175 protein-coding genes, 1 tRNA gene, 3 rRNA genes and 2 pseudogenes (1 of these 181 cut by a window edge) are annotated in these 230,686 nt (G+C 69.2%); 119 read left to right on the top strand and 62 right to left on the bottom strand.

Annotated features, from left to right (window positions below; all coding sequences use genetic code 11):
• The 3 genes in view from ACQPZX_RS35765 to ACQPZX_RS35755 are tightly spaced (at most 42 nt apart) and all read left to right on the top strand, a layout consistent with a single transcriptional unit that may run on beyond the window.
• Positions 1–277: the 3' portion of a TspO/MBR family protein gene (locus ACQPZX_RS35765; protein ID WP_433365401.1), read on the top strand. 224 nt of this gene lie to the left of the window's left edge; only the last 277 of its 501 coding nucleotides appear in the window; its start codon lies beyond the left edge, outside the window; its stop codon occupies positions 275–277.
• Complete coding sequence (locus ACQPZX_RS35760; RefSeq protein WP_433365398.1) at positions 274–843, top strand: GNAT family N-acetyltransferase; 570 nt, start codon at positions 274–276, stop codon at positions 841–843. The genes ACQPZX_RS35765 and ACQPZX_RS35760 overlap by 4 nt, the downstream gene beginning before the upstream one ends.
• Before the next feature lie 42 nt (positions 844–885).
• A complete protein-coding gene (locus tag ACQPZX_RS35755; protein ID WP_433365395.1) occupies positions 886–1,653 on the top strand; it encodes a hypothetical protein in 768 nt (255 codons plus the stop codon).
• A 106-nt stretch (positions 1,654–1,759) separates the two neighbouring features.
• Here ACQPZX_RS35755 and ACQPZX_RS35750 read toward each other — a convergent pair whose 3' ends face one another.
• Positions 1,760–2,398 carry a TetR/AcrR family transcriptional regulator gene (locus ACQPZX_RS35750; RefSeq protein WP_433365392.1) on the bottom strand — a complete coding sequence of 213 codons (639 nt, stop codon included), beginning with the start codon at positions 2,396–2,398 and terminating at the stop codon, positions 1,760–1,762.
• A 52-nt stretch (positions 2,399–2,450) separates the two neighbouring features.
• On the opposite strand from ACQPZX_RS35750, the gene ACQPZX_RS35745 reads away from it, so the two are divergent.
• The 3 genes from ACQPZX_RS35745 (at position 2,451) to ACQPZX_RS35735 (ending at position 4,326) form a co-directional block, all read left to right on the top strand.
• Positions 2,451–2,825, top strand: coding sequence for a nuclear transport factor 2 family protein (locus tag ACQPZX_RS35745; RefSeq protein WP_433365389.1), 375 nt, complete (start codon positions 2,451–2,453; stop codon positions 2,823–2,825).
• Positions 2,826–2,828: 3 nt separating this feature from the next.
• Positions 2,829–3,683, top strand: coding sequence for a TIGR03560 family F420-dependent LLM class oxidoreductase (locus ACQPZX_RS35740; RefSeq protein WP_433365386.1), 855 nt, complete (start codon positions 2,829–2,831; stop codon positions 3,681–3,683).
• Between the two features lie 91 nt (positions 3,684–3,774).
• Positions 3,775–4,326 (top strand): DUF5134 domain-containing protein, encoded by a 552-nt coding sequence (locus ACQPZX_RS35735; protein ID WP_433365383.1) that lies wholly within the window; start codon positions 3,775–3,777, stop codon positions 4,324–4,326.
• A gap of 56 nt (positions 4,327–4,382) precedes the next feature.
• Here the strand turns inward: ACQPZX_RS35735 and ACQPZX_RS35730 are convergent, their stop codons facing one another.
• Complete coding sequence (locus ACQPZX_RS35730; protein ID WP_433365380.1) at positions 4,383–5,456, bottom strand: LacI family DNA-binding transcriptional regulator; 1,074 nt, start codon at positions 5,454–5,456, stop codon at positions 4,383–4,385.
• 171 nt (positions 5,457–5,627) lie between these two features.
• On the opposite strand from ACQPZX_RS35730, the gene ACQPZX_RS35725 reads away from it, so the two are divergent.
• From ACQPZX_RS35725 to pulA, 5 genes are all read left to right on the top strand, one after another.
• Positions 5,628–6,893, top strand: coding sequence for a sugar ABC transporter substrate-binding protein (locus ACQPZX_RS35725; protein ID WP_433365377.1), 1,266 nt, complete (start codon positions 5,628–5,630; stop codon positions 6,891–6,893).
• Positions 6,893–8,500, top strand: coding sequence for an ABC transporter permease subunit (locus tag ACQPZX_RS35720; protein WP_433365374.1), 1,608 nt, complete (start codon positions 6,893–6,895; stop codon positions 8,498–8,500). The genes ACQPZX_RS35725 and ACQPZX_RS35720 overlap by 1 nt, the downstream gene beginning before the upstream one ends.
• Positions 8,497–9,348 (top strand): sugar ABC transporter permease, encoded by an 852-nt coding sequence (locus ACQPZX_RS35715; protein WP_433365372.1) that lies wholly within the window; start codon positions 8,497–8,499, stop codon positions 9,346–9,348. The genes ACQPZX_RS35720 and ACQPZX_RS35715 overlap by 4 nt, the downstream gene beginning before the upstream one ends.
• Positions 9,345–11,102 (top strand): alpha-amylase family glycosyl hydrolase, encoded by a 1,758-nt coding sequence (locus ACQPZX_RS35710; protein ID WP_433365369.1) that lies wholly within the window; start codon positions 9,345–9,347, stop codon positions 11,100–11,102. Before ACQPZX_RS35715 ends, ACQPZX_RS35710 begins: the two co-directional genes overlap by 4 nt.
• 66 nt (positions 11,103–11,168) lie before the next feature.
• The gene (gene pulA / locus ACQPZX_RS35705; protein ID WP_433385602.1) at positions 11,169–16,481 is read left to right on the top strand and encodes a pullulanase-type alpha-1,6-glucosidase; all 5,313 of its coding nucleotides are present in this window, start codon (positions 11,169–11,171) and stop codon (positions 16,479–16,481) included.
• Here pulA and ACQPZX_RS35700 read toward each other — a convergent pair.
• From ACQPZX_RS35700 to ACQPZX_RS35685, 4 genes are all read right to left on the bottom strand, one after another.
• Positions 16,415–18,823 (bottom strand): bifunctional diguanylate cyclase/phosphodiesterase, encoded by a 2,409-nt coding sequence (locus ACQPZX_RS35700; protein WP_433365366.1) that lies wholly within the window; start codon positions 18,821–18,823, stop codon positions 16,415–16,417. The two genes, pulA and ACQPZX_RS35700, sit on opposite strands and share 67 nt — an antisense overlap.
• A 111-nt stretch (positions 18,824–18,934) precedes the next feature.
• Entirely contained in the window at positions 18,935–19,921 is a 987-nt protein-coding gene (locus ACQPZX_RS35695) for a sulfite exporter TauE/SafE family protein (RefSeq protein WP_433365362.1), read from the bottom strand.
• Between the two features lie 41 nt (positions 19,922–19,962).
• On the bottom strand, positions 19,963–22,284 hold the full coding sequence (locus ACQPZX_RS35690) for a putative bifunctional diguanylate cyclase/phosphodiesterase (RefSeq protein WP_433365359.1): 2,322 nt from the start codon (positions 22,282–22,284) through the stop codon (positions 19,963–19,965).
• Between the two features lie 74 nt (positions 22,285–22,358).
• Entirely contained in the window at positions 22,359–23,900 is a 1,542-nt protein-coding gene (locus ACQPZX_RS35685) for an FAD-dependent monooxygenase (protein WP_433365356.1), read from the bottom strand.
• A gap of 52 nt (positions 23,901–23,952) precedes the next feature.
• Here ACQPZX_RS35685 and ACQPZX_RS35680 point away from each other — a divergent pair, with 52 nt between their 5' ends.
• The 4 genes from ACQPZX_RS35680 to ACQPZX_RS35665 all read left to right on the top strand — a co-directional run bounded on the left by ACQPZX_RS35680 (position 23,953) and on the right by ACQPZX_RS35665 (position 28,639).
• Positions 23,953–24,564, top strand: coding sequence for a TetR/AcrR family transcriptional regulator (locus ACQPZX_RS35680; protein WP_433365354.1), 612 nt, complete (start codon positions 23,953–23,955; stop codon positions 24,562–24,564).
• A gap of 64 nt (positions 24,565–24,628) precedes the next feature.
• Positions 24,629–26,245, top strand: a complete 1,617-nt coding sequence (locus ACQPZX_RS35675; protein WP_433365351.1) for an alkaline phosphatase D family protein — start codon at positions 24,629–24,631, stop codon at positions 26,243–26,245.
• 212 nt (positions 26,246–26,457) lie between these two features.
• Positions 26,458–27,066 carry a TetR/AcrR family transcriptional regulator gene (locus ACQPZX_RS35670; RefSeq protein ID WP_433365348.1) on the top strand — a complete coding sequence of 203 codons (609 nt, stop codon included), beginning with the start codon at positions 26,458–26,460 and terminating at the stop codon, positions 27,064–27,066.
• A gap of 67 nt (positions 27,067–27,133) precedes the next feature.
• On the top strand, positions 27,134–28,639 hold the full coding sequence (locus ACQPZX_RS35665; protein WP_433365345.1) for an MFS transporter: 1,506 nt from the start codon (positions 27,134–27,136) through the stop codon (positions 28,637–28,639).
• A gap of 971 nt (positions 28,640–29,610) precedes the next feature.
• On the opposite strand, the gene ACQPZX_RS35660 is transcribed toward ACQPZX_RS35665, so the two are convergent.
• A complete protein-coding gene (locus tag ACQPZX_RS35660; RefSeq protein ID WP_433365342.1) occupies positions 29,611–29,766 on the bottom strand; it encodes a hypothetical protein in 156 nt (51 codons plus the stop codon).
• A gap of 106 nt (positions 29,767–29,872) precedes the next feature.
• On the opposite strand from ACQPZX_RS35660, the gene ACQPZX_RS35655 reads away from it, so the two are divergent.
• On the top strand, positions 29,873–30,784 hold the full coding sequence (locus ACQPZX_RS35655) for a hypothetical protein (RefSeq protein WP_433365339.1): 912 nt from the start codon (positions 29,873–29,875) through the stop codon (positions 30,782–30,784).
• On the opposite strand, the gene ACQPZX_RS35650 is transcribed toward ACQPZX_RS35655, so the two are convergent.
• Genes ACQPZX_RS35650 through ACQPZX_RS35640 form a run of 3 tightly spaced genes read right to left on the bottom strand, consistent with a single transcriptional unit; the run spans position 30,768 to position 33,397 of the window.
• Positions 30,768–31,361: a maleylpyruvate isomerase family mycothiol-dependent enzyme gene (locus ACQPZX_RS35650; protein WP_433365336.1), complete on the bottom strand. Its 594-nt coding sequence runs from the start codon at positions 31,359–31,361 to the stop codon at positions 30,768–30,770. The two genes, ACQPZX_RS35655 and ACQPZX_RS35650, sit on opposite strands and share 17 nt — an antisense overlap.
• On the bottom strand, positions 31,358–31,921 hold the full coding sequence (locus tag ACQPZX_RS35645) for a TetR/AcrR family transcriptional regulator (RefSeq protein WP_433365333.1): 564 nt from the start codon (positions 31,919–31,921) through the stop codon (positions 31,358–31,360). Before ACQPZX_RS35645 ends, ACQPZX_RS35650 begins: the two co-directional genes overlap by 4 nt.
• 51 nt (positions 31,922–31,972) lie before the next feature.
• Positions 31,973–33,397, bottom strand: a complete 1,425-nt coding sequence (locus tag ACQPZX_RS35640) for an MFS transporter (RefSeq protein WP_433365330.1) — start codon at positions 33,395–33,397, stop codon at positions 31,973–31,975.
• A 69-nt stretch (positions 33,398–33,466) separates the two neighbouring features.
• Here ACQPZX_RS35640 and ACQPZX_RS35635 point away from each other — a divergent pair, with 69 nt between their 5' ends.
• The gene (locus tag ACQPZX_RS35635) at positions 33,467–35,386 is read left to right on the top strand and encodes an ATP-binding protein (RefSeq protein ID WP_433365327.1); all 1,920 of its coding nucleotides are present in this window, start codon (positions 33,467–33,469) and stop codon (positions 35,384–35,386) included.
• On the opposite strand, the gene ACQPZX_RS35630 is transcribed toward ACQPZX_RS35635, so the two are convergent.
• Complete coding sequence (locus ACQPZX_RS35630; protein WP_433365324.1) at positions 35,375–36,841, bottom strand: PucR family transcriptional regulator; 1,467 nt, start codon at positions 36,839–36,841, stop codon at positions 35,375–35,377. The genes ACQPZX_RS35635 and ACQPZX_RS35630 overlap by 12 nt on opposite strands.
• A 122-nt stretch (positions 36,842–36,963) precedes the next feature.
• Here ACQPZX_RS35630 and ACQPZX_RS35625 point away from each other — a divergent pair, with 122 nt between their 5' ends.
• Genes ACQPZX_RS35625 through ACQPZX_RS35605 form a run of 5 tightly spaced genes read left to right on the top strand, consistent with a single transcriptional unit; the run spans position 36,964 to position 42,181 of the window.
• Positions 36,964–38,307, top strand: a complete 1,344-nt coding sequence (locus ACQPZX_RS35625; protein WP_433365322.1) for an aldehyde dehydrogenase family protein — start codon at positions 36,964–36,966, stop codon at positions 38,305–38,307.
• Entirely contained in the window at positions 38,304–39,329 is a 1,026-nt protein-coding gene (locus ACQPZX_RS35620) for an ABC transporter ATP-binding protein (protein WP_433365319.1), read from the top strand. The genes ACQPZX_RS35625 and ACQPZX_RS35620 overlap by 4 nt, the downstream gene beginning before the upstream one ends.
• A complete protein-coding gene (locus ACQPZX_RS35615) occupies positions 39,319–40,518 on the top strand; it encodes an ABC transporter substrate-binding protein (RefSeq protein ID WP_433365316.1) in 1,200 nt (399 codons plus the stop codon). The genes ACQPZX_RS35620 and ACQPZX_RS35615 overlap by 11 nt, the downstream gene beginning before the upstream one ends.
• Entirely contained in the window at positions 40,515–41,369 is an 855-nt protein-coding gene (locus tag ACQPZX_RS35610) for an ABC transporter permease (protein ID WP_433365313.1), read from the top strand. Before ACQPZX_RS35615 ends, ACQPZX_RS35610 begins: the two co-directional genes overlap by 4 nt.
• Positions 41,366–42,181, top strand: a complete 816-nt coding sequence (locus ACQPZX_RS35605; protein ID WP_433365310.1) for an ABC transporter permease — start codon at positions 41,366–41,368, stop codon at positions 42,179–42,181. The genes ACQPZX_RS35610 and ACQPZX_RS35605 overlap by 4 nt, the downstream gene beginning before the upstream one ends.
• Here ACQPZX_RS35605 and ACQPZX_RS35600 read toward each other — a convergent pair.
• From ACQPZX_RS35600 to ACQPZX_RS35570, 7 genes are all read right to left on the bottom strand, one after another.
• Positions 42,178–42,843, bottom strand: a complete 666-nt coding sequence (locus ACQPZX_RS35600) for a DUF427 domain-containing protein (RefSeq protein WP_433365308.1) — start codon at positions 42,841–42,843, stop codon at positions 42,178–42,180. The two genes, ACQPZX_RS35605 and ACQPZX_RS35600, sit on opposite strands and share 4 nt — an antisense overlap.
• The gene (locus ACQPZX_RS35595) at positions 42,840–43,499 is read right to left on the bottom strand and encodes an adenylate kinase family protein (RefSeq protein WP_433365305.1); all 660 of its coding nucleotides are present in this window, start codon (positions 43,497–43,499) and stop codon (positions 42,840–42,842) included. The genes ACQPZX_RS35600 and ACQPZX_RS35595 overlap by 4 nt, the downstream gene beginning before the upstream one ends.
• A gap of 14 nt (positions 43,500–43,513) precedes the next feature.
• Positions 43,514–44,095 carry a hypothetical protein gene (locus tag ACQPZX_RS35590; RefSeq protein ID WP_433365302.1) on the bottom strand — a complete coding sequence of 194 codons (582 nt, stop codon included), beginning with the start codon at positions 44,093–44,095 and terminating at the stop codon, positions 43,514–43,516.
• Between the two features lie 39 nt (positions 44,096–44,134).
• Positions 44,135–44,584: a type II toxin-antitoxin system PemK/MazF family toxin gene (locus tag ACQPZX_RS35585; RefSeq protein ID WP_433365299.1), complete on the bottom strand. Its 450-nt coding sequence runs from the start codon at positions 44,582–44,584 to the stop codon at positions 44,135–44,137.
• A gap of 9 nt (positions 44,585–44,593) precedes the next feature.
• Entirely contained in the window at positions 44,594–45,331 is a 738-nt protein-coding gene (locus tag ACQPZX_RS35580) for a CAP domain-containing protein (protein ID WP_433385599.1), read from the bottom strand.
• A 119-nt stretch (positions 45,332–45,450) separates the two neighbouring features.
• Entirely contained in the window at positions 45,451–45,660 is a 210-nt protein-coding gene (locus tag ACQPZX_RS35575; protein ID WP_433365296.1) for a DUF397 domain-containing protein, read from the bottom strand.
• Positions 45,653–46,519, bottom strand: a complete 867-nt coding sequence (locus tag ACQPZX_RS35570) for a helix-turn-helix domain-containing protein (RefSeq protein WP_433365293.1) — start codon at positions 46,517–46,519, stop codon at positions 45,653–45,655. Before ACQPZX_RS35570 ends, ACQPZX_RS35575 begins: the two co-directional genes overlap by 8 nt.
• Before the next feature lie 137 nt (positions 46,520–46,656).
• Here ACQPZX_RS35570 and ACQPZX_RS35565 point away from each other — a divergent pair, with 137 nt between their 5' ends.
• The gene (locus ACQPZX_RS35565) at positions 46,657–47,448 is read left to right on the top strand and encodes an SAM-dependent methyltransferase (protein WP_433365290.1); all 792 of its coding nucleotides are present in this window, start codon (positions 46,657–46,659) and stop codon (positions 47,446–47,448) included.
• Here the strand turns inward: ACQPZX_RS35565 and ACQPZX_RS35560 are convergent.
• On the bottom strand, positions 47,360–48,049 hold the full coding sequence (locus ACQPZX_RS35560; RefSeq protein ID WP_433365288.1) for a hypothetical protein: 690 nt from the start codon (positions 48,047–48,049) through the stop codon (positions 47,360–47,362). The genes ACQPZX_RS35565 and ACQPZX_RS35560 overlap by 89 nt on opposite strands.
• Positions 48,050–48,156: 107 nt before the next feature.
• Between ACQPZX_RS35560 and ACQPZX_RS35555 the strand changes: the two genes are divergently transcribed.
• The 4 genes from ACQPZX_RS35555 to ACQPZX_RS35540 all read left to right on the top strand — a co-directional run bounded on the left by ACQPZX_RS35555 (position 48,157) and on the right by ACQPZX_RS35540 (position 50,754).
• The gene (locus ACQPZX_RS35555) at positions 48,157–48,789 is read left to right on the top strand and encodes a DNA-3-methyladenine glycosylase (protein ID WP_433365285.1); all 633 of its coding nucleotides are present in this window, start codon (positions 48,157–48,159) and stop codon (positions 48,787–48,789) included.
• Between the two features lie 32 nt (positions 48,790–48,821).
• Positions 48,822–49,577, top strand: coding sequence for a dihydrofolate reductase family protein (locus ACQPZX_RS35550; RefSeq protein WP_433365283.1), 756 nt, complete (start codon positions 48,822–48,824; stop codon positions 49,575–49,577).
• Positions 49,578–49,588: 11 nt separating this feature from the next.
• A complete protein-coding gene (locus tag ACQPZX_RS35545; protein WP_433365280.1) occupies positions 49,589–50,143 on the top strand; it encodes a hypothetical protein in 555 nt (184 codons plus the stop codon).
• Positions 50,144–50,229: 86 nt separating this feature from the next.
• Positions 50,230–50,754 (top strand): Uma2 family endonuclease, encoded by a 525-nt coding sequence (locus ACQPZX_RS35540; protein WP_433365277.1) that lies wholly within the window; start codon positions 50,230–50,232, stop codon positions 50,752–50,754.
• Positions 50,755–50,774: 20 nt separating this feature from the next.
• Here ACQPZX_RS35540 and ACQPZX_RS35535 read toward each other — a convergent pair whose 3' ends face one another.
• Both ACQPZX_RS35535 and ACQPZX_RS35530 read right to left on the bottom strand, forming a co-directional pair.
• Positions 50,775–52,037 carry a diguanylate cyclase domain-containing protein gene (locus ACQPZX_RS35535; RefSeq protein WP_433365274.1) on the bottom strand — a complete coding sequence of 421 codons (1,263 nt, stop codon included), beginning with the start codon at positions 52,035–52,037 and terminating at the stop codon, positions 50,775–50,777.
• A gap of 59 nt (positions 52,038–52,096) precedes the next feature.
• A complete protein-coding gene (locus ACQPZX_RS35530) occupies positions 52,097–52,846 on the bottom strand; it encodes a polyphosphate kinase 2 family protein (RefSeq protein WP_433365271.1) in 750 nt (249 codons plus the stop codon).
• Positions 52,847–52,855: 9 nt separating this feature from the next.
• Here ACQPZX_RS35530 and tyrS point away from each other — a divergent pair, with 9 nt between their 5' ends.
• The 5 genes from tyrS (at position 52,856) to rrf (ending at position 59,777) form a co-directional block, all read left to right on the top strand.
• Positions 52,856–54,160: a tyrosine--tRNA ligase gene (gene tyrS, locus ACQPZX_RS35525; RefSeq protein WP_433365268.1), complete on the top strand. Its 1,305-nt coding sequence runs from the start codon at positions 52,856–52,858 to the stop codon at positions 54,158–54,160.
• Between the two features lie 418 nt (positions 54,161–54,578).
• Positions 54,579–56,094 (top strand): 16S ribosomal RNA (locus tag ACQPZX_RS35520).
• Between the two features lie 152 nt (positions 56,095–56,246).
• A complete protein-coding gene (locus ACQPZX_RS35515; RefSeq protein WP_433365265.1) occupies positions 56,247–56,402 on the top strand; it encodes a hypothetical protein in 156 nt (51 codons plus the stop codon).
• A 62-nt stretch (positions 56,403–56,464) separates the two neighbouring features.
• Positions 56,465–59,575: ribosomal RNA gene (locus ACQPZX_RS35510) — 23S ribosomal RNA — on the top strand.
• 85 nt (positions 59,576–59,660) lie between these two features.
• Positions 59,661–59,777 (top strand): 5S ribosomal RNA (rrf, locus tag ACQPZX_RS35505).
• The 16S, 23S and 5S rRNA genes sit together here, the layout of an rRNA operon.
• Positions 59,778–59,844: 67 nt before the next feature.
• Here rrf and ACQPZX_RS35500 read toward each other — a convergent pair.
• A complete protein-coding gene (locus ACQPZX_RS35500) occupies positions 59,845–61,728 on the bottom strand; it encodes a hypothetical protein (protein WP_433365262.1) in 1,884 nt (627 codons plus the stop codon).
• Here ACQPZX_RS35500 and ACQPZX_RS35495 point away from each other — a divergent pair.
• From ACQPZX_RS35495 to ACQPZX_RS35485, 3 genes are all read left to right on the top strand, one after another.
• The gene (locus ACQPZX_RS35495; RefSeq protein WP_433365260.1) at positions 61,678–62,823 is read left to right on the top strand and encodes a hypothetical protein; all 1,146 of its coding nucleotides are present in this window, start codon (positions 61,678–61,680) and stop codon (positions 62,821–62,823) included. The two genes, ACQPZX_RS35500 and ACQPZX_RS35495, sit on opposite strands and share 51 nt — an antisense overlap.
• Before the next feature lie 96 nt (positions 62,824–62,919).
• A complete protein-coding gene (locus ACQPZX_RS35490) occupies positions 62,920–63,948 on the top strand; it encodes an HAD-IIA family hydrolase (protein WP_433365257.1) in 1,029 nt (342 codons plus the stop codon).
• Between the two features lie 76 nt (positions 63,949–64,024).
• On the top strand, positions 64,025–64,648 hold the full coding sequence (locus tag ACQPZX_RS35485) for a flavin reductase family protein (RefSeq protein ID WP_433365254.1): 624 nt from the start codon (positions 64,025–64,027) through the stop codon (positions 64,646–64,648).
• Here ACQPZX_RS35485 and ACQPZX_RS35480 read toward each other — a convergent pair.
• On the bottom strand, positions 64,626–64,961 hold the full coding sequence (locus tag ACQPZX_RS35480) for an SCP2 sterol-binding domain-containing protein (RefSeq protein WP_433365251.1): 336 nt from the start codon (positions 64,959–64,961) through the stop codon (positions 64,626–64,628). The two genes, ACQPZX_RS35485 and ACQPZX_RS35480, sit on opposite strands and share 23 nt — an antisense overlap.
• Positions 64,962–65,074: 113 nt before the next feature.
• Here ACQPZX_RS35480 and ACQPZX_RS35475 point away from each other — a divergent pair, with 113 nt between their 5' ends.
• From ACQPZX_RS35475 to ACQPZX_RS35415, 13 genes are all read left to right on the top strand, one after another.
• Positions 65,075–65,959 (top strand): phasin family protein, encoded by an 885-nt coding sequence (locus ACQPZX_RS35475; RefSeq protein WP_433365248.1) that lies wholly within the window; start codon positions 65,075–65,077, stop codon positions 65,957–65,959.
• Between the two features lie 54 nt (positions 65,960–66,013).
• On the top strand, positions 66,014–66,220 hold the full coding sequence (locus ACQPZX_RS35470; RefSeq protein WP_433365245.1) for a hypothetical protein: 207 nt from the start codon (positions 66,014–66,016) through the stop codon (positions 66,218–66,220).
• Positions 66,221–66,224: 4 nt separating this feature from the next.
• A complete protein-coding gene (locus ACQPZX_RS35465) occupies positions 66,225–67,088 on the top strand; it encodes a TlyA family RNA methyltransferase (RefSeq protein ID WP_433365243.1) in 864 nt (287 codons plus the stop codon).
• Positions 67,085–67,972: an NAD kinase gene (locus tag ACQPZX_RS35460; RefSeq protein WP_433365240.1), complete on the top strand. Its 888-nt coding sequence runs from the start codon at positions 67,085–67,087 to the stop codon at positions 67,970–67,972. Before ACQPZX_RS35465 ends, ACQPZX_RS35460 begins: the two co-directional genes overlap by 4 nt.
• 53 nt (positions 67,973–68,025) lie before the next feature.
• Positions 68,026–69,786 carry a DNA repair protein RecN gene (recN, locus tag ACQPZX_RS35455; protein WP_433365237.1) on the top strand — a complete coding sequence of 587 codons (1,761 nt, stop codon included), beginning with the start codon at positions 68,026–68,028 and terminating at the stop codon, positions 69,784–69,786.
• Positions 69,787–70,047: 261 nt separating this feature from the next.
• On the top strand, positions 70,048–71,226 hold the full coding sequence (gene steA, locus ACQPZX_RS35450) for a putative cytokinetic ring protein SteA (protein WP_433365234.1): 1,179 nt from the start codon (positions 70,048–70,050) through the stop codon (positions 71,224–71,226).
• A gap of 23 nt (positions 71,227–71,249) precedes the next feature.
• Positions 71,250–72,176, top strand: coding sequence for a copper transporter (locus tag ACQPZX_RS35445; protein WP_433365231.1), 927 nt, complete (start codon positions 71,250–71,252; stop codon positions 72,174–72,176).
• 25 nt (positions 72,177–72,201) lie between these two features.
• Positions 72,202–73,020, top strand: coding sequence for a hypothetical protein (locus tag ACQPZX_RS35440; RefSeq protein ID WP_433365229.1), 819 nt, complete (start codon positions 72,202–72,204; stop codon positions 73,018–73,020).
• Positions 73,017–74,579: a murein biosynthesis integral membrane protein MurJ gene (murJ, locus tag ACQPZX_RS35435; protein WP_433365226.1), complete on the top strand. Its 1,563-nt coding sequence runs from the start codon at positions 73,017–73,019 to the stop codon at positions 74,577–74,579. Before ACQPZX_RS35440 ends, murJ begins: the two co-directional genes overlap by 4 nt.
• 10 nt (positions 74,580–74,589) lie before the next feature.
• The gene (locus tag ACQPZX_RS35430) at positions 74,590–75,696 is read left to right on the top strand and encodes a glycosyltransferase family 4 protein (protein WP_433365224.1); all 1,107 of its coding nucleotides are present in this window, start codon (positions 74,590–74,592) and stop codon (positions 75,694–75,696) included.
• Positions 75,693–77,882, top strand: a complete 2,190-nt coding sequence (locus ACQPZX_RS35425) for a hypothetical protein (RefSeq protein WP_433365221.1) — start codon at positions 75,693–75,695, stop codon at positions 77,880–77,882. The genes ACQPZX_RS35430 and ACQPZX_RS35425 overlap by 4 nt, the downstream gene beginning before the upstream one ends.
• Positions 77,883–77,964: 82 nt before the next feature.
• Positions 77,965–79,650 (top strand): CTP synthase, encoded by a 1,686-nt coding sequence (locus tag ACQPZX_RS35420; protein WP_433365218.1) that lies wholly within the window; start codon positions 77,965–77,967, stop codon positions 79,648–79,650.
• Positions 79,647–80,243, top strand: a complete 597-nt coding sequence (locus ACQPZX_RS35415) for an NUDIX domain-containing protein (protein WP_433365216.1) — start codon at positions 79,647–79,649, stop codon at positions 80,241–80,243. Before ACQPZX_RS35420 ends, ACQPZX_RS35415 begins: the two co-directional genes overlap by 4 nt.
• 35 nt (positions 80,244–80,278) lie before the next feature.
• On the opposite strand, the gene ACQPZX_RS35410 is transcribed toward ACQPZX_RS35415, so the two are convergent.
• Positions 80,279–80,404, bottom strand: coding sequence for a hypothetical protein (locus ACQPZX_RS35410; protein ID WP_433365213.1), 126 nt, complete (start codon positions 80,402–80,404; stop codon positions 80,279–80,281).
• 394 nt (positions 80,405–80,798) lie between these two features.
• Here ACQPZX_RS35410 and ACQPZX_RS35405 point away from each other — a divergent pair, with 394 nt between their 5' ends.
• Positions 80,799–82,421, top strand: a complete 1,623-nt coding sequence (locus ACQPZX_RS35405) for a methyl-accepting chemotaxis protein (RefSeq protein WP_433365210.1) — start codon at positions 80,799–80,801, stop codon at positions 82,419–82,421.
• Here the strand turns inward: ACQPZX_RS35405 and ACQPZX_RS35400 are convergent.
• A complete protein-coding gene (locus ACQPZX_RS35400; RefSeq protein ID WP_433365207.1) occupies positions 82,415–83,245 on the bottom strand; it encodes a DeoR/GlpR family DNA-binding transcription regulator in 831 nt (276 codons plus the stop codon). The genes ACQPZX_RS35405 and ACQPZX_RS35400 overlap by 7 nt on opposite strands.
• Before the next feature lie 58 nt (positions 83,246–83,303).
• On the opposite strand from ACQPZX_RS35400, the gene ACQPZX_RS35395 reads away from it, so the two are divergent.
• The 5 genes from ACQPZX_RS35395 to ACQPZX_RS35375 all read left to right on the top strand — a co-directional run bounded on the left by ACQPZX_RS35395 (position 83,304) and on the right by ACQPZX_RS35375 (position 89,420).
• Positions 83,304–83,972 (top strand): NUDIX domain-containing protein, encoded by a 669-nt coding sequence (locus tag ACQPZX_RS35395; RefSeq protein WP_433365204.1) that lies wholly within the window; start codon positions 83,304–83,306, stop codon positions 83,970–83,972.
• A gap of 124 nt (positions 83,973–84,096) precedes the next feature.
• Positions 84,097–84,999, top strand: coding sequence for an ABC transporter ATP-binding protein (locus ACQPZX_RS35390; RefSeq protein WP_433365201.1), 903 nt, complete (start codon positions 84,097–84,099; stop codon positions 84,997–84,999).
• Positions 84,996–86,300 (top strand): ABC transporter permease, encoded by a 1,305-nt coding sequence (locus tag ACQPZX_RS35385; RefSeq protein ID WP_433365198.1) that lies wholly within the window; start codon positions 84,996–84,998, stop codon positions 86,298–86,300. Before ACQPZX_RS35390 ends, ACQPZX_RS35385 begins: the two co-directional genes overlap by 4 nt.
• 4 nt (positions 86,301–86,304) lie before the next feature.
• Positions 86,305–89,022, top strand: coding sequence for an alkaline phosphatase family protein (locus ACQPZX_RS35380; RefSeq protein ID WP_433365195.1), 2,718 nt, complete (start codon positions 86,305–86,307; stop codon positions 89,020–89,022).
• A 92-nt stretch (positions 89,023–89,114) separates the two neighbouring features.
• Positions 89,115–89,420, top strand: a complete 306-nt coding sequence (locus ACQPZX_RS35375) for a hypothetical protein (protein ID WP_433365192.1) — start codon at positions 89,115–89,117, stop codon at positions 89,418–89,420.
• Between the two features lie 211 nt (positions 89,421–89,631).
• Here ACQPZX_RS35375 and ACQPZX_RS35370 read toward each other — a convergent pair whose 3' ends face one another.
• From ACQPZX_RS35370 to ACQPZX_RS35360, 3 genes are all read right to left on the bottom strand, one after another.
• Complete coding sequence (locus tag ACQPZX_RS35370) at positions 89,632–90,255, bottom strand: DUF4231 domain-containing protein (RefSeq protein ID WP_433365189.1); 624 nt, start codon at positions 90,253–90,255, stop codon at positions 89,632–89,634.
• Positions 90,256–90,481: 226 nt separating this feature from the next.
• On the bottom strand, positions 90,482–91,690 hold the full coding sequence (locus tag ACQPZX_RS35365) for a helix-turn-helix domain-containing protein (RefSeq protein WP_433365186.1): 1,209 nt from the start codon (positions 91,688–91,690) through the stop codon (positions 90,482–90,484).
• Between the two features lie 66 nt (positions 91,691–91,756).
• Positions 91,757–93,253, bottom strand: a complete 1,497-nt coding sequence (locus tag ACQPZX_RS35360) for a M20/M25/M40 family metallo-hydrolase (RefSeq protein ID WP_433365183.1) — start codon at positions 93,251–93,253, stop codon at positions 91,757–91,759.
• Between the two features lie 197 nt (positions 93,254–93,450).
• Here ACQPZX_RS35360 and ACQPZX_RS35355 point away from each other — a divergent pair, with 197 nt between their 5' ends.
• The 6 genes from ACQPZX_RS35355 to ileS all read left to right on the top strand — a co-directional run bounded on the left by ACQPZX_RS35355 (position 93,451) and on the right by ileS (position 103,954).
• Positions 93,451–94,887, top strand: a complete 1,437-nt coding sequence (locus tag ACQPZX_RS35355; protein ID WP_433365180.1) for a cellulase family glycosylhydrolase — start codon at positions 93,451–93,453, stop codon at positions 94,885–94,887.
• A gap of 123 nt (positions 94,888–95,010) precedes the next feature.
• Positions 95,011–98,280, top strand: a complete 3,270-nt coding sequence (locus tag ACQPZX_RS35350) for a TIM-barrel domain-containing protein (protein ID WP_433365177.1) — start codon at positions 95,011–95,013, stop codon at positions 98,278–98,280.
• Positions 98,277–98,705 (top strand): hypothetical protein, encoded by a 429-nt coding sequence (locus ACQPZX_RS35345; protein WP_433365174.1) that lies wholly within the window; start codon positions 98,277–98,279, stop codon positions 98,703–98,705. Before ACQPZX_RS35350 ends, ACQPZX_RS35345 begins: the two co-directional genes overlap by 4 nt.
• Positions 98,706–98,745: 40 nt before the next feature.
• Positions 98,746–99,120: a DUF6461 domain-containing protein gene (locus ACQPZX_RS35340; RefSeq protein ID WP_433365171.1), complete on the top strand. Its 375-nt coding sequence runs from the start codon at positions 98,746–98,748 to the stop codon at positions 99,118–99,120.
• A gap of 252 nt (positions 99,121–99,372) precedes the next feature.
• Positions 99,373–100,596, top strand: coding sequence for an aminotransferase class I/II-fold pyridoxal phosphate-dependent enzyme (locus ACQPZX_RS35335; RefSeq protein WP_433365168.1), 1,224 nt, complete (start codon positions 99,373–99,375; stop codon positions 100,594–100,596).
• 247 nt (positions 100,597–100,843) lie between these two features.
• Entirely contained in the window at positions 100,844–103,954 is a 3,111-nt protein-coding gene (ileS, locus tag ACQPZX_RS35330) for an isoleucine--tRNA ligase (RefSeq protein ID WP_433365165.1), read from the top strand.
• On the opposite strand, the gene ACQPZX_RS35325 is transcribed toward ileS, so the two are convergent.
• The 3 genes from ACQPZX_RS35325 to ACQPZX_RS35315 all read right to left on the bottom strand — a co-directional run bounded on the left by ACQPZX_RS35325 (position 103,924) and on the right by ACQPZX_RS35315 (position 106,261).
• On the bottom strand, positions 103,924–104,484 hold the full coding sequence (locus ACQPZX_RS35325) for a DUF3455 domain-containing protein (RefSeq protein WP_433365162.1): 561 nt from the start codon (positions 104,482–104,484) through the stop codon (positions 103,924–103,926). The genes ileS and ACQPZX_RS35325 overlap by 31 nt on opposite strands.
• Positions 104,485–104,631: 147 nt before the next feature.
• Positions 104,632–105,294 carry an SDR family NAD(P)-dependent oxidoreductase gene (locus ACQPZX_RS35320; RefSeq protein ID WP_433365159.1) on the bottom strand — a complete coding sequence of 221 codons (663 nt, stop codon included), beginning with the start codon at positions 105,292–105,294 and terminating at the stop codon, positions 104,632–104,634.
• A 142-nt stretch (positions 105,295–105,436) separates the two neighbouring features.
• On the bottom strand, positions 105,437–106,261 hold the full coding sequence (locus ACQPZX_RS35315) for a MarR family winged helix-turn-helix transcriptional regulator (protein WP_433365156.1): 825 nt from the start codon (positions 106,259–106,261) through the stop codon (positions 105,437–105,439).
• A gap of 164 nt (positions 106,262–106,425) precedes the next feature.
• Between ACQPZX_RS35315 and ACQPZX_RS35310 the strand changes: the two genes are divergently transcribed.
• A complete protein-coding gene (locus ACQPZX_RS35310; protein WP_433365154.1) occupies positions 106,426–106,908 on the top strand; it encodes a DUF1772 domain-containing protein in 483 nt (160 codons plus the stop codon).
• 19 nt (positions 106,909–106,927) lie between these two features.
• Here ACQPZX_RS35310 and ACQPZX_RS35305 read toward each other — a convergent pair whose 3' ends face one another.
• Both ACQPZX_RS35305 and ACQPZX_RS35300 read right to left on the bottom strand, forming a co-directional pair.
• Entirely contained in the window at positions 106,928–107,596 is a 669-nt protein-coding gene (locus tag ACQPZX_RS35305) for a DedA family protein (protein ID WP_433365151.1), read from the bottom strand.
• A 72-nt stretch (positions 107,597–107,668) separates the two neighbouring features.
• On the bottom strand, positions 107,669–108,463 hold the full coding sequence (locus ACQPZX_RS35300; RefSeq protein WP_433365148.1) for a hypothetical protein: 795 nt from the start codon (positions 108,461–108,463) through the stop codon (positions 107,669–107,671).
• Positions 108,464–108,582: 119 nt separating this feature from the next.
• Here ACQPZX_RS35300 and ACQPZX_RS35295 point away from each other — a divergent pair, with 119 nt between their 5' ends.
• Both ACQPZX_RS35295 and ACQPZX_RS35290 read left to right on the top strand, forming a co-directional pair.
• The gene (locus ACQPZX_RS35295; RefSeq protein ID WP_433365145.1) at positions 108,583–109,488 is read left to right on the top strand and encodes a hypothetical protein; all 906 of its coding nucleotides are present in this window, start codon (positions 108,583–108,585) and stop codon (positions 109,486–109,488) included.
• A 63-nt stretch (positions 109,489–109,551) separates the two neighbouring features.
• The gene (locus ACQPZX_RS35290) at positions 109,552–109,800 is read left to right on the top strand and encodes a hypothetical protein (protein WP_433365142.1); all 249 of its coding nucleotides are present in this window, start codon (positions 109,552–109,554) and stop codon (positions 109,798–109,800) included.
• Here the strand turns inward: ACQPZX_RS35290 and ACQPZX_RS35285 are convergent.
• Both ACQPZX_RS35285 and ACQPZX_RS35280 read right to left on the bottom strand, forming a co-directional pair.
• Positions 109,773–110,609, bottom strand: a complete 837-nt coding sequence (locus ACQPZX_RS35285) for a GNAT family N-acetyltransferase (protein ID WP_433365139.1) — start codon at positions 110,607–110,609, stop codon at positions 109,773–109,775. The two genes, ACQPZX_RS35290 and ACQPZX_RS35285, sit on opposite strands and share 28 nt — an antisense overlap.
• A gap of 626 nt (positions 110,610–111,235) precedes the next feature.
• Positions 111,236–112,024, bottom strand: coding sequence for an SAM-dependent methyltransferase (locus tag ACQPZX_RS35280; protein WP_433365136.1), 789 nt, complete (start codon positions 112,022–112,024; stop codon positions 111,236–111,238).
• 131 nt (positions 112,025–112,155) lie between these two features.
• Between ACQPZX_RS35280 and ald the strand changes: the two genes are divergently transcribed.
• The 4 genes from ald (at position 112,156) to ACQPZX_RS35260 (ending at position 115,892) form a co-directional block, all read left to right on the top strand.
• Positions 112,156–113,271, top strand: a complete 1,116-nt coding sequence (ald, locus tag ACQPZX_RS35275) for an alanine dehydrogenase (protein WP_433385596.1) — start codon at positions 112,156–112,158, stop codon at positions 113,269–113,271.
• On the top strand, positions 113,268–114,164 hold the full coding sequence (xerD, locus tag ACQPZX_RS35270) for a site-specific tyrosine recombinase XerD (RefSeq protein WP_433385593.1): 897 nt from the start codon (positions 113,268–113,270) through the stop codon (positions 114,162–114,164). The genes ald and xerD overlap by 4 nt, the downstream gene beginning before the upstream one ends.
• A gap of 123 nt (positions 114,165–114,287) precedes the next feature.
• Complete coding sequence (locus ACQPZX_RS35265) at positions 114,288–115,220, top strand: ParA family protein (RefSeq protein ID WP_378975352.1); 933 nt, start codon at positions 114,288–114,290, stop codon at positions 115,218–115,220.
• 3 nt (positions 115,221–115,223) lie between these two features.
• Complete coding sequence (locus tag ACQPZX_RS35260; RefSeq protein ID WP_433365133.1) at positions 115,224–115,892, top strand: hypothetical protein; 669 nt, start codon at positions 115,224–115,226, stop codon at positions 115,890–115,892.
• A gap of 239 nt (positions 115,893–116,131) precedes the next feature.
• Here the strand turns inward: ACQPZX_RS35260 and ACQPZX_RS35255 are convergent.
• A pseudogene (locus tag ACQPZX_RS35255) lies at positions 116,132–116,443 on the bottom strand (DedA family protein); the annotation flags it as partial.
• 226 nt (positions 116,444–116,669) lie between these two features.
• On the opposite strand from ACQPZX_RS35255, the gene ACQPZX_RS35250 reads away from it, so the two are divergent.
• The 5 genes from ACQPZX_RS35250 to ACQPZX_RS35230 all read left to right on the top strand — a co-directional run bounded on the left by ACQPZX_RS35250 (position 116,670) and on the right by ACQPZX_RS35230 (position 122,021).
• Complete coding sequence (locus ACQPZX_RS35250) at positions 116,670–117,893, top strand: sensor histidine kinase (protein WP_433365130.1); 1,224 nt, start codon at positions 116,670–116,672, stop codon at positions 117,891–117,893.
• Positions 117,890–118,564 (top strand): response regulator, encoded by a 675-nt coding sequence (locus ACQPZX_RS35245; RefSeq protein ID WP_433365127.1) that lies wholly within the window; start codon positions 117,890–117,892, stop codon positions 118,562–118,564. The genes ACQPZX_RS35250 and ACQPZX_RS35245 overlap by 4 nt, the downstream gene beginning before the upstream one ends.
• Before the next feature lie 88 nt (positions 118,565–118,652).
• Positions 118,653–119,768, top strand: a complete 1,116-nt coding sequence (locus ACQPZX_RS35240) for a segregation and condensation protein A (protein WP_433365124.1) — start codon at positions 118,653–118,655, stop codon at positions 119,766–119,768.
• A gap of 500 nt (positions 119,769–120,268) precedes the next feature.
• Positions 120,269–121,291, top strand: coding sequence for an SMC-Scp complex subunit ScpB (gene scpB, locus ACQPZX_RS35235; RefSeq protein WP_433385590.1), 1,023 nt, complete (start codon positions 120,269–120,271; stop codon positions 121,289–121,291).
• Entirely contained in the window at positions 121,260–122,021 is a 762-nt protein-coding gene (locus ACQPZX_RS35230) for a pseudouridine synthase (RefSeq protein ID WP_433365122.1), read from the top strand. Before scpB ends, ACQPZX_RS35230 begins: the two co-directional genes overlap by 32 nt.
• Here the strand turns inward: ACQPZX_RS35230 and ACQPZX_RS35225 are convergent.
• Positions 122,004–122,915: an NADP-dependent oxidoreductase gene (locus ACQPZX_RS35225; protein ID WP_433365119.1), complete on the bottom strand. Its 912-nt coding sequence runs from the start codon at positions 122,913–122,915 to the stop codon at positions 122,004–122,006. The two genes, ACQPZX_RS35230 and ACQPZX_RS35225, sit on opposite strands and share 18 nt — an antisense overlap.
• Positions 122,916–123,000: 85 nt before the next feature.
• Here ACQPZX_RS35225 and ACQPZX_RS35220 point away from each other — a divergent pair, with 85 nt between their 5' ends.
• Positions 123,001–123,585, top strand: a complete 585-nt coding sequence (locus ACQPZX_RS35220; RefSeq protein ID WP_433365116.1) for a TetR/AcrR family transcriptional regulator — start codon at positions 123,001–123,003, stop codon at positions 123,583–123,585.
• A 17-nt stretch (positions 123,586–123,602) separates the two neighbouring features.
• On the opposite strand, the gene ACQPZX_RS35215 is transcribed toward ACQPZX_RS35220, so the two are convergent.
• Positions 123,603–124,295: an enoyl-CoA hydratase-related protein gene (locus ACQPZX_RS35215; protein ID WP_433365113.1), complete on the bottom strand. Its 693-nt coding sequence runs from the start codon at positions 124,293–124,295 to the stop codon at positions 123,603–123,605.
• 110 nt (positions 124,296–124,405) lie between these two features.
• Here ACQPZX_RS35215 and cmk point away from each other — a divergent pair, with 110 nt between their 5' ends.
• The 4 genes from cmk to ACQPZX_RS35195 all read left to right on the top strand — a co-directional run bounded on the left by cmk (position 124,406) and on the right by ACQPZX_RS35195 (position 130,000).
• Positions 124,406–125,086, top strand: a complete 681-nt coding sequence (gene cmk / locus ACQPZX_RS35210; RefSeq protein WP_433365110.1) for a (d)CMP kinase — start codon at positions 124,406–124,408, stop codon at positions 125,084–125,086.
• A 20-nt stretch (positions 125,087–125,106) separates the two neighbouring features.
• Complete coding sequence (gene der / locus ACQPZX_RS35205) at positions 125,107–126,483, top strand: ribosome biogenesis GTPase Der (protein ID WP_433385587.1); 1,377 nt, start codon at positions 125,107–125,109, stop codon at positions 126,481–126,483.
• Positions 126,484–126,534: 51 nt separating this feature from the next.
• A tRNA-Pro gene (locus tag ACQPZX_RS35200) sits at positions 126,535–126,608 on the top strand.
• 2,156 nt (positions 126,609–128,764) lie between these two features.
• Positions 128,765–130,000, top strand: coding sequence for an IS110 family transposase (locus ACQPZX_RS35195; protein ID WP_433365107.1), 1,236 nt, complete (start codon positions 128,765–128,767; stop codon positions 129,998–130,000).
• A 171-nt stretch (positions 130,001–130,171) separates the two neighbouring features.
• On the opposite strand, the gene ACQPZX_RS35190 is transcribed toward ACQPZX_RS35195, so the two are convergent.
• Positions 130,172–130,396 carry a hypothetical protein gene (locus tag ACQPZX_RS35190; RefSeq protein ID WP_433365105.1) on the bottom strand — a complete coding sequence of 75 codons (225 nt, stop codon included), beginning with the start codon at positions 130,394–130,396 and terminating at the stop codon, positions 130,172–130,174.
• Between the two features lie 166 nt (positions 130,397–130,562).
• Here ACQPZX_RS35190 and ACQPZX_RS35185 point away from each other — a divergent pair, with 166 nt between their 5' ends.
• The 7 genes from ACQPZX_RS35185 (at position 130,563) to istA (ACQPZX_RS35155) (ending at position 137,291) form a co-directional block, all read left to right on the top strand.
• Positions 130,563–131,159, top strand: coding sequence for a DUF6461 domain-containing protein (locus tag ACQPZX_RS35185; protein ID WP_433365102.1), 597 nt, complete (start codon positions 130,563–130,565; stop codon positions 131,157–131,159).
• A 669-nt stretch (positions 131,160–131,828) separates the two neighbouring features.
• Positions 131,829–132,422, top strand: a complete 594-nt coding sequence (locus tag ACQPZX_RS35180) for a PadR family transcriptional regulator (RefSeq protein ID WP_433365099.1) — start codon at positions 131,829–131,831, stop codon at positions 132,420–132,422.
• Positions 132,423–132,525: 103 nt separating this feature from the next.
• Positions 132,526–133,590, top strand: a complete 1,065-nt coding sequence (locus tag ACQPZX_RS35175; protein ID WP_433365096.1) for an ATP-binding cassette domain-containing protein — start codon at positions 132,526–132,528, stop codon at positions 133,588–133,590.
• The gene (locus tag ACQPZX_RS35170) at positions 133,488–134,333 is read left to right on the top strand and encodes an ABC transporter permease (RefSeq protein WP_433385584.1); all 846 of its coding nucleotides are present in this window, start codon (positions 133,488–133,490) and stop codon (positions 134,331–134,333) included. Before ACQPZX_RS35175 ends, ACQPZX_RS35170 begins: the two co-directional genes overlap by 103 nt.
• A 103-nt stretch (positions 134,334–134,436) precedes the next feature.
• Positions 134,437–134,859: a DoxX family protein gene (locus ACQPZX_RS35165; protein ID WP_433365093.1), complete on the top strand. Its 423-nt coding sequence runs from the start codon at positions 134,437–134,439 to the stop codon at positions 134,857–134,859.
• Positions 134,860–134,886: 27 nt separating this feature from the next.
• Positions 134,887–135,720, top strand: coding sequence for an alpha/beta fold hydrolase (locus ACQPZX_RS35160; RefSeq protein ID WP_433365090.1), 834 nt, complete (start codon positions 134,887–134,889; stop codon positions 135,718–135,720).
• A 374-nt stretch (positions 135,721–136,094) separates the two neighbouring features.
• Entirely contained in the window at positions 136,095–137,291 is a 1,197-nt protein-coding gene (gene istA / locus ACQPZX_RS35155) for an IS21 family transposase (RefSeq protein ID WP_433365087.1), read from the top strand.
• Between the two features lie 56 nt (positions 137,292–137,347).
• Here istA (ACQPZX_RS35155) and ACQPZX_RS35150 read toward each other — a convergent pair whose 3' ends face one another.
• The 4 genes and pseudogenes from ACQPZX_RS35150 to ACQPZX_RS35135 form a co-directional block, all read right to left on the bottom strand.
• Positions 137,348–137,542, bottom strand: a complete 195-nt coding sequence (locus ACQPZX_RS35150) for a hypothetical protein (protein ID WP_433365084.1) — start codon at positions 137,540–137,542, stop codon at positions 137,348–137,350.
• Between the two features lie 12 nt (positions 137,543–137,554).
• A complete protein-coding gene (istB, locus tag ACQPZX_RS35145; protein ID WP_433365082.1) occupies positions 137,555–138,331 on the bottom strand; it encodes an IS21-like element helper ATPase IstB in 777 nt (258 codons plus the stop codon).
• Positions 138,328–139,949 (bottom strand): annotated as a pseudogene (gene istA, locus ACQPZX_RS35140) (IS21 family transposase). Before istA (ACQPZX_RS35140) ends, istB begins: the two are co-directional and overlap by 4 nt.
• Before the next feature lie 205 nt (positions 139,950–140,154).
• Positions 140,155–141,228: a phosphotransferase enzyme family protein gene (locus tag ACQPZX_RS35135; protein WP_433365079.1), complete on the bottom strand. Its 1,074-nt coding sequence runs from the start codon at positions 141,226–141,228 to the stop codon at positions 140,155–140,157.
• Positions 141,229–141,627: 399 nt separating this feature from the next.
• Between ACQPZX_RS35135 and ACQPZX_RS35130 the strand changes: the two genes are divergently transcribed.
• The 3 genes from ACQPZX_RS35130 to ACQPZX_RS35120 are packed head-to-tail and all read left to right on the top strand — an operon-like array spanning position 141,628 to position 142,735.
• On the top strand, positions 141,628–141,963 hold the full coding sequence (locus tag ACQPZX_RS35130) for a transposase (protein WP_433365076.1): 336 nt from the start codon (positions 141,628–141,630) through the stop codon (positions 141,961–141,963).
• Positions 141,960–142,250 (top strand): ATP-binding protein, encoded by a 291-nt coding sequence (locus ACQPZX_RS35125; RefSeq protein ID WP_433386080.1) that lies wholly within the window; start codon positions 141,960–141,962, stop codon positions 142,248–142,250. Before ACQPZX_RS35130 ends, ACQPZX_RS35125 begins: the two co-directional genes overlap by 4 nt.
• On the top strand, positions 142,133–142,735 hold the full coding sequence (locus tag ACQPZX_RS35120; protein ID WP_433365074.1) for an ATP-binding protein: 603 nt from the start codon (positions 142,133–142,135) through the stop codon (positions 142,733–142,735). The genes ACQPZX_RS35125 and ACQPZX_RS35120 overlap by 118 nt, the downstream gene beginning before the upstream one ends.
• A 157-nt stretch (positions 142,736–142,892) precedes the next feature.
• Here ACQPZX_RS35120 and ACQPZX_RS35115 read toward each other — a convergent pair whose 3' ends face one another.
• Positions 142,893–145,151, bottom strand: coding sequence for an ATP-binding protein (locus ACQPZX_RS35115; RefSeq protein WP_433365071.1), 2,259 nt, complete (start codon positions 145,149–145,151; stop codon positions 142,893–142,895).
• A 440-nt stretch (positions 145,152–145,591) separates the two neighbouring features.
• Here ACQPZX_RS35115 and ACQPZX_RS35110 point away from each other — a divergent pair, with 440 nt between their 5' ends.
• Together ACQPZX_RS35110 and ACQPZX_RS35105 are read left to right on the top strand one after the other, a co-directional pair.
• On the top strand, positions 145,592–145,978 hold the full coding sequence (locus ACQPZX_RS35110) for a hypothetical protein (RefSeq protein ID WP_433365068.1): 387 nt from the start codon (positions 145,592–145,594) through the stop codon (positions 145,976–145,978).
• A 373-nt stretch (positions 145,979–146,351) separates the two neighbouring features.
• Positions 146,352–146,624 carry a hypothetical protein gene (locus tag ACQPZX_RS35105; RefSeq protein ID WP_433365066.1) on the top strand — a complete coding sequence of 91 codons (273 nt, stop codon included), beginning with the start codon at positions 146,352–146,354 and terminating at the stop codon, positions 146,622–146,624.
• A 141-nt stretch (positions 146,625–146,765) separates the two neighbouring features.
• On the opposite strand, the gene ACQPZX_RS35100 is transcribed toward ACQPZX_RS35105, so the two are convergent.
• The 3 genes from ACQPZX_RS35100 to ACQPZX_RS35090 all read right to left on the bottom strand — a co-directional run bounded on the left by ACQPZX_RS35100 (position 146,766) and on the right by ACQPZX_RS35090 (position 149,153).
• Positions 146,766–147,092 carry a hypothetical protein gene (locus ACQPZX_RS35100; protein ID WP_433365063.1) on the bottom strand — a complete coding sequence of 109 codons (327 nt, stop codon included), beginning with the start codon at positions 147,090–147,092 and terminating at the stop codon, positions 146,766–146,768.
• Between the two features lie 607 nt (positions 147,093–147,699).
• On the bottom strand, positions 147,700–148,197 hold the full coding sequence (locus ACQPZX_RS35095; protein ID WP_433365060.1) for an NUDIX domain-containing protein: 498 nt from the start codon (positions 148,195–148,197) through the stop codon (positions 147,700–147,702).
• A 236-nt stretch (positions 148,198–148,433) separates the two neighbouring features.
• Complete coding sequence (locus tag ACQPZX_RS35090) at positions 148,434–149,153, bottom strand: IS6 family transposase (protein ID WP_433365057.1); 720 nt, start codon at positions 149,151–149,153, stop codon at positions 148,434–148,436.
• A 149-nt stretch (positions 149,154–149,302) separates the two neighbouring features.
• Between ACQPZX_RS35090 and ACQPZX_RS35085 the strand changes: the two genes are divergently transcribed.
• Positions 149,303–150,202: a hypothetical protein gene (locus tag ACQPZX_RS35085; protein ID WP_433365054.1), complete on the top strand. Its 900-nt coding sequence runs from the start codon at positions 149,303–149,305 to the stop codon at positions 150,200–150,202.
• Positions 150,203–151,561: 1,359 nt separating this feature from the next.
• Complete coding sequence (locus ACQPZX_RS35080; protein WP_433365052.1) at positions 151,562–152,740, top strand: sensor histidine kinase; 1,179 nt, start codon at positions 151,562–151,564, stop codon at positions 152,738–152,740.
• Between the two features lie 305 nt (positions 152,741–153,045).
• Here ACQPZX_RS35080 and ACQPZX_RS35075 read toward each other — a convergent pair whose 3' ends face one another.
• Positions 153,046–154,398, bottom strand: a complete 1,353-nt coding sequence (locus tag ACQPZX_RS35075; RefSeq protein ID WP_433385581.1) for a ricin-type beta-trefoil lectin domain protein — start codon at positions 154,396–154,398, stop codon at positions 153,046–153,048.
• Positions 154,399–154,564: 166 nt separating this feature from the next.
• A complete protein-coding gene (locus ACQPZX_RS35070) occupies positions 154,565–155,293 on the bottom strand; it encodes a phosphatase PAP2 family protein (RefSeq protein ID WP_433365049.1) in 729 nt (242 codons plus the stop codon).
• 108 nt (positions 155,294–155,401) lie between these two features.
• Here ACQPZX_RS35070 and ACQPZX_RS35065 point away from each other — a divergent pair, with 108 nt between their 5' ends.
• The 5 genes from ACQPZX_RS35065 to ACQPZX_RS35045 all read left to right on the top strand — a co-directional run bounded on the left by ACQPZX_RS35065 (position 155,402) and on the right by ACQPZX_RS35045 (position 168,860).
• A complete protein-coding gene (locus ACQPZX_RS35065; RefSeq protein ID WP_433365046.1) occupies positions 155,402–156,292 on the top strand; it encodes a family 43 glycosylhydrolase in 891 nt (296 codons plus the stop codon).
• A 427-nt stretch (positions 156,293–156,719) separates the two neighbouring features.
• Entirely contained in the window at positions 156,720–157,139 is a 420-nt protein-coding gene (locus tag ACQPZX_RS35060) for a hypothetical protein (protein ID WP_433365043.1), read from the top strand.
• Between the two features lie 759 nt (positions 157,140–157,898).
• Entirely contained in the window at positions 157,899–161,378 is a 3,480-nt protein-coding gene (locus tag ACQPZX_RS35055) for a LamG domain-containing protein (RefSeq protein WP_433365040.1), read from the top strand.
• Between the two features lie 2 nt (positions 161,379–161,380).
• A complete protein-coding gene (locus ACQPZX_RS35050; protein ID WP_433365037.1) occupies positions 161,381–168,286 on the top strand; it encodes an RHS repeat-associated core domain-containing protein in 6,906 nt (2,301 codons plus the stop codon).
• Between the two features lies 1 nt (position 168,287).
• A complete protein-coding gene (locus tag ACQPZX_RS35045; RefSeq protein ID WP_433365034.1) occupies positions 168,288–168,860 on the top strand; it encodes a hypothetical protein in 573 nt (190 codons plus the stop codon).
• Between the two features lie 286 nt (positions 168,861–169,146).
• Here the strand turns inward: ACQPZX_RS35045 and ACQPZX_RS35040 are convergent, their stop codons facing one another.
• Together ACQPZX_RS35040 and ACQPZX_RS35035 are read right to left on the bottom strand one after the other, a co-directional pair.
• On the bottom strand, positions 169,147–170,061 hold the full coding sequence (locus ACQPZX_RS35040) for an IS3 family transposase (protein ID WP_433365031.1): 915 nt from the start codon (positions 170,059–170,061) through the stop codon (positions 169,147–169,149).
• Positions 170,058–170,369 (bottom strand): transposase, encoded by a 312-nt coding sequence (locus tag ACQPZX_RS35035; RefSeq protein ID WP_433365028.1) that lies wholly within the window; start codon positions 170,367–170,369, stop codon positions 170,058–170,060. Before ACQPZX_RS35035 ends, ACQPZX_RS35040 begins: the two co-directional genes overlap by 4 nt.
• A 414-nt stretch (positions 170,370–170,783) precedes the next feature.
• Here ACQPZX_RS35035 and ACQPZX_RS35030 point away from each other — a divergent pair, with 414 nt between their 5' ends.
• Genes ACQPZX_RS35030 through ACQPZX_RS35020 form a run of 3 tightly spaced genes read left to right on the top strand, consistent with a single transcriptional unit; the run spans position 170,784 to position 175,274 of the window.
• Entirely contained in the window at positions 170,784–172,637 is a 1,854-nt protein-coding gene (locus ACQPZX_RS35030; RefSeq protein WP_433365025.1) for an alkyl/aryl-sulfatase, read from the top strand.
• Complete coding sequence (locus ACQPZX_RS35025) at positions 172,634–173,620, top strand: DUF389 domain-containing protein (protein ID WP_433365022.1); 987 nt, start codon at positions 172,634–172,636, stop codon at positions 173,618–173,620. Before ACQPZX_RS35030 ends, ACQPZX_RS35025 begins: the two co-directional genes overlap by 4 nt.
• A gap of 1 nt (position 173,621) precedes the next feature.
• Positions 173,622–175,274: a SulP family inorganic anion transporter gene (locus ACQPZX_RS35020; protein WP_433365019.1), complete on the top strand. Its 1,653-nt coding sequence runs from the start codon at positions 173,622–173,624 to the stop codon at positions 175,272–175,274.
• 122 nt (positions 175,275–175,396) lie between these two features.
• Here the strand turns inward: ACQPZX_RS35020 and ACQPZX_RS35015 are convergent, their stop codons facing one another.
• The 3 genes from ACQPZX_RS35015 to ACQPZX_RS35005 all read right to left on the bottom strand — a co-directional run bounded on the left by ACQPZX_RS35015 (position 175,397) and on the right by ACQPZX_RS35005 (position 179,146).
• A complete protein-coding gene (locus tag ACQPZX_RS35015) occupies positions 175,397–177,535 on the bottom strand; it encodes a LuxR C-terminal-related transcriptional regulator (protein WP_433365016.1) in 2,139 nt (712 codons plus the stop codon).
• Between the two features lie 359 nt (positions 177,536–177,894).
• Positions 177,895–178,236: a MoaF-related domain-containing protein gene (locus ACQPZX_RS35010; RefSeq protein ID WP_433365014.1), complete on the bottom strand. Its 342-nt coding sequence runs from the start codon at positions 178,234–178,236 to the stop codon at positions 177,895–177,897.
• A gap of 223 nt (positions 178,237–178,459) precedes the next feature.
• Positions 178,460–179,146, bottom strand: coding sequence for an SDR family NAD(P)-dependent oxidoreductase (locus ACQPZX_RS35005; protein WP_433365011.1), 687 nt, complete (start codon positions 179,144–179,146; stop codon positions 178,460–178,462).
• Between the two features lie 118 nt (positions 179,147–179,264).
• Between ACQPZX_RS35005 and ACQPZX_RS35000 the strand changes: the two genes are divergently transcribed.
• Complete coding sequence (locus ACQPZX_RS35000) at positions 179,265–180,101, top strand: LysR family transcriptional regulator (RefSeq protein WP_433365008.1); 837 nt, start codon at positions 179,265–179,267, stop codon at positions 180,099–180,101.
• Between the two features lie 136 nt (positions 180,102–180,237).
• Here the strand turns inward: ACQPZX_RS35000 and ACQPZX_RS34995 are convergent, their stop codons facing one another.
• Together ACQPZX_RS34995 and ACQPZX_RS34990 are read right to left on the bottom strand one after the other, a co-directional pair.
• Complete coding sequence (locus tag ACQPZX_RS34995) at positions 180,238–181,947, bottom strand: diguanylate cyclase domain-containing protein (RefSeq protein ID WP_433365005.1); 1,710 nt, start codon at positions 181,945–181,947, stop codon at positions 180,238–180,240.
• A gap of 23 nt (positions 181,948–181,970) precedes the next feature.
• The gene (locus ACQPZX_RS34990; RefSeq protein WP_433365002.1) at positions 181,971–183,125 is read right to left on the bottom strand and encodes an alpha/beta hydrolase family protein; all 1,155 of its coding nucleotides are present in this window, start codon (positions 183,123–183,125) and stop codon (positions 181,971–181,973) included.
• A gap of 73 nt (positions 183,126–183,198) precedes the next feature.
• Between ACQPZX_RS34990 and ACQPZX_RS34985 the strand changes: the two genes are divergently transcribed.
• Complete coding sequence (locus ACQPZX_RS34985; RefSeq protein WP_433364999.1) at positions 183,199–183,723, top strand: PadR family transcriptional regulator; 525 nt, start codon at positions 183,199–183,201, stop codon at positions 183,721–183,723.
• Between the two features lie 29 nt (positions 183,724–183,752).
• On the opposite strand, the gene ACQPZX_RS34980 is transcribed toward ACQPZX_RS34985, so the two are convergent.
• Positions 183,753–184,991 carry an IS110 family transposase gene (locus ACQPZX_RS34980; protein ID WP_433361267.1) on the bottom strand — a complete coding sequence of 413 codons (1,239 nt, stop codon included), beginning with the start codon at positions 184,989–184,991 and terminating at the stop codon, positions 183,753–183,755.
• 248 nt (positions 184,992–185,239) lie between these two features.
• Between ACQPZX_RS34980 and ACQPZX_RS34975 the strand changes: the two genes are divergently transcribed.
• The 6 genes from ACQPZX_RS34975 (at position 185,240) to ACQPZX_RS34950 (ending at position 201,326) form a co-directional block, all read left to right on the top strand.
• Positions 185,240–185,929: an ABC transporter ATP-binding protein gene (locus tag ACQPZX_RS34975; protein ID WP_433364997.1), complete on the top strand. Its 690-nt coding sequence runs from the start codon at positions 185,240–185,242 to the stop codon at positions 185,927–185,929.
• Positions 185,926–188,160, top strand: a complete 2,235-nt coding sequence (locus ACQPZX_RS34970) for an FtsX-like permease family protein (protein WP_433364994.1) — start codon at positions 185,926–185,928, stop codon at positions 188,158–188,160. The genes ACQPZX_RS34975 and ACQPZX_RS34970 overlap by 4 nt, the downstream gene beginning before the upstream one ends.
• Positions 188,161–188,333: 173 nt before the next feature.
• Positions 188,334–192,254 carry a LamG-like jellyroll fold domain-containing protein gene (locus tag ACQPZX_RS34965; RefSeq protein ID WP_433364991.1) on the top strand — a complete coding sequence of 1,307 codons (3,921 nt, stop codon included), beginning with the start codon at positions 188,334–188,336 and terminating at the stop codon, positions 192,252–192,254.
• Positions 192,255–192,279: 25 nt separating this feature from the next.
• Positions 192,280–198,702, top strand: a complete 6,423-nt coding sequence (locus ACQPZX_RS34960; protein ID WP_433364988.1) for an RHS repeat-associated core domain-containing protein — start codon at positions 192,280–192,282, stop codon at positions 198,700–198,702.
• Positions 198,693–199,145 carry a hypothetical protein gene (locus tag ACQPZX_RS34955; protein WP_433364985.1) on the top strand — a complete coding sequence of 151 codons (453 nt, stop codon included), beginning with the start codon at positions 198,693–198,695 and terminating at the stop codon, positions 199,143–199,145. The genes ACQPZX_RS34960 and ACQPZX_RS34955 overlap by 10 nt, the downstream gene beginning before the upstream one ends.
• A 144-nt stretch (positions 199,146–199,289) precedes the next feature.
• On the top strand, positions 199,290–201,326 hold the full coding sequence (locus ACQPZX_RS34950) for an MDR family MFS transporter (protein WP_433364982.1): 2,037 nt from the start codon (positions 199,290–199,292) through the stop codon (positions 201,324–201,326).
• A gap of 227 nt (positions 201,327–201,553) precedes the next feature.
• Here the strand turns inward: ACQPZX_RS34950 and ACQPZX_RS34945 are convergent, their stop codons facing one another.
• Both ACQPZX_RS34945 and ACQPZX_RS34940 read right to left on the bottom strand, forming a co-directional pair.
• The gene (locus ACQPZX_RS34945; RefSeq protein ID WP_433364979.1) at positions 201,554–202,039 is read right to left on the bottom strand and encodes a hypothetical protein; all 486 of its coding nucleotides are present in this window, start codon (positions 202,037–202,039) and stop codon (positions 201,554–201,556) included.
• 7 nt (positions 202,040–202,046) lie between these two features.
• On the bottom strand, positions 202,047–202,508 hold the full coding sequence (locus tag ACQPZX_RS34940) for a hypothetical protein (RefSeq protein WP_433364976.1): 462 nt from the start codon (positions 202,506–202,508) through the stop codon (positions 202,047–202,049).
• 203 nt (positions 202,509–202,711) lie between these two features.
• Between ACQPZX_RS34940 and ACQPZX_RS34935 the strand changes: the two genes are divergently transcribed.
• Positions 202,712–205,354, top strand: coding sequence for a tetratricopeptide repeat protein (locus ACQPZX_RS34935; protein WP_433364973.1), 2,643 nt, complete (start codon positions 202,712–202,714; stop codon positions 205,352–205,354).
• Between the two features lie 19 nt (positions 205,355–205,373).
• On the opposite strand, the gene ACQPZX_RS34930 is transcribed toward ACQPZX_RS34935, so the two are convergent.
• Positions 205,374–206,411, bottom strand: a complete 1,038-nt coding sequence (locus ACQPZX_RS34930) for a LacI family DNA-binding transcriptional regulator (protein ID WP_433364970.1) — start codon at positions 206,409–206,411, stop codon at positions 205,374–205,376.
• Positions 206,412–206,639: 228 nt separating this feature from the next.
• Here ACQPZX_RS34930 and ACQPZX_RS34925 point away from each other — a divergent pair, with 228 nt between their 5' ends.
• The 9 genes from ACQPZX_RS34925 to ACQPZX_RS34885 are packed head-to-tail and all read left to right on the top strand — an operon-like array spanning position 206,640 to position 224,933.
• Positions 206,640–207,896 carry an ABC transporter substrate-binding protein gene (locus tag ACQPZX_RS34925; protein WP_433385578.1) on the top strand — a complete coding sequence of 419 codons (1,257 nt, stop codon included), beginning with the start codon at positions 206,640–206,642 and terminating at the stop codon, positions 207,894–207,896.
• A 2-nt stretch (positions 207,897–207,898) separates the two neighbouring features.
• Positions 207,899–208,807, top strand: coding sequence for a carbohydrate ABC transporter permease (locus ACQPZX_RS34920; protein ID WP_433364968.1), 909 nt, complete (start codon positions 207,899–207,901; stop codon positions 208,805–208,807).
• 16 nt (positions 208,808–208,823) lie between these two features.
• A complete protein-coding gene (locus ACQPZX_RS34915; RefSeq protein WP_433364965.1) occupies positions 208,824–209,630 on the top strand; it encodes a carbohydrate ABC transporter permease in 807 nt (268 codons plus the stop codon).
• A gap of 5 nt (positions 209,631–209,635) precedes the next feature.
• Positions 209,636–211,525, top strand: a complete 1,890-nt coding sequence (locus ACQPZX_RS34910; RefSeq protein WP_433364962.1) for a glycoside hydrolase family 127 protein — start codon at positions 209,636–209,638, stop codon at positions 211,523–211,525.
• 50 nt (positions 211,526–211,575) lie between these two features.
• Positions 211,576–217,023: a galactose-binding domain-containing protein gene (locus ACQPZX_RS34905; RefSeq protein ID WP_433364959.1), complete on the top strand. Its 5,448-nt coding sequence runs from the start codon at positions 211,576–211,578 to the stop codon at positions 217,021–217,023.
• 13 nt (positions 217,024–217,036) lie between these two features.
• Positions 217,037–220,057 carry an OmpL47-type beta-barrel domain-containing protein gene (locus tag ACQPZX_RS34900; RefSeq protein ID WP_433364956.1) on the top strand — a complete coding sequence of 1,007 codons (3,021 nt, stop codon included), beginning with the start codon at positions 217,037–217,039 and terminating at the stop codon, positions 220,055–220,057.
• An 11-nt stretch (positions 220,058–220,068) separates the two neighbouring features.
• Entirely contained in the window at positions 220,069–220,689 is a 621-nt protein-coding gene (locus tag ACQPZX_RS34895; protein WP_433364954.1) for a hypothetical protein, read from the top strand.
• A 12-nt stretch (positions 220,690–220,701) separates the two neighbouring features.
• The gene (locus ACQPZX_RS34890; RefSeq protein ID WP_433364951.1) at positions 220,702–221,622 is read left to right on the top strand and encodes a hypothetical protein; all 921 of its coding nucleotides are present in this window, start codon (positions 220,702–220,704) and stop codon (positions 221,620–221,622) included.
• Positions 221,619–224,933, top strand: a complete 3,315-nt coding sequence (locus ACQPZX_RS34885) for a beta-L-arabinofuranosidase domain-containing protein (protein WP_433364948.1) — start codon at positions 221,619–221,621, stop codon at positions 224,931–224,933. Before ACQPZX_RS34890 ends, ACQPZX_RS34885 begins: the two co-directional genes overlap by 4 nt.
• Positions 224,934–225,046: 113 nt before the next feature.
• Here the strand turns inward: ACQPZX_RS34885 and ACQPZX_RS34880 are convergent, their stop codons facing one another.
• Entirely contained in the window at positions 225,047–228,085 is a 3,039-nt protein-coding gene (locus ACQPZX_RS34880; protein WP_433364945.1) for an AAA family ATPase, read from the bottom strand.
• A gap of 52 nt (positions 228,086–228,137) precedes the next feature.
• Complete coding sequence (gene mctP / locus ACQPZX_RS34875) at positions 228,138–229,784, bottom strand: monocarboxylate uptake permease MctP (RefSeq protein ID WP_433364942.1); 1,647 nt, start codon at positions 229,782–229,784, stop codon at positions 228,138–228,140.
• A gap of 258 nt (positions 229,785–230,042) precedes the next feature.
• Between mctP and ACQPZX_RS34870 the strand changes: the two genes are divergently transcribed.
• Together ACQPZX_RS34870 and ACQPZX_RS34865 are read left to right on the top strand one after the other, a co-directional pair.
• Positions 230,043–230,276, top strand: coding sequence for a hypothetical protein (locus ACQPZX_RS34870; RefSeq protein WP_433364939.1), 234 nt, complete (start codon positions 230,043–230,045; stop codon positions 230,274–230,276).
• Positions 230,277–230,283: 7 nt separating this feature from the next.
• Positions 230,284–230,622 (top strand): hypothetical protein, encoded by a 339-nt coding sequence (locus ACQPZX_RS34865; RefSeq protein ID WP_433364936.1) that lies wholly within the window; start codon positions 230,284–230,286, stop codon positions 230,620–230,622.
• Positions 230,623–230,686: the final 64 nt, after the last annotated feature.

Below are 230,686 nucleotides of genomic sequence, written 5' to 3'. Positions count from 1 at the left end.
CTTCGCCCGTAGCTTCGGCACGAACCTGGTGCTCAACGCGGGGTGGACCGTGGTTTTCTTCGGGGCTCGGGCGCCGCGCGCCGCGCTGGCCGAGATCGCGTTGCTCAACGCGTCCAACCTGTCGCTGGTGACCCGGGCCTGGCGGGTCGACCGGCCGGCGGCCGCGGCCATCGCGCCCTACGTGGTCTGGACGGGCTTCGCCACCGCTCTCACGGCGTCGATCGCCACCCGGAACCCTGGCGCCGTCCGCCCCGGGAGAGCAGACTTTCGCGCGTGACTCAGGAGCAGCGGGTCGAGGCGCTGACAACCGGCACGTGGGACGCGTACGCGCGGCTCATCGAGCGGCACAACGGTGTGTTCGGCGGCTGCTGGTGCACCTATTTCCAGACCATGCATGCCGAGAAGACCTTCTCGGCCGAGGACAACCGCGCCCTCAAGCAGCGGCTGGTCGAGGAGGGGCGGGCGCACGCCGCGGTGGTCTTCGACGGTGAGCAGGCCGTGGCCTGGTGCCAGTACGGCTCGCCGGAGGAGCTGCCGAACATCTACCACCGCAAACAGTACGAGGCCGAGCTCGACCTGCTGCCGGACTATCGCATCACCTGCATCTTCGTGGACAAGAAGCACCGGCGCCAGGGGCTGGCCGAGGTCGCTCTCCGCGGCGCCCTCGAGCTGATCTCGCAGGCCGGCGGGGGAGTCGTGGAGGGATACCCGCACGACAACGACGGCAAGAAGATGTCGGTTCTCTACGATGGCACCCGCGACCTGTTCGAGCGGGCCGGCTTCACCTACATCCGCCCGAAGGGCTTGAAGAACTGCGTGATGCGGCTTGCCATAAATCGATGATCTGCGATGATGGGAGCGCTCCCAAGTGGACGGAGGGTCCCCATGCGCCACCTCGTCGCGGTGCTCGCTGCCGCTCTCGCGCTCGGCTCCGTGGCCGCGAGTGCCCCCGCCGGCGCGGCTCAGCGCGGTTCGTGCGGGCGTGGCCTGCTGTTCTGCGAGGACTTCGAACGGCTGCCGCTCGGCGGTCCCAGCACGCTGAACTGGGGTGTCGACACGCGCAACGGCACCCTGGCGGTGGAGCGCGGCCGCCGTGGCGACCAGGTGCTGCACCTGCACACGGTCGACAACGGGCGTGCCTTCCTGCGCATCGACGACTTCGCCGCGCCAGGCAACCGGTTCTACGGCCGGATGCGGCTGCGGGTCGACGCGTTTCCCGTCGCCCCCGACTGGGCGCACTTCACGCTCGTCGAGGCCACCGGCGCCGGCAGCTCCGAGGTCGTCCGCCCGGTAGGCGGGCAGTACGCCCCGACGGTTCCCGGTGTGTTCTGGGGCGTGGGCGCCGACGGCGGCCCCACCGGCGACTGGACCAACTGGCGGGAGTCCGCCCCCGTCGTCGAGGACACGTGGCAGTGCTTCGAGTGGATGCTCGATCCCGCCGACAACCGCGTAGCCGTGTGGGTCGACGGCGTCGCCAACCCGGAACTGACCGCCACCACCGCCGACCACGGCGGCAACCAGGTGCCCTTCATCCTCCCCGCCGTCGACACCGTGAAGATCGGCTGGCAGCTTTATCAGGCCGGCACCACCCCGGGCGTCTTCGACCTGTGGATGGACGACATCGCCGTCGCGGGAAAGCGGCTCGGCTGCTGACCCCGCCCGAGGCCCGCCGAAGCCTGCCGGGGCCCGGCGAAGCCCGCCGAAGCCCGGCGAAGCCTGCCGGGGCCCGGCGAAGCCCGCCGGAGCCTGCCGGGGCCGGTCAGGCCCCGTAGTCGCCTAAGCCGCGCTCGAGCAGCGCGAAGGCCTCCGCCGCCGAGCGGGCCAGGCGGCCGGCCAGGCCGGGCGGGAGCTCGCCGGCCAGCACCGCCTCGCGGACCTGCAGCACGAGCGCTCGCTGCACGGCGATCAGGGCGTGTGCCACCACGCTCGCGGTCAGCCGGTCCTCGCCGGCCGAGTCGGCCGAGTCGGCGAGCGCGGCGGCCAATAGCTCCGCAGTGCGGGTGAGGGAGATCTGCTCGCGGCCCTGCATGGCCGGGCTCTCCGCGACCACGCGGTTGACGGTGCGCAGCCGGGCCAGCGCCTGCGGGTCGCCGTCGTCGAGCTGATCGACCAGACCGCCCTGGGCCAGCAGCACGCGGTGGAACGCCGCGGTCACCGGCTCGCCGGCCGGGCGGTCCAGCACGCCCTGGACCAGGTGCTCGCCGTACTCGTCGAGGCGGAAGAAGAAGATGTCCTCCTTGGTGGCGAAGTAGTTGAAGACGGTGGCCTCGGAGACCTCGGCGGCGCGCGCGATGCCGGCCACGGTCACCCGGGCGAAGCCGTGTTCGGCGATGAGCGCCCAGGCCGTGTCGGCGATGTGCCGCCGGGTGCGCTCCTTCTTCTGCTCGCGCAGTCCCACCGCGCCTCCGCTCGGGGTTGTTTTCTAGTAAATCTAATTTTAGAGTAACTCTATGAATGCTATCAAGGACACCGTGATCAACGATCTGCAGGATCGAGTGAACCAGGCGCTGCTGACCGGAGACTGGCACACGCTGACCGAGCTGGTGTCGGCGGATGCCGTCATCACCGGGCCGCGCGGTTACACGATCAGCCGGGAGAGCTGGATCAACGCGCACCGCGAGGAGGAGTACGAGCAGGTTCGCCTCGACGTCGTGGAGTCCACCGTGCACACCTACGACGCGACGGGCATCCGGTTCGATCTGGTCGAGTCGGAGTGCGTCTACCACGGCGAGCAGATCCAGGGTCGCTTCCGGGTGAGCCAGGTGTGGGCGAGCGACGACGGCCGCTGGCAGCTCGCGTCGGTGCAGTACACGACGGCGGCCTGAGCCATGGACGTGAGCATCAGCATCACCTCGTACCCCGCGACGGACGCGCCGTCGGCGCTCACCGATCTCGGCCGGGCCGCCGACGAGCTGGGCCTGCACACCGTCTGGGCCACCGACCACCTCATCCAGGCCGATCCGGCCGCGGCTGTCACCGATCCCATGCTCGAGGCGTACGCGGTGCTGGCCTTCCTCGCCGCGACGACCCGCCGGGTGCGGCTCGGGGCCATGGTGAGCCCCGTGACGTTCCGCCCGCCCGCTCTGCTGATCAAGGCGGTGACCTCACTGGACGTGCTCTCCGGAGGCCGGGCCTGGCTGGGCGTCGGCGCCGGTTACCAGCAGCAGGAGGCGCGGGACATGGGTCTGCCGCTCCCGGCGTCCGCGCGGGAACGGTACGAGCACCTGGAGGACACGATCCGGCTGGCCGCGCAGATGTGGCGGGGCGACACCGCGCCGTTCCACGGCGTCCACGCCCGCCTCGAACGGCCGGTGAGCAGCCCGGCGCCGGCCACCACGCCGCGACCGCCGATCCTCATCGGCGGCGTGGGGGAGAAGCGGACGCTGCGGCTGGTCGCACAGTACGCGGACGCGTGCAACCTGTTCGACGTGCCGGACGGCGGCGCGACCATCCGGCACAAGCTCGCCGTGCTGCGCGAGCACTGCGCGGAGGTCGGCCGCGACGACGCCGGGATCGTCAGGACGGTGAGCACGGCGCTCGGCGACGGCGAGCCGGGCGCCCGGTTCGCCGAGCGCTGCACGCAGCTCAAGGCGTACGGGATCGACCACGTCGTGGTCATCACGCGCGGCCGCCCGATGACCGTCGCCGATGTGGAACGGGTGGCCGCGGCCACGACCGTGTGAAGATCGCCCGCTCGCGGTACTGACCAGCGGATCGCCGACCGTCTAACGTGGCCGGAAGATCGGAACGACGGCGCGGGAGGAACGTCCCACGATGATCGGTCTCGAGTCCCTTCGATGGTCGCTGACGCTGGCATTCGCGGTTGCCACCGGGTTTCACCTCGCGCGCGTGCTGCGGCCGGGCGGGGGTGAGCGCGTCACCGAGGCGCTGCACCTGCTGATGGGCGGCTCGATGATCGTGATGATCTGGCCCTGGGGAACGTGGGTGCCGCCCGGGGTGTGGGCGGTCGGCTTCACGATCTCCACGGGCTGGTTCGTCACCCGCGCGATCCGGGCGACCGGCGGCCGGCTCACGCTCATGTATTTTGCCACCGCGGCCGCGGCGATGGTGTGGATGAGCGCCTCGATGCCGGAAGAGCATCACCTCGGCCACGCGACTATGCCTGGAATGTCCGCCGCCACCGGCTATCCGGCGTGGATCAGCGCGGCGCTGGGCGCCTACCTGGTGGCCGCCGCCCTGTGGTGGATCGCGCGCGGGATGCGTCTTGCGCCGGCCAGCCCGCATGGCTCCACCCCACATTGGGCGGCGGTCTGCCACGGGATGATGAGCGCTGCCATGGGGTTGTCCTTGCTGGCGATGGCCTGAAATTTGCGTAACCGGTTAAGCAAGAGGCCGGGAGTTCGTGCAAATTCTGCAAGAAGTTACGCGACCGGGAGCGAGCGGCGACTGGGAGCGATCGCCGTGGACTCGCGGACCACCAGCTCGGGGCGGAACAGGTACTCCGAATGCGGCGCGCCGTGGCCGTTGATCTCGTCGACCAGGCAGCGGACGGCGGCCACGGCCATCGAGGAGACCGGCTGGCGCAGCGTGGTCAGCGGCGGGTCGGTGAAGGCGATCAGAGGTGAGTCGTCGAAGCCGATCACCGAGACGTCGCGCGGGACCGACAGGCCACGGCGGCGGGCGGCCCGGATGGCGCCGAGCGCCATCAGATCCGAGGCGCACACTATGCCAGTGACCCCCTGCTCGATCAGGCGATCCGCCGCCACCTCGCCACCCTCCACCCCGAACAGCGTCAACGCCACGAACTCGTCATAAATGGAAGGCGGCTGCGGGAACGGGGAGGGCAGCGACGAGGGCGAGCCGGGACCGAACTCGCGCTCCATCGCGGCCCGATAGCCGGTCAGCTTGCGCTGGGTGCTGATGAACCGGTTCGGTCCCGAGATCATTCCGATCCGCTGGTGGCCGAGCGCGACCAGGTGCGAGACCGCCATGTCCCCGGCCAGCCGGTCGTCGCAGGAGACGAAAGGGGCCTCGATCGCCTCCGCATAGCCGTTGACCAGCACGATCGGAAGCGGTCGCTCGATCAGCCGGCGGTACCGGGACGGATCCGCCGCCGTGTCGGCCGACAGGCTCGACACGAAGACGATCCCGCTGACCTGCCGGTCCAGCATCATCTCGACGTACTCGTCCTCGGTGACGCCGCCGGGCGACTGCGTGCACAGCACCGGCGTGTAGCCGTGCTGGGCCAGCGTCGACTCGATGACCTGGGCGAACGCCGGGAAGATCGGGTTGTCCAGCTCGGGGACGATCAGGCCGACCAGACCGGCGCTGCGCTTGCGCAAGCGTTCCGGCCTTTCATAGCCCAGGACATCAAGCGCGGTCAGCACCGCCTGCCGGGTTTCGTGGGAGACGCCGGGGCGGTCGTTGATGACGCGCGACACCGTCGCCTCGCTGACCTGGGCCTGCCGGGCGATGTCGGACATTCGTGCGCGCATGGGGGGCACCTTACCGATGACGTGTTGCACGCCATGATTCTGCAAGGTCTTCCAAAACATGCAAGTGCTTGCTAACGTCCCCGCAACACGGCCGACACAAGTCGATCAATCGATGGTCGGTTGCTGCAATCCCTTTCGCCAAGCGAAGCACAGACCCCCTGGGAGACCCATATGCGCATCCGTGCAGCGGGTGTGGCCGGAGCCCTCACCCTTGCCCTGCTCGCCGCCGGCTGCGGCGACAAAAGCGACAAATCCGATAAGGTGGCGACCGACAACGCGAGCGCCGGAGCGAAGGCGACCGGCGAGCTCGTGATCTGGGCCGACGACAAGCGCGCCGCCGCCCTCAAGCCCTTCGCCGATAAGTTCGGCACCGAGAACGGCGTCACCGTCAAGATCCAGGCGATCTCGAAGGACCAGCAGACCACCTTCGTCACCGCCTCCCAGCAGGGCAGCGGCCCGGACGTGATGGTCGGCGCCCACGACTGGATCGGCAACCTCGTGCAGAACGGCGCGATCGACCCGGTCCAGCTCTCCGCCGAGCAGAAGTCCGGCATCGCCGAGAACGCCCTCAAGGCCGTCACCTTCAACGGCCAGACCTACGGCGTCCCGTACGCGACCGAGAACCTCGCCCTGATCCGCAACACCGACCTCGCCCCGCAGGCCCCCGCGAGCATCGAGGACCTCGTCTCCACCGGCCAGAAGCTGGTGAGCAGCAAGAAGGCGTCCGAGATCCTCTGCCTCCAGGTGGGACAGACCGGCGACGCCTACCACCTCTACCCGCTCTACTCGAGCGCCGGCGGCTACCTCTTCGGCACCACCGCGACCGGCGACTACGACCCCAAGGACCTGGGCGTCGGCAAGCCGGAAAGCGTTGCAGCGTTCAAGAAGATCGCCGCCCTCGGTGAGAAGGGCAGCAAGGCCCTCAAGCGCTCGATCACGTCGGACAACTCCATCGCCACCTTCACCGGCAAGAAGTGCGCCTACCTGGTCAGCGGCCCGTGGGCGGTCACCGACGTCAAGAAAGCCGGCATCAAGTACGACATCACCCCGGTCCCCGCGTTCGCGGGCGGCAAGCCGGCCCAGCCGTTCCTCGGCGTGCAGACCTTCTACGTCGCCGCGAAGGGCAAGAACAAGGCCCTCGCGCAGGAGTTCGTCACCAACTACGTCACCACCCCCGACCTCGCGGTGGCCCTCTACCAGGCCGAGCCTCGGCCGCCGGCGCTGACCGCCGCCTTCGACCAGGTCAAGTCCAGCGACCCCGACCTGGCCAAGTGGCAGGAGGCCGGTAAGAACGCGATCCCGCTGCCGGCGATCCCCGAGATGGCCGCGATCTGGGACCCGTTCGGCAAGGCCGAGGCCGCGGTGGTCGGTGGCGCCGACCCGGCGAAGACCATCGAGGCCGCCGGCAAGACGATCTCCGGCTCCATCAACAAGTAATGACGACGCAGCTCGGAGGGCCCGTGACGCGGGCCCTCCCCGCCCCCGAGAAGAAAGTCGCGCCACCAGAGCCGCGAGCCAAGAGCACGCTCCTCAAGATCGCGCTCCTGGGACCGGTCGTCGCGATCGCGGTCTGGGCCGCCTTCCCCCTGATCGAGCACGAGGCCTGGATCGGCCTGGCCATCCTGGCCGCCACCACGGCCGCCCTGCTCTGGCTCTACCTCACTCCCCGGCACATCCCCGCGAAGTACCTGGCCCCCGGCACCCTCCTGCTGATCATCTTCCAGATCTTCCCGGTGCTCTACACCGCGAGCACGGCCTTCACCAACTACGGCGACGGCCACCGGGGAAGCAAGGACGAGGCCGTCGTGGCCATTCAGACCGCGTCCGTCACGCAGGTGCCGGGTTCCATCCAGTACGCCTTGAGCATCGCGACCACCGGCGACGCGGCGACGGGTCCGCTCGTCTTCCTGATCACCGACCCGGCCACGAAAGCCGTGTCGGCCGGCGACGCTGACGGCCTCGAGCAACTGGACGCGGGTGACGTGACCGTGACCGCGAGCGGCAAGGTCACCGCCGCCGAGGGCTACACCGTGCTCACCGCCGGCGAGGCCTCCCTGCGCAGCAAGGAGATCACCGCCCTCGCGGTCCCGGTCGACGGCGGCGCGATCCGCTCGTCCGGCCTGTCCCGGGCCTACGAGGGCAAGGCCGGCCGGGTCTACCAGCCGGAGTGCGACTGCATCCGCGACACCACGAGCGGCAAGACGTGGACCGCCGACGAGAGCGTCGGCGCCTTCGTCAGCGCGCAAGATGGCGAGCGGCTTGCGCAAGGCTGGAGGGTCAATGTCGGCTTCGACAACTTCACCCGGGTGGTCACCGACCGGGACATCTCCGGGCCGTTCCTGCGCACGCTGATCTGGAACTTCGCGTTCGCCATCGGCTCGACCGGCGGCACGTTCGTGCTGGGCATGCTGGTCGCGGTCGCCTTGCACAGCAAGAAGGTCAAGGGCCGCAACCTCTACCGCGTGGTGCTCGTCCTCCCGTACGCGATGCCGGCTTTTGCGATGTTGCTGGTGTGGCGGGACATGTTCAACAAGGACTTCGGCCTGATCAACACGTTCTTCGGGACCGATGTCGACTGGCTGGGGCAGCCCGCGACGGCCCGGATCGCGGTGCTTCTGGTGCAGTTGTGGCTGGGCTATCCCTACATGTTCCTGGTGACGACCGGCGCGCTGCAGGCCATTCCGGCCGAGCTCAGCGAGGCGTCCCGGATCGACGGCGCCGGCGCCTGGCAGAGCTTCCGGCGAATCGTGCTGCCGTTGCTGATGGTCGCGCTCACGCCGTTGCTGATCTCGTCGTTCGCGTTCAACTTCAACAACTTCAACGCGATCTACCTGACCACTGAGGGCGGCCCGTTCGCGCCCGACAACCCCGCAAACGGCGCCACCGACTTGCTGATCACTTATACCTACCGGCTGGCCTTCGGCGGTTCCGGAGCGCAATACGGCTACGCGGCCGCAATCTCGATCTTCATCTTCCTGATCGTCGGCACCGTGTCGGCGATCGCCTTCCGCCGGACCCGCCAGCAGGAAGAGGTGTACGCGTGAACAAGTGGCTTAAGAACGTCGGCTGGCGGCACGCCGTCGGCCTGCTGGCCGTGGTGTTCTCCCTGGGACCGATCCTGTTCGTCGTCTCGTCGGCGCTGAACCCGCTCGGCACGCTGTCGTCGAGCTCGCTGGTGCCCACCGGCGGGATCTCTTTCAGCAACTTCAGCAAGCTGCTCAACGACACCAACTTCGGGCAGTGGTTCCTGAACTCGGTGATCATCGCGGGCACGGCCTCGGCGGTCGCCGTCTTCATCTCGGCGCTCGCCGCGTACGCGTTCAGCCGCCGGCGGTTCCGCGGACGCCGTACGGGATTGCTGTCGCTGCTCCTGATCCAGATGTTCCCGCAGTTCCTGGCCGTGGTGGCGATCTTCCTGATGTTCGCGACGATCACCGACTACTGGCCGGCGATCGGCTTCAACACCTGGTGGGGCCTGGTCCTGCTGTATCTCGGCGGGGCGCTGGGCGTGGGCACCTGGCTGATGAAGGGCTTCTTCGACACCGTTCCGCGCGAGCTGGACGAGTCGGCCACAGTGGACGGCGCCTCGCACGTACAGGTCTTCTTCCGGATTCTCTTGCCGCTCGTCGCGCCGGTGCTTGCGGTGACCGGGCTGCTGGCTTTCATCAGCACCATCAACGAGTTCATCTTCGCCAACATCTTCCTCACCGACTCCAGCGCCAAGACCCTGTCGGTCGGTCTCTGGGGCCTGGTCGCGGCCGAGCAGCGCAACACCAACTTCGGCATCTTCTGCGCCGGCACGCTGCTCACCGCCATCCCGACCGTCCTGGTCTTCCAGATGTTGCAGCGCTACATCGTCGAGGGCCTCACCTCGGGAGCGGTCAAGGGATGAGGGCGCACCACGACGGCTCCGAGCTGTACGTCTCGTCGCAGAGCCCGGCTCTCGGCGAGACGGTCAGCCTGTTCGTCCGGGTGCCGGCCGGGATCCGGGCGACCCGGATCCACCTGCGCCGGCTCTCGGACGGCGAGCCGGTCTTCACCTCGGCCGTCGTGGACCGCACCGACCGCAACGGCGACGTGTGGTGGCGGGCCGAAATGCCCGTGCGCAATCTCGTCACGCCTTACCGCTTCCTGGTGCGCACGTCGCAAGGCGTGCGCTGGCTCACCGGCGCCGGGCTGACGCATTACGACGTGCCGGACGCGACCGATTTCCGGATCGTCGCGCACCCGGCGCCGCCGGCCTGGGCGCGCGATGCCGTGGTCTATCAGATCTTTCCGGACCGGTTCGCCAGCTCTTCCACGAAGGAGCTGCCGGCGTGGGCGACCGGCGCGTCGTGGGGCACGCCCAGCGCGCGCGGGCCGAACGCCACCAAGGTCCTCTACGGCGGCGACCTGGACGGGATCGCCCAGCGGCTCGACCACATCGCGGAGCTGGGCGCCAACACGCTCTACCTCACTCCGTTCTTCCCGGGGCGCTCCAACCATCGCTACGACGCGTCGACCTTCGACCGGGTCGATCCGCTGCTCGGCGGCGACGAGTCGCTGATCAAGCTGAGCCGGGCCGTGCACGATCGCGGCTGGCGCCTGCTCGGCGACCTGACCACCAACCACACCGGCACCGCCCACCCCTGGTTCGCGTCGGAGCGATCCTTCTACTACTTCAAGCCGGGCGGCGGCTACGAGTGCTGGATGGGGCATCCCTCGCTGCCCAAGTTGAACTGGGGCTCGGCCGACCTTCGCCGGCGATTCGCGGAATTGACCCAGCGTTGGCTCGCCGCGCCGTTCGGGCTGGACGGCTGGCGGATCGACGTGGCGAACATGACCGGCCGCCGCGGCGCGGACGACTGGACGCACGAGGTGGCCACGCTGTTGCGCAAGGCCGTGCATGAGGCGCGTCCCGACGGCTTGCTGATCGCCGAGCACGCCCACGACGCGACCACCGACCTCGACCGCGACGGCTGGCACGGGACGATGAACTACGCCGGGTTCACGCGTCCGGTGTGGAGCTGGCTGCGCGCCGACAACCTGCCGTTCGACGACTTCCTCGGGGTGCCGGTCGAGGTGCCGCACCGGGACGCGGCGCAGACGGTGGCGGCGATGTCGGCGTTCTCGGCGCAGATGTCGTGGCGGTCGTGGACCACCTCGTGGCAGATGCTCGGCTCGCACGACACGGCCCGGATCCGGACCGTGGTCGGCGACGCGGCCCGGCAGGAGGTCGCCACGGGGCTGCTCCTCACGCTGCCGGGCACCCCGATGATCTTCGCGGGGGACGAGTTCGGCCTGACCGGCGCGACCAACGAGTCGGCGCGGCAGCCGATGCCGTGGGGTTCGTCGTCGCGGACGTTCGATACCTATCAGGCGCTGATCCGGCTTCGTCGTGCCCAGCCGGCGCTGCGGCACGGCGGGCTGCGCTGGGTGCACGCCGCCGGCGACACGCTTGCCTACCTGCGGGAAAGCGCCGGCCAGACGCTGCTCGTGCTGGCTCGCCGTCGCGCGGACGGTCCATTGCGGCTGACCGGACTGCCCGGCGACACGAGCTGGGAGAACCTTTACGGCGGCGACAAGCCGCTGTACACCGGAACCGATGGTTCCACCTCCATCGATGGCTACGGCCCGGCCTTCCAGGTCTGGGTAGCAGATACGTAAGGGGACACCGTGGTCTATAAACGGCTGTTAGCCGTCCTGAGCCTGTTACTACCCTTCCTCGTCGCCATGCCCGCCGAGGCTTCGGCGCCCAAGGTGCCCAGCGACACCACGATCGCGAGCTGGGGGAGCGATCGGCTCGAGACGTCCGAGCAGTACTACTTCGTCCTGCCGGACCGGTTCGCCAACGGCAACAAGGCCAACGACAAGGGCGGCCTCGGCGGCGACCGGCTGTCGACCGGCTACGACCCCACCGACAAGGGCTTCTACCACGGTGGCGACCTGCAGGGCGTGATCGACAAGCTGGACTACATCCAGGGGCTCGGCACGACCGCGATCTGGCTCGCCCCGGTCTTCAAGAACCGGCCCGTGCAGGGCAGCGGCAGCGACATCTCGGCCGGCTACCACGGGTACTGGATCACCGACTTCACCCAGGTGGACCCGCACTTCGGCACCAACGCCGACCTCAAGCGGCTGGTCAAGCTCGCGCACCAGCGGGGCATGAAGATCTACCTGGACATCATCGTCAACCACACGGCCGACGTGATCCAGTACGCCCAGAACAAATACGACTACATCGACAAGACGACCTCGCCTTATAAAGATTCATCAGGTCGCGCCTTCGAGGACCGCAATTACTCCGACGGCAAGAACGGCTTCCCTTCGGTTTCGGCGACGAACTCGTTCCCCTATACACCAGTATTTCCGAATAAATCGGACGCGGCCGTCAAGGTGCCGGGTTGGCTCAACGACCCGACGATGTACCACAATCGCGGCAACTCCACCTTCGCCGGTGAGAACAGCGAGTACGGCGACTTCTACGGCCTCGACGACCTGTGGACCGAGCGTCCCGAGGTGGTCCGCGGCATGACGAAGATCTACGCGGACTGGATCGGCGCGACCGGCATCGACGGCTACCGCCTCGACACCGTCAAGCACACCGACCTCGACTTCTGGCCGCAGTTCAGCGCCGGCATCACCGCCGCCGCCAAGAAGGCCGGCAAGGACGACTTCTTCATGTTCGGCGAGGTCTACAGCGCCGACCAGGAGATCGAGTCGACCTACGTGCGGGAGGGCGGCCTGCCGGCCACCCTCGACTTCTCCTTCCAGGAGGCGGCAAAGGGTTTCGTGACCGGCGCCGGCTCCGCGCAAGGACTTGCCGACGTGTACGCGAAGGACGCGCTCTACACCGCACGCGACACCGACGCCGACCGCCTGCCGACGTTCCTCGGCAACCACGACATGGGCCGGATCGGCTCCTTCATCGAGTCGAGCAGCGCACCTGCCGACAGCTATTTGAAGCGGGACGAGCTCGCGCACGAGTTGATGTTCCTCACCCGCGGCCAGCCGGTCGTCTACTCCGGCGACGAGCAGGGCTTCACCGGGCCGGGCGGCGACAAGGACGCCCGCCAGGACATGTTCGCCTCGAAGACGGCGGACTACCTCGACGACGACCTGATCGGCACCGACCGCACCCACGCGGTCGACAACTTCAACACCGCGCACCCGGTGTACCGCACGATCGCGTCGCTGGCCACCCTGCGCAAGGCCAATCCGGGCCTGGTCGACGGCGAGCAGATCACCCGGTACGCGGCGTCGGGGCCGGGCGTCTTCGCGGCCTCCCGGCTCGGCAAGTCCGAATACGTCGTCGCCGCCAACAGCGCGACCACCGCGCAGACCGTCACCTTCGACGTCTCGACGGCCGGCGCCTTCCGCGCCATCTACGGCGGCAGCGCCGTCATCCCGGTGCAGGGCGGCAAGATCACAGTGACCGTGCCGGCACTGTCCACCCTGGTCCTGCGAGCTGACAGCCCCCTGACCGTCCCGAGCGCCGCGCCCACGGTGACGATCACTTCGCCGGCGGCCGGGGCGCTCGTGCCCACCCGCGCGGCGATCACCGCGCAGGTGGGAGGCGGCGACCAGCGCGCCACTGTCACGCTCGCGGCCCAGGTCGGCGACGGCCCGTGGAAGCTGGTCGGCACCGCCACCCGCGCGCCGTACACGATCTACCACGACCTCGACGGGCTGGCCGGCGGCACGACCGTGCGGTACAAGGCGGTGGTGCGCGACAGCAAGGGACGCCTCGCCTCCACCACCAGCGCGATCACCGTCGGCACGCCGGTCGTCTCGACCAGCCCCGACTACGCGGTCGTGCACTACCAGCGTCCGGCCGGCGGCTACGACGACTACGGCCTCTACGTGTGGGGCGACGTCGACGACTCGATGGCGACCACCTGGCCGGCCGGGCAGCCGTTCGCCGGCGAGGACGCGTACGGGAAATTCGCCTTTGTGAAGTTGAAGCCCGGCGCCAAGAACATGGGCTTCATCGTGGTCAGCAAGGACGGGGTGAAGGATGTCGACGCCGACCGCTCGCTCGACCCGTCCAAGAACCCCGAGGTGTGGCTGAAGCAGGGTGACCCGGCCGTCTACACCAGCATGGACTCGCCGCCGCAGGACCAGAACACGGCGATCATCCACTACCGCCGGGCGGACGGCGACTACAGCGGCTGGGGGCTGCACGTCTGGGACGGCGCGGCGACCGGGACCGACTGGGGATCGCCGCTGCCGCCGGCCGCGACCGACTCCTACGGCGTCACGTTCAAGGTGCCGCTGGCGGCCGGCGCGACCGGGCTGAGCTACATCATCCACAAGGGAGACACCAAGGATCTGCCGGACGACCAGCGGCTCGACTTCGCGACGGCGGGGCGGGAGGTCTGGCTGCTCGGCGGCGTGACCGATCGGCTGCTGCCGGTGGTGAAGAAGGCCGGCGCGGGCGGCGTGATCGACCTGACCAAGGAGTCGGCGGTCTGGATCGACCGGGGGACGATCGCGTGGAAGCCCTCCGATTCCACGGACGGCAAGAAGTACGCGCTGGTCTACGCGCCCGGCGGGATCGGCGTGGCCGGCGGTGAGCTCACCGGTGACTACCGCGAGCTGCCGCTGAATGCCCGCCGGGACGGACTCACCGAAGCGCAGCGGACGAAGTTCCCGCATCTTTGGCAGTACGACGCCTTTGACGTGCCCAGTGCCGATAAATCGAAAATACTGCGCGGGCAGGTTGTCGTTACCGAGCGGGATGCCGCCGGGAAGCTGCTGTCGGCGACCGGGGTGCAGACCGCGGGCGTACTTGATGATCTGTATGCGGCTGCGACGGGCGCGACCCTCGGGCCGGTGGGGACGACGCTGTCGGTCTGGGCGCCGACGGCCCAGACCGTTGATCTTCAGCTCTACGACACGCCGGCCTCGTCGCCGTCGACCGTCGCGATGAAGCGGGACGACCGCACCGGTGTCTGGTCGGTGCGCGGCCCCTCGACGTGGAAGGGCAAGTACTACACGTATCGGGTCACGGCGTGGCAGCCGGCCGCGGGCAAGGTCGTCACCGCGTCGGCCACCGACCCGTACTCGATCGGCCTCTCGACCGACTCGAAGCTGAGCCGGATCGTCGACCTGGCCGATCCTGCGCTCGCGCCGGGCGGCTGGTCCTCCTTGCGCAAGCCGGCCGCAACGGATCCCGCCAAGATCCAGATCTCGGAATTGTCGGTGCGCGATTTCTCGATGGCCGACAGCTCGGTTCCGGCGGCCGAGCGCGGCACGTACGAGGCGTTCACCGACCCGAACACCGCGGGCATGAAACACCTTGCGGCGCTGGCGAAGGCCGGTGTCACGCACTTGCACCTGCTGCCGGTGTTCGACTTCGCGACGATCCCGGAGAACCGGGCCGACCAGCAGCAGCCGGCGTGCGATCTGGCGTCGCTGCCGCCGGACTCCGACCAGCAGCAGGCCTGTATCACCGCCGTGGCCGCGAATGACGGTTACAACTGGGGATACGACCCGCTGCACTACACGACGCCCGAGGGCGGCTACGCCGTCGATCCCGCCAACCGGACGAAAGAGTTCCGGGAGATGGTGCAGGGGGTCAACAAGTCCGGGCTGCGCGTGGTGATGGATGTCGTCTACAACCACACGTCGGCGGCGGGCACCGACCCCAAGTCGGTGCTCGACCAGATCGTGCCGGGCTACTACCAGCGGCTGCTCGCCGACGGGACGGTGGCGAACTCGACCTGCTGCGCCAACACCGCGCCGGAGAACGCGATGATGGGCAAACTGGTCGTCGACTCCATCGTGACCTGGGCGAAGGCGTACAAGGTCGACGGTTTCCGCTTCGACCTCATGGGCCACCACCCGAAGGCGAACATCCTGGCCGTGCGGGCCGCGCTCGACAAGCTGACGCTCGCCCGCGACGGCGTCGACGGCAAGAACATCTACGTGTACGGCGAGGGCTGGGACTTCGGCGAGGTGGCCGGCAACGCGCGCTTCGTCCAGGCCACGCAGGCCAACATGGCGGGCACCGGGATCGGCACCTTCAACGATCGGCTGCGCGACGCCGTTCGTGGCGGCGGGCCGTTCGACGCCAACCCGCGGCTGCAAGGCTTTGCGTCGGGTCTGTACACCGACCCGAACGGCGATGCGGCCAACGGAACGGCCGCCGAGCAGAAGGCGCGGCTGCTGCACGACCAGGATCTGATCAAGGTCGGGCTCAGCGGCAACCTCGCGTCCTACAAGTTCGTGGCGTCCTCGGGCGCCACGGTGACCGGCTCGCAGGTGGACTACAACGGGTCGCCGGCGGGATACACCGCCCAGCCGTCGGACGCGATCACCTATGTGGACGCGCACGACAACGAGATCCTGTACGACGCGCTCGCTTACAAGCTGCCGCAAGCGACGTCGGCGGCCGACCGGGCGCGGATGCAAGCCCTTGCCCTCGGCACCACCGCCCTCGGGCAGGGGGTGGGCTTCGCCGCGGCGGGCTCCGAGCGGCTGCGCTCGAAGTCGCTGGACCGCAACTCGTTCAACTCGGGTGACTGGTTCAACCAGATCATCTGGGACTGCAACGCCGGCAACGGCTTCGGGCGCGGCCTGCCGCCCGCCGCCGACAACGCCGACAAATGGCCGTATGCCCGGCCGCTGCTAGCCGACCCGTCGCTGGTACCGGGCTGCGCCGCCATCGACCAGGCCGACCAGACCTACCAGGAGCTGCTCCGCATCCGCCGCTCCTCGCCGGTCTTCGGCCTCGCGACCGCCGCCGAGGTGCAGAAGCGCCTGACGTTCCCGCTCTCCGGAACGGCCGAGACCCCGGGGGTCATCACGATGACTCTGGACGGACGGGGAATCGACCGGAACTGGAAGTCGGTGACCGTGGTCTTCAACGCCACCTCGGCGGCATCCATCCAGACCGTGGCCTCGCTGGCCGGGAAGCAGATCGCCCTGCATCCCGTCCAGCGGGCCTCGGCGGATCCGGTCGTCCGCACGGCCTCCTACGCGAAGTCGTCCGGAACGTTCACGGTCCCCGCCCGTACGGTCGCGGTGTTTGTCGAAAGCTGATCGGTGGGGCCCGGTCTGCCCAGGTAGTAGCCCTGGGCGAACCGGGCTCCCATCCGTTTCAGCAGCAGGAGCTGGTCCTCGGTCTCCACGCCCTCGGCCACCACCTTCAGCCCGAGGGTGTGCCCGAGCTGGATCACCGCGCTGACCAGCTCCTGCTGCCGCGGGTTGCCGGCCAGGCCGTCGATGAACGAGCGGTCCACCTTCAGCACGTCGACCGGGATGTCGCGCAGGTAGCCCAGCGACGAGTACCCGGTGCCGAAATCGTCGATCGCGACGCGGACGCCCAGCTCGCGCAGCTCCTCGAGCCGGGCCGACGTGACCGCGATGTCGCGCATCAGCACCGTCTCGGTCAGCTCCAGCACCAGGCAGTGCGGCGAGAGGCCGGTCGTGGCCAGCGCGTACGCCACCCGGTCGGTCAGGTCGGGCACCTCGAGGTTGGCGGCCGACAGGTTCACGCTCACCCAGGTCGGTCCCGCCTCCTGCCACTTCACCGCCGCCCGGCACGCCTCGAACAAGACCCAGCGGTCGATCTCCACGATCAGGCCGGTCTCCTCGGCGAGCGGGATGAACGCTCCCGGCTGCTGCAGCCCGCGCTCCGGGTCCTCCCAGCGCACCAGCGCCTCGAAGCCGGCGACGTTCCGGCTCGTGAGGTCGACCACCGGCTGGACGTGCAGGCGCAGCTCGCCGCGGTGCACGGCGTCGCGCAGCCGGGACTCGCTGTCCAGCCGGTCGAGCAGCTGCTCGTGCATCCGGCTCTCGAAGATCTCGTAGCAGCCCTTGCCGCGGCCCTTCGCCGCGTACATCGCCACGTCGGCGTTGCGCAGCACCTCCTCGGCGTCGCCGTAGCCGGCAACCCCCGGCACGATGCCGATGCTCACCGAGACGACGGCCTTGCGCCCCTGCACCAGGAACGGCTGGTTCAGCGCGTCGAGGCAGGCCTGGGCCAGGCCTTCGACGGTTTCCGGGTCGGCGTCCTCGAGCAGCACCGCGAACTCGTCCCCGCCGAGCCGCGCCACCGTGTCGTAGGAGCGCAGCGCCGCGACCAGCCGCTCCGCGGTCGTGCGCAGCAACTGGTCGCCGGCGTTGTGGCCGAGCGAGTCGTTGACCTTCTTGAACCCGTCGAGGTCGAGGTAGAGGACCGCGGCCTTCGCCTGCTTGGCCGCGCGGGCCCGGGTCATCGCGTGCTCGAGCCGATCCAGGAACAGCTTGCGGTTGGGCAGCCCGGTGAGCCCGTCGTGCAGCGCCTGATGGCGCAGGTCACGTTCCAGCGCGCGCTGGCGACTGACGTCGCGCAGCACGACCACCGCGCCAAGTCGCGCGCCGTCCTTGGTGATGGTGCTGATCGTGTACGCCACGCGCACTGCCGTTCCGTCCGGTCGCTGGAGGGTGCCCTCGCTCTCCTCGCCGGTCGGCAGGATCGCGGTCGCGTCCGCCCCGAGCAGCCCGTCGACTCCGAGCCCGGTGATCCGGCCGGCCGCCTCGTTGGCGAAGGTGATCCGATCCCCGGCATCCACGCCGCAGATGCCCTCGCCCGCGTTGGCCAGGATGCTGTCGGTGTACTCCTTGGCCAGGATCTCCCGCGCCGATCGGTCCAGCCGATCCGCCATGTCGTCGAAGGCGCGGCCCAGCCGCGCGATGTCGTCCCGGCCCTTGAGCGCCACCCGTCGCGAGTAGTCACCGTCCCGGATGACCTCCACCGCCCGCGTCAGCGAGGTGATCCGCCGGGTGATCGACGCCGCGATCACCGCCCCCAGCAGCACCACCAGCAGGATGCACACCAGGCCGGCCGCGACGATCGCCCGCCGCGCGGCGTCGGTGGCCGACATCATCTGGTTGTAGAGCTGCGTGTACTCGAGGATCACCGCCCCTTTGACGATGTCCGACGGCCCGGTGACCGGCACGACCACCTGCCGCAGCGGCTCCGGCGAGTCGTCGCTTACCTCCACGAACACCCGCGGCTTGCCGTCCTCGATCGTGTCGTTGACCTCGCCGCCCGCGTCCTCGGTGAAGGTCTTGCCCACCTCCTCCGGCACGGCGTCCGCGAGGATCCGCTTGAACCGGTCCACCACCACGATGTCCCGGTTCTGCATCTCGTGCAGCCGCTGGAGGTAGGAGGCCAGGGCCCCGGGGTTGTAGAACAGCGGCGCGCTGCTCTCCCCGATCCGCTCGGGCGGGAGGCCCAGGGCCACGTCCCGGGAGATACCCCGCGCCACTTGCTCCGCGGCCGTCACAGCGGCGTTGCGGGTGGCGGTCGAATTCGCGTGCAGCACAACCGCCCCGGTGACCGCCACCAGCGCCGCAGCCGCCAGAAACGCACCCAGCAGCTTGTGCCGTACGTCCATCGCCTATCCCGTCTCCCGTGAAACTGTTCGGCGGGAGACGTCACCTCATGAGCCGTCCGCCCGCGTCCGCCGATCAAGGCGAGGCGGACGGGCGGCGGCGGGGCGGATGGGCTACGGCGCGTTGGCCGGCTGCGGCTCGTGGGCCGGCGCTGCTGGGTCGAGGCGCCGGGTGCGGGGTGCGGCCGGCTCGGCGGGAGCGGCCGGGTCGGCGGGAACGGCCGGCTCGGCGGGAACGGGGGCCGCCGCCGAGCGCAGCCGGTTGGCCACCCCGAGACCGACAGCGATCAGGACCGCCGCGCCCGAGATGATGCCGACCGCCGCCGTCGGGACGTTGAAGAGCTTCAGGGCGCTGGCCAGCAGCACGATCACCAGCGCGGAGCGGACCAGCCCGGCCGGCGCGCGGGACGAGATGCGGGAGCCGATCAGGACGCCGGGGACCGAACCGACCAGGACGGCGGCGGCCAGGTCGAGCTTGAGGTCGCCGAACAGGGCGTGGCCCAGCGCGGCCGACGTGACCAGTGGAATCGCCTGGACCAGGTCGGTGCCGACCAAGTCGTTGGCGCGGAGCTTCGGATACATCGCCAGCAGCACGACGATGATCAGCGAGCCGGAGCCCACCGAGGTCAGGCCGACGATCAGGCCGCCCACAGCGCCCAGCAGGACCGTGGGCAGGGGCTTGACCTTGATCTGCGGCGCGGGCTCGGAGGAGGCGGGCCGGCGGCGCGAGGTCCACGACTTGATCAGCAGGCCGGCCGCGGCCAGGACCAGGGCGACCCCGAGGCAGATGCGGATCGTCTGCTGCACGCTCTCGTCGTCGCCCAGCATCCTCAGCAGCAGCACCCCCAGGAAGGCGGCGGGCACGCTGCCGGCGCACAGCCAGGCGACCATCGCCCAGTTCACCGTGCCGCGCCGGGCGTGGACGAAACCGCCGAACGGTTTCATCACGGCGCTGGCGGCCAGGTCGCTGGAGACCGCGGCAATCGGGGGCACGCCGAAGACGAGCACCAGGATCGGCGTCATCAGCGCGCCGCCGCCCATGCCGGTCAGGCCGACGATGATGCCGACGCCCAGTCCGGCCAGCGCCAGGGTGAGATCCATCGGGCGAGTCTCGCCGACGAACACCCACCTTGTCCACTAAATCAGTGGAGATTGTCGACTTTCCTACCAGCTGGGATGACACCCATCAGGAGGGCTATGTCGGCGCCCGGCATCGGCCTCGCGAAGTGGAAACCCTGTGCGAACCGGTACCCCATCTTGTGCAGTCGATACGCCTGGTCGGCCGTCTCGACGCCCTCGGCCACCGCGTCGATCCGCAGGCCCTCGGTGATGCCGATGAGGCCATCGACGATCACCGCCTGCGCCGAGGAGCCGGCCACGCCGTCGACGAAGCTCTTGTCGACCTTGAGGATCTTGACGGGGCAGTCGACCAGCAGGCTGAGCGACGACTGGCCGGTGCCGAAGTCGTCGAGAGCAACCCGCAGGCCCAGCGCGTGCAGCGCCCGGACGGCGTCGAGCGCCTCGCCGGTGCCCAGCACCGCGGTCTCGGTGACCTCGGCGACCAGGCGGTACGGCGTCAGGCCGGAGTCGCGCAGCAGCTCGGCCACCTCGGCCGGGAAGCCCGGCTCGCGCAGCTGGCGGGCCGAGATGTTGACGCTCACCTTCTCGGGCGCGTCGTCACCGTAGGTCAACTCCCACTCGCGAGCCTGCTTCACCACCTCGCGGAGCACCCAGCGGCCCAGCTCGACGATGTAGCCGTTGCGCTCGGCGAGCGGGATGAACACGCCGGGCGAGATCAGGCCCTGGGTGGGGTGCCGCCAGCGGATCAGCGCCTCCACCCCGGCGAGCCGGCCGTGCGGGAGCTCGACGATCGGCTGGTAGAGCAGGAACAGCTCGTCGCGGGCGATGGCCTGGCGCAGGTCGGCGGCGAGCCGGGCGTCCGCGTCCGCGATCTGGTCCATGATCGGGTCGAACCAGGTGCAGCGGCCGCCGCCGGTGGTCTTGGCGGCGTACATCGCGACGTCGGCGCGGCGGATCAGCTCCTCCGGCGTGTCGCCCTCGCGGGCGACGGTGACGCCGATGCTGACCCGGGGCGCGATGTCCTGGCCGCTGAGCGACAGCGGCTCCTGCACCCGCTCGAGCAGGTCGTTCAGGAAGATGGCCAGGCTGTCGTCATCGAGGTCGGACAACAGCAGGGTGAACTCGTCGCCGCCCTGGCGGGCCACGAAGTCGGCCGGGCGCAGGTGCGAGCGCAGGCGCGAAGTGACCGCGCGCAGCAGGGCGTCGCCCATGCCGTGGCCCATCCGGTCGTTGATCACCTTGAAGTCGTCGAGGTCGAGCAGCACGACGTGGAACCGCGCGCCGCCGGCGAGCCGCGACCGCACCTGTTCGGCGAACAGCGACCGGTTCGCGATGCCGGTGAGGGCGTCGTGGCTGATCTCGTGGTCGAGCTCGGCCTGGTACTCCTGGAGCCGGGTCAGGTTGGCGTCGACGGTCTCCAGCAGGCGCCGGTTGTCGCGCAGCGCGCTGATCTGCCGGACCACGACGAGCGCGGTGAGCGCGGCCACGCAGAGCGCGGTGCCGAGCTGCTCGACGCCGTCGTCGAACTCCTCGCCGATCAGGATGGCGCTCATCCCGGCCACCGCCAGGTAGGGCAGGACGCTGATCCGCGGCGCCATCGTGCTCGCGGTGGCCGTCGCGGCCCCGGTGCGGCGCTGCCGCTCGGCGGCGAGGACGGTGAACAGCGAGGCGAGCGGGCCGGCGATGAACGAGGCGTTGAGGTAGGGCCGCTCGGCCAGGGCGGGCGCCAGCGCGCCGCTCGACGCGGACAGCAGCACGCCGACCGAGAGCAGGTGCAGAGCGCGGCGGTCGAGCTCGCCGGCGCCCGCGAACGCCACCTTGACGATCGCGATCATGGCGATCAGGGCGAGGCCGCAGACCGCGAGCATGGCCGTGTTCTGCGAGGTCCACTGGCCGTCGACGCTCAGCCAGTAGCGCCACAGCAGGCCGCCGCTGGTGATCACGAGCACGCCCGCGTCGAGCCCGAACCGGGCCCAGTCGCCGCGGGTGCGCTGCCAGGCCGGCAGCCGCAGCAGCGCCCAGATCATCGCCAGCACCACGACGAGCAGCAGGCCCATGCTGACCGGGCTGATGTACTGCGTCGGCGCCGGGCCGGAGAGGGCGTCGTAGGCGTTGGTGACCTCGCCGACGGCGAGCGCGGCGCAGGCCAGCGCGAGCGAGCGCCAGAAACGGCGGGTTGCCGCGGCGAGATCCGGGCGCCGGGTGAGACGCCAGCACGCGTACGCGGCGAGCGCCGACAACGCGACGACCGGAGGCCAGCCGATGATCGGGTACGCCCACTCGTGCTCCCATCCGCCGAGCACCCAGAACGTCTCGAAGACGAACAGCGCGACCGCCAGAGCGGTCGCGCCGCCGGGCCGGCGGAGGAGGGAGACAGCGGACATGGTTTTCACTTCGGTGCCGCCGCGGCCCGGATGAGGAGTGCGCCGGGTGCGGTTCGGGTGCCGCACCCGATCGGTCAGACCGCCGCCGCAACCGCTTCGACGCGCACGTCCCCGAACCAGCGCCGCAGCGCCTCCCCGAGATCCCCGTCGCCCTCGACCCAAGCGACCACGCCATCGGGCCGCACGAGCATCGAGGGCCCGTCGGCCGCGACGACCCGGAGACGGCCACCGATCGAGGAGTCGCCGCCCGGGGAGTCGCCGCCGGCGGAGGGGTCGGCGGCGGAGGGGGCGGCGGAGGGGCCGGGGGCGGAGGCGCGCACGAGGACGCCGTCGCCGGCGTGGAGGTGGTCGGCGAGGCGGGTGCCGTCGGCCAGGATCAGCTCCGGGGCGCTGCGGCCGGCCAGCGGGTTCTCCGCGCCGAGGTCGTAGCGCTGGCGCAGGCCGGCGATGCTGCTCGCCAGGTAGGTCGTGCCGTCGGTGGTGACGGCCAGGTCGCTGAGGACGCCGCGCAGGGCGCGGGCGTAGGGCTCCGGCTTCATGATGGCGATCTGTGCCCGGGTCCAGTCGAGGACCCAGGCCCCGATCGGGTGCCGCTCCGCCGTGTAGGTGTCGAGCAGCCCCTCCGGCGCCCAGCCCTGGATCTCGGCCGCCAGTTTCCACCCGAGGTTCATGGCGTCGCCCATGCCCAGGTTGAGGCCCTGGCCGCCGAACGGCGAGTGCACATGAGCGGCGTCGCCGGCCAGCAGCACCCGGCCGCGGCGGTAGGTGGTGGCCTGCCGGGCGTTGTCGGTGAACCGGGTGGCGCTCACGATCCGCGAGATCTTGACGTCGACGCCGCTGGTGGCGCGGATACTCGCCTCGAGCTCGGCGGCGGTGATCGGCGCGTCGCGGTCGGCAGGCGGACCGTCGAACTCCACGGTGAGGATCCGGCCGGGGACCGGGCCGTGCACGTAGACGCCCGTGCCGGTCACGTTCCAGCCGCGCCGCAGCTCCTCGGCGCCGGTCATCTCGACGATCGCCTGGTGGCCCGTGATGATCGGGTCGGTGCCGGGGAACTCGAAGCCGGCGAGCTTGCGGACGACGCTGCGCCCGCCGTCGCACCCGACGAGCCATCGCGCTTCCACTGTCACATCGCCGAGCTCCACGCGTACGGAATCATCGGCGTGCGAAAACGCAGTGAGCGTGACCCCACGCCGGATCTCCGCGCCCAGCGCGGCCGCCCGCTCGGCGAGCAGGCGCTCGACCTCGGCCTGGCCGATCATCTGCACCCCGGCAGCGGGACTTTGCCCGCGCCAGGAGGGATCGAGGTGGTCCTCGGTGAGCCAGATGCCCCCGAAATGACCGACGAATCGCGGCATGGCCGCACCGCCGCCTCCGCCGCCCCGGAACTGCCGCATCCGCTCGAGCGCCTCCTGCTGGATCGCGCGCATGTCGGGGAGCAGGCCGCGCCGGTCGAGCGCCTCGGCAGTCGGGATGTTGATCGCGCCCGCCTTGATCGTCAGGTCCGGCTCGGCCAGCCGCTCGACCACCAGCACCCGCACGCCCCGCAGGGCCAGCTCGCTCGCCACCATGAGTCCGACCGGGCCCGCGCCCGCCACCACCACGTCGTAAGTCATGGCGTCTATTCTTGTATCCGGTCAAAGTTTTTATCAAGTATATTATTTTGCCATGACCACGCCGGGACTTCGCGAGCGCAAGAAACAGCAGGTCCGGGAGCGGATCTCGGGGATCGCCACGATGCTTTTCCTCGAGCGCGGCTTCGACGAGGTGAGCGTCGCCGAGATCGCCGAGGCGGCCGGCGTGTCCAAGATGACCGTCTTCAACTACTTCCCGCGCAAGGAGGAGCTGTTCTTCGACCGGGTGCCGCAGCTGGTCGAGATGATCACCTCGGCGGTGCGGGAGAGGGATCCGGGCGTGGCCGCCACCGACGCGCTGCGCGAGATGTGGCTGGGGCTGCTCGACGCGCGGCACCCGCTGGCCGGCATGAACGACGGGATCAGCATGTTCTGGGGGGTCGTGCTCCGTTCGACGGCGCTGCGGGCCCGGGTGCGCGAGGCGCTCGAGGAGGTCGAGGCGCTGATCGCCGCGCTGTTCGCGGAGGCGGGGGTGCCGCACCCGGAGATGACGGCGGCGCTGGTGTTGGCGGCGGTGCGGGTCCGCTACGTCGAGGCGGCGCGGCGGATCATGGGCGGCGAGCCGGCCGATTCGTTCCGGGCCGAGCAGCGGGTCCGCATCGTGGCCGCCTGGGGCGAGGCGGTCGCGGCGGCGTCCCGGGGATGACGAACCGGAGAAGGTCTGGCCACGATCGGCTTTGTTACCCGTGAGTTCCTATATATAGAACTGCATGACTGTGACTTCGAGCCGGCGCACCGTGCTGCGCCTGGCCGGCCTCACCGCCGGCGCGAGTGTCGTCGCATCCGCCGCCAACGCCCAGCCCGCCCTCGCCGCTACCGCTCTCTTCCAGCACGGGGTCGCGTCGGGCGACCCGCTGCCGGGCGGAATCCTGCTCTGGACCCGGGTCACGCCCACGCCCGAGTCGACTCCGGCCTCGGGCGCCGGGCCGGTCGTGACGGTCGACTGGCAGGTGGCCACCGACTCGTCGTTCGCCGCCGTCGTGGCCTCGGGGTCGGTGAGCACCGGTCCCGACCGGGACCACACCGTCAAGGTCGACGTCTCCGGGCTCGCTGCCGCGACCACGTACTGGTATCGCTTCGGCCTGAGCGGCAGCTGGTCGCCCACCGGCCGGACGATGACGGCGCCGGCCGCCGACGACGCGATCACGCGGCTGCGCGCCGGCGTGGTGAGCTGCGCCAACTGGGAGGCCGGCTACTTCGCCGCCTATCGGCATCTCGCGGCGCGCGGCGACCTCAACATCGTGGTCCATCTGGGTGACTACCTTTACGAGTACGGGACGGGGGAGTTCGACGCGGGCGGCACGGTCGTCCGCAAGGTCGCGCCGGCCAACGAGACGATCACGCTGGCCGACTACCGGACGCGGCACGCCCTCTACAAGACCGACCCGGATCTTCAGGGCCTGCACGCCTCGGTGCCGTGGGTGATCACCTGGGACGACCACGAGGTCGCCAACGACATGTGGAGCGGCGGCGCCGAGAACCACACGCCCGCGTCCGAGGGGGCGTTCGCCACCCGCGTGGCCGCGGCGCGGCAGGCGTACGCGGAATGGATGCCCGTGCGTCTGGCGACGGACGGCCATATCTACCGCCGGTTCCGTTACGGCAATCTCTTCGAGCTGTCCATGCTCGACCTGCGCACCTACCGCTCCCAGCAGGCCAGCGGCACCGCGAACGACGATCCCAGCCGGACCATCACCGGCGCCGAGCAGATGAGCTGGCTCGTCGACGGCCTGGTCAACTCCACCGCGGCCTGGAAGATCGTCGGCAACCCGGTGATGATCTCGCGGCTCGACGTGGGCGCCCTGCCGGCCTGGCTGCTCGGCCCGCTCGGGTCGCTGATCGGCATCCCGTCCAACGGGCTCGTGCTCAACGGCGACCAGTGGGACGGCTACAACGCCGACCGCGAGCGCCTGGTCGACACGCTCCGGGCGCACGCCACCAAAGACGTCGTCTTCATCACCGGCGACATCCACACCTCTTGGGCGAACGAGCTCACCACCAAGGACACCGGCCAGAGCAACCCGGCCGCCGCCGAGTTCGTGGTGCCGTCGGTGACCAGCGACAACATCAACGACTACCTGGGCACGAGCGCGGGCGGGCCGCTGAGCCTGCTCGCCGCCTCACTGATCAGGCTGACCAACTCGCACGTCAAGTGGGTCGAGACCGACGGGCACGGCTTCGGCGTCCTCGACATCACCACCGCGCGCTGCCGGATGGACTGGTACCACCTGGCCGACCGCACCAAGCGCGACACGGCGGCCAACTGGGTGCAGGGCTGGTCGGTCGGGCGGGGGTCGGCAAGGATCCGCAAGGAGTCCCGGCCGTAGTCGGCGCGCGGGTGCTGACGCCTTCGGCGCGGCCCTGACGCAGGCGTACGATAAACCGGTTTTGTCTGGTTTTTGCGGCGTCTCTCCGATCTGGAGAGGCGCCGCTGCCGTTGGCTGGGTCACAATCGGCTCCGGAGATCGCCATCGGGAGTCGGGAGCGCTAGTGTACGAAACAGTTTCGTTTCGCATGGCTGTCATGACGGGGGGAAAGCATGGCTGAGCAGACGACCGTCACCGCGGCCGGGCGTTCCCGCAAGCTCGACGAGGAGCGTGAGCAGGCGATCCTGCGCGCCGCCTTCGAGTTGCTCGGCGAGACGGGCTACCAGGGACTTCGCGTCGACGCCGTCGCCGCGCGGGCCCAGGCGAGCAAGGCGACGCTGTACAGGCATTGGCCCACCAAAGCCGGCCTGGTCGTCGACGCCGTCCAGTGTTGCAAGGTCCAGGATCCCCCGCCCGCCGACACCGGCAGCCTTCGCGGCGACCTGATGTCGTGGTTCGGCCAGATCGGTGTCGCGATCACCGGCACCGAGGGTCCGCTCCTGGCCGGCCTTTTCATGGCCATGCACACCGACCCCGACCTGGCCGCCGAGCTGCGCGCCATGCGGGAGTCCAAGGTGCCGTTCGCGGAAGCCATCTGCGCGCGGGCCGCCGAGCGCGGCGAGATCAGGCCCGGGTACGACGCCCGGCTGATCGACGAGATCGTGCCCGCGGTGCTGTTCATGCACTGCTTCGCCTTCGGCCAGTCGCTCGACGACACGTTCATCGCGCACATCGTCGACGACATCATCCTGCCGCTGCTCACTCGCGAGCCGCGGCCCTAGACCCCCGGTTTGGTTCGTTGCCCGCCGCTGGTGGGCGGTCTCCGCATGCCCTTTTAGGGAGATTTCTGTGTCTATTTCCACCTCCTCGTCTCAGCACGCCTCCGTAGCGCCGGATATTCCCGAAAAATCAGGATCTAGGTGGCTGGCGCTGGCGGTCATCGCCGTCTCCCAGCTGCTGATCGTGCTCGATGCCACGATTGTCAACATCGCGCTGCCCACCGCCCAGGCCGACCTGGGCATCAGCGACGCCAACCGGCAGTGGATGATCACGGCGTACACGCTGGCGTTCGGCGGCCTGCTGCTGCTCGGCGGCCGGATCGCCGACTTCACCGGCCGTAAGCGGGCGTTCATCATCGGCCTGCTCGGCTTCGCGGCGGCCTCGGCGCTGGGCGGCCTAGCCCAGAACGCGGAGACGCTCTTCGCCGCGCGGGCCCTGCAGGGCGCGTTCGGCGCGTTGATGGCGCCGGCCGCATTGTCGCTGCTCACGGTCACTTTCACCGAGGCCAAGGAGCGGGCGCGCGCCTTCGGCGTCTACGGCGCCATCGCGGGTGGCGGCGGCGCGGTCGGCTTGCTCATGGGTGGCGTCTTGACCGAGTACGCGTCGTGGCGCTGGACCCTGCTCGTCAGCACCCCCATCGCGATCGTCGCGGCGGTGGCCGCGATCCGCTTCGTCGGCGAGAGCCGCGCCGAGGGCAACACCCGTTATGACCTGCCCGGCGCGATCACTTCCACGGGTGGCCTGGTCGCCCTGGTCTACGGCTTCACGAAGGCCGCAAGCGACGGCTGGGACTCGGCCACCACGATCGGCTTCCTGATCGCGGCCGGGGTACTGCTGGTCGCCTTCGTCGTGATCGAGCTGCGCTCGTCGCACCCGCTGCTGCCGATGCGCGTGATCCTCGACCGCAACCGCGGCGGCTCATACCTCTCCGCGCTACTAGTAGGCGCCGGCATGTTCGGCGTGTTCCTGTTCCTCACCTACTACCTGCAGCTGACCCTGGGCTATTCCGCCTTGGAGACCGGCGTGGCGTTCCTGCCGTTCGCAGCCGGCATCATCCTGGGCGCCGGCTTCTCGGCCCAGATGCTCACCCGCGTGGGCCCGCGAGTCCTGATGTTCGCCGGCATGCTGCTGGCCGCGGCCGGCATGGTGCTGCTCACCCGCATCGGCCTGGACACCGGCTTCTGGACCCACGTCTTCCCCGCCGAGCTGATCATCAGCTTCGGCATGGGCGTCACCTTCGGCCCCATGTCCAACACGGCCCTGGTAGGCGTAGCCGACCACGACGCCGGCGTGGCCAGCGCCCTGATCAACACAACCCAGCAGATCGGCGGCTCCCTGGGCACGGCGCTGCTGAACACCATCTTCACCTCGGCAGTGGCCGGCTACATCGTCGACAACGCAACAGACCCATCGCAGATCCCCGCCCTGCAGGGCGCCGCGACGGTGCACGGCTACACGGTCGCCTTCTGGGTGAGCGCCGCGGTAATCGCCGTAGCGGCGGTGATCGCCCTCCTGCTGGTGAAGGCAAGCCGCGAGGAGGTCGCCTCAACAGACGCGGTTGCGGTAGCGGTCTAACCCACGAAGCAATTCTCGACGGCGCGGCCCTCCAGGGTCGCGCCGTCACCCTTTTCCCGCCGACCGAGCAAGCGATCCGGTTGGCCATTCCGTAGGGTCGCCATCCGCCGACGGGTTTGGCGTCTGCTATTGTCGGTGGAAAGGCCCAGGAATGGCACTTACGGTCGCACGGGAGGTTTGCAGGAACGCTGCGGACTGAATTGCGGAAGAATGCGGAAGGAGTTGCACGCCGAGCAATATGCGGTCGTCCGGTCAGGGCGCAGTGCGGTGCGTCGTTCGCCGAGCTGGGGCTGGGATCGATGCGGGCATTCGGCGACGACGGCGGCTGCGGCGACGGCGGCTGCGGCGGCTGCGGCGGCGACGGCGGCGACGGCGGCGATGGTTGCGGCTTCGGCGGCGACGAAGACGGCTGGTGCGCCGGCGGCTGGGGCTGCGGCGGCAAAGACAGCTGTTGCGACGGCGGCTGCGGTTGCGGCGATGGGGGAGCGGACGCTCGGGGTGCTTGCGGCGACCGCGGCGGCGTCGATGCTCGGGGCGCTTGGCTGGGCTCGGTCGTCGCTGCTGGCGTTGCGCTTGCGTCGGCGCCGTGCAGGTGGCGTAGCTTTCGGGCCTGTCGCTGGGCCAGGCCCCACGCGCGATGCCGTTCATGCACCCGGCGAAATTCCTCCGCCTCCGGAGAATAGCGGCGCGATAGGGTGCGATCACGCATTCCGGCGACTTGCGCCCTGGTGAAGAATCCCAGCTGTCCCACCCCAGAATTATCCCACCCCAGGGATTACGGCGGTAAGCGCGGAATTGCTGTCGATCATGCCAATCTTCCCGACGACGGAATGGATGTTGGCGGCCTTCGGAATAGTGGCAAAGTGCCACCGATCAGCCGGACGGGCCGCACTCGCCGCACCGGACGACTGCCGGGCCATGGCAACCCCAGCAACCACCCGCGATGCCGCCGCCGGCCGCACGCAGCCTGATCAGGCAGCCGCCGAGCCACGGCGCCACCGCAGGCAGGGCGCGAGCAGCAGGCAGGCGACGATCAGCAGGCAGGGGGCGATCAGCGGGCAGGGGGCGATCAGCGGGCAGGGGGCGCGATCAGCAGGCAGGGGCGCGATCAGCAGGCTACCGCCCACAGCGAGAACGGCGACGCCGACGGAGCGGGCGGGGGCGGCCCGCAGTCGATCTTCAGGTGGGTCATAATGATGCGCTTCGACTCGACGGGGGCCTGGCGGGAGACAAATGGCTGGGGACGAGACACCGGATCCGTTCGCGCAGTTGGCTGACTGGGCGGCCCAGACCGAGCGCCGCGAGCGGCGCAAACGGCGGTGGAGCAAGGTAGGGAGAACCGCGCCCTGGGTGCTCACCGCCGGCGTGCTGGCGGTCCTGCTCGCCCTGGCCGTGCCCAGGATGTTCTCGGCGAAGCCGGGGGTGGCCGATGACGCGTACCCGAAAGCCGTTGTCCCCAGCGGCATCACCGTGACCACGTCGGAAAGCGCAACCCCGACGGACCCCTTCGCCGGCACCCCGGCGGCCACCTATCCGAAGGGCGCCGCCGGCATCACGTTGCCGAGAGCCGCCGCCGTCACCGGCTTCAGCGCCGCCGAGGTCGACAAGGATCTCAAGCAGGTGCGGCAGGCGCTGATCGTGGGCCGGCTCGACGACATGATGCTGATCAGGCACGACCCCAAGCGGCTGATCGCCCTGCTCGCGCCCAACCAGCGGAAGCCGGCCGCGGGCTGGTTCACGAGCCGCAAGTTCAGCGGCGTCGCCACCTGGATCGACCCCTCCGTGAAGCTCGATCCGCGCGAGGATCCGCGGGTGAAGGGCCGCGTGACCTACGGCTCGGCCATGGTCGACGGCCTTCGCACGCTGCGCGTGACCACCAACTTCATTTTCGTGTACGCCTTCGCGGGCCCCGACCATCCGCTGGCCGCCGTGCACACCGAGATCGTCTGGGAGTTCCCCTCGAACAAGAGCGGCATGTGGGCCGGCGACAGCACGTCGTACTCCGCGTGGGTGGACTGCACCGCCGCCAACCGTGGCCTGCTTGCGCCCACCCGACCGGAGGCCGCCCCGCGACCTAGCGACTCCGAAGACCCGAACGCCCTGCTCGAAGCCGACCACTCCCTGGACATCAAGGACGAGTGCTGACCCGCCCGGCGATGGTCAGCAGCAGCGTGGCGATCGGCCCCTCCAGCGGGGGACCGTCACCGTGCGTCCACGCGACGTCGGTGGCGACGAGGCGGCGACCCTTCACCCGCCGTACGGATGGAAGTGGTGGGGGAAACCGCATCGTCAGCAGCCGCGTCGCCACGACGGCCGCCGCTGAAGGCGGCATCTCCCGGCGGAGGCCGAGCGGCACGGCGATGTCCTGCTCGTGAATCAGCAGGTCAGCGAGGGTTTCCAGGGGCGTGACCCCGGCGTTGTGCCGCCGCGCCGCCGCCGTCTCCCGGATCTCCGCGGTCAGCCGCGCCGGCTCCGACAGGGCTTTGCGCCGGGCGGCGTCGGCGGTGAGGCGATCCATCCCGCCGCCTCGCCAGCGCAGGAGCATCGCGAGCTCGTCACGCACCGTCATCTGCTGCAAAGTCAGGTGGGCGGCGACGTCCCGCACGGTCCAGCCGGCGCACAACGACGGCCGCGCCCAGTCGGCCGGCGCGAGCTCGTCGAGCAGCCCGGCCACCGACAGCCGCCGGGCGTGGATGACCTGCCAGATCTCGTCCTCGGTCATGCCCGCACCCCCGCCCCTAGAACGGTTGTCACCAGCGTCGTGATCTGCGCGGTGGGGTCGAACGCGGGATCCGGCACCGCCAGCTCGTGCAGCACCACCCCGGTCCAGTGGTTCATGATGATCGGCGCGTCGCGCGGCGGGTCGGCCGATCCGGCCAGGCGCAGCCAGGCCATGAACCAGTCGTTGACGCCGGCGCCGGTCTCCAGCAGCTGGGCCCGCAGCCCGGGCGCCGTCCCCGCCTCGACGAGGATCGCGTAGCGGGCCAGCGTGAGCTCCCGATGCTCGCCGGTCGCGGCGTGCGCCATCTCGACCAGCGCCGCCGCCAGCTCGGCGGGGCTGGTGGGCCGCAACCGGCCGGCGATGGCTTCGGCGTTCGCCCGCTCGCGCTCGGCGAAGCGGACGACGACCGCGTTGAGCAGCGCGTCTCTCGTACGGAAATGGTTGGACGTGGTGCCGGCGGGCGCGCCCGCCGCCGTGTCGACCCGCCGGTGGGTGAGCCCGTGCATGCCGGACTCGCCGAGCACGGCGATGGCCGCGTCAAGAAGCTCCAGTCGCCTCATGCCGCGAGCGTACTACGATCGTAGTGGAGATCACTACCATCGTAGTAAAATTCAGTCGGCCAGGGCGGGCTCGGCGGCGGTGATGGCGTTGTCGGCCGAGCGGGGGATCACCATCGACAGGCCGAAGATGACGATCGCGACCAGCACGATGCCGACGAAAATCCGGTGCACCGCCGTGGTCAGCGTGGCCGGGTCGACCGGACCGGCGCCGATCGTGGCGTTGGCGATCGCGCCGAAGACCGCGACGCCGACGGCGCTGCCCAGCGACCGCAGGAAGATGTTGCTGGCGGTCACGACGCCGCGCTCGGCCCACCCCACGCTCGACTGGGCCGCGATCAGCGTGGGCGACGCGGTCAGGCCCATGCCGAGGCCGATCACCAGGCAGATCGCGGCCACGGTGACCACGGCCGAGTCGACGTCCAGCACCAGGAGCAGCAGGCTGCCGACCGTGATCAGGGCGGTGCCGATGGCGGCGCACCAGCGGAAGCCGAGGGTCAGGAAGATGCGCCCGGCCTGGCTCGCCGCCACCGGCCAGCCCAGGGTCAGCGTGGCCAGGGCGAAACCGGCCACCAGCGGCCCGGTGCCGAGGGCGTCCTGAGCGTAGGTGGGGATGTACGAGCTCAGGCCGTAGAGGATCGCGCCGATGCCGACCGAGATCAGGCCGCTGGAGACCAGCAGGCGTCGCCGGAAGACCCACAACGGCAGGACCGGCGCCGGCGCGGTGCGCTCGACCAGGACGAAGCCGGCCAGCGAGGCGAACCCGATGCCGAGGATGGCGATGCTCGCGGGGGAGTCCCACGGCCAGGCCTGGCCGCCCTCGAGCGCGCCGAGGATGACCGACGCCAGGCCCAGCGCGAGCAGTCCGGCGCCCTTGTAGTCGATCACCGGGTGGCCGCGCTCGACCCGCTCGTGGAAGCCGCGGCCGATCATCACGGCGGCCAGCAGGCACAGCGGGATGTTGACGAAGAAGATCCAGCGCCACGAGACGTACTCGCTGAAGATGCCGCCGAGCGCGGGGCCGACGACCGAGGCGATGCCCCAGACGCTGGCCACGTAGCCCTGGACCTTGGCGCGCTCGCGGACGTTGTAGAGGTCGCCGACGATCGTGATGGTGGTCGGCAGGATCGCGCCCGCGCCGAGGCCCTGCACGACCCGGAAGGCGATCAGCGGCCAGATCGACCAGGCGACCCCGCACATGATCGAGCCGAGCAGGAAGAGGCCGATGCCCCAGAGGATGACCGGCTTGCGGCCGAACAGGTCGTTGAGCTTGCCGTAGATCGGGACCGAGACCGCCTGGGCGAGCAGGTAGATCGAGAACAGCCAGGGGAACTCGGCGAAGCCGCCGATGTCGTCGACGATCGAGGGCACCGCGGTCGCGATGATCGTCGCGTCGATGGCGACCAGAGCGGTGGAAAGCATGACGGCGGCGAGGACGGGACCGCGTTCGGACCGCAGTCCGATGGAGTTACCTGGCACGTGAAGCCAAGCTACCCACAATCCTGTGCCTTCCGCCAATCTCCAAAAATACGGATAAAATGGTCAACCGTGGCCCTGGTCGTCGTCGCGGAGGACAACTCCGACCACCAGCGGGTGATCGCCGAGGTCGTCCGGCGGCTCGGGCACGACGTCTTCGTGGTCGACGACGGTGAGCAGGGCCTGGAAGCGGTCCGCCGGCGCCGTCCCGCCCTGCTCATCGCCGACGTCGACATGCCCCGCATGAACGGCCTGGAGCTCTGCGCGGCCGTGCGCAACGAGACCCCGGTGGTGCTGATCACGGCGTACCTGCTGCCGGGCGACCCGCGGCTCGCCTCCAGCGGCGCGGTGGGCGTGATCGGCAAGCCGTTCAGCGTGCCCGCGCTGAGCGAGGCCCTGCGCGGCCATCTCGCCGCGCTCAAGCCGCCGCCCGACTGCCGGGCCATGTTCGACGCCGTGCTGGACTGCCTCGACACCGGCGTGATCGCCTTCGACGCCCGCGGCCGGATGCTGCTGGTCAACCGGGCCATGCGCGAGGCCCTGGGCCTGGGCGAGCCCGGCACCCCGCTCAGCGCGGTGGGCCGGCAGGTCGGGGTGCGCCTGGCCGACGGCAGCCCGCTGCCCGAGGAGCAATGGCCGGTGACGGTGGCCCTTCGCGGCGAGCACGTCGACCAGGTCGATCTGCTGGCGAACGACCCGCACGGCCGGGTCCGCTGCTACACCGTCAACGCCCGGCCGGTGCGGAATGCGAACGGCGAGATCGTCGCCGCGGTCAGCGCCGCGCACGACGTCACCGACCGGCACCGCACCCAGCAGTACGAGCAGTGCAAGGACCAGGTCCTCGAGGCGCTGGCCACCGATCCCGACTCGCCCGACACCGGCGACCGGATCCTGGCCGCGATCGGCACCACGATGGGCTGGGCCTACATGCGGCTGTGGCTGGTCGACGAGGTGACCGACCTGCTGCGCCCGGCCGCCGTGTACGCCGCGCCGGGCGAGCTCGCACCGCCGCTGCCGACCAGCTTCGCGCGCGGCGACGGCCTGGCCGGGAAGTGCTGGGAGAACGGCGAGCTGATCTGGGTGCCGGACATCCACGCCCCGGGCGCGCCGATCCTGCCGCAGGTCCTGAAGGTCGTCGACTACCAGTCGGCGGGCGCCGTCCCGGTCCGCAGCGGCGACCGGGTCGTCGGCGCGATCACCTTCTGTTCCCGGGCGCGGCAGGAACCGGACCCGGCGCTCGGCGTGCTGCTGACCGCCATCGCCGCGGCGACCGGCACGTTCCTCGAGCACCGCCGGGCCGAGATCCTCTCCCGGCACCTGGCGGCCGCGACCGACGAATACATGGCCCTGGCCGGGCACGAGCTGCGCACCCCGCTCACGTCGATCGGCTCCTACGTCGACCTGATCGCCGAGACCACCGACGACACGCCGTTCGGCGAGGTCCGCGACCTGTTCGAGGTGGTGCACCGCAACAGCTCCCGGCTGCGCGAGCTGATCGACAAGCTCCTCGACGTGGCGGCGCTGGAGTCCGGCCACATCCCGCTCGCCGACGGGCCGGTCGAGCTGGCCGAGCTGGTCGGCGAGGCGCTGCGGGCGGCGCCGGCCGAGCGGGGCATCACCGTCGAGACCGCCCGGCTCGACCGGGTCACCGTGCCGGGCGACCGCGACCGCCTGCGGCAGGTGGTGGACGCGCTGCTCAGCAACGCGATCAAGTTCAGCCCGCCGGGGTCGGCGGTGACGGTGTCGGTCACCGACCAGGAGCTCACCGCGGTGCTCACCGTCGCCGACACCGGCGTCGGCATCCCGGCCGCCGAGCAGGCCAAGCTGTTCCGGCGGCTGCACCGCGGCGGCAACGCCCGGCACACCGGCATCCCCGGCTCGGGGCTGGGCCTGGCCCTGTGCCGGGTGGTGGTCGAGCGGCACCGCGGCAACATCGCCCTCACCTCGCGCGAGTCCACCGGCACGACCGTGACGGTCCGCCTACCTAAGTAGATCGGACGCGGCGAGCGCGAGCCACAGCTGGACGCGGTCGGCCGTGCGGGCCAGCGAGCGGCCGGTGAGCCGCTCGATCTGCTCGATGCGGTAGCGGACCGTGTTGCGGTGCACGATCAGCCGGGTCGCCACCTCGGCCACCGAGCCGTCCGCGTCCAGATAGGCGCGCAGGGTCGCGACCAGCGAGCCCGAGTGCGCGGCGTCGAAGTCGTGCAGCGGCCGCAGCAGCTCCTGGGCCAGGTCGCGCAGCGGCACGTCCTCGCTGGCCACGAGCAGGCCGGAGAGGCTCATCTGCTCGCGCTCGTTGATGCCGGGCCCGCGGTTCATCGCCTCGTGCGCCTCGTAGTAGCTCCAGCGCAGGCCGGTCGTGCCCGCGTACCAGCCGCCGATGCCGACCCGCACGTCCGACCCGTGCCGGCTCAGGTAGTCCTGCAACAGCAGGGCGGCCTCCCGGGTGGACTGGCCCGGCTCCAGCACCGCGATCAGGCAGTCCTCCAGCACCGCGGTGGTCGCGCCGGTCATCGGCGGGCTCGCCACCAGGCGCTTGCGCGGGTCGCCGAGCTTGCCGGCGGTGGCGACCATCAGCGCGTGCTCGTCGTCGGCGCGGATCCCGAACGGGGACAGGCGTCGCTCGGCCTCGGCGCCACCGATCGTGCCGCGTACGAGATCCTCCAGAACTTGACCCGCCAGCCGGCGCTTGCCCGCCAATTCCGCCTGGCGGCGGGCCAGTTCCAGACCCACAAGGGAGACGGCATAGGGCAACACATCCGCTGAGCGTCGGGGCCTGCGGCAGCACAGGTACGCGACCACGCTGTCCTCCACGCTGACCGGCACCGCCATCGGCGTGTCCCCCGACGCGCCGGACCGCGCGGCGAACAGGATCTGCTCGACCGGCCACGCCGCGCTGGCCGGGGCGGTCGCGAGCACCCGCCCGTACACGTCGACGACCATCGCCGGGGCGCCGAGGATCTGGTGCAGCGACCCGATCAACGCGCCCAGCCCGCGGCCGGACAGCAGCGCCCGGGCGAGCGTGTCGTGCTCGTCGAGCAGGTCGGCGAAGCGGCCGTACTGCTCCTCGAGGACCCGGTCGGCGACGAACCGGTCGACCGCGATGAACGGCGTCGAGTACGGGATCTCCAGCACCGGCAGCCGGCGCTCGCGGGCCTCGGCGAGGGTGGCCGCCGGGATCCGGTCGTGGGTCAGCCCGATGCCGAAGCCCAGCCCGACCGCGCGTCCACCGGCCACACGCGACACGAACTGCCGCTGGGTGGCCTCCTCCAGCTGGCTCAGCCCGGTGGTCAGCACCAGCTCGCCGCCGGAGAGGAACGGCCGCGGGTCGGCCAGCTCGGTGACCGCGCACCAGCGGACCGTCTGGTTGAGCGCCGCCGCGTCGCCGTCGGCCAGCCGCAGGCTCAGGTCGGGGTCGGCGAGCACGTCGGCGAGGCGCAGGGTCACCCGCGGACTGTACGGCTGCACAATGTCTCGCCGAAAGAACTGGACGGTCATCCATTTACGACCATCGGCGAGGCCCAATACGGTGTCCTGCAACACAGCGCGCCCACCGGAGGCTCCCCGTGATGCAGATACCGGCCCGGATCGGTGGGCGTCCGGTGAGCGCCGACGAGTGGATCGAGGTGCTGAGCCCCTATGACGGGGCGCCCGTCGCCCGTGTTCCGGCGCTGGGCGCCGACCACGTCGCCGAGGCGGTGGCGGCCGCCGAGGCGGCGCTGGCCCGCGGGGATTTCCCGCGGCCCCGGCGCGCCGAGGTCCTCGAGCGGGCGGCCGAGCTGCTGGCCGAGCGCACCGAGGAGTTCGCGGTGACGATCGCCCGGGAGGCGGGCATGCCGATCCGCGACGCCCGCGGTGAGACCCGGCGCTGCGTCGCCACCATCCGGTTCGCGGCGGTGGAGGCGCGCAAGCTGGCCGGCGAGGTGGTTCCCCTGGACGGGCCGCTCGCCTTCGCCCTGCGGCACCCGGTCGGCGTGGTCGCCGCGATCACTCCGTTCCCCTTTCCGCTCAGCCTGGTCGCGCACAAGCTGGGCCCGGCGATCGCGGCCGGCTGCCCGGTGGTGCTCAAGCCGGCCGAGCCGACCCCGGTCTCCGCGATCCGCCTGGTCGACCTGCTGGTCGAGGCGGGCCTGCCGGCCGACTGGATCTCGGTGGTGACCGGCACAGGCGCTTCGGCCGGCTTTCCGCTGGCGGCGCATCCCGGCCTCGCGTTGATCACTTTCACCGGAAGTGTCGAGGTAGGACGTCACATCGAGGAGGCCGCACCGCACAAGCGCGTGCTCCTCGAGCTCGGCTCCAACGTCCCTTTGATCGTGGAGCCCGATGCCGATCTTGACCGGGTCATCGCCGCGACAAGACAGGGCGGTTTTTCGTACGCGGGGCAGAGCTGCATCTCTCCGCAACGCGTCCTCGCGAGTCACGAAATTTACGACAAGTTGCTCTACGGGCTGCGGGCCGCGGTCGCGACCCTGACGGTCGGGGACCCGCTCGCCGAGGAGACCGACGTCGGGCCGCTGATCACCGCCGCGGCCGCGGCCCGGGTGGAGAGCTGGCTGGCGGACGCCCGGGCGGCCGGCGCGGAGGTGACCGGCGGCAAGCGGCGCGGGTCGCTGCTGACCCCGGCCGTCGTCGCCGATCCGCCCCGGCACCTCGACGTCTACCGGCGGGAGGTGCTCGGGCCGGTGATCACGGTGACGCCGTACCGGGACCTCGACGAGGCGATCGCGCTCGCCAACGACGGCGGCTACGGCCTGCAGGCCGGGATCTTCACGTCGGACCTGGGCGCGGCGCTGCGGGCGGCGCGCGAGCTCACGTTCGGCGGGGTGCTGATCAACCAGGCGCCGGCGTTCCGCGCGGACCGGCAACAGGTGAACGAGATGACCGAACTCCGATTCGTGATGGTGAGCGCATGACAACCCCTGCGATCAAGCTGACCGGGCTGCGGAAGTCCTTCGGGGCCGTCGAGGCCGTCGCGGGCATCGACCTGGAGATCGCCGACGGCGAGTTCTTCTCGATGCTCGGGCCCTCCGGCTCCGGCAAGACCACGGTGCTGCGGATGATCGCCGGCTTCGAGCTGCCGACCGCGGGCACGGTGTCGCTGAGCGGGCGGGACGTCACCTCGCTGGCGCCATTCGAGCGCGACGTGAACACCGTGTTCCAGGACTACGCGCTGTTCCCGCACATGACGGTGCTGGAGAACGTCGAGTACGGGCTGAAGGTCCGCAAGGTGCCGCGACGGGAACGGCGTGGGCGGGCGGAGAGCGCTCTGGCCTCCGTACGGCTGGAAGGTTTTGCATCTCGCAAACCCAGCGAGATGTCCGGTGGGCAGCGGCAACGCGTGGCTCTGGCGCGGGCGCTGGTGAACCGGCCGAAGGTGTTGCTGCTGGACGAGCCCCTCGGCGCGCTCGACCTCAAGTTGCGCGAGCAGATGCAGGTCGAGCTCAAGCAGATCCAGCGCGATGTCGGGATCACCTTCGTCTTCGTGACGCACGACCAGGACGAGGCCTTGACCATGAGCGACCGGGTCGCGGTGTTCGACGCCGGCCGGATCGCGCAGATCGGTACTCCCGAGTCGGTCTACGAGCAGCCGGCGACTCCGTTCGTAGCCGGATTTGTCGGGACATCGAATCTTTTAACTGGCGACGTGGCCCTCGCGCTTGTAGGTCGAAAAGGGACTTTCTCGGTGCGGCCCGAGAAGATCGCCTTGGGTGAAGCGGGCATTCCGGGCACGGTCGCCGAGGTGATCTACGCCGGGCCCGTGACGCGCTACGTCGTCGATCTCGACGCCGGCGCCCGGGTGACCGTCGTCGAGCAGAACCAGCGCACCGGGACCGCCGCGCTGGCCGAACTGCGGGGGAAACCGGTCCATCTGACTTGGCTCGAAGAGCACGTCATCGAGATCCCCAGTTCAAAGGAGAACGCAGATGCGGCGTAGATATCTGGTGGCAACGCTGGCGGCGGGCATGCTCGTGCTGGCCGGCTGCGGTGGTGGCGACGACAGCGGCAGCTCGGGCAGCGGACCGGGCGGCCTGTCGGTCCCCAAGATCGACAAACTGGCGGCGCTCGGCGCCGGCGAGGGCTCGGTCAACATCATCTCCTGGGCCGGCTACGTCGAGGACGGCTCCACCGACCCCAAGGTCGACTGGGTGTCCGACTTCGAGAAGGAGTCCGGCTGCAAGGTCAACAACAAGGTCGCGGCCACCTCGGACGAGATGGTCACGCTGATGAAAACCGGCGAGTACGACGTGGTCTCCGCCTCCGGCGACGCGTCGCTGCGGCTGATCTACGGCGGCGACGTCGCGCCGGTCAACACCGACCTGATCTCGAACTACAAGGACGTCTTCGACGGCCTCAAGAACAAACAGTGGAACTCGGTCGACGGCGTGCCCTACGGCGTCCCGCACGGCCGCGGCGCCAACCTGCTGATGTACCGCACCGACGTGGTCAAGCCGGCCCCGACCTCGTGGGCCGCGGTCTTCGACGCCAGTTCGCCCTACAAGGGCAAGATCACCGCGTACGACTCGCCGATCTACATCGCGGACGCGGCGCTCTACCTCATGAAGACCAAGCCGGAGCTGGGCATCAAGAACCCGTACGCGCTGGACGACACCCAGTTCAAGGCGGCCACCGACCTGCTGACCGAGCAGAACAAGCTGATCGGCGAGTACTGGTCGGACTACACCAAGGAGGTGCAGGCGTTCAAGGCCGGCAACTCCGTGCTCGGCACCACCTGGCAGATCATCACCAACCTCGCCCAGGCCGACAAGGCGCCGGTCGAGGCGATCCTGCCCTCCGAGGGCGCGACCGGCTGGTCGGACACCTGGATGATCTCGTCGAAGGCCAAGCACCCGAACTGCGGCTACCTCTGGATGAACCACATCATCTCGCCCAAGGCCAACGCCGCGGTCGCCGAGTGGTTCGGTGAGGCGCCGGCCAACAAGCTCGCCTGTGCCCAGACCGCCGACAAGAACTTCTGCACGACGTTCCACGCCGAGGACGAGGCCTACTTCTCCAACGTCTGGTACTGGACCACGCCGATCGCCCAGTGCCTCGACGGGCGCAAGGACGTGACCTGCAAGGACTACTCGGCCTGGACCCAGGCCTGGACGACGATCAAGGGATGAGCCTCGGTTCCTTTCTCCACCGACACCCCCGGGTACGGCTGACCGCGCTGCTGTCGGCCCCACTGCTGTGGCTCGTGGTCGCCTACCTGGGGGCGCTCGCCGTCCTGCTGATCTCCGCGTTCTGGAGCGTCAACAGCTTCACCGGCGAGCTGGTCAAGGTGTTCAGCCTGGACAACTTCCGCACGCTGTTCACCGAGTCGGTCTACCGCAACGTCGCCCTGCGCAGCGTCGGGGTGGCCGCCGCGGTCACCGTGATCTGCGTGGTCCTCGCCGTGCCGATGGCCTTCTTCATGGCCAAGGTCGCGTCGCCCCGCTCGCGCCGCTTCTTAGTCATTGCGATTCTGACGCCCTTGTGGGCGAGCTACCTGGTCAAGGCGTATGCCTGGCGGGTGCTGCTGGCCAACGGCGGCCCGATCGACTGGCTGCTCGGCGGGCCGGGGAACGGTCCCGGCTACGGGCTGTTCGCGGTGATCCTCGTGCTGTCGTACCTGTGGCTGCCCTACATGATCCTGCCGATCTACGCCGGCCTGGAGCGCCTGCCCGACTCCATGCTGGAGGCGTCGGGCGACCTCGGCGCGCGGGCCGGGCGCACGTTCCGCGCGATCGTGCTGCCGATCCTGGTGCCCTCGATCTTCGCCGGCTCGATCTTCACGTTCTCGCTGTCGCTGGGCGACTACATCACGGTCCAGATCGTCGGCGGCAAGACCCAGATGATCGGCAACCTCGTGTACGCGAACATCGGCGCCGCCAACAATCTGCCGTTCGCCGCCGCGATCGCCACCATCCCCGTCGCCATCATGGTCATCTACCTGATCGCGGTCCGCCGTTCGGGCGCCCTGGAGGAGCTGTGACGCTGTCGGTTCTCTCCCGGTGGGCGCTTCGTGTCTTCATGGCCCTGGGCCTGGTCTTCATCTACGTGCCGCTGCTGCTGGTGCTGGTCAACTCGTTCAACGGCGACCGCACCTTCGGCTGGCCCCCGCACGACTTCACCACCCGCTGGTGGACGGCCGCCTGGAACAACACCGGCGCCCGCGACGCCCTGTGGACCTCGATCAAGGCCGGCCTCGGCGCGACGGCCATCGCCCTGGTCCTCGGCACGATGGTCAGCTTCGCCGTCCAGCGCTTCAAGTTCTTCGGCCGCGACACCCTCAGCCTGCTGATCGTGCTCCCGATCGCGCTGCCCGGCATCGTCACCGGCATCGCGCTCGACTCGGCGTGGCGCTCGGTGATCGAGCCCCTCGGCGTCGGCAAGGGCCTGTTCTCGGTGATCGTCGGCCACGCCACCTTCTGCGTGGTCACCGTCTACAACAACGTGCTGGCCCGCCTGCGGCGCACCGGCACCAACCTCGAGGACGCCTCGGCCGACCTGGGCGCTTCCCCCGGCCAGACGTTCCGGTACGTGACGTTCCCGCTGATCCGCTCCGCCCTGCTGGCCGGCGGCCTGCTGGCCTTCGCTTTGTCCTTCGACGAGATCATCGTCACGACCTTCACGGCCGGCCCGGGTATCACCACCCTGCCGATCTGGATCTTCAACAACCTGTTCCGCCCCAACCAGGCCCCGGTCGTCAACGTGGTAGCCGCGATCCTCATCGTCCTGTCGGTGATCCCGGTCTGGCTGGCCCAGCGTCTGGCCGGCCCCGAGGCGGGCGCCAGCCGCACCTAGGAGAAGGGGGTGACTGGTCGCTCCTGGGCACGCCCGTCCACGTACAGGTCGACTTTTTCGTTGTAGAAAGCGACCAACCCCGCGATCGCCGCCACCGCCGGCAAGGGGAAGGCGTAGGACCAGGCGAAGTCGGGGTAGACGCCGGCGGGGGTGCGGACCGTCCAGTAGTCGCTGGTGCGGCCCTTGTACGGGCAGAGCGTCTGGGTGCCGGTGTGTTCGAGGGCGTCCATGTTCAGGTCGGTGCGCGAGATGTAATAGCGGGTCGGCAGGGCCGTCTCGAACAGCAGGACGGGCGACGACGACTCGGCCAGCGTCACGCCGTCGAGCTCGACCCGCACGTGCCGGCTCGAGCGCAGGGCGTCCACCCGGTGGTACGGGCTGCGGGGATGGCCGAAGATCTCCTCGTCCTCCTCGAACCAGGAGTCGAGCGCCCCGGACTCGAATCGCGCCAAGCCGTCGGCACGGACCTTCGCCAAGGAGACGACGCTGGGGTCGATGTCATCCACCGGGATGTAGTACTGCGGGAACGCCGGGTGCTCCCAGACGTAGACGGCGCGCGTGGTGTCGACCACCACCCGCCCGCCGAGCGTCGCCCGCACGCGGCGGGGCGACGGCACCATCTGGTCGACTGAGTTGAGCGAGGGTGGGTAGTCGTTGCTCATGAGGGCTTCTCCGCTTGGTAGGCCGGGAGGTTGAGGGCGGCGCGGATCTTGGCCTGCACCTCCTCCGCCGGCGGGCGGGCGTCGATGTCGTGGACGAACTCCTTGCGGCGGAAGAGCTCCAGCACCGGGCGGGTCTTCTCGTTGTAGTCGCGCAAGCGGGCGTCCAGCGCCTCGGGAGTGTCGTCGGCACGGGTGATCAGCTCGTGGCCGCAGATGTCGCAGCGGCCCTCTTCCTCGGGGCGGTCGGCGATCAGGTTGTAATCCATGCCGCAGTTCGGGCAGAGGCGGCGGCTGAGCACGCGCCGGCGGACCTCGTCCTCCGGCAGCTCCAGGTGGATGACGCCGTCGATGTCGTAGGACTCCATGAAGAACTCGGCCTGGCGGCCGTTGCGGGGGAAGCCGTCGATCACGAAGCCGAAGTTCCAGTCGTGCTGGTCGAGGCGGTCGCGGACGATCTGCTCGACCATGTCGTCGCTGACCAGCTCGCCGGCGGTCATGGTGCGGCGGACCTGGGCGCCGAGCTTGGTGTGGTTCTGCACGTTCCAGCGGAAGATGTCGCCCACCGAGATGTGCACCAGGTCGAGGTCGTCGCAGAGCAGCTCGCTCTGGGTGCCCTTGCCGCTGCCCTGCACCCCCATGATCACGTACTTGCGCATCGGTCTGCCCTCTCTCAGTCAGGTGCGCCAAGTCGCAGCGGACCGGGCGCCGGGCGCCCTGTCAACGTCGTCGGGTCAATGCTCCAGGCATCGGCGACCCTGAGCACGTCCTTTTCACCCACCAGAACAACGGTGTCCTCGTCGAGCTCGGCGGGGAGGCCGGCATCGCGCTCGGCCGGGCCGGGCTCGCCGTGCCACGAGGTCACTTCGCCGGTCTGCCCCACGTACCCGAAAGCGCGGATCAGCTCGCCCTCGGACGCGCGCTGCCAGCGATGCAGCTCGGTCACCCGGTGGGTGGCGAAGAGCTGCACCTCGGTGCCGAGCGCCGCGGACAGGCCGATCACGTCCACATGCGTGCTGGGCGAGAGCAGCCAGCGGCCGGTCGCGAGGACCCAGCTCGTGTCGCGTGCGCCGGGCAGCGGCGGGGTCACCGCCACCCGGTCGTCGGTCAGGTGCGCGAGGTCGATGCCCTCGCGCCACGGCACGGGACCGAGATCGCGCAGCCCCAGCGCCTCGAGCACGGCCGCCGGGTCGTCGCCGGCCACCGCCAGCCACGCCTGCTTGCCACCGAAACCGACCATCGCGCCCTCGCCCATGGGCACCACGCTATCCGGAACGCGCGGACTACTGTCCGGTCACGCCCATCCGTAATCCTGCCGGAGTCGCGCCGCCACCCGATCGAAGCGGTCCCGGTCGAGGATCGCGCCCTCCCGGCGGATGCCGTCGCCGTCGATGTCGAGGACCCGGTCGAGGCGGATCCAGCTGGGACGATGCTCGCGGTCCCAGGCGCCGGGACCGAGCGCCAGCCAGTTGTGCTGACCGTCGCGCTCGCTCTGGCTGGAGAGCATCAGCGCGTACACGTCATGGCCGTTGCGGCCCACCACCAGCACCGGCCGGTCCTTGCCCTGGGCCGGGTCGTCCTCGTAGGGCACCCAGGTCCAGACGATCTCGCCGGGGTCGGCGTCGCCGTCCAGGTTCGGCGAGTACTCCAGGTGCCGGCCGGAACGCGGCCGGGGCAGATGCCTGGGAGGCCGGGGAGACGCCGGCGGCTTCTTGCGGAACAGGGACTTGAGGATGTTGGCCACGGCAGCAAACTAGTTGACGAAGTCCTGCGTCATCCAGGTGATGCCCTTGGAATCGCGCACGATGCTCAGGCCGATCCGCTTGAAGCCCTTGTTGAGCAGGTTCTTGCGGTGGCCGTCGTTCGGCGGGACCTCGGCGAGCATGCTGTCGGTGAGCCCGTTCGCCGCCTTGATGATCTGGGCGTCGCTGGATCCGCTGGAGCCGAAGCCGATGTTCTCGCCGGCCGAGGACCACTGCACGCCCTGGGCGCTGAAGCGCTCGCCGAGGCCCGCCTCGCCGGAGCACTGGTGCTCGAGCCCGCAGCCGTTGATCATCAGCTGGGTGTGCAGGGCGGACGCCTTCGACAGGTTGGCGTCGAGGGTGAGCGGCGAGAGGCCCTCGCCGGCGCGTGCCTCGTTGATGTGCGCGAGCACCGAGTCCAGGACGTTGTCGCCGGTCTTGGGGGCACTCGCGGCCGCCCTCTTCGACGTTTTGGTGGGCTTCGGCGTGGCGCTTGTCTTCTTGGGCTTCGGGGACGCCGTCGTCTTCTTCGGGGTCGGCGTCGGCGACGCGGACGGAGACGGCTCCACCGACACGGCGGGCTCGTCGGAAGCCGGCGGAACCAGCGGCTCCTCGGCGCCGGTGACCGTGGTGGCGGTCGTCTCGGCCTCGGCGTGGCGGCTCAGGCCGATGACCGTGAACCCCGTCCCGATCACCACGGCGGTGGCCCCGGCCACCAGCGTGTAGCGGAAACGGGCGGCAGCGGACATCGACACGGGTGGGCACCTCGAAAGAGAAGCGGGCAGGGGACAGCGCCCGTTCACTATGGGTGCGGGCCGTGCCTCACGCCCGCCAGCTAAAGAGCCCTTAAGAAAGGGATCACGCAGATCTAATGAAGGCGGTCGAACTCGCCGTCGCGCACGCCGGCCAGGAAGGACCGCCACTCGCCGGGGCTGAAGGTCAGCATCGCCCGGTCGCGGTCCTTGCTGTCTCGTACGGCCACGACGCCCGGAAGGTTCACCGCGACCTCGACGCAGTCGCCGCCGTTGCCGCCGCTGCGGGTGCTCTTGTGCCAGTCGGCGCCGGAAAGATCACTCAACGTCGCTCTCCTTGATCACGGAGCGGATGAGGTCGTCCGACTCGTCCTGGCTGAGCGCGATCGCTTCGAGTTCGACCCAGGTCGATTCGTACGCCTTTACCTCCGCGAGTTTATCGAGGTAGAGCGCGCCGGTGAGGTTCTCGCAGTAGATGGTCGTCGGTTCCGGCGAGGCGGCGCCGACGGCGGGGAAATCGAGGATGGTGAATTGCCCGGAACTGGCCGCCTTGTGTGGCCCGGCCGCGAACGGGATCACCCGGACGCAGACGTTCGGCCGGGTCGAGACGTTGACGAGGTGGGCCAGCTGCTTGCGCATGCCGAGCCGGTCGGGGATCGCGCGGCGCAGCACCCCCTCGTCGACGATCACGTCGAGGATCGGCGCCGGTGGGTCGCTCCGGGTGAGGAGCCGCTGCCGTTCCATGCGTACGGTCACGGCGCCGCGGCCCGAGCCCGCCCAGGTGTGGAAGACGCACTCGGCGTACTCCGGGCTCTGCAGCAGGCCGGGGATGACGGTGGGCGCGAACGAGCGGAGGCGGCTGGCGGCCTGTTCCATGCCGACGTAGAGCTCGAACCAAGCGGGCACGACATCCCCGTACGCGTGCCACCAGCCCTTTGCCTTTGACTCCTGCGCCAGACCGATCAGCACTTCGGTCATCCGGGGAGTGGCGCGGTAGACCGTGCACATGGCGATCACGTCGTGCTTGCGGACCGGGACCTCGCCGTTCTCGATGCGGTACATCCGGGCGCGGGAGAACTCCAGCTCCTCGGCGGCGGCCATCAGCGTGATGCCGGCGCGCTCGCGCAGCTGCCGCATGAGGCGGCCGACCTGCCGTCGCGGAACGGTCGAGCCGGTGTCTGGCATGCGCGCGCCCTTCGAGAATTTCTTCGCGAGATTCCCATCGTGGAACACAGGGTAAGCGCTTGATCGCTGTTCGTGAATGCCAACCTTTCGTGAACGACGCTCGCGTTCGCATGCATGATCCTCTTAGGATGACGGCCATGACCGACAGGTTCGACACCGGCGTGGCCCACCCGGCCCGGCGCTACAACTACTGGCTGGGCGGCAAGGACAACTTCGCGGCCGACCGGGAGTCGGGCGACCTGCTCGCGAAGTCGTACCCGGCGGCGCGCATCGCGGCCCGGGCGAACCGGGCGTTCCTGGGACGGGCCGTGCGCCATTTGGCCGCCGACGCCGGGATCCGGCAGTTCCTCGACATCGGCACCGGCCTGCCGACCGCCGACAACACGCACGAGGTCGCCCAGCGGGTCGCGCCGGAATCGCGCATCGTCTACGTCGACAACGACCCGATGGTGATGGTGCACGCGCGGGCGCTGCTGACCAGCACCCCTGCGGGCGAGACCCGGTACATCGAGGACGATCTGCGCAATCCGGAAAAGATCCTCGCGTCCGCGGGGATCCTCGATCTGACTCAGCCGGTCGGGCTGATCCTGGTCGCGGTCGTGCACTTCCTGCCCTCCCAGGAGGAGGCCGCGTCCATCGTGCGCACGCTGCTCGACGCGCTCCCCGGCGGCAGCCACCTGGTGATGTCCTGCGCGACCACCGACTTCCTGACGCCCGAGCTCAAGGCGAACTGGGACGAGTCGCTGCGCACCGGCCGCTCCGACGTCCACCCGCGCACCCGGGCCGAGTTCGACGAGTTCTTCGCCGGGCTCGAGGTGGTCGAGCCGGGCGTGGTGGCGGTCAGCGAGTGGCGGCCGGATCCGGCCGCCGAGGAACACGCCACTCCGGTCGAGGCGTCGATTTTCGGCGCGGTGGGTCGGAAGCCTTAGGGAGCCGGATGATCCGGTACTCGACGAGCAGCTCGTTCACGGTTCCCGCGCTCACCTGGGCCCGCTCGGCGATCTGCGAGCAGGTCAGGCCCTGGGCCAGATAGAGCTCGGTGAGCGCCGCCTTGGTGAGACTGCGGCGCGCGCGGGACGCGGGCCCCGGGCGTCCGGGGGAGAGGTGGTAGCGGGCGAGGCGGTAGCGGACCTGACGGGCCGTGGTGCCGGTCAGCTCGGCGACCTGGGCCACGCTGAAGCCCTCCCGGACGTACCAGTCGCGCAGCAGGTGCTCGGGCAGCGGGTCGGCCGGCGAGCCGACCAGGAAATAGCTGCGAGTGGGGGGCAGCACCGAGGCGGTGACCAGGCGCTCGCGTACGGCATCGGGGTGTAATCCCAGCTCGGCGGCCAGCTGCGCGGCGACCAGGCCGGCCCGCCACTGGGCGACCAGCCGGCTCTGCTCCAGCATCGGCCCGGCCGCGGTGATCCCGTAGCGGCGCAGCCACGCGTACCCGGCGGCGCGGCTCAGGCCGATCAGCGGCCCGACCTTCGCGGGCGGCACCCCGTCCTCGATCACCCACCGCTGGAGAAGATCCGGGTCGGGTCGCATCGGCAACACCCCTTCGTGCTTATGGGGCAAATCGTCCCATGTCGGATCTTTGCCCGAAATCGATTGCCGGTAAACGAGCGCTTCCGGGAGTGTGCTTGGCTTGCCGGGTGGATTACTCCTGGCTTCGCCTGCCCGCGACCGCCGTCGACTCCGCCGCCCGGGAGCTGCTCGGCTGGCGGATGACTGCCAACGGGGTCACCGTGCGGCTCACCGAGGTCGAGGCGTACAGCGGGCTCGGCGAGGACCCGGCCAGCCACGCCCACCGGGGTCCCACGGCGCGCAACGAGGTGATGTTCGGCCCGGCCGGCCGGCTGTACGTCTACCAGATCTACGGCATGCACTTCTGCGCGAACGTGGTCTGCGGCGAGGAAGGCCGTGCCGCCGCCGTGCTGCTGCGGGCCGGCGAGGTCGTCGACGGCGTCGAGACCGCCCGGCAGCGGCGCCCCGCCGCGCGGAAAGACCGTGACCTCGCGGCCGGCCCCGCCAAGTTGATGCAGGTCCTGGCCCTGAACCGGAGTGCCAACGACACCTCGGTCATCGACGGCACCGGCCCCGCGACCCTCACCCCACCGTCGTCCCCGCCCGGCCCGATCGAGGCCGGCCCGCGCGTCGGGGTCACCTCGGCGCACGACGTGCCGTGGCGCTTCTGGCTGGCCGGCGATCCGACGGTGAGCACCTATCGCAGGCACACGCCGCGGCCCCGAAAAATGTCGGAGGTGGCTGGTAAACCGAGGGCATGAACGCAGACGCCCGGCCTCGTGTAGTGGTCTCGATGACGGCATCGGTCGACGGCCGCATCGCCTTGCGGCGCGATGACCTGCTCATGCACCCACCGGCGGCCGGCGAGTGGGCCGCGCTGCAGCCGCCGGGCTTCGCCGGCGTCGAGGCGCAGCGCAGCGCCGACATCGGCACCCGCCACGGTCCCCAGGCCGAGCTGGCCGGCAGCGGGTCACTGGTGCCCTCGCCCTCGCCCTCTCCCTCGCTTTTGCCGCCGAGTGACGACCCCGCGCTCTACGACGACTTCGTGGTCTCCGCGCCCGGCCGCGAGAAATGGTTCGCGGTCATCGACGGCCGGGGCCGCGTCCGCTGGACGATCAAGCGGGTCGGCACGTCGGACCTGCTGGTGCTGGCATGCCGGGCAACCCCCTCGGGCTACCTGGCCTACCTGCGTCGCGAAGGCATCAGCTACCTGATCGCCGGCGAGGAGCGCGTCGACCTCGCGGCCGCTTTGCTGCGCATGCGTTCCCGCCTGGGCGTCACCTGCGTGGTCTCGACGGGCGGCGGCGGGCTCAACGGCGCGCTGCTGCGGGCGGGGTTGGTCGACGAGCTGCAGGTGGTGGTGCTGCCGGCGGTGATCGGGGGGCTCGGCACTCCCACGCTCTTCGACGGGCCGCCCCTCGGCGCGGGCGAGTCCCCGCTGCCGCTGCGCTTGCTGTCCGCGCAGACGTCGGCGGACGGCACGCTGTGGCTCCGCTACGAGACCGGCTTGGACGGCGAAACGGCCACGGAGGGGGGCGCAGGCGGCTAGCGTCCGACGTGATGATCCCGCATCGGTTGTTGGTCGTGTGCGGCGCGATGTGCTCGGTCGGCGTGGTCTGGACGGGCGTGCTCATCGCGGCGCTGCTCGCCGGCCACCGGCTGGCCCCCACACCGGTGGCCGTGCTGGTCGCCGCCGTGCTCGCGCTGCCCGGCGTGATCGCCGGCGTGCTCGGCAACCGCTGGTACTACCGCACCACCCGCCCCCGCCGCGCGTGGAGCCTCACCTCCTGGGTGCCACCCCACGTCCCGCACTGGGCCTCCATGCTCGCCGGCGCGCTGTTCTTCGGCTTCTGGCTCGCGGTGGTCGTGGCCTTCGCCGGCCTGAACGGCAACGCCGAAATGCGAGACGGCCAGTACGTGCTCGACCACAACGGCCGCATCACCGTCATCAACGAGGCCGACTACCAGCGCCAGCTCGACCACGAGCAGCAGATCTCACTCGGCGTCCTGGGCGCCCTCGCCGTCGGCGGCACCTTCATGACCGGGGCAGTGCTCACCCACCACGCCGCTCCCGAGCCCACCCACACCCAGTCAGCCGGCCTGCCGCTCGCCTAGCCGCCGGCCGGCGCTGCCCGACATGGAACCGTGGCCACGGGAATCGGTAAGATGCCGGCATGAGCTCAGAGGCTGTCGGCAGGTACATGCCTGAGGTCGTGACGCTCGACGACCTCACGGCGATGATGTCCGCCGACGAGCACCACCGTTATGAGATCAGCCCTGAGGGAGTGCTCTCCGTCATGCCGCCGCCGGGGTATGTCCATGCGATTATCGCGACCCGGCTCATGGCCTGGCTCCTTGCCTCGGCGATCCCCGCTGAACGGGTCGCTCAGGCGGTGGGATTGCGTATTCCGGGTGCCGGCGGCGTCGGTGGACGGATCCCCGACCTTGTGGTCTGGAGCAAGGCCCAGGTCGACGGCGTCTGGCTCTCGGTGGATGACGTGCTGCTGGTCGTCGAGATCATCGCGCCGGGGTCCGAAGGCACCGACACCGTGACCAAGCGGAATGAGTACGCGTCCGCGGGCATCCCGCAGTACTGGGTGGTCGATCAGGACTCGGCGCAGACCGTGACCATTCATCGCCTGGCCGGCAACCAGTACGCGGTGCAGGCAACCATGCCGCTCGCCTGGCTGCTCAACACCGACCCGATCGAGCACGATCTCAACTGATCGAGGAAAGCGTCGCCGGCTCAACGGCCGACTGAGCGGGCGTGCTTCTGCGAGTACATCGCCGCATCGGCGGTGGCCAGCACGTCGTCCGGGGACTGGCCGGGCCCGCCCAAGGCGTACCCGATGCTCGCACCCACCCGGACCGGCCCGGTGGCCAGCGGAATCTCCCAGCTCAAGGCCCGGTGAACGGCCTCGGCGACGGTCTCGGCCTCGGCGAGGCCGGAGGCCGGCAGCAACGCCGCGAACTCGTCGCCACCCAGCCGCGCGACCGTCGCCGACGGGCCGCACACGTGCTTGAGCCGCTCCGCCACCCGGCACAGCAGCTCGTCGCCGGCCAGGTGCCCGTACGTGTCGTTGATCGCCTTGAAGCCGTCCAGGTCCACCAGCAGAACCGTGTACGAGCCGTCCGCCGCCACCGCGAACCGCCGCCACAGCAGCGCCCGGTTCGGCAGCCCGGTCAGGGGATCGTGGAACGCCGCGTGCTCGAGCCGCTCCTCGTACCCGCGCTGCGCCGTCACGTCGAGAAGCGCGACGATCGTCCCGTGCGCGGTCGGCACCGTCTCGGCCACCACCTGCACCACCCGGCCGTCGCCGCGGGTGAGCCGCAGCTCCAGCCCGGACTCGCCGGCCGCCAGGCGCGGCAGGTCCACCGGCTCCCCGCCGGCCCGCGTCGCCCGCAGCTCGTCAAGCGGCCCGGTGAGCGCGGACGCGGCCGGGTTGGCCAGCAGCACGCCGCCCTCGGCGTCGGCCAGCAGCACCGGGAACGGCAACCGGTTGAGCACGTCGTCCATCATCTGGCCGTGTTTGCGCTGCTCCTCCTGCAGGTGCAGCAGGACCGACCGCATGCCGTAGATCAGCAGCGGCACCACCGGCAGGCCGATGACGGCGCCCAGCGTGTAAGGCACGTCGGCGGTCAGCAGCACCGCGCCGTACCCGGCGATCATCGGGAACAGGCGGCGCAGTCCGCCGGTCGCCGCGCGGAACATGAGCAGGAAGTAGATCGGCCCGAGCACCGGATCGCTGGCGCCGATCTGGGCGAGCAGCACCCCGATCGCCGCCAGCTCGAGCAGGTCCACGGGCAGCGGGACCAGTCGCCCGTGGACGAACTCGTAGACCCGCAGCAGCTGCAGCGCGGCCAGCACGCCGGTGCTGAGCAGGGTCGTCTCCCACGTCGCGTGGGTCACTGCCATCTGCACCAGCAGCAGAGCGCCGATGCCCAGCATGGACACCAGGAAGAGCAGGCGCAGCGAACGCAGCGGGTCGCGACGGATGAGGGCGGTCACGCTTACCAACGGTGAGCCCCGCGCCGTCGAAGATCGGTATCCGCCGGGGAGCAGCGGGGTTAGAACTTCTGGCCGCGCCGGGTGAGCTCCTCCTCGACCGCGTCGCAGACCGCCTCGACCACGGCGAGGCGGGCGTAGTGCTTGTCGTCGCCCGGGATCACCCGCCACGGCGCCCAGGTCGGGTCGCAGCGCTCCAACATCTCCTCGACCGCCTTCTCGTACTGCGGCCGCTTCTCGCGGTTGCGCCAGTCCTCGTCGGTCAGCTTCCAGGTGCGCAGCGGGTCGTGTGCCCGGTCCTCGAAGCGGCGCAGCTGCTCCTCGGGGGAGACATGCATCCAGAACTTCACGATGATCATGCCCTCGGCGGCCAGGGTGCGCTCGAACTCGACGATCTCGTTGTACGCGCGCTGCCACTGCTCCTTGGTCGCGAAGCCCTCGACCCGCTCGACCAGCACCCGGCCGTACCAGGAGCGGTCGAACACTGTCATGCCGCCCCAGCCGGGCAGCTTCGGCCAGAACCGCCACAGGAAGTGGTGCCGCTTCTCGTCGTAGGTCGGCGCCGCGAACTGGGAGACCCGTACGTGCCGGGGGTCGAGCGGCGCCACCAGCCGCTTGATCGCCCCGCCCTTGCCGGACGCGTCCCAGCCCTCGAAGACGCAGGCCAGCGGCGGGCCGATCCGCTTCTCCTCGATCTGGCCGCCGAGGATCAGGCGCAGCCGGAGCAGGCGGTCCTGCGCCTCCTCGAGCCGGGCGACGGCCTTCTTCTTGGAGATCTCGATCGGCGCGGTGGCGCTACCCAGGCGACTCATCCCTACAGCATGTCGAAACCCGGTGTCTCGCGCACGGACGAGTGCGGGAGAATCGCAGGCGTGACTCTCGTAGACGACCTGCAGTGGCGGGGCTTGATCCAGGATTCCACCTCGTTGGAGGAGCTGCGTGCTGCTCTCGACGGCCCTGGCATCACCTTCTACGTGGGTTTCGACCCGACCGCCGCCTCGCTGCACGTCGGCCATCTCATGCAGGTGATGACCGCTCGCCGGCTCCAGCTGGCCGGGCACAAACCGCTGCTGCTGGTCGGCGGCGCGACCGGGCAGATCGGTGACCCGCGCGAGTCGAGCGAGCGCTCGCTGAACCCGCCCGAGGTGATCGCCGGCTGGGTGGCGAGGATCCGCGACCAGCTTTCGCCCTTCGTCACCTACGACGGGGCAAACGGGGCAGAGCTCGTCAACAACCTCGACTGGACCGGCCCCACCTCGGTGATCGAGTTCCTCCGCGACGTCGGCAAGCATTTCCCGGTCAACAAGATGCTGGCCCGCGACGTGGTGCGCAACCGGCTCGAGACCGGCATCAGCTTCACCGAGTTCAGCTACCAGCTGCTGCAGGCCAACGATTTCTACCAACTGCACGTGCGGCACGGTTGCGCCCTGCAATACGGCGGTTCCGACCAGTGGGGCAACATAACCGCAGGCGTTGATTTCGTACGCCGTCGCGGCGCCGGCCCGGTGCACGCGTTCACCACGCCGCTGGTCCTGAAGGCGGACGGCACCAAGTTCGGCAAGAGCGAGGGCGGTGCGGTCTGGCTCGACCCCGCGATGACCTCGCCCTACGCCTTCTACCAGTTCTGGATCAACTCGGACGACCGCGACGTCATGCAGTACCTGCGGTTCTTCAGCTTCAAGCCCCGCGAGGAGCTCGAGGAGCTGGAAAAGGCGACGGCCGAGCGCCCGCAGGCCCGGCTCGCCCAGCGGGCGCTCGCCGAGGAGATCACCACTCTGGTGCACGGCGCTTCGGAATCGGAGCAGGCGGTCACCGCTTCGCAGGCGCTGTTCGGACGAGGTTCGCTGGACTCACTCTCCGCGGGCACGTTGCGGTCCGCGTTGTCCGAGGCAGGGCTTCATCCCGTACGGGGTGAGCTGCCGTCGATCGCCTCCCTGCTCAAGGAGACGGGGCTGGTCGGCAGCGCGAACGAGGCCCGGCGCACGATCGCCGAGGGCGGCGCGTACCTGAACAACGAGCGGATCACCGACGGCGAGGCCGTGCCGCCCGCGTCCGCCCTGCTGCACGGGCGCTTCCTGGTGCTGCGCCGGGGCAAGAAGTCGTTCGCCGGCGTCGAGGTTCTTTAGGGTTTTCCCTGCTCGGCCCGCTGTGACCTGGTTCGCAGCGGGCCGATTTGGTGCCGGGGCCCAGTGCGCTGTAATGTTTTCCGAGCCGCCAGGGAGACGGGCGAGCGCGAGGGGCCTTCCGGGGTCACCGCAGCGGCCGTCCTGACGGAACCCCTACGAAATGCACGGCTCACCGTCGTGCTATTTTTGCGGGGACTTGAGCTTTCTTTTCGCCATTTCCGGGAAATTTCCGGGATTTGACGAAGGGGTAAAGCGAGAGTAAAGTTGAGCGAGTGCCCCGGGGGGGGTGCGGTTGTTCTTTGAGAACTCAACAGGGTGCTTGTAAAGCCAGTGCCAAATAGATTTTTCCCCGAGGCTTGATCCGGTCTTGGATTCCTTTGGCAACTTTTTGTTGCCGGGACATTTTTTCCAAAGGTTTTTGTTGGAGAGTTTGATCCTGGCTCAGGACGAACGCTGGCGGCGTGCTTAACACATGCAAGTCGAGCGGAAAGGCCCTTCGGGGTACTCGAGCGGCGAACGGGTGAGTAACACGTGAGTAACCTGCCCTGGACTTTGGGATAACCCTCGGAAACGGGGGCTAATACCGGATACGACTGCTGATCGCATGGTTGGTGGTGGAAAGTTTTTCGGTCTGGGATGGGCTCGCGGCCTATCAGCTTGTTGGTGGGGTGATGGCCTACCAAGGCGACGACGGGTAGCCGGCCTGAGAGGGCGACCGGCCACACTGGGACTGAGACACGGCCCAGACTCCTACGGGAGGCAGCAGTGGGGAATATTGCACAATGGGCGGAAGCCTGATGCAGCGACGCCGCGTGAGGGATGACGGCCTTCGGGTTGTAAACCTCTTTCAGCAGGGACGAAGCGTGAGTGACGGTACCTGCAGAAGAAGCGCCGGCCAACTACGTGCCAGCAGCCGCGGTAAGACGTAGGGCGCGAGCGTTGTCCGGATTTATTGGGCGTAAAGAGCTCGTAGGCGGCTTGTCGCGTCGTCCGTGAAAACCTGGGGCTCAACTCCAGGCTTGCGGTCGATACGGGCAGGCTCGAGTTCGGTAGGGGAGACTGGAATTCCTGGTGTAGCGGTGAAATGCGCAGATATCAGGAGGAACACCGGTGGCGAAGGCGGGTCTCTGGGCCGATACTGACGCTGAGGAGCGAAAGCGTGGGGAGCGAACAGGATTAGATACCCTGGTAGTCCACGCTGTAAACGTTGGGCGCTAGGTGTGGGGGGCCTCTCCGGTTCTCTGTGCCGCAGCTAACGCATTAAGCGCCCCGCCTGGGGAGTACGGCCGCAAGGCTAAAACTCAAAGGAATTGACGGGGGCCCGCACAAGCGGCGGAGCATGCGGATTAATTCGATGCAACGCGAAGAACCTTACCTGGGTTTGACATGGCCGCAAAACTGTCAGAGATGGCAGGTCCTTCGGGGGCGGTCACAGGTGGTGCATGGCTGTCGTCAGCTCGTGTCGTGAGATGTTGGGTTAAGTCCCGCAACGAGCGCAACCCTCGTCCCATGTTGCCAGCAAGTCATGTTGGGGACTCATGGGAGACTGCCGGGGTCAACTCGGAGGAAGGTGGGGATGACGTCAAGTCATCATGCCCCTTATGTCCAGGGCTTCACGCATGCTACAATGGCCGGTACAAACCGTTGCGAGCCCGTGAGGGGGAGCGAATCGGAAAAAGCCGGTCTCAGTTCGGATCGGGGTCTGCAACTCGACCCCGTGAAGTCGGAGTCGCTAGTAATCGCAGATCAGCAACGCTGCGGTGAATACGTTCCCGGGCCTTGTACACACCGCCCGTCACGTCACGAAAGTCGGCAACACCCGAAGCCGGTGGCCTAACCCGTAAGGGAGGGAGCCGTCGAAGGTGGGGCTGGCGATTGGGACGAAGTCGTAACAAGGTAGCCGTACCGGAAGGTGCGGCTGGATCACCTCCTTTCTAAGGAGCAACTAGATCGGGAAACCGATCCAGTAGCCCGCGCCACCCGAATGCGGTGGTGGGGTGCTCAAAGGCGGAGACACTGGCCAGTCAGGTTTCGGCAACGGCCGGCCTCGCTAGTACAGCTGCTTGCAGCGTGGAACGTGGGTCTGGTGCGGCTGAAATTCCTGGCGATCAAACATGCACCCTGTTGGGTATCTGAAAGAACAACCGTCGCGGTGATTGATCCCGCGGTTGGTTTTTCAATGCCAGGCAAGACCTGTGAAGGCATACCTGCCGTTGTGACGGTGTTGGTGGTGTTTTCGTAGATGGTCTTGGGTTGGTCGTTGGTTGAGAATTGCACAGTGGACGCGAGCATCTTGTTTTCTGTGGTTAAGTTGTCAAGGGCGAACGGTGGATGCCTTGGCACCAGGAGCCGATGAAGGACGTGGGAGGCCGCGATAGGCCTGGGGGAGCTGTCAACCTAGCTGTGATCCCAGGGTGTCCGAATGGGGAAACCTGGCACGAGTCATGTCGTGTCATCCACAGCTGAATACATAGGCTGGGTAGAGGGAACGCGGGGAAGTGAAACATCTCAGTACCCGTAGGAAGAGAAAACAAACGTGATTCCGTGAGTAGTGGCGAGCGAAAGCGGATCGAGCCTAAACCAGTGGCGTGTGATAGCTGTCAGGCGTTGCATGCGGGGGTTGTGGGACCTGTTTGATTGTGCTGACACATGGTCGAGAAGTTACAAAGTCATTCGTTAGTTGAACGGTGTGGGAAAGCCGGCCGTAGAGGGTGAGAGCCCCGTAAGCGAAAGCGTGTGACCTTCTTACAGTGTTCCCGAGTAGCAGCGGACTCCTAGAATCTGCTGTGAATCTGCCAGGACCACCTGGTAAGGCTGAATACTTCCTGGTGACCGATAGCGGACGAGTACCGTGAGGGAATGGTGAAAAGTACCCCGGGAGGGGAGTGAAATAGTACCTGAAACCGTTCGCCTACAATCCGTCAGAGCCTTTTGGGGTGATGGCGTGCCTTTTGAAGAATGAGCCTGCGAGTTAGTGGCACGTGGCGAGGTTAACCCGTGTGGGGTAGCCGTAGCGAAAGCGAGTCTGAAGAGGGCGTTTTTAGTCGCGTGTTCTAGACCCGAAGCGGGGTGATCTAGCCATGGGCAGGTTGAAGCGTGGGTAAGACTGCGTGGAGGACCGAACCCACCAACGTTGAAAAGTTGGGGGATGACCTGTGGTTAGGGGTGAAAGGCCAATCAAACTCCGTGATAGCTGGTTCTCCCCGAAATGCATTTAGGTGCAGCGTCGTGTGTTTCTTGCCGGAGGTAGAGCACTGGATGGTCTAGGGGGCCTACAAGCTTACCGAAATCAGCCAAACTCCGAATGCCGGTAAGTGAGAGCGCGGCAGTGAGACTGCGGGGGATAAGCTTCGTAGTCGAGAGGGAAACAGCCCAGATCACCAGCTAAGGCCCCTAAGCGTGTGCTAAGTGGAAAAGGATGTGGGGTCGCTTAGACAACCAGGAGGTTGGCTTAGAAGCAGCCACCCTTTAAAGAGTGCGTAATAGCTCACTGGTCAAGTGGTTCCGCGCCGACAATGTAGCGGGGCTCAAGCACACCGCCGAAGCTGTGGCATTCACATAATGATCCGCCAGTGCCCTTGCGGTGCTGGTGCAGTCGTGTGGATGGGTAGGGGAGCGTCGTGCAGCCAGGGAAGCGGCGGAGTAATCCAGTCGTGGAGGCTGTACGAGTGAGAATGCAGGCATGAGTAGCGAATGAAGAGTGAGAACCTCTTCCGCCGGATGACCAAGGGTTCCAGGGCCAGGCTAATCCGCCCTGGGTGAGTCGGGGCCTAAGGCGAGGCCGAGAGGCGTAGTCGATGGATAACGGGTTGATATTCCCGTACCCGCGAAGGAACGCCCAAGACGAACCTTTCCATGCTAACTACGCGAGCCGGCGGCGGTCTTCGGACCAAGGCTGGTGAGTCTAGGACCCTGGTTGGTAGTAGTTTAGTGATGGGGTGACGCAGGAAGGTAGCTGGTCCCAGGCGGTGGTTGTCCTGGGGTAAGCGTGTAGGCCCGTGTGTAGGCAAATCCGCACACGATGAAGGCTGAGACGTGATGCCGAGCCGTATCAGGTGAAGTCAGTGATCCTATGCTGCCGAGAAAAGCCTCTAGCGATGTTCCGAGCGGCCCGTACCCGAAACCGACACAGGTGGTCAGGTAGAGAATACCGAGGCGACGGGCGAACTGTGGTTAAGGAACTCGGCAAATTGCCCCCGTAACTTAGGGAGAAGGGGGGCCGGACGCGTGAAGCCCTGTGCGGGTGGAGCGTGGTATGGCCGCAGAGAGCAGGGGGAAGCGACTGTTTACTAAAAACACAGGTCCATGCCAAGTCGTAAGACGATGTATATGGACTGACGCCTGCCCGGTGCTGGAACGTTAAGGGGACCTGTTAGCTCTTCGGGGCGAAGCGGAGAACTTAAGCGCCAGTAAACGGCGGTGGTAACTATAACCATCCTAAGGTAGCGAAATTCCTTGTCGGGTAAGTTCCGACCTGCACGAATGGCGTAACGACTTCCCCACTGTCTCAACCACAGGCCCGGCGAAATTGCAGTACGAGTAAAGATGCTCGTTACGCGCGGCAGGACGGAAAGACCCCGGGACCTTTACTATAGCTTGACATTGGTATCCGAATTTAATTGTGTAGGATAGGTGGGAGCCTTTGAAGCTCGGACGCCAGTTCGGGTGGAGGCAATCTTGAAATACCACTCTGTTGGGTTTGGGTATCTAACTTGCGGCCCTGATCGGGTCGAGGGACAGTGTCTGGTGGGTAGTTTAACTGGGGCGGTTGCCTCCTAAAGGGTAACGGAGGCGCCCAAAGGTTCCCTCAGCCTGGTTGGCAATCAGGTGTTGAGTGTAAGTGCACAAGGGAGCTTGACTGTGAGACTGACGGGTCGAGCAGGGACGAAAGTCGGGACTAGTGATCCGGCACTTGCGTGTGGAAGCGGTGTCGCTCAACGGATAAAAGGTACCCCGGGGATAACAGGCTGATCTTCCCCAAGAGTCCATATCGACGGGATGGTTTGGCACCTCGATGTCGGCTCGTCGCATCCTGGGGCTGTAGCAGGTCCCAAGGGTTGGGCTGTTCGCCCATTAAAGCGGTACGCGAGCTGGGTTTAGAACGTCGTGAGACAGTTCGGTCCCTATCCGCCGTGCGCGTTGGATACTTGAGAAGGGCTGTCCCTAGTACGAGAGGACCGGGACGGACGAACCTCTGGTGTGCCAGTTGTCCCGCCAGGGGCACGGCTGGTTGGCTACGTTCGGAAGGGATAACCGCTGAAAGCATCTAAGCGGGAAGCTCGCTTCGAGATGAGGTATCCCACCACCATTTGAGTGGGTAAGGCTCCCAGCCAGACGACTGGGTTGATAGGCCGGAGATGTAAGCCAGGTAACTGGTTCAGTCGACCGGTACTAATAAGCCGAGGGCTTAACCACCTTAAACTTTTTGCTCAACGCGTCCACTGTGTGATTCACAGCAAACGAACAACCAGGCAGGTTGTTTGTGCATGCTGGCAGCTGTTTCGGTGGTCATAGCGGAGGGGAAACGCCCGGTCTCATTCCGAACCCGGAAGCTAAGCCCTCCAGCGCCGATGGTACTGCACTCGGGAGGGTGTGGGAGAGTAGGACGCCGCCGGACTCAACGTGACAGACGAGGGCCACCCCAGGACGGGGTCGGCCCTCGTCTGCGTTTGTGCGTCCGGGCCCTAGTAACTTTGAGTGTTGAGGCCAAGCCCACGAAGACAGGGCCGCCGTATCGGAAGGATTGATCCGTGACTACAGGACCGCACGACGGCGGCTCCAGCAACCGCGACGACGAGCGCCGGCCCAGCCGAGGCCGGGACGGCGAGAACGCGCGCGGCGGACGATCCTCCGGCGACCGCGACCGTGGCGGGTACCGCGGCGGCGACCGTGACCGTGGCGGCTACCAGGGTGGCGGCGACCGTGACCGCGGTGGATACCGCGACCGGCCGCAGGGCGGTGGCTACCGAGGTGGCGACCGAGACCGTGGCAGCTCCCAGAGTGGAGACCGCGGTGGTTACCGGGGCGGTGACCGTGACCGTGGTGGTTACCAGGGTGGCGGCGACCGTGGTGGCTACCGTGGCGGCGACCGTGACCGTGGCAGCTCCCCGGGCGGAGACCGCGGCGGTTACCGTGGTGGCGACCGTGACCGTGGTGGTTACCAGGGTGGCGGCGACCGTGGCGGTTTCCGCGGTGGCGACCGTTCGCAGAGCGGCGGCTTCCGCGGTGGTGACCGTGACCGTGGTGGTTACCAGGGTGGCGGCGACCGTGACCGCGGCGGATATCGCGACCGGCCGCAGAGCGGTGGCGACCGTGGCGGCTATCAGGGCGGCGGCGACCGTGGCGGTTTCCGGTCCGACCGGCCGCAGGGCGGTGGCTTCCGTGACCGGGAGCGCGGCGGCTACCAGGGCGGCAGTGACCGCGGCGGCTTCCGTGGTGGCGACCGTGACCGCGGCAGCTCCCAGAGTGGAGACCGCGGTGGTTACCGTGGCGGCGACCGTGATCGTAGCGGTTACCAGGGTGGCGGCGACCGTGGCGGTTTCCGCGGTGGTGACCGGCCGCAGAGCGGTGGTTACCGCGGTGGCGACCGTGACCGTGGCGGTTACCAGGGTGGCGGCGACCGGGGTGGGTTCCGTGGCGGTGACCGGCCGCAGAGTGGCGGCTTCCGTGGCGGTGACCGGCCGCAGAGTGGCGGGTTCCGCGGTGGTGACCGGCCGCAGAGCGGTGGATACCGCGGCGGGGACCGTGACCGTGGTGGTTACCAGGGCGGTGGAGACCGTGGTGGGTTCCGTGGCGGTGACCGGCCGCAGAGCGGCGGATTCCGCGGGGGTGACCGGCCGCAGAGCGGTGGCTACCGGGGCGATCGCGACCGTGGTGGTTACCAGGCCGGTGGAGACCGTGGCGGCTACCGCGGCGGTGACCGGCCTCAGGGCGATCGGCCGCAGGGTAGTGGGTTCCGGGACCGGGATCGGCCGCAGGGCGACCGTGGCGGGTTCCGTGGCGGCGACCGCGATCGCGGGGGCTTCCGCGACGACCGGGGTGGCTTCCGGGGCGGGGACCGCGATCGGCCGGCCGGCCGTAGCGGCGGGTACCGCAGCGACCGGGATCGGCCGCAGGGCGAGCGCTTCCGTGGCGGGGACCGTGACCGTGGTGGTTACCAGGGTGGCGGCGACCGCGGCGGGTTCCGTGGTGGGGACCGTGACCGTGGTGGTTACCAGGGTGGCGGCGACCGCGGTGGATTCCGTGGCGACCGTGACCGGGGCGGCTACCAGGGTGGCGGGGACCGCGACCGTGGGGGCTTCCGGGACGACCGTGGTGGGTTCCGGGGTGACCGGGACCCGGATCGGCGTGGGTTCCGCAGCGACCAGGAGCGTGGCGAGGAGTCCCAGGATCAGGCCGCCGCTTTCAAGGCGCCGGAGATCCCCGAGGAGATCGTCGCCACCGACCTCGACCAGGAGGTCCGGGCCGAGCTGCTGTCGCTCGCGCGGGAGGTCGCGGACACGGTAGCGCGCCACCTCGTGGCCGCCGGCCAGATCATCGACGAGGACTCCGAGCTCGCCCTGCAGCACGCGATCTCGGCCCGCCGGCTCGCGTCGCGGATCGCGGTCGTGCGGGAGGCGGTCGGGCTCGCGGCGTACGCGGCCGGGGACTGGACCACCGCGATCGCCGAGCTGCGCACCTATCACCGGATGACCGGGCGCCAGACCCACCTCGCCGAGATCGCCGACAGCGAGCGGGCGCTGGGCCGGCCCGAGCGGGCGATCGACCTGTTCCGCGGCGCCGACATGGAGTCGCTGGACAAGGCGGGCGCGATCGAGCTGCTGATCGTGGCGGCGGGCGCGCGCGGCGACCTCGGCCAGCACGACGCCGCCGTGGCGATGCTGCAGGTGCGCGAGCTGACCCAGGACGAGGACGCCGAGTGGGCGGCGCGGCTGCGCTACGCCTACGCCGACGCGCTGCTCGCGGCCGACCGTCGCGACGAGGCCCGCGAGTGGTTCAGCCGCGCCGCGGCCGTCGACGAGGACCAGCTCACCGACGCGACCGAGCGCCTGCTCGAGCTGGACGGCATCACCCTCGAGGACGACGAGGACGACGAGGACGACGAGGAAGGCCTCCGCGACGCCGACGAGGAGGACGCCCGGGCAGACGAGGAGCGCGCCGAGTCCGACTTCGACGACGAGGACGACGAGGACGACCGCGACGACCTTCGCGACGAGGACGACGACCGCGACGACCTTCGCGATCAGGACGACCGCGACGACGAGGACGACGACTTCGACGACGACGAGGACGACGACCGGGACGACCTCCGCGACGAGGACGACGACCGCGACGATCGGGACGACCCCCGCGACCGGGACGACCGGAACGACCTCCGCGACGAGGACGACGACTTCGACGAGGACGACGAGGACGACGAGGACGACGACCTCGACGAGGAAGACGACGAGGAGTTCGAGGCTCGCGGCGCCGGCCTGCCCGCTGACGAGGACGACGAGAACGACGACGACTTCGACGAGGTGGAGGACGACCTCGACGAGGGCGACGAGGAGGACGGGGCGATCGCCGGGTTCGAGGATGACGTCGAGGCGAAGGCCAAGGCCGACGAGGACGGCGCTCCCGAGGGCGGCGCCGCAGAGGACAAGGGCGAGACCGGCAAGTAGGAACGATGCCGGGCCGGGCGACGGACGATTGTGCTGTCGCCCGGCTGGGTAGCCTCGGCTGCGGGTTGCGGACTTACCTAGCGAGGGGCGGAGCGCGTGGGCGACGGGCTGGCGAGCGGCTATGACCTGGTCATCTTCGATCTGGACGGGGTCGTCTACCTGATCGACAAGCCGATTCCGGGAGCCCCGGAGGCGGTGGAGCGGCTGCGTGGCGACGGGATCGCGGTGGCCTATGCGACAAACAACGCCTCTCGCCGGGCGGCGGATGTTGCCTCGCTGCTCACGGGGATGGGCGTGCCCGCCAAAGCCGAAGAGGTGCTCAACTCGGCCGGCGCGGCGGCGGCGCTGCTCGCCTCGCGGCTGCCGAAGGGCGCCCCGGTGCTGGTTGTCGGCGCCGAAGCACTGGTGGCCGAGGTGCGTGAGGCCGGGCTGACGCCGGTTTCGACGTTCGAGGACAAGCCGGCCGCCGTGGTGCAGGGTTACGGGCCCGAGGTCGGCTGGCGCGTTCTCGCCGAGGCCGCGTTGTCGGTACGGGCCGGCGCTACCTGGGTGGCCACCAACACCGACCGGACACTGCCGAGCCCGCGTGGGCCCCTGCCGGGCAACGGCTCGCTGGTGGCCGTGCTGCGCACCGCGCTCGACCGGGAACCCGACCTGGTCGTGGGCAAGCCCGAGCCGGCCCTGTTCACCACCGCCGCCTCGCTTTCCGGCGCCCAGCACCCCCTGGTCGTCGGAGACCGGCTGGACACCGACATCCAGGGCGCGGTCGGCGCCGGCATGGACAGCCTGCTGGTCCTCACCGGCGTCAGTGGGCCGGCCGAGCTCCTGGCCGCCCCGCCGGAGCGCCGCCCGACGTTCGTGGCCGCAGACCTGAGCGGCCTCTTCTGCCCGGCCGAGGACATGCGCCTGCTCCTGCGTTCGGACGCGGCCGGCGGCTGGCGCCTGACCCGCACAAGCGACAACACGGCCACCAACGGCGGCGGGCGCGTGGGGCTCGACGGCGATGGCGACCCGATTACGGCGCTGCGCCTGTTGTGCGGGGTGACGTGGGACGGCGTGCCGGTGGAGGCGATCGAGGCCGTATCCCCGGCGGCGGCCATGCTTTTTGAGAACTGGGGCCTCTAGGCCTGGTGCATTCGAATCTGATCGACAGGTCCGATTCCCGCCAGCTTTGAGGGGGTCGGGCGGCCAGCATTGAGGCATGCATCTGGTACCCGGACTCAAGGTCCTCTACTTCGGCACCCCGGTCGTCCTGGTCAGCACGGTCAATCCGGACGGCACCGCGAACCTCGCGCCGATGTCGTCGGCGTGGTGGCTCGGGCAGTCCGCGATGCTCGGGATGGGCGCGAACAGTCAGACCGCCGCCAACCTGCAGCGGCACGGGGAGTGCGTGCTGAACCTGCCGTCGTCGATCATGGTGGACGCGGTGGACCGGATCGCGCTCACGACCGGCAAGCGGGAGATCGCCGGCTACAAGGCGGCGCAGGGCTATCGGTACGTGGCGGACAAGTTCGCGCTCGGCGGGCTGACGCGGCAGGAATCGGAGCTGGTGGCGCCGCCGCGAGTCAGGGAATGCCCGATCCAGATGGAATGCAAGGTCGCCGCCGTGCACGCGTTCGGATCGGGCGCGCACGGGTATGAGGTGACGGTATTGCGGACTTATGTCGAGGAAAGTCTGATAATTCCGGGCACTTCGTATGTCGACCCGCTGCGCTGGGACCCGCTGATCATGAAGTTCTGCGACTTCTTCGGCGGCGGGATCAACGTGTTCCCCTCGCGGCTGGCCGACGCGTGGGAAATGCCTAAAGCAGCTTCCGTAGCTTGAGGAGGTCGAACGGGTTGGCCTTGATCGAGATCTGACGCGAGGCGACGGCGCGGGTGACGTCGAGCTTGCCGCCCAGCAGGGCGATCAGGTCGTCGCTCTTCGCGATCAGAGCGATCTTGGCTTTGGGGTCGTCGCCGTCGGTGATGTCGAGCAACCGGCCGCCGCTGAGGCGGGCGTGGAACGCGGTGGCCAGATCGGGGACGCGGCACGCGAGCGTACGCTCGAAATCGAGCTTGCCCTGGGCCTCCCCGTTGGCCGCCAGCTTGGCGGCGAGGCCCTCCAGAGCCGTGCGGCATTCGTCCACCGTGGCCATCCGACACCCCTTCAGTTGCGACACCGCTCGCAATTGCGCACCGTACCTCACGATCGCACGCGATCAGCCCGGTAGCGTGACACCCGACGTGAGCCCCGAGAGGAGCGGAAATCATGCCGGACGCATGGCGGGCGTATCTGGAGATGGCGCTCGGACTGACCGAGACACCGCGCAAGCGCGCACAGAGGGCGGTGGGCGACCTGGTCAACCGCGGCGGCGCGACCGCGGTCCAGCTGCAAGGACTGGTCGAGGACCTGTTGCAGGCCGGCATGGCCAACCGCGAGGCGCTGACCAACATCGTGCGGTACGAGGTGGACCGCGCGCTCGGCGTGGTCGGGCTGGCCACCGCCGAGGAGGTCACCGAGCTGAACACGCGGGTGCGTGAGCTGGAGAAGCAGCTCAAGGACGCGCAGGAGCACGCCGTGCAGGACGGCGGCGCCCCCGAGGCCGAGATCGGCGGGACGCGCCTGGAGAAGCCGGCGCCGCTGCCGAAGAAGGTCGCCAAGAAGGCGGTGGCGAAGAAGGCCGTGAAGGCCACGCCGAACGCGATGCCGACGGCGGGGACGACGCCGGCCGGAGTGTCGGGCAACGTCGGGACGTCGGCTCCGGCCCCGGTGACCGCAACGGCTTCGGTGCCGGTCAAGAAGGTGCCGGTCAAGAAGGTGGCGAAGAAGACGGTCGCGAAGAAGACCGTCGCGAAGAAGGCGGTGAAGAAAGCCGCGCCCGAGCCGCTGAGCGCGCCGATCGCCGAGGCGCTGCCGCCGGCCGAGGCCGCCGCGCTCGCCGAGGTGGCCGCACCCGAGTCGCCGACCACCGCGCCAGCCACCGCGCCGACCACCGCGCCGACCACCGCGCCAGCCACCGCGCCGGCTGAGCCGTCGGCCACCGCGCCGGCGAAGAAGGCTGTGGCGAAGAAGGCGCCGGCGAAGAAAGCCGCGCCCGTGAAGAAGAGCGCGCCCCCGCAACAGGCGGCGCCGAGCACCGAGCCGGAGAATTAGTCCATGACATTCCCGTACAGGCCCGGGCCTCCGCCCGGTGGTGGGTTCCGGCCCGTGCCCCAGCCTCCGCAGCCGCACGCGTACGCGGAGCCGGCCGCACCCGCCGAGCGCCGGATCGTCGAGGAGACCGGGCACCCCGCCGTGGACGCAGCGCTGCACTCCCTCGCCAACGCCGCGCAGCTGGCGCCCGGCGAGCAGATCGCCGCGTACGAGGCCGCGCACCAGGTGCTCCAGGAGACCCTCTCGAGCATCGAGGGCTGAGCGGATGGCTCGTCGTGCCCGGCTCGACGCCGAGCTCGTACGCCGGAAGCTGGCCCGCTCCCGGGAGCAGGCCGCGCAGCTGGTCGAGGCCGGCCGGGTCCAGGTGCGCGGCACCGTGGCCCGCAAGGTCGCCGCGATGGTCGACCCGGCCGACCCGGTGCTGGTGACCGGCGAGGATCCGGCGACGGAGTACGTCTCGCGAGGTGGCCACAAGCTTGCCGGCGCATTAAAAGTCTTCGGCGGGCGCGGCCTGGCCGTCGAGGGCCGGCGCTGCCTCGACGCGGGCGCGTCCACCGGCGGCTTCACCGACGTGCTGCTGCGCGCCGGCGCCGCTCAGGTGGTCGCCGTCGACGTCGGCTACGGGCAGCTGGCCTGGCCGATCCGCACCGACGAGCGGGTCGTGGTCCTCGAGCGCACCAACGTCCGTACGATCACGCCGGAAATCATCGACGGCCCGGTCGATCTCACCGTGGCCGATCTCTCCTTCATCTCGTTGCGGCTCGTGCTGCCGGCGCTCGCCGGCTGCACGAAGCCGGACGGCGACCTCGCGCTGATGGTGAAACCGCAGTTCGAGGTGGGTAAGGAGAGGGTGGGCGCCGGCGGCGTCGTGCGGGACTGGCAGCTGCGGGCGGAGGCGGTGCTGGAGGTGGCCGCGGCCGCCGCCGAGCTGGGACTGGGCGTGGCGGGGGTGACGGCGAGCCCGCTGCCGGGGCCGAGCGGGAACGTCGAGTTCTTCGTCTGGTTCCGCCGCGACGCCGCTCCGGCCGATCGCGTGGAGATCGAAAGAGTGGTCGCCGCGGGACCCTCCGGGGAGGTAGCTTCTGGCGCGCCGGAAATGTCGCCGGAGAGGTCTTTGGAGGACGAATGACGCGGTCGGCCCTGCTGGTCACCCACACCGGCCGGCGACAGAGCACGCAGCACGCCACGGCCGTCGCGAAGGATCTGCTCGCGGCCGGCTTCGAGGTGCGCGTGGTGGCCGAGGAGGTCGCCGACCTCGATCTGCCGGCCGGGGTCACGCCGGTCACCGGGCCGGAGGCGGCCGAGGGCGTCGAGATCGTGCTGGCGCTCGGCGGGGACGGCACGTTCCTGCGCGCGGCCGAGCTGGCCCGCCCGGTGAAGGCGCCGCTGCTCGGCATCAACCTGGGCAAGGTCGGCTTCCTGGCCGAGGCGGAGGTCAGCGACATCGACTCCGCGGTCCAGGAGGTCGTCGACGGCACGTACAAGGTGGACGAGCGCCTGACGCTGGACGTGCGCGCCGAGTACGGCGGCCGGGTGATCGCGGAGTCGTGGGCGCTCAACGAGGTGAGTGTCGAGAAGGGGCAGCGGGCGCAGATGCTCGAGCTCCTGGTCGACGTGGACGGCCGTCCCCTGGCCCGCTACGGCTGCGACGGTGTGGTGTGTGCGACACCGACCGGCTCGACCGCGTACGCGTTCTCGGCCGGCGGCCCGGTGGTGTGGCCCGAGGTCGAGGCCCTGCTGCTGGTGCCGATCAGCGCGCACGCACTGTTCTCCAAGCCGCTGGTGACGGCGCCGACCTCGTCGTTCGTGGTGACCGTCGACCCGTACACGTCATTTGCCGTGCTTTGTTGCGACGGCCGCCGCACGTGGGACCTTCCGCCGGGCGCTCGCGTCACCGTGGAACGTGGCCAGTTGCCGGTGCGGCTCGTGCGACTGGCTCCCAAGCCGTTCACCGATGTCTTGGTGGCGAAGTTCGCGCTGCCGGTTGAGGGCTGGCGGGGTAATCGACGCTGATCGTGGGATACCGCGGTGGGCAATTGTCGGTGGGCACCGTTACTGTCTGCCCTGTGCTGGAGGAGTTGCGGATCACCGGGCTCGGCGTCATCGACGACACGACGCTGAAGCTGACGTCGGGCATGAACGTCATCACCGGTGAGACCGGTGCGGGCAAGACCATGGTCGTGACCGGCCTCGGCCTGCTCTTCGGCGGCCGGGCCGACGCCGGGCGGGTGCGCGCCGACCCGGGCCGCGCCGTCGTCGAGGGCCGCCTGCGCCTGAGGGGCGCGCTGGCCGACACCGTGCAGACCCGCATCACCGAGGCCGGCGCCGAGGTCGACGACGACGGCTCGGTGCTGCTCAGCCGCACCCTGTCGATCGAGGGCCGGTCCCGCGCCCACGTCGGCGGCCGCAGCATGCCGGTGTCGATGCTGGCCGAGGTCGGCGAGCAGGTCCTCGCCGTGCACGGCCAGTCCGACCAGCTGCGCCTGCTGCGCCCGGCCGAGCAGCGCGGCGCGCTCGACCGGTTCGCCGGCCCCGAGCACGAGAAGCTTCTGGAGACCTATCGCGAGGCGTTCGCCCGCTGGCGCGCGGTCGTCGACGACCTGGCCGACCGGCGGCGCAACGCCCGCGCCCGCTCGCAGGAGGCCGATCTGCTCAAGCTCGGCCTCGACGAGATCACCCGGGTCGACCCGCAGCCCGGCGAGGACGACGAGCTGCGCGCCGAGGTGCAGCGCCTCGAGCACGCCGAGGGCCTGCGGGTGGCCGCGGCCACCGCCGCCCAGGCGCTCGCCTCCGGCGTGGAGGAGGCGGCCGACGACGCCCCCGACGCGACCCAGCTGCTCGGCCTGGCCCGCCGCACCCTCGAGGCGCAGTCCTCGGTCGACCCGTCGCTGTCCGACCTGGCCGCCCGGCTGGAGGAGGCGGCCACCCTGGTCGGCGACGTCGCGTCCGAGCTGTCGGCCTATCTGAGCTCGCTCGACGCCGACCCGGCCCGGCTGGAGCAGATCTACGAGCGGCGGGCCGAGCTGCGCGCGCTCACCCGCAAGTACGCCGACGACATCGACGGCGTGATCGCCTGGGCCGAGAACGCCCGCACCCGCCTCGCCGCGCTGGACACCTCCGACGAGATGCTCGAGGAGCTCGACAAGGAGCGCCAGCGCCTCGCCGCGCAGGTGGGCGAGCTGGCGGCCCGGCTGACCGAGGCCCGGGCCGAGGCGGCGGTGCGCTTCTCCGCGGCGGTCAGCGTCGAGCTGGCCGGCCTCGCGATGCCGCACGCCAAGGTCGAGGTGGCGGTGATCCCGCGGTCGCCGGGCAAGGACGAGCCGACGGTCTCGGTGGGGGAGGCGGAGCTCGCCGTCGGGCCGGACGGCGCCGACGAGGTCGAGCTGCGGCTGCTGGCCCACCCGGGCGCGCCGTCGCTGCCACTGCAGAAGGGCGCGTCCGGCGGCGAGCTGTCCCGGGTGATGCTCGCGATCGAGGTGGTCTTCGCCGGCGCGGGTGGCCCGCCGACCCTGGTCTTCGACGAGGTCGACGCCGGCGTGGGCGGCACCGCGGCGGTCGAGATCGGCAAGCGGCTGGCCCGGCTCGCCCGCACCCATCAGGTCCTCGTGGTCACCCACCTGCCGCAGGTGGCCGCGTTCGCCGACCGGCACCTGGTGGTCGCCAAGGACACCGGCGGCGCGATCACGACCAGCGGCGTGCGGATCGTGGAGGAGACGGAACGGGCTCGCGAGCTCGCCCGCATGCTGGCCGGCCTGCCCGACTCCGATCTGGGCATCGCGCACGCCGAGGAGCTGCTGGCGGTCGCGGCCCGGGAGAAGAGGGGCTGACCCGCGGACGGGCGGCCCGCGCGGCCCAGGGCGGCCCGCGCGGCCCAGGGCGGCCCGCGCGGCCCAGGGCGGCCCGCGCGGCCCAGGGCGGCCCAGGGGCGGCCCGCGCGGCGGTGCGCCCACCGGAAAAGGGGCTGATCACTCGAGCGCGCGCGTGACATGATGGCGACAGGGGACTAGCGGGGCGTTATGCCCTATTTGTGGGTGAGATCGCGCATGTCGCGTGCCAGGCGTGTGATCCGGCATGTCAGGATGGCCGGGATGCGACTTCCCACCTTGCGCCGTGCCCGCAGCCTCGATCCCGAGGCCGTCACGGGCACCGCGCGCCTCGATCGCCGCACCAAGCGGCTCACCGGCCGGCTGCGCCCGGGCGACATCGCCGTGATCGACCACGTCGACATCGACCGGGTCGCCGCCGATGCGCTGGTCGCGGCCGGGGTGGCCGCCGTGCTCAACGCCAAGCCCTCGATCTCGGGCCGGTACCCCAATCTCGGCCCCGAGGTGCTGATCAAGAACGGCGTGCTGCTCGTCGACGACCTCGGCGAGGAGGTGTTCGAGCGGCTGCACGAGGGTGACCTGGTCACCATCGAGAACGACACCGTGCTGCTGGCCGGCGAGCCGGTCGCCAGCGGGGTCCGGCAGGACACCGACACCGTCTCGGCCGCGATGGCCGACGCGCGTGAGGGCCTGTCGGTGCAGCTCGAGGCGTTCGCGGCGAACACCATGGACTACCTCAAGCAGGAGCGCGACCTGCTGCTCGACGGCGTCGGCGTGCCCGAGGTGCAGACCCGCATCGCCGGCCGGCACGTGCTGATCGTGGTGCGCGGCTACGACTACAAGGACGACCTGGACGTCCTGCGGCCGTACATCCACGAGTACAAGCCGGTGCTGATCGGCGTCGACGGCGGCGCCGACGCGCTGGTCGAGAACGGCTACACCCCCGACATGATCATCGGGGACATGGACTCGGTCACCGACGACGTGCTGCGCTGCGGCGCCGAGGTGGTCGTCCACGCGTACCCGGACGGTCGTGCCCCCGGCCTCGAGCGGGTCGCCAAGCTCGACGTGCCGGCGCTGACCTTCCCGGCCGCCGCCACCAGCGAAGACCTGGCGATGCTGCTCGCCGACGACAAGGGCGCCACGCTCATCGTCGCGGTCGGCACGCACGCCAACCTGGTCGAGTTCCTCGACAAGGGCCGCGGCGGCATGGCGTCCACGTTCCTCACCCGGCTCAAGGTGGGCGGCAAGCTCGTCGACGCCAAGGGGGTGAGCCGGCTCTACCGGCAGAACATCTCCGGCTCGGCGCTGCTGCTGCTCGTGCTCTCGGCGGTCGCCGCGATGGCCTCGGCGGTGGCGGTCTCCACCATCGGCAAGGCGTATCTCACCGTGGTTTCCGAGTGGTGGGACAATCTGGTCTTCCAGCTCGGCCACCTCTTCTAAAAACTCTCCCCGAGGCGTTTGTTGTGATCAATTTCCGGTACCACGTGGTGTCGCTCACCGCGGTCTTCCTGGCCCTGGCCATCGGCCTGGTCGTGGGCACCGCCGCGCTCAACGGGCCGGTGGCCGACAGCCTCAAGAACCAGATCAGCGCGCTGAACAAGGACAACAGCAACAAGCGCGACCAGATCAACCAGTACCGCGAGGAGCTGAACCGCAGTCAGGACTTCGCGACCGAGATCGCCCCGTCGTACCTGAACAACGAGCTCGCCGGGCGCAAGATCCTCGTGGTGGTGCTGCCGAACACCTCCGAGTTCGCCGACGGCGTCATCGCGATGCTCAAGGTCGCGGGCGCCACGGTCACGGCCAAGGTCACGGTTCAGGACAAATTCTTCGACCCCGCCAACACGTACGAGTTGCTGGACCTCGCCGGTCAGTCGTCGCAGCCGACGATCCAGATGGAGGGGCTGCCCCTCAACAGCGACGGTGTCGAGACGGCCAGCGCCCAGCTCGCCCTCGGCCTGCTCCAGCGGGCCGGCACGGTCCAGGCCAGCCCCGACGACGTGGCCGCGCTGCTGACGGCGTACACGAAGCAGGGTTATATCGCGGTCGACGACAAGGCGGCCGGTGGCGCGGAGGGTGCCGTCTTCATCTCGGGCGAGCCGCCGACCGACAAGGACGCCGCGAAGAAGAACCAATCGGCGCTCATGATGGTCAGCCAGTTCGCCACCAAGCCGCTCGTGGTGGCGGGCGTCGGCGTGGGTGACGGCAACGTGATCTCGGCGGTCCGCGGCGACCCGACGCTGGTCAAAGAGATCTCCACGGTGGACAACGCGAGCACCGTGCAGGGCCAGGTCGCCACCGCGATGGTCACCAGCGAGCGCATGGTGCAGAACAAGGTGGGCCAGTACGGCCTGGGGGGCTCGTCACTGGTGCCGAAGGCAGCCTCCTAGCGGCCGGTCTCTAGACTTCCTGGCCATGGCCATCCTCAGGTCGTTCGGCGTCGGCGCTTCCGTCGCCCGTGCCGCGCTCGGCTGGATCCGCCGCGACGCCGCGTACGCGGCGGTGCTCGAGCGGACGAATTTCCACGGACGCACGGTCTCGCTGGCCGGCGGTCCCGCGCTCGCGCTCGGCGCCACGGTCGGCGCGGCGGCCGGCGCGCGGTCACCCCGCGTTGCCGCCGCGGCCCTCACGGCGGGTGTGGTCTCCGGTTCCGTCGGTCTCTACGACGACATAGCCGGCAATCAGCCCGCGCAGAAGGCCGCCAAGGGCTTCGCCGGGCACCTCGGCGCGCTGCGCGAGGGGCAGGTCACCAGCGGGCTCGTCAAGATCGCGGGAGTCGGCGCGGCCGGGCTCATCGCCTCGACACTGATCGGAAGCAAGCGAACTAGCTTCCTAGGTCGCACGAGCGATGTGTTGCTGGGCGCAGGGGTGATCGCGGGGATGGCGAACTTCGTCAACCTGCTCGACCTGCGGCCGGGCCGGGCGATCAAGGCGGGCGTCGCGATCGGCGTGCCGGTCGGCGGGGGAGTGGCGGCCGGGACCCTGGGCGCGGCGACGGCCCTGCTGCCCGAGGACCTCGGCGAGGAGATCATGCTGGGCGACGCGGGGGCGAACGCGATGGGCGCGCTGCTCGGCGTGGCGCTCGCCTCCCGTACGGGAATGGGGGGTCGGTTTGTCGCTCTGGCCGCTTTGGCGGCCTTGACCGCCGCCAGCGAGAAGGTCAGCTACACCAAGGTCATCCAGGACACGCCGTGGCTGCGGAAGCTGGACGAGCTGGGCCGCCGTCCCACGTGACGGCCACGACCGCGCGCAAGATCGCGGGGGCCGCCGCGCTCATCACCGTGCTCACGGTGGCCGCCCGGATCGCCGGCTTCGCCCGCACCTTCGTCTTCCTGCACACCGTCGGCAAGCACGACCTGGCCGACATCTACAACGCCGCCAACACTATCCCGAACATCGTCTTCGAGCTCGTCGCCGGCGGCGCCCTGGCGAGCCTCGTCGTGCCGCTGCTGGCCGGGCACGTGGCCGCCGGCGACAAACAGCGGGTCAACGCGGTCGCGTCGGCGCTGCTCACCTGGGTGCTGGTGCTGCTCGTGCCGCTGGCGCTGCTGGTCGGCCTGCTCGCCGGCCCGATCGCCGGCCTGCTGCCCGGCGTGCCCGCGGCCCATCAGGCGACCGCCGAGAGCATGCTGCACGTCTTCGCTCCGCAGCTGCCGTTGTACGGGATCGGGATCGTGCTCACCGGCGTGCTGCAGGCCCACCACCGTTTCGCCTGGCCGGTCATCGCGCCGCTGCTGTCGAGCGTGACTGTGATGGTCGCGTACCTCAGCTACGCCGTGGTCGACGGCGCCGAGAGCGACTTCGCCGGGCTGACCCGCACCGGCGAGCTGACCCTCTCGATCGGCACCACCCTCGGCGTCGTGGTGCTCGCGCTCTGCCTGCTCATCCCGCTGCGCAAGCTGCACCTGCGGCTGCGGCCCACGCTGCGCTTCCCGGGCGGCGAGGGGCGGCAGGCGGCGCGGCTCGGCTGGGCCGGCGCGGTCACCGTCGGCTCCCAGCAGCTGATCACCATCGTCGCGATCGCGCTGCTCGCCGAGCGCGGGCTCACGCTCTACACGACCGCGCAGACCGTGTTCCTGCTGCCGTGGGCCGTCCTCGCGGTGCCGCTGGCCACCGCGGTCTACCCCTCGCTCTCCGCGGCCGCGGCAAACGGCGACGAGACGGCGTACGCGAAATCTCTCTCCGCCAGCGCACGAACGGTGACCCTCGCCGCCGGGCTCGGCGCCGCGGCCCTCGCCGCCCTCGCCGCACCGGCCGCCAACCTGATGAACGCGGGGTCGGCCGCCGCCGGTATCGCCGGCTTCGCACCCGGACTGTTCGGCTACGCGCTGTTCGCCCTGCTCTCGCGCGCCCTCTACGCCCGCGGCGCGACCCGGGCCGCGGCCGCCTCCACCGCCGCCGGCTGGATCGTCGCGGCCGGCGTCGCGCTCGCCTTCGCCGGCCTCTCCGACCAGCGGCAGGTGCTCGCGCTCGGCCTGGCCAACGCGGCCGGCATGACGGTGATCGGGGCGCTGCTCGTGCTCGCGGTCCGCCGCCACGCGGGCCCCGCGTCGCTGGCGGGGCTGGGCCGTTCCACCGTCGTCGGTATCGTTGCCGCGGGGACAGCCGCTGCCGCCGGGTACGGCGTGGTGACCGGAATCGGACACCTGAGCGGCACGGGCCCCGCGGTCGTCGGCAGCCTGGTGCAGGGCATGCTGGGCGGGCTCACCGTGCTGGTGGTGTTCGGCGGGGTGGCTTTTGTCCTCGACCGTCCGGCTGTCAGTGGTTTGGTCGCCCGATTGCGGCGTCGCTGAAAGGGGTCTCGTGGAAGACGGATGGCGCGGCTCGGTGGCGCTCGTGCTCGCCTCGAGCACCGGCGGGATCGGGCAGCACGTCGCCTCGCTGGCCCGCGGTCTCGCTGCGGCCGGCTGTGCGGTGCTGGTCTGCGGGCCGGCCGCCACCGACGACCTGTTCGCCTTCTCATCGGTTCCAGGCGTGACCTTCGTGCCCGTCGAGATCCCCGCCAACCCGGGCGCCTCCGACGCCGGCGTGGTCCGCAAGCTGCGCGGCATCCTCTCCTCCCGGCCGATCGACGTCGTGCACGCGCACGGGCTGCGCGCCGGCCTGGTGGCGGGCCTGGCCCGCGGGAGCGCCCCGCTTGTCGTCACCTGGCACAACTCGGTACTTGCCCGGGGACTGCGCGGCCAGGCGTCGGCGCTGGTCGAGCGGATCGTCGCGCGCAGCGCCACGCTCACCCTCGGCGCCTCCGACGACCTCGTCGCGCGGGCGAAGACGCTCGGCGCGCGCAACGCCCGGCTCGGCGCGGTCGCCGCCCCGACTCTGGCGTCGCCGAAGCGCACGCGCGCCGCCGTACGCGCGGAATTTCGCCTTTCTCCCGGCGCGCCGCTGATCCTCTCGGTCGGCCGGCTGCACCCGCAGAAGCGCTACGACCTGCTCATCGACGCGTCCGCCCGGTGGCGCGAGCTCACCCCCGCCCCGGTCGTCCTGGTGGCCGGCTCCGGGCCCAGCTACATGTCGCTCGCCCAGCAGTCCTCCGAGCGGCACGCGCCGTTCCACCTGCTCGGCCGCCGCCCCGACGTGCCCGACCTGCTCGGCGGGGCCGACCTCGCGGTGGTGACCAGCGACTGGGAGGCGCGGCAGCTGTTCGCCCAGGAGGCTCTGACCGCCGGCACGCCGTTGATCGCCACCGCCGTGGGCGGGGTGCCCGGGCTGGTCGGCGACGCGGCGCTGCTGATCCCGCCGGGCGACGTGGACGCGCTCGACGACGCCGTCCGGCGGATGCTCGCCGACCCGGCGCTACGCGAGGACTACGCCCGGCGCGGGCCGGCGCGGGCGGCGACGTGGCCGACCGAACAGGACACCGTGGCCGCCGTCCGGGAGGCGTACGCCGAGGTCACGGCCCGGGCATGAGACGACGCATCTGGGTTCCGTACGTCCTGGTGCTGCTCGCCGTGGCGGCCAGCCTCGGCGGCCTGGCGGTCCGGCCGGCCACCGGCGCGCCGCAGAGCACTGTCGACTACGTGATCGTCGCGGGCGCGGCCGGGCTGCGCTGGGACGACCTCGACCCGCAACGCACCCCGGCGCTGTGGCGGGAGGCGACCGAGGGCTCGATCGGCTGGCTGTCGGTGCGCTCGGCGCAGCGGGTCACCTGCCCGTCCGACGGGTGGGTCACGCTGGGCGCCGGCAACTACGCGGCGTACCCGCGGGTGTCCGGGGCCAGCGGCTGCGAGACGCCGAAGCCCGATCTCGACCAGCCCGACGCGATCGGCGCGAACATCGTCAACCAGCGCAACATCGTGCAGGACAACCAGGACAGGCTGCCGTACGGCGCGGTGCCGGGCGCGCTCGCCGAGTCGGTGCGCTGCACGGTCGCGGTCGGGCCGGGCGCGGCCATCGCGGCGGCCCGCCCCTTCGGCCGGGTCGACAAGTACCAGGCCGAGCTGCCGGCCGACCCGGCGAACCTGCTCTCGGACTGCGTGCTCAGCTTCGTCGACCTCGGCACCATCACCGGCTCCGGCGCGTCGCGGGCCACGCTCGTCGAGCAGGCCGACGCCACGCTGGCGCGGGTCGTCGCGGCCCGGCCGGAACGGTCGCTGCTGCTGGTCGCCGGCGTCTCCGACACCGACCGCACGTCGCGGCTGCACGTGGCGATCGCCGAGGGGGAGGGCTGGAACGGCGGCTGGCTCACCTCGGCCGGCACCGGCCGCGACGGGTACCTGCAGCTGATCGACCTGGCGCCGACGATCCTCACCGCGCTGGGCAAGGCGTCGCCCGAGAAGCTCTTCGCCGGGCGGTCGGCAACCATCGTGCCCGGCAAGCCCGGCAACGTCGCCGACGCCGTCCAGGGCGACCACAACGCCGACCGGCGGGCCGGCGCCCAGCGCGGCGTCGCCACGATCTTCTTCACCGTGCTGGCGATCCTGCAGTTCGTGCTCTTCGCCTTGATCGTGCCCGTCATGGTGCGGGCGCGGCGGCACAGCGGGCCCAAGGGTCCGGCGCTGCCCGCGCCGCGGGTGGTCGAGGCGGTCGAGCTGGCGCTGATCGCCGCCGCGCTGGCCATCCCGGCCGCGCTGCTCGCCGACGCCTCGCCGTGGTGGCGCGCCGCCCACCCGGCGTGGATCTTCGGGATCGTCACCGGCGCGCTGATCGTCGCGGGCACCGCGGCGATCCGGCTGGCGCCCCGCTACAAGCACACCCTGTGGCCGATGGCGGCGGTCGCGGCGTTCGGGGTGGTGGTGGTGGGCCTCGACCTGCTCACCGGCGCTCAGCTTCAGCTCAACGGCGTGGCCGGGTACTCGGCGATCAACGGCGCCCGGTACGCGGGCGTCGGCGGCGTCGGCCTCGGCGTCTTCGTGACCGGCCTGCTGGTGCTGGCCGGCTGCCTCGCCCAGTGGGTGCGCAAGCCGTTCCGGCCGCTTGTCGTGGTGGTGCTCGGCGGCCTCGGCGTGGTCATGGTCGGCAGCCCGTACCTCGGCGCCGACCCGATCGGCGCGATCGCGGTGACCGCGGGGGTGTGCGTGGCCGCGGCGCTCAGCACCGGCGGCTGGCTGACCTTCCCGCGGTTCGCCTGGTCGGCGCTGGCCGGGCTGGCGGTGACCATCGGGTTCGCGGCGGTCGACCTGCGCCGCCCGGTGCTCGAGCAGGGCAGCCTCGGCCGGTTCCTCTCCGAGCTGGCCAGCGGCAGCGCCGGCCCGGCCCTGCAGCGGATCGCGGCGGCGAACGGCGAGACGATGCTGAGCAGCCCGCTGACGGTGCTGGCGGTGGTCGGCATGGTGATGATCGCGTTCTGCCAGTTCTCCCCGTGGGGTGGGCTGAATCGCCTGTTCGGGTTGCATCCGGCGATCCGGGCGGCGTTCGCCGGCACCACCGTGGCGACGCTGATCGCCGGGGTGCTGGGCGGCTCGGCGCTGACCGTCGCTGGGGCGGCCGCGGCGTTCCTGGTGCCGACCGCGGTGCTCACCACCCTGCGGGTGCTGCTGCACGCCGCCGACCGCACCCGGCCCGAGGGCTCCACCGACGGGCCGGGCGGTCCGCTGCTTCGCGAATCCTCGCTGACACGCGTCACGACCAGCCCAAAGGTGCGCCCGCCGGCTTAGGTGTTACGGTGGACTCCCGTGGATGGGGCTGCCGAAGCCCCGGTCTGCATGTCCGACCACAGACAACCCACGGGAGCGGGCGTTGGCTTCATCAGTGCGCGACACGCGGCACATCTTCGTCACCGGAGGCGTCGCCTCCTCGCTGGGCAAGGGCCTCACCGCCTCGAGCCTCGGCAATCTTCTGACCGCGCGCGGACTGCGGGTCGTCATGCAGAAACTCGACCCTTATCTCAACGTCGATCCCGGCACGATGAACCCGTTTCAGCACGGCGAGGTCTTCGTCACCGAGGACGGCGCCGAGACCGACCTCGACGTCGGCCACTACGAGCGCTTCCTCGACCGGGCGCTCTCGGGCAAGGCGAACGTGACGACCGGGCAGGTCTACTCGACGGTCATCGCGCGCGAGCGGCGCGGCGAGTACCTGGGCGACACCGTCCAGGTCATCCCGCACATCACGAACGAGATCAAGAGCCGGATCTTCGCGATGGCCGACCCGGACGAGTCGGGCCGGGTGCCCGACGTCGTGATCACCGAGGTCGGCGGCACGGTCGGCGACATGGAGTCGCTGCCGTTCCTCGAAGCGATCCGCCAGGTGCGCCACGAGGTCGGCCGCGATCACGTCTTCTACCTGCACGTCTCGCTGGTGCCGTACCTGGCGCCGTCGGGCGAGCTGAAGACCAAGCCGACCCAGCACTCGGTGGCGGCGCTGCGCAACATCGGTATCCAGCCGGACGCGCTGATCTGCCGCAGCGACCGGGAGATCCCCGAGAAGCTCAAGCACAAGCTGGCGCTCTACTGCGACGTCGACCGCGAGGCGGTCATCGCCTGCCCCGACGCGCCGAGCATCTACGACATCCCCAAGGTGCTGCATCGGGAAGGCCTCGACGCGTACGTGGTGCGCCGGCTGGGCCTGTCGTTCCGCGACGTCGACTGGGCGACCTGGGACGACCTGCTGCACCGGGTGCACCACCCGAAGCGGACCATCACGGTCGCGCTGGTCGGCAAGTACGTGGACCTGCCGGACGCGTACCTGTCGGTCAGCGAGGCGATCCGGGCGGCCGGCTTCGCGAACAATGTCAAGATTCAGATCCGCTGGGTGCCGAGCGACGACTGCGAGACCACGGCCGGCGCCGCGACCGCCCTCAAGGGCGTCGACGGCATCGTCATCCCCGGCGGGTTCGGCGTGCGCGGCATCGAGGGCAAGGTCAACACTTCCAAGTACGCGCGGGAGCACCAGATCCCGATTCTGGGGCTGTGCCTGGGCCTGCAGTGCATGACGATCGACGCCGCGCGGAACATGGCGGGGCTGGCCGGGGCGAACTCGCTGGAGTTCGACGAGCGGGCGCCGTACCCGGTGATCTCGACGATGGCCGACCAGGAGGACATCGTGGCCGGCAAGGGCGACCTGGGCGGCACGATGCGGCTCGGCGCGTACCCGGCGGCGCTCTCCGAGGGCTCGATCGTGGCCGAGGTCTACGGCAGCACTGAGATCTCCGAGCGGCATCGGCACCGGTACGAGGTCAACAACGACTACCGGGAGAAGCTGTCGAAGGCCGGCCTGGTCTTCTCGGGCACCTCGCCGGACGGGCGGCTGGTCGAGTTCATCGAGCTGGACCGGGCGACGCACCCGTACTTCGTGGCGACCCAGGCGCACCCGGAGCTCAAGTCGCGGCCGACCCGGCCGCACCCGCTCTTCGACGGGCTGGTCCAGGCGGCCGTCGAGTATGCGAAGGCGGACGAGCTGCCGGTCGCGGTGGACCCGTCGTGACGGCTTTCGCCCATCAGACGGTGTCCCGCGTAGATCGCTATGCCGGACCGATTTTTACGGTTCGCACCGACACGGTCACCATGTCGAGCGGCGGCACGGCGAACCGGGACGTCGTCGGCGCGAAGAGCGCGGTCGGCGTGGTGGCGATCGACGACGTGGACCGGGTGGTGCTGATCAAGCAGTACCGGCACGCGGTCGGCGGGTACCTGTGGGAGCTGCCGGCCGGGCTGCGCGACGTGAGCGGGGAAGACCTGGTCACCGGGGCGGCGCGGGAGCTCGCGGAGGAGGCTGACCTGCACGCGGGGCGCTACGACCTGCTGATCGACCTGCACACGTCGCCGGGCTTCACCGACGAGAAGATCCGCATCTACCTGGCTCGCGACCTGACGCCCGTGCCCGACGCCGAGCGTCACCAGCGCACCGACGAGGAGGCCGACCTGGAGATCACCTGGGTCGACCTCGGCGAGGCCGTCGCCATGGTCTTCCGCGGCGAGGTCACCAACGCGGCAGCGGTCGGCGGCATCCTCGCGGCGGCGCGGGCCCGCGACGAGGGCTGGGCGACGCTGCGCCCGGTGGAGACGCCGGAGCCGTGACGTGCGCGCCGGCCCTGGCAGACCGGGGCCGGCGCTCACAGCTCGGACCACTCGCCCATCTCGCTTGGCTCGCCGGTCCGGACGAACAGATAGCCCTCGCCGCCTGCACGCAGCTTGCGGTCGTGGTCGGCCAGATCTCGGGCCGGGGAACGTCGCGACATCGCCCGCACGCACTGTTCACGCGGCGTGGGAACTTGGGGCAAGAGCCTCCGCCGGGACTACCCAGCCGGGGCCGCCGACCGCAGCCGCGCCACGATCACGGCGGTGCACCCCGGTTGCGAGGCGCAGCCGGGTGGCGGCCGCATCGGCGTTGCGCCACAGCCACGCCGCCGTAGCGGAGAACGTGGCTTCCTCCGCCGCGGCGTCGCTGTTGACGAGCGGCTGGCTTGGGTCGTGTGACCCAGTGGTGGGTGCTTTGGCCGGGCAGGCCCGAGGTGGGGCTGGTCCGACCATTCGCGTGCATCTCAGCCGGACGCGCCGATGACCGACAGGAACGGTGTAACGGGTTTGCCGGGCCGTTTCTCCGTCCGCGTCACTGATGAGAGGTGAATCCGCGTGTCTGACGGTTCAGCTGTTGGCGGGTCGACGCCGCTGGCGTGGTTCCGCAACCTGCGGGTGGCCGGGAAGCTGGTGGTCAGCTTCGCCATCGTCTGCGCTCTGACCGTGCTGGTCGGTGTCGTCGGCATGCTGCGCCTGCGGGAGACCAATGACCGCACCGAGGAGATGTACCAAAGCAATCTGCTGGCCATCAGCTATGCGGGCGCCGTCAAGGCGGACATGGTCTCCATCAGGTTCCAGGTGCTGAACATGCTGGTCGCGGAATCCGCGGCGGGCAGGGAGAAGGCGCAGGCCCAGCTCGACCAGCTCGACGCCGATCTCGACAAGCAGTGGGCGGCGTATCAGGGCACCGGCATCGCCGGGCGCGAGAAGCAGGTCAAAGCGGTCACCGACAGCCTCGCGACGTACCGGACGGTCCGCGACGAGCAACTGATTCCCTTGGCGACGGCGGGCAACGCGGCCCAGTTCGTGAAGGTGCGTGCCGCCAGCGCCGACGCCGTGGTCGAGACGTTGACAGCCGCGCTCAACGAGATCAATGAGATCGAGTCCCGTTTCGCAGCTCAGTCGTTGGCGGACTCGCGGCAGGCAGCCGGCAGCGCGCGGGCGCTGATCATCGGTCTGATCGTCGTTTCGGTGTTGCTCTCGGTGCTGATCGTGGTGCTCGTCAGCCGTTCCATCGCCGGTCCGCTGCGGCAGACGGTCGCCGTGCTGGCCGGACTCGCGGAAGGCATCCTGGACAAACGCCTGCACGTCGGCAGCCGTGACGAGATGGGCCAGATGGGCCGGTCGCTCAACACCGCCCTGGAACGGCTCACCGCGGCGATGCGGGAGATCGGGATCAACGTCGAAACGCTGGCATCGTCGTCGGAAGAGCTGTCGGCGGTGGCCGCGTCGGTCAACGAATCCGCCGCACGCTCCGCCGGGCAGGCGCAAGGCGCCTCGTCCGCCGCCGAGCAGATCAGCGTCAACATCTCCACCATCGCCGCCGGCTCCGAACAGATCGGCGCGTCGATCACCGAGATCGCCAGGTCGACGTCCAACGCCGCGGAGGTGGCCGCCGGCGCGGTCACCAGCACCGCCGAAGCCCGTCACATCCTCGACAAGCTCGGCGCCTCCTCGGCTGAGATCGACGACGTCGTCAAGCTGATCACCAGCATCGCCGAGCAGACCAACCTGCTCGCCCTGAACGCCACCATCGAGGCCGCCCGGGCAGGCGAGATGGGCAAGGGATTCGCCGTCGTCGCCTCCGAGGTCAAGGATCTCGCCCAGGAGACGGCCCGCGCCACCGAGGACATCTCCACCCGGGTTTCGGCCATTCAAGGCGACTCCCAGGCGGCGGTCACCGCGATCACCGCGATCAGCGAGGTCATCCAGCAGATCAACGACACCCAGACCGCCATCGCCGCAGCCGTCGAGCAGCAAACCGCCACCACCACCGAGATGAGCCGCAACGTCAGCGAAGTCGCCACCGGCTCCGCCGAGATCAGCGCCAACGTCGGCGGAGTCGCCGAGGCAGCCGCCGAGACCACCACCGCCGCCGCCAACACCGAACAGACCTCCGCCGACCTCGCCCGCGTAGCCAATGCCCTGCAGGCCAACCTCGCCAACTTCCGCTATTGAGCCACACCCGGCCGGCCCCGCTCCGGCTGGCCTTGGGATGGCGTAGGTGGCCCGCCATACCGGGAGGGCGGCCGCAAGATCACGTCAATGCCGGACTCGGCGAGGCGCCGCAGCTCCGCGTCGTCAGCGGGGACGTCGGTGATGATGCCGGCCACTGAGGACAGCGGCAGCACCTCGAACGGCGACGCGGCCCCGATCTTCTCGGCGCTGGCCAGCACGTAGGTCTCGGCGGCCCGGGACGCGAGCAGCCGCTTCATCGCGGCCTCGTCGGCGTCGCCGGTGGTCAGGCCGGCGCGGTGGTGGACGCCGGTGACGCCGAGGAAGAACAGGTCGGCGCTGACCCGGGAAAGCGCCTCGGCGGCTGCGGCGCCGCTGGTCACGGCGGAATGCTTGAACAGCCGGCCGCCGATCACCTGCACCTCGACGGCCGGGTGGGTCACCAACGCCGCCGCGACGGTCACGCTGTGGGTGACGATCGTGGCCGCAAGATCGGGCGGCAAGGCGGCGGCGAGGGCGAGCGCCGTGGTACCGCCGTCGAGCAGGACCGTGCTGCCCGGCCGGATCAAGCCCACGGCGGCCAAAGCGACCCGGTGCTTGCTGTCGGGCGCGACAGTCGTGCGGGTCGCGTAGTCGGCGGCGGCGGGAGCGGCGGGCAACGCTCCCCCGTACACCCGCGTGCACAAACCGGCCGACGCCAGCTCCCGCAGGTCGCGGCGGATGTTGTCCTCGGCGACCCCGATCTCGGCGGCGATGTCCTTGGCGACCACCTTGCCCTCCGAGCGGAGGCGGGCCAGCAGGAAGTCGCGACGCTCGGCGGCCAGCATGCGTGTTTCTCCTCATTCTTGTCGACTGTTGCGCGTTTTGCAGTGTACGGTCCCGGGCATGACCACACCAGGGATCGACATCCCGGACGCGCGGGGCCGTACGGGGCTCGACCAGGCCGGCCGCGACCTCACCGGCAACGCGGATGTCGTGATCCGCGACGTCGAGCTGCTCGCCACGGCCTGGCACGTGCTGCGGCGCACCACGTTCGACTACCGGCACGCCGACGGTCGCTGGACCCGCGAGCAACGCGAGACCTACGACCGCGGCGATGGGGCGACGATCCTGCTCTACGATGCCGACCGGCGCACGGTGCTGCTGGCAAGACAATTCCGATTCCCCGCGTACGTGAACGGGCACCCCGACGGCATGCTCGTGGAGGCCGCCGCGGGTCTCCTGGACGGCGACGACCCGGCCGGCGCGATCCGCCGGGAGGCCGCCGAGGAGCTGGGCGTCGAGGTCGGCGAGCTGGAGCACGTCTTCGGCGTCTGGATGAGCCCAGGCTCGGTGACCGAGCGGCTGCACTTCTACGCCGCGCCCTACACGCCCGCGAGCCGCACCACGGCAGGCGGCGGCGTGGCCGACGAGGGCGAGGACATCGAGGCGGTCGAGCTGAAGTTCGACGATGCCCTGGCCGGCACCACCGACGGCCGCATCGCCGACGCGAAGACCATCATGCTGCTGCAGTGGGCGGCCCTGCATGGCCCCTTCAGCGACCGGCCTGATTAGACGGCCATCGAGTATCGATGACTGCAGATGCCCGTCGTCTGCGGTTCCCCCTGCGTTCAACCGGGGGTCCGAACCTGCGATGTACATCTATCCCTACGCCTTGTAGGAGGCGCGGGGAGGAACCATGAAAGCAGTCCGGGCGCGCGGGATCACCAAGAGCTTCGGTGAGGTCATCGCCCTCGACGGCGTCGACCTCGACGTGCCGGAGGGGCAGATCCACGGCCTGGTCGGCCCGAACGGCGCCGGCAAGACGACCCTGCTCGGCCTGCTGCTGGGCCTGGCCGTCGCGGACGGTGGCACCCTCGAGATCCTCGGCGCCCCGGTCCGGCGCGCGCTCGACGGGCCGGACGGCGTGGCCGGCTTCGTCGACGGTCCCGGCCTCTACCCGTCGCTGACGGCCCGGCAGAACCTGGCCGCCCTGGCCCGCCTCCGCGGCGAACGGAGCGGCGACATCGACGACGTGCTCGACCAGGTCGGGCTCACCGACGTCGCCGACGACCGGGCCAACGGCTTCTCGCTCGGCATGCGCCAGCGGCTCGGCCTGGCCGCCGCCCTGCTCACCCAGCCCCGCCTGCTGATCCTCGACGAGCCGTCCAACGGCCTCGACCCGGCCGGCAAGCGGCAGGTCCGCAACGTCCTCACCCGGCTGGCCGCCGAGGGCACGAGCGTCGTGCTCTCCAGCCACCGCATGGACGACGTCGAGGCATTGTGCTCCGAGGTCACCATCCTCGCCACCGGGCGGGTCGCGTTCTCCGGGCCGCTGAGCAAGCTGTCGTCCGAGAACCGCGAGCTCGACTACCGGCTGCGCACCTCGGACCCGGCGAAAGCCCGGCAGATCGCGGCCGAGACGGCCGGGGTCGAAATCGCCGCAGACGCCGATCCACTCGTGGTGCGGGCCCAGGTTCCCGCCCTCGACGAGCTCATACCGCGGCTTGTGGGCGCCGGCATCGCCGTACGGGAGCTCGCGCCTGTGGTGTCGCCGCTCGAGGCGGCGTTCCTGGCCCTGACCCAGGAGGAGGGTCGATGACCGCGGCAACGCTCCGGGTCCCGGTGACGAGGGGCTACCGGTTCGAGTGGGTCAAGCTGGTCTCCCAATGGCGGATCCGCCTGGTGGTCGCCGCCTGCTGGATAGCGCCCGCGCTCTTCGTGGCGGGCGTCAGCCAGCAGGCCACGCTGCCGGTCGACACGCTCTTCGGCCGCTGGATGCACGCCACCGCCTGGGCCGGCCCGCTCGTGCTGCTCGGCTTCGCCGGCGTCTACGCGCTCCCGCTGCTGACCTCGCTGGTGGCCGGCGACGTGTTCGCCGCCGAGGATCGGCTCGGCACGTGGCGGCACCTGCTCGTCGCGGTCCGCTCACCGCGCCGGATCTTCGCGGCCAAGGCGCTCGCCAGCCTCACCGTGATCATGTTGATGGTGACCGGGCTGGCGGTCTCCAGCACGGTCGGCGGCCTCATCGCGGTCGGCAACCAGCCGCTGGTCGGCCTGGACGGCCAGTTGCTCTCGACCGGTGACGCCGCCGGGCGGGTCGCGCTCGCCTGGCTCTGCGCGCTCGCGCCCACCCTTGCCCTCGCCGGGATCGGCCTGCTCGGCTCGGTCGCCCTCGGACGCTCCCCGATGGGGTTGCTGCTGCCCGCCCTGTTCGCGCTGGCGATCGAGCTCGCCCAGATGCTCCCGCTGCCCGTCGCGGTGCGTCTCGCGCTGCCGGCCTACAACTGGAACGGCCTGTTCAACCAGCCGGTCCAGGGCAAAGCGGTGCTGATCAGCGTCGTCGTGGGCCTGCTCTGGGCGGCGACGGCCACCGCGACGGCGTACGTCGTCTTCGTCCGTCGCGATTTCACCAACCTTAACCACGACGCTGCCCCGGTGCGCGCCGCCCTGCCGCTTGTCGCGCTGACCGGTGTGACGGTGCTGGCGCTGGTGGCCGCGGGCGTCGGCACCGGCTCGGGGATCGAGCAGGACAAGGTGCAGCGCTCGCTCGCCACCGCCTTCGCGCACCTCTACCGCATCCAGACCGGGCAGCTGAACCGGCCCGACGTCACCGAGGCGCAGCTGGGCACGAGCGCGGCGTGCACCCGCGGCGGCGGCCAGACCGATCCGGTGGGGCCGGGCAACGACTGGCGCTGCGTCGTCTCGTGGCACCTGCCCGACACGACGGCGGTCGGCAGCGCCATCTACCAGCTCGACATCACCCCGGACGGGCGCTTCGTCGCGGACGGCGACGGCCCCAAGGAGGTCAACGGCTATTTCCTGGTGCGCACCCCGGTCGGGGACGCGCCGAACCCGCTCTGGCAGTTCGACGGAAGCGTCGAGCTCCTTCCGAAGGGATAGCAACATGCAGGTGACACGCCGAAGGCGGCGGGTCGGGAAGAGTCGCCGTCTGCTCCTGGTCACCGCCGGCGCCACGTCGCTGGTGGTCGTGGCCGGTGGCGGCGCGGCGGTGGCGTCGACGTACCAGTTCGGCGCCGACCAGGTCGGCCAGACCACGCGCCGCGGCCAGGTCGTCTCCGCCGACCAGTACATCGACCCGATCGGCAAGCGCCTCGTCATCAACAACGGCAAGATCATGTCGTCGGCGGTCAGCCCCGACGGCACCCACGTCGCGGTGGCGGTCGCCGACGGCGGGATGGCCCTCGCCATCGTCGACCTCAAGAGCTGGACGGTCCAGCAGCTGATCGGCAACAACGCGGCCGCGAACCTGCGGATCAGCGGCAACGACGTGGGCCAGGAGGGGCCGGCCTACTCGCCGGACGGCTCGCAGCTGTGGCTGGGCCAGGCCGACGGCTACCGCAAGTTCACCGTGAACGCGGACGGTTCGCTGGCCAACCCGACGTTCGTGACCATCCCGGCCGACGGCAACAAGCGGGCGCTCGTCGCGCAGGCGGTGTTCTCGGCCGACGGCTCCACTGTGTACTCCGCGGTCAACGGGCAGAACAAGGTCATGGCGCTCGACGCGGCCACCGGGGCGATCAAGCAGACCTGGGCCGTGGGCAACGCGCCGCGTGACCTGGCCTTGGTGGGCAACAAGCTCTACGTGAGCAACGAGGGCGGGCGTACGGCGCAGCCGGGCGACACGACCATCAACTCCTACAACACGCAGGTCCCGGCCAGCCCGGTCACCGGCGCGACCACCACCGGCACGGTCAGCGTCATCGACGTCGCGTCCACCGCCGTGAAGAGCATCACCGTCGGCCTGCACCCGACCGCGGTGTACGCCAAGGGCCGGGCCGTCTTCGTCACCAACACGGCCAGCAACACCGTGTCGGTCATCGACACCGCCCGCGACAAGGTCACCCAGACCATCGCCACCCAGCCCTGGCCGGAGGCGTCGGTCGGCTACGAGCCGAACGCGGCGACCCTCACCAAGGACGGCCACCTGCTGGTGACCCTGGGCCGGGCCAACGCGATCGCGGTCTACCGCTACTACAGCCCGCTCGAGCCGGTCAGCTACGTCGGCCTGCTGCCGGCCGACTACTTCCCGGCCGAGATCGCCACGGTCGGCAACGACCTCGTCGTCTCCAACACCCGCGGCATCGACGCCCGCCGGCCCACCACGGCGGCCGGGCACGGCACCCACGACACCACGTCGTCACTGGTGCGCTTCACGCTGCCGAGCGACCGGGTCATCCGCTCGTCCACCGCGAAGGTGTTCGCGCAGAACGGCTGGACGCCCGGCTCGGTCCAGCTCGCTTCGCACGTCAAGGCCAAGCCGGTCGCGGTTCCCGCGCGGATCGGCGACCCGTCGACGATCAAGCACGTGTTCCTGGTCGTCAAGGAGAACCGCACGTACGACCAGATGTTCGGCGACATCCCGAGCGGCAACGGCGACCCGGCCCTGGCCGAGTACGGCGCGAACGTGACGCCCAACAACCACGCGCTGGTGCAGCAGTTCGGGCTCTTCGACAACACGTACGACATCGGCACCAACTCGGCCGAGGGGCACAACTGGCTGATGCAGGCCGACGACCCCGAGTACACCGAGTCCTCGGCCGGCGAGTACATCCGCAGCTACGACACCGAGGACGACGCGCTCGGCCACCAGAAGACCGGCTTCATCTGGACCGGCGCGCAGGCCAACGGCAAATCGGTGCGCGACTTCGGCGAGTTCCACCAGTTCCTGACCAAGCCGGCCGGGGCGACCTGGCAGAACCTCTACTGCGACACGAAGAACATGGCCGCGACGGGCGCGGACACCGCGTACCCGATGGTCTCTTCTTCTCCGATCCCGTCGCTGAACAACGTCTCGGTCGCCGGGTTCCCGAAGTTCGACACCGACGTGCCGGACATCTACCGGTACGAGATCTGGAAGAAGGACTTCGAGAAGAACGGCCCGGCGAACCTGAACATGTTCTGGTTCTCCAGCGACCACACCGGTGGCCCGCCGAACGGCGCCGCCCAGGTCGCCGACAACGACCTCGCGGTCGGCAAGCTGGTCGACACCATCTCGCACAGCAAGTACTGGAAGGACTCCGCGATCTTCGTGGTCGAGGACGACTCCCAGGCGGGCCTCGACCACATCGACGGCCACCGCGCGCCGATCCAGATCATCAGCCCGTACGCGAAGCGCGGCGTGGTGGACAGCCACTACTACTCGCAGATCACGATGATCCGGACCATCGAGCAGATCCTCGGGATCCACCCGATGAACCAGAAGGACAGCGCGGCCACCCCCATGGCGGCCGCCTTCACGACGAAGCCGAACTACACGCCGTTCAATGCGCTGCCCAACCGCACGTCGCTGACGGCGGGCCTCACGGCGCTGCCCACGTGCGGGGCCGACGTGCCGGCGCCGCAGGACGTCAACGCCGCGCCGGCGCCCAAGGGCACCGTGCCGGCCGAGGAGCAGGCGGTCGCCAAGCAGTGGGACCAGTGGAAGGCGCAGCAGCACCTGACCGGCCCGACCGCGAAGGCGGACTACGCCAACCCGGCGCAGATGAACCACTTCTCCTGGTACCAGTCGCACGACTGGAAGAAGCCCTACCCGGGCGAGTCATCCATCGTCCCGCCGGCGAAGGTGCCGGGCGCCTACATCCCGGCCACCGACAACGACTGAGCCGACACCGACAAGCCGGAAGCGCCGGCCCTGTGCGAACAGGGCCGGCGCTTCATGTGTATCGACATGTTGACGTGTTGACTGCATCAACATTGACGAGTCAACACGAACGTCACGGCTCCGGCGTCTCCACTGGGCGCAGCGTCGCCCAGCCCTCGTCGCGGGCCCGCGCCGCCGCGATGAAATGCCTGCTGGCGTCGCGGGCCGCCGAGACTTACCTCCTGGCCGGCACCGAGAAGATCGGCGCCGCGTCCCCGTTCGCGGTGCTGCCGCTGGCGGAAGCGTCGGACATCATCACCGACGTCCCCGCCGACGACCCGGAGCTGCGGCGCATGGTTACGGCTGGCGTCAAGGAGTTCGCGTGCCGAGAGACTCGTGGGACCGTTGACGACGTATGAGCGTCGGTCGAATCGCTAGGTAGCGACGACGATCAACCAAATACCTACGAGGAGTACGACCGCTGCTGCAATGAACAATGCGTTAGGAATTGCCTTCCGGCGGTCGCCTCGTCGACTGGACTGCGCCGCCGCTACGACGGATATGATTAGGAAGACGGCGAAGGCGGCGCCGCTGATTGCTTGAAGAGTCCACACCTGGAAGCTCGCTTGCTCAAGTCGTTGCCGGCGTTTCCTCGCGTTTGGCTTCAACTGGTTGATCGAGCTGTTGCTGTCGCTTGTTCTGCTCGTCGCGTAGGCGTTCGACGGTGTCGGCGAACAGCGAATATGCGGTCGTGTCATCTTGGTTTGCGTATCGGCCGACACGCAAGTCCACTGCTTCATACTCGCGCTCGATTGCGTCCGCAGTTTGTCGCAGGTTGTAACTGTTCTCGTGAAATTTGTAGTAGCCGGTGAATCCGGCAGCGAGCCCGACGGCCGCTGTTACCCCGACTGATATCCAACGAGTAACGTCAAATGAGACCGATGCGGTTGTGATCGCGGAGGCAAGAATCGAGCCGAAAATGATCACCGTTTGGTACCTGTTGTGGATAGCGCGAAGTCGGTTTGCCTGTTCCCGCATCTGCATAACCAAGGCGGGCATGTCGTCTCGATAGCGCCGTTGCCTGACCAAAGGCCCCTTGCCTGAATCCTCTGTGTACTTGTCCTGCTGCGCTTGTTTCTCTCGGAGCAGCAGGGTCGCTTTCTTGATCTCGAGCTTCGTTTTTCGCAGCTTCTTATATTGTCGATATACGATGAACGGAGTTGCCAGTGTCGACAAGATTGCCGCGCCGTACATGAACGGCACTATTTGCGCGGTTTGTTGCCAATTCAAGACGTCCGAAAGTATAGCGGTGGCCCACAACGCCAGATTTCCCAGGGTGGCCCAGAGGCGGCCAATCGTTTGCCAGACACGTTGGAGGTGAAGTAGCTAGGTGCGAGGCCAGATGAAGCCTGACTGACCTGATTGAGGCCGATCTCATCGATGCCCCGCATGTGGCATGCCATCGGGCTCAGTTGGCGAGTTAGACCGCGATGCGCATGCGTTCGCAGAGGCCTCGCAGATCGGCGCCGGCGGCTCGGTTGTTCGAGCGTTCCAGCAGCGTGCGCGCGGACTCGGCCGCATCCGACGACGTGTGCACGTGCTGCGGGGCGAGGCGCTCTGCCGTCAGCAGGAAGCGGATCGCCTCGCGGTCCTGGCCGCCCACGCGGGCGAGCGCCCGTGCCGTGTCGGCATAGTAGTAGACCTGGCGCAGGCCGGCCGGAATGGCGGCGGGAGTGACGCGGCGGGCGATCTCGGCGGCCCGGGCCGGGTCGCCCTCGTCGACCTCGATGCTGATCCGCCAGATGTTCACGTTGGTGGGTCCGAAGAACATGCCCAGCGTGGTGGTCTCGCCGGTGCGGCGGGCCAGCACCTCCGCCTCAGCGAGCCAGTCGCGGCTGTCGTCGAGGCGGTCGCGGCCACGGCTGGCGTACGCGCAGATCAGGTGCAGCGTGCCCAGCATCTCGGCGCCGCCGGGGCGGCCCAGGTGCGGGCGCAGGTCGTCGGCGGCGCGCTCGGCCAGGGTCAGGCCGCGCTGGAAGGAGCCGCAGGCGTTCGCGGCGCTGGCCATCGAGTAGGCGGCGTAACCGCGCAGCACGGGATCCTCGGTGGCGTCCGCGGCCTGCTGGCAGCGCTCGGCGCCCAGCCAGGCGTCGGCGGGGTGACCGACCTGGCGCAGGACCGACGAGGCGACGAAGGCGGCGTCGCAGAGCAGGCGCAAGGCCGTCGCGCGATCGGGACCGGCGGTCTCGGTGTGCAGGTCGCGCAACAGGCGGGGCAGCAGGCGGGTGACGCTCGCGTAGTCGCACGCGTCGAGCCGTGCGCCGGCGAGCTCGAGTTGGGCGGCGAGCGAGGGCAGCGGGGACGCGTCGGTGGTGCCGGGCTCGGTCAGGTCGATGTCGACCAGGGCCCGGCGGATGCCCTGTACCCCGGCGAGGGCGGCGGCCGCAGCGCGGTCGGTGGCCGGGACCGGCATCCCGGCTAGGTCGGCGGGGGAGCACTCCAGCGCGGCGGCGATGTCCGCCAGCATGAACCGGTTGTCCGCCGCCTGTCGCCCCCGTTCGATCCTGCTCCAGGTGGCGTGCGAGATCCCGGCCCGGCTGGCGGCGTACCGCATGCTCCACCCGCGCAGCAGGCGGCGCGCCCGGATCCGGTCCCCGATGTCAGGGTCCGGGGACGGTCGTGGAGTCATGCCGGAACGGTAACCCGGTACCGGGCCCGCGGTGGTACATGGCGGTACCACCGCGGGCCGTACGCGTCAGGCTTTGGTGATCTTGATGTTGTCGACCGCTGCTTCGATCAAGGATGCGGTGCCGGTGTCGGCGGCGGCGACCTCGAGGCGGACGGTCTGGCCGGCGTAGGCGGAGAGGTTCACGGAAGCGGCCGACCAGGTGGCGCCCCGGTTGCTCGCCGCGGCTGCCTGGGTGAAGACAGTGGTCGCGGTGCTGCCGGAGACGACGCGGACGCGGAAGTAGTCGGCGCTGGTCGCGTTGTTCAGGTGCGCGAGATACCAGCTGAAGCCGAGCGTCAGGGTGCCGGTGGGCAGCGTGATCGACGGCGAGAGCAACGTGGTGAGGCCGCCGTCGACGTCGTAGGCGCCCGCGCTCGATCCGGCCGCCGCGCCGGTGACCAGGTCATAGGTCCCGCCCGCGGCTGTGCCGAGCTGGGTGGTGACGCCCGACGAGGTGGTCGCCGCGGGATCGCCGCGCTCGAATTGGCCCAGGGTCGCGGTGTCCGAGGCGCCGGCGGTCCAGCCGGTGGCGGTCTCGAAGTCATCGGACCAGACGGTGGTTCCGGTGGGTGGGGCGCCGGCGGCCAGTGTCCAGATCGCGTACGCGATGGCGTCGCTGTTCCGGTCGAGCGCGGTGTCGTTGATGTTGGACGTGGTGTCGCAACTGGAGTGGTAGCAGGGGTCGAAAGTGGTCGCCGTCCCGCCCCAGAGCGTCACCTGCGCGGCGGTCTTGCGGCCCTCGGCGCCGGTGAAGATGCCGCCCGCGGGGATGCCGGCCGCGATGAACGGCCCGTAGTCGCTGCGGCCGTCGAAGTCGGTGCCGCGCGTGGGCACGCCGATCGAGGTGAAGTAGGCGGCCAGGGTCTGCTCGATCTGGGCGGAACCGGCGGGGCCGGGTCCCGATCCGGTGCCGTCCGAGTTGTCCCCGTCGTACAGGAAATAACCGGGGTTGGGCGAGGCGACCATGTCGAAGTTGAGGTATCCGGTGATCGCGGCCTTCTGCGCCGAGGTCAGGGAGTTGACGTAGTAGGTCGAGCCGCGCAGGCCCAGTTCCTCGGCGCCCCACCAGCCGAACCGCAGGTGGCGGGTGGGCTGGAAGCCGGTGCGGGCGACGGCGAGCGCGACCTCGAGGTTGGCGGCCGAGCCGGAGCCGTTGTCGTTGATGCCGGGGCCGGCGGTGACGCTGTCGAGGTGCGCGCCGACCATCAGGGTGTCGCTGGTGTTGCCGCCCGGCCAGTCGGCGATCAGGTTGTAGCCGGTGGCGCCGTTGTAGGTGAAGCTCTGCTGGGTCGTGGTGAAGCCGGCGGCGTCGAGCAGGCCTTTCACGTACGTGACGGAGGCGAGATAGCCCGCGCGGCCGTGCGCGCGGTTGCCGCCGTTGGCCGTGGCGATGCTCTGCAGCTGGCTGAGGTGGGCCTTGACGTTGGCGACCGGGATGTCGGGCGCGGCGGCGGCTGCTTCTACTTGCGGGACGGCGGCGCCGGTGATCAACAGGGACGCCGTCAACAGGGTCGATGCGAGCATTCGCCGAGCATTGCATCGATGTTTGTCTAAGCACCCATCCCAGACGCCCTATACCGCTCGCGCGCTTGACAACGATGTCGGGGCGATTAATTCTGGGAGCGCTCCCAAATCGTCCCCCGTCGATTGGCATCTCCATGAGACTTCGCTCCCTGTGCCTGGCCGCGGCCGGTTTAATGGTCGCCGGCGGCACCCTGGCCGTGACGTTGTCCCCGGCGTCCGCGGCCACCACCGGCTGCTCCGTCACCTACAAGGTCACCGGCTCCTGGCAGGGCGGCTTCCAGGGCGACATCGCGATCACCAACCTCGGTGACGCGGTCTCCACCTGGTCGCTCGGCTTCGACTTCCCGACCACGACGCAGAAGGTCACCCAGGGATGGGGTGGCAAGTTCAGCCAGTCCGGCGCGCACGTGACCGTCGGCAACGAGACGTGGAACGGGTCGCTCGGCACCAACGCGACCACGTCGGCCGGCTTCATCGGGTCGTTCTCGGGCAGCAACCCGGTGCCCACCGCATTCACTTTGAACGGCGTCGCCTGCACCGGCGGGACCACGACACCGCCGACCACGCCGCCGACGACGCCGCCCACCACGCCACCGACCACGCCCCCGGTGACCGGTGCTGCGCCGGCGCTCAAGGTCTCCGGGAACAAGCTGGTCAACAAGTCGACCGGCGCGACCGTCAAGCTCTACGGGATCAACCGGTCCGGCGGCGAGTTCGCCTGCATCCAGGGCAACGGCTTCTGGGACGGCCCGATGGACCAGGCGTCGATCACCGCGATGCGTACGTGGAAGGTGCGCGTCGTCCGGGTGCCGCTCAACGAGGAGTGCTGGCTGGGCACCGCCGACGTGCCCGCACAGTACGGCGGCACCGCCTATCAGAACCAGGTCAAGACGTACGTGAACCTGCTCGTCCAGAACGGGATCACGCCGATCGTCGAGATGCACTGGAGCTATGGCCTCTATACCGGCAACTCGTCCGGCTGCAGCGACGTGAAGGCGACCTGCCAGAAGCCGATGCCCGACGCGCAGTACGCGCCGTCGTTCTGGACCGGCGTGGCCAACGCGTTCAAGGGCAACGACGCGGTCATCCTCGACCTGTTCAACGAGCCCTACCCGGAGCGCGCCACCGGCGACGAGACCTCGGGCTGGAAGTGCTGGCGTGACGGCGGCACCTGCAACGGCATCGGCTACCAGGTGGCGGGCTTCCAAAACCTGGTCAATACCGTACGGGCGACGGGCGCGACCAACGTCATCATGATCGGCGGGCTCGCCTACTCGAACAACATGAGCCAGTGGCTGGCCTACAAGCCCACCGACTCGCTGAACAACCTGTCCGCGTTCGCGCACATCTACAACTTCAACACCTGCGCGAACACCTCCTGCTGGGACAGCCAGATCGGCACCACCGCGCAGACCGTGCCGGTGACGCTCACCGAGATCGGCGAGAACGACTGCGCGCACGGCTTCGTCGACTCGCTGATGAACTGGGCCGACGCGCACAACATCGGCTACCTCGGCTGGACCTGGAACACCTGGGACTGCTCCAGCGGCCCGTCGCTGATCAGCAACTACGACGGCACGGCCACCGCGTACGGCCAGGGCCTCAAGGCGCGGCTCGCGACCGTCTCCAACTAGGTGAATCGGGCGCCCGGGTCGTTTTCGGGCCCGGGCGTTCGGTCCATATCGACGCCGCGCTATTGACTCTGCCCCAAGGGGAGACTCCACTATTTGACGGGAGCAACCCGAACGGGGGTCGTCATGGTCAAGCGCCTCGCCTTCCTGATGGCGGTCCTGCTCGGCCTGGTCGCCACGCCGGCCGCCGCGCTCGCGTCGCCGCGGTGCCAGGTGCAGGGCCAGATCGTCCGAGCGGGCCACTTGCGCGTCCAGGTGCTCAGCCCGACGATGCTGAGGCTGGAGTATTCGGCGGCCGACTCCTTCGAGGACCGCCCCACCTTCAACGCCGTCGACCGCTCACCGGGCCGCACCTGGTTCCGCGCCCGCCAGACCGGCGGCGAGCTGCGGGTCGAGACGAGCGCCGTCACCCTGCGCTATCGCCTCGACAGCGGCCCGGTCACCGAGGACAACACCACCCTCGACCTCACCGTCGCCGGCCGCCGCACCAGCGTGCACCCCGAGTTCGGCACCCCGACCCGCGACGACGCGCTGGGTGGGTGGTACCGCGGTCTCGACTACTACGCCGGCCAGGCCGGCCCGGTCGACCAGCTCGAGCTGCACCCCGGCATGCTGAACCGCTCGGGGTGGTACCTGCTGGACGACACCGCCACCGCCCTGCGCACCGGCGACGACTGGCTCACCCCGAGGCCCGCGCCCAGCGGCGCCTACCAGGACGGCTATCTCTTCGGCTACGGCCACGACTACAAGCGCGGGCTCGCCGACCTGCGCACGCTGACCGGCCCGTCGCTGCTGCCGCCCGAGTGGGCCTTCGGCACGTGGTTCTCGAAGTACCAGGCGTACAGCACCAATGACTACCGCACCCAGCTGCTGCCCGCCTTCAAGCAGCACGACGTGCCGCTCGACAACCTGGTCGTCGACACCGACTGGAAGGCGCCCAACCAGTGGGCCGGGTGGAACTGGAACGCCAGCCTGTTCCCCGACCCCGACGTCTTCGTGGCCGAGCTGAAGAAGCAGGGCATCAACACCACGCTCAACGTGCACGCCGCGATCAGCGGCGACGACCCGCGCTTCGCCGCCGCCCAGGCCATCGCGAAAGACAAGCTGAAGCCCGCCACCGCCAGCTTCGCGCCGAACCCGTACCGGTTCGATTGGGGCGACGCCGACCAGGCCGCGGCGTACGAAGCGCTGCACGACCCGTTCGAGGCGCAGGGCGTGCAGCAGTGGTGGCTCGACTACTGCTGCGACGACAGCACGGTCAGCACGCCCGGCGTCACCCCCGACGCCTGGGTCAACGAGCTTTACCGGCGCGACGGCGACGCCCGCGGGCTGCGCGGCTTCTCGCTGGCCCGGATAGGGGCTTCGTATCCGGACTACACCGTGCCCGGCGGCTCCGGACCGTGGAGCGAGCACCGCAGCACCGTCCATTTCACCGGCGACACCCGGCCCGACTTCGCCACGCTCGACTTCGCCGCCAAGATGACGCCGGCCGAGGGCAGCATCGGGATGTCCTACGTCAGCCACGACATCGGCAGCTTCGCCGGCAAGCACCTGCCCGACGACCTCTACCTGCGCTGGGTGCAGCTGGGCGCGTTCCAGCCGATCCTGCGGCTGCACTCCGACCACGGCGACCGGCTGCCCTGGGAGTATTCGGACGCGGTCAGCGGCCCGGCCGCCGACTTCCTGCGGCTGCGCGAGTCGCTGGTGCCGTACCTCTACACCGCGGCCCGGCAGAGCTTCGACACCGGGCTGCCGATGGCGCGGGCGCTCTACCTGCAGTGGCCCGAGCTGAACGAGGCGTACCAGCACGACACCCAATACCTTCTCGGCGACAACTTGCTCGTCGCGCCGGTCACCAAGGCGGGGCTGAGCACCACCACGTCGGTCTGGTTCCCGCCCGGCACCTGGACCGACTTCTTCACGGGCGCGACCTTCCGCGGGCCGGCGACCCGCACCGTGGGCGCGACACCCGACCACATGCCGGTGTACGTGCGCGCCGGCGGGATCGTCGCGCAGGCGACCGGCACGGCCAACGTCGCCAACCAGCCGAAGGACCGGCTGACGCTCACGGCGTACCCGCACGGCGACGGCGCCACCACCGTCTACCGGGACGCCGGCGACGGCCTCGGCTACCAGTCCGGGCAGTACCAGCAGATCCCGGTCCGCTACGACGAGGGCCGCACCTCGTCGCTGACCGTCGGCCCGGTGGCCGGCACCTACCCGGGAGCACCGGCCGCCCGCTCGTACACGGTGAACTTCGCCGGGGTTTCGCGCCCCCACACGGTCACCGTCGGCGGGCGTAAGGCGTCCTTCTCCTACGACGCGACGAAGCACCTGCTGACGGTGACCGTTCCGGCGACCGCGAACGGCCGCGCGATGACCGTCACGCACGACGGCAAGGCGCTCACGGTCGCGCAGCAGCCCGCCGTCGACGTCGCCTTCGAGGCGCCCGACGGGCTGCAGTCGGGCGCCACCAGCCGCCTGGTCACGACCGTCCGCAACGCCGGGCCGGGCACGATCCGCAACGTCGCGGCGAGCGTCCAGGCCCCCGACGGCTGGGTGGTCACGCCGCGCGGCTCCACCACCCGCTCGTCGCTGGCCGCGGGGGCCACCTTCACCGTCACGTACGACGTCACCCCCGCCGGCGCATCTCCGCGCACGGCGAATGTGATCGCGCGCGTTGCGTACCGGAACCCGGACGGCACCGCGACCAGCGTGCCGGCCTCGCTCACCGTGCCCATCCGCCCGGTCGCGGTGACCTTCCGCGTGCTCGCGCCGCCGGGCACGCCGCCCGACGCGAAACTGTTCCTGCCCGGCAACATCGACCTGCTCGGCCCGTGGGACCCCGGCAAGCAGGCGATGACCAACCGCGGCGACGGCATCTGGGAGGCCACGATCACCGTGCTGGACGGCACCGACATCCAGTACAAGTACACCCGTGGCACCTGGGAGACGGTCGAGGACTGGGGCTCGATCACCGGCACCGTCAACCGCGACGTGGTCGTCGACGGCGGCATCACCCAGACCATGCTGGTCGACGACACGTCCACCCAGTGGGGCGTCCCCGGCGTGCCCGACAACCACCTGGCCATCCAGTACTGGCGCGACCCGCTCGTCGTTTCCACCAGCACCGCCGCCGACGCGGTCACCGTCCGCTTCCAGCGCGACGTCCAGCCCGCCACCGGCACCGACTTCACCGGGTCGGTCAAGGTGAGCGGCATCCTGGGCGAGGTGGCCGGCGCGGTCGCCGAGACCACGCCGGGCGTGCTGGTGTGGACCCCGTCCGAGGCGCTGCCCCCGGGCACGTACAGCGGCGTGGTCGGCAACGTCAGCAGCACCGGCGCGGGAGGCGTGCCGATCCGGGAGCCCTACAAGTTCACCTTCACGATCTCGTGAGATTCGACGTCGAGACGAAGGCCTCGCCCGAGCAGGTGCGGCAGGCCTTCACCGACTTCACCGAACGCCGCCCGCGGATCTGGAGCCGCACCCTCGACCCGAAGACATTCGAAGTGCGCGAGCAAGGCGACACCTGGGCGGTCGCCCGGGAGAGCACGCCGGGCTCGCCGTTCTGGGTGGTCGTCCGCTACGACTGGTCCGAGCCGGCCGCGATCCGCTGGACGGTCGTCGAGAGCAGCTACGGCGGAGGCGGCGACGGCTTCGTGCGAATCGCCCCGAGCGCCAACGGCGGCGCCCGCCTGCACGCCGAGTGGACCAGCACCGGTGCCCGTCGCTCCCAGAAGCCGCTGCTGTTCCTCCTGCATCACGGCCCCTTCGGCCGCCTGATCGCGCGGATGTGGAGATCGACCCTGGACCAGCTTTGATTTCGCCGCGGGCCGGGCGGGGCTGGTGCAGGCTGGGAGGGTGGTCGCGGGGGATTACGCGTGGGCGGTCGAGTCGTACGCGCTGGGGCTGAACTTCTGTTTGACGTTCGTGCGCGGGCTGAGCCCGGACGAGGTGATCGCGCGGCTCGGCGGGGGCGAACCGGTGCCGATCGTGTCGGACGCGGTGGCGTTCGGCGGGTTCGAGGCCGTGGAGCAGCGGGTCGATGAGCGCGGGGCGACCCATCCGAGCGGTCTCGATTATGGCGCGGTGACGCCGGTCGGCGGCTGGACGATGGTCGTCGAGCCCGAGGGGTTCCTGTGCAGCGAGGACGACGCGATGCGGGTGCTGTCGTCGACGGGGGAGATGATGTCGTTCTACTACAGCGAGCACTTCGACTCGGCGTTCGCCCGCTAGCGCGATGTCCCGAAGGAACGTCTCACCTGGACTGCGACCGTCTCGTTCGGGGATGTCGAGCCGCCGCCGATCGACCCGGCGATCGTCGCATCCACGTCGTGGTCGCGGCCCGCGAAGGCGATCCGCTGGTCGCGGCGACGGACACCGTCCACAACGCGGTCGAGTGCGAACCCGCCGCCACGATCGCCGCGTTCCGGGCCGCCTTCGGCCTGAGTTGATCCATGGTGGACGGTGTCGCCTATCGTCGGATCGGTGAGTGTTGATCCGTTCGGCAAGGGTGGGCTGCACGAGGCCGAGGTGGTTCTGAAAGCCCACGGCGTCGACGCTTTCTTCCGGGAGGCCGCGGAGCGCACCGGGGACTCGCACGTCGTCATCGACGGGCGCAAGGTGCTGATGGCCGGGTCGCACGACTATCTCGGGCTGTCGACGCACCCGCACGTGGTCGAGGCGGCGGTGCGGGCGGTTCGGCGGTGGGGCACCACCGTGAGCGGATCACGGCCGCTCAGCGGATCGCTCGTACTGCATCGTGAGCTCGAGGACCGCCTTGCCGCCTTTCTCGGGCAGGAGGCCGCGACGCTCACCAACTCCGGCTTCCAGGCCAACCTCGCGCTCTCGTCGCTGATGGGGCGGCACGATGTCGTCTTCGCCGACGCACGGAACCACGCCTCGCTGGTGGACGCGGCGAGGCTCGGCTGGGGACGTGTCCATCGCTACAAGAACCTCGATCAGCTGGGAAAGCAGCTGGCTGACGCGCCGTCGGGCACGGGACGGTTGATCCTCACCGACGGGGTCTTCTCGATGGACGGCGACGCGGCCGACCTGCGCGGGCTGCGCGCGCTGGCCGACCACCACGGCGCCAAGCTGGTCGTCGACGCCGCCCACGACATGGGTGTGCTCGGGGCGCGCGGGCGCGGGCTGGTCGAGCACTGCGGGCTCGACGACCGGGTCGATCTGATCTCGGTGACGTTGTCGAAGTCGCTGGCCTCGATCGGGGCCGCGCTGGCCGGGCCGGCGGCGCACGTGAACTACCTGCGGACCAACGCCCGGCCGATCCTGTACTCCGTAGCGGTGCCGCCGGCCAGCGCGGCGGCGGCCCTGGCAGCACTGGACGTCGTCGAGACCGAGCCCGAGCGGCGCCGGCACGTGCTCGATCTCGCCGAGGGGCTGCACAACGGGCTGCGGCGGATGGGGCTCGACACCCGGCCGTCGACCACCCCCGTCGTACCGGTGCGGTTCGCCGACATGGCCACGGCCGGGGCCTTCTGGGCGGCGCTGTTCGAAGCCGGTGTCTTCACCAACCTGGTCGGGCCGCCCGCGTCGGGCACGGCCATGCTGCGCCTCACTCTCACCGCCAACCACGACGAGACCCACCTGGCGACCGTGCTCGAGGCCTGCGACCGCGCGGCCCGGCAGCTCGGCGTGCCGCGGGTGCCCGATATACCGGAGGTGGCGCTCACCCGGTCGGAGGTAGCATGACGGCGCAGGGCGTTGATGGGGACGAGTACCGCCGCACGCAGCCGATAGAGACCCGGGGACGGTGGAAGCCCGGGGGAGTGCGCGACGGGAAGATCACCCCGGAGCCGCCGGAGGAAAGGCTTGCAAAAGCCGAGTAAAGCCGGCCGCAGACAAAAGAGCGGGCCGGCAACGGCCAAGGAGGGTGGTACCGCGGGGCGGCAGTAGAGCCTCGTCCCTTCGTCGGAGCAACGATGACGGAGGGAAAGCGATGTACCGCCCGGTTCCGGCCCAGGTCGATCTGCCCGCGCTCGATCACGAGATCCTCGGCCTCTGGCGCCGCGAGCGGATCTTCGAGCGCAGCCTCGAGCAGTCCCGCGGACGCCCGGAGTGGGTGTTCTACGAGGGGCCGCCGACCGCGAACGGCATGCCGGGCGCCCACCACATCGAAGCGCGCGTGTTCAAGGACGTCTTCCCGCGATACCGCACGATGAAGGGCTTCCATGTCGAGCGCAAGGCCGGCTGGGACTGTCACGGCCTGCCGGTCGAGCTCGCCGTGGAGAAGGAGCTGGGCTTCACCGGCAAGAAGGACATCGAGGCGTACGGCATCGCCGCGTTCAACGAGCGCTGCCGCGAGTCGGTCACCCGGCACACCGACGCGTTCGCCGAGCTCACCGAGCGGATGGGCTACTGGGTCGACCTCGACGACGCCTACCGGACGATGGACCCGCAGTACATCGACTCGGTGTGGTGGTCGCTCAAGCAGATCTTCGACAAGGGGCTGCTGGTCGAGGACTTCCGGGTCGCGCCCTGGTGCCCGCGCGACCAGACGACCCTGTCGGATCACGAGCTGGCCCAGGGGTACGAGACCGACGTCGACCCCGCGGTGACCGTCCGTCTCCCGCTGACGTCGGGGCCGCTCAAAGACCGCGCGAGCCTGCTGATCTGGACGACCACGCCGTGGACGCTCGTCTCCAACACCGCCGTGGCCGTGCATCCCGAGGTCACCTACGTCGTTGCGACCGACGGCAAGGAGAACATCGTCGTCGCGGAGCAATTGATCCCCGACCACTTCACCGAGACGGGCGAGCGATACACGGGCCGGGAGATGGAGCGCTGGACCTATCAGCCCCCGCTCGACCTGGTCGATGTGCCCGACGCGCACATCGTCATCCTCGCCACCTACGTCACCACCGACAGCGGCACCGGCCTCGTCCACCAGTCGCCGGCGTTCGGTCCGGAGGACCTGGCCAACTGCCGCGCGTACGGGCTGCCGATGGTGAACCCGGTGCTGCGCGACGGCACGTTCGAACCCGAGGTGCCGCTGGTGGGCGGCCTGTTCTTCCGGGCGGCGAACGACCCGATCGCGGCCGACCTGCGCGAGCGCGGGCTGCTGTTCAAGCACGAGCCGTATGAGCACCAGTACCCGCACTGCTGGCGCTGCCACACCGCGCTGATCTACTACGCGATGCCGTCCTGGTATGTGCGGACCACGGCCGTACGCGATGCCCTGTTGCGCGAGAACGAGAAGACCTTCTGGCAGCCGGAGACGGTGAAGCACGGCCGGTACGGCGACTGGCTGAAGAACAACGTCGACTGGGCGCTCTCCCGTAACCGCTACTGGGGTACGCCGCTGCCGATCTGGCGCTGCGACAACAGCCACCTGACCTGCGTCGGCTCACGCGAGGAGCTGAGCCGCCTGACAAATCAGGACCTGTCCGATCTGGACCCGCATCGGCCGTTCATCGACGAGGTCACCTTCGCCTGTCCGGAATGCGCGGAAAAAGCCACCCGAGTGGAAGAGGTCATCGACGCCTGGTACGACTCCGGCTCGATGCCGTTCGCGCAGTTCGGCTACCCGTACGCGAACAAGGATCTTTTTGAGAAGCGCTTCCCGGCGCAGTTCATCTCGGAGGCGATCGACCAGACCCGCGGCTGGTTCTACACCCTGATGGCCGTGAGCACGCTCGTCTTCGACCGCTCGTCCTACGAGGCCGTCGTCTGCCTCGGCCACATCCTCGCCGAGGACGGCCGCAAGATGTCCAAGCACCTCGGCAACATCCTCGAGCCGATCCCGCTGATGGACACGCACGGCGCCGACGCGGTCCGCTGGTTCATGGCCGCGGTCGGCTCGCCCTGGTCGGCGCGGCGAGTCGGGCACACCTCGATCCAGGAGGTCGTCCGCAAGACCCTGCTGACCTACTGGAACACGGTCGCGTTCCAGGCCCTCTACGGCCGCACCGCCGGCTGGCAGCCCTCGCCGGCCGACCCGGCGCCGCAGGACAGGCCGGTCCTCGATCGCTGGCTGCTGTCCGAGCTGTCCGAGCTGGTGGACAAAACAGACGCGGCCCTGGCGAACTTCGACACCCAGGAGACGGGCCGGCTGCTCGCCGCGTTCGTCGACGACCTCTCCAACTGGTACGTCCGCCGCAGCCGCCGCCGTTTCTGGCGCGGCGACCCGGCCGCCCTCGCCACCCTGCACGAGGCGCTGCGCACCGTCACGCTGCTGATGGCGCCGCTGACCCCGTTCGTCGCCGAGCGCGTCTGGCAGGACCTGATCCTGCCGGTCGAGCCGGACGCCGCGCAGTCCGTGCACCTGGCGGCGTTCCCGTCCGCCCGCCCGGAGCACCGCGACGCTGACCTGTCCGCCCAGATGGCGGTTGCGCGCCGACTGGTCGAGCTGGGCCGGGCCGCTCGCGCCGAGTCCGGCATGAAGGTCCGCCAGCCGCTCGCCCGCGCCCTCGCCTCCCACGCCGACCTGCCCGCCGAGCTGCTCGCCGAGATCGCCGGCGAGCTCAACGTCGGCGCCATCGCCCCGCTCCAGGGATCATTCGTCGATTCCACGGCAAAGGCCAATTTCCGTACGCTCGGCAAGCGCTACGGGAAGCGGGTGCAGGAGATCGCCCGCGCGATCGCCGGCGCCGACCCCGCGGTGCTGGCCGCCGATCTGCGGTCCACCGGGACCACGACGGTCACGGTCGACGGCGAGACCGTCGCGCTGGGACCCGACGAGGTCATCATCACCGAGACTCCGCGGGCCGGCTGGGCCGTCGCCTCCGACGCCGGCGCGACCGTGGCGCTCGACCTCGAGCTCACCCCCGAGCTGCTGCGCGCGGGCCGGGCCCGGGAGGCGATCCGCCAGATCCAGGAGGCCCGCAAGGCCAGCGGCCTCGACGTCGCCGATCGCATCGCGCTGGGCTACGCGACCGACGACGCCGAGACCGCCCTGTCGTTGACCGAGCACGCCGGCCTGGTGGCCGACGAGGTCCTCGCCGTTTCGTTCGCCCCCGGAACGCCTACTCAGGACGCCCGGGTCTTCACCGACGAGTCACTCGGCCTGCGATTCTGGCTTCAGATCGCCGGGTCGTCCCAGAACACGTAGACCGCGCCGTAGGGAACCTGCACCGTCTGCCCGGCGGTGCAGGACCCGGCCGGCGCCAGCCCGCCCGACGTGTACAGCCGGTTGATCCAGTCGGCCTTGCTCAGGATCCCCTTGCCGCTGTGGCTGTTCACCTTGAGCAGCAGCTCCAGGATGGCGCCGTCCTTCGGCGGCCCCGACTTGTCGCGCACCGCGGTGACCAGCGAGCCGTCCCGCAGCGACTGCCAGCTCGGCCCGGCGAAGTGGTGGATCCGCCCGCCCGTGCCGATCAGCTGAGCCTCCGGCACCGACGCCCCCGTGTAGGCGCCCGTCGTCGCCCCCTCCGCGACGACGCAGGTGTAGTTCTGCGTGCCCTTGGTGACCACGAAGGCCCCCACCGGGCGTGACCCCGCCGGCGGCTTGATGGTCTCCGGGATGGCCGGGATCGCGACGGAACGCGCGTCCGGCGCCGTGGTGGCCGCGCTGGCCTCGTAGCTCACCGCGCCGATCGCGGCGACGACGACGGCCATGCCGGCCACGGACAGCGCGCGCACGCGCGACCGAGTCGTGCTGAACAATGTGTCCCCCCAGGGTTGTATGGCGGGTCCCTGTTACCCGCCATCCCGTCACACGAGGGAGACGCCGCCCATCGATCGAGATCAACTCCACTATGGCCCGTTCGTACCATGTGGACGGTCCGATCATCGTAGTTTCGACGCCCACTTCAGTGCCGGTCCCACGGTTCCGGTGAGCGCCGCCATCCGGCGCGGGTAGGAGACGACCGCGGGCCGCTTGCGGATGCATCGCATCAGCACGTCCACCGCCTTGTCCGTCGAGATCTTGAACGGCGTGACCGGCGATTTCGCCATCTTGGTGTCGACGAACCCGAATCGCACGACGGTCACCGGCACGTTCCGTTTCCTAAGGGCAAGATCGAGGCCCATCAGGTACGCCGTCAGGCCGGCCTTCGAAGCGCCGTAGCCGGGCGCGTCGGCGGAGATCACGGTGTCGGCGAGGCTGGACAGCCCGATGAAATGCCCGCTCCCGGCGGCCAGCATCCGCGGCAGCATCACCTCGGCGGTCCGGGCCGCCCCGAGCAGGTTCACTTCGAACGCCCGGGTCTGCTCGGTCAGGTCGTCGCCGTCGAGCAGCTCGCCGACGCCCGCCGCGTAGACGCACAGGTCCACGTCGCCGACCTCGGCCAGCTTCGCCGGGAAGCCGGGTGCGGTCACGTCGGCCACGTGGGCCTCGCCGACCGGCGCCGCCCGCCGCGAGAGCCCGACGACCGACCAGCCCTCGCCGAGGAGCCGGCGGGTCAGAGCCAGGCCGATGCCGTCACTGTTGCCCACGATCAAGGCGCGCATGCCGCCCGATCCTAGGCGCCGGCCGCATCTCCAAGCCGACGGCTCGTCTTCGGGCTGCCGGTCGCATCTTCGCGCCGACGGCTCGTCTTTGGGGCGCCGGCGGCGGAGTCCGGCCGGCAGAGTCGCGGCGGATGCGCCCGGTTCAGCGGTCGGCGGCCTCGACGGCGGCGGCGATGGGCTCGAGTCCCGCGATCAGCTCGTCGAGCTCGTCGGCGTTCAGCACGCGGTACGCGGGGGCGGCCAGCTCGTCGGTGAGGGCTTCGACTCGCTCCCTGGTCTGCCGGCCGGCCTCGGTCAACCCGCCGGCGGCGTCCACGAGGCCGCGGTCGCGCAGCCCGTCGACGACGGCGTCCAGCTGCGCCGTCGGCAGGTGGTGGACGCGGCCGAACTCGTGCGCTCTCATGCCGAGGGACAGCGCCAAGAGGACGTGGGCCTCGGTGCCGCCGACGCCGTGCGCGACCAGGGCCGCGGTGTGGCCGTCCCCGCGGTGTTCACGCAGCAGCGTCGCCGCGTGCCAGAGCCTGGCCACCGGCTCCTCGGGCACCGGAAGCGCCCGCAGCCCGGCGTACAGCACTCGGCCCTCGGTCGGCGCGCTGACGCCGGCCCGGGTGGCCAGGTCGGCGGCCCGCACCAAAGCGGGCGACTCGGCGAGCGGCCCGATCAGCTGCCGCAGCGCGCTGGCGCTGCCCCGCTCACGGACCGCGATCGCCTCGCGCGGGGTGACCTTTCCCCAGACCCACGGGATGTGGCGTGCCACCTCGCCGTCGGCGAAGTTGTAGAAGACCGCGTGCACCACCTCGGCCGGCGCCGGCCCCAGCGGGGCGGCCCGGCCGGCGAAGTATCCGTCCCAGTAGTTGCGCGTGCCGATCGCCAGGAACGCCGCGGTCGGCACCTCGGAGAAGGTGATGGTGGCGATCGGCTCGATGAGCTCGAACATGCGGTGGATCTTGGCCGGCGGGTGCTGCATCAGTCGGCATCTCCTGTGGTCGTGACCGCGCCCTCGCCGGCGGTCTCTCTCACTCCGAGGTGAGATCCTCGCGTATGCGTCGTGGATCCTCGACGATGGCCTGGCTCGGGTCGCGCCGGTTGACTGGTCGTACGAGGTTGTTCCGACCAGGACTGTGAGGCGACATGTTCGTACTGCGGGTGACGACGCTGATAGCGGCAACCATGGCCATGGGGCTGGCGGCCGGGGTTTTCGGTCTCTACCAGCACACCATCATGCGGGGTCTGGCGCGCACCGACGACCGTACGTTCGTCGGGGCGTTCCAGGCCATGGACCGGGCGATCATCAATCCCTGGTTCATGACAAGCTTCTTCGGGGCGCTGGTGCTGACGGGCGCCGCGGCGTTCCTCAACCCGGGCAAGCCGTGGATCATCGCCGCGTTCGTCCTGTATCTGGCGGTGGTCATCATCACCATGGCGATCAACGTGCCGCTCAACGACGCGCTCAAGGCCGCCGGCGACCCCGACCGGATCACCGACCTCGCGGCCGTTCGGGAGCGTTTCGACGAGGCGCGCTGGTCCGCCTGGAACCTGGTCCGCACGATCGGGAGCACCGCCGCGTTCGGCTTCCTCTGCTGGGCCCTCGTGGTGCGCGGCCAGACCCGGTAGGCGCCAGATGACGGTCTCGTCAGGCCGGGCGGGCCTGCATCGGCGGGGTGTCGGCCACCGCCCGCCCGCTCGCGAAGGCCCGCCGCACCAGGCGGGCGGCCAAGGGCACCACGCCCAGGCAGGTCGCGCCGATCGCGGTGAGCACCAGCGCGACGCCACCGGTCGCGTCGACGCCCGCCGTCACGGTGCCGGCCACGGCGAACACCCCTACCCACAGCGTGGTGCCGAGCGCCGACCAGCCCAGGAAACGACCGAACGGCATCCGCACGATCCCGGCCATGATCGGCACCACGGCATGGATGACCGCGACGAAGCGAACCGCCACCAGCGCCGAGGCGCCGCGTCCGCGCAGGTAGGCCTCGGCGCGATCGAAGCGCTCGGCACCGATGCGGCGGCCCAGCCGGGTGCCGCGCAGCCGGGCGCCGAAGACTCGGCCCACCGCGTATCCGCAGACCTGGCCGGCCAGGCCGCCGGCCGTGGCCACCGCGACGGCGGCGGCGAAACCGCCCGGCCCGTCGGGCAGCGATCCGGCCAGCATGACCACGGACTCGCCGGGTACCAGCAGCCCGAGCATGAAGGTCATCTCGACGGCGGTGGACAGGAACGTGACCAGCAGGACCATCCAGCCGTCGAGTGTCGACAGCCATGCGACGAAGTCGGCAGCGGCGTTCGATAGGTCGGTGAGCACGTAGTCAGCCTGCCCGCTGCGGCCCCGGCAAACTATCCGGTCAAACCCCGAGAGATCCCTGACTCGAGTTCCTTACGGCCTGATCTTCTCCAGCATGGGCACGTCCTCGGCCGGTGTGGCGAGCAGCAAGCGGGTCAGCACCGTGGCGTGCGCGGCGGGGTCGGGGGCGGCGAGCGGCGCGAGGCGGCGGAGCTGTGCGGCCAGGCGCGGGCCCGGGCCGGAGGCCACCACGATCGCGGCGGAGAGGCGGGCGGCGATCAGCGGGGGCATGCCCGGATCGGCGACCGGGCCGCGGCCGGCGAGGTGAACCGTGGTGAAGCGCGGGGCGCCGGGGTCGCGCAGGAGCGCGCCGACTGCCTCGCCGGGGTCGGGCGGGGTCGGCCACCAGCGTTTCAAGAGCTCGGCGACGCGGGCCCGCTCGGCCGGATCGGGGATGGCGTGGGCGGCGGTCTCGGCGGCGTCCAGGGCGATGCGGATCGACTCGGTGTCGCGGGGGGCGACGATCGACACCGACTCGGCGAGGGTGAGGCCGGCCAGGGCGGCGCCGCCGAGGGGCAGGGCCAGGGCGGTGGCGACGAGCTGAGCGGCGACGGGCACGCCGCCGGGCAGACGGGTGTACGCCTCGGCCAGCGCGGCCAGGTGGCGCTGCTCCGACCCGTACGCGTCGGGAATTGCCTTTTTTGCGGCTTTGTGAAACGCCTGGGCCCGGCGGCGCTCCAACTCGTGCCCGGCGGCTGGGTCTCCCGCCATGTGGATGCGGGCCAGCAGCGCCACCTCGAGGCCATCACGGAACTCTGCCCGGGTGAGCAGTGGCGTCATGCCGCTGACCAGGTCCGCGAGGGCCGGCGTCGCCGTGGCCGGATCCATGTCGTCCCATGATAGTTACTCAGTGTGATCAAGGGTATCGATCGAGTGGTCGGATCCTGTTCCGGAGCCATTCAAGACCCATTTACGGCCGTGAGTGGGAACGCGAGGACGTTGATCTCATGCGTACGAAAATCACCGCCGCTGTTGCCGGCGCCGCCCTCCTCACCCTGGGCCTCTCGGTCCCGTCGGCGGCCGCGGTCGCCGAACCGCCCGTCTACCAGGCCACTCTGGTGCGCACCTACGACGCCTTCGACGCCAACCAGGGCGTCGCCGTCGACAAGAAGTACTTCTACGTGGTCGACAACCGCAGCGTCACCAAGCACGACCGGGCCAGCGGCGAGCCGTTGCTGCAGTTCGTGTCGGACAGTGGCGGCCCGATCATCCACATGGACAGCGGCGTCGTGGCCGGGGACAAGATCTACAGTGCCCACTCCAACTACGACGACTCGCCGATGACCAGCTCGATCGAGGTCTACGACACGCGCACCATGCGCCACGTCGCCACGCACAGCCTCGGCATCGACCGCGGCTCGCTGACCTGGCTCGACCGGCACGATGGCGCGTGGTGGGCGGGCTTCGCCAACTACGACGTGGTGCCGGACGGGCAGACGTCGCCCTATGGGGAGACCTACAACACGCAGGTCGTCAAGATGGATGACCACTTCCGGGTGATCGAGGCGTGGACCATCCCCAAGGCGATCCTCGACCGCTTCAAGCCGATGAGCAATTCCGGCGGCTCGTGGGGACCGGACGGGCGGCTCTGGCTGACCGGTCACGATCTCGGCGAGGCGTACGTGATGACCCTGCCCGCCGCCGGCGCCGAGCTGAACTGGGTCGCGACGGTTGAGCTGCCCGGCGTCGAGGGTCAGGGCATCGCGTGGGACCGCTCCGGGCCGCGGCCGACGCTGTGGACGATCAAGCGCTCGACGAAGCAGGCGCTCGTCTTCTCCGTCCCGTTCGCGTCGATCAAGACGCCGGCCAACACGGCGTGGCACGTTAATGGCCCGGGCGGATTCCAGAAGTGACCAACCGGTGACTACCCCGTGTCGTGCTCCTTCACCTACATTTCGTAGGTGAAGGAGGCGACGATGCCTGGCGACTTCAAGGTGGGCGATCTGGTCACGGTCCTGCCACCGTACGACCGGGATCCGTACATCCTGAATTTCCAGCATTACGGGCGTATCGCCGCGGTCGAGCACCGCGAGAACATGGCCGTCGACCACTACCTGGTCGAGCTGGACTCCACCCTGCCGCCGCGGCGGAAGGTGGGGCCGTTCCCCGCCGGCCGGCTGGCCAAGGGGTGGCGTGATCAGAAGGGTCGCTGGCTCGTCGAGTGAGTCACTATCGCTCTCGAGTAGAGCAGTTGGAAGCCGGCGCGCTGGACGTTGCTCTGCGACGGTGAGCCGGGCCGGGTCGTGACCACGGCGAGGTCGCAGCCGGCCGCGCGGGCATCGGCCAGCCGGGCCGCGAGCAGCGCCGACTGCACCCCGCGCCGCCGATGCTCGGGCAGCGTCGCCGCGCCCGCGAACTGGGCGATGCCGTCACCGGTGACGCGGAGCGCGCCGCCGCCGACCGGCACGCCGTCGCGCCAGGCCAGGTAGCGGACCGCGCCGGCCGAGGTCGCCTGGTCACGCTCGGCCGCCTCGAGCGCCTCCCGCGAGAACTCCTCATGGGAGGTGACGCCCTCGACGTCCTCGTGCAGGAAGGCCTCCACCACCACGTCGAGCCAGGCCCGCAGCTCACCGTCGGGGCTGCGCCGCACCTCGGCGGGGTAGGCCGGGACGTCGGTCAGCCGCCGCCCGAGCACGTTCTCGAAGCCGGCCAGCCGGTAGCCACGCTCGGTAAGGTGCGCTCCGACCGCCGCGTCGCCGAGGGTGGAGAGCTCGACCTGCACCGGGCAGCCCACGCCGGCGAACGCCAGTTCGACGTCGTCGAGATCAGGCACACCGCCGAAGCCCAATCCGGAGACCTTGTTGAAGGGCGAGCCGGCCTCGACGAAGGTCGCCATGCCCCCGCCGACCGGCAGGGTGAAACCGCGGGGGTCGGCGCCGCGGGCCTTGCCGGCCTCGGCGCAGGCGGCCATGAAGGCGGCCTCGGCGCGCTCGATGCGCTCGGCCAGCTCGGTGTCGCAGAAGAGCGCATCCACGAGCGCCGAGCGTAGTGGCCGGGCAAAGCGCTTTGTCTCGCCGCCGCTCGGTCTCGCTATGTGGTGGCAGCTATCGGCTGATGGGATCACGTCCCGCATGCTGGCCATCGATCCCGGCCAGTGGCCCCTTCGTTCACTTTGCGGGACTGCCACTGCTGCTACACCGGAAATATCCGTTTATTTCCGGTCGAAGCTCAACGTGGGCGGCGGAGGATGATGAATTGCCGCAAGCACCGAACAGGAATTCCGCAAGATCTCGGGGCGGGCGGCTCAGGCGCGCGGGCGAGCGGCGCGGGTGGGCCGCTGGGGAGCGACGCGGGAGCGGCGCTGTGGGCGACCGGCGCGGACGGGCGACGCTGGGCAGCTGGCGCACGTGGGCGACGCGGGCGGTGCGGATGGGCGGAGCCGGCGGCGCGGGTGGGCGGTGCGGCGGAGCCGGCGGCGCGGGTGGGCGGTGCGGGCGCGTGACGCGGGAGCGGCGCGGTGGGCGACGCGGGAGTGGCGCGGTGGGCAACGGGGAGTGGCGCGGTGGGCAACGGGGAGTGGCGCGGTGGGCGACGCGGGTGGGGGATCGACCGCGGCCGTGTGCGGGCCGGGCCGTGGCGAGGCCGATGGCTCGGGTGCGGTCAGTTCTTGACGGCGACGCCGCCGGACATCTGGACGTGGGTGTCCTCGATCGCGGCCGCCTCGGCGTCGGGACGCCACCGGTTGACCAGCACCACGCCCGGGTCTACCAGGTCGAGGCCGCGGAACAGGGCCGCCACCTCGTCGTCCGTGCGTTCCTTGGCGGCGATGCCCCGGGCCCGGTAGACCGCCGCCGCCTCGACCGCCTGGGGGTTGTGGGCCGTCACCGTGGAGATGGCCAGGGTGCTGCCGGGCGGGAACGGGGCCAGCAGGCCGTCGATGATGTCGTGGGCCTCTTCCTCGTCGGTGATGAACTGCAGGACCGCTATCAGGCTGATCGACACCGGCCTCGCCGGGTCGATGTTCTGCTTCACCTCCGGCGACGTCAGGATCGCCTCGACGTCGCGCAGGTCGGCGTCGAGGTACGCCGTCGCGCCCTGGGGGTCCGACGTGAGCAGGGCTCGGGCGTGGACCAGGACGATCGGGTCGTTGTCGACGTAGACGATTTTGGACTCGGCGTCGACGGACTGGACCACCTCGTGCAGGTTGGGGGAGGTGGGCAGGCCGGTGCCGATGTCCAGGAACTGCCGGATGCCGCGGGTGGCGGCCAGGTAGTGGGCCACGCGCGCCATGTACTGCCGGTTGGCCCGCATGGAGATGGGCAGGCTCGGTGACGACTCGACGATCGCGGCGGCGGCCTGCCGGTCGGCCTCGAAGTTGTCCTTGCCGCCCAGCAGGAAGTCGTAGATGCGGGCCGAGTGCGGCACCGAAGTGTTGAGATCCACCGGCATGGGAAGAACCTATCTCACGGTGTTCGATCTTCGGAACCGGACGAATCGGGCGTCAGTGGATCAAAACCAGGGGTAATCTGCGCCATGACGGGACGACGTCAGCTCAGCGTTGAGAAAGGACGGTGTCGGCTGTGAAGGTCGGCATTCCCAGTGAGGTCAAGAACAACGAATTCCGGGTGGCCATCACCCCCGCGGGCGTCTACGAGTTCGCCCGGTCCGGTCATGAGGTCTACGTGCAGGCGGGCGCCGGCGCCGGGTCATCGATCACCGACGGTGACTTCAAGGCGGCCGGCGCGGCGATTCTGCCGTCGGCCGACGACGTCTGGGAGACCGGCGAGCTGATCCTCAAGGTCAAGGAGCCGATCGCCGAGGAATATCCGCGCATGCGATCCGGTCAGGTCCTCTTCACCTATCTGCACCTCGCCGCGTCGAAGGAGTGCACCGACGCGCTGGTCGACCGCAAGGTCACGGGCATCGCGTACGAGACGGTGGAGCTGCCCGACCGCTCGTTGCCGCTGCTCGCACCCATGTCGGAGGTGGCGGGCCGCCTCGCCCCGCAGGTCGGCTCGTACCATCTGATGCGCTCCGGCGGCGGGCGCGGCGTGCTGATGGGCGGCGTGCCGGGGGTCTACGCCGCCAAGGTGGTGGTGATCGGCGCCGGCGTCTCGGGCATGAACGCGGCCGCCATCGCGCTGGGCATGCAGGCCGAGGTCCTGGTGCTCGACCGCAACATCGCCAAGCTCCGGGCGGCCGACGCCGACTATCGGGGCCATCTGCAGACGATCGCTTCGAACGCGTACGAGATCGAGAAAGCCGTCGTGGACGCGGACCTGGTGATCGGCGCGGTGCTGGTGCCCGGAGCGAAAGCTCCGAATTTGATCTCCAACGAGCTGGTTAGCCGGATGAAGCCGGGCAGCGTGCTCGTCGACATCGCTATCGACCAGGGCGGATGCTTCGAGGACTCGCGGCCCACCACGCACGCCGACCCGGTCTACCGCGTGCACGAGTCGATGTTCTACTGCGTGGCCAACATGCCCGGCGCGGTCCCGCACACCAGCACCTACGCGCTCACCAACGTCACTTTGCCGTACGCTCTGGAGCTGGCCAACCTGGGCTGGCGCGCGGCGCTCAAGGCCGATCCCGCGCTCGCCCTCGGGCTGAACACGTTCGACGGGAACGTCACCTACGGACCGGTCGCGGAGGCGCACGGCATGCCGGTTCGGCCGACAGCAGAGGTGCTCAGCTGATCATCGCTCGTGCCATCGACGCCTATCTCGACCATCTGACGGTCGAGCGTGGGCTGTCGCGCAACACCCTCGCGTCCTACCGGCGCGACCTGGACCGGTATGCGCGGTTTCTGGAAACCTCCGGGCGCTCGATCCTGAGCGAGGTGCGCTCGGCCGACGTCAGCGAGCACCTCGCGGAGCTGCGCGAGGAGGGGCTGGCGTCGGCGAGCGCGGCGCGGGCGATCAGCGCGGTCCGCGGGCTGCACCGGTTCGCCGTGCGGGAAGGCCTGGTCGCGGTGGACGTCGCGGCCGAGGTCAGGCCGCCCGCGCCGCCGAAGAGGCTGCCCAAGGCGCTGGACGTCGATCAGGTCGAGCGGCTGCTCGCGGTCGCCGACGACACGCCGCTGGGCCTGCGCGACAAGGCGCTGCTGGAGTTCCTTTACGGCACCGGCGCGCGGATCTCGGAGGCCGTCGGGGCGGCGATCGACGATCTCGATCTCGACGGCGAGCCGTCGGCCGTGCTGCATGGCAAGGGCGGGCGCACGCGGGTGGTCCCGGTGGGTGGTTACGCCAAGGCCGCGATCGAGGCTTACATCGTACGGGGAAGGCCGGCGCTCGCCGCCAACGGCAGGGGGACGCCGGCCATCTTCCTCAACGCCCGCGGCGGGCGGCTGTCGCGGCAGAGCGCGTGGACGATCCTGCACCGCGCGGCGGATTCGGTGGGAATCGCCGCCGTGAGCCCGCACACGCTGCGCCATTCGTACGCCACTCATCTGCTCGACGGCGGCGCCGACGTGCGGGTCGTCCAGGAGCTTCTCGGGCACGCGTCGGTGACGACGACGCAGGTGTACACGCTGGTGACAGTGGATCGTCTGCGCGAGGTGTACGCGACCGCTCACCCCCGCGCTCGTTAGACGCTGCGCACCCATAGATGGCGACACGCCGGACGGGCACCCCGATCGCGCCGCGCGCGTGGCGTACAGTCGGGCATCGGCTCCGGCCTTACGGGCCTTACGAGTCGGAAGGGGGCGAGGGCCATGTCGGACAACGGATCGCGGGCGGAGGCCTGGACCTCGACGCTGCGGGAGCAGCAGAACTCGTTGGATCTCGGCGCTGACCTGGGCCCGGCCGACCCCACGGCGTACACGATGCGCCGCCCGATCCCCGAGCCGATGCCGACCGACCGGCACGGCCCCGCGCGGATCATCGCCCTGGCCAACCAGAAGGGTGGCGTCGGCAAGACGACAACCACCATCAATCTGGGCGCCGCCCTGGCCGAGTACGGCCGCAAGGTCCTTCTCGTCGACTTCGACCCGCAGGGCGCCTGCTCGGTGGGCCTCGGCGTCAACCCGCACAACCTCGACCTGAGCGTCTACAACCTGCTCATGCAGGACGACGTGGCCACCGAGGACGTGATCATCAAGACCGACGTGGCCGGCCTGCACCTGCTGCCGGCCAACATCGACCTGTCGGCCGCCGAGATCCAGCTGGTCAACGAGGTCGCCCGCGAGATGGCGCTGGCCCGTGCGCTGCGCTCGGTCCGCAAGGAGTACGACTTCATCCTGATCGACTGCCAGCCCTCGCTGGGCCTGCTGGCGATCAACGCGCTGACCATCGCGCACGGCGTGCTCATCCCGCTGGAGTGCGAGTTCTTCTCGCTGCGCGGCGTGGCGCTGCTGCTCGACACCATCGACAAGGTGCGCGAGCGGCTCAATTTCGACCTCGAGCTCGAGGGCATCCTCGCCACCATGTACGACTCCCGCACCACCCACTGCCGCCAGGTGCTGCAGCGCGTGGTCGAGGCGTTCGGCGACAAGGTTTACCAGACCGTCATCACCAAGACGGTGAAGTTCCCCGAGTCCACGGTGGCCGGCGCCCCGATCCTCACGCTCGACCCGGCGTCGTCCGGCGCGCGCAACTACCGCCAGCTCGCCCGCGAGGTCATCGCCGCCAAGGCCGAACGCGGCTGACCCGTGCTCTTCGCCCTCGGGACGCCGGTGGCGTTCGCCGCCCTCGTCTGCTCGTTCCTGCTGGGCCTCGTGCTGCGCGCCGTCGCGATCCGGGTCGCCGCCCGCCGCCTCGGCTTCGCCCACCGCGGCGAGTCGATCACCCCGCGCCTGCGTGAGGACGTCGACCCGTTCGGCGCGGTGGCGGCCGCGATCGGCGGCATGGGCTGGGGCAAGCAGCTCTCGGTCGACGAGATCCCGCGGCACCGCGGCCGCGGCCGGGCCGCCATGGTCTTCCTGGCCGGGCCGCTGACCTGCATCGTCGTCGGCGAGGTCCTGATCGGGGCGTACGCGCTGGCCTTCCCCGGCGATCTGCTGACCTTCATCGGCCCGGCCGACGTGCTGCTCGGCATCAACCTGCCGGCCGGCCAGGCCATTCTGCTGTCGCTCGGCGTGGGGCTGCTCAGCTTCGGCCTGCTCGCGCTCATCCCGATCCCCCCGCTCGACGGCTTCGGCGTGCTCTACAGCGCGCTGCGCCGCCCGGGCAACGGCATGCAGTGGATGCGGTTGTGGTTCGAGGACAAGAACATCGGTGTGCTGATCTTGTTGATCTGCTGCCTGTTCCCGCTGCCGTACTCGTTCCTGCTGCGCATCGTCGACGCGCTCGGGTTGTTCTTCGTCCGCGTCTGGGGCTGAACCCGCGGGCGGACCTGAACTTGCGGGCGGAGCTGGACCCGCCGGCGCGCCTGAACCCACCGGCGGATCTGGGCCCGCCGGCGGATCAGCTCGATGACGCCGCCGAACGCGAACGACAGGCTTACGCCGACGGCCAGGCCGAGCAGGGGGTTCTCGACGAACGCCGCGCCGCCCAGGAAGCCCAGCCCCGCCGTGTAGGCGGCCCAGGCCAGCGCCGCGATCGCCGAGGCGGGGCTGAACCGGGACAGCGGCAGCCGGGCCGTGCCGCAGGCCAGGTTCATCGCCACCCGGCCGCCCGGCAGGAACCGGGAGGCCACGATCAGCAGCGCGGGCCGGCGGTCGAGGTGCCGGCCGGCCGCGGCCACGGCCCGGCTGAGGTGCTTGGAGCGGCTGATCAGCCGGGGGCCGAAGACGCTGCGGCTGAGACCGTACGCGAGGTGGTCGCCGATGAAGACGCCCAGAGCGGTGGCCAGCACGACCAGCAGCAGGATCGGCGTGCCGGAGTGAGCGAACACCCCCGCGGTCAGCACCGCCGCCTCCGACGGGATCATCGGAAACACGCCGTCGAGGCTGCTCAGCCCGGTCAGCAGCGGGTAGAGCAGCGGCGAGGTCATCAGCGGGTCGACCATAGTCATCAGATCCATGCGCTGAAGCGTGAGCGGGGGACACCGGCCCGGGCATCGATCTTGGGTACCCTGCGGGGTCACTCCCGGGTAGGGGGTCGGATACCTCTCGCGTTGGACGCGGTCCCACCTGTGATCTTGTTAGGGTCGCCGCGTGAGGAAGCGCTCGGGACCCGACCGGAAGCAGCGCCGGCTTCGCCGGCCCGCGCTGTCGCCGGTGCTGTGGTGGGCGGGCACGAGCCTGTTCGCGCTCCTGCTGCTGTTCTTCAACGTGGGAGTGGCCGCGTCGGAGTTCGACGTGTCGCCGGTGGTCGCGCTGGTGGCGGGGTTCGGGCAGAGCGCCGCGCTGGTCCTGATCCTGATCCGGCCGACCGAGGCGACCGCGCTTCAGCTGTTGTCGGTCGCGGTGTTCGCGGTGGCCATCCCGCCCGGCGCCGGACCGACCTGGCCGCTGACGGCGCTGGGCGCCATCATTCTGATCGCGCACATCGGCCTGATCGCCGCCCGCACCGACCGGCGGACGGCGGTGACGACCTACTGGGCGAGCATCCTGGTGCTCCTGCTGGTGATGCTGCTCGATCCGCAGGACCGGTCGGTCTCGGACTGGCTGCCGATCATGATTCTCTACCCGATCTTCGCGGCCCTGGCGCCGGGTGCGGTGCTGCTGACCCGCGGCTGGCGGGAGGTCCGCCGGCAGCTGGCCGACGCGCGGCGCGACGTCGAGGCCGAGCAGAGCCAGCGGGCGGTCGCCGAGGAGCGCACCCGGATAGCGCGCGAGCTGCACGACGTCGTCGCGCACAACATGTCGGTGATCCACATGCAGGCGACCTCCGCGTCGTACCGGCTCAAGAACCTGGACCCGGAGACGAAGGCCGAGTTCGCGCAGATCGCCGCGGGCGCGCGGTCGACGATGCGCGAGATGCGGCAGCTGCTGGCCGTGCTGCGCGACGAGGGCGCGGAGGCCGAGCTGGCGCCGGTGCCGGGCCTGAGCCGGCTGGGGGAGCTGGTCGAGTCGGCCGCGCGGGCCAGTGTGCCGGTCGAGGTGCACGACGCTTCGGGAACCGTCGAGCTTCCGGAGAGCGTCGCGCTGGCCGCCTACCGGATCATCCAGGAGTCGTTGAGCAACGTCATCAGGCACGCGCCCGGCGCCCGTACGAGAATCGATCTTGAGGTTGAAGGTCTTGATCTTGTGCTCTCGATCGTGAACGAGGCGGCGGCGCGGCCCGCCCAGCCCATGGAGGCGCCCGACCGGGCCACCCACGGCATCTCGGGAATGCGCGAGCGAGCGCGGCTGGTGGGCGGAACGTTGGAGAGTGGCGCCCGCGACGATGGTGGCTACCAGGTCGTGGCGCGGTTGCCGATCGGAGGCTACGAGTGATCCGCACGCTCATTGTGGACGACCAGTCGATGATCCGGGTGGGCATCCGCGCGATCCTCGAGTCGCAGGACGACGTCACGGTCGTGGGCGAGGCGGAGAACGGGCAGCTCGGCGTCGAGCGATGCCGCAGCCTGCGCCCCGACGTCGTGCTGATGGACGTCCGGATGCCGGTGCTGGACGGGCTGGCCGCGACTCGGGCCCTGCTCGGCCCCGAACGGACCGAGGGGCACACGCCGCGGGTGCTGATGCTGACGACCTTCGACCTGGACGACTACATCTATGCCGCGCTGCAGGCCGGCGCCAGCGGATTCCTGCTCAAGGACAGCGAGCCCGAAGACCTGCTGCGCGCCGTGCGGGTGGTGGCCTCCGGCGAGGCGTTGCTGGCGCCCAGCATCACCCGCCGCCTCATCGAGAACTTCGTCGAGGCCAGGCCCCGCCAGCCGGCCGCGTCCACCGCGCTCAACGGGCTCACCGACCGCGAGCGCGAGGTGCTGCGCCTGATGGCGCTCGGCCGGTCGAACGCCGAGATCGCCGCGGCGCTGTTCATCGCCGAGCAGACCACCAAGACGCACGTGAGCCGGATCCTGCAGAAACTCGACCTGCGCGACCGCGTCCAGGCCGTGGTCTTCGGCTACGAGACCGGCCTGGTCAGGCCCGGCAACCAAGGGTGATCTTCCCCCGCTGGGGTAGTCACCCTCGAAACGCTGCGGCGTTGAACCGGTACGCAGCGCTGTTCTCGAGGCGGTCGGAGGTGCCGGTATGAGCCCGGAACAGGTCGTCGTACCGGTGGTCTACGGTCAGCAGGTGCCTGAAGACGCTGCTTCGCCGACCCCCGAGGATCTCGCGCAGGTCCCCACTGGGGATGATTCGGGCAAATTTACCGTACGGCTGCAGAACTTCACCGGCCCGTTCGACCTGCTGCTGCAGCTGATCGGCAAGCACAAGCTCGACGTCACCGAGGTCGCGCTGCACACGGTGACCGATGACTTCATCGCCTACATCCGCGCGATGGGCGACGACTGGGACCTCGGCGAGGCCAGCGAGTTCCTGCTCGTGGCGGCGACCCTGCTCGACCTCAAGGCGGCCCGCCTGCTGCCGGCCGCCGAGGTGGAAGACGAGGAAGACCTGGCGCTGCTCGAGGCGCGCGACCTGCTGTTCGCCCGGCTGCTGCAGTACAAGGCGTTCAAGGAGGCGGCGGCGTTCATCTCCGACCTCGAGGGCACCGGCGCCAAGCGTTACCCGCGAGCGGTGTCGATGGAGCCTCGGTATGCGGAGGCGCTGCCCGATCTGGTGCTCGGCGTCGGGGTCGAGCGCTTGTTCAAGCTGGCGCTCAAGCAGTTCACGCCGAAGCCCGGCCCGCCTCAGGTGTCGATCGCGCACATCCACCAGGCGCGGGTCAGCGTCCGCGAGCACGCCCAGCTGCTGCGCGACCGCCTACGGCGGGCCGGGAGCGCCACGTTCAGCCTGCTGGTGGCCGACTGTGAGAACACGCTCGAGGTGGTGGCGCGGTTCCTGGCGCTGCTGGAGCTTTATCGCGAGGGCCTGATCGAGTTCGAGCAGCCGGTGTCGCTGGACGAGTTGACGGTCCGCTGGGTGGGCGGCGACGACGCCGACGTCGAGTTCGACATCGACGACTACGAGGGCAGCAAACCGGATCCCGACCAGGCGGCCGAGCCGCTGCCGGAAGAGCCGGGTGGTTCGGAGCAGGCCTCCGCGGGCAACGATCTCAGCGACGAGGACGACGATCTCGACGACGACGAGGAGCCCGGCGAGGGTTACGGCCTCGACTTGGCCGACGAGTTTGGCGAGGGCGACGATCTCGGCGCCGGCGAGGGTGACGACACGGCTGCGGCCGTGGTGGAGGAACGATCGTGAGCAACGACGAGCAGTCCGAATCGCTTGCGCAGCAGGCGGCCTCCTGGGTGCCGCCGTGGGAGCGGCAGCAGCGGCCGCCCGACCGGGCCTACCAGGCGGCGGCCGAGGCCGAGGCACGCGCGGCGGCCGGCGAAGGCCCTGACGGTGACGATCCGGAGGCGGTCGACCTCGACGACGCCGAGAATGACTTCGATGAGGCCGGGCGGGACTTCGGAGCGGCTGAAGAGCTTGCGGCGGCGGATGACCTCGTGGATGAGGACGACGACGTTGTTGACGAGATCAGCGCGGACGCCTCCGATGTCGAGGGGCAGCCTGACGACGAAGAGGTGCGGTCGGGGGCGGAGATCTCCGATGATGACGACTACGACGAGGCCTTCGAGGGGACGAATCCGCCCGGCTACTGGTCGTCGCCCGACGGGCCCGTCTCGCCCGACGAATCGGAAACTTCCGACTTGGGCGAGGTCGACGATGACGAGCGCGAAGAGTCGGCGTTCGGCGGTGTGGGGGACCAGCCGGTCAGCGTCGATCAGCCGTTGGCGAACGGGGACGAGCCGGAGCCTACGGCCGGGGAAGTCGGGCCTGAACTGCCTTTGCCGGAGGCCGTCGAAGACGCGGTGGAAGAGGCTGAGGACGAGGGCGGGCAGCCGGCCGACGCGCCGTTGCCGGTGGATGGGGATGACGCGGGGGACGTCTTCGACCAGGCGGCCGACGATGACGTCAGCGATGACGGGGTTGATGACCTGCCGTTCGGGGACGGGGAAGACGCCGGCGAGGACGATCTCGACGAGGGGGCCGGCTCGAGCGGGGACGTCGCTGACGAAAAAGGTCCGTTGAGCACGCTGCCGGCGGCGGGCGAGCTTGGGGCGGCGGGGCGGTCGGCGAACGCGGTTCCTGAGCAAGGGCGAAGGAGGAAGGACCCCGCTGCTGCGGTTGAGGACTCCGGATCCCGTACGGATAATGATCTTCCTGAATTGACCGACGACGGTGAGCTGGCCGCGGCGCTCGAGGCGATCCTGCTTGTTGTCGATGAGCCTGTGGCGGAGATGCAGCTGGCGCAGATCCTCGAGCAGCCCACCGAGCGCGTGGGGGCGATGCTGGAGGACATCTCGGCGCGGTACACGGCGGCGGGACATGGGTTTGACCTGCGGCGGGCGGCGGGTGGCTGGCGTCTCTACACGCGGCCGGAATATGCGGCTTACGTCGAGAGGTTCGTGCTCGACGGGCAGTCGGTGCGGCTGACGCAGGCGGCGCTCGAGACTCTCGCGGTGGTTGCCTACAAGCAGCCGGTGACCCGGTCGCGGATCTCGGCCATCCGCGGCGTCAACTGCGACGGGGTCATGCGTACGCTTGTCACGCGCGGACTGATCGAGGAATGCGGCATCGAGGGCGAAACGGGTGCTCACCTGTATCGCACCACGCCGCTGTTCCTCGAGAAGCTCGGCCTCAACTCCGTTGACCAGCTGCCGCCGCTCGCCCCGTTCCTGCCCGACGATGTGGAAGAAGTACTCGATGCCCCAGGCTGACACCGCCGAACGCCTCCAGAAAGTGCTGGCCGCCGCCGGTGTCGGGTCCCGCCGCGCCTGCGAAGATCTGATCTTCCGGCGGCGGGTCACCGTCAACGGCAAGGTCGCCAAGCTCGGCGACAAGGTGGATCCCGCGACCGCGGAGATCCTCGTCGACGGGCAGCGGGTGATCACCGACACCAAGCTCGTCTACATCGCGATGAACAAGCCCCGCGGCGTCGTCACCTCCCTCGACGACGAGAAGGGGCGCACCGAGCTCGCCGACTTCCTCGGCCAGTTCGACCAGCGGCTCTTCCACGTCGGGCGCCTCGACGCCGACAGCGAGGGGCTGCTGCTGATCACCAACGACGGCGAGCTGACCAACAAGCTCACCCACCCGTCGTACGGGATCTCCAAGACCTACCTGGCCGAGGTCATGGGCCCGCTGCCCCGCAACGTCGGCCGGCAGCTGCTCTCCGGGGTCGAGCTCGAGGACGGGCCGGCGCGCGCCGACGCGTTCAAGCTCGTCGACGCGCTCGGCAAGACCGCCCAGGTCGAGATCGTGCTGCACGAGGGGCGCAAGCACATCGTCCGCCGGATGATGGACGCCGTCGGGCACCCGGTCACCCGGCTGATCCGCACGGCGGTCGGCCCGATCCGGCTCGGTGACCTGCGGCCGGGCGGCTTCCGCCACCTGTCGAACGCGGAGATCGCCGCGCTCTTCAAGGCCGTGTCACGGGACGACGACTAGCTTTCCGACGGTGTGCTCCCGGGTGAAGTCGCGCATCGCCCGGGCGCCCTCGTCGAGGCTGTATTTCCTGGTGACCGCCGGGGTCAGGTTAGTGATCTTGTCGACGCCGCTCTCCATGTCGAGCACCAGCTCGAAGAGGACGTCGTCGCGGTCGATGAACTCGGGCTTCGGGGCCGGGAACGTGATCGTGTAGAGGCGGCCGCCTGGTTTGAGGCTTTTGGCCGCTTCCTTCAGCTCGTTGGTGGGGAGTACCAGGTTGAGGATCACGTCTACGTCGCTGGGGTATTCGCCGTAGCCGGTCGTTTCGGCTGTGCTGATTTTTCGGATAAATCGGTCATCGCCGGGTTTGGCCGTGGCGATTACTCGCTTTGCTTTGAGAGCCGGCAGAAGCGTTGTGCCCACGCCGCCGGTCGCGCCGATGACCAGCACCGTCTCGTCGGGCTGGATCTTGGCCTGGGCGAGCAGGGCGTTGACGGTCAGGCCGACGGTCGGAAGGGCGGCCGCGGCGATCACGTCGAGCTGCGGTGGCTTTATCGCGATAAAGGGTGTGTCGGCCTCGAAGACGGCATATTCCGCCAGGGTGCCGGTGGTCAGGCTCGGCTTCGGGAACGGCAGCATCCCCGCCATCGCCCGCGGAATCCCATGACCAAAAATCAAATCCCCCATCTCGTACGACGTCACGCCGTCCCCGATCTCGGTGACCGTTCCCGCGAAGTCGCAGCCGGGGACGTGCGGGAACGTCAGGTCGACGAGCGCTCCGCTTGCCACCCGCGGGTCGATCGCGTTCAGCGAGGCCGCCTCGATCCGCACCTGGATCTGGCCGGGCCCCGCGTGCGGCGTCTCGATCTCGCCGACCGTGTATTCGCCGTACTTCTCGACCAGCACAGCCTTCATCGCTGCTCCCTCTTCACGCTTAAGCGGACCGTGCGGTCACGTTAGGCATAAGCGGACCGGGCGGTCAACTTGTTAGGGTCGCGATGTGACCCGTGCCCTGCGAGCCGACGCCGCGCGCAACCGATCGCTGCTGCTGGCGGCGGCGGCCGCGGAGTTCGCCTCTCGCGGCGTGGACGCTTCGGTGGCGGATATCGCCCGGCGGGCCGGGGTCGGGAAGGGAACGGTCTTCCGGCACTTCCCGACCAAGGACGATCTGCTGGCCGCCGTGGTGCTGGATCGGGTTGACTCGCTCGCGGTGCTGGCCCTGGATTTGCACGTCGCTTCCGACGCAGGGGCGGCGCTCTTCGAGTTCCTGACGGCGGCCGCGGACAAGCAGCAGCAGCTCGACTTCTCGTTCCTGCGCGATGCCGGCGAGATCAACGACCGGCTCGCATCGGCGCGGGAGCGGCTCTTCGCGGCGATCATCGCGCTGGTGGAGAGGGCGCAGGCCGCTGGGGCGATTCGGCGCGATATTTCGGGCATGGACGTGATTTTGCTGATGTGTGCGCCGGCGCACGTGGTCAGCTTCGTCCCCGACGCGCCGCCGGAGCTGTGGCGGCGCTACCTCGGGCTGATCTTCGACGGGCTGCGGCCCGAGGGAGCGCATCCGCTCGGGCCGGCGGGCGTCTAGTGCCCGTCTAGCGCTTCCTAGCGGCGGAACAATGCCGGCTCGGGGGTGTTCCCGTCCTCCGACTTCAGGGCCGCCAGGACGGAGGCGTACATCCTGGTCTTGATGGTTTGCAGTGCCGGACCGGCCTTGGAAGCGTGCTGCTGAGCGAGGGCCACCGCACGCTCGCGCACCTCAGGCTCGCTCACCGCTTCGTCGACGATCTGTTTCCCGTACGCGTCAATGCCGCCGAAACGACGGGCCGTGACCATGGCCTCGTGGGCCGTCGCCGGCGTCAGCCGCGACTGGATCAGCGCGCTCATGCCGACCGAGAACGGGATGTTGATGTCGGCCTCGGGCAGGCACCAGAAGCCGCGGTCGGCCCGCATCACCCGCAGGTCGTGGCTGAGGCTGAGCATGGCGCCGGCGGCGAACGTGTGGCCCTGCAGCGCCGCGACGGTGACCACCGGCAGGCTGAGGAACCGGGCGAAGAGCGCGTGCACCGAGGTGATGTAGGTCGCGAACTGGTCGGGATGCTCGCCGAGCCACTCGAGATCGAGGCCGTTGGACCAGATCTTGCCGCTCGCGGTGGTGACCAGCGCGCGCGGGTCGTCGCCCTTCTCCACCTCGGTCAGCAGGTCGTTGACGCTGGTCATCCAGTCGGGGTGGAAGCGGTTCTCGGTGTCGCCGAGGTCGAGCACGAAGACGGAGTCGTGGCGGTCGAGCGTGGGCATGTTGTCGCTCCCTCCATTATTACTCGCGGGTAACATACCCTAGTTCGTCGATGGTTTCTACGGCGGGCACAATGGGAGGGTTGGTCGGGCGGGCGAACTCGGGAGGAACGGTGGCGGAAGAAGTGCGGCCGGAGAAGTGTGTGGTGGCCGTCGACGGGCCCTCGGGTTCCGGCAAGTCCACTGTTTCCCGGCGACTCGCCGCCGCCATCGACGGGGTGTACCTCGACACCGGCGCGATGTACCGCGCGGTGACCTGGGCGGTGTTGCAGGCCGGCGTCTTCTTGGATGATGCCGAGGCCATCGCCAAGGTCGCTCTCTCGACGGAGTTGTCGATCGGGACCGACCCGTCTGCTCCGCACTTCGCCGTCAACGGGGTCGCCGTCGACGGCCCGATCCGGGGGCCTGAGGTGACGGGCGCGGTCTCGGCGGTCGCTGCCGTGCCGGCCGTGCGCAAGCACCTCGTGGCACTCCAGCGGGCGATCATCGCCGGCGAGCCGCGGATCGTGGTCGAGGGCCGGGACATCGCCTCGGTGGTGGCGCCCACCGCCGACCTCAAGGTCTATCTGACGGCGTCGGCCGCCGCCCGGGCCGCTCGCCGCAGCGCCGAGGACGCCACCGACGTGGCCGCCACCGAGGCCGACCTGGCCCGGCGGGACAAACTGGACTCCTCGCGGGCGGCCGACCCGTTGCGGCAGGCGTCCGACGCCCTCGAGGTCGACACGACCGGCATGGGGATCGACGAGGTCGTCGCGTACCTTTTGAAGCTTCTCAACAGCAAGGTGAGTCAGTGAGTGACCTCTCCGCCGAGGATCTGGATTTTTCGGAAATTTCCGATTCCGCCTCGGCTGGCCCTGTCCCGGTTGTCGCCGTCGTCGGCCGCCCTAACGTAGGCAAATCCACCCTGGTCAACCGCATCATCGGCCGCCGCCAGGCGGTCGTCGAGGACGTGCCCGGCGTGACCCGCGACCGCGTCCCCTACGACGCCCAGTGGAGCGGCCGCCGCTTCACCGTCGTCGACACCGGCGGCTGGGAGCCCGACGCCCGCGACCGGGCCGCCGCCATCGCCGCCCAGGCCGAGATCGCCGTCCAGACCGCCGACGTGGTCGTCTTCGTCGTCGACGTCACCGTCGGCGCCACCGATGTCGACGAGGCCGCCGTCAAGATGCTGCGGCGCAGCCACAAGCCCGTCATCCTGGTCGCCAACAAGGCCGACAACGCTTCGCTGGAAATGGAAGCGGTGTCGCTCTGGTCGCTGGGCCTCGGCGAACCGCATCCCATCTCCGCCCTGCACGGCCGCAGCTCCGGCGACCTGCTCGACGACATCCTCGCCGCCCTCCCTTCGCCTCCCCCGATCGTGGAAGGCGGCCCGCGTGGCCCTAGGCGGGTCGCGCTGGTCGGCCGCCCGAACGTCGGCAAGTCGTCGCTGCTCAACAAGCTCTCGAAAGAGGAGCGAGCGGTAGTCGACTCGGTAGCCGGCACCACCGTCGACCCCGTCGACTCGCTCGTCGAGATGGACGGCGAGGTCTGGCAGTTCGTCGACACGGCAGGCCTCCGTAAGCGCGTCAACCAGGCCTCGGGGACCGAGTACTACGCCTCGCTGCGGACGGCCGGCGCCGTCGAGGCCGCCGAGGTGGCGGTCGTGCTGCTGGACTCCTCCGAGGTGATCAGCGAGCAGGACCAGCGGGTGCTGTCGCAGGTGGTCGACGCCGGGCGGGCCTTGGTGATCGCCTTCAACAAGTGGGACCTGGTCGACGCCGACCGCCGGATCTATCTCGACAAGGAGATCGACCGCGAGCTCAAGCGCATCCCTTGGGCCGTCCGGGTGAACATCTCCGCCAAGACCGGCCGCGCGGTAGACAAGCTCGCGCCGGCGCTGCGCAGGGCTCTCGATTCGTGGGAGCAGCGGGTGCCCACCGGAGCTCTCAATCAGTGGTTGACGGCGCTGACGCAGGCCACGCCGCACCCCGTCCGTGGCGGCCGCGCGCCGCGAATCTTGTTCGCTACCCAGGCCGGGGTGGCGCCGCCGCGGTTCGTGCTCTTCACTACTGGGCCGCTTGACGCCGGGTATCTGCGCTTCATCGAGCGCAAGCTCCGCGAGGAGTTCGGGTTTGAGGGGTCGCCCATCGAGCTGTCGGTGAAGCCCCGGAAGAAGACCGGACCGGGGGGTCGCGGAAAGGCCCACGGGTAGGGCATGTAGGGTGTAGAAGTTGCCGCGCGGTGGTTGGTTGCCGGGTGGCATCGGGCTGTAGCGCAGCTTGGTAGCGCACTTGACTGGGGGTCAAGGGGTCGCAGGTTCAAATCCTGTCAGCCCGACTTTGTGAAAGGCCAGCTCAGCTGGCCTTTTTCATTTCCTCCCGTGAATGCCACCGGATCTTCACGACACGCATTTTTGCCCGAACGCGCGTACGGTTTATCGGATCGTCGTTGATCGCGTCCTTCCTGGGGGCCGGTGGGGGAGTGCGGCGTCCGGGCTCCACGCGAGCGCACGCATCCCGAAAGTGGCATTGAGCAGGTATTCCCTCCCGTGATCCGCCGGCCGTCGGCTTGTGCCTGTGACCTTGAGTATCGCGGTTGTTCGATGTCCACTCTGGATGATCACGACACATCGGTGACACGAACGCTCGTACGGTGATCTTGACTCGGCCGCCCGGGCGCGGGTCGTAGCCGGCGGCCACGGCGAATGCCTGGCGCTTGCCCACCGGTGGGCGGCGTTCAGACGGCCGGCGCCTGTCCCGGTCCTCGTGGCGGCAGCTCACATCGTGTCTCGCCAAGGTGCAGATCGCCCGTGCGGTTGTCCTGACCATGGCTTCATGATCCTGCGCGGAGGTGGGCCGCGGTGGTCTCCGGTGATCCCGTGGCTGTCGCCGTTGTGCCGACTGAACGCCAGCCAGCCGTTGGCGATGCCGGCGGTGGTGCAGTGGGGCGTGAACCAGGTGGATGGCGGCGGGAGTGCGAGCCGGAGCAGCGCCCGAAACACGTCGGCTACAAACGGTGATGTCGAGGTAGCCGGCGACGTCCGGATTTGGTAGCCGATGAGAGTAGGCGCCAAATAGGATTCCCCGGCAGGAAGTATATCGATAGAAGAGAATTTATTGACCGGGCGGTGCGGCAATTCCCGGGAATGCGTGCAGCCGCTGCCCCGTCATCGTACATTCGTAGCATGGGGCAGCCTGGAATTCCGCAGAATACTGACTATCTGATCCATTTTTGTGGCCGAGAGAAGCATCGCACAACCGGCAACGTTCCTGAAAATATTGTCCATATGTCACCCTCGGGACGCCTCGACTCAATCCTGACATCAGGGGAGATTCTCGCGTTCCCGCAACACTATGGGGGGCGTCCTGTAGTCTGCTTCTCCGAAGCCGGACACGATCTTGAGCATGCTCGATTTCTGGTTGGGAAATGTGGAGTACAGCCGTGGGGGATCGGATTTAAGCGTGGCCTTCTAGCGAGAATTGGGGCGGGTCCAGTTCTATCACTAACCTCCGAAGGTGACGATGCACTCATGGGACTGCTCCGGCAAAATCCCGGAGACCTCGGCGTTGACACGCTTCGAGCGTTCTGTTCGCTCTATCTACCGAACCCTCACCCTGGCTCCAATCCATCTGACTGGCTATGGTATCGAGAATGGCGCCTACCCCGGGCCAGTGAAGCGGATGCATCATGGGGAATGCCATCTCCAAGTTTTGAGGTTGCAATCCTTATCGGGGATCCGCAGTGGACTCCTTCAGCTTCGGGTGGCGATCTCCCTGAGTGGTGGAACCAGGCGCAGAAATTCTCTTGGAATGCCGAAAATTTGTCATTCGATGCCGTTGTCTGATTGATCGATTGCCGGAAGAGCGCATCTTGCAGAAATGCTTGTATGTGCTCACGGCCCCTGGTGTGCCTGGCTCACCAGCGATTCAAATCCCACTCCGGCCCGCAACGCGCTCTCATGCCGCCAATAGTGTGCGGTCCTGGTCCGGTCCGAGCGCTGAGGTGGTCCCCGGCCACATAGAGGCTGCGGCGCTGGCAGACTCGTCACGTGCCCGATCCCGCTCGCGAACTCGCTGACCTCCGCGCCTGGCTCACCACGGCTCTAAGAATGACTAGCAGAGAACCGGGACCCGCGGGTCTGACAGTTCTTGCAGTTCCCTCGGATCGTGAGTTACTCGATGAAGTTCGGCGGCTTCGGGCGCTGGCCGACACCGCAAAGGGTACGGACGGTCAGGTTGCGGGGTGACGTCCTCTTCTAATAGGTTCCGTCAGCCTGCTGGTGCAGGATGGCTCCGGTAGCGGCCGGCGGGTCAGCACTCCACTCATTTGACCTTGTGAGGTCTTGCGGCAGACCGTGCGCCTGTTGGTCGTGAGGAGATGAGACAGCTGATGAGATGACGTGCCCCGCTGTGGTGTGGTGAGCACTTGGCTATTAGATCGCTGGCGTCTCCTCCAGGCTGCTACCCGGAAGTTGTCGGAGCGGGAGGTGCAGCTTGATCTGGGTCGGAGACGACTGGGCCGAGGACCACCACGACGTTGAGATACAAGGCGAGGACGGGCGCCGGCTGGCCCGGGCGCGGCTGCCCGAAGGTCTCGAGGGCATCACTCGCTTGCATGCGTTGATCGCGGAGCACATGCCGGTGGCCTGGGCGGACTTGGAGCCGGGCGAGGCCGCTGGGAGGGTGCGGATCGGGATCGAGACCGACCGCGGCACCTGGGTGCAGGCATTACTCGCGGCCGGCTACCAGGTATATGCGATCAACCCAATGTCATCGGCCCGGTATCGAGAACGGCATTCCACCTCGGGCGCGAAGTCCGATCAGGGTGACGCGCACGTGCTGGCCGAGATCGTCCGGCTCGATCACGCCCACCACCGGCAGGTTGCCGGGGACAGCCCGATCGCGGAAGCGGTGAAACTGTTGGCCCGGGCGCATCAGAGCCTGATCTGGGACCGCACCCGGCAGGTGCTACGGCTTCGGTCAGCGCTGCGAGAGTTCTTCCCCGCTGCCTTGCAGGCATTCGAGGATCTGGCCGCTGGCGAAACTCTGGAGCTGCTGGACCGGGCCCCGGATCCGGACCGGGCCGCCCGGCTGCCGCGGCTCACGATTGTCGCCGCGCTGCGCCGGGCGGGTCGCCGTGACCTCGAAGGGCGGGCCACAGCGATCCAGCAGAAGTTGAAAGCCGACCAGCTACGTCAGCCCCGGCCAGTGCAAACCGCCTACGCGGCGATCGTGTCGAGCCAGGTCCAGCTGATCAACATTCTGAACATCGAGATCGCCGAGCTCGGGCAGGTGGTGGCCAACCATTTTGGCCGGCACCGGGACGCTGAGCGCTACCTGAGCCTGCCCGGCCTCGGGACCGTGCTCGGCGCCCGGATCCTCGGCGAGTTCGGCGACGACCCGCACCGCTACGCCGACGGCAAAGCCCGCCGCAACTACGCCGGCACCTCACCAATCACCCGCGCATCCGGCAATCGGCGGGTGGTGCTCGCCCGCTACGCCCGCAACCGGCGCCTCGCCGACGCGGTGCACCAGTGGGCGTTCTGCGCGATGCGCGGCTCACCCGGCGCCCGCGCCTACTACCAGTCTTTACGTGACCGCGGCACCGGACACCAAGCCGCCCTACGTCAGCTCGGCAACCGCCTCGTCGGCATCCTGCACGGCTGCCTCAAGACCGGCAGAACCTACGACGAGACCACCGCCTGGGCCCATCTGCAACCCAATACTTGACTTTGAAAAACATGGGATGTCTGCCGCTGATCGCTCTTCGAAGGGAGTCGCGTTGTCGCAGATCGTGACGGCCTCGCGGTCTGCTCAGGAGCGCGAAACAAGGATGCGTTCATCGACGTGGAACCTCGTCCGACCACGCCGATCCTCGACGTCCGATCGCAACCGGATGAGCTAGACCCGGTTGTCGGCAGGATCTACGACCCACTCGAGCACATCGCACGGAATCTCGACTTCCACGGGAAGCGTTCCGGGCGCTAGCCGGTCGCTGTCGTCGAAGATGGGAACCTCGTCGACGAGCACCGCGACCGTGCCGTCCGACTCATGCAGGTGTACCTCTACCCAGCCCGGCCAGTCGATATCGATCCATCGGACAGCCTCCGCGCGAACGTAATGCACATGCCGATCATCCGTTGACCGATAAACGCTCGGCAAGGCGGGCCCTCCGGCCGTGCTCCATCCTGATCTGCCGCTGGGCGTGCGTATGTCCGCCGCTACCTGATATCCACGGTTACTCAAGACGCAAGGAGCAGTCAACGCCCAGATCTGGTGGCACCATTGAACCATGGCTGCTCGGGCTGACAACTACGCATGGTTTCCCGCTACGACGGGCGAACTCGCAAACGCCTACTGCGTCACTCTGGTCAGAGGCGTAACACCAGACGCAGTACTAAGTCGCCTCAAGAGTAAAGACCAAAGGACCATCCGAGGGATCGACGAGCTGGTCCAACTGGTCGGTGACCACGACGCCGGTGACTTGGCTCTGATCGGCGTAACCGAAGTACGCGGCTGGTCCTTGATGGTTGAGCCAAACGGCTTCATCGGCGTCAGCCCGCGGTACAGCAAGCTGCTTTCCGCCGGCACCCTCCTGGTGGCACACTATCTCAATGTCAATTTGCAGGACGAATTCGTAGTCGCCGAGGATGGCACGATAACCGCCGCAGTCGAACCTTCGGCCCCCGGAACCCTGCACGGACCGAAGGCCGACCAGCTCGCGGATGCAATGAGGTCCGTTGGCTACGACCTCACCGGCGAGACTGAACCCGGCTATAGGTTCGAATTACTCGCGTTCGCATTAGCGGAAGAATTGACGGGCCTGCGCCTTCAAGAGGATGATGTAGTCGGAGCCACTTATCTGGGCGGCTACGCAAAGAAACCGTAGGTCGGATTATATCCGTTTCGATTACCCGCCAACGCCGGCAGCGTCCCTTGCCTCTCGCCGGCGTGGTGCCTGAACGCCGACGGAACTGTCGACCATCACCCTGGGACACGGGGACCGGCAACGTGGCTTTGGAGGTCTCCACCAGCACCGTTTGTAGGTCAGTGCTGACACCACCCGGACCAGGAGAGCACCCTAGTGTTGGTGGGAGTTGACCCACCCTGGCGGGCGCGCAAGCGGAGCGAGTCCGAGCAGATTGAGCGGAGGTGGGCGCATGTCGGCGACGAAGCTCCTGGTACTCGGTATCGTGCACCTCTCCGGCGGCGCGCATGGCTGCTTTGTGGCTTGGGCCACACCCCCGAGCACGTCCGCGATCAGGCCGAACTGTGGGCGGGACACGCACGCACCGAACTGGAGTGGGCGAAGAACCTGAGCAAACGACTGTCTGAGGGCGCCTACACCATGGCCGATGATCCGGGTTCGTGGCGAACGGTCCACGATCCCCTCAAGATGCGCTTCTAATCAACCTTGACTAGACCTTTCCTCCTCGCGTACTCTGGCCAAGTAATCAAACTGGACTAGCTCAACCAATCCGTTCGCAACACCGAGAGAAGGAATCGAACCCATGGGAAGCTCGCGATCGAGACAAGCAGATTGAGCGGAGGTGGGCGTATGTCGGCGACGAAGCTCCTGGTACTCGGTATCGTGCACCTCTCCGGCGGCGCGCATGGCTACCAGGTGCGGTCCGAACTGCAGAGCTGGGGTGCAGAGATTTGGGCCAAGATCAATCCCGGCTCGATTTATCACGCGCTGAAGAAGGCGGCGGCTGATGGCCTCCTCACCGAACACGCCGAGCCGGGCAACTCCGGGCCGGAGCGTGTTCTGTACCGCGCGACAGCTCGGGGACGTGACGAGATAGTCGAACTGGTCCGCGACGGTCTGCGGCGCACCCATGAGCCCACCATGCTCGACGCGGCCATCGCCATGTTGCCCATGCTGACCAGGACAGATGCCATCGCGCACGTTAACGAGCGGGTCGCGCGCCTGGAAGCGGAGCTCGTAGGGCAGGCCAAGGGGTGGGAGAACCCGAACCCCGACATTCCCGAACACGTCCGCGATCAGGCCGAACTGTGGGCGGGACACGCACGCACCGAACTGGAGTGGGCGAAGAACCTGAGCAAACGACTGTCTGAGGGCGCCTACACCATGGCCGATGATCCGGGTTCGTGGCGAACGGTCCACGATCCCCTCAAGATGCGCTTCTAATCAACCTTGACTAGACCTTTCCTCCTCGTGCACTCCGGCCGCGTAGTCAAACTTGACTAGCTCAACCAATCCGTTCGCAACACCGAGAGAAGGAATCGAACCCATGGGAAAGCTCGCGATCGAGACGAGAGGGTTGAAGAAGAGCTTCGGCAAGACCCACGCGGTCGCCGGTGTCGACCTGGCCGTGAGCGCCGGGGGCGTGTACGGCGTGCTCGGTCCGAACGGGGCGGGCAAGACCACCGCGATCCGCATGCTCGCCACGCTCCTGCGCCCCGACGCCGGAGAGGCGCAAGTGCTCGGCTACGACGTCGTGCGTGACGCCCGGGCGGTGCGGAGCAGGGTGGGCCTCACCGGGCAGTTCGCGTCGGTCGACGAGGATCTCACCGGGGTGGAGAACCTGTTGCTGCTCGCCAGGCTGCTCGGCTACTCACGCCGCCGAGGCAGGGAGCGGGCGGCCGACCTGCTCGACGCGTTCGGTCTTGCCGAGGCGGCTGACCGGCAGGTGAAGAAGTACTCCGGCGGGATGCGCCGGCGCATCGACATCGCGGCGAGCCTGGTCGTCACCCCCGAACTGATCTTCCTCGACGAGCCCACGACCGGGCTCGACCCGCGCAGCAGGAACCAGGTCTGGGAGATCGTCAGGGGCATGGTCTCCGAGGGCACCACCGTGTTGCTGACCACGCAGTACCTCGACGAGGCCGACCAGCTGGCCGACCGGATAGCGGTGATCGACCACGGGAAGGTGGTCGCCGAGGGCACGAGCGGCCAGCTCAAGGCATCGGTCGGCGCCGGCTCGCTGCACGTACGGCTACGTGCGCCCGAGCAGCGGGCCGAGGCCGAACGGGTCCTCGCCGGCGTCCTCGAGGTGCCGGCCGAGCCCTCCGCCGACCCGGCCGCGCTGTCCGCGCGGATCTCCGACCCCGAGCGGGTCGCCCGTTCCCTGGCCGAGCTGTCCCGCAGCGGCATCGACGTCACCGAGTTCGCGCTCGGTCAGCCGAGCCTGGACGAGGTGTTCCTCACCCTGACCGGACACGCCGCCGAGGAGACACCCGAGGAGGATGCCGCATCAATGCCACGACCGCGGAGCAGGCGTCGCCGCCGGTCACCGAGGACGCGCTGCGCAGTGTGCTGTTGGCCGGTGAGCGCCCGCCCCGACCCGGTCCGGTGAGCACCTCGTTGACATTCGGCTGGCGGGCCCTGCTGAAGATCAAACACGTGCCCGAGCAACTCGTCGACGTGACCATGTTCCCGATCATGTTCACGCTGATGTTCACCTACCTGTTCGGCGGCGCGCTCGCCGGGTCGACACAGGAATACCTACAGTTCCTGCTGCCCGGCATCCTGGTGCAGGCGAACGTCATGATCACCATGAACACCGGCATAACGCTGAACACCGACATCCAGAAGGGGGTGTTCGACAGGTTCAGGTCACTTCCGGTGTGGCGACCGTCCCCGCTGGTCGGCGCCCTGCTCGGCGATCTGGTGCGCTACTCGATCGGGTCGGCGATCGTCATCACGCTCGGCCTGGTCCTCGGGTTCCGGCCGGAGGGTGGCGCCGTCGGCGTGGTGCTCTCGGTGGTGCTGCTGCTGGTGTTCTCGTTCTGCCTGTCGTGGCTGTGGACGATGCTCAGCCTGATCCTGCGCACGCCGAACTCGGTGGCGGGAGTCAGCATGATGGTGATGTTCCCACTGACGTTCGTGAGCAACATCTTCGTGGACCCGAACACGATGCCCGGATGGCTTCAGGCGGTCATCGAGGTCAACCCGATCACCCACCTGGCGACCGTGGTACGCGGCCTGATGCACGGCTCGGTGCCCGCCGGGGAAATCGGCTGGGTGCTCGTCTCGTCCGTACTTCTCGTCGCGGTCTTCGGTCCCATCACCATGGTCCTCTACCGCAACAAGAAGTAGATGCCGCTACCGCGAGCACTTGGTCGACATCAACTCCGACAACCCGGCCCACTCGGCCAACGCCATCACCGGTACCAGGCCCGGACACGACAAGGAGAGACGCATGAGCACCATCCCCAAGAACAACTCGGAAACCGTTGCGCACACGCCCGGGCGGGCGAGCAGCATCGGCGTCTGGATTCTGCAAGTCGTGCTGGCGGCGATAATCGCCAGCGGCGGAATCTCGAAGCTCGCCGGCGACCCGGTCATGGTGGACATGTTCGCCGACATCGGGGCTGGCCAGTGGCTCCGGTACCTGGTCGGAGCGCTGGAGGTCGCGGGAGGGGTTGGACTTCTGATCCCGGCTCTGGCGGGCCTGGCCAGTCTCGGGTTGGCGGCATTGCTGACCGGTGCTGTCATCACCGATCAGTTCGTGCTCGAGCAGAGCCCTTGGCTGCCGCTCGCCTTACTCGTCGTGGCGGCCGTGATCGCAAGGACGCGGTGGTCGCGCACCGAGGCCGTCGTCGGCACGCTGCTCAGGCGCTGAGACAAACCTCTCGAACGGAGATGTGAGATGAACGAGATGGCCTTTCGCGTGACATCAAACGATGGCACCACCATCGCCTACGACCGGAAGGGAAGCGGCCCGGCCGTCATTCTGGTGGGCGGGGCACTCGACGACGGAGCCGAGAACGCTCCCTTGGCGCCGGCACTCGCCGAGCACTTCACGGTCTACAACTATGCCCGTCGGGGACGCGGCGCGAGCGGCTTCACCGAGCCCTACGCCGTGGAAAGGGAGATCGAAGACCTGGATGCGTTGATCGCGGAGGCGGGCGGCTCGGCACACCTGTTCGGGGCGTCCTCAGGCGGCGCGCTGGCGCTGGAAGCCGCCGCGGCCGGGTCAGCCATCGACACGATCGCCGTCTGGGAGGTGCCCTACGCGGTCGGGGACGACATACGCCCGCGATTCGAGGAGTACATCGCAGACACCCGACGCGCCTTCGACGCCGGGCGAGATGAGGAGGTTCTCGAACTGTTCATGCGCATGACCGGCGCCTCCGACGACAACATCGCGGCCAGGAAAGCGGCAGGCAAGCAGACGGCGCATTGGGCGCATTCGGTCGCCCTCGCGCCCACGCTGGTCCACGACAGCGTCTTCCTCAACCGCTACCAATTGCCGGCCGATCGACTGGCAACGGTCACCCAACCGGTCCTGGTCACCACCGGAGGCCCGATCACGGTCCCTTATATGGCAGGCCTGCCCTCGGACTTCTTCGACCGCGCAGCCGACGAGCTTGCAGACCAATTACCCCACGCTCAACGGGAGACCCTCGAGGGGCCGGATCACGTCGTCGACCCACAGACCGTCGGCCCGCTGTTGCTACGGTTCTTCAGCAGCGAACACTGAGGGGCCCGCGAGGTGTTGCGGGAATACCGATTAGGCACCGCGCAAGCAGATCTTCGTCGCGCCAGGGACACGGGGCGGACAGGTAGTGTCGAGGTTGATGTCGTCGGCGGCATCACAGGCCTGATCCTGGGCGTGCTCGTCACCAACGTCTTCGTCACCACGCAAGGCCGGGCCGTCGTACTGACCTGGGCTTCAGTGGGACTCGACCTGGCCTACTTGCTGCTCATCGGCTCCGTCGTCGGTCGTACCCCGCATTCCGGGCCGACTCAGTACCGCCCACCGAAGCCCTGCGCAGCACATGACCAGGCACCTCGGTAGGGCCAGTGATTCCGGGCTGTGGTCGCATGCGGTCACCGTTCCCGGGCGGTGGCCCGGTGCCGAAAGTCGAGCCCACGGCGTACCGAGTGGTGATCGACGACTGGCTGCGCTCGGACCTCGACGCGCCGCGGAAGCAGCGACACACGGCGAAGCGGATCTTCGATCGACTGCTTGACGAACATGACGGGGCCGGGGTGGTGTCGTACTGGATGGTCCGCGAGTACGTCGCCACCCGGCGCCGCGAGATTTGCGTCGAGGTCGGACGGGAACCTGCCAACGCGTTCATCCCGCAAGAGCACCTCCCGGGCCGCGAGGCCGAGGTTGACTTCGGCGACGTCGCCATCCGCCTGCGCGGCGAGCTCGTAACCTGCGCGCTGTTCAGCCTTCGGCTCTCCTACTCGGGCAAGGCCGTGCACAGGGTCAGTGCCTCGGCTGGGCAGGAAGCCTTCTTCGAGGGTCACGTCCACGCCTTCAACGTGCTCGGCGGGGTGCCGACCGGGAAGATCCGCTACGACAACCTCAAGGCCGCCGTCGCGAGCGTGATCGGGTTCTCCCGCCAGCGGGTCGAGGCCGACAGGTGGACCGCCGTCCGTTCCCACTACGGCATCGAAGCCTTCTATTGCCAGCCCGGAATCCAAGGTGCGCACGAGAAGAGCGGCGTCGAGGGGCAGATCGGCTGGTTCCGACGCAACCACCTCGTCCCCATCCCAGAAGTCGACTCCCTCGCCGAGCTCAACGCTATGGTCGACGCCTGGGACGAAGCCGACGACGCCCGGCGGATCGGGTCCCGCGCCCGCGCGGTCGGGGAACACTTCGCCACCGAGCAGCCACTCCTCGCGCCCCTTCCGACCGAGCCGTTCGAGACCGGCCGCTGGTTCACCCCGCGCGTGGACCGGTACGCCCAGGTCACGGTCCGGATGAACAAGTACTCCGTGCCCGCGCGCATGGTCGGCCGTCAAGCCCGGGTGCTCCTGAACGCCAGCGACCTGGTCGTGTTCGACGGCAGGACCGAGATCGCCCGCCACGAACGGCTCATGACCAAGGGCTCGACCCGGGTCGAGCTGGACCACTATCTCGAGGTCCTCCTCCGCAAACCGGGCGCGCTACCCGGTGCGAAAGCGCTGGAGCAGGCCAGGGCATCCGGGCGGTTCACGCCCGTTCACGACGCCCTGATTCTGTCTGCGAGAACGAGAGCCGTCTGTAAGCGAGTTTCAGAGCCAGTTGGGGCCGGTCGGCATGATCAATGTCGGTGAGTTTGAGAGCCACCCACGTGTGAGTCAGATGTCGGCCGGGCGCTTTTCCCGCCGGGTCAGGTCGGGATTTCCAGACGTCGGCGGGTGAGTGCGAGCATGTCGATCAGCCAGCCGGGCCCGCCGGTGATGTCCCTGGCTTGCAGGAGGGCGTCGACCTCGTGGCGGACTGCGGGACCGGTGCCAGTGAAGAAGTCCTCGCAGATTTCCAGCAGTAGCGGTAGCAGGTCGTCGTAGGGTTCGTCAGTGTCCATGAGGCGGCCGGTTCAGGATTGCGTGCGAGCTCGGGTCTGGGCGAGGCGGTAGGAGTCGGTGCCGGTCTCGATGATGTTGCCGCCGAAGGTGATCCGGTCAACTATCGCGGCGCAGAGCCGTGGATCGGTGAAGGTCTTTGTCCAGCCCGAAAACGACTCGTTGGAGGCGATCGCGACGGACGCCTTCTCCTCACGTTCGGTGAGAACCTGGAAGAGGAGTTCGGCGCCGCGTTTGTCGAGTTCCATGTAGCCCAGTTCATCAATGCAGAGCACGTCGACGCGGCCGTAGCGGGCGATGGTCTTGGCGAGGATCTTGTCGTCTGCTGCTTCGACCAACTCGTTGACGAGTTTGGTAGCCAGCACGTAGCGGACCCTGAAGCCGGCCATCGCGGCTTCGGTGCCTAGGGCGATGAGCAGGTGGGACTTGCCCGTGCCAGAGTCGCCGATCAGGCAGAGCGGTAGTCCCTTCCTCACCCAGTCGCAGGTGGCGAGGGTATGAACGACTGCGGGGTCGACGTTCGGGTTGGCGTCGAAGTCGAAGGTGCGCAGGCTTTTGTCCCGCGGGAACGCGGCGGCTTTGATCCGGCGTTCGGAGCGACGCCGGGCCCGGTCGTCGCACTCGGCCATCAGCAGTTCGGCGAGGAAGCCGCGGTAGGTCATCTGGTCGCGGGCGGCGGCCTCGGCCAGCTCGGTGAACTGGGAGCGGATGGTGGGCAGCCGCAGCAGCCGACAGGCGGAGTCGACGGCGGCGTCAGCGGCCTGCTCGGTGAGTCCTCGGTGTCGTGTCATGAGCCGGTCCCTTCGACGGTGCGGCGATGGCGGAGGAGTTGGTCGTAGGCGATGACCGTGGGCAGCGGCCGCCGGTCGGGTGGCAGCTGCGCCAGCCGCCGCTCGGTCAGCGACACCACGTTCCCGGCCGGATGCCGCATCGTCGGGCCATCGGTGGGCCGATGGTCGTCGGACTCGGCGAACTTGCGGGCCTCCAACGCGACCGCGTCGGCGGTGAGTGCGCCGGCGCGGACCGCAGTGGCCAGGCCAGCGACCACGTGCTCGTGGGGCATATGCCGGTGCAGCAGCAGGACCTCGATCAGTGCTCGGGTGCCGGCGGCGTCGCCGTGGACTCGGCGGACCGCTTCCCACCAGGCGTCATGCACTGGCGTGAACTTGCCCGCCGCCCGCGCCTGCTCCAACGCGGTGGCCCCGGGCAGCGCGCCGGGCTTGCGCAGGAGCGCCTCCAGGTAGTGATCGAGATCCAGTCGGGATCGGGCCTTGGCCATCAGCCGTTCGTGCCGGGCAACCTCGGTGCGGCCGTCGTAGACGACGAGGTCAGAGGCGTGCAACTGGACCCGGACTTGCCGACCGACCAGGCGAACCGGCACTGAGTAGCGGTTCGTGCGGACGGTGACCTGACTGAACCGGTCGACCCGCTGGGTCAGCCAGGTGCCGGTCTCGAACGCCTCGTCCGGTAGCGGTGCCAGTTGTGGCTGCTCGACGGCGAAGTGCTCGCCGACGGTGTGCGGGCGGGTGCCGATGCGTCGGGCGTCATCAGCGGCATCCCATTCGCCCACCATGGCGTTGAGCTGCTCGAACGAGTCCACTTGCGGAACCGGGACAAGATGATTGCGGCGGAACCAGCCGATCTGCCCTTCGACCCCGCCCTTCTCGTGAGCGCCCTGCAGGCCTGGCTGACAGTAGAAAGCATCGATGCCGTAGTGGGATCGGAAGGTGGTCCATCGGGCCGTCTCCACCCGCTGGCGGGAGAAGCCGAGAACTTGGGCGACTGCGGCTTTCAAGTTGTCGTACCGGATCTTGCCGGTCGGGACGCCGCCCAGCGTGGTGAACGCGTGGGCGTGGCCTTCCAGAAACGCTTCGCTGCCGCCTGAAGCGAAGATCCGGTGCACCGCCTTGCCAGAGAACGACAGCCGCAGCGAGAACAACATGCAGGTCACCGGCTCACCCCGCAGGTTTATCACGACTTCACCGAAGTCGACCTCGGCTTCCTCGCCGGGCTGGTGTGTCTGCGGGAGGAATACGTTGACCGGGCCGCGGCCTGCCTCGGCCCGGATCTTCGGCTTGCGTTCGGCGACGTAGCCGCGGACCACCTGGTAGGAGACGCCGTTCATGCCGTGTTCGTCGATCAGCCGATCGTAGATCCGCTTCGCGGTATGCCGTTGCTTGCGGGGCGCGTCGAGATCCGCTCGAAGGATGACGTCGACAGCGGTCTTGAACGGGTCCAACACCGACGGCCGTGGCGGCAAAGGCTTGCGTTCGCGCGGCCCGGCCATGCCGACGCCAGCGCGTCGCTCACCGTGTGCCGGCTGACCCGGTACTTGGTCGCGATGGCGCGTCCGGACATGCCCGCCCGTGAGTCCCTGCGGATCGCCGCGAACAACTCGACCTTCGACATCCGCGGCATCGGCGGACCTCCGTCCCGACCAGCCGATGCTCCCACCCTCCCGGTGGCGCCGAAACTCGCCGACATCGAATCCACCCGATCGGGACTACCTTCCGGTGGCGCTCAAACTCAGTAACAAACCCAAGGTCAGTAACACTGGGCAAGATCAACAAAGCCGTTTGATTCCGTGACGGTTTGATATTGGACCATCGACGGCCTATCGGCGGAACGCGGCTCGGGTTGCGGCTACGGTGGAGCGGAAGTAGTCGGGTGGTTGGATGAACCACCACTCGTCGAACGGGGAGCCGTTGAGGATCGCGCGTCGGTAGCCGAAGCAGGTCAGGTAGAGCGTTCGGATATACATGAGTGCTTCGAGGCGGTCGAGTTCGTCGTCGGTCAGCTCGACGTGCCGGCGGTAGGCTCCCACGGCGGCGTCGATGCGTTCCTGGTCCGGCCGCCTCGGGTTCCATGAGCCGGTGCCCCAGATCAGGTAAGCGAAGTCGGCGAGGCGTGGCCCACGACCCGATGCCTTCCAGTTGATCGCGACCGGCGCTTCCTCGTTCAGGATGACGTGATCGGGTGCGTGGAGCAGGTTTCCGTGCAGCAGCCCCTCGGGAAGACCGTCGCCGTCATCGGCCGAGCGCACCTTGTCCCTGAGCCGCTCGAACCGTTCGCGCTCAGCGTCCGGCACTTTGGTATCCACGGCGTCGAGGAACGCGAGCGCGGCGAGCAGGTCCTGACGCGGTGCGCCCTCACGGCTCGGATCCTCCCCGCTCGCTCCGCCCGGTCGCTTTATGGACTCCTCTTGCGGCAGGGCGTGCAGCCGTCCGAGCAGGTCACCCATCATCGCGAACTTCTCCGTGCTATCGGGAAGCTGGCCGCCGTGGACGAACCGGGTCACGAGCACGGAACTGCCGTCGAAGTCGGACACGGGGTCGTCGACCGCGAGGCGCTCCGCGGGATAGTCCTGTCGCTGCAGAAACCGCAGGATCGCCGCGTCGCCCTCGACACCTGACTTGGGGCGAGCGGGCGGAAAGGCCCGTGCGACCCACGGCTCGCCGTCCCTGCGGTCGATGCGAAAGACGTAGGTCTTGTGCACGCTCAGCTTCGTCGCCGCGACCGGGTCGATGGCGTATCGACCCCGTAGATGGGCGAGCAGCCGCTCTCCAGCGGGCTCGTGATCCATCCGCGCGCCGAGACCCTTCAGATCGGTCAGCGCCTCGGTGTAGCGCTGACCGGTATCCTGCGCATGGTGGCGAACGACCTTCTTGAAACTGCCGTCCTTCGTCATGGGAAAGCCTCCTCTTGACACCCTCGCCCCCCAGCGGCGCAGTGTGCAGAGATGGCCTGTAACGTTCGACGACCGTGAGGGCAAACTCCCCTTCGCCATTGGAACCCCTGCTGGGGCGGACGTTCCAAAGCTCGGCGTCCGGTCGACGCCGTCCAGAGCAGTCTATCAACCTCGCATAGCCGCGCACGGCTCGTCGCTTGGTTCGACTGACAACGCTCAACGCCCACGCCACCAGGTGGCGCTCGAACTCAGCGACACGAGAATGACCCCAGCGACTGCGGCGCTCGCTGCGAGCGACATCTGGAGCTCGAACTGACATACAAAACCAACGCCCGGTGGGCCGCGGCCTGCAAGGCCCGCGGTGACGCCGACGGCACCCGTGCCCTCATTGAGGTCCTGATGCTGCACCGGCACCTTCCACACGACCACGTCGTCGCCGGACTCGCGACGGCGCTGCGTGCAGGCGCGCTCACCGCGGACGCTGTCGCGTTGGAAGCGCGCAAGTACAACGACACAGCAGATGGCGGAGCCGACGACACGACAGCGGACCACCAGTACCTGATGAGCGGCGACAGGGCACGCGGAGAAGGCGAGATCCCTGCCGTGCGATCGCTGACCGAGCGCCGGCTCCGCGCCCACATCCCGGCCGACACTCGGCAACTGCCGAGCGTGGAGAAGTACGACCAGCTGTTGGCCAGCCGACGTGACACCCCGAACGAAGGAGCCGCACCGTGACCACCAAGCGCCGTGGACTGACCGAAGAAGCAGCCGACGCCGCGATCGACCAAGCGTGCCGGATGCTGCGAATGCCCACCATCCGCAACTCCTTCACCGACTATGCCGACCGGGCAGGGCGTGAGAAGATGTCTTACCGCGGGTTCCTCGCCGAACTATTGCTTGCCGAGTGCGACGATCGCGCCCGACGCCGGTCCGAACGCCGGATCAAGGCCGCCAGTTCCCTCGCGAGAAGTCCCTGCGGGCCTTCGACTTCGACGCCAACCCCAACATCGATCCCGCCGTGATCCACACCCTCGCCAAGTGCGAATGGGTCCAGAAGGGACAGCCGCTGTGTCTGATCGGGGACTCCGGCACCGGCAAGTCCCATCTGCTGATCGCACTCGGCACCGAGGCCGCAGTGGCCGGCTACCGGGTCAAGTACACCCTGGCGACCCAGCTTGCCAACGAGCTCGTCGAGGCCGCCGACGAGATGACGCTGGCGAAGACCGCCCGCTACGGCCGCGTCGACCTGCTGTGCATCGACGAACTCGGCTACTTGCAACTCGACCGCCGCGGCGCGGAACTCCTCTTCCAGGTCCTCACCGAGCGTGAGGAGAAGGCCTCGGTCGCGATCGCGTCCAATGAGTCCTTCGGCGGCTGGACCAAGACCTTCACCGACCCCCGGCTATGCGCAGCCATCGTCGACCGACTCACCTTCGGCGGCACCATCCTCGAGACCGGCACCGACTCCTACCGTCTGGCCCAAGCCACAAAGCAGCGGACAACCTGACACCCGTCAGGCGCGGAAGCGGTGTCGACGCAAACCAACATCCGCGACACCGACACGTGCCCGGCGGTCTCAGAACTCGCCAATAAAACGGTGTCGGATGAAACCTCCGCAGCCAGGGTCGAGGGCTACGTCGCCCGATGCGTGTGGAACGGCGTTGTTAGATGTTGTCGCGTTGCTGGGCGGCAGCCCAGGCGGCGATTTGTGCGCGCGAGGTGAAGTCGAGCTTGGTCAAGATGTGCTCGACGTGGGTGTTCGCGGTGCGTCGGCCGATCACCAGCCGGTCGGCGATCTGCTGGTTGGTCATGCCGTCGGCGACCAGCACCGCGACCTCCCGCTCCCGCCGGGTCAGCGGCGCCCAGCCGGCTCGCTGCGCCGGGTTGCCGGCCGCGCTTGGCGTCTGCTCGTCGAGCGCGTAGTCGAGGCCCGCGGTCAGGTCCAGGGCGAGGCCGTCGGCGTAGGCGGTGTCGAAACCTTCGTCGCCCACTCCCGCCCGGGCCTGTTGCTCGACGTCTGCGCGGGCCGCGACCAGATCGGGCGAGCCGAGCCGAGGGCGGCCGACGGACTGCCAGAGCCGGTGCGCGACGCCGAGCAGCCGGGTGGCTCGTTCCGCCTCGCCGAGGGCGGCGGTGGCCCCGGCGAGCACGTCCATGGCCATCGCGCAGCCGGTGCTGTCGCCCAATTGCCGTTTGAAGCGCAGCGCGTCGCGGCTGTAGCCGACCGCCGCTCCCGGGTTACCGCGGCCCACTTCTGCGAGGGCGCGCATGTAGTCGGCGTACGAGCGTATCCAGCGCTCGCGGTACTCGTCGCACAGTGCCCAGGTCTGCTCGGTGACCGCGATGTCCCGGTCGAATTCCCCGGCGAACGCCAGCGCGATGCACTGCATGGTGAGCGCGATGAGCAGGCCGGTCGCCGGGTCGCCGCCGTTGCGGTGCAGGGTGGCGGACTCCTCGGCGAACGCCAGCGCGCCGGCCGGATCGCCCTGGAGAAGCGCGCACAGGCCGGAGACGTACTCGATCCAGCCGGCGGCCGTGGTGTCGCCCCGCGCCGCGGCGTGTGGCCGGCACTGCGCGAGCCGGGCCTCGGCAGCGTCCAGGTCGCCCTGCATCGCGGTCACCATTGCGGCGACCCAGAGCGCCTTGGTCAGCGCCTCACTTGGCGGGTGCGTTGGCGTGAGCAGCCGATCGAGGTAGTGCCGGCCCTCGCGCGGGTGTCCGCAGGCCATCCAGAAGTACAGCAGCGCCGCGGCCAGCTCGAGACCGGCGTGGTGTTCGGCCGGGTCGGCGAGGCAGAAATCCAGCGCGGCCATCAGGTTGGGCTGCTCCCGGCTGAGCTGCTCGTACCAGGCCACCTGATGGGGTCCGCACCACTCGGTGTCGAACCGCTTGGCCAGCCGCAGGTAGAAGTCGCGGTGCCGGCGCCGTAGCTGCCGCTCCTCGCCGCCGGCCCGGAGCAGGTCGAGGCCGTACTCTCGCAGGGTGTCGAGCAGCCGGTAGCGGGCGCCGGCCGGGTTCTCCTCGCAGAGCAGGATCGACTTGTCGACCAGGCCGGCTACCCGCTGCAGCACGTCGGTGCCGGGCAGCATCACGTCGGCGCATACCTGTTGCGCGGCGGCCAGATCGAAGTCCCCGGCGAACACCGACATCCGCGCCCACAGCAGACCCTCGGTCCGGGTGCAAAGGCCGTGGCTCCAGTCGATGGCGGTCCGCAGCGACTCGTGCCGTCCGGCCATCGGGCCGCCGCCGAGCAGCGTGAACCGGTCGGTGGCCTGGCCCTCGAGCAGCTCGGCGATCTGCTCTACCGGCAGCGCCCGGGTGCGCACGGCGGCGAGCTCGATGGCGAGAGGGATGCCGTCCAGCCCTCGGCACAGCGATGCCACCGAGGCCTGATTGGCCTCGGTCAGCGCGAAGCTCGGCGAGGCTGCGCGGGCCCGCTCGGCGAACAGCAACACGGCGGCGTCCGGCTCGCCGTCCACGGCGCCGGCGGCGGGCCGTTCGGGTTCGGGCACGGTCAGCGGGAGCAGCGGGAAGACGTGCTCGCCCTGCACCACCAGGGGCTGCCGGCTGGTCACCAGTACCTGCAGGGCCGGCGCCGCGCGCAGCAGCTCGTCGACCAGCTGCGCGCACCGGTCGGCGAGGTGCTCGCAGTTGTCCAGCACCAGTAGCAGTCGGCGCGACGCCAGATACTCTGCGAGCGACTCGGCCTGCGGGCGGGCCGACGGGTCACGCAGCCCCAGCGCCTGCGCCACGACCTCGGCTACCAGATCAGCCTGGGCGAGCAGGGACAGGTCGACCAGCCAGGCACCGTCCGGGAATGCCCGCTGCACCTCCGCCGCGACCCGCAGCACCGTACGGGTCTTGCCGACCCCGCCGACGCCGGTGACGGTGACCAGCCGCGACGCCGTCAGCAGCTGTTTCACGGCTGCCCGCTCATCCACTCGATCCACAAAGCTCGACACCTCGGCCGGCAGATTGCCCCGGCGCCGCTGCCCGTGTGTCGTCCTCTCCGCCACCAACCCTCCCCGGACACTCGCAGCATAGGTGCGGGCCCGCCGGGAAGCCGTGTTGTCATCCGGACGAGGGACACGGATGCATCCGGCCGTGGACGACCCGGGCAGGTCGCCATCGCTGCGATCCGACGCATCGGCGTTTCGTGTCGGCTTCGTCGGCGAAGGTCGGGACTGTCAGCCCGTCTCGGCGCAGGCGGTGACATCGGCGGACCCGGTCGGTGTATCAAACCCTCAGCCGGGTACTGCATGGTTCGCGAACCAGCATTTGCCGACGCTCCGATATGCCGCCCATCTGGAAAGACGCTACTGATGACACGTCGCGGGCCTGTTGTTGCCGCCTTGATGAACGTATGACCACCGGGCAGGCGATGTCCGGTGATGCCCCGGCCGGATTCGTTCACGCTGCGGTGATCATCCGTTCGGACCGAGCCCTGCATACGGTGCTGATTTCGGCCCTGAACCAGCTATTGCAGTCGGGCCAGCCAGTGCTGATGGTCGTCGGCGCGCCCACAGCGGCCCTGATCCGCGAGGGACTGCGAGCCGACGCCGGCCACCTGCAATGGGGCGATCCTGCACGCTTCTACCAGCGGCTCGGCTTCGCCTACGAAGGCTTCCGCCGCTTTCTGGCGGCCCAGCACGCGGCCGGGCAAGATATCTTGTCGTCGTGCATCACCGCGATGCTCCCATCCCTGCTGACGATCGCAAGAGAAGATATCGAAGAACGCCAGCCGATCTAGCACGCGATATCGCCAATTGAAGATCGGAGTACCAGTCCCGTGTTCGGCGCAAGTCATCCCATTGCTCTATCTGTACGGTCGCGTAAGCATGCGTGCTCACCGCCGGTGAGGTTATTTGCGCTCGACTGAAAGGGGGCTGATGGAGGGGCGCCTGGTTTGATGAGGCACGAGATAGTCAGCGGAAGGATGCATGTACGCGTTGAGGACGAAACCATCGGGATCGTAGTCACAGCGCGCACTGTCATGCCGCCGACCGTGCGTGGCGGCCGTGTAGAGGACATCACGCAGCGTTAGCGGGCCCGGGCCAGCTCGGCGCACGCTCATGCCGATGTCCGTACACGGCCAGGTCGTGATAGCAACTACGATCGTCGCTGTGAACCTTGCCGAGCGACTGCCTGACTGGACCGACTGGGATGGCGCAGCCTTCAAGCTCGGTCAGGCACTCGGTTGCTTTGGGGAAGGCGATTTCGCTGCGGTCAAAAGCGTCTTCTGGACGGACAATCGACTGGGCAACGGCCTCCACCAAGCCTTGATCGCCCTTGTAGAGGCCGGTCTGCTTGACCGCAGGGAAGAGCCCGATGAGCAGTTCCGCTGGCGTGCTGACCCGCTTGTAGCGACCGACGCCAGCGGAACTGTCGACTCCTGAGAGCTCGCCACGACGGTGGTCCAACGACCTCCGCCATGGGGACGCCGACGTCCGGATCCCGCCGATCGTGCGCGCCGAGGGCGGCCGTCACGCTTTGTACTGCCGGCGCTGGTTCGGCCTGGACATGCCAGTGACCGTGCGTTATTTCGTGGCGAGCTGTGAATCCTCTGCCTGGCTGCGCAGCCAAGCGGCCTTCGCCGCAGCGCGCTCCTCGTCGGCTCCTGCGGCTCGCAGGAGGTCCAGTGCCGGCCATGCGGAAATCGTCTCGGCCTGTGCTCCGACGACCACTCGGTAAAGAACGTCCCCGAGCACATCACCCAGTACTACTCGGTCGCTGCATGTCTTCCGTAGATTCGGCAGTGCCTCAAGATAGCCGCCGGCCAATCCTTCAACGGCAAGCCGATCGATCTGGGCGGTGACCCGCGCAGCTTCCGCGCGCTGTCTTCCATCGAGCTCGGGCTTCGGCATGCCACCACGATACGGCGCGTGGGGAATCTGGTGGCGGCCCGGAAACGCACTGTCATGTCGCTGGCATCGCGGATGGGCTACTTCATGGCGACCACGTACTGCCATCACCGCGGCGGCCAGGCGCCGCGGTGGGCGAGGCGATCCAGATAGTCGAGGAGTTTCACCTCGCTTCGAACCAGCCGCTCCCGCTCGAGTCTCGGGAGGTCGGCAAGTGCATCCGGAAGGTCTTCGCCACGCGGCACGCACACCATGGCACCCGAGTACTCGCGACAGCTGGAACACCAAGTCAATCCGATGCAGCGTTCATAGGAACTGTCGGACGGCGCATAGTGGCGGAACCTGTAGGAGCGGATCTCGCCGTCGCATACATTGCCGTGTGCGGGACGATTTGCGTGGATGGTGCTCACTTTGGACCACGTCCATGCAGCAGCCCTGCGTCCCATGACTCGATTTTGCCGCCCGGCAGCCGAGTTCCACCATCCGGATTTGCCGCGTCGCGAGCGAGCCAGTGCGCAGCGTCGAACCGCACTGCCTTTGGAAGCGACCGGCGGCGCGCCCCCATAGCGTTGCATTGGCTCCTGGGCGTTCGGTCGTCTGTTCCCGACCGCTATGGGCTGATCCCCTGCACTTGGCGGCCGTCCTCCAGGTAGCGCACCCGCTTTGTCTTCCACGCGGCACGTACTCGACGCCGGACCGGTCCGCTGAGCAAAGGCAGCGCCGCGTCGATCGGCAGGATCCGGCTTTCGGCAATCTCAACCGGTTGGATGATCACGGTAGCCAAGACGGCATCGTCGAAGACGCCGCAGTCGAAAAGGAAGCGCATACCACCCGGACGATTAGGTCGTGGCCGGAGGAAGTCAACGCATTTGAGTCGCCCCGTGGTGACGTCGAGGCCGCATTCTTCCCTGGTTTCACGGCGACATGCATCCCAGGGTGACTCGCCTATCTCGACAACCCCACCCGGGATCGTCCAGCCGCCCTTGTATGTCGGCTTCAGGATGAGTAATCGCCCCTTGCGGCCACGTACCAGCGCGGCGGCCGAGGCAGGGATGGTCGGGAGTGCGAACGACAGCTCGGATAGCTCACCGGCGTTGACGTCGCTCATGGAGACCATGTTAGATCCCGCGCGACCGATCGTCCGGATCTCCCGCTGATGTCGCGCAGCGCCTGCCCGCGTGGAATGCCCTGTGTCAGGGCTCTAGCTTGATGGCCGACGGGCGGTTGCGGGTACAGCGCCCGCAGGCGCAACCAAGGGTACGAGCCTGGGAGGCCAGGAATGTCGAAAGGGCTCCCGTTGCGTTGCGAGGTCCGTGGACACGCTGAGCTCGGCAGGACAGCCTGTCAGATCGCCTGAGCAAGTTCGGTGAACGCCGCGGCGACCCGCAGTGCGCGCCGGACGCCGACCGCCAGTTCGTAGTGGCCGCGGCGCAGATTCTGCAGGAAGGCGTGGCCGGCGATTACTACTTGCGTTGTCCGATCAGTCTGAAGTCCGCGCATCGGTCTGAGCCGGCGCTTGAGTTGACCGTGATCGGCTTCTATCGGATTGTTCGCGTACTGCTCGACATGGTGCCACGCCGCAGGTATCAGTTCGTCGAGCACGGCTGGATAGACCGGTGCGGCGTCGGTGACCACCTGCCTGGGAATTACCTTCAGCGTGCCGAGCGCTCGGGTGAAGAATCGGCGCGCCGCCGAGGCGTCTCGACGGATCGTGAGGAGCACGTCGATGACCTGGCCGCGCTGGTCGATGGCCCGGTAGACGTAGCGCCACGCGCCGTTGACTTTGACGTAGGTCTCGTCCACGTACCACCGGTCACCGGGCGCGTGCCGGACGAACCGGGCGGCGTCGAGCAGCAAAGGCGTGAACCGCTGCACCCACCGGTGGACGGTGACATGGTCGACCTCGATGCCGCGTTCGGCGAGCAGCTCCTCGACGTCGCGGTAGGACAGGCCATAGCGCAGGTACCAGCGCACTGCCACCACGATCACCTCGGCCGGGAAGTGGAACCCGGCGAACGCGGATCGAGGAGGAGACCAGGAACGGGACGGAGCAACGGACTTCACCGGTCAACACTGCCTGACCATCCGATCGGCCGATGCAACAGAGCGTTCCGCCAAGCCGGCGCTAGGCGCACACGGCCGATGAGCCTGGCCGGGATGGGCTGGCTCCGGCCGGCGGTCCGGCCGCGACCATAACCATTACAGTCGGATTCGTGAGCGCAGATCAGGGTCTTGTCCGGGTGTCCGATTCGTTCGGCGTACGCCGTACCCGAGCCGGATCGATCATCGGGGATGACGGGACAAACTATCAGGTCAAGTGGGATGACACCGATGAGGAAGAGCTTGTCCCGCGGGGCGCCGGCGTTCACGTCGCGACGAGGGGTTCGCTGCGTTTCCTGGCTCTGTCCGACTCCCGGCTGTTCCACGCCGTCTTCGCCCAAGAGCCCCTCGCGGTGGTTCTCCACCTGTTGGCCGAGTCGTCGGTCCCGCTTAAGGTGCGAGAGATCCGGGAGCGTCTGGCCGAGCTCGGTCTCCGGAACGAGACCTGGGCCCGGCACGGGCCCCGCGCGCTGGCGGTTCTGCCCAAGTGGCCAAATGTCGTCCGACGGCAGAAGGGCGACACTCTGGCCTACGCCTGGGTGGGGGACGACCTTCCCGAACTCCCGTCAGAGGCCGAGCCTGACCCGGAGCCGGCACCTACGCCCGCGCCTGTGTCGAAGCCCGCTCTTTCTCCCGCCAAGCCGATCGCGGCTCCGACACCGGCCGAACCGGCGGTGCCGTCCGCCGAGCGCCTTCGGCGCCAGATGAGCGCCGCGCGGAGCCTCGGCGAGGTCGCTCGCCTGCTCACGCTCCCGAGAGAGTTCGTGGCTGAGTTGTCACCGGAGGTGGTCGCCTCCGCGCTGCGCCGGGTCGCCGCTGAGGATCGGCTGGTCGCGGGCTGGCTCGACGCCCTGATCGCCTCCGGGCCGATCGGTGCGCTGACCGAGGAACTGGCGACGGCCCGGGCGGCGAACGCCGCACTCCAGAGCCGGGTCGATGAGCTGGAGGAGTGGTGGGCGGCCCTTGAGCAGAGCACCGATCCGGGCGCCGCAATCCGTCAGCCGGGTAGCTGAGGAGCTTCTGGTGCGCCGGCTCGGAAGTGCGCAGGTAGGGCGATCCGCACCGGCCGGAGTCGGTGTCCTGCCATGGGCTGTTCAGCGTGGGTAGGTCGCTGAGCGTGGGCCGAGGTCGCTTGTCGACGCGACCATGCGTCAGGTGATACAGCGTCGTCATGATCGGTGTCCTGATCGACCAGCGTGCGACATGTGTGGTCACTGTCTCGCGTAGATGCCGTAGCTCGCTTTGAAGGTTGGCGTCCACGCCAGTCTCGTCCTCTCGGGTTCGACGAACATAGATTCCTACGGCTCGGCGTTCGCTGGTACCGCTGCCTATCCTTCGTGCGCTCCAGCGCGGAAAGGGCGGTGGTTTTGAGCTGTCGCTACTCGTTTCAGGGCGGAGTCATTCGTGCGGCCGATTTCGAGCCAGTGACGAGTGACACCTATGTCCGCTCACGGGAGTCGGGCGGATTGTCTGCGGGTGATGGGCTTCGTAGTCGCGCGCCAGGCGTCGGCATGCGGCGAGTCACGCGAGACGCGTGAGGTGGTCGTCATCATCCGCGATTTACAACAAGGGGTCGCAGGTTCAAATCCTGTCAGCCCGACGTTGTCAAAGGCCAGCTCAGCTGGCCTTTTTCATTTCCCGCCGTGAATGCCCCCGGATCTCCGCGACACGCATTTTTGCCCGGACGTGCGTACGGTTTACCGGGTCGTCGTTGATCGCGTCCTTCCTGTCAGCCTGTGGGGAAATGTCGCGTCCGGCCTCCACGTGAGCGCATGGATTGTGAAAGTGGCGTTGAACAGGAATTCCGTCCCACGATCTTCCGGCCATCGGCGTGTGGTTGCGATCTTGAGTATCGCGGTTGTTCGATGTCCATTCTGGATGATCGCGACACATCGGTGACACGAACGCCCGTACGGTGATCATGGTTCGGCCGCCCCGGTGCGGGCCGTAGGCGATGGCCCGGCGAATGGCTGCTGACTGCCTTCCAGCGGGCGGGCTTGGTTGGCTACCGGTGCCTGTCTCGGTCCTCGTGGCGGCGGCTCGAACCGTGTCCCGGGCAAGGTGCAGATCACCCTTGCGGTTGTTCTGGCCATGACTTCATGATCCTGCTCGGTGGCGGGCCGCGGAAGTGGTCTCCGGTGGTCCCGGGGACTGTCGCCTTTGTGGCGCTGAATGCCAGCCTTTGGCGATGCCGGCGTTGGAGTGGGGCGGGGACCAGGTGGCGGGTGGATCCGGGCGTCTCCTTCACGGATGCCCAGACGAGACGCGAAAGGAGTCCGGCTTGGCCGCCGGAGCGGTGGTCACGTTAGCCCTACCGTTGCTGGGGTGGTAGCCGTATGGATCCGGCGCACCCGCTTGCTGACACTGAGCGCATGATGGCTGACGTCCTGGTAGGCCTGCGAGCCGTGATCCTCGGCCCGGACCAGGCACCGGCACGGCGACGCGGTGACGCGGTGCTGTGGCCGGTGCTCGCCGTGGCCGTCATGGGTTATGTCCTGGTCGGGTTGAGTGGTGTCCGGCTCGACGTGGCGCCGCCGCTGGTCCGCGCCTTGCTCGCCGTGGCGGCGGCGGGACCGGTGGCGCTGCTGTACGGCAGCCCGCTCATCGCCTGGCGGCTCGGAGTTCTCGCCACCCTCGTGACGATCCCGGTCGAGGTGGCACCGGGCGGGCTGGCGTGGCCGTGGCACCCAGTGCAGTTACTGATCGTTCCGGCCACCGTCTTCGCCGTGGCGCTGCGGCACCGCACGACCGTCGTGGCGTGGGTAGCCGTTCTGTCATGCCCGGCGATGCTCGCCCGGGTGCCAACTCAGGACGCGGCCACCATCATCGTCGGGATAACGCTGCTCGCCGTAACCGGCGTCCAGGTCCGCCGCCGGGTCACGGCACGGCGTACGGCCGAGCAGACCCGGCGGGCGCTGCTGGAGCAGCGGACCTCGATAGCTCGGGAACTGCATGACGTGGTCGGACACCACATGTCACTCATCGCAGTCCGCGCCGAATCGGCGCCGTACCGGCTGCTCAGCCGACCGGAGAACCAGCCATCGGAGTTCGCCGCCATAGCCGACGCCTCCCGTGAGGCGCTCAACGACATGCGCCGCCTGGTCGGCGCACTCCGGACCGGCGACCGACCGGCCGGCATCGGCGGTCTGCGCGCATTGGCCGACACTGCCAAGTCGGCCGGCCTGCAGGTCTCCGCTGACCTCGACCCCGCCATCGAGCAAAGCGCCATTCCCGCCGCCCCAGGACTCGCCGTGTATCGCCTCGTGCAGGAAGCCCTCTCGAACGCGGCCCGCCACGCCCCAGGCAGCACAGTCCAGATCACCGCCCACCTCGTCAACGACGGCGTACGAGTCGGGGTCCGTAACACTGCAGCCACCCGTCCCGACCGACCAAATCCGGATCACGCCCGGACGGCCGGCAACGGCCTGACTGGCATGCATGAGCGAGTCAAGGCCCTGGGCGGCACGCTCAACACCGGCCCGACCTGCGACGGCGGCTACCGGGTGGACGCCGTCATCCCGTTACCCCAACAAGCCGCCACTCATCGCTGAACTGCATATCACTGCAAGCCGGTGGGCGGCTGCCGGGAGGCGGCGCATCCTTGAACCGACCAGGCGCTGTTGCGTTGCGAGTTCAGCGGACGCTGGAGGCTCAGCCGGGGCTGGCGTCAGATCGCTTCGGCGAGTTCGGTGAATGCAGTGGCGACCGGCAACCCAGTTTGGGCGTCGAAGGCGGGCTCGTATTGTCCGCGGCGCAGATTCTGGACCTCAATGCCGCGTTCGGCGATGAGTTCCTCGACGTCGCGGTAGGACAGGCCATAGCGCAGGCAACAGCCCAGTGCCCCTCGGCCGGCCCGTCAGGCGGCCTTCACGAAGTACTGTGCCGCCGATCCGTTGCAGTCCCAGATCTGCAGTCGCGCGCCGTCCGCTGTCGATCCTGCCGGGGAGTCCAGGCACTTGTTGGAGTTCGGGTTGCGCAACCGGTTACCTTCCTGGACCCAGTTCTGTGCGCCGCTGCCGTTGCAGTCCCAGAGCTGCACCTTCGTGCCGTTGGCCGTACCCGCGTTGGCGACGTCGAGGCACCGGCCCAACGTCCGCAGGGTCTGGCCGTCCCAGCTCCACTGCTGGTCCTTCGAAAGAGAAGGCCCCTGGCACGTCCACAGCTGCACGGCCGCGCCATTGCCGCCCGTGTCGTTTCCGGCCACGTCCACGCACTTGCCGCCCGGCCCGTTGATCTGCGTCGCGGGTCCGCCCGTGGAAGGCGGCGTCGTGCCCCCGCCGTCCTGGTAGTAGCGCACGTAGTCGATCGATGCGGTGAGCGGGAACTGGCTCTGCACGGGGTTCTGTCCGGGGTACGTGCCGCCGAGCGCCAGGTTGAAGATGAGGTGGAACGGCTTGCGGAACTCCTCCAGGGTCGCGGGCGTCGTGTCGATCACGTGCGTTTGCACACCGTCGATGTACCAGCGGATCTGCGCGGCCGTCCACTCGATCGCATAGATGTGGAAGGCCGCGGCGTTGTTGACGGCGGGGTTCGCGACGTAGTTGGCGTTCTGACCCGCTGTCCACGGGAACACGCCGGTCCGGAGATCCCAGAAGATGTTGTTCGTAACGGTCGCGTTCGCGTTCGCGTGTTCCATGATGTCGACCTCGCCGCAACTGGCCCAGTTGGTGGGCAGGCGGTCGTAGTAGGTCTGCGCCGGGTTGTAGGCGCTCGTGGACGTCTCGTCGCACGAGTCACCGAGCATCCAGAAAGCCGGCCACGAGCCGGTGGCGGTCGGGAGCGCCATGCGCGCCTCGATGCGGCCGTACTGGAAGGACTTCTTCGTGTCCGTCGTCATGCGGCACGACGTCTGGTAGAAGTTGCGGCCGTTGACCGTGATGGGCGTCGTGAGCCAGTTGGCGCGCATCACGAGGTTGCCGCCGGACTGCGTGCAGTTCTCGGGGCGGTACCACTCCCACTCGCCGTTGCCCCAGCCGTCGAAAGCATTGAGGCCGGGGTTGAGGCCGTTGCCGACGTTGTAGTTCCAGTTGGCGCTGCTGGGCGCGCCGGACCCGTTGAACTCGTCGGCCCACACGAGGTTCCACGCGGCGTGTGCGGGCTGCTGCTGGACGACCGCGCTGCCGACGAGTGCAATGACGGACGCGGCGAGGATGACCATGAGGCGCCGGCAGCTGCGTGACAGCGCCCGGTCCGCGAAACCTGCATTCATTGTCACGGAGAACGTCCTCTCGTACGGAGTGGTTCGATCTACTGCGACGAGCGAAATGAGGCGCGTTTCTGTAAACATTATTACGTAAATATTGCCAACTGTCGATGTGACGGGGCGGCCGCGCGCCGCGGTGCCGGTCGCGACGCGAGGGGGTGCCGGGGCCTGGTCAACCGGGGTCGGGCATGCGCCGGCCCCGCGTGGCTGGACGGCCGGTGAGGGCCGCAACGCCGACCGCGGTCGCGAGCAACGCGGCACTGCCGGCGATGTCGAGCAGGTAGTGGTTGCCGGTGGTCAGCACGACTGCCGCCATGACGAGCGGAAATCCCCACGCCAGCAGCGCCGGCCGCGGGTGCGTGGCACGCAGCGCCGCCCACACCGCGTACGCACACCACGCCGACCATCCCACGTGCATGCTGGGCATGGCCGAGAAGTGGTTCTGTCCGTTGGCGAGGTCCCTCGATGCGGTGCTGCCGAACAGGTCGTGCTCGGCGACGATGTCGACGATGCCGGGCAACGCGAACCGCGGAGGCGACACGGGCAGCGCCCAGAAGACCGGCAGCACCAGGAACATCATCGCCAGCAGGGTCCGGCGGACCTGGCCGTACACCTCGGTGTGCCGGACATAGACCCACACCAGCACGGCGAGCAGCACGGCGTAGTACAGCCGGTAGAAGCACACCGCCGCCGGGATCAGCGTCGGATGCCCGGCGAGCCACCGGTTCGCTGTCAGCTCGATGTTCAGGTGCAGGACACCCTCGACGGACTGAAGCTGCCGCGCGTGGGCGGTGGCGGCAGCGCGGCTCGTGCCGGCGGCCGCGTGCAGACGCGTGAAGAGCAGAAATGCCGACACCAACAAGACCATTTCCACCAGTACGGCGACGCGCCGTCGGCTCATGGCGTCACCGTGACCCGCTGCCCGCCCGAGCCGATCGTCTGTGAACGTTTCTGAGCTTCTTGCTTCGCCTCGTGGCACGCCCCGACAGACATCGGTTACCCCTTCTCCATGAAGCTCTGGAGTCGCCGAACGGCGATACTTCCCCGTCCACTGGTCGCGGCGCTCGGCGTAGCCGCCATCCTTCTCGGCGGTTTGGCGCTGCCCCGGCCGGCGTCGGCCGCAACAACGCTGATCTACACAACGTTCAAGGGGGACGGAGCGGCGGACCAGGAGCTGTGGGTGTACCAGTCGACCAACGGCGGCACCAGCTACAGCGTCCTGTACGACACGAATTTCCGTGGCCCGACCGGAGTGCTCCGTGATCCGAGTGTCATCAAGCGGGGCAACACCTACTACGTCGCGTACACCTGGCAGTCGTGGACGACCAATTCCACCTACTTCGCCGTGGCCCGCAGCACGGACCTCCTCAACTGGACGAACATCGCCACCGTCTCCTCCGGGATCGGCAGCACTCGGTTCACCTGGGCACCCGAGTTCTTCATCGATGGCAGCACGGTACGGATCATTGCGAGCGTCGCTCAGACGACCTGCTCCAACTGCTTCCGCCCGTATGTCTACACGGCGCAGGATTCCGCCCTCACCTCGTGGAGCGGGCCGCAGCAGATGTCGGGACTAGGTTTCAACCACATCGATACCTACGTTGTGAAGTCCGGCAGCACCTGGCACGCGTTCGCCAAGAACGAGACCACGAAGTACATCGAGCACTGGACGACCACGTCGAGCCTCACCAGTGGCTGGATCAACCGGGGCACGCTATGGAGCTCCGGTTACGAGGGCCCGTCGCTGGTCCGTCTGGATGATGGCCGGTACCGCATCTACGTCGATAAGTACACCAATGGCGGCCTCTGGACAGCGACGAGCTCGGACCTCAACTCCTGGACCGGCCTGAGCGCCGTCGGCTGCTCCGGCTGCCGCCACGGCACGGCGACACCGAAGTAATCCATGAGGTGCCCGGCCGACAACCCGCCTGGCGACAGCGGTCCGTACGCCGCCGACACCCTCTGTCCACACCGGCAAGGAAGGGCGACCTTTAGCAAACGGTACGTCCTCGCGGCGCACCTCGGCGTGGCCGGCATTAAGGGCCCGGTGACTGCGACGGCCCGATCGCGGGCCGCCTTGAATACGTACAGAAACTTTGAACAGCTAATCGGCGTGTGAGAACTTTCCATACATCTTCAAGGCGCCGGGCCCGGGGATCGGCGCTGCCGCCTTCGGCTCCGCGCCGACCCCGGCCGCGCAGACCGCAACCTCGGCCGTACGCGACGCAGCCCTCCGTCATCAGATGTACTGGCTGACGGACGGCTGCGGATGACTACACCCGATAGAAGGCCTACCGAGCGCCGAGTCGGTCACATAGCGTTATGCCATGCTCAACGTTGTGTTTTTAATGGTCCAAAGTGCACCCACTGAGCCGATTCGACCCGTCAACACCGACTCGAGCGATCTGGCGACGATCATGGTTAGTGCCATCAATGCGAGGGTGCTCGGCCCAGCATCCCGCGAGGTGGGCGCCGAAGCGAAAAAGGCAGAGATCTTAAGCTCTGAGTCAGAGCCGTTCACGTTCCAGTGCACGATCAGCTGCTCGGAAGCCACGGTCGAGAAAATCCGCGAACTAGAGCGCGCGGGTGCGGAGGGCCTCGATGAGTTCGATCTGCCGATGACCTTGTCGGACATAGTCACCGAGGAGCTTAGCGAAGCTGTGGGCGACTCGGATGCAGAGTTTGTCGTGTCGATCGTTTCTGTGACGTCCGAGGATCGGCAGGGTGGCGCGCCATCTGACCATTGACGCGCACCGACGGACAGTCTGAGAGGGGCCTCCGGCGGGCAGGATCTTCGACCCTGCACCCGGGGCTGCCTCCGGCGGCAGGGCTACCCGCCCTGGACCCGGCGGCTCTGGGATGCCGAAGCCCGGCGGGTCTCCATCGCACACCGGGAGGCAGCCAGACCGCGCCTGCCCGGGCAAGGTCGGTCAGACGTGGGGTGCTCCACCTTGCCCGGGCGGGCGCGGCCCAGCCTGGCGGGGCCTGCGCGACGAGATGCCCGCTCAAGAGCGGCGCCGGCCGGCCGCCGAGGGCGCGAATCAGGGGTGACTGACGTTTCTAACCGGCGCGTCATGTGACACATCTCACAAGATTGTCACGTCGTTACGGTGACGCAAGGTAGCGGGCGGGGCCTGCCAAAGCGGCGGCAGCATGGGAGCCGGTCCTCGGGTCCGGCCCTGGTGTCCACTCGGGACCGGTGCCGACCTCGCGTTACATATCCGGCCCCCGAACCCGTCAGTAGACAGCAACCGGTCAATATCGACTAATTTCCACGTCACGCTGAGTTTATTTACAGGCAACGCACAGGAACCGTATGGTTCCCCCGTTTTCATCAAGATCTACGGGGGAACTTGATGTTTTATCGTGCTGTTCGGTCCGCCGTGTCGGCCGCTGCTGTCGTGTCTGTCGTTTTGGCCGGGGCTGCCTCGGCCCCTACCGCGGGACTCGCGGCGCCGCCGCCGGCCCGTACCGCGTCCGACGAGCTATCCGCCCGGAATCTGGCGGTGAAGACCGGGACCCGCGTCGAGGTGATTTCCCAGCGCACCGAGTACGCGCAAATGTTCGCCGAGCCCAACGGCCGTTTCATCTACGAGTCAGCGGTGACGCCGCAACGTGTGCACCGCCCCGACGGCACCTGGGCGGATGTCGACCTGACCTTGACCGCTGAGGGAGACACAATCCGGCCGCGGGCCTCCGTCGCTGATGTCCGGTTCTCCGCCGGTGGTACAGGTCCGGTGGCAACGTTGGTCCGCAATGGCAAGACCCTCGCCCTGTCCTGGCCGCTGGGCAGCCTGCCTGAGCCGACGCTGGCCGCCGACTCGGCCACTTATCCGAACGTTTTGCCCGATGTGGACCTGGTCGTCCGCGCAACGCGGGACGGCTTCAATCACGTGCTCGCGGTGAAGACGCCGGCTGCGGCCGCGGATCCGCGGATCCGGGAGGTCACGTTCGATCTCGGCGGCACGGCTCGAGTGCGTAGGGGTGCGGACGGCTCGTTGGCCGCGCTGGCCGGTGGGACGGTGATAGCTTCCGCGGCTGCGCCGAAGATGTGGGACTCTGCTGCCGCGTCCGTTGCTGTGGCGGCGCGATCCGTGGACGGCGGTTCGGCTGCCGGGTCGAGCGCGGATCCGTCGACCGCCGCCGCCCCGGCCGACACGGCTCGCACCGCGCAGGTCGGAACGGCCCTGACCCCGGCCGGTGATCTGATCCTCAAGCCCGATCCCGTACTGCTGGCGAATGCCACCTTCCCGCTGTACATCGATCCGGCGTGGAGCACCGGCAAGACCCGGTGGGCGTATTCGACGAACAACAACTCGAACAACACCGACACCAGCCGGGCCCGGGTCGGCAAGGACCCGAACAGCGGGGTCCTCTACCGCTCGTACTTCGAGTTCCCGACTTCCGGGGTGAAGTCCAAGTACGTCTACGACGCCTACGTGCAGATGAAGGTCGACCACACCTGGTCGTGCGGAAACACCCCGAACACGATCTTCAGCACCAACCCGATCGCCGGTACCCCGCGCACTCCGTGGAAGGCAACGAGCTGGGGCCTGCGGATGCTCGCCCAGGTCTCCTCGCACGCCAACGAGGGCACCGGTTGCTCGGATTCCCCACAGCCCGACATGACGATCAACTTCAACACCGACGCGGTCAAGAGTGTGGTCCAATCAGCGGGCACGGCAGGCTCCGCGAGCATCACCTTCGTCATCGCCGCCGTCGACTCGGCGGTGACCGGAGAAACGACGCAGGATCGATGGAAGAAGTACTTCCCCGACGACGCGCGACTGATCACCGAGGTCGACGCCTACCCGGGCAAGCCCACTGAGCAGTACGTCAACGGGGTCCGCTGCAGCACCAGCGCCATCCGCATCGGCACCACCGCGGTCAAGTTCTCCGCGCGGATGCCCGACACCGACACCACCCAGGCGATCAAGGCGACCTGGGAGTGGCAGAAGCTGGCCGGCTCGACCTGGACCGCGATGACCACGCCCGCCACCAGCAGCGCCGCCGCCAACAACCTAGCCGCCAGCGCCTCGCTCTCAGGCGCGGCCAACGGCATCACATACCGGTTCCACGTCTACGGCACCGACCCAGCGCCGTACAACCGCAGCGGCACCGCATCGGACTGGTGCCAGTTCACCATTGACACTGCCGACCCGCCCGTCAGTGGCGTCGTCGTAACCCAGCCGCCGGGTCCCGGCAAGCCCGGGCAATTCAAGATCAGATCTGAGGCGACGGACGTCACGAAGTTCCGCTACGGCTGGAACGCTGCCGTCACGGAGATCACCCCGATCGGCACCGAAACCGTCAGCGGCGTTACCTACAAGTACGCGCTGGTCACCCTGACTCCGCCCAAGTACGGCCTCAACACCCTGTTCCTTCAGGCCGTCGACTCCACCGCCAACGTCGGCGACGGCTCGATCACCTTCACCGTCGACCGGGCCTCCCCGGCCATCGCCCGTTGGGGCCTCGAGACATACCCCGGCATCACCACTACCGACGCCCTCGCCGACCGCCAGCCGTCCCTCGCCGGCGACACCCCGTTGACCGCGAACGGCTCGCTGGGCTGGAACGACAAGGGCCGCCTGATCGGCGGCGCCGAGGCGACGTTCACCGGCGCGACCAGCCTGGTCACCTCCGCCCCGGTCGTCACCACCACGCAGAGCTACGGCGTCGCGGCTTGGGTCCGGCTCGACAGCACCAGCGGTGTCCAGGCGATCGCCTCCCAGGACGGCGAGCACATGGCCGGTTTCGAGCTCCAGTTCCGCGACGACGACAAGGACGGCAACGGCACCGCCGACAAGTCCTGGTGCATGACGATCCATACCGAGGACGTCGACGACGCCCACCCCACCGTCAGTGCCTGTGCTGTCAACGCTGCTGTCGCCGGCCGCTGGACCCACGTTGCGGGCACCGTCGACGCGACCGAGAAGAAGATGCGGATCTGGGTCGACGGGGTCATGAAACAGGAGGTCACTGCGCCGACCCTGTGGCCGGCCAGCCACGGGTTCCGCATCGGTTCGCGTAAGTGGACCTCCACGGCCAACGTCCAGTTCCTCAACGGCGCCGTCGCCGACGTCCAGGCCTTCGATCGCGTCCTGGTGCGGGAGGACTTCACCGGCGACGACACCGATCCGGCCGACGCGGTCGAGGGCGAGCGCGGCATGCTCAACCCGATCGAGGTGGCCCGCTACAGCTTCGACGATGCCTCGGCCTGCTACGACCCGAGCATCACCGACGAGGGCAACTGCGCCGAGCCGGACAACGACACCCGCTTCGGCAGCCGCCTGCACCTCTCCCAGGGCGCCGACGTGGAGGCCGGCGCGACCGGCAGCTTCGGATACTTCGACAACCAGCAGCTTCCGTGGGTCGAGGAGGGCGACCCGTTCTACGGGATGACCACCTTGGAGTACGGGCTTTCGCAGCGCAACGCCGGCGATTTCTCCACGCCGAACTGGCAGGACGCGGCGGTGCTGCGAACCGACCAGTCGTTCACGGCCTCGGCTCGGGTGCACATCGACCGGGTCGGTCATACCTCGACGGCCTTCGCGCCCAAGGGAACGTACGTGTCGCCGTTCTACTTCGGAACCCGCTACCGGACCATCGGATCGGAGACGGCCACCCGGTTCGAGCTTCTTACCTACGGCTCGGACTCGATTACGGACAGCAGTCAACAGGCGGCCACGCTGTCCGGCCCGCTGGCCGAGGACGACGCCGGCGTCTGGTGGCAGCTGACCCTGGTCTACGACGCCGGGGCGAAGACGATGAAGGCGTACCTCAACGGGGAGCTGAAGGGAACGCTCGCCAACATCACCGAGTGGCACACCCCAGGCCCGATGATCATCGGGGGCTCATGGTGGACCGATACCGCCTCCACCCGCTACTTCGATCCCTGGTACGGCGGCATCGACGACGTCCGCCTCTTCCAAGGCGCGATGACCGACGCCCAGGTCGCCGACCTCAACACCGCCACGGAGGCCTGATCATGCGAGCACGGGGGAGAACTTTCGTCATCGGCCGGCTCGCCGGGGCCACACGCCTGCGACTCGGGCTGGCAGCGACGGTCGCGCTGGCGCTCACCGGGGCGTTGCTGGCGGTGCCGCCGGCGGAGGCCGAGGCCAAGCCGGGCCATCTGGCCGGCCAGGTCGAGAAGGTCGACCGCGACGGCGGCGAGGTGGCCGGCAAGGGCTGGCCGGCCGCGAAGCGGACCGAGGCGAAGCTGCCGCCGCCGGTATGGCCTACCGACGGCAGCGCGGTCCGCTCCTCGAGCAAAAAGGCGACGGTGATCGGCCGTGACCGGGTGCCGGCCCGCTGGCGCGCCGGTGTGGTGGCCGAGGTCTCCTCGACCACGCCGGGCACGGCGTCGGTGAGCATCGACTACTCGAAGTTCCAGTACGCGTACGGCGGCGGCTGGGCATCACGTTTGCGGCTGTGGCGCCTGCCCGCCTGTGCGCTGACCACCCCGGACAGGTCCGGCTGCTCGGCCACTGCGCTGCCGTCCAGCAACAACACCGCCGCCACCACGGTCACCGCCGACGTGCCGGTCACCGCGGCGAAGGCCGGCACGGCGAACACGCTGGTGGCCCTGGCCGCCTCCGCGTCCGGCGACGCCGGCGACTTCGGGGCGACCCCGCTCTCGGCCTCGTCGACCTGGTCGGCCGGCGGCTCGACGGGCGGCTTCTCCTGGTCGTATCCGATGCGGGTGCCACCCGGCATCGCCGGCCCGCAGCCGTCGGTCGCGCTGTCCTACTCGTCCGCGAGCGTCGACGGTCGCTCGTCGGCCACCAACAACCAGCCATCCTGGATCGGCGAAGGCTTCGAGTACTCGCCCGGCTTCATCGAGCGGCGCTACGTCGCGTGCGCCGACGACAAGACCAACTCGAACAACCCGGCCAACACCGCCGACCTGTGCTGGCGCTCGGACAACGCGACGATGTCGCTCGGCGGTGGCAGCACCGAGCTGATCTACGAGAACGGCAAGGGCTGGCACGGCCGGTCCGAGGACGGCTCCAAAGTCGAGAAGCTGACCGGCGCGAGCAACGGCGACAACGACGGCGAGTACTGGAAAGTCACCGCGTCCGACGGCACCCAGTACTTCTTCGGTCTCAACAACCTCACCGGCCAGGGCACGGTCACCGACTCCGCGTGGACGGTCCCGGTCTACGGCAACCATGCCGGCGAGCCCGGCCACGCCACGGCCTTCGCCGACTCGCGAGTGAACCAGGCCTGGCGGTGGAACCTCGACTACGCCATCGACCCGCACGGCAACACGCTGTCGCTCTGGTACAACAAGGAGACCAACAAATACGGCGCCGAAGCCACCGAGAGCAAGACCGTCTCGTACGTCCGTGGCGGCACCCTCAAGAGGATCGACTACGGCACGTGGGACCGAGGCAGCACGGACCGGTCGGTCACCGCGCTGGCCCAGGTCAACTTCGACACCGCCGAGCGATGCCTGTCCGCCTGCACCGACCACGACGCCGACCACTGGCCCGACACCCCGTGGGACCAAGAGTGCGCGGCCTCCGCGACCACGTGCTCGAACTATTCGCCGTCGTTCTGGTCGACCCAGCGGCTCGTGAAGATCCGTACCCAGATCTGGGACACCACGAAGGCGACCCCCGGGTGGCAGGACGTCGACTCGTACACCCTGACGCAGAGCTTCCCGTCGCCCGGCGACGGGCAGAAGGGCGGACTCTGGCTGGATTCGATCGTCCGGACCGGGCATGTCGGCGGCACGGTGACAATGCCGCCGGTCACGCTCGACCCGATCGCGATGCCCAACCGGGTGCTCACCAAGACCAACACCACCAACAACTGGCAGCGCCTGGCCAACATCCACACCGAGACCGGCGCGCAGATCCAGGTCCAGTACTCGGTCCCTGAGTGCACCGCGCAGAACCTGCCCGCGTCGCCGCAGAACAACACCAAGCTCTGCTATCCGGTGATCGGGCCCGACCCGCTGAGCACGTCGGGCGGTGACCTCACCGAGTGGTGGCACAAGTATGTGGTCAAGCAGGTCTCGCAGAGCGACGTCCAGCTGGCCGGCGCGCATCAAGCCCCGGCGATCAACACCTATTACACGTACGAGGGGACGCCCGCCTGGCATTACGCGGACGACGACGGGCTGACCAAGCCGAAGTACAAGACCTGGAACCAGTTCCGTGGCTACTCGAGCGTGGTCGTCCAGGTCGGCGATACCGATCAGACGATGACCCGCACGACGTTCCTGCGGGGCATGCACGGCGACCGCGCGGCGCCCTCGGGCGGCACCCGGACGGTCACCGTGCCGGCGTCGCTGGGCTCGGAGACCGTGTATGACGAGGACGAGTTCGCGGGCATGGCCCGTGAGGAGGTCGTCTACAACGGCACCGAGGACAAGCCGGTCAGCAAGACGGTCAACGTCCCCTGGCGTTCGGCCGCCACCGCCTCGCGGACCATCAACGGCGACACCGCCTCTGCCCGGTTCACCGGCACGAAGACCACCTACCAGGGCACGGCGCTGGGCACGAACGGCGCCGGCGGGTGGCGGGTCAGCAGCCAGACCAGCAGCTACGACGACACGTACGGCATGGCCACGTCCGTGCAGGACAGCGGCGACGTGTCCAAGGCGGGCGACGAGAAGTGCTCGGCCACGACGTACAACCGCAACACCGCCAAGAACATCATCACGCTGGTCAAGCGCGTGACGGTGACGGCGCTGCCGTGCGGGACCGCGGCGACCACCGCGGACCAGGTCATCTCCGACACGCAGACCTTCTACGACGGCGCGACCAGCGTGGACACAGCCCCCACCACCGGCAACGCCACCCGCGTCGACACCCTCAAGAACTGGACGCCGGCCGCCGGGACGACCTGGCTCACGCTGACCACGGCGACATTCGACGCGTACGGCCGGCAGCTCACCGGCCGCGACGCGGTACGCGACGACACCGTCACGACCGCCTACCTTCCCGCGAACGGCCTGGTCACGCAGCGGACGGACACCAACGAGCTGAACTGGGTCACCACCCAGCAGATCTACCCCTACTGGGGTGTGCCCGGCCTGGTCAAGGACGTCAATGGGCGAGTCAACGAGGGCACCTACGACCCGCTGGGCCGCACCTCGATGGTGTGGGACGCGGGCTGGACCCGCGCCGACCACGACAAGCAGCCACTGACCAAGTTCACGTACTACAACAGCCCGACGCGCAGCTCCTACCCGTACGTCAAAACGGAAGCGCTCAACGCGGGCGGCGGCACCAATGTCTCGTACCAGATCTATGACGGTCTCCTGCGCCCGCGCCAGACCCAAACGCAGGTCATCGGCGAGGGACGCGCCGGAGGCGCGGGACGAGTCGTCACCGACACCATCTACGACGCCTACGGCCGCACCGAGATGACCTTCCGCGCCCACGCCGAGCCGGGCGACCCCGACGGCGCGCTGTGGTGGGAGCCGGAATGGTCGGTGCCGGCCCAGGAGATGACCCTCTACGACCGGGCCGGCCGGGTCACCGACCAGGTCTTCCGCTCCGGCGACGGCGTCACCAACATCGTGGAGAAGTGGCGCACCACCACCACCTATCAGGGCGACCGCACCACTGTCGTGCCACCGGCGGGCGGCACGCCGACGACCACGATCACCGACGTGCTCGGGCACACGATCGAGGCCCGGCAGTACACGACGGACAGCGGGATCTCCGGGCCCTACCTGGCGACCAAATACGCCTACAACGCCAAGGACAAGCTCACCTCGGTCTCCGATACGGCCGGCGACCAGTGGACATACAAGTACGACATCCGCGGCCGCCAGATCGAGGCAGTCGATCCCGACAGCGGCAGGACCACCTCCGAATACAACGACGCCGGCGACCTGACCAAGACCACCGACGCCCGCGGCGAGATCCTCGTCCACACCTACGACGACTTCGGCCGGCCGACGATCACCTACGACGACGCGGTCGCCGACGCCAACAAGCGGATCGAGCTCAAGTACGACAAGATCTCCACCGGCGCGCCGATCAAGGGCCAGCTCACCGAGGCCATCCGCTACGCCATCCCGCCCGGCAGCACGACCGTGCAGGCGTACAAGTGGCAGGCCAAGACGTTCACGCTGCGCTACCAGATTTCCGGCGAGCAGTACGTCATTCCGCCGGGGGAGACCGGCCTCAACGGCACCTATATTTACGGGCACGGCTTCTCGGCGTTCACCGGCGCCCCCACGTCTATCAGCTATCCGGCCGCCGGCGACCTGACCGCCGAGGGCGTGACCACCAACTACGACCAGACCGACGGCCTGCCGACCAGCCTCGTCTCCGGCTGGACCGACGTGGGTCGATACGTGAGCCAGCAGACCTACTCCGGTTACGGCGAGCCGCTGGTCACCCAGCTGGAGACCCAGGGCGGCGTCTACGCCGAGCAGTCAGTCTCGTACGAGCTCGACACCCGCCGCGTACACGAGGTCGTCGTCAAACCGGAGACCGCCGCCGGCACCGTGGCCGATCGCACCTACGGCTACGACCCCGCCGGCAACCTGCTTTCCGTCAGCGACACCCCGCAGGTCGGCAGCGCCGACACTCAATGCTTCACCTACGACAAGCTGCGCCGCCTCACCACCGCCTGGACCCCCAGCAGCGGCGTCAACTGCGCCACCACCCCGTCGCTCGCCAACCTCGGCGGCCCTTCGCCGTACTGGTACGACTGGACCATCGACGCCCTCGGCAACCGCACCAGGGAGGTGCGGCACGCCGCCGCGGGCGACACCACCCGGGACTACCAGGTGCCCACGGCCGGCCCCAACGTGGTCCGCCCGCACGCCGTGACCTCGATGACGACGACCCAGCCCGGCCAGAGCACCGGCACCACGGTCTCCTACGGCTACGACAATTCCGGCAACATGACCACCCGTCCCGGCACAGCCAACGGCCAGGTCCTCACCTGGGACGCCGAAGGCCGCCTGGCCAAGGTCGTCGAGGGAACCAGCACCACCACCAACCTGTACGACGCCGCCGGCACCCGCCTGCTACGCCGCGACAACAACGGCACCACCCTCTACCTGCCCGGCCAGGAGATCCGCCGCACGGTCAACGGCAGCACCGCCACGATCAACGGCACCCGTTACTACAACTTCGCCGGAGCGACCATCGCCTCCCGCACCGCCGGCAACCAGAACCTGAACTGGCTGTTCGACGACCACCAGGGCACCCAGCAGCTGACCGTCAACGCCTACAGCCACCAGGTGACCATCCGCCGCCAGACCCCGTACGGCGAGGCGCGGGGCAGCAGTCCGCTGTGGCCCAACAACAAGGGCTTCGTCGGCGGCGACAAGGATCCCACCGGCCTGACCCACCTGGGCGCCCGCGAATACGATCCGGCCCTGGGCCGCTTCATCTCGGTCGACCCAGTGCAGGACCTGACCGACCCGCAGCAGTGGAACGCCTACTCGTACGGCAACAACAACCCCACGACGTTCAGCGACCCGTCCGGCACCGACCCGTGCCCCGGTGGCGGTGGCGGTTGCGGCTATCCCGATACTCCCGCCCACGTCCAGAATCCCGGCGCGTGCGGCAGTGCGAACTCGTGCGAGCAGCACCAGCGCGCGGACGGCAACGGCACCGGCGGCATCGCCGACTCGAGCATGCACGGTGGCGGCCGCAGCGGCGGCCGCAGCCAATCCAGCCACGCGACCGGCTGCAGCTCGTCCAATACCTGCGACCACGACAGCTACGTGCACACCGAACGGATGCGGGCCGCCATGATCCAGATCATGGTGGCCCCCGAACCGGACGCCACCAACGAGATCGGCGGCTTCTGCCGCATGTCCCCGGACCTCTGTGCTGCCTACGTCAACGACCTGAAACACGGCGCCGTCCCCTGGCACATCGCCGTCTACATGCACTGCGGCGACAGCATGGCCTGCCGCCAGGACTACGGCCTGGCCGGCCCCATGGGCGGCCCATCGCTGGGCAGCACGATGAACCACAGAGTCGGCGACGCAATCTTCTTGTCCTTCATCGGCGGCACCGGCGCCTCGGCGACCGTGCGATTGATCAAAGCCGCCCTCAGCGGCGAGGAACCTGCCGCCACCGCCTCGAACGCACTCAAGCAATGCTCGATCCAATACGCCTTCAACAGCTTCGCCCCAGCCACGCTCGTCCTGATGGCCGACGGCAGCACCAAGCCGATTCGCGACGTTCAGGTCGGTGACCAGGTCCTGGCCTCCGACCCCACGACCGGGCACCCGCGCGCCGACCTCGTGACGGCCGTGCACAACAACCTCGATCACGACCTCCTCGACATCGACGTCGCGCTGCCCAATGGCGGAAAGAAGGTCATCCACTCCACCGCCCATCACCTCGTCTGGGACGAGACCCTGCGCAAGTGGGTCGAGGCCGCAGCGCTCACGCCTGGGCACCGGCTGCAGACCACGGACGGCGCGGTGCGGGTCTTGGCCCGGCGGCCGATCGCCGGCACGAGCTTCATGCTCAACCTGACGGTGCGCGATCTGCACACCTTCTACGTCCTTGCCGGGGACACACCGATCCTCGTGCACAACGACAACGAGGCGAACGAGTTGGGCCTCTCCCGCGAGCAGCACGTCGCCAACCTTGTCGGGGGAAGGGTCGCTCGACTTCCCAACGGCCAGGACCCGAAGATCATCATGCCGAACGTCGGCTCCACCGGGATCGACGTCTACGGACCGAACGGTGAACTGATTTTCGTCGGCGGGGCGGCGAAGGCGAAGGATCCCTCCAAATTCGGTCGGGCGCTTCAGGTAGCGAAGTACGGCGCCGATCAGGCCGGTGTCGACGCCATTTACTATCTCGACGAGGGCACGCCTCAGTCGGCGGTTGACCAGGCGAAGCGTGTCTTTGGGGCGAACAACGTCCGTTCCTTCAAGATGGGATGCTGAGATGTCCGACGCCTTCGTCAAATGGTGCCGGCGAGGCACGACGGATCGGCAGTTCCTCGAGCGTGCCGAGAAGTTCGCCGCGGCCGGTATCTCGCTGACGCATCCCGGCAGGCGTGTGGCTGTCCTGCTCGACGTCGACGGAAATGACGTGGCCATGTCGCCGGAAGAGGTGGCATCGCTCGTCGGCCGCCGGGTGGGCAGGTCCTTGACCCTGGAATGGTGGTTCACGCCGGACGTGGATCTCACCTGCACCTACACGTTCGTCCCGGGCGCTCGCGAGGTGCAGACCTACTATCTAGACGGCTTGTCGCCGGCCGAGGTCACGGTCGTTCGGGAGTTGCTGGTCAACCTCTTCTTCGAGGACGTGACTGCTTCGCAGTGGCTCGTAGCGGACACGACGGGTCTGTCCGCCGACTTCGACTGGGACGACTATCTTCTCTACGGCGCCGGCTCACCGTCGACCAGCCCGGACCTGGTGCTCGTGAACAGCGCCACGAGCTCGGTACCGGTTGATCTCCCGTCGGCTTCTCGTCGGAGAGACCTCGATGGCGGCGTCGTAGAGTTCGCGAAGTAAGGGTGATCGCTGGACGGCGACGCAACCGTGGTCGCCGTCCAGCGGACGATCGGGTTGAACGGGGTGGCATGGGGGGAACGCTATCGGTCTGGCCACCACGTGCCCCTCGGCAGCGTTGGCAGTGCGCCTGGGCGACCTCGAGCAGGCGGTGTGCCCTGCCCGCGTGGCCGCGCAGCAGCTGCGGCGGCGGCACCTGGGGCCACGTAGTGGTTCCATTCGTGGGTTACTCATGCCAGGCTCCGTCCGTCCGTCGACGTGAGTTCCCCCCGTTTCGACGGAGCGGTGGTTACCTGCTTCCGGTCGGGGCAGGGGTGAGGTTATCTGGCTGAGTCTGGGCGTGCCAGGCGGTCTCGTATTCGTCGGGGCTGAGGTAGCCGAGTTCCTTCTGGATGCGGCGGGTGTTGTACCAGGCGTCGATGTAGGTGAAGATCGCGTTCTCGGCCTCGTCGCGGGTCCGCCAGCTCGTGCGGTAGACCAGTTCGATCTTCAGCGTGGACCAGAAGTTCTCCATCAACGCGTTGTCGTAGGAGTCGCCGACAGACCCCATGGACGGCCGGATTCCGTTGTCCTGCAAGCGTTGCGAGAAGCGGAAGCTCGTATAGTTCGACCCGCGGTCGGAGTGGTGGATCAGCTGACCGTCGCGGACGGCGCGGGACCAGATGCCGTACTCGAGCGCGGCCAGGATCAGATCGGTGTCGCACCGGTCGGAGGTCTTCCAGCCGACGATCCGGCGGGAGAACACGTCGCGGACGGCGGCCAGCCAGAACACGCCCTCTCCGCAGGGGATCCGGGTGGCGTCGGCCACCCAGAGCCGGTTCGGGCCGGCCGCGGTGAAGTTCCGGTTGACCAGATCCGGCGCTGGCGTGTGCCGCGGATCCTGTTTCGTGGAGCCGCCGCGCCAGCCGCGGCGCAGGAACGCCCCCTGCCAGCCCTGGCCGGCCATCAGCCGCTCGACGCGTTTACGACCGACCCGGATGCCGTCGCGGCGCAGCTGCCGATGCACCCGGTCAGCGCCGTAGGTGAACCCGGATGCCTCCCAGATCTCGTAAATGTTGGAGAGCAGCCCAAGGTCGACCAAGTCCCGGTCACAGGGCTGCTCGACCGCTCGCACCCACTGGTAGTAGGTCGACTCGGCGATATTCAGGACCCGTAGCAGGAGCGCGACCGCGAAGCGGTCACGGTGTTCGTCGACGAACCTCATGACCGTCGCCGGGGCGGGCCGAGCTCCGAGGCGAAATAACTGGACGCAGCCCGCAGGATCTCATTCACCCGGCGCAGCTCAGCGACTTCTTCCCGCAGCCGGCGGTTCTCCTCGGCCATCTCGGTGGTGGGCCGGTCATGACGCTCGCCCGCGTCGGCCTCGGCCTGCCGGATCCAGTTGCGCAGTGCCTCGTGATGCACGTTCAACTGCTCCGCCAGCCGCCGGATCGTCGGCTTCGGCTCCGACTCGCGACACAGACGCACAGCACGCGCCCGCAGCTCGTCGGTGTACTTCTTCGGTGCGGCCACGGATACTTCCTCCCCATGATCAGTCGATCATGCTTGAGAAGCTCCGCCAAACCGGGGGGAACTCAGAACTGAGTTCGCGTCGTGGCGTGCCGGGCGACAACTGCGGCCCGTCGCCGTCGGTCTTCTTCCGTGGACTCACAACATTCGATGTCATCACTCACAGTGCCCATCCCGCCGGACCTCAGCCCGGCGTGTCGGGCCGAAAACACCGCTCCCGGCACAGTCCCGAAGCTGACGGATCGCGGCAGCGGAAGCGCCGGTGGGCGCCGGCTGGGCTTCGCCCAGCCGGCGGCGAAGGGGTCGATGATCGATGTCGCCTGGGAGTGGTCTCACCCTCCCGGGGTGAGGCGCTGTCCGTCCGGCCGCCCGCATGATCCGGGGGACGACGGAGTCAACCGTGAGGGAGTGCCGTTCATGTCTGAGCCCCGGACCGGCCCGGTCTCAACAGGATTGCCGTTCGAGGACGCGGCCGATTTCGATGATGCGCGGCGTGGTCTGGTCGCGGTCGGCGATCCGGTGGTCCGCAATGATTCGGGCGAGGTGGTCTGGGACAACGGGTCGTATGCAGGGTTCCTCACCGGGGACGCGCCGGGCACGGTGAATCCGAGCCTGTGGCGGCAGTCGACGCTGGTGGCCCAGCAGGGTCTGTTCGAGGTGACCGAGGGCATTTATCAGGTACGCGGCTATGACCTGTCGAACATCAGTTTCGTCGAGGGCGCGACCGGTGTGATCGTGATCGACCCGTTGATCTCGACCGAGACCGCGGCGGCGGCGTTGGCTCTGTACCGGCAGCATCGGGGTGACCGGCCGGTGACGGCGGTGATCCACACGCACAGCCACGTCGACCACTTCGGCGGAGTGAAGGGCGTGATCACCCAGTCGGACGTGGACGCCGGCCGGGTTCTGGTCATCGCGCCGGCCGGGTTCCTGGAGCATGCGATCTCGGAGAACGTGTACGCGGGCACGGCGATGGCCCGCCGGGCCGGTTACATGTACGGCGCGGCCCTGGACCGCGGCCCCCGCGGCGGTGTGGGTGCCGGGCTCGGCCAGACCACCTCGACCGGCACCGTCACGCTGATCGAGCCGACCGTGACGATCACCACGACGGGACAGGAACTCACTGTCGACGGAGTGCGCACCGTTTTCCAGATGGCGCCCGGTACCGAGGCCCCGGCCGAGATGCATTTCTACTTCCCGGACATGCGGGCGCTGTGCATGGCCGAGAACGCCACGCACACGCTGCACAACCTGCTGACGCTGCGCGGCGCCGAGGTGCGTGATCCGCACGGGTGGGCGGGCTATCTCACCGAGGCGATCGAGATGTTCGGCGACCGGACCGATGTGGTGTTCGCGTCGCACCACTGGCCCACCTGGGGGACGGCCAGGATCGTCGAGTTCCTCAGCGTGCAGCGTGACCTCTACGCGTACCTGCACGACCAGACGCTGCGGCTGCTGAACCGCGGTTACACGGGCGCCGAGATCGCCGAGATGATCCAGTTGCCACCGGCCCTGGAAGGGGTCTGGCACACCCGGGGCTACTACGGCTCGGTCAGCCACAACGTCAAGGCGATCTACCAGCGCTACATGGGCTGGTACGACGGCAACCCCGCCCGGCTGTGGCAGCACCCGCCGGCCGAGGCGGCGAAGCGATACGTAGAGTTCATGGGCGGCGCCGACCAGGTCGTGGCGAAGGCGGCCGCGTCGTTCGAGGGCGGCGACCTGCGCTGGGCGGCCCAGGTCCTCGACCATGTCGTGTTCGCCGAGCCGGGCCACGCCGCGGCAAGAGCCCTGCTGGCCGACGTGTTCGAGCAGCTGGGCTTCGGCGCGGAGAACGGCCCGTGGCGGTGCGAGTTCCTGTCCGGGGCTACCGAGCTGCGCCGCGGTAATTTCGGCACCCCCACGGTCTCCGCGTCGGCCGACATCATCGCGCACCTCAGTCCTGAGATGATCTTCTCTGCTCTTGCCGTCCAGATCGACGGGCCGGCATCGTGGGACCTCGACCTCGCCATCGGCTGGGAACTGCCCGACCACCACGCCGGGTACCGGACCACCCTGCGCAACGGCGTTTTCACGTACGTCAAAGGCAGCGACAAACCGGTGCAGCTCGCCCTGACCGTCCCCGCCGCCGCCCTCGCCGCCCTGGCCGCGGGCGACATCGGCGCCGCCCGGTCCAACGGGCTCAGGCTGAGCGGCGACGAGAAACAACTGGCCGCCCTGTTCGGCGCGCTGCAGCCCGGCGATCCAGCCTTCAACATCGTGGAACCGTGAACCTGGCGGTTGCGCCCGCCGACGTCGACCGGATCGTCGCGCGGCTGTTCCTCACCCACGGCGACCGGCAGCGCAACCTGACCAACTTCTGGGTCTTGCTCGTGCTGGCCGCGGTGATCGCCTCGGCGGGCGTGGTGGCCGACTCCACCGCCACCGTGATCGGTGCGATGATCGTCGCGCCGCTGATGACCCCGATCCTGGGTACGGCGTTGGCGATCGTGCTCGCCGACCGGCGGCAATTGGTGCGCAATCTGGGCCTGACCTTGGCCGGCGCCGCTGCGGTGGTGGCGATCGGCTACCTGCTGGGCACGATCATCCAGGGCGACGTGGTCGCGGCAACGAACTCGCAGGTGGCGGGCCGGGTCAGCCCGCGCCTGATCGACCTGGTCGCGGCGCTGGCCACCGGCCTGGTCGGCGGGTTCGCGCTGGTCCGCTCGGACGTCTCGGACACCCTGCCGGGCGTGGCAATCGCGATCTCACTGGTCCCGCCGCTGGCGGTCGTCGGTCTCACCCTCGAGTCCGGCGCTCCCGGTGAGTCGCTCGGCGCCCTGCTGCTGTTCGGCACCAACGTCGCCGCGATCATCGCCACCGGCACCGCGATCATGCTCGTCGCACGGCTGCGGGAGGCCGCCAAAGATACGGGCTTGCCGGTCGGCGTGATCGGCGCCCGGACCGTGGCGACGCTGATACTGTCCCTGCTGCTGGTGGCGGTTCCGCTCGGGTACGGCAGCTGGCAGGTGCTCCAGGAGCAGATCATCCTCGGCAAGGCCCAGCCGGTTGCCGGCCGCTGGGCGGCCGAGCAGGGCTGGCAGCTCACCGACGTCCAAGTACGCCGCGGCACGCTGCACGTGGTCGCGATGGGCGGACCACCCGAGGCCAGCGCGACGGCGCTGCGGCAGGAACTGGACGACGCCGGGCTGGCGGACGTCGACGCCGTCGTGACCCTGGTCGTCGGCGGCACACGCACCCTGCGGGCCGGCTGACGTGCGACTGTTCGGATCGTTCTCCGGGTACCAGCGGCGGTGGCTGCGCGGTGACCTGCTCGCGGGTCTGACCGTCTGGGCGGTGCTGATCCCGGAGTCGCTAGCGTACGCGACCATCGCCGGTGTCTCCCCGGTCGCGGGCCTGTATGCCGCGATACCGGCGCTGCTGCTCTACCCGATTTTTGGCTCGTCCAGGCACCTGGTCGTCGCCACCATGTCGGGCACCGCGGCGCTGTCGGCCAGCATCGTCGCCGGGAGCGCCGACGTCCCTGCGACCACCGCCGCGCTGGCGGTCGTTGTCGGCGTGCTCTGCCTGCTCGCCGGAATCTTCCGGATGGGGTTCCTCGCCTCGTTCATCTCCGAGCCGGTCCTCAAAGGGTTCATCATCGGGCTCGCCCTGACCATCATGATCGGCCAGGTCCCGGCGCTGATCGGCGTCGACAAGCCTGCCGGCAGCTTCTTCGAGAAGCTCTGGGGCATCCTCGGCGAGCTCGGCGACATCGACTGGCTGACCGCCATGGTCGGCCTGTCCGCATTCGTAGCCATCCTGCTGCTCAAGCGGTACGTGCCGTTGCTGCCGGCCTCGCTGATCGTGGTGCTGGCCGGGATCGGCGCGGTCTGGCTGTTCGACCTCGACATCGACATCGTCGGCACCATCCAGTCCGGTCTCCCCAGCATCGCGATCCCCGATGTCGGCCTCGATCGGTACCTCGACCTGGTCGGTCCCGCCGTCGGGGTGCTGTTGATCGGGTTCGCTGAAGGGCTGGGCGCGGCCAAGACCTACGCGGCCCGCGAGGGATACGAGATCGATCCGAACGCCGAGCTGGTCGGTAACGGCGCGGCCGATGTCGGCGCCGGCCTGGTCGGCGGGCTGGTCGTCAACGGCAGCCTCTCCAAGACCGCCGTCAACGGCGGCGCCGGCGCGAAATCGCAGCTCTCCGGCATCTTCGTCGCCCTGCTCACCGTGCTGACGCTGCTGTTTCTGACGGGGCTGTTCGAGAAGCTGCCCGAAGCGGTGCTGGCCGCCGTCGTGATCGCCGCGGTGATCGAGCTGGTCGACTTCGGCTCGCTGCGGGCGCTTTACCGCATCTGGACCGGCCCGCTGAGCCGCATCTACCACCGCGTCACCCGGGCCGACTTCCTGGCCGCGGTCGGCGCCCTGCTCGGGGTGCTGATCTTCGACACGCTGCCGGGCCTGTTCATCGGCATCACGATCTCACTGCTCACGCTGCTCTTCCGGTCCTCGCGGCCGCACGTGGCCCGGCTGGTCCGCCGGCCCGGCGACGACGGCGTCTGGGTCGACCTCGACCGCCACCCGAACCTGCCCGCCGACGACACGGTGATCGTCTGCCGGGTCGAGTCCGGCCTGTTCTTCGCCAACGCCGACCACGTCCGCACGGCCGTCCTCGCCATGGTCACCGACACCACCCGGGCGGTGGTGATCGATGCCGAAACCCTGCCCACCATCGACGTGTCCGGCGCGCGAATGCTCGCCGGCATGGCCGAGGAACTCGAACGGCGGCACATGTCGCTGCTGCTCGCCAAGAGCATCGGGCAGGTCCGCGACGTGCTCCACACCGCCGACACGCCCGCCACGCCACAGTGGTACCCGACCATCGACGACGCCGTCTCCGCGGTACGCCCAGTCACGTGAGGTCGCCGGGAGAGCGAGCCGGCGCAGCGCCCGAAACGCGTCGGCTACAAAGGGCGATCGCGAGGTCCCCGGCGACGTCCGGATTTGGCTCCCTTTGTGTCATCCATGAAGGAACGGGATTCCTACGCCTCCAGCAGACCCAGTTGGCGGGAGCGAGTGACCGCCTGGGTGCGTGATGAGGCCCCGAGCTTGCGGTAGATCGACCGGGTATGTGCCCGGATGGTGTTCACCGAGAGATACATCTCAGTGCCGATCTCCTGAAGCGACAGGTGTGTCGCGAGCATGGGGAGCACACGAAGCTCAGCGCCGGTCAGCGATGAGGCGCTCAGCAGCATCGGTGTCTGGTCGGCGGAGAGCTGCTTCCGCAGCTCTCCGGCCTCGTCGGCCAAGGCGCCCAGCAGCGGCCGGTACCGGAGCACCTCGTCGATCTCATTCATCAGCGTCTTGGCGCCCGCGATGTCGGCGAGCGCGATGTGTATGCGGACAAGCTGAATGCGGACCTGGACGGCGTAGCACGGCAGCGCGTAGGTGAGCAATGGCCGCATTCGCTGCGTCTCGGCGAGCGCACGGTGGACGGCGGGCGCGTCCCCACGGTGCAGCGCAAGCCTGGCCTGCGCGGTCCAGAGCATGGCCTCCTCGACACCGGGATGTTGGGTTGCCGCTCGGGCCTGATCGGCCAGCGACTGCGCTTGGCTCCAGTCGCCGTGGTCCATGGCGAGCATCGATCGGCCGTACAGGGCGGTGACGAGGACCTCCTGTGCGTTCGTCTGCTCCGCGGCGGCGATCGACTCCCGGAGGTACGCGTCACCGCTGTCCGGATCGCCGGACATGATGCACGCGACCGCGCGGTAGAGCGCCGGCGTCGGCGACACGATGCCCGCGAGCGCGTACTTGTATGCCGCCTCGTCCAGCTGGGCGTTCATCTGATCGAGCCCGTGGCGGCAGTGGACAAAACGCAGCGTCGCGGCGTACGCCTCGGTGGCGGGATCGGCGACCCATCCCGGTTGTCCGTACTGCCAATGGTCGATCAGATTTGCCCATCGCTCGGCTTCTACCGGCCGCCCGGTCGTGCTGTAGAGGAACCCGGCCATGATGGCGATCATCGGGTGGTTCTCGACGCCACCCCGCCGTTCCAGCCAGGTGAGCCAGCGTTCGACAGTCTCGCGGCCGCCGCGCCAATAGATCGGCAGCCAGAGCTGTTCGACCAGGCCGGCCGTGGCCTCGACGTCCCCGGCTGCGATGAAGTACTCCAGCGCTTCCTCGGGCTGCTCGTGATCGAGGCACCAGACAGCGGCCCGGCGCCGTAGACCGGCGACTAGCTCGGGGTGGTTTCGGTCGAGCTCGGCACGCAGCATGTCGCGGAAGAGATGGTGATAGCGATACCACTGTTCGCGGCGGTCCAGGGGCACCAGCAGCATGTTCGATCGAGCCACCTCGGCAAGCGCCGCGGCGGCGCCGTCAACGCCCAGCACCGCCTGGCACAGCGGTCCGGACAGTCGCTCCAGGACCGCGCTCCTGATCAGCACCTCCCGCTGCCGGTGAGAGATCCGTGCCAGGAACTCCGACTCTATGTACTCGCTGACCAACTGGTCGTCACCACCGAACGAGGCGACCGCCCGGTCGAGCGAACCGCCTTCCCGCAGACAGAGCGCGGCCAGGTAGAGGCCGACCGGCCACCCTTCCGTGCGGCCGTGGAGCGCGGCCAACTCATCGGGCCTCAATCGTGCGCCGGCTTCGCGGAGCAACGAGCCGGCCTCATCGACGGTGAGCGACAGGTCGGCGGCGCTGATCTCGAGGATCCGGCCTTGCGTACGCAGCCGGGCAACGCGCAACGGCGGCGTTGTCCTCCCGGCCAGTACAAGGCGAGACCCGGCCGGGATGTTCTCCGCCAGGACGGAGAGCGCGTCCCGGCACGTCCGGTCGTCGAGAAGGTGCACGTCGTCCAGGACGAGCACCACCGGCTTACTCATCGACGCGAACGCCGACGCCAGTCGCGGCACCACACAGCCGGGTACCGAACTGGCCGGTGACATCAGCGCCTCGAACACCCGCGCGCCTAGCGGCTCGTGGACATGCAACGCCTCCGCGATGTACGTCAGCAGAACCTTGGGATCGTTGTCCGCCTCGTCGACCGACACCCACGCGAACGCGTGATTCGCACGCTCGGCCCACTGCGCCAGCAAGGTCGTCTTGCCGTAGCCCGCGGGCGCGACCACCGAGACGATCCGGCAAGGACTGGCCTGGACCAGACGCTCCAGCAACGACCGACGGCGAACCGTCCCCGCCCGTACGAGCGGGGCTTGCAGCTTCGACATCGTCAGGTCTCTGGACCTGCTCGCCGGGTTCGCGGAGGCCGACAGTTCAGGCTCCTTTCCCTCGCCTGCTCGCGGTGTAGCCTACGCGACCGACAGGGCCGAAAACGCGCGCTGAGCCGCTGTCCCGCCACCACGATCCGGGACGCCGCTCAGCCCGCCTCGCGCAGCGGGCAATGAGCCAACGGAAGGCCAACCAACTGGCCTTTCCAGGCATCAGATTGCCTCGCGTTGTCAAGCGTGCTGTCCGGCCAGCCGGCCGCGGATCCGGGGAAGCTCGAGCGTGAGCTGCGTCGACGGTCGGGCCACTACGGACACGACCGAGGTGCCCAGGAGCTGATCTTGCCGGAAAGTCGCAGGAACTTGCCGTCCGGCTGGGTGATGTGCGCGTGGACCTGACCTTCGGCGAGGTCCTCGAGGTGGACGACGGTCGTGTTGTCCGGCTCTTGCCAGCTCACCGCGAACAGCCCTGGGCGCAGGACGACGACACGGTATTCGACGGTCTGGGCCGGGCCGGCCGCGCTGCCGGTGAGGACCTTGAACGTCAGCTGGGTCGGCGATGCGAAGGTGATGCGGGTTTGGAAGATCTGGAAGTCGATGTCGAAGGAGTGTCCGACCGGGATCTGAGTCGCGTTCGCGGGGGTGTTCATGAGCGTCGCCTCGCTCGGCGAATACGCCGGCGTCGGCTCCTACCCGATACCGGCGCCGTGTGGCTTGGGCTCGGCCCGATTCTCGGGGCGATGTTCTGCTGATCGCCTATGGCGTCAGCCTGCTGTTGCTCTCCTGATCTGGACCGGGTGAACCTGGCGCGATCCGTGGGCAGATCAGAGGATGAGCCGCTCACGTCTGCACTATCAGAGGTGGGCCTGCGGGTCAGGCGGAAATGTGTTGTTCAGCGGGCTCGCGGCTGATGTGGAGGTCCCAGTAGAAGCGTGCGATGTCGTCGGGTTCCTTGAGCGTGACGCCGTCTGGCGCGCCTGGCGTGCCGGCGATCCAGGTGCCGATCGCGACGTGGCCGGCATAGATCCCCTTGCCGGCCAGGGCGGCGTTGAGAGTGAGGATCCACTTGCGCAGGGCCGCGCCCGCCATGCCAGTGCTGACGAACAAGGGTATGGGTGCGACCGATGAGGCGCCGGTGGTGTAGAGCAGTGTTCCGCTGCCGGCAGCCAGCATTGCCGGCAGCACGGCGCGGGTCGCGGCGATCGCGCCGTAGCAGATGCTCTCCATTTGCGGCGCGAGGTTGTCCACGGTGACGTCCAGTGCTCCGGTGTTCCGCACGCCTTGGCTGCTGCCTGCGGCCGGGGCGGCATAGTGCAGTACGTCGATCCCGCCGAACTGTTCCGCGGCGCTGTTCAGGGCCGCGGCGAGTGCGGGGCGGTCCGTGACGTCGGCGGGAAATCCTGCTGTCTTGACGCCCTCGGCCGTCAGCCGCTCGGTGAGCTCACCGAGTCGCTCGTTCGAGCGGGCGAGCAGGGCGACGTCGAAGCCGTGACCGCCGAAGACTTTCCCGAGGGAAAGGCCGAGGCGCGCCCCGGCGGCGACGAGTGCGATGGCGGGCATGGTGATCTCCTTGGATGTGGGGTAGCCCGCCGGCCGCGTGGGCGGGACGACCTCACCCCATCACCGTGGTGGGCGATACGTCCAAGACCGACCGGGCCTCGATCGATAACCTGACGGAATGGACCGGTTGGAGACACGGCAACTGGCGTACTTTCTGGCGGTCGCCGAGGAACTGCACTTCGGCCGGGCCGCAGCCCGGCTGGGCATCGCGCAGCCCGCATTGTCCAAGTGCATCCGTCAGCTGGAACGCCGGCTCGAGGTGACCCTGTTCGTGCGGACCAGTCGCACGGTCGCGCTGACACCGGCCGGCCGGGTGCTGGCCCGTGAAGCACGCGTCGCACTGGATGCGGTATCGGCCGCTGCGCTACGTACGCAGCGGGCCGGCACCCGCGATCCGCGTCTGGTGCTGGCCATGAAGCCCGGCGGTGACGGCGGCCTGCTCCCGGCCATCCTCGCGGAGTACGAAGGCCGGCCGGATCTGCCGCCGGTCGAGATCGTCTTCGATGCTGACGGTGCCCGTCTGCTGCGCGAGGGACGGGCGGATGTGGCGCTGTTGTACGCGTCGCCCGACGAACTGCGGGGCCTGGACACCGAAATACTGCTGACCGAGGCGCCGGTCGCTGTACTACCCGTCACCCACCCGCTCGCCGGGCGAGCGAGCCTGCAGATGGCTGACCTGTCGAGCGAAAGCCTGCACACCAGGCCCACCGAGCCCGGAGCGACACAGAGCCTCAGCGCACTCATGCACTTGATCGCCCTCGGTCGCAAGGTCGCCGTGCTGCCCCGGGTGCTGACGACACCGCTACGCGAGGATCTGACCACGGTTCCGGTCATCGACGTCCCAGCAAGCGTCCTGCTTCTCGCCTGGCCGGCGCACAGCACATCCCCGTCCGTCGCCGCCCTGGTCCAGGCCGCTGCAAACGCCACCCGCCCCGCGCATTTGCCCCGTCGGTGATTCCTGGGTGGCACCGACACCAGCCCGGCAGAGCGCGCCCACCCATGCCATCGATGTCTTGCACGGATGTGGACCGAGATCGCCGACGCGGATCGTTGCCTGGAAGCGGAACGTGGCGAGGGCGGGTGGCCCATCGCTAGGCGGCCACCGCGCCGGCCAGGGACGCCGGGTCCGGCCGGTACACCGAGAACCGGCCCTTGCCGGCCCGCTTCGCCGTGTACAGGGCGACGTCGGCGTGGCGGAGCAGATCGGCGGGCAGGTCGTGGCGGGCGCGCTCGGCGACCCCGAGGCTGGCGTTGGCGGCCAGGTCGCGGTCGCTGAGCCGGACCGGCACCGCCATGGTCTCGACGATCCGGCCCGCCACCTCGGCGGCCTGTCCTGCGTCGGCGCCGGGCAGCAGCACCGAGAACTCGTCGCCGCCGAGCCGGGCCACCAGGTCGCCGGGCCGCACCGCGTCACGTAGCCGGCGGGCTACCTCGATCAGCAGCTCGTCGCCCACCGGGTGGCCGAGCGTGTCGTTGACGGTCTTGAAGTCGTCCAGGTCGATCAGGATCGCCGAGACCAGTTCCCCGCGGCCGGCGGCGTCGTCCAGGGTCTCGTTGAACAGGGCCCGGTTGGCCAGGCCGGTGAGCGCGTCGTGGGTGGCCTGCTCGCGAAGCAGCAGCTGGCTCTGGCGCAGCTGCTCGACCAGCGCGTTGTTGTCCCGGAACGCGAGCAACTGGCGGGCCACCACCGCGGCGGTGGCGACCACCGCGCCGATCAGCACGGCCAGCTGGTCCTCGCCGGTCAGGACGGCGGCGAACAGCAGCGCGTCGACCGCGCCGATCGCGAGATAGGGCAGCACGCTGTACGGCCGGGTGCGGCGCACCGGCGCCACGGTGACCGCCCGGCCGCACTGCACGACTGCGGCCAGGGCCGCGACGAACCCCTCGGTCACCGTGATCACATTCGAGACGCCCGCATAGCGTGGGTCGCCCAGCACCGGCACGAGCGCGGAACCGACGGCGCCGACCCCCACCACGGCCGCCAGCAGGCGCAGCGCGAGCGAGTCGACGGCGATCGTGCCGGCCAGCATCAGCTTCACCACGGCCAGCACGGCGAGCAGGCAGATCAGGCACATCACCAGCAACCCGAGCACCGTCGCGGGGCCGCTGCCGCTATTGAGCTGAGGCCGCAGCACAAAGTGCCAGAGGAACGTGGACGCGCCGATCAGCACGGTCGCGGCGTCCATCCCGAGGCGCAACCAGTCGGCGCTGTCGCGCCGGGCGCTCGGCAGCCGCAGCAGGCTCCACAGCACCAGCGCCAGCGCCACCACCAGCAGCCCGACGGCGACGAAGAACTGCGGCCCGACGCCCGCGCGGGTACCGCCCACGCTGGCGGCGGTGAACGGCCCGGTGGCCGGGGCGATCAGCAGGGCGGCGACGGACAGCCGGCGCCAGAAACGACGACCGGCCGGGGTCAGCTCGGGGAGCGTGGCGGCCTGGCGGAGGTACCAGGCCGCGGCCAGCATGCTCAGCGCGCCCGGCAACCAGCCGGCGACGCTGAGATGGTTCCAGCCGATCATCCGGGCCACGCACCAGCCGACCGCCGCGGCGTACAGCAGCCCGTACACCGGCAGCAACCGGCGAAGCATTCGCCTTTCCAACGCCGCACCGCCTTCCGTCTCCGGTGCCATCGACCCGCCGCGGGCCGAGTTGAGCCCCGCGGGCGGGCGAGTTGGCGCGGGCAGCAGCGTCCGGCGTTCGCCGCGGACGGCCAGGACGGGCAACGAGACGGCCGTCACGCGTCGCCCAAGCGTCGGATGGAGGCCGAGCCCGAGATCGAGCCCGACCACCCCGGTCGTCATGAACCGGGATCATCCGGGATGAATCACGGCAGGAACTTCACTTCCGGGAAGAGCCGGCTGGGGCCGTGCAGCAGGCGACTGTCCCGGTGCCGCAGGTGCCGGTCGAAGAAGGCGAGGGGATAGGCCTGCTGGATCTTGACCGAGCGGCCCGGATCGAGGGTGCCGATCCAGCCGTGCAGGTCCTCCGTGCTCAGCCCGACGATCGGCGCGATCTCGGAGATCAAGATCTGATAATCGGTGTACGAGGGATGGAGCGCGCCCTCGGCCTGGATGTTGAGCCGCCAGCCGCGCAGGTGTGACCAGAACGCGGCGACCGGCGGCGCCTCGGCCCGCGTGAACTCGGCGGTCATCAGCATGACGGGGCGGTCGAGGTCGGTGAGCGGCGGCGGGTTGGACTCCATCGGCCCGTCGAGGATCAGCCCGGCCCGCACCCGGCGGTCGTCGGCCATGAGCAGCGCGGTTGCCGTCCCGCCCTTGGAGTGGCCGAACATGCCGATGCGTCGCAGGTCGAGCACTGAGCCCAGGCCGGTCGGCAGCGGCCGGTGATCGACGTCGGGGTTGTGCCCGGCGGCCAGGATCTCGACCTGGTCGATGACGAACTTGGCGTCGCGGGCGAAGTCGGGTGGCAGCATCACCGGCTCGTCGACCGGGGCGATGACCCGTCCGTCGGGGAACTGGCTGAAGGCGTCGTACGTGTGGTCGACGGTGACCACGACGTAGCCGTGGCTGGCGAGTTCCTGGACCACGACGGTGGTCTCCGAGCGATGGTCGTGGGCCGCATGCGAGAAGACGACGACCGGCAGTCGTTCGCCGGGACGGCGTACCGGAGCGCCGATGTGCCCTGAAGTGAAGGGCGCGAGCGCGGCGTCTGGCTCGAACCCGGCCGACACCAGCAGCAGGCGAAGCGGAGCGGGCAGCATCCACGGTGCCGCCGGGTACCCGGCGGTGCGGTGCGCGGGATACCAGATGCTGGCCATCAGCTCCCGGACCTGCCCCTGGTACGCGCGGGTGTGGTCGGCCAGATGCAGCTGCACCATGCCCACCGGGTAGGGCCCGGTGGGACCCGGCAATCTCAAGCGCGGCGCGGCCGATGCGGGCGACGCGATGCCGAGCGGCACCGTGACGCCGGCCGCGAGCACAGCCCCGAGCAGGCCTCGGCGGGACAACGAGACGGACATGACTTCCTCCCCCATCCGGAAATATACTTCGGGAGTATACCCTGAGTATCTACCTCGCGTGTAGGGTGGGCATATGAGCGTTCCTCTGACACTGCTGGGCCTGCTCGAGCGCGAGCCCAGTCACGGCTACGACCTCAAGCGCGACTACGACATGTATTTCGGCCGGGGTAAGCCGCTGCCGTTCGGCCAGGTCTACTCGACGCTGGCCCGCCTCACGAGGGACGGCAAGATCGTCATGAACGAGGCGGAGCCCGGCGACGGCCCCGACCGCAAGCGCTACGTCATCACCGAGCAGGGCGCCACCGAGGTCAACGCGTGGCTGGCCGAGCCGGTCGCCCCCGAGCCCAATCTGCAGAGCATCCTGTTCTCCAAGGTTGTCCTGGCGCTGATGCTCGAACGGCCGGCCGCGCAGTACCTCGACGCCCAGCGTGCCGCCCATCTGCAACGGATGCGGGAGCTGACCGAGATCAAACGCGGCGGCGGCCTGATCGACGGGCTGCTCGCCGACCACGGGTTGTTCCACCTCGAGGCCGACCTGCGGTGGATCGACACCACCGCCGCCCGGCTCGACGCGCTGCGGACGGAAGTACGGCGATGACACCCCCTGTGTCCACCTGTAGATCGGAATTAGGCCGCGAGCTGTTGTTCGGTGCTGTGCCGTGCGTTCCCGTGCAGGGCCGGGTCGTAGGTGGTGTTGTTCTGCCAGCAGCGCCAGATGATGCGGACCCAAGCTCGGGCGAGGATGCGGGTGGCGTGCGGGTGGTCTTTGCCGCTGGCGCGGGCCCGGTCATAGATGTCGGCGGCCCAGGGGCTGGCGTGGCGGCTGTTGTCGGCGAACGTGGTGATGGCCTGGCGGAGCCGTTTGTTGCAGGCCCAGCGGAACGACACGCCGCGTTGTTTGCCGGATGCCTTGGTGACGGGGGTGATCCCGGCCAGCGCGGCGATGGCGTCGGGATGCTCGAACGCGGCCCTTGCGTCACCCCATTCGGCCAGGATCTGGGCGGCGTTGACGGTCCCGGCGCGGGGGAAGGACTGGAAGATTTTCCCGTCGGGGTGGGTGTCCATCTTCTCGGCGATGGCCCGGTCGAGGTCCTTGATCGCGGTGTTGAGCGCCTTGATCACGCTGACCTGGGCCAGCACCGCCGCACGGACTCCCGTGCACAGGTCAGGATCGGTGGTGCCGGCCGGCGCCGAGCGCAGGCGGGTCAGGAGAACCGCCGCGGGCCTTTTGCCGGAGTAACTCTGCTTGGTGCAGAACGCGGCGAGCCGGGCCTCGGTCAAGGGGGCTGCCGACACGGCGGTCGGGTATTTCGTGAGGAAAGCCAGCGCAATCGCCGAGGACAGGCTGGCGAAGATCGCCTTGCCTCCGGGCCAGTGCGCGTCCAGCAGCGCGGCGAGCTGGTTGACCGCGGCCACCCGGGCCTCGACCAGGTCACCGCGGCTGCGGGTCACCGTCCGCAAAGCCTTGGTAGGCCCCGAATACGGGACCGCCGGCCGCAGCCGGTGGATCCGCACGCGCAGGTAATCAGCGATCACCTGTGCGTCACCTGGGTCGGATTTGGCGCCGGAGAGAACCTCGGCCTCACGCCAGGCCTTGATCGCGTTCGGCTTGACCGGCATCACCGGATGCCCAGCCTCCAGCAGAGCGTCCACCAGACGCCCATCCGGACGCTCGATCGCCACCGGCGTCAACTCGGTGTCGCCGAGCTTGCCCAGCCGCACGACCAGCCTGGCGAACCCGGCAGCGGTGTGCTCGACGGTGAACGCCGCGACCTTGCGGCCACCCTGGTCCAGCACACACACGGCATGCTCGGTGGTCGCCCAGTCGATCCCGACGAAGAACAACGGCCCCTCTTGCAGCGACAACCTCGTCGCCTTCCCGTTCGCAGCAACAGGCAGGAGCCAGGCGGAGGCGAAGGAACCGATTGTCGAGCGGTCACTAACCGGCGCTCTGCGGCGCGTCCCTCTGTCATCGATCAGCGGTTCCGGGGAAGCCGGGGGCGGCAGTGTCATCGAAGCCCACAAGGGGCAACCATCAAAGGCCGTCACCCCGACTTCCGCCTAGTTCCTACCACAAGCCCCATCCAGGGGCCCGCACGGAAGAGGGTGCACTAGTGACCATCATCGAGGCGCGCGGCGTCGAGCTCTCGTTCGGGCAGACGCCGGCCCTGCGCGGCGCCGACCTTGAGGTGGCCGCCGGCGAGATCCTGGCCGTGATGGGGCCGAGCGGCTCCGGCAAGTCGACGCTGCTGCACTGCCTGGCCGGCATCCTGGTGCCACAGGCCGGAGAGATCCATTTCGATGGCCGGCGGATCGACCGGCTCGGCGAGACCGAGCGCAGCGCGCTACGCCGCGACCAGTTCGGGTTCGTCTTCCAGTTCGGACAGCTCGTGCCCGAGCTCACCGCCGAGGAGAACGTCGCGTTGCCCCTGCTGCTGGCCGGCATCCGCCGTACGCCGGCCCTGCGCGCCGCCCGGGTGTGGTTCGAGCGGCTCGGGCTCGACGGCCTCGAACGCCGCCGGTCCGGCGAGCTCTCGGGCGGTCAGGCCCAGCGCATCGCACTGGCGCGGGGCCTGGTGGCGCGGCCGCGGATCCTGTTCGCCGACGAGCCGACCGGCTCGCTCGACTCGCTGACCGGCGAGCACGTCATGGACCTGCTGGTCGGCTCGGCCCGGGCCGAGGGCACCACCGTCGTCGTAGTCACCCACGAAGCGCGCGTGGCGGCGTACGCGGATCGGGAAGTCATCGTCCGCGACGGCAAGGTGACCTCGCTGTCCCCGGCCCCGGCCACGGTGCACCCGTGATCCGGCTCGGGCTCCGTCTCGCCCTGGCCGGCGGCCGCGAGGCCATCGTCCGGCTCGCCATCATCATGGTCGCCGTCGCCATCGGAACCGGCCTGCTGCTGAGCACCCTGGCCGGCCTCAACGCGGTGCAGCACCAGAACGAGCGGTACGCCTGGCTCAACACCGGCGCCGCGAAAACCGACGCGGTGGGCACGGCCGACCCGACCTGGTGGCTGCTGCGCGGTGACTACTTCCACGGCGACCGGATGGCCCTGGTCGACGTCGCCCCCACTGGTCCGGACGCGCCGGTGCCGCCGGGCCTGCCCCGATTGCCCGGCCCCGGCGAGTACTACGTGTCGCCCGCGCTGGCCCGCGAGCTACGGGCCACACCGGCCGACCAACTCGCCGACCGGTTCCCCGGGCGTCAGATCGGCATCATCGGTGAGGCCGGCCTGCCCGGCCCGGACATGCTGCTCGCCGTGGTCGGTCACACTCCGGAATTTCTTTCCACGCTGCCGTACGCCCAGCAGGTGGCCCGGATCGAGTCGGTCGATCCGAGCAACTGCTCCGGCTGCCGGGTCGGCACCGACTCCGACGGCATGGCGTTGCTGCTGTCGGTGGTGGCGGCCGCGCTGATCTTCCCGCTGCTCATGTTCATCGGTACGGCGACCCGTCTGTCCGCGGCCCGCCGCGAGCAACGGTTCGCGGCGATGCGGCTGATCGGCGCCACCCCGCGGCAGGTCTCGCTGATCGCCACGGTCGAGGCATTCCTGGCCACGGTGGTCGGCGTGCTGGCCGGATTCGGTGTGTTCTTCGCGTTGCGGCCGGGGATGGCGTCGATCACGTTCACCGAGACGGCGTTCTTCACCGGCGACCTCTCGCTCGGCCTGCGCGATGTTCTGGGCGTGGCGATCGGCGTCCCGGTCGCGGCGGCGGTAGCCGCCCGGGTCGCGCTGCGCCGGGTCCAGATCTCGCCGCTCGGCGTCACCCGGCGGGTCACCCCGAGGCCGCCGCGGTTCTGGCGGGTGATCCCGGCGGCGGCGGGCGTGGCCGAGCTCGCCTACTTCGTCGGCCGGCGACCGGAGACCACCAATGGGCAGATCGCGGCATACCTGTTCGGCATCTTCACAGTGATGATCGGCATGGTCGTCGCCGGGCCGTGGCTGACCATGATCGGGGCGCGGCTGCTGGCCGGTCGGGCCCGGCGCCCGGCCGCGCTGATCGCCGGGCGCCGGCTGGCCGACAACCCGCAGGCCGGGTTCCGGGCCGTGAGCGGGCTGATGCTCGCCCTGTTCGTCACCGCGGCAGCCAGCGGCATCATCACCACCATCGTCGACAACCGGGGCACGCCGATCGATCGCGGCTCGGCCGCCAATGTGGCGCTGGTCCAGAGCTTCTGGCCGAACATGGGGCAGAAGGTCACGCTGCCGACCGACCCGGCCGCGATCCCGTCCGACCTGCGCTCCGCGCCCGGCGTCCAGGGCTTGCTGGTGACTCGCCTCAATCCGCGGTTCCGGATCGATGTCCCCAGCGATGTCCTGCCCGGGGTGATCGCGTGCTCCGAGCTGGCGTCCCATCCGCTACTCGGCCGGTGCCCGCCCGGCGCGGAGGCGGTCGAGGTGAACCCGGACCTCCAAGGACAGCACGACGGCGGAGCGGTCGGCACGGCGACGGAGTGGCCGGCGACCACGATGTCCCCGGCTGACATAGCCGGGCAGCCGATGCTGTCGATCGTCGTGCAGACCGACGGCAGCGCCGCCACCATCGAGCACGCGCGAACCACGCTTGAGAACGCGTTCCCCGGACGAGACCTGCCCGCCACCAACGGTGAGTTCATGGGCGACTTCGGCAAACAGCTGGTCCAATGGCAGCAACTCGCCAACGTGGTCATCCTGACCACCCTGCCGATCGCCGGCTGCAGCCTCGCGGTCAGCGTCGCCGGTGGCCTCACCGAGCGGAAACGGCCATTCAGCATGCTGCGGCTGACCGGGGCGCGACTGGCGACCCTCCGGCAGGTGGTCGCCCTCGAGAGCGCGGTGCCGCTGCTGCTGGTGGCTCTGGTGGCGACCGGCATGGGCTTCCTCACCGCCCACCTGTTCCTGCGGGCGCAGCTGGACTACTCGCTGCGCTCGCCGGGCCTGCCCTACTACCTGTTGGTGATCGGCGGGCTGGCCGCGTCGCTGGGCATCATCGCCTCGACGCTGCCGCTGCTCCGCCGGATCACCGGACCGGAGACGGCCCGCAACGAATAGGTTGAACGCACTACTAGCTGATCCGCGCGCTCACCGGCGACGCCGGTCGGTGTCCCGTCGACGGGACACCGGCCGGCGTCGCCGATGTTCATCTGATCTGCTTGCGCCACGGTATGGCCTGTGATCGATCGCTGACTTAATGTGATCACGCTGCTATATCGAACGGGGACGTTATGTGGCGAAGAATTCTGCCCGTCTGCCTGGTGGCAGGCCTGGCGGTCGGTCAACTTGTCGTACCGGCTCTGGCCGGTGTTTCCGAGGCCGCGTGCGCGGATCGGGCCGGTACTGAGCGGGCCGCTGTCGAATTGGCGGTCAGCTGCGACCGACCGGTGACGGTCGACTCCTCGAGGACCGAGTTTTCCCAGGTTACCGCCCAGCCGGACGGTCATCTGCGGTTCGAGTCGGCGGTGGAGCCGCAACGCGCCCGCCGCGGCGCCGAATGGGCCGACCTCGATTTGAGCCTGACTCGCGGCGGGGACGGGCAGCTGCGCCCGGCGGTCTCGGTCGCCGATGTCGCGTTCTCCGGCGGCGGTTCCGGCCCGCTGATCACCCTGACCCGCGGGGGTCGGACCCTGACCATGTCGTGGCCGGGGAATCTGCCGCTTCCGACCGTTTCTGATGATTCGGCCACGTATGCCGAGGTGTTGCCCGGCGTCGATCTGGTGGTCCGGGCGACCAGCACCGGCTTCACCCACGCGCTGGTCGTCAAGTCAGCTGCGGCCGCGGCCCAGCCCGGCGTCGCGAATGCCCGGTTCCGGCTCGGCGGCACCGCCCGGATCTCTTCGAAGGGCGGTCTGCTGACCGCCTCCGGGCCCGACACGCCGATCGCCTCGACCGAGCCGGCGGTGATGTGGGATTCGCGGACCACGCCGACAACGCCGTCCAAGGTGGCTTCCGCCCGGCCCCAGGCCGCGCCCCGTTCGACCCACAAGGGACCCGGCGACGCCGCAAGGGTCGCGCCGGTGTCTGTTGCGCTGGCCGGCGACGACCTCGTGCTGCGCCCGGACGCCAAGCTCTTGAAGAGCGCGACCTACCCGCTCTACGTCGACCCCGCCTGGTCGGTCTACAAGAACAAATGGGCGTACGCGACGAGCAACAACTCGAACAACACCGACTATTCGAGGGCCCGGGTCGGGCTGAGCCCGGACTCCGGGGCCCTGTACCGGTCGTACTTCCAGTTCCCCACCACGGCCAACGGGGTGTCGCTGGCCAAGAAGCACATCGAGACCGCCCGGGTGGAGATGAAACTCGACCACTCCTGGTCCTGTGACAGCACGATCACCTCGATGTACTGGACATCTGCGATCAACGCCACGCCGAAGGCGAGCTGGTCGGCCATGTCGCTGTTGCGCTTCGTGGACACCGCCACCGGGCACGCCAACGAGGCCGGCGGTTGCGGCAACGAGCAGGGCGACATGTACATGCAGTTCGACAGCGCCGCGGTCACCCAGCTGCTGCAAGACGCCGCCAACGGCAGCTGGAGCGCGCTCACCGTCGCCCTCACCGCCCGCGCCGCGGACGGTACCGGCGAATCCGTGCAGGAACGGTGGAAGAAGTTCTACCCCAACGACGCGAAACTGGTAGTCGACTACGACACCCCGCCCGGCAAACCGCTCTACCTGCAGGCCGCCGGCGTCGCCTGCAACACCGGAGTGCTGTCCATCGGCACCCTCACCCCGACGTTCTCGGCGATCTTCTCCGACGCCGACGCGTCCGACTCACTCACCGGCGTGTTCGAATGGATCGAGGTGCCCGCCGGCGGAATGAGCGCGGTCACCGACACCTCGCCGGCCCGCAAGACACCACCGCCGAACAAGACAAACATCAGCCCGAAATCGACCCGGGCCACCACCGCGACCGTCACCGCCGTCAAGGGCAAGACGTACGCCTTCCGTGCGCGAGCCATCGACAAGGCGCCCTACTCGATATCTAGCGGGTGGGGCCCGTGGTGCCAGTTCACAGTGGACACCACCGTCCCGCCGGTGACCGCCACGGTGATCACACAGCCCGCCGGACCGGGCCAGAAGGGCCGGATCCGGATCGAGTCGACCGCCACCGACGTCACCAAGTTCCAGTACGGCTGGGACGCCGCGACCAAGGTGGTCACCGCCTCGGGCACCAACCCGAAATACGCCGAGGTCGACATCACCGCCCCAGCGTTCGGCCTGAACGTGCTGCTGCTCAAGGCCATCGACGCCACCCTCAACGAGGGCAACGGCTCGCTCGAGTTCCGCGTCGGCCGGCCCTCTCCGGCTGCTGCCCGATGGACACTGGAAACCTATCCCGGCATCAACCAGACAGCCGCCCTCGCCGACCAGGCCGCTTCTCCCGCCAACACACCACTGACCGCCTCCGGGGTGACCTGGACCGACGGCGTACGCCTGATCGGTGGCCAGACGGCCACCTTCAACGGCACCTCCTCCGCGGCCACCACCAGTTCGGCCGTGGTGAACACGACCGGTTCGTTCAGCGTCTCCGCCTGGGTGCGACTGGGCGTGCTGCCCGCCGGCGACCTGAAGTTCGCCACCCAGGACGGCCCCGACGCGGCCGGCTTCGAAATCGGCGTGCGACGCAACGGCAGCCCGGCGACGCCGTACTGGTCGTTCGTCATGAAGGACACGAGCGCCCAAACGAGTACGACGGTCGCGGCGCTGTCGCCGACCGCCATCACCGCCGCGGATGTGGGCCGCTGGACGCTGGTGACCGGCGCGTTCGACGCGACCGAGAAGAAGCTCAAGCTCTACGTCGACGGAACGCTGGTCGGCCAGGCCGACCGGACGGCGACGCCGTGGTCGGCCGCCGGCAAGTTCGCGGTCGGACGCGGGTTCGCCTCGGGCGTCGTCAGTAACTTCTGGAACGGATCGATCGCCGACGTGCAGGTCTTCGACCGGGTGCTGCAGCCGCAGGACTTCAGCGGGCAGCTGGCCTCCGACCCGGCGTCGGGCGGCTTCGACGAACCGGGCATCGCCACCCCGATCGAGGTCGGGTCGTGGGACTTCCAGTCGGCGGTCCCCTGCTACCTCGCCGACCTGCGGGACACCTGCGAGGCGCCGGACACCCGCACCGCGTGGGGCCGGTGGCTGGCGCTGAGCCGCGGCGCCGAGATCGGGGCCGGACACTCGGCCAGCGAGATGGGTCTGTGGACGGACAACAGGTACTTCCCGGAGGAGGGCAACACCAGCTACTCCGACGAGTACGGCCGCAGCGCGGTCAAGGCCGGCACGACGCCGCCCGACGCCGACGGCCTGGAGTTCACCACCTGGCAGGACCGGGCGGTGCTGCGCACCGATCAGTCGTACACCATCTCGGCCTGGGTGATGCTCGAACCCGGCCCCGCGGGTAACGGCGGCCGGACGGTCTTCGCCCAGCGCGGCACGCACGAGAGCGCCTTCTGGCTCAAGTACAGCCCCCAGACCCAACAATGGGAGTTCCGGGTCCTGCCGCAGGACGATCTCACGGCGACGCCCGCCGGGGTCTCCTCTCTTGCGGCGGCGGAGCAAGGTGTGTGGACTCAGCTGACCGGCGTCTACGACTCGGCCACCAAGGAGATCCGGCTCTACGTCAACGGCGAGCTGCAGAACACCAGGACGCTGTCGTTCACCCCGTTCAACGCCACCGGCCCGCTGTTGGTCGGCCACACCCTCTGGCACGACGGCCTGATGGACCAGTTCTACGGCGGCATCGACGACGTCGAGATCTACCAGGGCGCGATGAGCGACGCCGCGGTGGCCGCCATGTACGACCGGAACGCCGCCGACGTGTCCGGCGCCAACGTCCTCGGCGTGGGCCAGGCGCTGCACACGAACGAAGCCCTCCGGTCCAACAACCGCCAGTACACGATGTGGATGCAGGTCGACGGCAACGTCAAGCTCTACGACGGCGCCACCGAGATCTGGTCCACCCGTACCTACAGCTATCCGGGCGCCTCCATGGTCATGCGGGCCGACGGCAACCTCGTGATCTACAGCGCGGCCGGCGCCGCGGTCTGGTCCACCGGCACCGCCGGCACCGGTGCCGACCGCCTGGTGCTCTACGACGATGGCGATCTGGTTCTGCTCGATTCGACCGGCCAGGTCGTCTGGCGGCGTGACTGACGTGCTGAGGCAAAGGGGACGGGGAATGCACGCACAGCGCTGGAATGTCGTGTTGAGGTCGGTCGTCGCGGCCGTGCTGCTGTCGGTGGGCGCGGGGGTGCCGGCGAGGACGGCGGTGGCCGCGCCGCCCGCGCCGACTGCGCCGCCGGTGGAGAAGCTGGACCATGACGGTGGGCCGGTGGCCGGGCGGGCGTGGACGCAGCGGAAGGTCCGGGACCTTCCGGCGACGAAGCTCGCGTGGCCCAAGGCGGGGACGGCTCGGGTCGACCTGCCGGCTTCCGGTCAGGTCAAAGTCCCCGGCGCGCCGATCCGGGTGGGTGATGCGCCCGGCGGGCCGCGGCTGGCCAGCGTGGATGTGCAGGTGGTCGACCCGGCAACAGTTCCGGCCTCGTGGCGGGACGGGTTGGTGATGCGGGTCGGCTCGGCTCAGGCGGGTGCGGCGCGGGTGTCGGTGGATTACCGGGATTTCGAGCAGGCGTACGGGGCGGATTGGGCATCGCGGCTGCGGCTGTGGCAGGTGCCGCAGTGCGCGCTGACCACCCCGGGCGTGTCGTCGTGCCGGTCGGTGGCCCTGCCGACGTCTGCCGATGCGGCGGCCGGGACGGTCTCGGCGACGGTCGCCGCCAATTCGTTGGTGGCGTTGGCGGCGGGGGCCTCCGGTAAGGACGGTGATTTCGGCGCCACCAGCATGGCGGCGAGCTCGACCTGGTCGTCCGGCGGGAACTCGGGTGAGTTCTCCTGGAGCTACCCGATGCGGGTGCCGCCGGCGACGGGTCCGGTGCCGGACGTGGATCTGTCGTATTCGTCGTCGGCGGTCGATGGCCGGTCCGAGGTGAGCAATAATCAGCCGTCGTGGGTCGGTGAGGGTTTCGATTACTCGCCGGGCTTTATCGAGCGTCGCTACGTGCCCTGTGCCGAGGATTCCAAGAACGGGGCGAACAGCACGGTTTCCAGCGGCGATCAGTGCTGGCGGTCGGACAACGCGACGATGAGCTTCGGTGGGCACAGCGGTGAGCTGATCTACCAGGCGGGTAAGGGCTGGCATCTGCGCGACGAGGACGGCTCCAAGATCGAGAAGTTGACCGGGGCCGTCAACGGTGACACCGGCGAGGCGAGCGTCGACGGTGTCGGTGAGCATTGGCGGGTCACGACGACCGATGGCACGCAGTATTACTTCGGCCTGGACGACCTGCCGGGTGAGAGCAGTGCGACCAATTCGACGCTGACCGTGCCGGTGTTCGGCAACCATTCGGGCGAGCCGTGTCACCAGAGCGCTTTTATGTCGTCGGATTGTGTGCAGGCGTGGCGGTGGAACCTGGACTATGTCGTCGATGTGCGTGGCAACACCATGTCGTATTGGTATGGCAAGGAGACCAATAAGTACGCCCAGAACGGCACCGATTCCGCGGTTGCCTCCTATGACCGGGCCGGCTATCTGACCCGGATCGATTACGGCACGTACGACCGGACCCAGGCCATTCACGGTGTCACCGAGCGCAACACGGAGCCGTACGCGCAGGTCGTGTTCACCCCTGACGTGCGGTGCTTCACCGACTGTGGCAGCGAGTCCGCGCCGACCACGGCCAACTGGAAGGACACCCCGTGGGATCAGGAGTGCAAGGCGTCGGCCACCTCCTGCCCCGGCCAGTACGCGCCGACGTTCTGGACCACGAAGCGGCTCAAGACGGTCACCACTCGGGTGTGGGACACGACCGCCGCCACACCCGGCTGGGTGGATGTCGAGTCGTGGACGCTGGGCCACACGTTCTCGGCGACTGCGGATTCGACCCATACTGGGCTGTGGCTGGAGCGGATCGATCACAAGGGTCTGGTTGGCGCCGAGGTCAGCATGCCGCCGGTGACGTTTGAGGCGGTGTCGTTGGCGAACCGGGTGCTGACCGAGAACGGTTCCGCGAACACCTGGTTGCGGATCAACAGCATCGTCACCGAGACCGGTGCCCGGATCAAGGTGGATTATTCGGAGCCCGAGTGCACCGCGGCGATGGTCGCGGCGTTGGTTCCCGAGTCCAATACGCGTCGGTGTTATCCGGTGCGGGTGCCCGACTCCAGCAATCCGGCCGGGGATGTCCTGGTCACGCAGTGGTGGCACAAGTACGTCGTCACCCACGTCGCGGAGGATGACCTGCAGACGAGCAGTGGGCATCCGTCGCCGACGAGGCATACGAGGTATGAGTACGTCGACGCGCCGGCCTGGCACTATGCCGACGACGACGGTCTGTCCAAGCCAGATCGTAAGACGTGGGACCAGTGGCGCGGCTACCGCGAGGTGCGTACTCAGGTCGGCGACGAGACGAACACCCGCACGCTCACGGTCACCAGGTTCCTGCGCGGTATGCACGGCGACCGGGCCGCCCCGTCCGGCGGTACCCGCACGGTGACCGTGCCCGCTTCCTACGGCTCCGAGACGGTCTACGACGAGGACCAGTTCGCCGGCCTGGTGCGGGAGCAGGACGTCTACAACGGCGTCGACACCAAGCCGGTCTCCCGCGAGATCAACGTGCCCTGGCGTTCCAGCGCAACCGCCAGCCGCACCATCAACGGGGACACAGCCGAGGCACGCTACGTCGACACCCAAACCTCCTACGCGCAGACCGCGCTGGGCGTGGACGGCAGCCGCGGCTGGCGGACCACCAGCGAGCAGACGAACTTCGACTCGACGTACGGGACGGTGAACTGGGCGCAGGACAATGGCGACGTCAGCAAGACCGGCGACGAGCAGTGCGCCACCTACACCTACAACCGCAACACCGGCAAGAACCTGATCGCCACGATCAGCCGCACCCTCACCACGGCTTTGACGTGCGGGACGTCGCCGTCATCCGTCGATGACGTGATCATGGATACGCGCAACTACTTCGACGGCGCAGCCAGCCTCACCACCCCGCCCGCCTTCGGCTCGGTGACCAAGACCGAGCAGCTCAAGGACTGGACGGCGGCGACCGGCACGGTGTGGCAGACCGTCTCCCAGGCCACCTATGACTCCACCGGCCGGACGAAGACCTCGACCGACATCAAGGGCGACACCACCGAGAGCACGTACGCCCCGGCGGTGGGCGGGCCGGTCACCAGCGTGGCCACGAAGAATCCCCTAGGCTGGGTCTCCACCGTGAATTCCGATCCTTACTGGGGCTCGGTCACCAAGACCACCGACGCGAACAGCCGGATCACCGCCGACGCGGACTACGACGGGCTCGGGCGATTGCTGCGCCAGTGGAAGCTGGGCTGGACGCGGGCCGCCAACCCCGGCAAACCGTCAGCGCAGTACCAGTACACCTTCGCCCCGAACAGGGACGCCTACCCGTACGTCAAATCGCAGGCCCTCAATGCCGACGCCAACTATGTCTCCTCGTACCAGATCTTTGACGCTCTGCTGCGACCCCGGCAGTCTCAGTCGATCTCGCTCGGCGGGAGCGGCGATCGGGTAGTCAGCGACACGATCTACGACGAGTTCGGCCGCGCCGCGAGCACGTACGGCGCGCACGCCGAGCCGGGCGCGCCGTCGGGGACCCTGTGGTGGGAGCCGGAGTGGTCGGTGCCATCGGTCAGCAAGAACGTGTACGACCGGGACGGCCGGGTCACCGACGCCGTCTTCCTCAGCGGTGACAACGTCACCAACCTGGTGGAGAAATGGCGCACAGTCACCGCGTACGAGGGCGACCTCACCAAGGTCACGCCGCCGCAGGGCGGCACCCCCACGACCACCGTCACTGACAGCCAGGGCCGCGTCGTGGCCCTGCGCGAACACACCACGGCGGCCGGCGTCAACGGCGCCTACATCGAGACCAAGTACGCGTTCAACCGCAAGGACCAGCAGGTCAAGGTCACCGACACCGCCACCAACGACTGGACCACGGTCTACGACGCCAAGGGCCGGATGATCCAGAGAACCGACCCCGACTCGGGCACGACATCGACTGCCTACAACGATTTCAACGAGGTCGAGAGCACCACCGACGCCCGCGGCGAGAAGCTCTGGTTCACCTACGACGACCTCGGCCGTAAGCGCACGGTCCGCGACGACTCGGCGGCCGGTGCGCTGCGCGCCGAATGGCGCTACGACAGCCTCTACAGCGGTCAGACCGGCTACCGCGGTCAACTGACCCAGTCCATCCGGTACGAGCCGGCGGGTTCGGCCAACGCGTACAAGTGGCAGGCCCGCAATCTGGACGACCGCTACCAGCCGACCGGCGTCAACTACGTAATTCCGCCGGTGGAGACCGGTCTGGACGCCACCTACCTCTACACCTACACCTACGCCGCCGCGACCGGCCAGCAGACGTCGATCTCCTATCCGGCCGGCGGCGGCCTGGTCACCGAGCAGCTCACCACCGATTACGACGCGACAACCGGTCTTCCGGTACGGCTGGACACCAGCCTCACGGGTTCGGTAGGCACGATGGCCACCACCTCGTACACGGCCTACGGCGAGCGGTCCGGCTCGATCTACAAGATGCCGGGCGGAAAGTTCGCACAGGACGTGGTCTACCGCGAGGAGGGCACCCGGCGGATCAGGCGGACCACCGTCGAGCGGGAAACCACAGCGGGCACCGTCTCCGACCGCAACTACGACTACGACAAGGCCGGCAACATCACCTCGGTCGAGGAAAAGCCCGCCGTCGGCGCCGCCGACAAGCAGTGCTTCCGCACCGACCTGCTGGGCCGGCTGACCACCGCCTGGACACCGAAGCCCGAGGTGGACTGCACCACCGATCCCAGTCTGGCCAACCTGAGCGGCCCCGCGCCGTACTGGCAGGACTGGACCTTCAACACGACCGGATCACGGCTCAGCGAAACCAGCCACGCGAGCGCCGGGAACACCCTGCGCGACTATGTGGTCCCGGCCGCCGGTCACAAGGTCGCCTCGATGACCGCTACCGCGCCCGGTCAGGCCGCGGCCACGACCGAGTACCGCTACGACACCAGCGGCAACACGACCTGCCGGCCCATGCCCGGCAGCACCAGCAACGACTGCGACTCCACCACGAACAACCAGACCCTGGCCTGGGACGCCGAGGGCAAGCTGAGCACGGTCACGGCCGGCGGGAGCACCGCCGAGACCAACATCTACGACGCCGACGGCACCCGGATCGTTCGCCGCGATGCGACCGGTACCACGATCTATCTCCCGAACCAGGAGATCCGCAAGCAGGGCAGCGTCGTCACCGGCACCCGTTACTACACCCTGGGCGGCACGGTCTGCGGCTCCCGCACGGGCACCTCCGCGGTGGCCGACATGACCTGGCTGTTCACCGACCACCAGGGCACCCAGCAGATCGCCGTCAACGCCGGCACCCTCGCCGTGACCGTCCGCCGGCAAACCCCGTACGGCGGCCTCCGCGGCGCCGCCACGGCATGGGTCAACGAGAAAGGCTTCGTCGGCGGCGACAACGACCCCACCGGCCTGGTCAACATCGGCGCCCGCCAGTACGACCTGGTGCTGGGCCGCTTCATCTCGGTCGACCCGGTGCTGGACCTGGCCGATCCGCAGCAATGGAACGGCTACGCCTACGCCAACAACAGTCCGGTCACCAGGTCGGACCCGACCGGACTGCGCGTTCAGGACCCCGAACTCGACAATCAGTTCGGCACGCCGACACCCAACACCGGCAAGAACACCCAACCGGGCGAACGCCACCACCGACCCTCCAACAAACCGACCTCGAGCAGCCCGAACGCGATCGAGAACTCCGGACCCGACAAACCCGGCTGGGACAACACGTCGCCCCTCATGGCGACGCTGCTGCCGGGGTGGCAGGACGCCTACCACGGACTCTTCCCGAGTCGCTGCAACAACGGCAGCGACTCCCACGCCGGATGCGGTGGTCCCGCGACCTGGATGATGATCTCCGTGGAGGCCGGCAGCGAGGCCGGGGTGGACCCGCGGCTCGTTCTGTCGGTCCTGCAGGCGGAGGTCGCCAAGTCGGAGGACCTCGGGCCCGTCGACGACGGCTTCCAGCACGCCCAGGTCGCTGGTGAGAAACTGGGTGTCTACGGTCTGGTCAAGAAGATCTTCGGCCCGTTGATCGGCAAGGGCGGAGATCAAACCGACAGTCCTCCGACGGTCGGCTGGGGAAACATGAGCGAGGCATTGTTCAACCGAACCAAGAGGAACCACCCAGATGCCCTCGGCGGCGCCGATTGGACCGACATGATCGGCGACGATCGGCTGGCAGTCAGGGTGACTGCTTTCGCCCTCTCCGACAACGTGGGGGTCGCCAAGGACAGGGCGCCCAAGGCTGTGCGCAAGGCATACACACCCGAGCAGACCGCAGCCGTCCTCTACAACGTGGGCAAGCCCGCCGAGGACGCCATGCAGCGAGGCGGCTTCTTCGGCCCGCAAGGCACGACCTACGGCAACACGATCGGTCGCTACAACCAGCTCAGCAATCGACTGATCTGCCACTCGGGCGTGTACGCATGCTCGTGAGAACAATGGGCGCTGTCTCGGCCGTGCTGATGCTGATGGGCTGCTCAGCCTTCGGCAGCAACGAGTCCGAGCGCTACCGGGACAAACTAGCGCTGTCGGGGTTCCGGGAGGTCGGAGCCTACTTCGACACCTCCGCAACGGCGTATTTCGTCGGTCCGGCTGACGCCGATATCACCGCGGTCGCGTCCGGACCGCAGCTCGTCGTGAAGAAAGACGGTCAACCGATGAAAAACGGCGTCCAGCAGACCGTGGCGCTGGGCACCGGATACAGCACCGATACCGGAAACTGCGATCTCCTTTTCTGGTCGATCGACGCCAGTTCCGCCGTCAGCGTCCTCCAGGACTGGGGAAAGCTGACCAGCACCGAAAAGGCCGGTCTCGACGGAGGGACCCTGATCGGCATCGAAGTCGACGTCATCTGCAACGCCCAAGCCGACAAGTAGGAGCGTGGTGGCCGGGTTCGCCGGCCCGGCCACCATCGCCCACTCGACATCGGCGCTGGTCCGTCGGCTCATCCCGGCCGGATGACGACACGGCACCGCGCCGGTGCCAGCGTCGATCATGCGAGCAGGAGATCGGGAGGCGTGATGAGCCGGACAGCGACCGCGGGCGGTGAGCCGGCGGCCGCGAACCGCCCCCCGGTGCTCGACAAACGCCGGCAGAACATCATCTTCGGCACCGTGATGCTCGGCATGCTGCTCGCCGCGCTCGACTCGACGATCGTCTCGACCGCGCTGCCCACGATCGTCAGCGATCTCGGCGGCGCCGGCCACCTGTCCTGGGTGGTCACCGCCTATCTGCTGGCCGAGACGATCTCCGCGGCGCTGGCCGGCAAGTTCGGGGACCTGTTCGGCCGCAAGTTCCTGTTCCAGCTGTCCGCCGCGATCTTCGTGCTCGGCTCGTTCTTCTGCGGCCTCGCGCACAACATGCTCACCCTCGTGCTGATGCGCGGCGTGCAGGGCATCGGCGGCGGCGGGCTGATGGTCACCGCCACCGCGCTGATCGCCGACGTCATCCCGCTGCGCGAGCGCGGCAAGTACCAGGGCGCGCTCGGCGCGGTGTTCGGGGTGACGACCGTCATCGGCCCGCTCATCGGCGGCCTGTTCACCGATCACCTCTCGTGGCGGTGGGCGTTCTACATCAACGTGCCGATCGCCATCGCCGTGATCGCCGTCGCGGCCCGGACCATGCCGTCGATCGCCCGTGCCGCCAAACCGGTCATCGACTATCTCGGCATCGTCCTGATCGCTCTGGGCGCGGGCGCGCTCATCCTGGCGACGAGCTTCGGCGGCACGCAGTACCCGTGGGGGTCGTGGCAGATCATCGGCCTGTTCGCGGCCGGTGTCGTGCTGCTGGGCCTGTTCGTGCTGGCCGAACTGCGGGCCGAGGAGCCGATGCTGCCGATGCGGCTGTTCAAAGGCAACGTCTTCTCGATCTCGTCGGTGCTGGCGTTCGTGGTCGGCTTCGCCATGCTGGGCGCGCTGACCTTCCTGCCGAGCTACCTGCAATACGTACGCGGCGTCTCGGCGACCGCTTCCGGCATCCGTACGCTGCCGTTGGTCTTCGGTTTGCTGCTCACCTCGATCGCGGCCGGCACCCTGGTCTCCCGGACCGGGAAGTACCGGATCTTCCCGATCGCCGGCGGCGCGGTGATGGCGATCGGCTTCTACCTGCTGTCACGGATGGACGAGTTCACCGGCGTCGTCGTCCAGTCGCTGTCGATGTTCGTGCTCGGCGTGGGGATCGGCCTGTGCATGCAGGTGTTGATGATCATCGTGCAGAACACCGTCGACTACCGCGACCTCGGCGTCGCGACCTCGGGCATCACGTTCTTCCGCACGCTGGGCAGCTCGTTCGGCGCGGCGGTGTTCGGCGCGATCTACGCCAACCAGCTCGCCGCGCACCTGGCGCCTGTCCTCCTCCGGCTGGGCGGCGGCGCCGTGAGCAGCCCGAAGGAGCTGCACGGCCTGCCCGCGGCGCAACGGGAACCCATCGTGCACGCCTACGCCCAGACGATCCAGACCCTTTTCCTGTACGCCGTGCCGGTCGCCCTTCTGGCATTCGTCCTGGCGCTGGCCCTCAAGCAGGTCCCGCTGCGGGAATCGTCCGCGGCCGGCGCGACGGACCTCGGCGAAGGCTTCGGGCTGCTCGACTCGCAGAGCTCGGAGGGCGAGCTCGAACGGGCGATCGCCCGGGTGCTGCGCCGCGAGGGCCGCGCCGCCGCGCCCGCCGTCTTCGCCGATTCCGGCACGACTCTCGACGTCGCCGCGGCCTGGACAGTCGGTCAGATCCGCCTGCACGGCCGGGGCCACCGGCCGGTCGGCGTACGGGAGATCGCGCATGCCCACCGCATGCCGGCGGCCGTCCTGGAACCGGCCTTCGCCGCCACCGTCGCGCAGGGCTACCTGCGCACCGAGGGCGACCTGCTCACCCTGACCGGCCGGGGCGACGAGGAGTTCGGAAAGCTCGCCGCCGCCTGGAAGTCCTGGCTGCGCGACCGGCTCCCGCTCGCCGAGGACGGCGGCCCGAGTGCGGAGGCCCTCGACGCGGCCCTGCACCGCCTCGCCACTCAGGTGGCCGAGCAGGAACAGGCGGCCGAACAGCGTCAGCTCGCCCCCGCCTGACGCGGGCCGCGGGCCGCGAGCCGCCGAGTTGATGTCGGCCAGGACGACGGGGCGCCGGCCTCGGCGTACGCCCACCTGGCTCGTACCGACTTCCGGATTTTCGCCGAACCCATGCCCGACAAGGTCTGAGGAGGGGCCTTGCCGGAGGCGCGGGCGAAGGCGTCGTCGGCGGCGACAACCGGGGCGGCCCTCGAAGAAGGCCACCCCGGATTTCCTGCCGCCGTTGCTCAGCGCAGCCGGGCCGTCTGCCCGTCGGCGTAGTACCGAGCTTCGCTCGGATAGGTTCCGACGCAGACGTACGCCTGTGCCAGGAAGGTCTGGCTGGTACTGGGCGAATAGATCCGAGGCGTCCAGCACATCGTCTGACCGGGTTCGACGTACCGGTTCCCGCCGCTGGAGTTGCACGACCACTTGGCGCCGTCCGGGGAGCGGAAGAGGAGCGCGGTGCCCCAATAGCCGGAGCGAAGCGGCGAGTACATGACCATGTATGCCCAGTAGTAGGACCCGCTTCGGCAGAGTTGCACCGCCCCGATCGCCGTGCCGCCGACGTTGAGTCGCAGGTAGTCCGCCGACACGACGCTGCCCGAGCCCTGCGAGTGCCGGCAGTTGGCTGCGGCGACTGCGGACTGGGCATCACCGGCGGCGTGTGCCGGGCTCGCCATACCGCCGACCGCCAGCACCAACATGGCGATAATCGCGAGAAGTCGTTTCATCGGGAGCTCAGCCACAGTTGATCCCGTACAGGATCCGGTCGGTCTGAATGCCGGCCATTCCACCGACGTCGACGCACCGGTGGGACATGTCGACGCCTGCCGGCGTGTACACCGGGCCCGCGTAGTACTTGTAGTTTCCCTCGTCGCAGCCGACGCTTGGGCACCTCGGCCAACTCGATCCCGACGGCCGGATCTTCGCCAGCGAGTACAGGCTCGCGCCGTACGCGCTGCCGGAGTGGTTGGCGACGAGACAGTTGCGCTTCGCGGTGGACGAGTAATAGACGTCCAGGTACATGTTGACCTCGCCGGTCGCCTGGCTGGTCTCCGGGTAGTGGGTGACCAGCGTGTAGGACGATCCGCACGGTCCACCGGCCAAGGCCGAGGGGGCCTGAGCGGACGCCGGCGCGGCGAGTCCCATCAGGAGGGCGAGTATCGCCCCGACCAAGGCCAGAGATCGCTGAGCACGCATCTTTCGCACTGCTTTCCTCCATGGTGTCGCCATCAGCGGATACAGCTGCCGTGCGCCCGCGGGGGGCACGGCAGGTCTTCTCGACTGAACACCACAGGCCGGACTGGCCGGCGTGTACCGACCGAATCCGAACGCGGTCGGCACGTCCACCGTCGTTAATCTAGGACGCACTCGGGACATCGATCCCGATCAGGAGGTGAGACATGCCGCCAGGGCTCCGGCGGGAGCCGGCCGGCCAGCCGGTCGACACCTTCGCGGATCCGCCCGACCCCGGGCAGGCCCTCACCCTCGACGACATCGTCGAACGGCTGCGGCTGTTGAAGGTCTGGGCCGGCGACCCGTCCTACGAGACCATCAAGGACCGCATCAACGCGGCGTGGTCCGAGGCCGGGCGACCGACCGGTGAGCTGGCCGGCAAGACCACCGTCGTGGACTGTTTCCGGCGTGGCCGGCGCCGGCTGAATTCCGACCTGGTGATCGCGGTGGTCGAGGCCCTGCACCCCGATGTCGGGTACGTGACGCAGTGGCGCCAGGCGATGCGTGTGATCGCCGGGGAGACAACGGCGGCCGCGCACGTCCGGGTCCAGGACGAACTGCCCCAGGACCTGGCCGAGTTCACCGGCCGCACCCTCGAACTGGACCGCCTGCGCAGCGCACTGCAACGCGGTCAGCACGACGGCGGCGCGGTGGTGATCTCGGCGATCGAAGGCATGGCCGGGGTCGGCAAGACGCAGCTTGCCGTCCACGCCGGGCACCTGCTTGCCCGGGAGAGACCCTTCGAGCACGTCCTGTTCGTGAACCTGCGTGGGTTCCACCCTGACCCGGCCCAGCCACCGGCCGACCCCGCCGCCGTCCTGGACGGCTTCCTGCGCCTGCTCGGCGAACCCGGTCACCGGATCCCGCACGATCTCCCCACCCGCGCCGCCGCATTCCGCGGTCGCGTCGCCGGCACGCGCACGCTGGTGATCCTGGACAACGCCGCCGACGAGGACCAGGTCCGCCCACTGCTCGCGGACACTCCCGGCTGCATCACCCTGGTCACCAGCCGGCGAAGCCTCACCGAGCTGCCGCCCGCGACACACCTGACCTTGGATGCGTTCACCGCGGAGGAGGCCGTGGCGTTCCTCACGCAGGCCGTGTCCGGGACCCCCGTCGGCAAAGATCCACAGGCCCCGGCCCGGATCGCCAGGCGCTGTGGCTACCTGCCGCTGTGCCTGGGACTGGTCATCGGACACATCCGCGGCAAGCCCGGCTGGACCCTCACGGATCACGCCGACCGGCTCGACGAACGCCATCACGATCGCCGCTTGGACACCGGTGTGGAACTCGCCCTGCACCTGTCCTACCAACGCCTGTCCGGCGATCGGCGACGGCTGCTCCGGCTGGCCGCGCTGCATCCCGGCGAGGACTTCGATGCGTACGGCGTCGCGGCCCTTTGCGATTTTGACCTGCGCACCACACAGGCGCACCTGCGCGATCTGCGCCGCGACCACCTGTTGCAAGACGCGAGCCCGGGCCGGTACACCCAGCACGACCTCGTCCGCGCCTTCGCCGCCAACCTGGCCGGCGACGAAGACCCGCCGGCCGAGCGGCACGCGGCGCTGACCCGTCTGTTCGACTACTACCTGTCCGCGGCCGCCGCCGCGATGGACACCCTGCACCCCGCCGAGGCGCATCGGCGCCCGCGGATTGCGTCGCCGACCACCCCAACCCCGGTGCTGACCGAGGCGGGGACGGCCCGTGACTGGCTGGACGTCGAACGCGCCACCCTGGTCGCGACCGCTGCGCGCACCGCCACCGACGGCTGGCCGAGCCACACCACTCGGCTGTCCACCATCCTCTTCCGCTACCTCAACGGCGGATACAACAACGATGCCCTGACCATCCACGGCCACGCCTATGACGCCGCCCGCCACACCAACGACGCCAAGGGGCAAGCACACGCGTTGACCAACCTCGGCGCCGCGTACGTCCAGATCGGCCGGTTCGCTCAGGCCGTCGACCACCTCGAGCGCGCCCTGAACCTGCACAAGCTGACCGAGGACCGCACCGGCCAGGCACGCATCCTGACCAACCTGGGCATTGTCGAAGCGCGGCTGGGCCGCTACCGGCGCGCCGCCGACCGTCACGGGCAGGCGCTGACGCGCTACCGGCAGGCCGGTGACCGTACCGGTGAGGCCCGGGCGTTGGGCAACCTCGGCTTCGTCGCGGCGCGGCTGGGCGACTACCAGCCGGCCGCCGAGCGCTACCGCCAGGCCCTCGCCCTGTGCCGGCAGACCGGCGACCACGTCGGCGAGGCCTCCATGCTGGGCAACCTGGGCGACGTCGAAGTGCGGATCGGCCACTACGACTTGGCGGCCGAACACATCCAACAGGCAATGACCTTGTACCGGCAGCACGGCGACCGCGACGGTGAAGCGTGGACGCTGGACAGTCTGGGCATCCTGCACACCCATCTCGACCAACCCACGCAAGCCGTCGAGCACCATCAACAGGCGCTGTCTATCTTCCGCCAGGCCGGCGCACGCGACGGCGAAGCCTATGCGCTCAACGGACTCGGGGAGGCAACTCAGGCCGCCGGTCAGCCCACCCACGCCGTCGCCCACCACGGCGCCGCGCTCGGCATCGCCGCCGACATCGGCGCGCTCGACCAGCAGGCCCGCGCCCACGCCGGCCTGGGCCGCGCCCACCGGACTCTCGGCGATCTCGACCAGGCTCGCCAGCACTATCACCATGCGCTTGCTCGCTACCTCGATCTCGGCATGCCACAGGCCGAACAGATCCGCGCCCAAATGACCGCGGTCGGCGAGACCGTCAAGCGCGGACCGCCCGCTCAGTGGCGATGATGAGCCGCCGAAGGACCGGTCAGTCGAGGGGGGCCGTGGACTCTCGGGTGATCAGGCGAGGGCTGATGGTCTCGATGCCGGAGCCGAGGGTGCCGTCGATCGCGGCGAACAGGCGCTGGGCGGCCAGCCGGCCCAGTTCCTCGAGGTTCATGTCGATGGTGGTCAGGGGTGGGCGGGCGTTGGCAGCCAGGATGTTCCAGTTGTCGTAGCCGATTACGGCGACCTGGGTCGGGACGGTGAGTTTCTCCTGGTGCAGGACGTCCAGGACGCCGCGGGCAATCTCGTCGGAACCGGCGAAGATGGCGTCGACGTCCGGGTCTCGCTGCAGCAGCATCCGGGTGGCGCCCCGGCCCCAGGCCTCGGACCAGACGCCGAACCAGACCTGGTCGCCGACCAGTGGGAGGCCCTGCTCGGCCAGGCGGTCGAGGGCGCCGCGGGCGCGATCCTGAGCGGCTCCGTAGGTGGGGTCGCCGGTGATGTGGGCAATGCGCCGGCGGCCGTGGCGGATCAGGTGGTCGACCGCCATCCGGCCGCCGCCGACATTGTCGGTCACCAGGGACAGGTCGGCCGGGTTGTCGGAGGGGGAGTAGGCGTAGATGACCGGTACCGGGAGCTCGCCCAGCGACGGCCTCGCGTCGGGGCGGGCGCCGACCACGATCAGGCCGTCGACCCGCCGCGACAGGAGCGCGCGCAGATGGTGGCGTTCGCGAAGATTGTCGCCTCGGGCATCGCAGAGGAAGACGGACGTCTGGTCGGAACCGAACGCATCCTCGGCGCCCATCAGGATGGGAATCGAGAATCTGCCCTCGAGGTCGGACGTGAGTAGCCCGACCGTTCCGCTGCGCTGAGTGATCAACCCTTGCGCGAGCGTGTTGGGCGAGAACGACAGTGCCTCCGCGGCCTGAATGACCTTGGCACGGGTCTCGGCGCGAACTTGCGGCTGGTTGTTGAGCGCCTTCGACGCGGTCGCGATCGAGACGCCGGCGAGCTTCGCGACGTCACGCAGCGTTGATCGGCCGCTCGGGCGCAGACCGTCCGCACTGGACCCCGGCTCCATCGGACCCCTTGACAACAGTTTTTCCTCCGTATTACGTTCCTGAAAACCTTTTCGGTCTTCCGCAACTCCCCCGGATGATGCCCCACCTGCGTATGAGAGTACCTGTGGCGACGTCGCGACCGAAACGGCCCGAAAACCTTTTGGTGTGTTCCGGAGGGCATCGTGCGGCTCGACTTATCCAATAACCTTCGCAGAACGATCGCGGGCGTCACTGTCGCAACCTTGACCATGATCGGGCTGGCCGCCTGCGGCGGCAGCGACGACGACGGGGGCTCGACCGCGGCGCCGGCCGCGGCGGGCGTCGACGGCGTCGACGACGGCTCGGAACTGACACTGTGGACGCGGGCGCCGCTGGAGTTGCAGGCCAAAGCTCTGGTCGAGGCGTACAACGCCAGCCACAAGAACCAGGTGAAGCTGACCATCGTCCCTAACGACGACTACGTGGCGAAGGTGGGTGCGGCGGCCGGCAGCGGCGACCTGCCCGACCTGTTCGCGGCCGACATCGTCTACGTGCCCAACTGGGCCAAGGCCGGTCTGTTCGCCGATCTGACCGACAGCATCGCCAAGCTGCCGTACGCCGACAAGATCAACCAGGCGCACCTGAACGCCGGCACCTACGAGAGCAAGAAGTACGTGCTCCCGTTCGTCCTCGATCTGTCGGTCATGTTCTGGAACAAGGACCTCTACAAGGAGGCCGGTCTCGACCCCGAGAAGGGCCCGACGACGCTGAAGGAGTTCAAGGAGCAGGCCCTCGCGGTCCAGAAGCTGAACAAGCCGGGCGTCAACGGCACGTTCTTCGGCGGCAACTGCGGCGGCTGCAACGTCTTCACCTGGTTCCCGATGGTCTGGGCCAGCGGCGAGGACGTGATGAACCCCGAGGGCACCAAATCGCTGCTCAACGGGACCGCGGCGAAAGAGGTGTACTCGACCTGGCATGAGCTGCAGGCGGCGGGCGCCATCGCGGCCGGCTCCAAGGAGGAGACCGGCGCTACCTGGGTCGCGGGCTTCCAGGAGGGCAAGATCGGCGTGATGCCGTACCCGGCGACGCTGCTGACCACCGCCGACAAGACCGTCAAGACCGGCGTGGCGGCGATCCCCGGCGTCAGCGGCGGCGGCTCCACCTTCGTCGGCGGCGACGGCATCGGCGTCTCCAAGGACTCCAAGAAGAGCTCGCAGGCCTGGAACTTCCTCGCCTGGATGATGTCCGAGAAGGGCCAGGTCGACGTGCTGGCCAAGAACGGCACCTCGGTGGCGCGCAGCGACCTGGCCAACAACCAGTACTCGGCCAAGGACCCCCGGGTCGCGCTGATCAACGAGGTCGCCGGCCGGCCGGAGAGCAAGACCCCGGTGGCCATCAACTTCCAGCAGGCGTTCAACGCCCCGGGCAGCCCGTGGGTGACCTTGTTCCGCAACCAGGTGTACGGCGACGGGGCCAACCTGGACAAGGACAACGACGCCGTCACTCAGGCCCTCAGCCAGCAGTGACAGTGCGAAGCATCCCCGCCCTCGCGGCGGAGGAGACCCACCCCCGCCGGCGGCGCCGCTGGTCGTCGTCGCTGGCGGGGTGGGGGTACGCCCTCCCCACCGCCGCGTTCGTCCTGATCTTCTTCGTCGTCCCGATCGGCATCGTGGCCCGGATGTCGGTCTCCGACTGGAAGCTGTTCACCGGCGATCGGGGCTGGAACTCGGGGAAGAACTTCCAGTCCGCCCTGGACGACCGGCTGCTCTGGCCGGCGGTGTGGTTCACGGTCAAGTACACCGTGGTCACCACGGTCATCCTGCTGGTGCTGGCCCTCGGGCTGGCGCTGCTGGTGCAGGAGTCGACCCGCTGGACCGGTTTCCTGCGGACGTCGTTCCTGATCCCGTCCGCTCTCGGTCTCGCCTCCGCCTCGCTGCTGTTCTACGCGCTCTATTCGCCGCAGAGCAGCCCGTTGCTGGGCTTCACCGACAAACCGATCTCCTTCCTGGGTACGCCGATGTCGGCGCTCTGGTCGACGGTGGTGCTCATCGTCTGGCGCTACGCGGGGTTCTACATGCTCCTGCTGCTCGTCGGGCTGCAGAACATCTCCGGCGACGTGTACGAGGCGGCCCGGCTCGACGGCGCCAACCGGTGGCAGACGTTCCGCCGGATCACCCTGCCGCTGCTGCGGCCGTCCCTGGCGCTCAGCACGATCCTGTGCGTCACCGGCTCGCTGCTGGCCTTCGACCAGTTCTACATCCTCACCAAGGGCGGACCGGACAACAGCACCATCACCATCGTCCAGCTCGTCTACAACTCGGCCTTCCAGGGACGCAACGACCTCGGCCGGGCGGCCGCGCTGTCGATCCTGGTGCTGGGCGCCCTGCTGATCATCAACCTCGTGCAGTTCCGTGGCCTCCGCGGCCGGGAAAACTGAAGCGGCGGGAGAACTGATGCTGCGCACTCCCTCACGCGTCCTGACCGGCGCGCTGGCTCTGCTGTTCCTCTTTCCGCTCGTCTGGGCCGCGGTGGCCTCGGTCAGCCCGCAGGGCGGCACCGCCCAGGTGCACGGCTGGGGCCTCGGCAACTACCACACCCTCGCCAACTACCAGGCCGGCATCTTCCAGTACCTGCTGAACTCCACGGCGGTGTCGCTGATGACCGTCGCGTTCACGCTCCTCGTGTCCGCGCTCGGCGGGTACGCCTTCGCGATGTTCAGCTTCCCGGGGCGCAACGCGCTGTTCCTGATCACGCTGGCGATCCTGATGGTGCCGTACGCGACCCTGCTGATCCCGCTGTACGTGCTGCTCAACGACCTCGGCCTGCAGAACTCGCTGGTCGGGCTGGCCCTGGTGCTCACCATGTTTCAGCTGCCGTTCGCGGTGTTCATGATGCGCATCTCGTTCGAGGCCGTCCCCAAGGAGCTGCGCGAGTCGGCGCTGGTCGACGGCTGCGGCAGCTTCCGGGCCCTGCGGCACATCCTGCTGCCGGCGGTCCGGCCGGGCCTGGTCACGGTCGGCATGTTCGCCTTCCTGGCCGCCTGGAACGACTTCATCACGCCGCTGGTGCTGATCAGCGACTCCGCCAAGGCGCCCCTGCCGCTGGCCGTGGCCAACATGCGCCAGCAGGTGATGGGGATCGTCGACTACGGCGCCACCGAAGCCGGCGTGGTCGTGCTGGCCCTGCCCTGCATCTTGATCTTCCTTGCCCTCCAGCGGCACTACGTCCGCGGGTTCATGTCCGGCGCACTCAAGGGTTGACACACGTGACTGTCTCCATCAGCAAAGCCAAAGCCACGCCTGCCGCACCCAGCGCCGGAAGACTGCGCCCCCTTGGCCTGCGTGAGATCACCCTGAAGCCGGGTTTCTGGCAGCAACGTCAGGACACCAACTCGACGGCGACCCTCGCGCACATCGAGCACTGGCTGGAACGTACCGGCTGGCTGGGCAACTTCGACGCCGCCGCCGAGGGCCGGTTGCCCGGCGCGCGTACCGGCCGCGAGTTCTCCGACACCGAGATCTACAAGCTGCTGGAGGCCATGGCCTGGGAGGTCGGCCGGACCGGCGATTCCGTTCTCGAGGAGCGGTACCGGGCCATCGTGCGCCGGGTCGCCGCCGCGCAGGAGCCGGACGGCTACCTCAACACCAACTTCGGCCGGCCGGGCCAGGCCCCGCGGTACAGCGACCTGGAGTGGGGGCACGAGATCTACTCGTACGGCCACCTCATCCAGGCCGGCGTGGCTCGCGCTCGGGCGACCGGCCCCGACGAGCTGTTCCAGGTGGCGGTGCGGGCCGCCGACCACGTCTGCGAGGTGTTCGGCCCGGACGGGATCGCCTCGGTGTGCGGGCACGCCGAGATCGAGCCCGCCCTCGTCGAGCTGTACCGGGTCACCGGCGAGCCCCGCTACCTCGAGCAGGCCCGGCTGTTCGTCGAGCGCCGCGGCAACCAGGTCCTGGCCGACATCGAGTTCGGCCGCAGCTACTTCCAGGACGACGTGCCCGTGCGGCAGGCGGAGGTGCTGCGAGGGCACGCGGTGCGGGCGACCTATCTGGCCGCGGGCGCGGTGGACGTGGCCGTCGAGACCGGGGACGCCGAGCTGCTCGACGCCCTGACCCGGCAGTGGCACACCACCGTCGCCCGCCGCACGTACCTGACCGGCGGCATGGGCTCGCGCCACCAGGACGAGGCCTTCGGCGAGGACTTCATGCTGCCGCCCGACCGGGCGTACTCGGAGACGTGCGCCTCGATCGGGTCGGTGATGTTCAGCTGGCGGCTGCTGCTGGCGCACGGCGACGCCGTGTACGCCGACCTGATCGAACGCACCCTGTTCAACGTCATCGCCACCTCCCCGGCCGACGACGGCCGCGGGTTCTTCTACACCAACACGCTGCACCAGCGCGTTCCCGGCACCGAGCCGGCACCGGACGTGCTCGTGCCCCGGGCGGCGTCCAGCCTGCGCGCACCCTGGTTCGCCGTCTCCTGCTGCCCGACCAACCTGGCCCGCACCTACGCGAGCCTCGCCGCCTACTTGGCGACCGTCGACGACGACGGGCTCCAGATCCATCAGTACGCCGCCGCCACGATCCGCACCGGCCGATTCGGCTGCGAGATCGACACGAGTTACCCCCACGAGGGGCGCATCACCGTCCGGATCACCGAGTCACCCGACACCCCTTGGACGCTCAGCCTCCGCGTGCCGCACTGGGCCACCGGCGCGACCCTCGACGGCCGCCCGGTCGAACCAGGCTGGGCCCATCTCAACCGCCGCTTCTCCCCGGGCGACATCGTAGTTCTCGAATTGCCCATGCAACCCCGCATCACCGCGCCCGACCCGCGCATCGATGCCATCCGCGGCTGTGTCGCCGTCGAACGCGGACCGGTCGTGCTCTGCGCCGAGTCCGTGGACCTGCCCCCGGGCGTCGACCTGAACGCCCTGCGGGTACTCCCGCACGCCGAGGAACGCGACGGTGCCGTCGTCGTCACCGGCCGTACGGTCCAGCCACCGGTGCACGGCTGGCCCTACGGCATCGCGATCGAGCCGTCCACCACCGGGACCGTCGACGTCCCGCTGCGTCCTTACCACCGATGGGCCCGTCGTGGCCCGTCGACCATGCGCGTCTGGCTGCCCCTCGCAGACGGAAGGACCGACCAGTAGTGAAAATCTCCAAATACGGGGTCGTCGCGGCGGTATTAGCGACGGTCCTGATGCCGACTGCCGCCCACGCCGCCCCCACCGCCGACACCCCGTACCCCACCTTCAAAGGTGACGCCGACCCGGTCCCGGCCGAGGGAACCGGCTACCACGTGCGGAACCAGCTCCAGGCCATCTTCGACGCCGACGTCGCCGCGGGCGCGGGATCGAGCACCGACAAGGACTTCTGGCTCGACCGGATGCTGGCCCGCACCGGCAACCTGCCCGGCGGCTCGAACGGCGACGCCAACCAGTACCTGTTCAGCCGCGGCCGGGCCGTGTTCATGAAGACGCACAGCCCCGGCGTGCTCGGCTTCGGCGGCGAGGTCGCCTACATCGAGTCGATCGCGGGCGGCCAGGGCGCGTACACGATCACCGCCTCGGTCAACGGCGCCGACGTCACGCTGACCGAGGACGCCGCGTCCCGCAAGCAGACCCCCAGCTACTTCCGCGGGGTCTTCAACAACACCCCGGCCGGCCTGCGGATCGTCGAGACCAAGTTCATCACCGACAAGAACGTCGCCGTGACGAACCTCGACCTGTCCAGCACCAACGGCGCCGCCAAGAACGTCGTGCTGACCGCCACCTCGGCCTTCGCCAAGACGGTCGCCGACGACAGCGGCGAGCTGACCGGGTCGACGCGCTCGTTCAACTCGCTCACCACCATCTTCCCGCGGTTCTCCGGCGACGGCTTCGCGCCGGTCGACGGCACGCTGAAGCAGACCGTCGCGGTGCCGGCAACCGGGGCGGCGAAGACCAAGCTCCAGTTGGGCTTCGTCACCAAGGAGCAGCCGGCCTCGACCGCCGAGTACGAGCACTACAAGGGCCTGAGCCCGGCCGCGGCGTACACCGAGCAGGTCACGGCGTACAACAAGTGGTGGGCCGACAACGTGCCCTATCTGGACACGCCGGACAGCAACATCGACAAGACGCTGTTCTACCGCTGGTGGCTGATGCGGTACAACTTCCTCGACGCCGACCTGCCGGGCAACGACTACCAGTTCCCGACGTCGATGGAGGGCGTTCTCGGCTACAACAACGCGATCGTGCTGACCGTCGGCATGTTCGTCGACGACCTCAAGTACTTCCGCGACCCGGTCTACTCGTACGGTCCCTGGGTGTCCGCCGGCGAGGTGGCCAAGAGCTCGAAGTACGTCGACAACCCCGGTGACCCGGCCAACTGGTCGAACAGCTACACCGAGTACATCTCCGAGGCGGCCTGGCGGTCGTACCAGCTGCACGGCGGTCCGTCGGCCATCGCCGAGAACCTCGCCAAGTACGCCGAGGACGACGTCAAGGGCCTGCAGCAGGCGTACGACACCAACGGCAACGGCCTCATCGAGTACAGCTGGGGCGCGATGACCGGCAACGACGCCGACGCGGTGTCGTTCGACTGGCGCAAGAACCAGAACATGGACCGGGCCGAGAACGCGTACCTGTACTCGAACGCGAAGGCCTCGGCCGCCGCGTACCGGGTCGCCGGCGACACCGCCAAGGCCGCCGAGATGGACGCTTTCGCCGAGGAGATCAAGGCGGCGGTCCTGCAGTACCTTTGGGAACCGGCCCGGACCACCCCGGACGAGATGGGGCTCTACGGCAACTTGCTCAAGCACAACCTGGTCAACGGCAACGTCAAGGTGCCGTGGAAAGAGATCAACAACTATTATCCGTACGCCGTCGGCCTGATGCCCAAGCCGGGCGACGCCGATTACACGCAACCGTACGTCGAGGCGCTGCGCCTTTTCGCCGACGACCAGCAGTACCCGATCTTCCCGTTCACCACGGCCAATCAGGCCGACAAGGCCGCGGCCGCCGCGGCGGGGGACCCGGGCAGCAACAACTTCTCGGTCATCAACTCGACGGTCGATTTCCGGATGCTCTCCTCGGCGCTGCGGAACTACCCTTCGCCGTATCTGAACGCCGAGTCCTATAAGAAGCTGCTGTACTGGAACGCGTTCGCGCAGTACCAGAACGGCGACAACCGGTACCCGGACCAGAACGAGTTCTGGGCGGACGGCTCGACCGCCAACGGCGGCACCGTCGGGTACCGCTCGTGGATCCACCACACGATCCTGGGCGGCACCAACTTCACCATGATCGAGGACGCGATGGGCCTGCGCCCCCGCTCCGACGCCAAGGTGGAGCTCGACCCGATCGACATCGGCTGGGACCACTTCACCGCCAACAACATCCGGTACCGCGACAAGGACCTGACCGTGGTCTGGGACGCGCCCGGCGGCACCAAGTACTACGGCGCCGACGTTCCCGAGGGCTACTCCGTCTACCTCGACGGCCAGCTCGCCTTCACCGCCGACAAGCTCGGCAAGGTCGTGTACGACCCGGCCACCGGCACCGTCGAGACGGGCGCCGGCGTGACGGTCACGACCAGCAACAAGTCCTCGGTCGACGCGCCGCAGGACGTGCGGTTCGCCGCGAGCGACCGGATCGTCGACGTGATGGCCAAGGCCGGCGCCGACATCAACCCGGCCAGCACCGGCAAGCCGAATGTCGCCCAGGGCAAGCCCGCCACCGCGACGTTCTCGGCCGCGGGCCGCGCACCGGCCGGCGCCGTCGACGGCACCACCGTCAACGAGCCGTTCTGGGGCACGGCCGGATCGCCGAACGCGTCCGACTCGATCGACATCGACCTGCAGGGCGACAAGAAGATCGACGACGTACGCGTGTACTTCTACAAGACCACGACGACCGCGACGGTGGCCGGATACGCCCCGCCGGGCCAGTTCACGGTCCAGTACGACAACGGCGACGGCTGGCAGACCATCCCCGGCCAGACCCGGTCGCCGGCGTACCCGCGCGGCAACCTCAACCAGGTCCGGTTCCCCGAGATCACGGCCAAGAAGCTGCGCGTCACCGTGCAGCACGCGCCCGGCTCGAAGACCGGCATCAAGGAGGTCCAGGCCTTCGACAGCGGCGTCGCCGCACCGCAGCCCGGCAACGCCGCGCCGCTGGCGGACGCGTGGGTGGACTCGGCCTACAACCAGGCCGGCTCGGCCCGCCTGATCGGCCTCGCCCAGGACGACGGCAACCCGGGCACCGCGCTCACCTCGGCCTGGACGGTCGTGGACGCGCCGGACGGCGGCTCGGTCGCCTTCGACCCGGCGAACGCGCCCACCACCGTGGCCCGGTTCACCAAGTCCGGCCGGTACACGCTGCGGCTGACCGTCAGCAACGGCACGGCGACCGCGACCAAGGACGTCGTGGTGCAGGGCACCGCGCTGACCGAGGGCGAGATCAACGTCGCCTCGACGGCGACCCCGTCGGCCAGCTTCACGGCCGGCTGGAACGCGGTCGGCGCGGTCAACGACGGCAAGCCGCCGCTGTTCACCGGCGGCGCGCAGACCGACCTGTGGGGGACCTGGACCGGCAACGAGCCGGCCACCCGCTGGCTGCAGTACGACTTCCCGTCGGCCGTACGCGTGAACAAGGCGTCGATCGACTTCTGGTCGGACTCCACCACCGGCGGAAGCGGCGTCGCCGTGCCGAAGTCGTGGAAGCTGCAGTACTGGGACGGCGCCGCGTTCAAGGACGTGACCGGGGCGAGCGGGTTCGACCCGGCGGTCCGCGGGCGCACCAACCAGGTCACGTTCGACGGGGTCACCACGACCCGGCTGCGGGCGACTTTCAACGCGCTGCCCAACGCGGCCGGCACGGCGTACTCGGCGGTCGGCGTCTCGGAATGGCGGGTCTTCGCCGCCGCGGCCAGCTCGATCCAGGGCGTGGACGCGCGGACCCAGGTCGGCGTCGTGCCGACGCTGCCGTCCACGGTGGACGTCACCTACGCCGACGGCGCCAAGCTGCCGGTCGCGGTGGCCTGGGGCCAGATCGACCCGGACGAGGTCGCGGCCGTCGGTGACTTCACGGTCTCCGGCTTCGTCGCCGGCACCACGCTGATCGCCACCGCCCACGTGTGGGTCCGCGGCAGCGACCCGGTGCAGATCAACACGATCGACCCGGTCACCGTCAGCACCAACGTCGGCGTCGCTCCGGCGCTGCCGGCCGGCGTGACGGTCGGCTACAACGACGGCTCCCGGCAGAGCGGCATCGCCGTCACCTGGGACGCCATCGACCCCGCCAAGTACGCGAAGGAAGGCACCTTCGAGGTCGGCGGCACCGTGGCCGGCACCGACAAGCGGGCCACCGCGACGGTCTCCGTCGGCGACGGCGGCTCGAAGGACGAGGTCGCCCCCGTCACCGTGCTCTCCACTGACCCGGCGCTGCCGACCGGCTGGACGAACACCAACGTCAAGGTGACCGCCACCGCCACCGACAACCAGGACGCGAACCCGGACATCGAGATCGCGGTCGGGTCGGGCGCCTTCGCGGCGTACTCCGCACCGATCACCATCTCGGCCGAGGGCGCGACCGTGGTGAAGGCCCGGGCCACCGACGAGGCGGGCAACGTCTCGCCGGTCACCGAGGTCACCGTCGGCATCGACAAGACCGTCCCGTCGGTCACCGCGTCGCTCGACGCGGCCGGCCGGTCGGTGACGATCACCGGCGTGGACAGCGGCTCCGGTGTGGCGGCGGTGCAGTACCGCCTCACCGTCGGGGGCGTGGTCACCCAGGACTGGACCACCGCCGGTGGCCCGGTTCCGATCGGGTCGTCGGCCACCACGGTCGACTACCGGGCGGTCGACAAGGCCGGCAACACCTCGGGCGTCGGGACCCTCGAGGTGGCGGCCGGACAGGCGCCCGTCAACGTGGCACGGACCGGCACGGCGTCCGCGTCGTACACGCCGGGCTGGGTGACCGCCGACAACATCGCCGACGGGGTGCAGCCGACCGGTCCGGTCGGGCCGAACACCGATGTGTGGAACACCTGGCCGCAGGTCGGCGAGCAGTGGATCCAGCTCGACTGGGCGTCGCCGGTCACGGTCGACCGCAGCCGTATCTGGTTCAGCCAGGACCTGGACGACTCCGGGGCCGGGGTCGCACCGCCGGCGTCCTGGAAGATCCAGTACTGGGACGGCAGCGCGTGGAAGGACGTCTCCGGGGCGAGTGCGTACGGCACCTCGGCGACCGCTTGGAACACGGTGACCTTCACCAAGGTGACCACCACCAAGCTGCGGGCCCTGCTGCAGGCGATCGGGACCGAGGAGGGCAAGGGTGCTCCCGGTGTGCAGGAGTGGGAGGTCTACGACGTCCCGGGCACCCCGGACCCGCAGTTCGACGTCCAGGTCCAGGCCAAGACCCAGTGCATCGGCGGCAAGGCGTACGTGGCCGTGAACGCGGTCAACGCCGATGACCAGGCTCTCGACATCGAGCTGGTCACGCCGTACGGGTCGAAGAAGGTCCTGGCGGTCGCGCCCGGCAAGACCGCCTACCAGCAGTTCAACTCGCGGCTCGCGATCGTCCCGGCCGGCACCGCGACGGTGAAGGTCACCGGCGGTTCGGTCACCACGCAGATCCAGGCGCCGTACGGCGCGGCCAGCTGCAGATAACAGGAGAAACGCCTTGAGACTGCTGCGTGCAGCGGCGGTCGCGGGGATGGTCGTGGCGGGGCTGCTTGTCGCCCCCGCCACGGCCGCCCTGGCCGCCACCGATCCGTACACCTTCACCCACGTGGGCAACCCGATCCTGGCCGACGGCACGTACTACTCGGCCGACCCGGCGCCGCTGGTCGCCGACGACCAGCTGTACATCTACACCGGCCACGACGAGGCCGGGCCCACCACCAACGACTTCCAGATGAACGAGTGGGGCGCGTTCCGCACGTCGGACGTCGCCACCGGCACGTGGACGCACTACCCGTCGCTCGCCCGGCCCGAGACGCTGTTCAGCTGGGCCACCCCGGGGCGGGCCTACGCCGGCCAGGTCGTCCGTGGCCCGGACGGCCGCTACTACTGGTACCTGCCGGTCAGCGAGCGGACCAGCACCGCCGCCGACAAGTTCGCCATCGGCCTGGCCGTCTCGGACAGTCCGACCGGGCCGTGGACCGACTACCTCGGCGGGCCGCTGATCTCGCAGCGGGTGCCGACCGCGAACACCATCCAGAACATCGACCCGACCATCCTCATCTCCGGCAATCGCGTTTTCGTCTACTGGGGAACGTTCGGCCAGCTGCGCTGGCTGGAATACCAGGCGGACATGAAGACGCCGGTCGGCACCCAGAAGTCCGTCACCGGGCTGACCGGGTTCTTCGAGGCGCCCTGGATCTTCGAGCGCAACGGCACCTATTACCTCGCGTACGCGGGGAACAACGCCGGCCCGACGTCGGCGTGCACCCCGGCCAACTACCACGCCTGTATCGCCTACGCCACCGCTTCCTCGCCCGAGGGGCCGTGGACGTACCGCGGAACCGTGCTCACGCCGGTGTCGTCGACCACCAGCCATCCGGGGATCATCCAGTACCACGGCCAGTGGTACATGACCTACCACACGGCCGACGCCGTGGGTGGCGGGCACTTCCGCCGCTCGGTGGCGATCGACAAGGTGGAGTGGGACGACACGCAGTCGCCGCCGCGGATGAAGCAGGTCGTCCAGACACCGGTCAAGGAGCGCGACCGCACGCCGCGGGCGAACATCGCCCAGGAGGCCAAGGTCACCGTCTCCAACGATCCGGTGCCCACGCAGTACTGGGTGAAGGCGCTCAACGACGAGATCGTGCGGGCCAACCCGTTGCCGCCCGACATGTGGGGCACGTGGACCGGCAGCAACCCGCCGCAGCAGTGGGTCCAGTACACCTGGGACCAGCCGATGCGGATCACCGGTTCGCAGATCGACTTCTGGAACGACCAGGCCCAGGGTACGGGTGTCGGCGTGGCCGCCCCGGCCAACTGGAAGATCCAGTACTGGAACCTGGCCACCTCGCAGTGGGCGGACGTGCCCAGCCCGAGCGGCTACCCGACCGGCACCGCGAGCTTCCAGAACACGACCTTCGACCCGGTGACCACCACGCAGGTCCGGGCGACCTTCGACGCGTCGACCAACGGCAGCACGTACTCGGCCGTCGCGGTCGAGGAGTGGAAGATCCTCGCCGCCCAGCCGGCCACCGTCGCCGCCCCGGCCATCACGGTCGAGACCGGCGAGACCGAGCTGCCCGGCACCGTGCCGGTCTCCTTCGGCTCGCAGACGCCGCAGGTACCGGTCTACTGGGATCCCCTACCGGACGTCTCCAGCCCAGGAACGTTCCAGATCCAGGGCGACGTTCTCGGCTACGCGGCCGGCAAGGTAACGGCGACCGTCACCGTCATTTCGCCCGGCGACACCGAGGGCGACGTGACCGCGCCGACGCTGACGCTCACCCCGAGCGGCAGCGCCGGGACCAACGGCTGGTATCGGTCGGCGGTCAAGGTGCGGGCCTCGGCCGTGGACGACCGGGGCGGCCGGATGACCATCCATTCCGCGGTGGACGGTGGTGCTCCGGTCACGGCCGGGCCGGTTCGCTACGCCGACGTGAACGTCACCGGCGACGGGCAGCACGCCGTCACGGCGACCGCCACCGACCGGGCCGGCAACAAGTCGGCGGTGGCCACCCTGGCGGTGAAGATCGACGCGGTAGCGCCGGTCAGCACCGGCATGGTGGGGGAGAACCGTGCGGTGACGGTCGCCGCGACCGACGCCACCTCGGGCGTCGCGCGGATCGAGTACGCCATCGACGCCGGCGCGTGGACCGCCTACGCCGGGGCGATCGCGGCGCCCGACGCCAACAAGCACACGGTGTCGTTCCGGGCGACCGACAACGCCGGCAACCTCGAGACGGCGAAGACGGCGACCATCCCGGCCGACCTGTCCGGGCCGCTGTCCGGCAACGTCGGGCCGATCGCGGTGCCGACCGCGTCGTACACGGCGGGGTGGAACAGCGTCACCGCGCTCAACGACAACGCCGATGTGGCCAACCCCGGCCAGGCGCAGATCTGGGGCACCTGGTCCGGCACCCGGCCGGCCACCCAGTGGATCCAGTACGACTGGTCCCGGCCGATCCGGCTCACCGGCGCCGAGCTGAAGTTCTGGCGCGACTCCGACAAGGGCACCGGCGACGGGGTCGCCGAACCGGACGGCTGGAAACTCCAGTACTGGGACGGCAGCACCTTCCAGGATGTGCCGAACCCCAGCGCGTACGGGACGAGCTCGACCGCTTTCAACACGGTCACCTTCACGCCGGTCACCACCTCGCGGCTGCGCGCCACGATCAACGCCAACTCCAACGGGACCACGTACTCGGCGGTGGCGGTCACCGAGTGGCGGGTCTTCGCCGACGACCCGGGCACGGTGGTCGTCCCGGTCACCTTCACCGCCGCGCCCCGGTGCATCGCCGGGAAGGCGTACCTCGCGGTGAATGCCCACAACGCGGGCGACTCCCCCGTGGACATCAGCGTGCTCACCCCGTACGGAAGCAAGGTCTTTATCGCGGTGACCGCCGACGCCTACCAGTCCTTCGCGGTGCGCAGCAACGCCATCGCGGCCGGCACGGCCAGCGCGACCGTCGCCGGAACCACCCTCAACGCCCCCTACGGCGCTCTCACCTGCAATTGATAGGAGCACGCATGAACATCCCGAAGAAGCGGCTGGTCGCCGTGGCCGCGCTGGCCGGCGTGACCGCGTTCCCGACCGCCGCGATCGCCGACCCGGGCGACTCGGCCGACGTCGACGTCACCGTCGACATCACCCCGATCAAGGAACCCGGCGTGCTGGCCCTGACCGTGGCCGGCACCGCGGTGGCCCTGCAGGAGAACGGCTCGACGCTGACCGTCCGGCAGTTCACCGGCACCCTGCCGACGGTGACCGTCACCGACACCCGCACCGCCGACGAGATCCCGGCCGGCGCCGGCTGGGCGGTGCTCGGCTCGGCGAGCGACTTCACCGGCACCGCCGGCCAGGCCCCGATCACCGCCGACCACCTCGGCTGGAAGCCGCGCCTGGTCGACGGCGGCAACAGCGAAGGCCAGGTCAGCGAGGGCGAGGAGGTCGTCACCTCGCTGGACGAGCCGACCCAGCCCGGCAACAACGTCGGCCTCACCGACCAGGAGCTGCTGGTCTCCACGTACGACTCGGCGTCGGTCACCGGCGACGCGTACTCCGTCAACGCCGACCTGTTCCTGCGCACCCCCGCGGACGTGGCGGCCGGCTCCTACAAGTCCAAGCTGACGCTCTCCCTGTTCGAGTAAGGACGCCTTGTCATGATCCTTCAGGTAGCCGCCGCCGTGCTGCTCGCCGCCACCCCGATCCACGCCGACGCCAAGGTCACGTGGACGGTCCAGCCGGCCGACGGGAGCCGGTGGATCGAGCGCACGCTCGACCCCGGGCAGAAGGTCACCGAGAAGCTGGTGGTGCGCAACCTGGGCACCGCCGACACGGTGTTCGCGCTGAGCGCGGCGGACGGCTACCTGACCGACAACGGTCACTTCAACATGCTCGCCTCGGACAAGAAATCCACCGACGGCGGCACCTGGATCACCGTGCGGTCCAGTGTCGCCGTCGGCGCGGGCAAGTCCGCGACCGTCCCGTTCACCATCACCGTCCCGCCCGGCGCGACGCCGGGCGACCACCCGGCCGGCATCGCCGCCTCGGTGCTCAGCCGCAACGGCACCGTCCAGGTGGAGAGCCGCGTCGGGTTCCGGGTCATGCTCCGGGCCAGCGGGACCGTCCGGTCCTCGCTGGCCGCGCAGCGGGTGACCGCTGGTTACTCGCATTCCTGGAATCCGTTCCGGTCCGGCACGGTCCATGTCAGTTACACGGTGGCGAACACCGGCAACGTCCGGGCCGACGCCCGCGCCTCCGTGTCCGTCAGCGAGCTTTTCGGCGCCCACCGACGTGACGGCGGCGCGGCCGCGGGGGAGTTGCTGCCCGGCGGCTCCCGCCCGGCCGAAGGTGTCGTCCATGGCGTCTGGGGGCTCGGGCCCGTCCACACGAAGATCCTGCTCTCCCCGGCCGATCCGGCTGGCCCCACCTCAGTGACGGTGTGGGTCGTGCCGTGGCCGCAGCTCCTCGTGGTGGTCCTGCTAATCGCTCTCGTCCTCGTTCTGCGGGCCCGACGGCGCCGGTTCGCCCGGCTGCTGGCCGAAGCCCGGCAGGAATCGAGAAAGGATCCCCACCAGTGACTCCGCTCAACCGCCGGCAGCTCTTCCAGATCTCCGCCCTCAGCGCTGCCTCCGCCGGTTTCCTGGCCGCGTTGCCCCCGGGCGCGGCCCTCGCGGCCGCCGCCTCCTCGATCGACGTCGGCCCCGGATCCACCGCCCCGGTCCGCCCCTTCCCCCTCAGTGACGTGCGGCTGGGCAACGGACTGCTGCAGACCAAGCGCGACCGCACCAAGGCCTTCCTGCGGAATTACGACGAGCGCCGCTTCCTCGTGCTGTTCAACAACCAGGCCGGCCGCCCCAACCCGTCCGGCGTTGCCGTGCCGGGCGGCTGGGAGGACGGCGGCCTGCTCAGTGGCCACTGGGCCGGGCACTACATGACCGCTCTCGCACAGGCCTACGCCGACCAGGGCGAGCCGGTCTACAAGACCAAGCTCGACTGGATGGTCACCGAGCTGGCCGCCTGCCAGGCCGCCATCACCGCCCGCCTCGGTGGCACCGGCGGCGGCTCTCCCGGGGAAGAGCCGGTCATCGGCCGCGTCGCCGGCAAGTTCGGCAGCGCTCTTCGCCTCAATGGGACCAGCAAGGCGCAGTACTGCACCTTGCCCCAGGAGGCGATCAACCAGCTCACCAACTTCACCATCGCCACCTGGATCAACCTCGGCTCCACCGCCAGCTGGACCCGGCTGTTCGACTTCGGCCAGTCCACCGGCATCAACATGTTCCTCACCCCGCGGGCCGGCGTGACCGGGAACGTGCCGCGCTTCGCCATCACGGTCGGTGGCTCCGGCGCCGAGCAGCGGATCGACGGCTCGTCGGCGCTACCGACCGGTCAGTGGGTGCACGTCGCGGTGACGCTCGCCGGCTCGACCGGCACCCTGTACGTCAACGGGCAGGTCGCCGGCACGAACACCGCGATGACGCTGAACCCGTCCAACCTCGGCAACCCCGGCAACCGATGGATCGGCCGCTCCCAGTACGGCGACCCGTTCCTGGACGCCACCATCGACGAGTTCCACATCTTCGACCGGGCGCTCACCGCCGCCGAGCTTCAGTCCCTGCAGAGCTCGGCGGCCGGCACCACCGGGGGCGGCAACATCGCCTGGTACAAGTTCGAGGAGACCGACGGCACCGCGCTCAAGGACGCCTCGCCCAACGGCCGCGACGCCGGCATTGTGGCCGCCTCCACCGCCGGCCCGGCCGACTGGATCCCCACCCACCCCGGCTATCTCGGCGCCATCCCGGAGGACGCGGTGCTGCGCCTCGGCCCGCCGCGCTGGGCGGTCTACGGCGGCAACGCCGAGACCAACACCTGGGCGCCCTGGTACACCCAGCACAAGATCATGCGCGGGCTGCTGGACGCGTACTACCACACCGGCAACGCCCAGGCCCTCGAGGTCGTCACCACGATGGCCGACTGGGCGCACTTGGCGCTGACCATCGGCGACAAGAACCACCCCGACTATTCGGGCCCGCTGACCCGCGACGATCTCAACTACATGTGGGACCTGTACATCGGCGGCGAGTTCGGCGGCGCCAACGAGGTCTTTCCGGAGATCTACCAGCTCACCGGCGACGCGAAGCACCTCGAGACGGCCAAGTGCTTCGACAACCGCGAGTCGCTGTTCGGCGCCACCGTCGAGAACCGCGACATCCTCGTCGTCACCCCGGCCAACCGGCCCGGCCGCCGCCGCGCGGAGCGGCTGCACGCCAACACCCACGTGCCGCAGTTCATCGGGTACCTGCGCATCTTCGAGCACGACGGCGCTCAGGAGTACTTCACGGCGGCCAAGAACTTCTACGGCATGGTCGTGCCGCACCGGATGTTCGCCAGCGGCGGCACCAGCGGCAACTACCCGGGCTCCAACAACAACCTCGAGCTGTTCCAGAACCGCGACAACATCGCCAACGCGGTGGCGACCAGCGGCGCGGAGACGTGCACGACGTACAACCTGATGAAGCTGGCCCGGAACCTGTTCCTGCACGAGCACGACCCGGCCTACATGGACTACTACGAGCGCGGCATGCTCAACATGATCGCCGGGTCGCGGGCCGACACCACCTCGACCGGCGACCCGCAGGTCACCTATTTCCAGCCGCTCGGGCCGGGCACGGTGCGCAGTTACGGCAACACCGGCACGTGCTGCGGCGGCACCGGCCTCGAGAACCACACGAAGTACCAGGAGACGATCTACCTCAAGTCGGCCGACGAGGGAACCCTCTGGATCAACCTGTACGTACCGTCCACGCTCACCTGGGCGTCGAAGGGCTTCACGGTCACCCAGGACACGACGTTCCCGCGGTCGGACCAGGTCAAGCTGACCGTGGACGGCAGCGGTCCGCTCGACCTCAAGCTGCGGGTTCCCGGCTGGGTCGAGAAGGGCTTCACGGTCACCGTCAACGGAGTCGCGCAGAACCTACCGGCGCAGCCTTCTTCCTACGTGACGTTGAGCCGGACCTGGAGCCCCGGTGACGTGGTGGAGATCAAGATGCCGCTCAGCATCCGGATCGAGAGGGCCATCGACCGCCCCGACACTCAGGCGATCTTCTGGGGACCAGTGCTGTTGCAGGCCCTGGGCGGCGGCACGTCCTTTCGCGAGCTGACGCTGTACCGCGGCCTGAAGCGAGACGGCGACTACTCGCGGGCGGCGGTCACCGCCGGACCGGTCACCGCGGCCGGCGATCCGACGTTCGTGGCGGGCGGGCTCACCCTGCGGCCGTACTACGTCAGCGACAACCAGGCCGCGTCGTCGTACGTCCGCCGCACCGAGCCGACGGTCGTGTTCGGATCCATCGACAGCGGTGTGCCCAACCGCAAGCGCAACGACGGGCTGCCGCACTACGACGTCCCGGTCACCGGCATCACCTCGCCCGGCACCGACGGACCGACGTTCCTGGATCTGCTCTGGGACCAGGCGCCGTTCCCGACACACGCCGCGTTCGTCACGGCGGTCACCGACACGGTCGCCGGTTTCGTGACCGCCGGGGTGTACACGACGGCCGAGCGCGATGCCATCGTGGCCGCGGCGGCCGCGGCCGCCGGCGAGCTGACACCGCCGGCGTCGTTGAAGGTCGAGGTCGAGGCCCGTACGCAACGCACCGGCACGACGATGTACGTCGCGGTCAACGCCCGCAACAACGACACCGTGCCACTTACCATCGAGCTGATCACGGCGTACGGGTCACGAAAGGTTCCCGACGTCGCGCCCGGCCAGTCCGCGTACCAGTCCTTCAACACCCGTCTGGCATCGATCCCGGCGGGCACCGTGACCGTCAAGGCCAGTGGCACGGTCGACGGCCAAGCGGTAACGGCACAGTTCGAGGCGACCTACTAGAGGACATAAGTGTGGTCCCGGTCAGAGCATTGGCCGGGACCCCACGGTCGTATGAGGCCCGCATTCTTGCCCGAGCCTGTGGTTTCGACCCACGGTGTCGCAATCGTTTACTGCTAACCGATTGGCAGGGCCTTGGCCAGGTCGCGGCGGGAGATGACGCCGACCTTGGTGAAGACCTTGCGCAGGTGCCACTCGACGGTGCGCGGACTCAGGAACAGCTCGGCGGCGATCTCCTGGTTGGTCCGGCCGGTGGCGGCCAGCTGCGCGACGGCCGCCTCCTGAGGGGTCAATTGCTCCCGTACGCGAGTGGGCCGCTTCTTGACCACGGCCTGGCCCATCAGGGCGAGCTCGCGGGCGGCCCGCTCGGCGTAGCCGGGGGCGCCCATCGCGGTGAAGGCGTGGTGGGCGGCGCGCAGCTCGGCACGGGCCTCGTGGAGGCGGTGCTCGCGACGCAGGTAGGAGCCGAAGAGCAGGCGGGCCCGGCAGACGGAGGCGGTCATCTCCTGGCCGGTGAGGAGCTCGATCGCGGTGCGGTAGTGCTTCTCGGCGGCCGGCGCGGGAGACGTCAGGGCGTCCATGAGGGCCTGGATGCCCAGCGCCACCGGGGTCGGCGTCTCGGCCGTGATCGCGGCCAGCCGGTCGCGGGCGGCGGCGGCCACCTCGGGGAGACCGGCGAGGGCGGCCGCCTCGATGAGCTCGTGCAGCGGCCAGTTGCCGAGCGCGAAGTCGCCGTGGGAGACGGCTTCCTCGGCTGCGGCCAGCGCCGCCCGGTGATCACCGTTTCCATTGTGGAGGATGGCGAGCGCGTGGCAGGCCAGCGCGTGCAGCCGGCCGTCACCGCGGGTGGCCGCCTCGCGTTTGCGTTCGTCGAACAGCGCGGTGGCCGTGTCGACCGGCCCTTTGTACGCCGCGAGGACGAGCCGGGAGAACTGGTAGACCGACGCCCCGGTGGCCTGGATGACCTCGTCGATCTCGTCCATCATGCCGGCCGCCTCGCCCAGCCGGCCGGCGTAGATCATGATGTTGGCCCGGATCGCGAGCGCGTTGGGCAGCAGCGAGAGCGCCCCGCTGTCGACGGCGGCCCGAATCGCGGCCTCGCTCATCTGCTTGACCAGGTCGAGCCGGTAGACCTCGTAGCCGACCAGCGAGGTGAGCCAGATGAAGCTGGAGTCGGCGATGGCGAGCGCGCGGTGCAGCAGCGGCAAGGACCGCGTACGCCCGTCCAGCACCCAGGAGACAAGCCCGGCCAGCAGCAGATCGGGGAACGTTTCACCGGCCGGGACCAGTTCGCGGGCCGAGAGGGCGGCCTTGCGCAGATCGTCGTCGCCGAACCGGCCGGTGTGCATGGCGGCCGTGACGGCCAGCAGGAAGGTGTCCCGCGAGGCCTGCGGGTCGGCGGCCGCCAGCCGTTGCGCCGCGGCCAGCAGCGGCGCGAAGGCCTCCCGCCGGGTGCGCAGCGCGAAGTCGACCTGGGCCCGCAGCCGTGAGACCAGCGTCTGCCGCAGGCCGTCGAGCGGCGCCAACTCGGCCGCCGACAGGAACCCGGTCACCCGGTCGTAGGAGCCGGCGTACGCCGCCGCCTCGGCCGCCGACACGAGCAGGGTCCCACGCCGCGCCGGGTCGGTGGTCAGTGACGCAGCCCGGTCGAGGAAGGCGGAGGCGGCCGACCAGCCTCCGCGGGCCCGGGCCCGGTCAGCCGAGCCCTCGAGCTCGGCCGCGACCTCGTCGTCCTGCCCGAGTACGGCCTGGGCACGGTGCCAGGCCCGGCGGTCGGGGTCCTGGGCCGGGTCGGTCACCTCGGCCAGGGCGGCGTGGACCTGGCGCAGCTCGGCCGGCTCGCCGGAATGCCAGGCGGCGGCCCGGACAAGTGGGTGCCGGAACCGGACCCGGGCGCCGACCTCGAGGAGCCGCTCCCGCTCGGCCGGGGCGGCCGCCCGAGCGCCGACACCGAGCCGGTCGAGGGCCCGCCACAGCAGCACGGCGTCGCCGACCGGCTCGACCGCGGCGGCCAGCAGGACCGTGCGGGTCTCGGGCGGCAGTGCCGCGATCCGCCGGCGGAAGCCGTCCTCGACCCGGTTCTCCAGCGGCGCCCGGCTGTAGCCGCCGAAGCCGAAGGCCAACTCGGCCGGGGTCAGCCCGCGCGGCAGCTCGAGGATCGCGAGGGGGTTGCCGCCGGTCTCGGCCACGATCCGGTCGCGGACGCGGGGATCGACCGGCCCGATCAGCACCGAGTCGAGCAGGGCCCGGGCGTCCGGCTCGGCGAGGGCTTCGACCGGCAGCTCAGGGATGCCCTCGAAGCCGGTGTCGCCGCGGGCCGCGAGCACCAGCCCGACCGACTCGCCCGACAGCCGGCGGGCCACGAAGCCGAGCGTCACCGCGGACGCCCGGTCGATCCATTGGGCGTCGTCGACCACGCACAGCAGCGGCTGATCGGCCGCCGCCTCGGCCAGCAGCCCGAGCACCGCCACGCCGACCAGCAGCCGCTCCGGCGGCGGGCCCGCGGCCAGCCCGAATACCGTGCTCAGGGCCTTGCGCTGAGGGACCGCGAGCCGGTCGAGATGGCCGAGCAGCGGCAAGCAGAGCTGCACCAGCGCCGAATAGGCGATTTCCGACTCGGACTCGACGCCGGCCGCGCGCAGCACGCGGCCGGGGCGGGCCCGGCCGGTCAGAAACTCCAGCAGGGCGGTCTTGCCGCTGCCGGACGGGCCGCGCAGCACGAGCGCGCGGCTCTGCCCGGAGCGGACCGCGCTCAGCAGCGCTTCGAGCTCGCCCTGCTCGCGGCGGCGTCCCACCAGATCGGTCTTCTCAACGGCCTTGACAAGTTCCTCGACCGCCTGCGCGGACAGCTCGATCTTCGACAGGAAACCGATCGCCGGGCTGGCCGCGATGAGGTCGGCGTAGTCCTCGCCGGAATGGGTGGAGATCATGATCACCGGAGTCGGTGCCAGCCGCGCGGCCAGGTCGAAGCCGCTCTCGCTGCCCAGGTTGATGTCGACCAGCGCCACATCGGGGTGCAGCTCCGCGGTCCGCAGATGAGCGTCGGCGATGTTCTCGGCCGTGCCTGCGACGGTCAGGCCCTCGCGTTCCAGCAGGTTACGGGCAGCGAGTAGGAATTGCCGATTGTCGTCGACGAGCAGGCAGCGCAAATTCACCCGACCAGGGTGCCAGTCGCGGCCCGGCGGCGCATTCCTGCCAGCCGGTAGTTCAGCCTTCCGCCACGGGGATCCGGCGCGCGACGATGGCGCGGTCGACGCGCAGCTCGCCCTCGTCGGCGAAGTAGTCGTCCGGCTGCGTGCCGTCGACACCGGCGGGAGTCTTGGTCACCCGCAGGATCAGAGTGACCAGCACGGCGACCAGCAGGTTGACCAGCACGGTCACGAAGCCGACGTAGATGGTCGACTTGGTGTCGAAGCCGAATTCGGACAGCGGGAACGCCGATCCGCCGAAGTGGGCATGCTTGGTGGCCGGGTTCGGAATCTGCCACAGCATCCACATCGACAGGCTCATGCCGGCCACCCAGCCGGCGATCAGCGCGCCGCGGTGCAGCCAGCGCGTGAACAGGCCCAGCGCCACCGCGGGAGCGGTCTGCAGGATGATCACACCGCCGATGAGCTGCAGGTCGATCGAGAACTGGGGATCGAGGAAGGCGATGAACGCGACCGCGCCGACCTTCACGGCCAGCGAGGTGATCTTCGAGACGCGCGCCTCGTCGGCGTGCGACGCGTCCTTGCGCAGGTACTCCTTGTAGATGTTGCGGGTGAACAGGTTGGCCGCGGCGATCGACATGATCGCGGCCGGGACGAGCGCGCCGATGCCGATCGCGGCGAACGCGACGCCGGCGAACCAGGCGGGGAACTGCATGTCGAACAGCAGCGGCACGACCGTGTTGCTGTCGACCGTGCCCGGTTTGGATCCCGGCAGCGGTTTCACGTTGGACGCGATGGCCACGTACCCCAGAAGCGCGAGGAGTCCGAGCAGGAAGGTGTACGCCGGCAGGGCCGACATGTTGCGTTTGATGACATTACGGTTCTTGCTGGCCAGCGCGCCGGTGATGCTGTGCGGGTAGAGGAAGAGCGCCAGCCCCGAGCCGAACGCGAGCGTCACGTACTGCAACTGGTTGTTGGCGTTGAGGATGATTCCGTCGTTGGGCGACGCGCTGGCCTGGAACTTCGCGTCGGCGGCGTCGAAGATGTCGCCCCAGCCGCCCAGCTTGAACGGCAGGTAGACGACCGCCACCAGGATCACGATGTAGATCAGCACGTCCTTGACGAACGCGATCAGCGCCGGTGCGCGAAGACCCGACTGGTACGTGTACGCGGCCAGAATGGCGAAGGCGATGATGATCGGGGCGTGCCGGGCGAGGAGGCTGTCGCCGGTCACGCCCATGGTCTTGAGGACCGCTTCCAATCCGACGAGCTGAAGTGCGATGTACGGCATGGTCGCGACAATTCCGGTGATCGCGACCAGCAGGGCCATCGTCGGCGAGTCGAAGCGGCTGCGTACAAACTCCGCGGGGGTCACGAATCCGTGCCGATGCGACACCGACCAGAGCCGGATGAGGATCAGGAAGAACAACGGAAAAGTGATGATGGTGTCCGGAACGGCGAAGAATCCGGTCGCGCCGGCGCCGAAGATCAAGGCCGGAACGGCGACGAACGTGTACGCCGTGTAGAGGTCGCCGCCGACGAGGAACCAGGTTATCCACCCGCCGAAGTTCCGGCCGCCGAGGCCCCACTCGTCCAGGTGGGCCATGTCCTTCGGCGCGCGCCAGCGGGCTGCCACGAAGCCCAGGCCGCTGACCAGCAGGAACAGGATCGTGAAGATGACGATCTCGGTGACGTGGTCTCTCATCGGCGAAGCAGCCAATTCCAGGAGCTGCGCGGGCTGCACATGATCGACTATCCTGCCATGATCGCATGCTTGTCCGGTTCCTCGTGCTTGATCGCGGGGTAGCCTCCTGACGAGGAGGAGCGAAGACGTGCCGGACGACACCGCTGCGAACGCCGAGCTGCGCGGTTGGCAGCGCGAGAAAGCGGCACTCTCGGGCTTGCTGAGTGACGTCGCCGGCGGCATGAGCCGGGCGTTGGTGCTACCACCGGGTTCCGGGTCGTGCGAGCCAGCGGTGTCGAGTCCGAGTCGGAGATTGCGTACGCCGGCCTGCAACAGCTGTGTGCCCCGCTGTTGCCCTGGCTCGACCGGATGGCCGAAGTGCCCCGAGTCGCGCTGGCGACTGCCTTCGGGCTCAGCCTCGGCCCGCCGCCCGGGCTGCTCGGCCTCGGCATGGCCACGCTGGGGCTGGTCGCCGAGGCAGCCCCGGAAGCCGGTCGACTTTCGGGTACGTGATCGCATCGTGGCCGATACACAAGGCAACCCGCTGGCGTTGCTTGAACTGCCGCGTGGTTTGTCGCCGGAGGAGCTGGCGTTCGGCTTCGGGGGGCAGAACCACGCTCCGCTCGCCACCCGCGTGGAGGAGGGCTTCCGCCGACGCATCGCCGCTCTGCCGGAGGACGCGCGCAGAGTCTTGCTGGCGGCTGCTGTCGAGCCCCTCGGGGACGCACTGCTGTTGCGCCGGACTTTGCAGCAGCTAGGCATCCCACCCGACGCGGCCGCGCCGGCCGAGGCCGATGGGTTGATCGAATTCGGCGTACGGGTCCGCTTCCGGCACCCGCTGGTGCGCTCGGCTGCCTGATACTCTGCCGACGTCCGTGCCCTGCGTGAGGTCCATGCCGCGCTTGCCGATGTGATCGACCCGG

Origin of the sequence: Actinoplanes sp. CA-142083 (assembly GCF_050942195.1) — a bacterium.
GTDB lineage: Bacteria > Actinomycetota > Actinomycetes > Mycobacteriales > Micromonosporaceae > Actinoplanes.
Note: the sequence above shows the minus strand (reverse complement) of the source record. Positions and strands in the feature narration are given on the sequence as shown.

Coding starts and splice junctions, on each gene's coding strand:
- ACQPZX_RS35755 (WP_433365395.1), top strand. CDS start 886: ATGCGCCACCTCGTCGCGGTGCTCGCTGCCGCTCTCGCGCTCGGCTCC.
- ACQPZX_RS35745 (WP_433365389.1), top strand. CDS start 2,451: ATGAATGCTATCAAGGACACCGTGATCAACGATCTGCAGGATCGAGTG.
- ACQPZX_RS35740 (WP_433365386.1), top strand. CDS start 2,829: ATGGACGTGAGCATCAGCATCACCTCGTACCCCGCGACGGACGCGCCG.
- ACQPZX_RS35735 (WP_433365383.1), top strand. CDS start 3,775: ATGATCGGTCTCGAGTCCCTTCGATGGTCGCTGACGCTGGCATTCGCG.
- ACQPZX_RS35730 (WP_433365380.1), bottom strand. CDS start 5,456: ATGCGCGCACGAATGTCCGACATCGCCCGGCAGGCCCAGGTCAGCGAG.
- ACQPZX_RS35725 (WP_433365377.1), top strand. CDS start 5,628: ATGCGCATCCGTGCAGCGGGTGTGGCCGGAGCCCTCACCCTTGCCCTG.
- ACQPZX_RS35720 (WP_433365374.1), top strand. CDS start 6,893: ATGACGACGCAGCTCGGAGGGCCCGTGACGCGGGCCCTCCCCGCCCCC.
- ACQPZX_RS35710 (WP_433365369.1), top strand. CDS start 9,345: ATGAGGGCGCACCACGACGGCTCCGAGCTGTACGTCTCGTCGCAGAGC.
- pulA (WP_433385602.1), top strand. CDS start 11,169: ATGCCCGCCGAGGCTTCGGCGCCCAAGGTGCCCAGCGACACCACGATC.
- ACQPZX_RS35700 (WP_433365366.1), bottom strand. CDS start 18,823: ATGGACGTACGGCACAAGCTGCTGGGTGCGTTTCTGGCGGCTGCGGCG.
- ACQPZX_RS35695 (WP_433365362.1), bottom strand. CDS start 19,921: ATGGATCTCACCCTGGCGCTGGCCGGACTGGGCGTCGGCATCATCGTC.
- ACQPZX_RS35690 (WP_433365359.1), bottom strand. CDS start 22,284: ATGTCCGCTGTCTCCCTCCTCCGCCGGCCCGGCGGCGCGACCGCTCTG.
- ACQPZX_RS35685 (WP_433365356.1), bottom strand. CDS start 23,900: ATGACTTACGACGTGGTGGTGGCGGGCGCGGGCCCGGTCGGACTCATG.
- ACQPZX_RS35680 (WP_433365354.1), top strand. CDS start 23,953: ATGACCACGCCGGGACTTCGCGAGCGCAAGAAACAGCAGGTCCGGGAG.
- ACQPZX_RS35675 (WP_433365351.1), top strand. CDS start 24,629: ATGACTGTGACTTCGAGCCGGCGCACCGTGCTGCGCCTGGCCGGCCTC.
- ACQPZX_RS35670 (WP_433365348.1), top strand. CDS start 26,458: ATGGCTGAGCAGACGACCGTCACCGCGGCCGGGCGTTCCCGCAAGCTC.
- ACQPZX_RS35655 (WP_433365339.1), top strand. CDS start 29,873: ATGGCTGGGGACGAGACACCGGATCCGTTCGCGCAGTTGGCTGACTGG.
- ACQPZX_RS35650 (WP_433365336.1), bottom strand. CDS start 31,361: ATGACCGAGGACGAGATCTGGCAGGTCATCCACGCCCGGCGGCTGTCG.
- ACQPZX_RS35645 (WP_433365333.1), bottom strand. CDS start 31,921: ATGAGGCGACTGGAGCTTCTTGACGCGGCCATCGCCGTGCTCGGCGAG.
- ACQPZX_RS35625 (WP_433365322.1), top strand. CDS start 36,964: ATGCAGATACCGGCCCGGATCGGTGGGCGTCCGGTGAGCGCCGACGAG.
- ACQPZX_RS35620 (WP_433365319.1), top strand. CDS start 38,304: ATGACAACCCCTGCGATCAAGCTGACCGGGCTGCGGAAGTCCTTCGGG.
- ACQPZX_RS35615 (WP_433365316.1), top strand. CDS start 39,319: ATGCGGCGTAGATATCTGGTGGCAACGCTGGCGGCGGGCATGCTCGTG.
- ACQPZX_RS35610 (WP_433365313.1), top strand. CDS start 40,515: ATGAGCCTCGGTTCCTTTCTCCACCGACACCCCCGGGTACGGCTGACC.
- ACQPZX_RS35600 (WP_433365308.1), bottom strand. CDS start 42,843: ATGAGCAACGACTACCCACCCTCGCTCAACTCAGTCGACCAGATGGTG.
- ACQPZX_RS35595 (WP_433365305.1), bottom strand. CDS start 43,499: ATGCGCAAGTACGTGATCATGGGGGTGCAGGGCAGCGGCAAGGGCACC.
- ACQPZX_RS35590 (WP_433365302.1), bottom strand. CDS start 44,095: ATGGGCGAGGGCGCGATGGTCGGTTTCGGTGGCAAGCAGGCGTGGCTG.
- ACQPZX_RS35580 (WP_433385599.1), bottom strand. CDS start 45,331: ATGTCCGCTGCCGCCCGTTTCCGCTACACGCTGGTGGCCGGGGCCACC.
- ACQPZX_RS35570 (WP_433365293.1), bottom strand. CDS start 46,519: ATGCCAGACACCGGCTCGACCGTTCCGCGACGGCAGGTCGGCCGCCTC.
- ACQPZX_RS35565 (WP_433365290.1), top strand. CDS start 46,657: ATGACCGACAGGTTCGACACCGGCGTGGCCCACCCGGCCCGGCGCTAC.
- ACQPZX_RS35560 (WP_433365288.1), bottom strand. CDS start 48,049: ATGCGACCCGACCCGGATCTTCTCCAGCGGTGGGTGATCGAGGACGGG.
- ACQPZX_RS35550 (WP_433365283.1), top strand. CDS start 48,822: ATGACGGCATCGGTCGACGGCCGCATCGCCTTGCGGCGCGATGACCTG.
- ACQPZX_RS35545 (WP_433365280.1), top strand. CDS start 49,589: ATGATCCCGCATCGGTTGTTGGTCGTGTGCGGCGCGATGTGCTCGGTC.
- ACQPZX_RS35540 (WP_433365277.1), top strand. CDS start 50,230: ATGCCTGAGGTCGTGACGCTCGACGACCTCACGGCGATGATGTCCGCC.
- ACQPZX_RS35530 (WP_433365271.1), bottom strand. CDS start 52,846: ATGAGTCGCCTGGGTAGCGCCACCGCGCCGATCGAGATCTCCAAGAAG.
- tyrS (WP_433365268.1), top strand. CDS start 52,856: ATGTCGAAACCCGGTGTCTCGCGCACGGACGAGTGCGGGAGAATCGCA.
- ACQPZX_RS35485 (WP_433365254.1), top strand. CDS start 64,025: ATGCATCTGGTACCCGGACTCAAGGTCCTCTACTTCGGCACCCCGGTC.
- ACQPZX_RS35480 (WP_433365251.1), bottom strand. CDS start 64,961: ATGGCCACGGTGGACGAATGCCGCACGGCTCTGGAGGGCCTCGCCGCC.
- ACQPZX_RS35475 (WP_433365248.1), top strand. CDS start 65,075: ATGCCGGACGCATGGCGGGCGTATCTGGAGATGGCGCTCGGACTGACC.
- ACQPZX_RS35465 (WP_433365243.1), top strand. CDS start 66,225: ATGGCTCGTCGTGCCCGGCTCGACGCCGAGCTCGTACGCCGGAAGCTG.
- ACQPZX_RS35460 (WP_433365240.1), top strand. CDS start 67,085: ATGACGCGGTCGGCCCTGCTGGTCACCCACACCGGCCGGCGACAGAGC.
- steA (WP_433365234.1), top strand. CDS start 70,048: ATGCGACTTCCCACCTTGCGCCGTGCCCGCAGCCTCGATCCCGAGGCC.
- ACQPZX_RS35440 (WP_433365229.1), top strand. CDS start 72,202: ATGGCCATCCTCAGGTCGTTCGGCGTCGGCGCTTCCGTCGCCCGTGCC.
- ACQPZX_RS35425 (WP_433365221.1), top strand. CDS start 75,693: ATGAGACGACGCATCTGGGTTCCGTACGTCCTGGTGCTGCTCGCCGTG.
- ACQPZX_RS35410 (WP_433365213.1), bottom strand. CDS start 80,404: ATGTCGCGACGTTCCCCGGCCCGAGATCTGGCCGACCACGACCGCAAG.
- ACQPZX_RS35400 (WP_433365207.1), bottom strand. CDS start 83,245: ATGCTGGCCGCCGAGCGTCGCGACTTCCTGCTGGCCCGCCTCCGCTCG.
- ACQPZX_RS35395 (WP_433365204.1), top strand. CDS start 83,304: ATGACCACACCAGGGATCGACATCCCGGACGCGCGGGGCCGTACGGGG.
- ACQPZX_RS35390 (WP_433365201.1), top strand. CDS start 84,097: ATGAAAGCAGTCCGGGCGCGCGGGATCACCAAGAGCTTCGGTGAGGTC.
- ACQPZX_RS35385 (WP_433365198.1), top strand. CDS start 84,996: ATGACCGCGGCAACGCTCCGGGTCCCGGTGACGAGGGGCTACCGGTTC.
- ACQPZX_RS35380 (WP_433365195.1), top strand. CDS start 86,305: ATGCAGGTGACACGCCGAAGGCGGCGGGTCGGGAAGAGTCGCCGTCTG.
- ACQPZX_RS35370 (WP_433365189.1), bottom strand. CDS start 90,255: ATGTACGGCGCGGCAATCTTGTCGACACTGGCAACTCCGTTCATCGTA.
- ACQPZX_RS35365 (WP_433365186.1), bottom strand. CDS start 91,690: ATGACTCCACGACCGTCCCCGGACCCTGACATCGGGGACCGGATCCGG.
- ACQPZX_RS35360 (WP_433365183.1), bottom strand. CDS start 93,253: ATGCTCGCATCGACCCTGTTGACGGCGTCCCTGTTGATCACCGGCGCC.
- ACQPZX_RS35350 (WP_433365177.1), top strand. CDS start 95,011: ATGGTCAAGCGCCTCGCCTTCCTGATGGCGGTCCTGCTCGGCCTGGTC.
- ileS (WP_433365165.1), top strand. CDS start 100,844: ATGTACCGCCCGGTTCCGGCCCAGGTCGATCTGCCCGCGCTCGATCAC.
- ACQPZX_RS35320 (WP_433365159.1), bottom strand. CDS start 105,294: ATGCGCGCCTTGATCGTGGGCAACAGTGACGGCATCGGCCTGGCTCTG.
- ACQPZX_RS35315 (WP_433365156.1), bottom strand. CDS start 106,261: ATGCAGCACCCGCCGGCCAAGATCCACCGCATGTTCGAGCTCATCGAG.
- ACQPZX_RS35310 (WP_433365154.1), top strand. CDS start 106,426: ATGTTCGTACTGCGGGTGACGACGCTGATAGCGGCAACCATGGCCATG.
- ACQPZX_RS35300 (WP_433365148.1), bottom strand. CDS start 108,463: ATGGATCCGGCCACGGCGACGCCGGCCCTCGCGGACCTGGTCAGCGGC.
- ACQPZX_RS35295 (WP_433365145.1), top strand. CDS start 108,583: ATGCGTACGAAAATCACCGCCGCTGTTGCCGGCGCCGCCCTCCTCACC.
- ACQPZX_RS35290 (WP_433365142.1), top strand. CDS start 109,552: ATGCCTGGCGACTTCAAGGTGGGCGATCTGGTCACGGTCCTGCCACCG.
- ACQPZX_RS35280 (WP_433365136.1), bottom strand. CDS start 112,024: ATGCCGGTGGATCTCAACACTTCGGTGCCGCACTCGGCCCGCATCTAC.
- ACQPZX_RS35265 (WP_378975352.1), top strand. CDS start 114,288: ATGTCGGACAACGGATCGCGGGCGGAGGCCTGGACCTCGACGCTGCGG.
- ACQPZX_RS35240 (WP_433365124.1), top strand. CDS start 118,653: ATGAGCCCGGAACAGGTCGTCGTACCGGTGGTCTACGGTCAGCAGGTG.
- ACQPZX_RS35230 (WP_433365122.1), top strand. CDS start 121,260: ATGTGGAAGAAGTACTCGATGCCCCAGGCTGACACCGCCGAACGCCTC.
- ACQPZX_RS35225 (WP_433365119.1), bottom strand. CDS start 122,915: ATGAAGGCTGTGCTGGTCGAGAAGTACGGCGAATACACGGTCGGCGAG.
- ACQPZX_RS35215 (WP_433365113.1), bottom strand. CDS start 124,295: ATGCCCACGCTCGACCGCCACGACTCCGTCTTCGTGCTCGACCTCGGC.
- ACQPZX_RS35185 (WP_433365102.1), top strand. CDS start 130,563: ATGGCTGCTCGGGCTGACAACTACGCATGGTTTCCCGCTACGACGGGC.
- ACQPZX_RS35180 (WP_433365099.1), top strand. CDS start 131,829: ATGTCGGCGACGAAGCTCCTGGTACTCGGTATCGTGCACCTCTCCGGC.
- ACQPZX_RS35175 (WP_433365096.1), top strand. CDS start 132,526: ATGGGAAAGCTCGCGATCGAGACGAGAGGGTTGAAGAAGAGCTTCGGC.
- ACQPZX_RS35165 (WP_433365093.1), top strand. CDS start 134,437: ATGAGCACCATCCCCAAGAACAACTCGGAAACCGTTGCGCACACGCCC.
- ACQPZX_RS35160 (WP_433365090.1), top strand. CDS start 134,887: ATGAACGAGATGGCCTTTCGCGTGACATCAAACGATGGCACCACCATC.
- ACQPZX_RS35150 (WP_433365084.1), bottom strand. CDS start 137,542: ATGGACACTGACGAACCCTACGACGACCTGCTACCGCTACTGCTGGAA.
- istB (WP_433365082.1), bottom strand. CDS start 138,331: ATGACACGACACCGAGGACTCACCGAGCAGGCCGCTGACGCCGCCGTC.
- ACQPZX_RS35135 (WP_433365079.1), bottom strand. CDS start 141,228: ATGACGAAGGACGGCAGTTTCAAGAAGGTCGTTCGCCACCATGCGCAG.
- ACQPZX_RS35130 (WP_433365076.1), top strand. CDS start 141,628: ATGCTGCACCGGCACCTTCCACACGACCACGTCGTCGCCGGACTCGCG.
- ACQPZX_RS35110 (WP_433365068.1), top strand. CDS start 145,592: ATGACCACCGGGCAGGCGATGTCCGGTGATGCCCCGGCCGGATTCGTT.
- ACQPZX_RS35100 (WP_433365063.1), bottom strand. CDS start 147,092: ATGCCGAAGCCCGAGCTCGATGGAAGACAGCGCGCGGAAGCTGCGCGG.
- ACQPZX_RS35095 (WP_433365060.1), bottom strand. CDS start 148,197: ATGAGCGACGTCAACGCCGGTGAGCTATCCGAGCTGTCGTTCGCACTC.
- ACQPZX_RS35080 (WP_433365052.1), top strand. CDS start 151,562: ATGATGGCTGACGTCCTGGTAGGCCTGCGAGCCGTGATCCTCGGCCCG.
- ACQPZX_RS35075 (WP_433385581.1), bottom strand. CDS start 154,398: ATGAATGCAGGTTTCGCGGACCGGGCGCTGTCACGCAGCTGCCGGCGC.
- ACQPZX_RS35070 (WP_433365049.1), bottom strand. CDS start 155,293: ATGAGCCGACGGCGCGTCGCCGTACTGGTGGAAATGGTCTTGTTGGTG.
- ACQPZX_RS35065 (WP_433365046.1), top strand. CDS start 155,402: ATGAAGCTCTGGAGTCGCCGAACGGCGATACTTCCCCGTCCACTGGTC.
- ACQPZX_RS35060 (WP_433365043.1), top strand. CDS start 156,720: ATGCTCAACGTTGTGTTTTTAATGGTCCAAAGTGCACCCACTGAGCCG.
- ACQPZX_RS35050 (WP_433365037.1), top strand. CDS start 161,381: ATGCGAGCACGGGGGAGAACTTTCGTCATCGGCCGGCTCGCCGGGGCC.
- ACQPZX_RS35045 (WP_433365034.1), top strand. CDS start 168,288: ATGTCCGACGCCTTCGTCAAATGGTGCCGGCGAGGCACGACGGATCGG.
- ACQPZX_RS35040 (WP_433365031.1), bottom strand. CDS start 170,061: ATGAGGTTCGTCGACGAACACCGTGACCGCTTCGCGGTCGCGCTCCTG.
- ACQPZX_RS35030 (WP_433365025.1), top strand. CDS start 170,784: ATGTCTGAGCCCCGGACCGGCCCGGTCTCAACAGGATTGCCGTTCGAG.
- ACQPZX_RS35010 (WP_433365014.1), bottom strand. CDS start 178,236: ATGAACACCCCCGCGAACGCGACTCAGATCCCGGTCGGACACTCCTTC.
- ACQPZX_RS35005 (WP_433365011.1), bottom strand. CDS start 179,146: ATGCCCGCCATCGCACTCGTCGCCGCCGGGGCGCGCCTCGGCCTTTCC.
- ACQPZX_RS35000 (WP_433365008.1), top strand. CDS start 179,265: ATGGACCGGTTGGAGACACGGCAACTGGCGTACTTTCTGGCGGTCGCC.
- ACQPZX_RS34995 (WP_433365005.1), bottom strand. CDS start 181,947: ATGACGACCGGGGTGGTCGGGCTCGATCTCGGGCTCGGCCTCCATCCG.
- ACQPZX_RS34990 (WP_433365002.1), bottom strand. CDS start 183,125: ATGTCCGTCTCGTTGTCCCGCCGAGGCCTGCTCGGGGCTGTGCTCGCG.
- ACQPZX_RS34985 (WP_433364999.1), top strand. CDS start 183,199: ATGAGCGTTCCTCTGACACTGCTGGGCCTGCTCGAGCGCGAGCCCAGT.
- ACQPZX_RS34965 (WP_433364991.1), top strand. CDS start 188,334: ATGTGGCGAAGAATTCTGCCCGTCTGCCTGGTGGCAGGCCTGGCGGTC.
- ACQPZX_RS34960 (WP_433364988.1), top strand. CDS start 192,280: ATGCACGCACAGCGCTGGAATGTCGTGTTGAGGTCGGTCGTCGCGGCC.
- ACQPZX_RS34955 (WP_433364985.1), top strand. CDS start 198,693: ATGCTCGTGAGAACAATGGGCGCTGTCTCGGCCGTGCTGATGCTGATG.
- ACQPZX_RS34950 (WP_433364982.1), top strand. CDS start 199,290: ATGAGCCGGACAGCGACCGCGGGCGGTGAGCCGGCGGCCGCGAACCGC.
- ACQPZX_RS34945 (WP_433364979.1), bottom strand. CDS start 202,039: ATGAAACGACTTCTCGCGATTATCGCCATGTTGGTGCTGGCGGTCGGC.
- ACQPZX_RS34940 (WP_433364976.1), bottom strand. CDS start 202,508: ATGCGTGCTCAGCGATCTCTGGCCTTGGTCGGGGCGATACTCGCCCTC.
- ACQPZX_RS34935 (WP_433364973.1), top strand. CDS start 202,712: ATGCCGCCAGGGCTCCGGCGGGAGCCGGCCGGCCAGCCGGTCGACACC.
- ACQPZX_RS34930 (WP_433364970.1), bottom strand. CDS start 206,411: ATGGAGCCGGGGTCCAGTGCGGACGGTCTGCGCCCGAGCGGCCGATCA.
- ACQPZX_RS34925 (WP_433385578.1), top strand. CDS start 206,640: ATGATCGGGCTGGCCGCCTGCGGCGGCAGCGACGACGACGGGGGCTCG.
- ACQPZX_RS34915 (WP_433364965.1), top strand. CDS start 208,824: ATGCTGCGCACTCCCTCACGCGTCCTGACCGGCGCGCTGGCTCTGCTG.
- ACQPZX_RS34905 (WP_433364959.1), top strand. CDS start 211,576: ATGCCGACTGCCGCCCACGCCGCCCCCACCGCCGACACCCCGTACCCC.
- ACQPZX_RS34895 (WP_433364954.1), top strand. CDS start 220,069: ATGAACATCCCGAAGAAGCGGCTGGTCGCCGTGGCCGCGCTGGCCGGC.
- ACQPZX_RS34890 (WP_433364951.1), top strand. CDS start 220,702: ATGATCCTTCAGGTAGCCGCCGCCGTGCTGCTCGCCGCCACCCCGATC.
- mctP (WP_433364942.1), bottom strand. CDS start 229,784: ATGAGAGACCACGTCACCGAGATCGTCATCTTCACGATCCTGTTCCTG.